The 230,686-nt window shown below is 40.2% G+C and carries 178 protein-coding genes and 2 tRNA genes (2 of these 180 cut by a window edge); 108 read left to right on the top strand and 72 right to left on the bottom strand.

From position 1 onward, the window contains the following. From B9A18_RS06015 to B9A18_RS06005, 3 genes are all read left to right on the top strand, one after another. Positions 1–1,299: the 3' portion of a S9 family peptidase gene (locus B9A18_RS06015; RefSeq protein WP_084288169.1), read on the top strand. 594 nt of this gene lie to the left of the window's left edge; 1,299 of the gene's 1,893 nt are visible here — the last part of the coding sequence; its start codon lies beyond the left edge, outside the window; its stop codon occupies positions 1,297–1,299. Positions 1,300–1,310: 11 nt separating this feature from the next. After that, positions 1,311–2,981 (top strand): sensor histidine kinase, encoded by a 1,671-nt coding sequence (locus B9A18_RS06010; RefSeq protein WP_084288167.1) that lies wholly within the window; start codon positions 1,311–1,313, stop codon positions 2,979–2,981. 76 nt (positions 2,982–3,057) lie between these two features. After that, the gene (locus tag B9A18_RS06005; RefSeq protein WP_084288164.1) at positions 3,058–3,747 is read left to right on the top strand and encodes a response regulator transcription factor; all 690 of its coding nucleotides are present in this window, start codon (positions 3,058–3,060) and stop codon (positions 3,745–3,747) included. A 71-nt stretch (positions 3,748–3,818) separates the two neighbouring features. Here B9A18_RS06005 and B9A18_RS06000 read toward each other — a convergent pair whose 3' ends face one another. From B9A18_RS06000 to B9A18_RS05980, 5 genes are all read right to left on the bottom strand, one after another. Next, positions 3,819–4,709, bottom strand: a complete 891-nt coding sequence (locus tag B9A18_RS06000) for a UbiA prenyltransferase family protein (protein ID WP_084288161.1) — start codon at positions 4,707–4,709, stop codon at positions 3,819–3,821. 20 nt (positions 4,710–4,729) lie between these two features. After that, on the bottom strand, positions 4,730–5,995 hold the full coding sequence (locus B9A18_RS05995; RefSeq protein WP_084288159.1) for a metallophosphoesterase: 1,266 nt from the start codon (positions 5,993–5,995) through the stop codon (positions 4,730–4,732). 37 nt (positions 5,996–6,032) lie between these two features. Continuing rightward, positions 6,033–7,511: a sigma 54-interacting transcriptional regulator gene (locus B9A18_RS05990; RefSeq protein WP_084288156.1), complete on the bottom strand. Its 1,479-nt coding sequence runs from the start codon at positions 7,509–7,511 to the stop codon at positions 6,033–6,035. Between the two features lie 39 nt (positions 7,512–7,550). Continuing rightward, on the bottom strand, positions 7,551–8,648 hold the full coding sequence (locus B9A18_RS05985; RefSeq protein WP_084288153.1) for a vWA domain-containing protein: 1,098 nt from the start codon (positions 8,646–8,648) through the stop codon (positions 7,551–7,553). Positions 8,649–8,729: 81 nt separating this feature from the next. Next, positions 8,730–9,611, bottom strand: coding sequence for a cupin-like domain-containing protein (locus B9A18_RS05980; RefSeq protein WP_084288150.1), 882 nt, complete (start codon positions 9,609–9,611; stop codon positions 8,730–8,732). Positions 9,612–9,842: 231 nt separating this feature from the next. On the opposite strand from B9A18_RS05980, the gene B9A18_RS05975 reads away from it, so the two are divergent. The 8 genes from B9A18_RS05975 (at position 9,843) to B9A18_RS05940 (ending at position 24,416) form a co-directional block, all read left to right on the top strand. Beyond that, positions 9,843–10,430, top strand: a complete 588-nt coding sequence (locus B9A18_RS05975) for an RNA polymerase sigma factor (protein ID WP_084288148.1) — start codon at positions 9,843–9,845, stop codon at positions 10,428–10,430. Between the two features lie 48 nt (positions 10,431–10,478). Further along, positions 10,479–11,642 (top strand): FecR family protein, encoded by a 1,164-nt coding sequence (locus tag B9A18_RS05970; protein ID WP_084288145.1) that lies wholly within the window; start codon positions 10,479–10,481, stop codon positions 11,640–11,642. A 469-nt stretch (positions 11,643–12,111) separates the two neighbouring features. Continuing rightward, positions 12,112–15,549: a SusC/RagA family TonB-linked outer membrane protein gene (locus tag B9A18_RS05965; protein WP_159452614.1), complete on the top strand. Its 3,438-nt coding sequence runs from the start codon at positions 12,112–12,114 to the stop codon at positions 15,547–15,549. A 92-nt stretch (positions 15,550–15,641) separates the two neighbouring features. Beyond that, positions 15,642–17,084 (top strand): RagB/SusD family nutrient uptake outer membrane protein, encoded by a 1,443-nt coding sequence (locus tag B9A18_RS05960; RefSeq protein WP_084288139.1) that lies wholly within the window; start codon positions 15,642–15,644, stop codon positions 17,082–17,084. Positions 17,085–17,104: 20 nt separating this feature from the next. Beyond that, positions 17,105–19,729 (top strand): alpha/beta hydrolase family protein, encoded by a 2,625-nt coding sequence (locus B9A18_RS05955; protein WP_084288137.1) that lies wholly within the window; start codon positions 17,105–17,107, stop codon positions 19,727–19,729. Between the two features lie 253 nt (positions 19,730–19,982). After that, positions 19,983–21,971 (top strand): DUF1800 domain-containing protein, encoded by a 1,989-nt coding sequence (locus B9A18_RS05950; RefSeq protein WP_084288135.1) that lies wholly within the window; start codon positions 19,983–19,985, stop codon positions 21,969–21,971. Positions 21,972–21,988: 17 nt separating this feature from the next. Continuing rightward, on the top strand, positions 21,989–23,254 hold the full coding sequence (locus B9A18_RS05945) for a DUF1501 domain-containing protein (protein ID WP_084288132.1): 1,266 nt from the start codon (positions 21,989–21,991) through the stop codon (positions 23,252–23,254). 40 nt (positions 23,255–23,294) lie between these two features. After that, a complete protein-coding gene (locus B9A18_RS05940) occupies positions 23,295–24,416 on the top strand; it encodes a formylglycine-generating enzyme family protein (RefSeq protein ID WP_235005245.1) in 1,122 nt (373 codons plus the stop codon). A 19-nt stretch (positions 24,417–24,435) separates the two neighbouring features. Here B9A18_RS05940 and B9A18_RS05935 read toward each other — a convergent pair whose 3' ends face one another. The 3 genes from B9A18_RS05935 to hemW form a co-directional block, all read right to left on the bottom strand. Beyond that, entirely contained in the window at positions 24,436–25,743 is a 1,308-nt protein-coding gene (locus tag B9A18_RS05935; RefSeq protein WP_084288130.1) for a DUF3472 domain-containing protein, read from the bottom strand. Positions 25,744–25,825: 82 nt separating this feature from the next. Next, positions 25,826–26,611, bottom strand: coding sequence for an SDR family oxidoreductase (locus B9A18_RS05930; RefSeq protein WP_084288129.1), 786 nt, complete (start codon positions 26,609–26,611; stop codon positions 25,826–25,828). Positions 26,612–26,635: 24 nt separating this feature from the next. Beyond that, positions 26,636–27,775 carry a radical SAM family heme chaperone HemW gene (hemW, locus tag B9A18_RS05925; RefSeq protein ID WP_084288126.1) on the bottom strand — a complete coding sequence of 380 codons (1,140 nt, stop codon included), beginning with the start codon at positions 27,773–27,775 and terminating at the stop codon, positions 26,636–26,638. A gap of 139 nt (positions 27,776–27,914) precedes the next feature. Here hemW and B9A18_RS05920 point away from each other — a divergent pair, with 139 nt between their 5' ends. From B9A18_RS05920 to B9A18_RS05875, 10 genes are all read left to right on the top strand, one after another. Next, the gene (locus B9A18_RS05920; RefSeq protein WP_084288123.1) at positions 27,915–28,484 is read left to right on the top strand and encodes an RNA polymerase sigma-70 factor; all 570 of its coding nucleotides are present in this window, start codon (positions 27,915–27,917) and stop codon (positions 28,482–28,484) included. Between the two features lie 80 nt (positions 28,485–28,564). After that, positions 28,565–29,743: a FecR family protein gene (locus B9A18_RS05915; RefSeq protein WP_084288120.1), complete on the top strand. Its 1,179-nt coding sequence runs from the start codon at positions 28,565–28,567 to the stop codon at positions 29,741–29,743. Between the two features lie 295 nt (positions 29,744–30,038). Continuing rightward, positions 30,039–33,314, top strand: coding sequence for a SusC/RagA family TonB-linked outer membrane protein (locus B9A18_RS05910; RefSeq protein ID WP_159452613.1), 3,276 nt, complete (start codon positions 30,039–30,041; stop codon positions 33,312–33,314). A gap of 7 nt (positions 33,315–33,321) precedes the next feature. After that, a complete protein-coding gene (locus B9A18_RS05905) occupies positions 33,322–34,728 on the top strand; it encodes a RagB/SusD family nutrient uptake outer membrane protein (protein ID WP_084288115.1) in 1,407 nt (468 codons plus the stop codon). 10 nt (positions 34,729–34,738) lie between these two features. After that, positions 34,739–35,515 (top strand): DUF4843 domain-containing protein, encoded by a 777-nt coding sequence (locus B9A18_RS05900; RefSeq protein WP_084288113.1) that lies wholly within the window; start codon positions 34,739–34,741, stop codon positions 35,513–35,515. Between the two features lie 28 nt (positions 35,516–35,543). Further along, complete coding sequence (locus B9A18_RS05895) at positions 35,544–37,085, top strand: PKD-like family lipoprotein (protein WP_084288111.1); 1,542 nt, start codon at positions 35,544–35,546, stop codon at positions 37,083–37,085. Between the two features lie 44 nt (positions 37,086–37,129). Next, complete coding sequence (locus tag B9A18_RS05890; protein ID WP_084288109.1) at positions 37,130–38,530, top strand: TlpA family protein disulfide reductase; 1,401 nt, start codon at positions 37,130–37,132, stop codon at positions 38,528–38,530. Between the two features lie 8 nt (positions 38,531–38,538). Then, complete coding sequence (locus B9A18_RS05885; protein ID WP_084288107.1) at positions 38,539–39,930, top strand: TlpA family protein disulfide reductase; 1,392 nt, start codon at positions 38,539–38,541, stop codon at positions 39,928–39,930. A 40-nt stretch (positions 39,931–39,970) separates the two neighbouring features. After that, complete coding sequence (locus B9A18_RS05880) at positions 39,971–41,362, top strand: TlpA family protein disulfide reductase (RefSeq protein WP_084288104.1); 1,392 nt, start codon at positions 39,971–39,973, stop codon at positions 41,360–41,362. Between the two features lie 55 nt (positions 41,363–41,417). Continuing rightward, positions 41,418–42,770: a TlpA family protein disulfide reductase gene (locus tag B9A18_RS05875; RefSeq protein ID WP_159452612.1), complete on the top strand. Its 1,353-nt coding sequence runs from the start codon at positions 41,418–41,420 to the stop codon at positions 42,768–42,770. A gap of 36 nt (positions 42,771–42,806) precedes the next feature. Here B9A18_RS05875 and B9A18_RS05870 read toward each other — a convergent pair whose 3' ends face one another. Continuing rightward, entirely contained in the window at positions 42,807–44,249 is a 1,443-nt protein-coding gene (locus tag B9A18_RS05870; RefSeq protein WP_084288098.1) for an amino acid permease, read from the bottom strand. An 88-nt stretch (positions 44,250–44,337) separates the two neighbouring features. Continuing rightward, positions 44,338–45,084 carry an AAA family ATPase gene (locus B9A18_RS05865; protein WP_084288096.1) on the bottom strand — a complete coding sequence of 249 codons (747 nt, stop codon included), beginning with the start codon at positions 45,082–45,084 and terminating at the stop codon, positions 44,338–44,340. A 174-nt stretch (positions 45,085–45,258) separates the two neighbouring features. Between B9A18_RS05865 and B9A18_RS05860 the strand changes: the two genes are divergently transcribed. From B9A18_RS05860 to B9A18_RS05770, 19 genes are all read left to right on the top strand, one after another. Next, positions 45,259–46,866 (top strand): tetratricopeptide repeat protein, encoded by a 1,608-nt coding sequence (locus B9A18_RS05860; protein ID WP_084288094.1) that lies wholly within the window; start codon positions 45,259–45,261, stop codon positions 46,864–46,866. Between the two features lie 176 nt (positions 46,867–47,042). Next, on the top strand, positions 47,043–50,150 hold the full coding sequence (locus B9A18_RS05855) for a SusC/RagA family TonB-linked outer membrane protein (protein ID WP_084288091.1): 3,108 nt from the start codon (positions 47,043–47,045) through the stop codon (positions 50,148–50,150). An 11-nt stretch (positions 50,151–50,161) separates the two neighbouring features. After that, entirely contained in the window at positions 50,162–51,676 is a 1,515-nt protein-coding gene (locus B9A18_RS05850) for a RagB/SusD family nutrient uptake outer membrane protein (protein ID WP_084288089.1), read from the top strand. A gap of 95 nt (positions 51,677–51,771) precedes the next feature. Continuing rightward, positions 51,772–54,867: a glycoside hydrolase family 2 TIM barrel-domain containing protein gene (locus tag B9A18_RS05845; protein WP_084288086.1), complete on the top strand. Its 3,096-nt coding sequence runs from the start codon at positions 51,772–51,774 to the stop codon at positions 54,865–54,867. 1 nt (position 54,868) lies between these two features. Then, positions 54,869–56,824, top strand: coding sequence for an MGH1-like glycoside hydrolase domain-containing protein (locus B9A18_RS05840; RefSeq protein ID WP_084288084.1), 1,956 nt, complete (start codon positions 54,869–54,871; stop codon positions 56,822–56,824). Then, the gene (locus B9A18_RS05835; RefSeq protein ID WP_084288082.1) at positions 56,821–59,127 is read left to right on the top strand and encodes an aminotransferase class III-fold pyridoxal phosphate-dependent enzyme; all 2,307 of its coding nucleotides are present in this window, start codon (positions 56,821–56,823) and stop codon (positions 59,125–59,127) included. The genes B9A18_RS05840 and B9A18_RS05835 overlap by 4 nt, the downstream gene beginning before the upstream one ends. Before the next feature lie 64 nt (positions 59,128–59,191). Further along, entirely contained in the window at positions 59,192–59,644 is a 453-nt protein-coding gene (locus B9A18_RS05830; protein WP_084288079.1) for a PA2169 family four-helix-bundle protein, read from the top strand. Positions 59,645–59,708: 64 nt separating this feature from the next. Continuing rightward, positions 59,709–60,281, top strand: a complete 573-nt coding sequence (locus tag B9A18_RS05825) for an RNA polymerase sigma factor (protein ID WP_084288076.1) — start codon at positions 59,709–59,711, stop codon at positions 60,279–60,281. Between the two features lie 92 nt (positions 60,282–60,373). Continuing rightward, positions 60,374–61,495, top strand: a complete 1,122-nt coding sequence (locus tag B9A18_RS05820; RefSeq protein WP_084288073.1) for a FecR family protein — start codon at positions 60,374–60,376, stop codon at positions 61,493–61,495. 162 nt (positions 61,496–61,657) lie between these two features. Further along, entirely contained in the window at positions 61,658–65,038 is a 3,381-nt protein-coding gene (locus B9A18_RS05815) for a SusC/RagA family TonB-linked outer membrane protein (RefSeq protein WP_084288070.1), read from the top strand. A gap of 98 nt (positions 65,039–65,136) precedes the next feature. Then, complete coding sequence (locus B9A18_RS05810; protein ID WP_084288067.1) at positions 65,137–66,591, top strand: RagB/SusD family nutrient uptake outer membrane protein; 1,455 nt, start codon at positions 65,137–65,139, stop codon at positions 66,589–66,591. Positions 66,592–66,605: 14 nt separating this feature from the next. Then, on the top strand, positions 66,606–67,373 hold the full coding sequence (locus B9A18_RS05805; RefSeq protein WP_084288065.1) for a DUF4843 domain-containing protein: 768 nt from the start codon (positions 66,606–66,608) through the stop codon (positions 67,371–67,373). A 12-nt stretch (positions 67,374–67,385) separates the two neighbouring features. Beyond that, positions 67,386–68,942: a PKD-like family lipoprotein gene (locus tag B9A18_RS05800; RefSeq protein WP_084288062.1), complete on the top strand. Its 1,557-nt coding sequence runs from the start codon at positions 67,386–67,388 to the stop codon at positions 68,940–68,942. Positions 68,943–68,976: 34 nt separating this feature from the next. Continuing rightward, positions 68,977–70,368, top strand: a complete 1,392-nt coding sequence (locus B9A18_RS05795; RefSeq protein WP_084288059.1) for a TlpA family protein disulfide reductase — start codon at positions 68,977–68,979, stop codon at positions 70,366–70,368. A gap of 47 nt (positions 70,369–70,415) precedes the next feature. After that, positions 70,416–71,576, top strand: a complete 1,161-nt coding sequence (locus B9A18_RS05790; RefSeq protein WP_084288056.1) for a TlpA family protein disulfide reductase — start codon at positions 70,416–70,418, stop codon at positions 71,574–71,576. 22 nt (positions 71,577–71,598) lie between these two features. After that, a complete protein-coding gene (locus B9A18_RS05785) occupies positions 71,599–72,525 on the top strand; it encodes a retropepsin-like aspartic protease (RefSeq protein ID WP_084288053.1) in 927 nt (308 codons plus the stop codon). Beyond that, the gene (locus B9A18_RS05780) at positions 72,512–73,654 is read left to right on the top strand and encodes a thioredoxin family protein (protein WP_084288051.1); all 1,143 of its coding nucleotides are present in this window, start codon (positions 72,512–72,514) and stop codon (positions 73,652–73,654) included. Before B9A18_RS05785 ends, B9A18_RS05780 begins: the two co-directional genes overlap by 14 nt. A 105-nt stretch (positions 73,655–73,759) precedes the next feature. Beyond that, positions 73,760–74,002, top strand: coding sequence for a helix-turn-helix domain-containing protein (locus B9A18_RS05775; RefSeq protein WP_084288048.1), 243 nt, complete (start codon positions 73,760–73,762; stop codon positions 74,000–74,002). 317 nt (positions 74,003–74,319) lie between these two features. Next, positions 74,320–75,441 carry a 6-bladed beta-propeller gene (locus B9A18_RS05770; protein WP_159452611.1) on the top strand — a complete coding sequence of 374 codons (1,122 nt, stop codon included), beginning with the start codon at positions 74,320–74,322 and terminating at the stop codon, positions 75,439–75,441. On the opposite strand, the gene B9A18_RS05765 is transcribed toward B9A18_RS05770, so the two are convergent. Then, entirely contained in the window at positions 75,438–75,740 is a 303-nt protein-coding gene (locus B9A18_RS05765) for a hypothetical protein (RefSeq protein ID WP_084288044.1), read from the bottom strand. The two genes, B9A18_RS05770 and B9A18_RS05765, sit on opposite strands and share 4 nt — an antisense overlap. Positions 75,741–75,747: 7 nt before the next feature. Next, complete coding sequence (locus tag B9A18_RS05760) at positions 75,748–76,467, bottom strand: pirin family protein (RefSeq protein WP_084288042.1); 720 nt, start codon at positions 76,465–76,467, stop codon at positions 75,748–75,750. A 198-nt stretch (positions 76,468–76,665) separates the two neighbouring features. Here B9A18_RS05760 and B9A18_RS05755 point away from each other — a divergent pair, with 198 nt between their 5' ends. Further along, positions 76,666–77,535 (top strand): ROK family protein, encoded by an 870-nt coding sequence (locus B9A18_RS05755; protein WP_084288040.1) that lies wholly within the window; start codon positions 76,666–76,668, stop codon positions 77,533–77,535. Positions 77,536–77,676: 141 nt separating this feature from the next. Beyond that, the gene (locus B9A18_RS05750; RefSeq protein ID WP_084288037.1) at positions 77,677–78,888 is read left to right on the top strand and encodes a purple acid phosphatase family protein; all 1,212 of its coding nucleotides are present in this window, start codon (positions 77,677–77,679) and stop codon (positions 78,886–78,888) included. Between the two features lie 97 nt (positions 78,889–78,985). Here B9A18_RS05750 and B9A18_RS05745 read toward each other — a convergent pair whose 3' ends face one another. Both B9A18_RS05745 and B9A18_RS05740 read right to left on the bottom strand, forming a co-directional pair. Then, positions 78,986–79,624, bottom strand: coding sequence for a DUF6266 family protein (locus B9A18_RS05745; protein ID WP_084288035.1), 639 nt, complete (start codon positions 79,622–79,624; stop codon positions 78,986–78,988). 1 nt (position 79,625) lies between these two features. Then, positions 79,626–80,297 carry a DUF6266 family protein gene (locus B9A18_RS05740; RefSeq protein ID WP_084288032.1) on the bottom strand — a complete coding sequence of 224 codons (672 nt, stop codon included), beginning with the start codon at positions 80,295–80,297 and terminating at the stop codon, positions 79,626–79,628. Positions 80,298–80,674: 377 nt separating this feature from the next. Here B9A18_RS05740 and B9A18_RS05735 point away from each other — a divergent pair, with 377 nt between their 5' ends. The 6 genes from B9A18_RS05735 (at position 80,675) to porN (ending at position 87,364) form a co-directional block, all read left to right on the top strand. Continuing rightward, positions 80,675–81,706 (top strand): DUF4271 domain-containing protein, encoded by a 1,032-nt coding sequence (locus B9A18_RS05735; protein ID WP_084288029.1) that lies wholly within the window; start codon positions 80,675–80,677, stop codon positions 81,704–81,706. Between the two features lie 19 nt (positions 81,707–81,725). After that, entirely contained in the window at positions 81,726–82,496 is a 771-nt protein-coding gene (locus B9A18_RS05730; protein ID WP_084288026.1) for a uroporphyrinogen-III synthase, read from the top strand. 168 nt (positions 82,497–82,664) lie between these two features. Further along, entirely contained in the window at positions 82,665–84,032 is a 1,368-nt protein-coding gene (porK, locus tag B9A18_RS05725; protein ID WP_084288765.1) for a T9SS ring complex lipoprotein PorK/GldK, read from the top strand. A 45-nt stretch (positions 84,033–84,077) separates the two neighbouring features. After that, positions 84,078–84,881, top strand: a complete 804-nt coding sequence (porL, locus tag B9A18_RS05720) for a type IX secretion system motor protein PorL/GldL (protein WP_084288023.1) — start codon at positions 84,078–84,080, stop codon at positions 84,879–84,881. A gap of 49 nt (positions 84,882–84,930) precedes the next feature. Further along, entirely contained in the window at positions 84,931–86,472 is a 1,542-nt protein-coding gene (gene porM / locus B9A18_RS05715) for a type IX secretion system motor protein PorM/GldM (protein WP_084288020.1), read from the top strand. Positions 86,473–86,476: 4 nt separating this feature from the next. Then, positions 86,477–87,364 carry a type IX secretion system ring subunit PorN/GldN gene (porN, locus tag B9A18_RS05710; protein WP_235005244.1) on the top strand — a complete coding sequence of 296 codons (888 nt, stop codon included), beginning with the start codon at positions 86,477–86,479 and terminating at the stop codon, positions 87,362–87,364. 63 nt (positions 87,365–87,427) lie between these two features. Here porN and uvrC read toward each other — a convergent pair whose 3' ends face one another. Genes uvrC through porW form a run of 3 tightly spaced genes read right to left on the bottom strand, consistent with a single transcriptional unit; the run spans position 87,428 to position 94,268 of the window. Continuing rightward, entirely contained in the window at positions 87,428–89,233 is a 1,806-nt protein-coding gene (gene uvrC / locus B9A18_RS05705) for an excinuclease ABC subunit UvrC (protein ID WP_084288016.1), read from the bottom strand. A 24-nt stretch (positions 89,234–89,257) separates the two neighbouring features. Next, a complete protein-coding gene (locus B9A18_RS05700; RefSeq protein WP_084288013.1) occupies positions 89,258–91,477 on the bottom strand; it encodes a transglycosylase domain-containing protein in 2,220 nt (739 codons plus the stop codon). Between the two features lies 1 nt (position 91,478). Then, on the bottom strand, positions 91,479–94,268 hold the full coding sequence (gene porW, locus B9A18_RS05695) for a type IX secretion system periplasmic lipoprotein PorW/SprE (RefSeq protein ID WP_084288010.1): 2,790 nt from the start codon (positions 94,266–94,268) through the stop codon (positions 91,479–91,481). Between the two features lie 101 nt (positions 94,269–94,369). Here porW and B9A18_RS05690 point away from each other — a divergent pair, with 101 nt between their 5' ends. From B9A18_RS05690 to atpG, 8 genes are all read left to right on the top strand, one after another. After that, complete coding sequence (locus B9A18_RS05690) at positions 94,370–94,594, top strand: AtpZ/AtpI family protein (RefSeq protein ID WP_317048218.1); 225 nt, start codon at positions 94,370–94,372, stop codon at positions 94,592–94,594. Positions 94,595–94,641: 47 nt separating this feature from the next. Next, complete coding sequence (locus B9A18_RS05685; RefSeq protein ID WP_235005242.1) at positions 94,642–95,028, top strand: hypothetical protein; 387 nt, start codon at positions 94,642–94,644, stop codon at positions 95,026–95,028. A 17-nt stretch (positions 95,029–95,045) separates the two neighbouring features. After that, on the top strand, positions 95,046–96,200 hold the full coding sequence (gene atpB, locus B9A18_RS05680; RefSeq protein ID WP_084288006.1) for a F0F1 ATP synthase subunit A: 1,155 nt from the start codon (positions 95,046–95,048) through the stop codon (positions 96,198–96,200). A 41-nt stretch (positions 96,201–96,241) separates the two neighbouring features. Further along, positions 96,242–96,451: an ATP synthase F0 subunit C gene (gene atpE, locus B9A18_RS05675; protein WP_062551197.1), complete on the top strand. Its 210-nt coding sequence runs from the start codon at positions 96,242–96,244 to the stop codon at positions 96,449–96,451. A gap of 77 nt (positions 96,452–96,528) precedes the next feature. Beyond that, positions 96,529–97,023: a F0F1 ATP synthase subunit B gene (locus tag B9A18_RS05670; protein WP_084288004.1), complete on the top strand. Its 495-nt coding sequence runs from the start codon at positions 96,529–96,531 to the stop codon at positions 97,021–97,023. Between the two features lie 34 nt (positions 97,024–97,057). Beyond that, entirely contained in the window at positions 97,058–97,606 is a 549-nt protein-coding gene (atpH, locus tag B9A18_RS05665; protein WP_084288001.1) for an ATP synthase F1 subunit delta, read from the top strand. A gap of 74 nt (positions 97,607–97,680) precedes the next feature. Further along, a complete protein-coding gene (gene atpA / locus B9A18_RS05660; RefSeq protein WP_084287998.1) occupies positions 97,681–99,255 on the top strand; it encodes a F0F1 ATP synthase subunit alpha in 1,575 nt (524 codons plus the stop codon). Positions 99,256–99,344: 89 nt separating this feature from the next. Continuing rightward, positions 99,345–100,229: an ATP synthase F1 subunit gamma gene (atpG, locus tag B9A18_RS05655; protein WP_084287995.1), complete on the top strand. Its 885-nt coding sequence runs from the start codon at positions 99,345–99,347 to the stop codon at positions 100,227–100,229. Between the two features lie 72 nt (positions 100,230–100,301). Here the strand turns inward: atpG and B9A18_RS05650 are convergent, their stop codons facing one another. After that, positions 100,302–101,939 carry a DUF4139 domain-containing protein gene (locus B9A18_RS05650; protein WP_084287992.1) on the bottom strand — a complete coding sequence of 546 codons (1,638 nt, stop codon included), beginning with the start codon at positions 101,937–101,939 and terminating at the stop codon, positions 100,302–100,304. Positions 101,940–102,058: 119 nt separating this feature from the next. Between B9A18_RS05650 and B9A18_RS05645 the strand changes: the two genes are divergently transcribed. Then, entirely contained in the window at positions 102,059–102,274 is a 216-nt protein-coding gene (locus tag B9A18_RS05645) for a hypothetical protein (RefSeq protein ID WP_084287989.1), read from the top strand. 143 nt (positions 102,275–102,417) lie between these two features. Continuing rightward, on the top strand, positions 102,418–103,281 hold the full coding sequence (locus B9A18_RS05640) for a DUF4349 domain-containing protein (RefSeq protein ID WP_084287986.1): 864 nt from the start codon (positions 102,418–102,420) through the stop codon (positions 103,279–103,281). A 73-nt stretch (positions 103,282–103,354) separates the two neighbouring features. Here B9A18_RS05640 and ruvC read toward each other — a convergent pair whose 3' ends face one another. Next, positions 103,355–103,918 carry a crossover junction endodeoxyribonuclease RuvC gene (ruvC, locus tag B9A18_RS05635; RefSeq protein ID WP_084287983.1) on the bottom strand — a complete coding sequence of 188 codons (564 nt, stop codon included), beginning with the start codon at positions 103,916–103,918 and terminating at the stop codon, positions 103,355–103,357. 43 nt (positions 103,919–103,961) lie between these two features. Here ruvC and B9A18_RS05630 point away from each other — a divergent pair, with 43 nt between their 5' ends. The 7 genes from B9A18_RS05630 to B9A18_RS05600 are packed head-to-tail and all read left to right on the top strand — an operon-like array spanning position 103,962 to position 110,900. Then, positions 103,962–104,939: a hypothetical protein gene (locus B9A18_RS05630; RefSeq protein WP_084288763.1), complete on the top strand. Its 978-nt coding sequence runs from the start codon at positions 103,962–103,964 to the stop codon at positions 104,937–104,939. Next, on the top strand, positions 104,917–106,053 hold the full coding sequence (locus B9A18_RS05625) for a glycosyltransferase family 2 protein (RefSeq protein ID WP_200816314.1): 1,137 nt from the start codon (positions 104,917–104,919) through the stop codon (positions 106,051–106,053). The genes B9A18_RS05630 and B9A18_RS05625 overlap by 23 nt, the downstream gene beginning before the upstream one ends. Then, positions 106,053–107,144 (top strand): ABC transporter permease, encoded by a 1,092-nt coding sequence (locus B9A18_RS05620; RefSeq protein WP_084287980.1) that lies wholly within the window; start codon positions 106,053–106,055, stop codon positions 107,142–107,144. The genes B9A18_RS05625 and B9A18_RS05620 overlap by 1 nt, the downstream gene beginning before the upstream one ends. A 27-nt stretch (positions 107,145–107,171) precedes the next feature. Continuing rightward, positions 107,172–107,783, top strand: coding sequence for a ribonuclease HII (locus tag B9A18_RS05615; protein ID WP_084287978.1), 612 nt, complete (start codon positions 107,172–107,174; stop codon positions 107,781–107,783). A gap of 19 nt (positions 107,784–107,802) precedes the next feature. Next, a complete protein-coding gene (locus B9A18_RS05610; RefSeq protein WP_084287975.1) occupies positions 107,803–109,005 on the top strand; it encodes a glycosyltransferase family 4 protein in 1,203 nt (400 codons plus the stop codon). Positions 109,006–109,046: 41 nt separating this feature from the next. Beyond that, positions 109,047–110,126, top strand: a complete 1,080-nt coding sequence (gene gcvT / locus B9A18_RS05605) for a glycine cleavage system aminomethyltransferase GcvT (protein WP_084287972.1) — start codon at positions 109,047–109,049, stop codon at positions 110,124–110,126. A gap of 42 nt (positions 110,127–110,168) precedes the next feature. Continuing rightward, on the top strand, positions 110,169–110,900 hold the full coding sequence (locus tag B9A18_RS05600) for a 2-phosphosulfolactate phosphatase (RefSeq protein ID WP_084287969.1): 732 nt from the start codon (positions 110,169–110,171) through the stop codon (positions 110,898–110,900). Here the strand turns inward: B9A18_RS05600 and gldB are convergent. After that, the gene (gene gldB, locus B9A18_RS05595; RefSeq protein ID WP_084288761.1) at positions 110,881–111,909 is read right to left on the bottom strand and encodes a gliding motility lipoprotein GldB; all 1,029 of its coding nucleotides are present in this window, start codon (positions 111,907–111,909) and stop codon (positions 110,881–110,883) included. The genes B9A18_RS05600 and gldB overlap by 20 nt on opposite strands. A gap of 59 nt (positions 111,910–111,968) precedes the next feature. Here gldB and B9A18_RS05590 point away from each other — a divergent pair, with 59 nt between their 5' ends. Continuing rightward, positions 111,969–112,631 carry a porin family protein gene (locus B9A18_RS05590; RefSeq protein WP_084287966.1) on the top strand — a complete coding sequence of 221 codons (663 nt, stop codon included), beginning with the start codon at positions 111,969–111,971 and terminating at the stop codon, positions 112,629–112,631. Between the two features lie 48 nt (positions 112,632–112,679). Further along, positions 112,680–114,320: an NAD+ synthase gene (locus B9A18_RS05585; RefSeq protein ID WP_084287963.1), complete on the top strand. Its 1,641-nt coding sequence runs from the start codon at positions 112,680–112,682 to the stop codon at positions 114,318–114,320. A gap of 29 nt (positions 114,321–114,349) precedes the next feature. Here B9A18_RS05585 and lnt read toward each other — a convergent pair whose 3' ends face one another. Genes lnt through rsmI form a run of 3 tightly spaced genes read right to left on the bottom strand, consistent with a single transcriptional unit; the run spans position 114,350 to position 117,385 of the window. After that, positions 114,350–115,975, bottom strand: coding sequence for an apolipoprotein N-acyltransferase (lnt, locus tag B9A18_RS05580; protein ID WP_084287960.1), 1,626 nt, complete (start codon positions 115,973–115,975; stop codon positions 114,350–114,352). 10 nt (positions 115,976–115,985) lie between these two features. Further along, the gene (locus B9A18_RS05575; protein WP_084287957.1) at positions 115,986–116,630 is read right to left on the bottom strand and encodes a PH domain-containing protein; all 645 of its coding nucleotides are present in this window, start codon (positions 116,628–116,630) and stop codon (positions 115,986–115,988) included. Positions 116,631–116,671: 41 nt separating this feature from the next. Beyond that, the gene (gene rsmI / locus B9A18_RS05570; protein WP_144009409.1) at positions 116,672–117,385 is read right to left on the bottom strand and encodes a 16S rRNA (cytidine(1402)-2'-O)-methyltransferase; all 714 of its coding nucleotides are present in this window, start codon (positions 117,383–117,385) and stop codon (positions 116,672–116,674) included. An 83-nt stretch (positions 117,386–117,468) separates the two neighbouring features. Between rsmI and serS the strand changes: the two genes are divergently transcribed. The 4 genes from serS (at position 117,469) to B9A18_RS05550 (ending at position 124,619) form a co-directional block, all read left to right on the top strand. Next, positions 117,469–118,740 carry a serine--tRNA ligase gene (gene serS, locus B9A18_RS05565; protein ID WP_084287951.1) on the top strand — a complete coding sequence of 424 codons (1,272 nt, stop codon included), beginning with the start codon at positions 117,469–117,471 and terminating at the stop codon, positions 118,738–118,740. A gap of 214 nt (positions 118,741–118,954) precedes the next feature. After that, entirely contained in the window at positions 118,955–120,304 is a 1,350-nt protein-coding gene (locus B9A18_RS05560) for a TolC family protein (protein WP_084287948.1), read from the top strand. Between the two features lie 4 nt (positions 120,305–120,308). Continuing rightward, positions 120,309–121,424 (top strand): efflux RND transporter periplasmic adaptor subunit, encoded by a 1,116-nt coding sequence (locus B9A18_RS05555; protein WP_084287945.1) that lies wholly within the window; start codon positions 120,309–120,311, stop codon positions 121,422–121,424. A 15-nt stretch (positions 121,425–121,439) separates the two neighbouring features. Continuing rightward, positions 121,440–124,619 (top strand): efflux RND transporter permease subunit, encoded by a 3,180-nt coding sequence (locus tag B9A18_RS05550; RefSeq protein WP_084287942.1) that lies wholly within the window; start codon positions 121,440–121,442, stop codon positions 124,617–124,619. A 107-nt stretch (positions 124,620–124,726) separates the two neighbouring features. Here B9A18_RS05550 and B9A18_RS05545 read toward each other — a convergent pair whose 3' ends face one another. The 5 genes from B9A18_RS05545 to ileS all read right to left on the bottom strand — a co-directional run bounded on the left by B9A18_RS05545 (position 124,727) and on the right by ileS (position 130,352). Then, the gene (locus B9A18_RS05545; protein ID WP_084287940.1) at positions 124,727–125,047 is read right to left on the bottom strand and encodes a hypothetical protein; all 321 of its coding nucleotides are present in this window, start codon (positions 125,045–125,047) and stop codon (positions 124,727–124,729) included. Positions 125,048–125,182: 135 nt separating this feature from the next. After that, a complete protein-coding gene (locus tag B9A18_RS05540) occupies positions 125,183–125,884 on the bottom strand; it encodes an SIMPL domain-containing protein (RefSeq protein WP_084287937.1) in 702 nt (233 codons plus the stop codon). Between the two features lie 83 nt (positions 125,885–125,967). Next, positions 125,968–126,570 carry a lipoprotein signal peptidase gene (locus tag B9A18_RS05535; protein WP_084287934.1) on the bottom strand — a complete coding sequence of 201 codons (603 nt, stop codon included), beginning with the start codon at positions 126,568–126,570 and terminating at the stop codon, positions 125,968–125,970. A gap of 1 nt (position 126,571) precedes the next feature. After that, complete coding sequence (locus tag B9A18_RS05530) at positions 126,572–126,952, bottom strand: TraR/DksA family transcriptional regulator (protein WP_084287931.1); 381 nt, start codon at positions 126,950–126,952, stop codon at positions 126,572–126,574. 7 nt (positions 126,953–126,959) lie between these two features. Further along, positions 126,960–130,352 (bottom strand): isoleucine--tRNA ligase, encoded by a 3,393-nt coding sequence (gene ileS / locus B9A18_RS05525; protein ID WP_084287929.1) that lies wholly within the window; start codon positions 130,350–130,352, stop codon positions 126,960–126,962. A gap of 279 nt (positions 130,353–130,631) precedes the next feature. On the opposite strand from ileS, the gene B9A18_RS05520 reads away from it, so the two are divergent. The 6 genes from B9A18_RS05520 (at position 130,632) to B9A18_RS05495 (ending at position 135,947) form a co-directional block, all read left to right on the top strand. After that, entirely contained in the window at positions 130,632–131,927 is a 1,296-nt protein-coding gene (locus B9A18_RS05520) for an OmpA family protein (RefSeq protein ID WP_159452610.1), read from the top strand. 102 nt (positions 131,928–132,029) lie between these two features. Next, the gene (gene pxpB, locus B9A18_RS05515; protein WP_084287927.1) at positions 132,030–132,737 is read left to right on the top strand and encodes a 5-oxoprolinase subunit PxpB; all 708 of its coding nucleotides are present in this window, start codon (positions 132,030–132,032) and stop codon (positions 132,735–132,737) included. After that, entirely contained in the window at positions 132,727–133,683 is a 957-nt protein-coding gene (locus B9A18_RS05510) for a 5-oxoprolinase subunit C family protein (protein ID WP_084288759.1), read from the top strand. Before pxpB ends, B9A18_RS05510 begins: the two co-directional genes overlap by 11 nt. Positions 133,684–133,688: 5 nt before the next feature. Then, a complete protein-coding gene (locus tag B9A18_RS05505; RefSeq protein ID WP_084287924.1) occupies positions 133,689–134,456 on the top strand; it encodes a LamB/YcsF family protein in 768 nt (255 codons plus the stop codon). 4 nt (positions 134,457–134,460) lie between these two features. After that, entirely contained in the window at positions 134,461–135,639 is a 1,179-nt protein-coding gene (locus B9A18_RS05500; protein ID WP_084287921.1) for an NRAMP family divalent metal transporter, read from the top strand. Between the two features lie 68 nt (positions 135,640–135,707). Next, complete coding sequence (locus tag B9A18_RS05495) at positions 135,708–135,947, top strand: isoleucyl-tRNA synthetase (protein ID WP_084287918.1); 240 nt, start codon at positions 135,708–135,710, stop codon at positions 135,945–135,947. Between the two features lie 4 nt (positions 135,948–135,951). Here B9A18_RS05495 and B9A18_RS05490 read toward each other — a convergent pair whose 3' ends face one another. From B9A18_RS05490 to B9A18_RS05455, 8 genes are all read right to left on the bottom strand, one after another. Further along, complete coding sequence (locus B9A18_RS05490) at positions 135,952–138,303, bottom strand: phosphocholine-specific phospholipase C (protein WP_084287915.1); 2,352 nt, start codon at positions 138,301–138,303, stop codon at positions 135,952–135,954. Between the two features lie 99 nt (positions 138,304–138,402). Further along, positions 138,403–139,755, bottom strand: coding sequence for an alkaline phosphatase family protein (locus tag B9A18_RS05485; protein ID WP_084287913.1), 1,353 nt, complete (start codon positions 139,753–139,755; stop codon positions 138,403–138,405). A 16-nt stretch (positions 139,756–139,771) separates the two neighbouring features. Then, a complete protein-coding gene (gene eboE / locus B9A18_RS05480; protein WP_084287911.1) occupies positions 139,772–140,977 on the bottom strand; it encodes a metabolite traffic protein EboE in 1,206 nt (401 codons plus the stop codon). Position 140,978: 1 nt separating this feature from the next. Beyond that, entirely contained in the window at positions 140,979–142,157 is a 1,179-nt protein-coding gene (locus B9A18_RS05475) for a 3-dehydroquinate synthase (protein ID WP_084287908.1), read from the bottom strand. A gap of 14 nt (positions 142,158–142,171) precedes the next feature. Continuing rightward, entirely contained in the window at positions 142,172–143,086 is a 915-nt protein-coding gene (gene eboC / locus B9A18_RS05470) for a UbiA-like protein EboC (protein ID WP_084287905.1), read from the bottom strand. A gap of 7 nt (positions 143,087–143,093) precedes the next feature. Next, positions 143,094–144,080, bottom strand: a complete 987-nt coding sequence (locus B9A18_RS05465; RefSeq protein WP_084287902.1) for a TatD family hydrolase — start codon at positions 144,078–144,080, stop codon at positions 143,094–143,096. Positions 144,081–144,091: 11 nt separating this feature from the next. Then, entirely contained in the window at positions 144,092–144,802 is a 711-nt protein-coding gene (locus tag B9A18_RS05460; protein WP_084287899.1) for an EboA domain-containing protein, read from the bottom strand. A 13-nt stretch (positions 144,803–144,815) separates the two neighbouring features. After that, positions 144,816–145,184 (bottom strand): transmembrane 220 family protein, encoded by a 369-nt coding sequence (locus B9A18_RS05455; RefSeq protein ID WP_084287897.1) that lies wholly within the window; start codon positions 145,182–145,184, stop codon positions 144,816–144,818. 118 nt (positions 145,185–145,302) lie between these two features. On the opposite strand from B9A18_RS05455, the gene B9A18_RS05450 reads away from it, so the two are divergent. After that, positions 145,303–148,686: a DEAD/DEAH box helicase gene (locus B9A18_RS05450; RefSeq protein ID WP_235005241.1), complete on the top strand. Its 3,384-nt coding sequence runs from the start codon at positions 145,303–145,305 to the stop codon at positions 148,684–148,686. Between the two features lie 133 nt (positions 148,687–148,819). Here the strand turns inward: B9A18_RS05450 and B9A18_RS05445 are convergent, their stop codons facing one another. The 8 genes from B9A18_RS05445 to B9A18_RS05410 form a co-directional block, all read right to left on the bottom strand. Next, positions 148,820–150,385 (bottom strand): calcineurin-like phosphoesterase C-terminal domain-containing protein, encoded by a 1,566-nt coding sequence (locus B9A18_RS05445; protein ID WP_084287892.1) that lies wholly within the window; start codon positions 150,383–150,385, stop codon positions 148,820–148,822. Positions 150,386–150,461: 76 nt separating this feature from the next. Next, a complete protein-coding gene (locus B9A18_RS05440) occupies positions 150,462–152,222 on the bottom strand; it encodes a hypothetical protein (RefSeq protein WP_084287889.1) in 1,761 nt (586 codons plus the stop codon). A gap of 5 nt (positions 152,223–152,227) precedes the next feature. Continuing rightward, positions 152,228–155,047 carry a M16 family metallopeptidase gene (locus B9A18_RS05435; protein ID WP_235005240.1) on the bottom strand — a complete coding sequence of 940 codons (2,820 nt, stop codon included), beginning with the start codon at positions 155,045–155,047 and terminating at the stop codon, positions 152,228–152,230. 8 nt (positions 155,048–155,055) lie between these two features. Continuing rightward, a complete protein-coding gene (locus B9A18_RS05430) occupies positions 155,056–155,523 on the bottom strand; it encodes a hypothetical protein (RefSeq protein WP_084287886.1) in 468 nt (155 codons plus the stop codon). 99 nt (positions 155,524–155,622) lie between these two features. Further along, positions 155,623–157,077, bottom strand: coding sequence for a RagB/SusD family nutrient uptake outer membrane protein (locus tag B9A18_RS05425; RefSeq protein ID WP_159452609.1), 1,455 nt, complete (start codon positions 157,075–157,077; stop codon positions 155,623–155,625). 14 nt (positions 157,078–157,091) lie between these two features. Further along, positions 157,092–160,298 (bottom strand): SusC/RagA family TonB-linked outer membrane protein, encoded by a 3,207-nt coding sequence (locus tag B9A18_RS05420; RefSeq protein ID WP_235005239.1) that lies wholly within the window; start codon positions 160,296–160,298, stop codon positions 157,092–157,094. 238 nt (positions 160,299–160,536) lie between these two features. Further along, positions 160,537–161,706, bottom strand: coding sequence for a FecR family protein (locus B9A18_RS05415; RefSeq protein WP_084287879.1), 1,170 nt, complete (start codon positions 161,704–161,706; stop codon positions 160,537–160,539). Between the two features lie 69 nt (positions 161,707–161,775). Continuing rightward, positions 161,776–162,324: an RNA polymerase sigma-70 factor gene (locus B9A18_RS05410; protein ID WP_159452608.1), complete on the bottom strand. Its 549-nt coding sequence runs from the start codon at positions 162,322–162,324 to the stop codon at positions 161,776–161,778. Positions 162,325–162,727: 403 nt separating this feature from the next. Between B9A18_RS05410 and B9A18_RS05405 the strand changes: the two genes are divergently transcribed. The 4 genes from B9A18_RS05405 to B9A18_RS05390 are packed head-to-tail and all read left to right on the top strand — an operon-like array spanning position 162,728 to position 169,277. Then, positions 162,728–165,853 carry a SusC/RagA family TonB-linked outer membrane protein gene (locus B9A18_RS05405; RefSeq protein ID WP_084287873.1) on the top strand — a complete coding sequence of 1,042 codons (3,126 nt, stop codon included), beginning with the start codon at positions 162,728–162,730 and terminating at the stop codon, positions 165,851–165,853. Positions 165,854–165,865: 12 nt separating this feature from the next. After that, positions 165,866–167,440: a RagB/SusD family nutrient uptake outer membrane protein gene (locus B9A18_RS05400; RefSeq protein ID WP_144009408.1), complete on the top strand. Its 1,575-nt coding sequence runs from the start codon at positions 165,866–165,868 to the stop codon at positions 167,438–167,440. A gap of 34 nt (positions 167,441–167,474) precedes the next feature. Beyond that, positions 167,475–168,182 carry a fasciclin domain-containing protein gene (locus B9A18_RS05395; RefSeq protein ID WP_159452607.1) on the top strand — a complete coding sequence of 236 codons (708 nt, stop codon included), beginning with the start codon at positions 167,475–167,477 and terminating at the stop codon, positions 168,180–168,182. A gap of 3 nt (positions 168,183–168,185) precedes the next feature. Continuing rightward, complete coding sequence (locus B9A18_RS05390) at positions 168,186–169,277, top strand: hypothetical protein (RefSeq protein WP_084287865.1); 1,092 nt, start codon at positions 168,186–168,188, stop codon at positions 169,275–169,277. 374 nt (positions 169,278–169,651) lie between these two features. Here the strand turns inward: B9A18_RS05390 and B9A18_RS05380 are convergent, their stop codons facing one another. The 4 genes from B9A18_RS05380 to B9A18_RS05365 form a co-directional block, all read right to left on the bottom strand. Continuing rightward, positions 169,652–170,017: a glycoside hydrolase family 88 protein gene (locus B9A18_RS05380; protein ID WP_159452606.1), complete on the bottom strand. Its 366-nt coding sequence runs from the start codon at positions 170,015–170,017 to the stop codon at positions 169,652–169,654. 63 nt (positions 170,018–170,080) lie between these two features. Then, positions 170,081–170,530, bottom strand: coding sequence for a c-type cytochrome (locus tag B9A18_RS05375; RefSeq protein WP_084288757.1), 450 nt, complete (start codon positions 170,528–170,530; stop codon positions 170,081–170,083). Positions 170,531–170,540: 10 nt separating this feature from the next. Then, the gene (locus B9A18_RS05370; protein ID WP_084287858.1) at positions 170,541–171,821 is read right to left on the bottom strand and encodes a PQQ-dependent sugar dehydrogenase; all 1,281 of its coding nucleotides are present in this window, start codon (positions 171,819–171,821) and stop codon (positions 170,541–170,543) included. A gap of 79 nt (positions 171,822–171,900) precedes the next feature. After that, on the bottom strand, positions 171,901–173,046 hold the full coding sequence (locus B9A18_RS05365; protein WP_084287855.1) for a glycoside hydrolase family 88/105 protein: 1,146 nt from the start codon (positions 173,044–173,046) through the stop codon (positions 171,901–171,903). Between the two features lie 269 nt (positions 173,047–173,315). Between B9A18_RS05365 and B9A18_RS05360 the strand changes: the two genes are divergently transcribed. From B9A18_RS05360 to B9A18_RS05350, 3 genes are all read left to right on the top strand, one after another. Further along, a complete protein-coding gene (locus tag B9A18_RS05360; protein ID WP_084287852.1) occupies positions 173,316–174,137 on the top strand; it encodes an ATP-binding protein in 822 nt (273 codons plus the stop codon). A gap of 105 nt (positions 174,138–174,242) precedes the next feature. Then, positions 174,243–176,777, top strand: a complete 2,535-nt coding sequence (locus B9A18_RS05355; protein WP_084287849.1) for a phosphocholine-specific phospholipase C — start codon at positions 174,243–174,245, stop codon at positions 176,775–176,777. Between the two features lie 59 nt (positions 176,778–176,836). Next, complete coding sequence (locus B9A18_RS05350) at positions 176,837–177,313, top strand: OsmC family protein (protein ID WP_084287847.1); 477 nt, start codon at positions 176,837–176,839, stop codon at positions 177,311–177,313. Between the two features lie 5 nt (positions 177,314–177,318). On the opposite strand, the gene B9A18_RS05345 is transcribed toward B9A18_RS05350, so the two are convergent. The 8 genes from B9A18_RS05345 to B9A18_RS05310 form a co-directional block, all read right to left on the bottom strand. Beyond that, positions 177,319–179,607 (bottom strand): alpha-L-rhamnosidase-related protein, encoded by a 2,289-nt coding sequence (locus tag B9A18_RS05345; protein WP_084288756.1) that lies wholly within the window; start codon positions 179,605–179,607, stop codon positions 177,319–177,321. A gap of 32 nt (positions 179,608–179,639) precedes the next feature. After that, a complete protein-coding gene (locus B9A18_RS05340; RefSeq protein ID WP_084287846.1) occupies positions 179,640–181,526 on the bottom strand; it encodes a glycoside hydrolase family 127 protein in 1,887 nt (628 codons plus the stop codon). A 22-nt stretch (positions 181,527–181,548) separates the two neighbouring features. Beyond that, positions 181,549–183,357, bottom strand: a complete 1,809-nt coding sequence (locus tag B9A18_RS05335; protein ID WP_084287843.1) for a hypothetical protein — start codon at positions 183,355–183,357, stop codon at positions 181,549–181,551. A 3-nt stretch (positions 183,358–183,360) separates the two neighbouring features. Further along, positions 183,361–184,953, bottom strand: a complete 1,593-nt coding sequence (locus tag B9A18_RS05330) for an FAD-dependent oxidoreductase (RefSeq protein ID WP_084287841.1) — start codon at positions 184,951–184,953, stop codon at positions 183,361–183,363. Between the two features lie 19 nt (positions 184,954–184,972). Further along, the gene (locus tag B9A18_RS05325) at positions 184,973–186,415 is read right to left on the bottom strand and encodes a RagB/SusD family nutrient uptake outer membrane protein (protein ID WP_084287839.1); all 1,443 of its coding nucleotides are present in this window, start codon (positions 186,413–186,415) and stop codon (positions 184,973–184,975) included. Positions 186,416–186,441: 26 nt separating this feature from the next. Continuing rightward, positions 186,442–189,960: a TonB-dependent receptor gene (locus tag B9A18_RS05320; RefSeq protein ID WP_084287837.1), complete on the bottom strand. Its 3,519-nt coding sequence runs from the start codon at positions 189,958–189,960 to the stop codon at positions 186,442–186,444. A gap of 117 nt (positions 189,961–190,077) precedes the next feature. After that, a complete protein-coding gene (locus B9A18_RS05315; protein WP_084287835.1) occupies positions 190,078–191,214 on the bottom strand; it encodes a FecR family protein in 1,137 nt (378 codons plus the stop codon). Positions 191,215–191,284: 70 nt separating this feature from the next. Then, entirely contained in the window at positions 191,285–191,857 is a 573-nt protein-coding gene (locus B9A18_RS05310; RefSeq protein ID WP_084287832.1) for an RNA polymerase sigma factor, read from the bottom strand. A gap of 184 nt (positions 191,858–192,041) precedes the next feature. On the opposite strand from B9A18_RS05310, the gene B9A18_RS05305 reads away from it, so the two are divergent. From B9A18_RS05305 to rlmF, 6 genes are all read left to right on the top strand, one after another. Continuing rightward, complete coding sequence (locus B9A18_RS05305; RefSeq protein WP_084287829.1) at positions 192,042–193,451, top strand: PQQ-dependent sugar dehydrogenase; 1,410 nt, start codon at positions 192,042–192,044, stop codon at positions 193,449–193,451. 57 nt (positions 193,452–193,508) lie between these two features. Next, positions 193,509–193,868: a diacylglycerol kinase family protein gene (locus tag B9A18_RS05300; RefSeq protein WP_084288755.1), complete on the top strand. Its 360-nt coding sequence runs from the start codon at positions 193,509–193,511 to the stop codon at positions 193,866–193,868. Continuing rightward, positions 193,858–194,583, top strand: a complete 726-nt coding sequence (gene recO / locus B9A18_RS05295) for a DNA repair protein RecO (protein ID WP_084287826.1) — start codon at positions 193,858–193,860, stop codon at positions 194,581–194,583. Before B9A18_RS05300 ends, recO begins: the two co-directional genes overlap by 11 nt. A 125-nt stretch (positions 194,584–194,708) precedes the next feature. Beyond that, a tRNA-Val gene (locus B9A18_RS05290) sits at positions 194,709–194,786 on the top strand. A 37-nt stretch (positions 194,787–194,823) separates the two neighbouring features. Further along, positions 194,824–194,898, top strand: a tRNA-Val gene (locus B9A18_RS05285). A 160-nt stretch (positions 194,899–195,058) separates the two neighbouring features. Further along, positions 195,059–196,009 carry a 23S rRNA (adenine(1618)-N(6))-methyltransferase RlmF gene (gene rlmF, locus B9A18_RS05280; protein WP_084287824.1) on the top strand — a complete coding sequence of 317 codons (951 nt, stop codon included), beginning with the start codon at positions 195,059–195,061 and terminating at the stop codon, positions 196,007–196,009. A 17-nt stretch (positions 196,010–196,026) separates the two neighbouring features. Here rlmF and B9A18_RS05275 read toward each other — a convergent pair whose 3' ends face one another. From B9A18_RS05275 to B9A18_RS05265, 3 genes are read right to left on the bottom strand one after another with little or no spacing between them, the layout of a single operon-like run. Next, positions 196,027–196,332, bottom strand: a complete 306-nt coding sequence (locus B9A18_RS05275) for a hypothetical protein (protein WP_084287821.1) — start codon at positions 196,330–196,332, stop codon at positions 196,027–196,029. 9 nt (positions 196,333–196,341) lie between these two features. Beyond that, the gene (locus tag B9A18_RS05270; RefSeq protein WP_235005238.1) at positions 196,342–197,625 is read right to left on the bottom strand and encodes a DUF2130 domain-containing protein; all 1,284 of its coding nucleotides are present in this window, start codon (positions 197,623–197,625) and stop codon (positions 196,342–196,344) included. 43 nt (positions 197,626–197,668) lie between these two features. Then, positions 197,669–198,331, bottom strand: a complete 663-nt coding sequence (locus B9A18_RS05265; RefSeq protein ID WP_084287818.1) for a metal-dependent transcriptional regulator — start codon at positions 198,329–198,331, stop codon at positions 197,669–197,671. Positions 198,332–198,432: 101 nt separating this feature from the next. Between B9A18_RS05265 and B9A18_RS05260 the strand changes: the two genes are divergently transcribed. Both B9A18_RS05260 and B9A18_RS05255 read left to right on the top strand, forming a co-directional pair. After that, positions 198,433–200,712 (top strand): TonB-dependent receptor, encoded by a 2,280-nt coding sequence (locus B9A18_RS05260; protein ID WP_084287815.1) that lies wholly within the window; start codon positions 198,433–198,435, stop codon positions 200,710–200,712. 36 nt (positions 200,713–200,748) lie between these two features. After that, positions 200,749–201,891, top strand: a complete 1,143-nt coding sequence (locus tag B9A18_RS05255) for a putative sensor domain DACNV-containing protein (protein WP_084287813.1) — start codon at positions 200,749–200,751, stop codon at positions 201,889–201,891. Positions 201,892–201,895: 4 nt separating this feature from the next. On the opposite strand, the gene B9A18_RS25300 is transcribed toward B9A18_RS05255, so the two are convergent. Continuing rightward, positions 201,896–202,054 carry a hypothetical protein gene (locus B9A18_RS25300; RefSeq protein WP_200816313.1) on the bottom strand — a complete coding sequence of 53 codons (159 nt, stop codon included), beginning with the start codon at positions 202,052–202,054 and terminating at the stop codon, positions 201,896–201,898. A gap of 204 nt (positions 202,055–202,258) precedes the next feature. Here B9A18_RS25300 and B9A18_RS05250 point away from each other — a divergent pair, with 204 nt between their 5' ends. Together B9A18_RS05250 and B9A18_RS05245 are read left to right on the top strand one after the other, a co-directional pair. Then, positions 202,259–202,627 carry a PadR family transcriptional regulator gene (locus B9A18_RS05250; RefSeq protein WP_084287810.1) on the top strand — a complete coding sequence of 123 codons (369 nt, stop codon included), beginning with the start codon at positions 202,259–202,261 and terminating at the stop codon, positions 202,625–202,627. After that, complete coding sequence (locus B9A18_RS05245; protein ID WP_084287807.1) at positions 202,624–204,162, top strand: PspC domain-containing protein; 1,539 nt, start codon at positions 202,624–202,626, stop codon at positions 204,160–204,162. Before B9A18_RS05250 ends, B9A18_RS05245 begins: the two co-directional genes overlap by 4 nt. Positions 204,163–204,213: 51 nt before the next feature. On the opposite strand, the gene B9A18_RS05240 is transcribed toward B9A18_RS05245, so the two are convergent. Beyond that, the gene (locus B9A18_RS05240) at positions 204,214–206,937 is read right to left on the bottom strand and encodes a hypothetical protein (RefSeq protein WP_084287805.1); all 2,724 of its coding nucleotides are present in this window, start codon (positions 206,935–206,937) and stop codon (positions 204,214–204,216) included. A gap of 153 nt (positions 206,938–207,090) precedes the next feature. After that, positions 207,091–207,723: an NAD(P)H-dependent oxidoreductase gene (locus tag B9A18_RS05235; RefSeq protein WP_084287802.1), complete on the bottom strand. Its 633-nt coding sequence runs from the start codon at positions 207,721–207,723 to the stop codon at positions 207,091–207,093. A gap of 263 nt (positions 207,724–207,986) precedes the next feature. Between B9A18_RS05235 and B9A18_RS05230 the strand changes: the two genes are divergently transcribed. Both B9A18_RS05230 and B9A18_RS05225 read left to right on the top strand, forming a co-directional pair. Beyond that, complete coding sequence (locus tag B9A18_RS05230; protein WP_084287799.1) at positions 207,987–209,192, top strand: OmpP1/FadL family transporter; 1,206 nt, start codon at positions 207,987–207,989, stop codon at positions 209,190–209,192. A gap of 95 nt (positions 209,193–209,287) precedes the next feature. Then, entirely contained in the window at positions 209,288–210,568 is a 1,281-nt protein-coding gene (locus tag B9A18_RS05225) for an SGNH/GDSL hydrolase family protein (RefSeq protein WP_084287796.1), read from the top strand. A gap of 71 nt (positions 210,569–210,639) precedes the next feature. On the opposite strand, the gene B9A18_RS05220 is transcribed toward B9A18_RS05225, so the two are convergent. The 3 genes from B9A18_RS05220 to msrA are packed head-to-tail and all read right to left on the bottom strand — an operon-like array spanning position 210,640 to position 212,019. After that, complete coding sequence (locus B9A18_RS05220) at positions 210,640–210,909, bottom strand: 4a-hydroxytetrahydrobiopterin dehydratase (protein ID WP_235005237.1); 270 nt, start codon at positions 210,907–210,909, stop codon at positions 210,640–210,642. A gap of 5 nt (positions 210,910–210,914) precedes the next feature. After that, positions 210,915–211,388, bottom strand: a complete 474-nt coding sequence (locus tag B9A18_RS05215) for a copper resistance protein NlpE (RefSeq protein WP_084287791.1) — start codon at positions 211,386–211,388, stop codon at positions 210,915–210,917. Between the two features lie 31 nt (positions 211,389–211,419). Further along, complete coding sequence (msrA, locus tag B9A18_RS05210) at positions 211,420–212,019, bottom strand: peptide-methionine (S)-S-oxide reductase MsrA (protein WP_084287788.1); 600 nt, start codon at positions 212,017–212,019, stop codon at positions 211,420–211,422. Between the two features lie 251 nt (positions 212,020–212,270). Here msrA and B9A18_RS05205 point away from each other — a divergent pair, with 251 nt between their 5' ends. Next, positions 212,271–213,233, top strand: a complete 963-nt coding sequence (locus B9A18_RS05205) for an isopenicillin N synthase family dioxygenase (RefSeq protein ID WP_084287786.1) — start codon at positions 212,271–212,273, stop codon at positions 213,231–213,233. Between the two features lie 148 nt (positions 213,234–213,381). Here B9A18_RS05205 and B9A18_RS05200 read toward each other — a convergent pair whose 3' ends face one another. Together B9A18_RS05200 and B9A18_RS05195 are read right to left on the bottom strand one after the other, a co-directional pair. After that, complete coding sequence (locus tag B9A18_RS05200) at positions 213,382–214,287, bottom strand: HEPN domain-containing protein (protein ID WP_084287783.1); 906 nt, start codon at positions 214,285–214,287, stop codon at positions 213,382–213,384. A gap of 36 nt (positions 214,288–214,323) precedes the next feature. After that, positions 214,324–215,466, bottom strand: coding sequence for a hypothetical protein (locus B9A18_RS05195; RefSeq protein WP_144009406.1), 1,143 nt, complete (start codon positions 215,464–215,466; stop codon positions 214,324–214,326). A 119-nt stretch (positions 215,467–215,585) separates the two neighbouring features. Between B9A18_RS05195 and B9A18_RS05190 the strand changes: the two genes are divergently transcribed. Next, positions 215,586–216,269, top strand: coding sequence for a S24 family peptidase (locus B9A18_RS05190; protein ID WP_235005236.1), 684 nt, complete (start codon positions 215,586–215,588; stop codon positions 216,267–216,269). A gap of 11 nt (positions 216,270–216,280) precedes the next feature. On the opposite strand, the gene B9A18_RS05185 is transcribed toward B9A18_RS05190, so the two are convergent. Then, the gene (locus B9A18_RS05185; protein WP_235005235.1) at positions 216,281–218,095 is read right to left on the bottom strand and encodes a serine hydrolase domain-containing protein; all 1,815 of its coding nucleotides are present in this window, start codon (positions 218,093–218,095) and stop codon (positions 216,281–216,283) included. Between the two features lie 138 nt (positions 218,096–218,233). On the opposite strand from B9A18_RS05185, the gene mutL reads away from it, so the two are divergent. The 7 genes from mutL (at position 218,234) to B9A18_RS05150 (ending at position 226,206) form a co-directional block, all read left to right on the top strand. Continuing rightward, on the top strand, positions 218,234–220,105 hold the full coding sequence (gene mutL, locus B9A18_RS05180; protein ID WP_084287771.1) for a DNA mismatch repair endonuclease MutL: 1,872 nt from the start codon (positions 218,234–218,236) through the stop codon (positions 220,103–220,105). 3 nt (positions 220,106–220,108) lie between these two features. Continuing rightward, on the top strand, positions 220,109–220,849 hold the full coding sequence (locus B9A18_RS05175; RefSeq protein ID WP_084287769.1) for a rhomboid family intramembrane serine protease: 741 nt from the start codon (positions 220,109–220,111) through the stop codon (positions 220,847–220,849). Continuing rightward, a complete protein-coding gene (locus tag B9A18_RS05170) occupies positions 220,842–221,705 on the top strand; it encodes a rhomboid family intramembrane serine protease (RefSeq protein ID WP_084287767.1) in 864 nt (287 codons plus the stop codon). The genes B9A18_RS05175 and B9A18_RS05170 overlap by 8 nt, the downstream gene beginning before the upstream one ends. Next, positions 221,705–222,817, top strand: coding sequence for an endonuclease/exonuclease/phosphatase family protein (locus B9A18_RS05165; protein ID WP_084287764.1), 1,113 nt, complete (start codon positions 221,705–221,707; stop codon positions 222,815–222,817). The genes B9A18_RS05170 and B9A18_RS05165 overlap by 1 nt, the downstream gene beginning before the upstream one ends. Before the next feature lie 18 nt (positions 222,818–222,835). Then, on the top strand, positions 222,836–224,296 hold the full coding sequence (gene cysS / locus B9A18_RS05160; RefSeq protein ID WP_084287761.1) for a cysteine--tRNA ligase: 1,461 nt from the start codon (positions 222,836–222,838) through the stop codon (positions 224,294–224,296). Positions 224,297–224,339: 43 nt separating this feature from the next. Then, complete coding sequence (locus tag B9A18_RS05155; protein ID WP_084287758.1) at positions 224,340–225,200, top strand: DUF4440 domain-containing protein; 861 nt, start codon at positions 224,340–224,342, stop codon at positions 225,198–225,200. 127 nt (positions 225,201–225,327) lie between these two features. Next, positions 225,328–226,206 (top strand): glycerophosphodiester phosphodiesterase family protein, encoded by an 879-nt coding sequence (locus B9A18_RS05150; RefSeq protein ID WP_084287755.1) that lies wholly within the window; start codon positions 225,328–225,330, stop codon positions 226,204–226,206. A 15-nt stretch (positions 226,207–226,221) separates the two neighbouring features. Here the strand turns inward: B9A18_RS05150 and B9A18_RS05145 are convergent, their stop codons facing one another. From B9A18_RS05145 to B9A18_RS05135, 3 genes are all read right to left on the bottom strand, one after another. Then, entirely contained in the window at positions 226,222–227,184 is a 963-nt protein-coding gene (locus B9A18_RS05145; protein WP_084287752.1) for an AAA family ATPase, read from the bottom strand. A 6-nt stretch (positions 227,185–227,190) separates the two neighbouring features. After that, positions 227,191–228,552: a peptidylprolyl isomerase gene (locus B9A18_RS05140; protein WP_084287749.1), complete on the bottom strand. Its 1,362-nt coding sequence runs from the start codon at positions 228,550–228,552 to the stop codon at positions 227,191–227,193. 66 nt (positions 228,553–228,618) lie between these two features. After that, positions 228,619–229,116, bottom strand: a complete 498-nt coding sequence (locus B9A18_RS05135; RefSeq protein ID WP_084287746.1) for a hypothetical protein — start codon at positions 229,114–229,116, stop codon at positions 228,619–228,621. A 111-nt stretch (positions 229,117–229,227) separates the two neighbouring features. Here B9A18_RS05135 and B9A18_RS05130 point away from each other — a divergent pair, with 111 nt between their 5' ends. Both B9A18_RS05130 and rdgB read left to right on the top strand, forming a co-directional pair. After that, positions 229,228–229,764, top strand: a complete 537-nt coding sequence (locus tag B9A18_RS05130) for a hypothetical protein (protein WP_084287744.1) — start codon at positions 229,228–229,230, stop codon at positions 229,762–229,764. A gap of 1 nt (position 229,765) precedes the next feature. Then, a complete protein-coding gene (gene rdgB, locus B9A18_RS05125) occupies positions 229,766–230,341 on the top strand; it encodes an RdgB/HAM1 family non-canonical purine NTP pyrophosphatase (RefSeq protein ID WP_084287742.1) in 576 nt (191 codons plus the stop codon). Here the strand turns inward: rdgB and B9A18_RS05120 are convergent. After that, positions 230,316–230,686, bottom strand: partial view of an OstA-like protein gene (locus B9A18_RS05120; protein ID WP_084287739.1) — the end only. 1,933 nt of this gene lie beyond the right edge of the window; the window shows 371 of its 2,304 coding nt (coding positions 1,934–2,304); its start codon lies off the right edge, out of view — the gene reads right to left on this strand; the stop codon is at positions 230,316–230,318. The two genes, rdgB and B9A18_RS05120, sit on opposite strands and share 26 nt — an antisense overlap.

Here is a 230,686-nt window from a genome sequence, read left to right as displayed (position 1 = left end):
AATTCAACTTTTCTTTACAGGGCAAGCGAGAGTCAGCCTTTTAAGCCGATGCTGACCAGCGATTTTAAGGACACCTTCAGACCAATTGCTTTTAGCCATAGCCAACCTAACATTATCTATGCTATTTCTAATATAAACCGTGATAAGGCGGCTCTTGTAGAGGTTGATTGCAATACAGGAAAAGAGTTAAAGAACCTTTTTTGTAATGATACTTTAAATATCACAGATGCACAGTATTCTACGAAAAAGCGTAAAATGTCTTTTGTTGTGTACGAAACCTGGAAAAAGGAAAAATACTTCCTGGATGATTCTGTAAAGCAGGTATATGAAGATCTGGATAAGTTACTGCCTAAAACTGAAACCAGAATCTTTGATATGGATGAGGCAGAGAACGTCTTTTTATTAAGAACATTTACCGACAAAAACCCGGGTTCTTATTATTTATATTTTGTAAACACGGGCAAGTTAAGAAAGCTGGGTGATTTTAATGCTTCGATTAAGGAAGATGAAATGAGTGAAATGAAACCAGTAAGTTACCACTCAAGGGATGGCTTATTGATTCATGGCTACCTGACACTTCCTCTTCATGAAAAGGCAGAAAATCTGCCTGTGGTCGTATTGCCGCATGATGGTCCGGTGAGTAGAACTTTGTGGGGTTATAATCCGGAAGTTCAGTTGCTGGCCAACAGGGGGTATGCAGTGTTCCAAATTAATTATCGGGGTTCATCGGGTTATGGGAAGAACTTTGTAGCGGCAGGCTTTAAGCAATGGGGAGATAAGATTCAGGATGATATTGATGATGGTGTAAAATGGTTGGTGAAGCGTAAAATAGCGGATCCAAAAAGAATTGGAATATATGGCATTGGTTTTGGTGGGTATATTGCGTTGAATGGTTTGTATTTAAGTCCGAGTACTTATGCCTGTGCGGTGTCTAACTCGGGAGTAATTAATCTGTTCACGTATTTAAAATCAATTCCTCCGTATCAAAAACCTAATTTGCAGATGTATTATGAACTTATAGGCAATCCGCTAACAGATATAGATAAACTGCGTAAAACATCACCTCTGTTCCAAACAGATAAAATTAATGCGCCTATACTGCTGGTTCAAAATAGTAAAGACCCTATTAACAACCAGGGAGAGGTGACGCAATTTGTAAAAAACCTTAAAAAACGGAATGTAAGTATTACTTACCTTGAAGATGATGGTGATATGTACGCAGGGAAAAACCAACCCCTTAGACATCAGTTCTATAAGACGCTTGATGAGTTTTTAGAATTTAACCTGAAAAGGAAGTAAATTCACAGCTTATGGCTTCAGAGAAAAAAGACGGTTACCGTAAGAATTTTTCGTTGATACTTACTTTCATCATTCTGATGTCGGTGCTGTTTCTGCTTTCTTTGGTATTGGCTTATAGATTTAGTACCAAGTATATAGAAAATGAATTTGTTTCGGAGAAAGTAAATGTACTGGAGCAGAGTATTCAGCCTTATAATGATTTCTTTCAAAAAAAGCTTCCTGAAGTCTCTTTCTATAATGGCTATCTGGATTCCGCCACTGCGGCTGCCTTTGTAGATACGGTTTTGCTCGAATATCCCTTTGTATCTAAAGTTGTTTTTTACGATTCTGAGGTGAGCAATACGCCGGTTAGCGATGGTTTAAATACGGGGAAGTTTTCTTTTGGCCCTAAAAACATTTATCAGTTTGGAAGTCTGGTGCCACTGGACTCGGTCAGACTTTTTTCAAGGGACAATACCAGTAGTTTTATTGTAGGGGATGATTTTAATACGCTGGCACTAAAGCTGGTGTCGTTTATTGAAAGTTTGGATACTACGCAAGTCCCTGGTCAGGATGCCTTGTTTAGCAATTTCAGTAATGTCCGTTCCAACAAAATCACTTACCTGAACATTCCAAGGTTCGAAGATTTAAAGGTTTATAAGGAGATGTTGCGTAAGCAATTGCAGCCCAATCCTGTTTATCAGCAGGATATGATGTCGTTCCAATTAGATCCGTATAAGATTAAGATCATCAATACACAGCCGCTGTTGTATCAGTACGTTAAGATCGCACCCCTTACTTATGATCCTTTGGATACTACTGCTGTGTATTTAAGTACTGAAATTAACCTGCCCGGACCATTTTCGGATTATAAGCTTTATTTTATTTCTTCGAAATCATTTATAGAGCGGGAGATATTCAGTTATTTCTTACCTATTGCATTGGCTATTCTCTTCTTTTATGGTATTCTGGTATTGGTTGCTGTATTAATTTACCGGAACCTGAATATTAACCAGAAGATGTTTAAGCTGCAGTATGATTTTGTAAATAACCTAACACATGAGTTCAAAACGCCCGTCAGTGTGATAAAAATCGCCGGTAATAATATAAAAAGTGCATCATCACTTACTGATAGGGAACTTAAATTGTATGGTAAAATATTGGATGAGGAGGCTGATAAGCTCAATGGGTTGATGAATAAATTGCTGGCCTTTACTCAGATAGAAAACAAAGCTATAGAGCTGAACAGGGATAAGATTCGCATAATTGATTTCCTGGAAAGTACAGTAGAGACGCACCGTTTGAAACATCCGGATTTTGATTTTACATACGAAGTAAGTGGGTTTACAACTTTCGTTACCGATCCGGTGTTGCTAGGTAGTTTGTTTGATAACCTTGCTGAAAATGCTTACAAATATTCGCCCCCTGAGCGCAAACAACTGCACATAACCGCAAAGCTTGCTAAGGGGAAAGTGGTGTTCAGATTTACCGATAAAGGGATTGGTATACCGGCATCAGAAATTAATAATATATTTAAGAAGTTTTTCAGGATACAGAACCAGTATAATCAAAATGGTAGCGTGGGTTTGGGATTGGCTTTTTGTAAGGAGCTGGTTAATTTTATGGATGGTGAGATTACAGTAAAGAGCAAGGTAAATAAAGGATCAGAATTTAAGATTGTATTGCCTTATAATGATTATTAAATAGTTAAATCGGTGTTGTCCTGAGTTTATTAAGGATGATGATATAAATTTTATATAAATAACTAATAGCGAAAATATGTCGAAGGGAGTTAAAATACTGATAGTTGAAGACGATGAGAACTTACGTTTTTTAGTAGTACATCGTTTAAAGGCTCAGGGATATGAGGTCTCTGAAGTTGGTGACGGAGAGGCCGCAGAGCGTATGATAATGGCCGATCAGCCAGATATTGTGTTGCTGGACTGGATGTTGCCAGGTAAACAAGGTGCTGAGGTATGTGCGGACGTGCGTAAACAGGGCTTTGATAACCTGATCATTATGATGACTGCCAAAGCTCAGGATGTAGATAAGATTGATGCCTATAATTTTGGTGTTTCGGATTACGTAACCAAGCCTTTTAATATGGATGTTTTGGTTGCGATGCTGGAGAGTAAGGTGAAATTTATTTTGCATAACGATCGTTCTGAAGTGCATCGCTTTGGTAATATGGAGCATCATCCCAATATTCATACTTTGTATAGGGATGATAAAAAAATCGAGTTGACGATTCTGGAGAACAGAATCCTGCTTTATTTCTTAAGAAACCCAAATAAGGTGATTAACAGAGATGAGTTGATGTTGGTCGTTTGGGGCTACAATTCGGATGTAAATACGCGTACGCTGGACATGCATATTGTTCGTTTGCGTAAAAAGATTGAGTTGAATCCTGATAGTCCTCAGTTGTTGCTAACTGTTAGGGGAGTAGGATACCGTTTTAATCCGGAATAAGGAATTTATCATCCTGAGTTTACGATGTATTCGCCATATGAGTTACGTCCTTCTGTAAGCTCAGGATGCTTTTAAATGAAAGTTGCAAGGCAGCTTGATAAAACCAGCACTATATATTGTAAAAGCATGGTGCCGTCTAAATAGAAGAAATAGTAATATTCATTCTTTTTTATGCTGGATTTAAAAATTAACCAGCCTGTAAGCACCAGGGTAAGGGTTAGGCCAACGATATCTGAAATCGGGGCATGTCCAAATAGTAATAGCAACACCAGGTAACCCGCCAGCAGGAATTGGCAAAAGATATAGGCTTTTTTCTCGCCCAACATAACCGGAATGGTTTTTAAAGCATATAATTTGTCTTGAAACAAATCTCTGATGTCAAAAGGAATGGTAATCGCGGCGATGAACAGGAAGCGCTTCGCAACCAGAAGTAAAGTATCTGCAGATGAGATGTTAATCTGGTAATTGTGTTCCAGTTCAACAACAGGAAGTAGTACGCAGCTTATGGACCATACCAGCGCTATTAAAAACAATTTGATTCCTGGAATATTCCTTAAACCTATCTTTTGATTGTTGAGAGTTAAAAAAGGGATATTATAACCCAAAGCAAGCACTGCCGTAAATATCATGAGTAGCTTGGCTTCAATACTAAGGTATAACAGACCTAAAGGAATCAGACAAAGCACTGAAATGAGTGTGATGGATATGATGAGCCTGTGATGAGAAAAGATCCACCTTACCCTTACAAATGAAGAGTTTTCGGGATTTTCAGGTTTAGACAGCAACATGCTGAAATTATAGATACCTATAGTCCCGAAAAATATAATGGCCAGAATATATTTATCCGGTTTTACATTTAATAAATGATAGGTCACCAAGCCCTGGGCTACTGCGCAAATGGCAATAAACAAATTGCTGAAAAGCAAAAAGTCGAGAATTGACAGGAGCACTTTTTTAATCATGTGCAGTATTTGGTTTGAAATTAGGCTCGTTTTAACTCAAATATCGTTATTTCTGGCAAGATTCCAACTCTTCCCGGATAGCCTAAAAAGCCATAGCCTACATTCACATAAAGTTGTTGATTTTGTGCCTGGTATAAACCTGCCCATTCTTTATAAATGTACTGAACGGGGCTCCATTGAAAATATTCGGTTCTTACGCCAAATTGCATCCCGTGGGTATGGCCACTAAACATGGCGTCAATCTGAGGGTATTTTTCAAGCACCTGTCCACGCCAGTGTGAAGGATCGTGCGAAAGGAGCAGTTTTACCGGCAAGTCGTCAGTGTTTTCAACTGCAAGGTCCATGCGGCCATATTTAGGGAAACGGCCCATTCCCCAGTTCTCGATACCCAGAACCCCAATCTCTTCTCCATCTACTTTTAAACGTCTGTTTTCGTTCATTAGCAAGTCCCAGCCCATTAGTTTGTGTGTTGTTATCACATCCTGCAGGTTTTTTGCTTTGGCAGCTGAGGGCGCTTTACCGAAGTAGTAATCGCCATAATCATGGTTCCCAAGTGTAGAGTACACCCCTAATGGAGCTTTTATTTTTGAGAAAATATCCTGGTAATCGCGCATTTCTGTGGCTCTGTCATTCACCAGATCACCAGTAAAGAAGACAAAGTCCGGCTTTTCTGCAAGCAACATTTCTACGCCACCGAGTACGGCTCTGGGGTTGTAAAAACTACCTGAGTGAACATCAGAGATCTGTGCCATTTTTATGCCGTCAAATGCCCTTGGTAAGTTTGGTAAAATGAGCGTACGACGTTTTATTCTGTAATCGTAGGCACCGGATACGATTCCCCAGCTCAATGAGGCAAGTGGAATGGCAGCGGTAATAATTCCAGCTTTTACAATAAAAGCAGAGCGGCTTATGGTCTCTTTGGCACTTTCGGCATCGGTTGTCTGTTGTACTGCTTTTTGTTTTCTCTTCTTCCTTATTTTGGTGAGTTTGATAAATGCCCTTCTCAGGTCATCAATCAATAGAAAGGGAAGCATCACTACCTTGCTACCAACTGTTAGAAAGAAGGCTACAAGGATAACAGCTCTCAATGTAAGATAAAGATTCAGGTATATACTCGCAAAGACACCTATCACTAAACCAAAGGTATAGGACCACCAAAGAATGCTGAACAACAATTTAGTGCGGGGCTGCCATTTTTTGAATACGGATAAAATAGCACGGTAGCAGTAGTAGTCGAATATTAAAAGGAAAACAGATAAAAAAATGATTAGGGATAATCGGCCCATAGTATGTATTTGTATTTTGAATTAAAATTGTTGTAGGTTAGTCTTCGTCTCTAAAGTCGATATTAAATAGGCTATCGAACATATCGGAGAAGCCAAATCCTCCATCCAGGTATTTTTTGTTAAGTTGTGAGTATTCGGCTAAACCATGCAGGGTTAATTCCATCAGCAAAAATGTTTGTCTTTCGAGTACTTTGGGATGCAGTAATTTAATCAAATCATATAAACCGTCAACTTTCAACAGTTCTTTTTGATATTGATCGGTATTTAGGTTGTCAGTTAAACTCAGTGTATTCCCTTCTGTAAACCACTCCGTAATTTTTGAATAGGGATTGGCTCCTTTACTTTTCTTTGCTTTTTCCGGATCAGGCATAAATATGGGGAATCGGCTTTTGATGGCTTTACCAATAAGTATGTTGGCCACTTTTGCAGGCCCTTCGATCTCACCTTCGTAAACCAGTTCGATCTTTCCGGTTATGGCCGGAATGATACCTGCGAGATCCGACAGTCGTACCACGGTTGTTTTTTCCTTTCTAATGAGCATTCGTCGCTCTGCTGCACTGATCAGGTTTTCGTATGCTGAAATGGTAAGCCTTGCAGATACACCCGATTTCTGATCAATTAATTCACTTTGGCGAGCTTCAAAAGCAACCTGTTCAATAAGGTCTGTGATGAGCCCGTCGGCATGGATGTTTTTACGTTGTTCAGGCGTGATTTTGGCTTCCTGGAGTGTAATTTTTCCCGCAATGTCTAAGGTCTTAGGGTAATGCGTAAGAATCTGGCTTTCAATACGGTCTTTTAAAGGGGTGACTATAGAGCCACGATTGGTATAATCCTCTGGATTTGCCGTAAATACAAATTGAATATCCAGTGGTAAGCGTAATTTGAATCCTCTGATTTGGATGTCTTTTTCCTGCAGCATATTAAACAAGGCGACTTGTATTCTGGCTTGCAGGTCGGGCAGCTCATTAATTACAAAGATACCGCGATGCGCTCTCGGGATCAATCCAAAATGGATTACCCGCTCATCATTATAGGTTAGTTTTAATGTAGCAGCCTTAATGGGGTCAACATCACCAATCAAATCGGCCACAGTCACGTCGGGTGTCGCTAATTTTTCGGTATAGCGATCCGAGCGATGCTGCCAGCTGATAGGGGTATTGTCACCATGGATCATAATTTCATGTTTGGCATACCATGAAATGGGATTTAATGGGTCATCAAAAATCTCACTGCCGGTTACATATGGGATAAATTCGTCTAACAAATTGACCATTAAGCGGGCAATTTTGGTTTTCGCTTGCCCCCTTAAACCCAACAACAATACGTTGTGCCGGGATAAAATGGCCGTATGCAACTCTGGGATTACGGAGTCATCGTACCCTAAAATACCTTCAAATTTGGCTGTTCTGTTTTTAAGCTGTGTGACCAGGTTTTTTCGGAGCTCATCTTTTACCGATATTGATTTATATCGTGCGGCTTTTAATTGACCAAGTGTTTTTATCTTATTGTGATCCATTTATGTCTTTTGTTTTAGGATTAAAGATTAAGGAGCTCCTTACCTTACGATCTTTCTTCTATTTTTTATGTAATCCTCAAATATGTATTCTCCTAATCCGCTTAGGGAGCTGTAAAAAGCTCTTCCCCCGTTTACCTGAGTAAATTCCCTCACAAATTGTTGTAAATATGGGTCTTTAGCAATCATAAAGGTAGTGATGGGTATCCGGAGTCTTTTACATTGCGCGGCCATGCTTAAAGTTTTGGTGATTACTTTTCGGTCTAAGCCCATGCTATTCTTATAATAGCCTCCGTTTTCTTTTAAACAGGTAGGTTTACCATCGGTGATCATGAAGATTTGCTTGTTATGCGTTTTACGTCTGCGTAAGAGGTTAACCGCGAGCTCCAGACCGGCATAGGTATTGGTGTGGTAGGGGCCAACCTGTAAATAAGGCAAATCTTTAACTGTAATTGGCCAGGCATCATTACCAAAAACAACAATGTCTAAAGTATCTTTAGGATAACGGGTATGAATGAGCTCGGCAAGGGCCATAGCTACTTTCTTAGCGGGGGTTATTCTGTCTTCGCCATACAAAATCATGGAATGGGATATGTCGATCATGAGTACCGTAGAGGTGAGGGTTTTATAATCCTTTTCTTCTACCTCCAGATCGCGTTCCGTTAGCGTAAAGTTTCCTATGCCATGATTGATCTGGGCATTGTGGATGGAGGCTGTCATGTCTATCTGATCAAGACTGTCGCCAAATGCATATTCCCTTCTGTCGGCGTTCTTTTCCTCGCCTATGCCTGAGGTATTGGCATTGTGGTTTCCTTTTCCAGCTTTTTTCAGTTTCCCGAAAATCTCCTCAAGGGCAGCCTTGCGAATAGTTTGTTCTGTTTTGGGTGTAATGCTGAAAGTACCTTTTGCCGTATCTTCTGTGATATAGCCTTTTTCTTTCAGGTCGTCGAGAAAATTACCCATACCATAGGCATCGGTGGTAATTTTGTACTGCTTGTCCAGTTCATTCATCCACACCAAGGCTTCACCCGCATCACCAGCTGTTATATTGAGCAGTTTGGTAAACAGGTCCAGTAATTCTTCAAACCCGCCCTTCGGGAAGGCATCAGACTTAAAATCAGAAAATTGGTACCCTCTCATATACTAAGTATAAACGACTTATCGAAGGTAAAAGTTTGTGGTATCAGTAATGTTATCCGGTTGTAAAAATACCTTTAAGTATTACTTAGGTTCGCCCTTCGCTAATGCACGCTCAGCTCTTTTGATGGCTACACGTTCTCTCCATTTTGCGTATGGTGCTTTGAAAGCCATTTTTAACATGCTGTCTACGCCACCTTTAACGGCGAGGTTAAAAACGCTTTGTGCTTTTCTGGATAGAGACGCATCCCATGCTCTAAGACTTAAAGAGAATGATCCATCCAGGTATTTCATCCAGTGCCACATACCTGTAGGCATAAATAAGGTATCACCATGCTCCAGAAATACTTCGTAACCTTCTACGCCTTTCAAGGCTGGGAATTTCTCGAAATCGGGGTTGGCAACATCATAGTCCTCTAAAGCATATGTTGCATTGGGGATGCAATACAAGCGCTTTTTCCACTTGTTGTCGAACAATATAATGTGCTTTCTGCCACCAAAATGCGTATGAAAAAGGTGAGGCAGGTCTATGTCGTAATGTAAAAAAGTAACCGAATTGGAGCCTCCAAAGAACATGGCAGGCATGCTTTCAATAAAGCCACCCATGAGGTCTTTAGGAATAACGATGTCATCAACCAGATTAGGCGCATGCTTAAACAGGTTGAAGAAAAAGATCCTGAGTTCGGTTGGTTTAGACTTGATGAGGTCCAGATAGTCGCCAAAGCGCATTTCCGCTACGGAAGCATTGATGGGTTTCGAAGGATCTGCCTTTGAGTTGTCCATAAGGCTCACGTTCACCTCTCCGGCTAATTGCTTTAAATAGTCGGTTGTCCACTTTTCACGTGCCGGCCAGGATTTAGTTAGCCCTTTAATGATTAAAGGACGGCGCGCATCCAGGTAGTTCTTCTTAAAATCAGCAGGGCTGATGCTCTCAACGGTATCTACCGGCCTTAAAATAAAGCTCATATGTTTAATAATAAGATGCTTGTGACCGGCTCAATGCCAATTACCGATCTTATTTAGAGCAAACTTAGAGATTTTTTTTTCATTGGAATATAATTTTGTTTTCAAACTTGTCATGTTTTTTATGCTGAATGTCTTCCGCACTTCTTTCGTAAACAGCTTTACTTGGTTACACAATGCCAATAATGTGAGTTAAAATTGATAAGATTGCAGAACAATTGATGTAATTTAAACATGATCATTTACAGTGCCCATACCGATCAAGATTTAATCACCTTGTTAAGGAGGGGAGATCATGATGCATTTACCGAAATTTATAAGCGGTATTGGTCTGTACTATATCTTCATGCGCGGCATATGCTTAGGCAGGAGGATCAGGCAAGGGATGTTGTTCAGGAAGTTTTTACAGCGATGTGGAACAAGCATGCACAATTTGAACTCACTATTAGTCTGAATGCCTATCTGTATAAAGCGGTTCGAAATACGATATTAAATATCATCCGCCATGGAAAGGTACAAGAAAATTACCTGGCAGATCTGGGGGATTTTATTGATCAGGAAAAAGTACAAACAGATGAGTTGGTTCGCTATAATGATTTAAAACGCTTAATCGAAAGGGAGATCTTAAATATGCCACCAAAAATGCGGGAGATATTTGAAATGAGCAGGAAGGAAGGACTTTCGCATGCGGAGATCGGGGAGCGCTTAGGTATTTCCGACTTAACCGTAAAAAAACAGGTTAGTAAGGCTGTAACTATGCTTAGGAAGAAATTTAAAATACCACTGGCTACATTGATTATTTTGTTGCGGATACTCCCATGAAGAAAGTTAGGTGTCTTACCACTATAAACATAAAGTTGGTGTTGTAATATGATGAATAAGGAAGGCGCAGAAGCACTTTTACAAAGATATTTAGAGGATCGTTGTGATGCTAAGGAAAGGGCTATCGTCGAGTCCTGGTATAATGCACGTGGGGAAAAGAATGCCGTGTTTAATTCTTCTGAGGACCTTGACCTTACTGAGGAGTTAATATGGAATGGAATTTCGAAACGCTCATCTATACCTAAAAAGAACCTGTTTACTTTTAATCGGATTGCAGTTGCGGCTTCTTTAATTTTAATGTTGGGCATCGCATTTTGGTTTTATAAATTTCAGCAGGGGCAAAATAATAAAGATTTTATTTTAAGTCAGATGCAGCGCAATGATATTGCTCCCGGTCGCAATAGGGCAACATTAACACTCGACGATGGAAAGGTAATCGACTTAAGTGATGCAAAAACAGGAGTTGTTATTGATGCAAATAAATTGAGTTATAATGATGGAACAGCTATTCTCAAAACATCAGCTGGACAGTCGCCGGAAGAAGTAGAATTACGTTGGATAACTGCAAATACGCCACGTGGCGGACAGTATCAATTTATATTGCCCGATGGTAGCAAGGTATGGCTTAATGCCGCAAGTAAGTTGAAGTTCCCTTCAACCTTTTCCGGGGCGGCTAATCGAAAAGTAGAATTGAGCGGGGAAGCCTATTTTGAAATCTCTAAAGATAAAAAGCATCCTTTTATCGTCATTTCCAGGGGGCAGGAAGTTGAAGTACTCGGTACTCATTTTAACATCAATGGTTATAATGATGAAGGGGGTACTAAAACTACAGTCCTTGAAGGATCTGTAAGGGTTACGCTCGTGGATAGCCGTAATGTTGGGAGATCAAATGTTACCTTAAAACTTAACCAACAGGCCGTGTTAACAGGCTATGAGCATTTAGCTGTTAAAGAGGTTGATGCGGCTGAGATAGCTTCCTGGAAAAACGGTAAGTTTATTTTCAACAGTGAAGCGTTAGGCAGTATCATGAAACAGGCAGAACGCTGGTACAACGTTGTGGCTGTATTTCAAGATGATATTAAAGATCTCAAGCTAACAGGCGCAATATCCAGATATGAAAACATCTCAGGTCTGCTTAAAACTTTAGAAGCCACAGGGGAAGTCAATTTTAAAATTGAAGGAAACCGGATTCTTATAAAAAAGGCGAAATAGTATAGGTTCCATTTGCTGCTATTCTGAAGCCCCAGGAGGTAAATCCATTATTTTTAATTTAGGTGTACTCCCTATAGGAAAGGTGCGTGTCCTATCAATATAACAATGAACTAAAACCAAACCAATTTACTATGACCAGAATTTTACGACAGCGAAATTAATTCTCAACAGGTGGCTTTTAATGAAGCCAGGCAATGGTTCGAAGCATTGCCCGGCAAGATTTGAGTTAACCTTTCCTAAGACCAGCTAAAGCAGGCCTTGGATCAAATAATTGTGGAACTATTGTATATCAACTCAAACCAAGTCAAACTTAGGTAATCTTGCTTAATAAAGCAATGTTAATGGTCATTCATCGACCTCCTAATGAAGGCTAAAAAAAACGATGAAAAGTATGAATTTGAATACTTTGATAACTTCAAGCTGCTTGTCAGAAGGAAGTAATCACACTAGAAAAAAAACACTACTGATTATGAAATTAATCATAATTATCATGACCTTTTTCCTTGCGCAGGCAAGCGCAGGTTCTTATGCCCAGAATATCAGTTTATCCAGGGCAAACGTTTCACTAAAGTCTGTTTTAAAAGAAATAAAGCTGCAAAGTGGATTTGATATTGTTTATGCGGACTATCTGCTGAAGAATAGCCATCCGGTTACCATTAAGTTAAATAATGCTAATTTAAAAACGGCCATTAGCGAAAGCTTAAAAGGACAGAAGTTAACCTATGAAATTCTTGAAAAAACGGTTGTCATAAGAAAGGAAGAGCCTTCCTTTCGTGACAGGATTAGTTCTCTCTTTACTGCTATTGATGTGCGTGGCCGCGTGGTGGATGAAAAGAATGAACCTCTTGTAGGCGCAGTTGTAAAAGTTAAGGGAACAAATACGGCTACTGCAACGAACAGTAAAGGTGATTTTGAATTCAAAGGGATTGATGAACAGGCAGTGCTTGTGGTTTCATTTATTGGCTATACATTAAAAGAAGTGCCTGCAAATCAGGTTTCTCCTTTAACAATTCGTTTAGAAGTAAACCAGAATGAACTCGAAGAGGTGTCGGTTATGGTCTCTACAGGTTATCAGCAAATACCAAAAGAACGTGCTACCGGATCTTATGGCGTTGTTACACAAAAAAATCTTGTAGGTAAACTCCAAACTAATATCATTGATCGGTTAGAGGGGCAGGTGGCCGGTTTAACCGCTTATAAGGGAGCAGTTCAAATAAGAGGGAAGTCGACGATCTCTGGAACAATTGCACCGCTTTATGTCGTAGATGGAGTACCTTATGAAGGTTCAATAGATGCGATAAATCCTTCCGATGTTGTGGGCGTAACTATACTGAAAGACGCTACTGCGGCCTCTATTTACGGAGCCCGATCTGCTAATGGTGTTATTGTAATCACGACAAAAATGGGGGTAGCAGGACCATTAAGAATTTCATATAATGGAAGTTTGAAATTGACACCTCTTCCTGATGCCAGTTATAATAACTTATTATCAAGTTCAGAATTTATCGATTTTCAGCAAACTCTTTTCAAATTGAGTGCCCCAGCACTGCAACCAGGAACTTATGTAAACGAGGTTCGTCAATTGTTTTATGATCGCGCTGCTAATAAAATAGATGAGGCTGAATTAAATAGACAATTGGATATTTATCGCAACAGAGATCGTAAAGACCAGCTTGTTGATGAATTATTGAGAAGAAGAGCAATCGATCAACAGCACAACTTATCATTATCCGGAGGTACAGCAAAACATCGTTACGCTTTGTCTGTAAACTATTTACAGGCGATGCCATACGAACAAGCTCAAACTAATGATCGGAAAGGTTATAATTTTAAAAACAGCTTTGATATTACGTCCTGGCTACGATTAGATGCCGGCATTTTAGGAAGTTTCACTGGAGAAGCGTATAACAATGGATTTTCAGGAATGAGTGTGTACACTGGTGCGGGAAAGGCATCTTATCTTTTGTTTAAGGATGAAAATGGCAATCCACTACCCTGGTATCAGGCAAAATCTCAAAGCGAGTTGAATAGATTAACCGGATTAGGATTGTTGGATGAGAGTTATTTTCCACTTCAGGAGTTGAATAATCAACGGTTTGAATCTAATGAGAAGTATCAGAATTTTAATGTTGGCGCTAACTTTAAATTGATTAAAGGATTAACATTAGATCTGAAGTATCAAAAAGAATTAAGAAATAATTTTCAAAAGCAATTCTATAGTAAGGATTCATGGTTTGTTAAAACGATGGTTAACAATGCGACTCAGATAAAAAGTGGCGTAATCACTCAAAATATTCCAACCGGAGGACAGATTAAGGAAATTCGTGGAGACGGAGACTCGCATACCTTGCGGGCTCAATTGAATTATAATAAAATAATTAATGATCAGCATGAGATAGTTGTAATTGCCGGTGCCGAGCAACGTAAGGTGAGATCCTCGTCCACGGCAACTTATAGAGTCGGTTATGATGACAATAGCCTTTCTTTTAAAGCAATAGATGAAAAGTCAATAGCTAATTTAACAGGTACACAAGCACTTTTTGGATCATTTAATTACAGTAATATGGGGGCAGGCTTTTTTTCTACTGAGAATCGTTATGTCTCTTTTTATGGTAATGCATCTTATACTTATAATCGTCGTTTTACAGCAAGCGCCAGTATCCGTATGGATCAATCCAATTTATTCGGAACAGACCCCAAATATCAGTATCGTCCATTATGGTCTGCAGGTGGATCTTATCTGATCTCAGAGCATGATTTAGATTGGTTGGATCGTTTGTCGCTACGCGCTACCTATGGTATAAATGGTAATATCGCTAAATTGAGTGGTCCATTTTTGACCGTAATTGAGAGTGGAATAAACGATTATATTAACGAACCTTCATCTCAAGTTAGATTTCCTCCTAACTCTGGCTTACGTTGGGAAAAAACAAGGGTAACTAATTTAGGTGTCGATTTTAATCTCTTCAAATCAGCACTAAGTGGAAGCATTGAGGTTTACAATAAAAGCACATCAGATTTGTTAAAATCGAAGATTTCGGATCCTACTTATGGCTGGACTGACCTGACAGTAAACTATGGGGATATGTATAATCGTGGTTTGGAGGTTTCTTTAAATTCACAAAATATTGTTAGACCTGACTTTAGCTGGAGAACATCGATGAATTTCTCTTACAATAAAAATAAGCTGACCAGAATAGAAAATACCAATGGTGCTGCAGTTTTTTATATTCAAGCGGATCAGATTCGTGAAGGAAAACCATTAAATAGTCTTTATAGCGTGCGTTGGGCAGGCCTTGACAATACAGGAGCGCCACAGGGTTACGATAGAAATGGAAATATTGTAAAGTCGTTTGCAAACCTTACGATGGAAGATTTGCAATATGCAGGAACAACAGTTCCGCCTTATGCAGCCTCTTTATCAAACAATTTTAAATATAAGAATTTTGATTTATCGTTTATGTTCCTCTATTATGGCGGACACGTGATGAGAAGTATGTTTGGTAATTATATTGTTGGGACCGGTATTTCCGCAAATGTCGACAGACTGACTGCGAATTTCTGGCAAAAGCCAGGGGATGAAAACGACGCATCTAAAGCTCCGGCTTTTAGACAAGGTGTAAATGCTAATTTAGGAAATCTATGGTCGGCCGCTGATAAGCATGTACAGAAAGGTGATTATATCAAACTTAGGGATATTTCAATTGGCTATGAACTGCCAACTAAAGCAGTCCATAAATACGGATTGGATAATGTGAGGATTTCTTGTCAGATCCAGAATGCCTGGAGATGGGCTGCAAATAATCAAGGACTTGATCCTGAGGTTTGGAATGGTTCTTCTTTAACACCATCCAGAGGCAATTTGCAACCTACTACTTACACCCTTGGATTATCTCTAAATTTTTAATCGCTGAAATCATGAAGCCATCATAAGCATACAAATATCAATGTATCTGCTTATGATAGCTTCATTACCATTGAAAACAAAATTATATTCAAATGAAAAATATAACAATAATTTTATCGGCTCTGTTGCTGTTTTTATTGCCTTCCTGCAAAAAATATCTTGACATCAAGCCAAAAGGTATTCTCATTCCGGAATTTTACGATGACTATGTTAAGTTGTTGAATCATAAAACGATGATGAGTGCCGATAACCCTTATGTAGTTTACATTACTGATGATATGCTGTTGGGCGATTTATCAGTTCCTTTCGGCCAGTTTCAACAGGGGAGCGAAGGCCAGAAGAATATGTATTCTTTTGCGCATGGTTCAATTTTTAGTGCGGGAACAGACGACCTTTTATGGCAAAATGCCTATAAAAGAATTTACACTTTTAATGTGGTCATCAATAATGTTCTTTCTTGTACCGATGGGAATCCAAAAGACAAGGAAGCCTTGGCTGCAGAAGCAAAAGTAGGTCGTGCTTTTGAATATTTGTTGCTGGTCAATACTTATGCAAAAGATTATGATGCTAATTCTGCTGCTAATGATTTAGGTGTCCCTTTAGTGTTATCCGAAGATATTAATAAGGATTATAAGCGTAATACAGTACGAGAAGTTTATGATCAGATTTTTAAGGATTTGAACGAAGCCTTGCCTCATCTGTCGGCCACTACTCCGCATCGCTTTAAGCCATCAAGGCAAGTCGGTAATGCATTTATGGCTAAGATGTATTTTTATATGAAGGATTATGAGAATGCCCGTATTTATGCAGAGAAAGCATTGCTGGATAATAGTCAGTTAACCAATATGAAGCTGTACAGCATTAATCCTGCGGCGAATGGGTTTGGGCGAATTTATGATGCTGCGACGGGTAAGTCCTATCCGGAAGCTAAGGACAATGTGGAGAGCATTTATGCAAGATATGGAGATAATCTGATTTCTCTTTCGCGGAATGTTTATGCCAGTGCAGATTTGTTGGCTACTTATAACCACGATTTGCCTCCTGGAGCAACAGATCAGCGTAGATTGTTGTTTTTTGCCGACAATACTTTTAAACTTAATGGTCAGCTAAATTTTCCGGGTAAAAGCATGTGGGTGCCGTATGTAATGTTTAATTCAGGATTTAATACTTCAGAGTTATTCTTGATTGCCGCAGAGGGATATGCGCGCAAAGGTGAGGCTCAAAAGGCCTTGGCTTTGGTAGATAAGTTGCGTTATAATCGTATTAATGGTAATAAAGATTTGCCATTGGTTGACGCTAAAATGGCGTTAAAGATTGTACTGGAGGAAAGACGTAGGGAGTTTGCGTTCTGTGGAAGCATGCGTTTGATCGATTTGAAACGATTGAACAGAGAGGCTGATTGGAAAAAGGATATTGTTCATTCGGCAGGTAGCGAGAGTTGGACCCTTCCCGCCAATGACCTACGGTACATTTTACCCTTACCTCCTAAAGTTCTTAGTCTTAACCCTTCCCTTCCTCAATACAACAGAGATTAGCCCATATTATCCATTGATTAATGACAAAAATAATTAAGTATTATAAGCTCGTATTTTTCTTTTTGCTGGTTGCAAATGATTTATCTGGGCAATCCAAAAAGGTGTTAGATCACACTACTTTTAACAGTTGGAAGTTTATCTCAGGGGATAAAATCTCCCCGAATGGTAAATGGTTTGGATATGAGATCAGGAATAAAGCCGCATATCAGGTATTATTATTAGGGAACAGAGAAAAGGTAGATACTATTCTTCATGGAGCCAATTTGCAATTCAGTTCGGATTCAAAATTTTGTACTTATACGGTGGGCGCGGAAGCGAAGAATAAGGTTTTTCGACTTCGTAATTTGGTAACAGGAGAATTGCTGGATTTTAAAGGGCAGCCAATCGTTAGCTTCATAAAATCATCTCCATGCTTGTTGCAGGTTATACGTAAAAGTAAAGTCGATTCTACGGTTAAGAAGAATACAATCTTGAACAGTTTAGTGCTTTACAATCCTACATCCAAAGATTCTGTGGTGTTTGAATCCGTTTTAAAACATAGGTATTCAGATGATCAGAATTACGTTTTGGTCTTGCAACAGGAAAAGAAGATTAGCAGGTTGTCGTTGTTTCACATCCCTTCTGGTCATAAAAAGGTGATCGTATCTGGAAATGTGAATTATACAATGGCTACATTTTCGAAAAATTCGGATCAATTGGCCTATATCTCTGAAGATATAAAGGCTAAGGATACGTTGTACAAGATTTATGTGGTGAAAACCAAAAGTGGACAACGGCTAGATTCAGTTACCAATAGCACGCGGGGCTTATCTTCAGGATATCGAATCTCAGCTAATGAACTCCTTAGTTTTTCTGCTAATGGGCAAAAAGTTTACTTTAAAAGTAGCGCGTATACAGTAGCTGATACCGTTAGGAAGAAGAAAGTTTTGCTTGATATCTGGAAATGGGATCAGTCAACAATTCCTCCTATGGATAAAAAAGGTACTGCCATAAAGAGTAGTAATTTTTATCAATATGTGATTGGAAATAAAAAGGTAGTTCAGTTAGGTGATTCAGAAATGCCTTATTTACAGTTCCCAGAAGGTGATAAGGAAGGCGTATCTATTGGCTTTAGTGATTTGAGATATCAAAATCTTGTGGGGATTGAAGCGAGTAGGCTATATGATGCCTATCTGGTTAATATGGAGACCGGTAAAAATAAAATGGTGCTGGAAAGGAAGTATTATATTCCAAAAATTTCCTTTGATAAACAGTACATCAGTTGGTACGAGCCAACGGATAGTTCATGGTACAGTATGAACACAAAAACATTGGAAAAAAGGAACCTTACCCGAAATATCAAAGATGTTTTTTATAATGATGAGCTGGATATGCCGATGCACTCTACTCATTATGGGGATGCTGGCTGGGACACGGAAACACATTGGTTTCTGGTACATAGTAAGTATGACTTGTGGAAAATTGATGCCTCAGGTAAAAATGTGCCGGTTTGCTTAACAAAGGGCACCGGTCGGAAACAAGGCATAGTTTTCAGATATATCAAACCCGAAAAAACGGAGCGATACATAGATTTGAAAGCCGTTCAATATTTTACAGCTTTTCAATCCAAAACTAAAAAGGATGGTTATTTTGTACTTAAGCCAAATGGCAGTTTTGATCAATTGGCGCTCTCAGATCATACTTATGGTGGATTAAACATCTCAGAAGATGGAACTGCTTGTCTCTGGAAAAAAGGAGATTTTACTGAATATCCTGAATTGTATTATTCTGATCAGAATTTTGCTAACATAAAAAAAATATCAATCACCAATCCTCAGCAAAAAGACTATAACTGGGGGACATCAGAATTGGTGGAATGGGAAAGCTTTAACAAAGATTCTTTACAAGGTATCTTGTGTAAGCCAGAGAATTTTGACCCTAGTAAAAAATATCCTATGATTGTTTATTTCTATGAGCAACGAAGTGATTTGTTACACCGCTATAATGCTCCAGATGCAATGAAATCGGTAGTAAACTGGTCTTATTTGGTGAGCAATGGTTATTTGGTTTTTATTCCGGATGTAGTTTTTAGAACAGCTGCACCTGGAGCAAGTTCATATGATGCAATTGTGAGTGGTGTTAATGCTTTAACAACACAATACGATTTTATTGACAAGGATCGGATAGGGATTAATGGCCATAGTTGGGGAGGTTATCAGGCTGCCTATCTGATCACGAAGACCAACATGTTTAAAGCGGCCATGGCTGGAGCAATTGTATCTAACATGACCAGTGCTTATGGTGGTATTCGCTGGGAAACTGGTCAAAGCAGGATGTTCCAATATGAACATACTCAGAGTCGTATGGGGACAACCTTGTGGAGCAATCCATTGGCTTATATCAGTAATTCGCCTTTATTTGGCCTTCCTAATGTTAAAACTCCTGTTTTGATGATGCATAATGACCAGGATGGTTCTGTGCCTTGGGAGCAAGGAATAGAGTTTTTTACAGGACTGCGCAGGTTAAATAAACCGGCATGGATGCTGAATTACAAAGGTGAAGGTCATCTACTCGAAAAGAAGGAAAATAAAGAGGATTTTACGAACAAAGTAATGGGCTTTTTCGATTATTATCTTAAAGATAAGCCTAAACCCGATTGGATGTAAGTTCAAAAATAAAACCCCTGGCAAATGAATTGCCAGGGGTTTTTTGATAAAAGATAGTTCTCTTTTACACAAACGTTTGCGCAGATGTTTCTTTGGGTGGTCAGTTTTCCGAAAAAACAAATGCTTCTTAAAAAAGTTATATTAAGTGAATGTATCTGCCTGGTATATAATTTGGTAGAATATATTTTTTACAACTGTTTTAATCCTTATCAGATTTCTATTGTCATAGGAATATAATTAATTCGATCATTGTATGAAAACACCTGCAAAAGTTATCTATTCCTTTGTGTTTGTCCTTTTGGTTACTGTATTGTGTTCGGCCTTTCAAAAGGAGAAACCGGCTGCAGTGAAGTTTTCCTTCCCCTATAAAAAGGCTGGGTTAGACGAGCGACAAGCTGCGGCACATCTTTTAAGCCGGTTTACTTATGGAGCAAAGCCAGAAGATATCGATGCGGTGGTTAAAATTGGATTGGAGAAATGGTTTGTGCAGCAATTGGATGGCAAGATCGAGGATGAAGCTTTAAACAAGTCCTTAAGCCAATACGACGATATCAATCTGAGCAATGCAGAAGTAGAGGATAAGTATCCTCGCCCAGGCCAAGCGCTACGTATGGCTGTTAAGGAAGGGGTAATCAATAAGGATTCAGTAAATAAGGGGGATGGGAAGGAGTACCGACAGCAGATCAAAGCTTTTATGGATTCAAAAGGCTATAAGCCTCAGCAGGAACTATTCCGCCAGTTTTTTAATCAAAAAATACTAAGAGCAACTTATACGAATAATCAGCTAAACGAATTGCTAACTGATTTCTGGTTCAACCACTTCAATGTCTCGCTGACAAAAAATCAAAGTGCCCCATTTACTCCTGCTTATGAAAGGGATGTGATCAGGCCTAATGTTACAGGTAAATTTCAAACCTTGTTGATGGCCACGGCAAAATCTCCGGCCATGCTAATGTACCTGGACAATTTTTCGAGCAGCGGACAGCCGGTCGCAAATAATGATGACATGCAGATGCAAATGGGAGAAAAGAAAACATTGAAGAAACGCCCAGGTTTCAGAGCAACAGCTATTGCAAATTCACCTGCACTTAAAAAACTGCAGGAGAAAAAGAAACAAGGTGGTTTGAACGAAAACTATGCTCGTGAGGTGATGGAACTGCATACTTTAGGGGTTGATGGTGGATATACTCAGAGTGATGTTACCCAGGCAGCGAGGGTGCTAACAGGTTGGACCATCGCTCCTATGGGTGAAAACGGTTATGGCTTTGCTGCTAAAAATCTGCTTGAAAAGACTGATAAAAACACGCTTGAGAAACGTGGTTTTGTACATGATGGCGACTTTCTGTTTATGCCAACAAGACATGATAATGGTGAAAGGATCGTATTGGGCAAACATTTTCCGGCAAACGGTGGGTATGAAGAAGGGGTGGAGCTTCTCACCATGTTAGCACATCACCCCTCAACTGCAAAGTTTATTTCGAAAAAGCTAGCGACAAGATTTGTGAATGACAATCCTGCGTCTTCATTGGTAGATAAAATGGCAAAAACATTTACTAAAACTGATGGTGACATTAAGCAGATGATGATTACTATGGCTACAGCGCCTGAGTTTTGGAGTAAGGAATCGTTAAGAGAGAAAACAAAATCTCCTTTTGAGTTGGCAATAAGTGCTGTAAGAAGTTTGAATGCCGAAATCACTCAGCCCTACCAATTGTACAACTGGATTAATAAAATGGGACAGAAGATGTACTATTACCAGGCACCTACAGGCTTTCCGGATAAAGGACAATACTGGATTAATACGGGATCTTTGTTAAACAGAATGAATTTTGGATTAGCGCTGGCTACCCAACGTATTCCGGGTATTAAGATCAATCTGGCATCTTTAAATAATAACCATGAACCTGAAAGCGCTGATGCTGCATTGCTGATTTATTGTAAGTTGATTATGCCCGAACGTGATGTACTGGAAACGGTTAAGCGGTTAAAACCAATGTTGAATGATCCGAATCTGGTTAGTAAGGTAGAAAGTGCTGCTGCCAAAACTGGGCCACCTCAAACCATGGATACCATGGAAAATGAGGAGATGGTGATGAAGACAAATAAAAAAGGTATTGAGAAACCTGTTAAAAAGAATTCCGGCAAAAATGCAACAGCGGTTACGCTGTCCGGAGGAAACAATACGATGCTTGCACAAGTGGTCGGTGTGATTATAGGCTCTCCTGAATTTCAACGTAAATAACCCCTAAAAATATAATCATGACTTCAAGAAGAGGATTTATAAAAGCTGGCGGACTGGCACTATTTGGAATTGGATTGGGTGGTATTCCTGGTTTTTTAGCAGAAGCTGTTGCCGGAACTAAAGCTCCGGGTTTGTTTAAAAGGAAAAAGATAATGGTTTGCATCTTTCAGCGTGGCGCAATGGATGGGCTGATGGCGGTAACTCCTTTTACTGATAAATACTTAAAAGCAGCCCGCCCAACGTTGTTTATGGATGCCGCCAAAGGAAGCAAAACTACACCGCTGATAGATCTGGATGGACGCTTTGGTTTACACCCCTCAATGGCAGCTTTCGAAAGCATGTTCAGGGAAAAAAGAATGGCCATTGTACATGGAATAGGCTCCCCAAATAATACCCGCTCACATTTTGATGCTCAGGATTACATGGAGTCGGGCACGCCATTCAGAAAAGGCACCGATAGTGGCTGGTTAAACCGCGCAGTAGGCTTACTGGGGCATGATGCTGCTACGCCTTTTCAGGGAGTGAGCTTAACTTCATCTTTGCCCAGATCATTTTATGGAGAGAACCCAGCTGTTGCCATTAGTAATCTGCAGGACTTTAATATACAATTAAGAGGTAATGTTAAGGGCGCAAACATGGCTGCAAAAAGCTTCGAAGACTTGTACGATACCACTTCTTCCGGCTTGTTAAAGGAAACAGGAAAGGAAAGTTTTGATGCCATGAAAATGCTTCAAAAAGTAGATACAAAGAATTATAAACCATCAAATAATGCCATATATCCTAATACAGCACTAGGCAATTCATTGAAACAGATTGCACAGTTAATTAAAATGGATGTGGGTATGGAAGTCGCCTTTGCCGAATCTGGAGGCTGGGATACGCACTTTAATCAGGGCGCAGACACAGGTATCTTTGCAAGGAATGTAAACGACCTGAGCAATAGTATCATGGCCTTTTGGGCTGATATGGGCACATATCAGGATGATGTAACCGTAATGACGATGACTGAATTCGGACGTACTGTTAAACAAAATGGTACAGGAGGAACAGATCACGGCAGGGCTTCATGTAATTTCATTCTGGGTAATAGTGTAAATGGCGGATTGGTACACGGTCTGGTTAACCCACTTGCTATTGAGAATCTTGAAGATGGAAGGGACCTCGCAGTAACTACCGATTTCAGAAGTGTATTTAGTGAAGTGGCAGACAAACACCTGAATATCAATAATGATAAGGTGTTGTTCCCGGATTGGGAAGGTAACAAAATTGGGGTGATGCGCTAAGCAGTTTTTATGCTATTTTTTTTATGATTAATTTAGCTAGGTGAAAATAGCCCTTTTATCCCTGTTCGGAGTGCTGACAATAGCCTCCTGTAATCAGAAAACTACTAAGAATGAAACTGCTGTATCAGTTGAGAAAACAGATCTTAGCTGCTGTGATGCGACCTTGCCTAAAAGGTTTGGCGCTATAAAGGGCATTGATTCATTGGGCGCAAATGATAAGCAAGGCAAGGCCTCGCATGAGGGGATGAAGTTTATTCCTACCGGAGATTTTGTAATGGGTGCTGCGGATAATGAAGGACGACCTGATGAATATCCGGCACATGAAGTTGCAGTAGACGGCTTTTGGATTGATGAATCGGAAGTAACTAATGCACAGTTTGCACGCTTTGTAAAAGCTACTGGCTATGTAACACTGGCCGAACGTAAACCGGACTGGGAGGAACTGAAAAAACAATTGCCTCCGGGTACACCTAAACCGGCTGATGAATTGCTGCAACCTGCTTCTTTAACCTTTAAAAAGCCCGCTCAGCGAGTAAATATTAACGATGTATCACAATGGTGGAGTTGGACAGAAGGTGCGAACTGGAAACATCCGCAAGGGCCAAAAAGCAATATTATCGGTAAAGACAATTATCCGGTTACACAGGTAGCCTGGGTAGATGCAGCTGCTTATGCTAAATGGGCAGGTAAACGTTTACCTACCGAAGCAGAGTGGGAATACGCGGCTCGTGGTGGTCTAAAAAGTAAAAAGTACCCATGGGGTGATGAAGATCTAATCAAGGGTAGGGTCAAAGCCAATACCTGGCAGGGAGAGTTCCCTTATAATGATTTAAAAACAGATGGGTATGCAAGTGTAGCACCCGTAAAGTCATTCGCGGCAAATGGATATGGCTTGTATGATATGGCTGGTAATGTATGGGAATGGACTGCCGATTGGTACACTACAGATTATTATAAGACGAATAAGGGTAAACAAAGCAACCCTAAAGGCCCTGCTGAAAGTTATGATCCTGAGGAGCCAACAATTCCTAAGAAGATCATCAGAGGAGGCTCATTCATGTGCCATTCTTCCTATTGCAAAGGCTATAGGGTAAGTTCTAAAATGAAATCTTCTGTAGATACAGGACTTGAAAATACGGGTTTCAGGTGTGTAGCCAATTAAGGCTACACACAGATTTAACTTATGGTAACTTGTTAAAATCGATTACCGGATGAGGTTTACCTGATGACTCACGGGTAAACTTTGTGTTTTTAGGCGTGAAATCATTAAAGAAACCACAGTTCTTTAGGAAAAATGCATTCTTTTCAGCGCCTCCGGCGTAATCTTTTCTATAATTGATACTAGCAGTTGCATCAACAGTAAAAGTAGCACCTGTTACTTCATGCCATTTTCCTGTATGGTCAATAGCCCACTGGTTTTGGTAATTGCCCTTGCGCGACTGATCGCCCATTGTTGGTGAGAAGTTTTCCAGGAAGGAATGTAAGCCTTTTAAGTACACTGCTGATTGAGGTCTTTCAAAGCTAGCTACCAATATCCAGTCACCTTTTGCTACATCTTTAAAGTAAGCCGTATATACTGTTGATTTCTTTACTGTGTTAGGTTGTGCGCGGATCAGGAAAGCATAAGTGTTGCCGGCAACCCATGGGAAGCGCATATAGCTTTGTCCGCCTGAACCTTCATTGCCAAATTCGCCTGTTTTAGTGATGTCCCCTTTTTTTAGCAAAACTACTTTCATACTGTCGGGGATCAGCTTAGGATCATCCGTTGTAAAAGGACTCCATATTGAAAAGAGTACTCTTCGTTCTGTGGCAGAGTTCACCTGCATACCGAAATAGCCACCACTAAATCCATTGGCCATATAATAGGTGCCTAGCTTGTCCTCACCAACGGGAACGGTTATTTCATTGTAAAACCATTCTACATTTTCTGCGGCTTTTGGAATTTCATATTTCAAATGTACAGATGGCCCTCTGTGGCCCCAATAGAAATAGTTTCCTTCATTGTTTTTAACATAGGCGGCACCCTTGTTCAGACTGCTTCCGCTAACAATGAGGTCAGAAATATTCGCAAAAACGCTTCCTGTTTTAGAAATGCCTTTAAGCTCTATTTTTACATAGCCGGGCTGTTTAATCTGAACGTTTCCTATTTTAATGATTTCGGATTGACTGTTACTGATCTCCTTAGTAAAGGTCTTGCCTGCTGCGGTTAAGCTGATTTTGCTATTGCCTTCAGGTACATTTAACTGGAGTGAAAGCTCCGCATCGCCAGGGGTTTCTGTACGAAAGTAAACGGTGATCGTTTCTGATTTTGAAGACCAGTTGCTCAATCCCTCCTTATTGATTTTTGCGGTTGCGTTTTTACTTAACCAACCATTTCCTCCAAGAGGTACAACAATGGTAGCAGGTTCAGCATTACCCGTTTTATTCGCAAAACAAAGGGTACAGAATATGAGCTGGAAGGCCAGAAGAATGAAGGTGGTTCTTTTCATGATGATTTAGACTGTCAAATTTTCATGAAAATAGGAAAAGAAGAGGAGATGAACTTGATGAAAATTCGGTCAAACGTTTGCATTAAGTAACCTTTGCGGTTCTTAAATACTTAGACAGACGTAAAGGGAAGAAACGTTTCAACCATATTGCCTTAACTTCCTTACCGCCAATATATACTTCCTCTTTATTTGCTTTGATGGCCTGTAAAATTTGTTTGGCACATTCATCCGCAGACATCCTATCGTCTGGGTCATGATCCATGATTCCATAAGCGCTTCCTTCTGCTGTTAGCGCATTTAGGGTCACATTGGTTTTAATAAAGCCAGGACAAACCAGAGTGATCTGGATGTTTTTATCATATACTTCCGAACGCAGCGAATCAAAATAGCCATGTAAGGCATGTTTTGAGGCTGCATATGAGGAGCGGAAACGTGTTCCGAATTTGCCAACCAGACTGCTAATGCAGACGATCTTTCCACCGCCTTGAGCAATCATATTTGGCAATACAGCTTTGCTCAGCACAACTGTGCCCCAGAAGTTAACATTCATCAGGCGCTGCTCTGTCTGTAATGTTGTCTCTAAAGCCAGACTACGCTGACTAATGCCACCACAATTGATCAGCATATCGATATGCCCATATATGCGGATGGCTTCTTCAGCCTTATCTGCCAATGAATCGGTTTTTTCAAGATCTAAGGAAAGAATATGAATGTTAACAGGGCTTTTGCAAGCACTTTTAACTCTGTAAAGCTCATCCCTGTTACGCGATGAGAGGATAAGTTTTGCACCGGCATTGTCACATGCATAGGCTAGTGCTTCACCAATACCAGACGATGCTCCGGTAATCCAAATAACCTTATTCTTCATGGGTAATATTTTATCAATGATTTGTTAAAGATGATCATCCTGGATCAAAAATAATTCAGAAGCGATGTAATCAGCAAATAATTTACCTTCCTGTGTCAGAATCAGGTGATTATCCTGCTGGATCAGCCAGCCTTTCTCTACAAATGGTTTTATTGCTTTTAGCGTATCAGCCTGAAACTGTTTACCAAAATCAGCTTTAATTTTATTCAAGTCTGTACCCCACATGGTACGCAGGGAGGTCATGATGTACTCGTTAAACCTGTCGTACTGGTCAAGCTCTTCAATGGTTTCAGCCAGTTCGCCTTTTTGCAAATGTTGTAGGTAAATTGCATTGTTGGCAATATTCAGATAGCGGGTATGACCATCAAAACCATGTGCCGAAGGGCCTATACCCAAATAGGGGATGCCACGCCAGTAATTGGTATTGTGGACCGCGTACTTCCCTGGCTGACTAAAATTGGAGATTTCATATTGTTCAAAGCCACCGGCCTTAAGCTTTTCTATCAGTGTGATGAATTGTGCTGCACTTTGCTCATCATTAACCGGTGGTTGCTGCCCCTTTTTAATGGCGCTGGCCAGAGCGGTTCTAGGTTCAACGGTTAATGAGTACGCAGAAATATGTGGTGTTTGAAATTCGATGGCTTTATTGATGTTACTTAACCACTTGTTGTCGGTTAGTAAGGGGTAGCCATAAATCAGATCAATGCTCAGGTTTTCGAAGCCGGCATCCTGACTGCGTTTTATGCAATCTTCAGCCTCATTTGCATTGTGGGCCCTGTTCATCCAGATCAGATCTTCCTCAAAAAAGGACTGTATACCTATGCTGAAGCGGTTTACAGGCAGTTGTCTGAGTTCTGCTATTTTCTTAGCGTTCAGGTCGTCGGGGTTGGCTTCTATAGTAATCTCCGCATCAGAGGAGATAGAGAAGTGCTGTGTAAGCGTGTTAAAGATCTTTTCAAAACTCTTTGATGGCAATACCGATGGTGTCCCTCCGCCAAAATAGATGCTGCCCACCTGGTCCGTTATCCGGTCTTTCTTCATGATGATTTCCGCACAAATGGCATCAGTCATTTCATCAACGTACTTTAACGAGGTGCTGAAGTGAAAATCGCAATAGGTGCAGGCTTTTTTACAGAAAGGGATATGGATGTAAATTCCGGACATCCGGCAAAGATAATGTATAAAAAATTGGCGAGCAGAAAGATTAGTGCGTATTTATCAAATTACGTCGCTGTTGGCTTAATTATTTATCATATTTGCCTTTAAGCTTTTAAAGACCAAATACAACAGAATTCAATTTTTGATGAAAGAATATCAGTTACTGAGCGAGTATGAATTGTTGAATGCCATTAAATTAAATGATTATTTAGCATTTGAAGAGTTATACAGAAGATATTTTGATGTATTGTATGGCTATGCGTATAATATATTACGAGATTTTGATATGGCTCAAGACATCATCCAGGATATTTTTACATGGTTTTGGGAGAATAGAGAAAAATGGGAATTGGTCTCCTGTAAAGGCTATCTGCTTACTGCAGTGAAGTTTAAAACAGCAAGCTATTTTAGAGCGGCAAAATTTCATCAGGATTTTTTTGATCGCATAAAAGAGGCACCACAGGTGGAACATGATGAGAGCCTTACGCTTGAAGTTAAGCAACTTCAGGAACTAATTGAGCACACCATAAAAGATCTGCCCGAACGTTGCAGATTGATTTTTCAAATGAGTCGATTCTCCTATCTAAGCAATAAAGAAATTGCCGCCCAATTGGATATCTCCGAAAAAACAGTTGAAGCACAAATTACCATTGCTTTAAAGAAGCTGCGTCTGAAATTGGAAAAGTACAATTATCTTATGTTTTTTATTTGCTGATAACCAGGCTGTTGTTTGGTTTTTAAAAATAAAATAAAAATCTTTTAGGGGATTGAGCCTTCTTATTCGCTTTACATTATATGCAGAAAGAATCTTTTATTCATATTGCCAAACGTGTTGCAGAAGGTAATGCAACAGAAGAGGAACTTTCTCAGTATCTCCATTATTTAGATTGGTACGCGGAGAACAATCCTGAGTGGGATCAGGTATCGCCTTCAGAAAAATCCATTATACAAGCAAATATCAGATTATCCCTTGCTCAAAAGCTGAGCCCACCAAAAACTATTAGTTTGTATAGAAAATACAGGTGGGTACTTTTAGCGGCGTCATTATTTTTAGGTGCTTTTTCTGTAATGTATACCTTAAAACAGTTTCAGCCGGTTAACAATGATGAAAAACAAAACATAGCCTCATCAAAGGCACCTCAAATTGTTGCAGGGCAAGAAAAAGCAACACTTACATTAGCCAATGGTAAGAAGATTCTTTTGGATAGCGTGGACGACGTAGAACAGTTGTCGGAAGCAGGAGTTGAAATTATTAAAGAAAGTGGAGGACAACTTACCTATAAGGTGATTCCTGGTCAAAATCAGGAGGCCGGTGTCAACACATTAAGTACCCAACGGGGCGAAACGTATTCCGTTGTCCTCCTGGATGGAACCAAAGTATGGTTAAATGCTTCTTCATCATTAACTTTTTCAACAGCACTTTATGCTAATGGAAAAAGAAAGGTAGACCTTGAGGGAGAAGCTTATTTTGAAGTTAAGGAGGATAAAAAACATCCATTTGTTGTGTTAAGTGATGGACAAGAAGTGACGGTTCTTGGAACTCATTTTAACATCAATGGGTACAAAGATGATGGAACAATTAAAACGACCTTGCTGGAAGGTAGTGTTCGGGTAACATCCCATTTAGATGGTTCCAGGTCAAAATCCTCAGAAGTTGTGATCAAGGTTGGTGAGCAGGCCGTTTTAAGCAAAAAAGGTATTAAAGTAATACAGAAAGAAGTTGATCAGGTTGTGGATTGGAAGAATGGAGATTTCATATTCCGAAGGGAAAGTCTGACAGAAGTCATGGCCCGGATTTCCCGTTGGTATAATGTTCAGGTTGTATTTGATCATAACCTAAATAAATCCATAACATTTAGTGGTCAAATGTCCAGATCCAGAGACTTGTCGGATATACTCAAAAACTTATCAGGCACAGGAGAAATAAAATTTGAGCTTGAAAATTCAACAATTAAAGTATTGAATGCCCTATAATAAAACCTAACCAAACTAAACCAAATGATGACCATGACAAAAAGAACCTAACCAGCTACTTAGAAGAAGACATGAATAATGCCAAGAGTATGCGAGCACTCCTGGCAAGTTTAATGATTCTTCGATTCACCCAATAAATTGGGAAAGTAAAATCAAATTTTTATGAACTACGCGAGCTGCCAGTCTACCGACTATGGATGTGGTATGCCCGTTATTAAACCAAAGCAAATGTATGAATTTTTACTTTAAAAGGCTCAGCAGGCTTCCGGCCGGTGTGTCTAAAATTTTACTGGCAATGAAATTTACAATTTTGTTATTAACAGTTGCAGTTCTGCAGGTTAACGCATCTAGCTACGGCCAAACCGTGACACTAAAGAAACGGAATGCTACATTGATAAGTATCTTTGAAGAGATTCGACAACAAACGGGGTATGATTTTATTTATATTGATCGTACTGTAGAAAAAGCGGGACTTATTGATTTAGATTTAAAGCAGGTTCCGTTGAAGGAAGCTTTAATCCAGGTTTTTTTTAACCAGCCATTTACTTTCCAGATCGACAAAAATGCAATCATTGTGAAATCCAGGCCTGAATTGGTCAGCCCTAACCAGCAACGTATTGTATCTGGTAAAGTGGTCGATGAAAAGGGGAGCCCCTTAGAAGGCGTTAACGTACAAGCAAAAATAAGCCGGACAAATTCAAGAACGGTTAAAAATGGTGCGTTTTCTATTCAAATCAAAGATGATAACGATCAGCTTACTTTTTCTTTCGTTGGGTATGATACCCAGACGATGAATGTGCCAGCCAAGGGAACAAACCTATTGAATATTGTGCTCAAAGCAAAAGTCGGTGATCTCGATAACATTGTCATCACCGGAATAGGTATCGAACGTAAAAAAGAGAGTTTTACCGGGGCGACCGCTAATTTTTCGGGTACTGAATTAAAGGTGATTGGTAATAACAATATCATTGCGAGTTTGAGGGCTTTAGATCCTTCATTTATGCAAATTGAAAATAATCAAGTGGGATCCAATCCTAATGCATTACCCAATATCGAGGTGCGCGGACAAACCAGTATTCCAGCATCGAATCTCCGTTCAGAATTTACTGCTGACCCTAATTTGCCATTATTTATTTTGGATGGTTTTGAAACGAATCTCAGGACAATTGTAGATCTGGATATGAATATTGTAGCCTCCGTTACTATTCTTAAAGATGCATCATCTACTGCGCTTTATGGTTCACGTGCATCTAATGGAGTTGTGGTTGTGGAAACGATTAAGCCAAAATCGGGTAAGGTTAAACTATCTTATTCAGGTGATTTTCGTGTTGAGACGCCAGACTTAAGAAGTTATAACATGATGAATGCAACGGAGAAATTGGAATTTGAGCGATTGTCTGGCAGGTATACGGCTACTAATGTCAGATCTCAGCTGGGATTAGATAGCTTATACAACAGCCGACTGGCTAATGTGGTTCGTGGCGTGAATACTTACTGGTTGGATAAACCTTTACAAACGGGTTTTTCAAACAGGCATTCGGTCAGTGTACGCGGAGGAGAAGGCACTATTCTTTTTGATTTAGGTGTAAATATCAAAAATACAAAAGGAACTATGATTGGCTCTGATAGAGATGATTGGGGAGGGAACCTGAATTTAAATTACCGAACCGGGAAAATCAATGTATCTAATCGAGCGTCATTCGTAGGGTCTAAGTCTAATGAAACACCATATGGGAGTTTTTCTACCTGGGTGAACATGAACCCCTATTATGAATATGCACCCGTTCACGAACGATTTATCGATTCCGTACAGCGGGCAGGTGCTTTTCCTTTAATTATGAATCCACTCTACAATGCGTCGATTGGAAGTTTTAACAGAGCGAACAACTTTACAATTAATAACAACCTGCAGATCATCTATGATGTGATGCCTTCACTTAGAATAACCGCCGGGGGGCAGGTTAGTAAGGGGAATCTTTTGGCTGATAACTTTGTATCTCCCCGGCATTCTCAATTTGTGGCTACCGAAGCTGCCAGGAAGGGAAGCTTAAACAGGCGCACTTCTTCCTCGTTTAGCTATACAGCTAATTTAATGGCTACATATGCCAAAGTTTTTGCCGAAAAACACACCATCAATATGAACTTTAGGACAGAGATCAGCGAGAATCAAAGTCGTGCCGAAGGATATAAGGTGGTTGGTTTCCAGCCTTCCAGTAATGGGAATCCAGCTTTCGCTTTCGGCTATGAAGAAAATTCAAAGCCTTCGGCTAGTACACAGATTGTACGTCGTAACTCGGTATTGGCCTCTGTTAATTATTCGTATTTACAAAAGTATAATGCGGATTTCAATTTCAATATGGATGGGTCTACCGTGTTTGGATCTAATAATTTATACTCTCCTTATTATTCCGGGGGGCTAAGTTGGAACGTTCACAGAGAAGCATTTATGAAGAAGCTGGAATGGATATCTATGTTGAGGTTACGTGCAAATATGGGGGTGACTGGCAACCAGAATTTCGGTAGTCTTAGTGAATCTATTTATAACTACCATCCGGATAACAATAGTTTCGGACAAGGAGTTTACTTAGGGTCTTTGGGCGCTCCGGATTTAGAATGGCAGCGTACGATACAAACGAGTGTCGGGATGGATCTTTCTACTTTTGGCAATAGGGGCTCATTGCAATTCAATGCATATCGTAAAAAGACGGAGAATTTAATTGTAGAGGCTTCATTTCCTTCGTCAACCGGTGTAGGGAGCTATCCGTTTAATGCTGGTGAGCTAAATGTAGAGGGCCTGGAGACTATGATCAACTACTCCCCTATATATAGGCCTAAGGATCAGGTTGTATTGACATTTGCTGTGATGGGAGCAGTGAGTAGGATGGTTTATAGCAATTTCAATAATAAATTGAAGAATCTAAACCAGAATTTACAGAATAGTAAATCATTGATCCGCTATAAGGATGGTTTTGGACCAAGAGATATCTGGGCTGTACCATCATTGGGAATTGATCCCGCTACAGGAAGAGAGCTTTTCTGGTCGAAAGAAGGGCAGCAGACATTTATTTATAATTCAGATGATATTATACGTATAGGTTCCGGGCAGCCCTTAGTTGAAGGTACCATGCGAGGTAGCTTTAATTATAAAGGATTTAATGCAAATGCTGTTTTACGTTATGTTTTACAAAAGGATCAAATGAATTACGCTTTATATACTAAAGTAGAAAACATTTCATCCTTAAATGTAGAATCGAATAAAGACCGGCGTGCACTTTATGACAGATGGCAGAACATCGGAGATGTAAGGCAATTTAAAGCCATCAGTGCGGTTATCAATTCCCCGATTTCTTCAAGATTTATTCAAACAGAAAATACTATCAGTTTAGAATCATTGAGTTTGGGCTATGAATTTAGCCGAAAAGCCTGGCTGGATAAGGCCAAAATGTCCAGTCTTAGAATTACAGCTTTTACAAATGATATTTTCTATTCTTCAACGGTTCGTCGGGAGCGTGGTATAGACTATCCTTATTCGCGCTCTGTGTCTATGAGTATTTCTGTCACTTTTAAATAAGATCAACATGAAAAAAAATATATTAATAATCTTAATGTTATTGGGACTTAGCTCTTGTCAGAAATGGCTGGACGTGAAACCTGAAGATAAATATATTGAAGAAGATGTCTTCAAGACTGAACAAGGCTTTGCAAATGCGTTAAATGGGATTTACCTCAAGCTAGGCTCGTCTGATATGTATGGGGGATCGCTGACCATGAAAACGACAGATCTTCTGGCTCAGTATTATGCGAATTCCGGAGAGTTAACGGTTTACAATTATGAGGACGAGGGAGTAAAGTCCATTGTGGATGGCATTTGGAAAGGTCTCTATGGAAATATAACGAACATCAATAAGTTCATAGAAAATATAGAGTTGAATTCAACTGTATTGGATGATCAGACCAGAGATGTTTATAAGGGCGAAGCTTATGCTTTACGTGCCTATCTGTATTTCGATCTTTTAAGGTACTTTGCTCCGGCACTAACAGTAAACCCAACTGCCGAGCACTTACCCTATTACCATAAAGCGGGGTATGATATATCTCCTTTTTATAGCTCTACTTATATTTTTGAGCGTATTGTGGAGGACCTGGATAAGGCCACCTTATTGCTTCAAAAGGATCCGGTAATTCAGATGCAGCAGGTAGATAAGCCAATGGGATTAATCCCGGATTCTAAATGGAAATCGAGGAATTTGAGAATGAATTTTTATGCGGTGAAAGGTTTGCAAGCACGTGCATGGCTTTGGAGTGGAAATAAGGAGAAAGCGCTTGCAGCTGCTCAACAAGTTATTAAGGAACAGTCTAAGTTCCCATGGATCACCGCCGCGCAAGTAACACTTGCCGATGCACCAAACAGAATTTTCTCGACGGAGAATTTATTTGAATTTGAAAACCCGAAGTTATATGATTTTTATAACAGTAATTTCAGTCCTGCAATCTTAGGCCCGGGATTACTAGCAGCAGGACCTAATCATGAATTCTTAAAATTAATTTTCGAGAACTGGGAAAATGATCTTCGCTATTCTCCATCCTGGTCAATAGAAGGAGGAAAAACATTCCCTGTTTTTATCAAATACAAAGATGTTGTTGAAAAAAAGGAAGCAAATTTTCGATATAAAGTGCCTGGCATACGGTTAAGTGAATTATATCTTATTGCTTCAGAATGCGAGCCAGATCCTAATAAGGCTTTAGGCTACCTGAATGAGCTTCGCCTGCACCGGAATTGTGCCGCTTTGACTTCTGTCGCAGTGCTCGACGAACAGATTTTAAAGGAGTATCGCAAAGAGTTTTATGGTGAAGGACAATTATGGTTTTATTATAAGCGTAAATCAGCCCCTCGTATTTTAAGTGCTGTGGGACTTAGTGAAACAGCAATCAATCTGGAAAGCTATACTTTTCCTGTACCATTATCAGAAACTGAACAACGATAAATATACGATCATGAATAAATTATTAATCATTGCTTTTATGCTCTTCTTTTGTGCTTGCAAAGAGGATCATCTGGATAGCTATTCGGGGAAAAACAGTATTTATTTTCCTAATTCTGAGCAAGAGAACAAGGCTTATTTTTCTTTTGGGTATCTATCTGCCTATATTCAGGACACCCTGATTAAAATTCCAATAATCGCTACTGGTGCCGCAGTTCAATTAGATAGACACTATGCTTTGGTCGTTGCGGATAGCAGCACAATGGTAAAGGGTAGAGATTATGAATTTCTCAATAAGGATTTTGTAATCAAAGCTAATAAACTAACGGATACAGTTAGGCTGTTGTTGCATCGCTCTGCTCCAATGCGCGAAAAGCAAATACAGCTCTCTATTTCTCTGGAAGCCAATGAAGCATTTTCTACACAGGTCAGTTATCAGCATATCGGCACTGGGCCATCTGCTTATAAACGCTATTTTACCACCTACGAACTGAATGTTGATGATATCTCAGGTGTACCCTGGTTTTGGGATAAAAACAAAAACCCGAAAGTATTTCCTTTCGTTAGTGGCTATTTAGGAACTTATTCCGCAAAGAAATTACAGTTTATGATAGGCCGATATGATTTAGATCCGGCACTCTTGACCAAAGATGGTTATATGCCTAGCTCACTGAGTGTAGTTGCCTGGGGGATGGGTATGCAGGCCTATCTGTATGAAATGGCGATCAAAGGCACGCCAATTCTGGATGAAAATGGACAGCCAATGAAAATGGGTGCAAATGTTCAATAAAAAATGGTCGTATTTATTTTAAGAGAATATGAAAAAAAACTTAGTACTAATGGTGATATGTGCGCTTTGCCTTATAGGTGGGAATGCATGTAGAAAAGACTTGGGTAATTATGAATATCGGGAATTAAAGACGATGGATATTCAAGGATTTGAACAAGTATATGAGGCGTTAAGCGGCCAACCCTTTCATGTGGATCCGAAGTTGGATTTTATGAAAGAGGGTGGTTTTAATGAAGATGATTTCAATTATGAATGGTTTTCTTTTGATGAAAATATGAAAATTGATGATGGGAATTTGAAGAAACAATTGGGTATGCAACGAATATTGGATCTTAATTTGCCCTTAACCCCATCAACCTATAGTTTATATTTCAGAGTTAAGGACAAAGTAACAGGGTATGTCAGAGAGTTTAAAACTAAACTCAATGTGCGCTCTGAAATTGCAGATGGCTGGATGATACTTAATGAAATACGTAATGAATCTAGATTAGATATGCTGGCTTATAATGCTAAAGATTCAAAATTTTTACAATACACAGATCTGTTATCTACAATGTCTACTATAAAATTAAAGGGTAAGCCAAGGATGGTTTATTTTGTGTACAACAGGGACGTGTTTAATTATCAGTTTACGAATAGGATATATGTAGGTACGGATCAGGAAACCTATAGCATCAACAATCAGCAACGTACCTGGAATAATTTCAGGAATCTAAAAGTAGAAGTTATGCGGCCTACCTCAGATGACTATCATGCAGAGGTTATACGTTCAATGGGGATGGGCGGATTCCCAATGACTTACTTATTAGATAGCGATGGTATACTTTCCATTGAAAACTCAACTCAGGGTTTTATGCATGGCATGACGTTAAACCGTTTCGTAGATGGAGGAAGAATTTCTATTTCACCTTATATAGCCGAAAAATATAGAACAATAACACCATACCTCTTGATGTTTGATACTGAAAAGCGTAGGTTTCTTGTTCATTCCGGAGGAAATAAGGGAGTGATTCAGCCGGTTTCGACAGACGTAAATGTTTTTGATCCTGCCGATTTAAAGAAAGATTTGCGTTATATGGGATTTGTAAATAGTGGCACTCCGCAGTTCTACGCAATTCTTAAAGAGCCTCAGCAAGACAACTTTTCTTTACTAAGATTTGTGTCGCCCAGCGATACAAAGCTCACACCTATTGCTTATGAAGCTATTCCTAATGCAATACATTTAAAGGATGCAGAGCAAATAACTTTTGATCCCAACTATGGATTCATTATGTATTCGATAGGCAGTAAAGTGTATCAGTATGACCCGTTTAATAAATTGGAGAAAATACTTTTGGACATGGGGAATCGAAAGATCTCGCTGATTAAATTTCAGAAGCTGCTTCAGGTGCAAAATCTCGCCCGATACATCGATTACAGTAAAAAGTTAATGATTTGTACCTATGATCCGGCGGCTCCGGATAATTCGGGAAAGATGGAATTGTACGAAATTTCTTTAACTGCTGCGCCTAAGCTTTTTCAACAATATGAGGGGTTCGGGAAGATTGTGGATGCGACCTACAGAGAATAATTAACCTAAGCAAATAAGAACTAACTATAAAAAATAAAAAGACAATGATAAAAACAGGAATCATAACATTGACCATGTTTTGCTCGATGGGACTGGCCGCATTGGCACAAAAACCAGTGGAGATAAAAGGAACCTTAAGTTCTCCGCTTAATAAACAAGTTAAACTTTATAGTGTTTTAGAGGGGACTTTGGAAGAAGTTACTGCAGTTAACGTTAAAGAAGATGGCGCCTTCCGTTTTATGTTCTATCCAGAATACGAGGGTTTTTATGTGCTGGGTACTGGCACAGCTATGGCACCAAGCCATAATAACACTTTCTATTTTAAAGGAGGAGACAATTTGGATTTAAGCCTGACTGATACCACCTATGTATTACAAGGGAAATTAAATTCAAAGGAAAATCAAATGATATCGAAATGGTTCGAGCATTCTTTTAAAGTGAAGCAAAAATCTGTAGAATGGGCGCGTCATTATACAGGTTCAACCTTTAAAGATTTCTTTCCTGATTTAGAAGCGTTAAGTAACAGTTCGAAAGAATTTATTGCTAAGCACAAGTCTGGCAATCCTAAGTTTGATCAGGTGTTTCCAATCCTTGTAAAATGGGATTTAGCAGCTTTTGGCATCGGTTATATATTTACCCCACGCAGGATACATCCTACACCTGAAGAGTACACACCAGCAATCAATTACATTAATGCCGGGAATTTTACAAAAAGTGCAAAAGAGACCTTCTTATATCCATTCGGATTAAGAACGCTTAAATCGTTAACACTTTTGGAAACAATGAAAAATAAAATTTCCATTTCTAAAAGTATTGTAGGATTGGAAACCAATTTGAAATTTGTACTTAGCGATACTTTAAAAGGGGATTTGGTATTGGATTATTTATCTCACCAAAAAGATCAGCGGAATTTTTCTGAAGCATTTAATAAGTATGGGAAACTTATAGTAACGCCAAGGCAAAAGAAGGTGTTGGCGCAATATGAGTCTAAGCTCAGTCCGTTTAAACCGGGAGATCAGGCTTTCGCATTCTCGTTTCCTGATGTCAATGATAAGCATGTAAGTGTGAATGATTTAAAGGGTAAGGTAGTCGTGATAGATGTTTGGGCAACCTGGTGTGGTCCTTGTAAACAGGAGATTCCTCACATTGAAAAGCTCGGAGAAGAATTTAAAGGTAAAGACATTGCATTTGTGAGTATATCAGTTGATCAGCTAAAGGATAAGGAGAAATGGTTACAGATGATCAAGGATGAGCACATGGGAGGGATACAGCTATTCGCTGGTAGTGGTAATGAATTTTCTAAACATTATGTAATTAATACCATTCCAAGATTTTTTGTATTTGATAAACATGGAAAATTAGTAACAGCGGATGCACCAAGGCCTTCGGATCCTAAATTGAAACTGATTCTTGAGGAAGAATTGAAAAAGGCTAATTCAAAATAATTTTTGGCATGATAACTAGAAGAATAGTATTGCTTGTACTACTAATGGCAAGCATAGGGAATAGCTATGCCCAGAATCCGGTGGAGATAAAGGGTAAATTAAGCTCCCCGAAAAGTAAGCAGATTACTTTATATAGCGTACTAGAGGGAACGCTTGAAGAAGTCACCAAGTTCAATGTAAAAGAGGATGGAGCATTTCGGTTTATGTTTTATCCGGAATACGAAGGCTTGTATGTATTGGGAACCGGAAATGCGACAGCCCCAAGTCAGAACAACACATTTTATTTTAAAGGAGGCGATAAGTTGAACTTAAACATGACTGATACAACTTATGTTTTGCAAGGCAAACTTAATTCGAAAGAAAACCTGGTGATGTCAAAGTGGTTTGAGCGATCCTTCAAGGTTAAACAGAAATCAGCGGAATGGTTGCGTCATTATTTAGGCTCTACTTTTGTAGATTTCTTTCCGGATTTAGAGGAGTTAAGTAAGGAGTCAAACGAATTTATTGCTAAGCACAAGTCTGGCAATCCTATTTTTGATAAAACATTCCCCATACTGGTTAAATGGGATTTGGCATCATTCGGACTTAGTTACGTGTTTACAGGACGTTCAGTTCACCCCAGACCAGATCAGTATCCAGCCGCGCTTAATTATGTTAGTCCAGCGAACTTTACGAAAAGTACTAAGGAGGCTTTTTTATATCCTTATGGCAGTCGAACAGTTAATTTATTAACCAATTTGGAAACGATGAAGAATAAGTCTTCGACAAACGCCAGCATACTAGATCGAAAATTAGCTTTTATTCTTTCCGATGGTTTAAAAGGAGACCTGGTATTGTCTCAATTATTTATGATAAAGGATCGTGGGAATTTTGATGAGCTGGTGAATAAATATGGTCAGTTTATCATCACCCCGAGACAGAAAAAAATATTGGCGAAATATGAAACTCAGCTTCGACCATTTAAACGTGGAGAACAGGCTTTTGATTTTTCATTTACTGATGTTGATGATAAGTTATGTAAGCTTAGTGACTTAAAAGGTAAGGTGGTTATCGTAGATGTTTGGGCTACCTGGTGCGGCCCATGTAAACAAGAGATTCCTCATCTTGAAAAACTGTCGGAGCATTTCAAAGGCAAGGATGTTGTTTTTGTCAGTATTTCAACGGATAAGCCAAACGATAAAACGAAATGGTCACAGATGATCAAGGATGAAAGTATGGGAGGAATACAGTTGTTTGCCGGGGGCAATGGCAATACATTTTCTAAGCATTACATGATCAATACAATTCCACGTTTTCTCGTGTTTGATAAAAATGGAAAACTGGTGTCTGCAGATGCGCCTAAGCCATCTGATCCTAAGCTAAAATTGATTCTTGAAGAGGAGTTGAATAGCGGTAGTTAAGTTTAACAGTAAGAAATAGAATTTTAGAAACAACATAATTATGATAACAAAGAAAGGTATTATAACCGCTATAGTGCTGGTTTTAATGGGGATGGTCGTATTCGCCGAAAAATCTGTAGAGATAAAGGGAACGGTAAGTTCAGAAAAAAAACAGGTTAAATTGTTTAGCGTCTTTAAGGGAGCCTTAAAAGAGGTTACTACATTTAATGTAAAAGATGATGGCTCGTTTAGGTTCGTATTTTACCCGGAATATGAAGGTTTTTATGTCTTGGGTTTAGGAAAACCTATGGCTCCACTTTACAATCATACCTTTTATTTTAAGGGCGGAGATCAATTGGACCTGAAATTGAAAGATAGCAGCTATGAATTACAGGGAACGCTCAACTCAAAGGAAAATCAGATCATGTCAAAATGGGCTGAGCAATGTCTAAAAGTAAGAGAAAAATCTCTGGAACGGACACAAGCTAATATGGAGTCTACATTTGTAGATTTTTTTCCAGATCTAGAAGCGTTAAGTGTGGGCTCAAAGGATTTTATCGTTAAGAACAAATCTGGCAACCCGGCGTTTGAAAAAGCTTTTCCCCTCTTAGTCAAATGGGATTTAGCAACGTATGGACTAAGATGTCTTTTTACGGGCCGTGTTGTGCATCCTTCACCAGAGCAATATAGCCCAGCTATAAATTATATCAATGCTGAAAATTTCACAAGAAATACTTATGAGCCATTTCTATATCCGTATGGTCGGGGAGCGCTTCAAATGATTCCGGTGCTGGAAAGCATGAAAAATAAAATTAGGATTTCCCAGAGTATAATTGGATTAGAAAACTCGATGAAGTTTATGCTCAACGATACCTTGAAAGGTGATCAATTGCTGGATTATTTATCCCACCAAAAGGATCGTAGCAATTTTACTGAGGCCGTAAATAAATTTGGACAGTATCTAATCACACAAACGCAGAAGGAAACATCGGCAAAATATGAAGCTAAACTCAATCCATTTACTCCGGGAGATAAAGCTTTTGATTTTTCATTTCCAGATGTAAATGATAAGGTCGTAAAATTGAGTGATTTAAAGGGAAAGGTTGTAGTGATAGATGTATGGGCTACCTGGTGTGGTCCATGTGTACAGGAAATCCCACATCTTGAAAAGTTAGCTGAGGAATTTAAAGCAAAAGACATTGCTTTTGTCAGTATTACTGTTGATCAGGAAAAGGACAAACCGAAATGGCTAAAAATGATCAAGGATGATCATATGACTGGAATACAATTGTTTGGTGGAGTTGGAAATGAATTCTCTAAGCATTATGCAATTAGAACCATTCCACGTTTCCTGGTATTTGATAAACAAGGGAAATTGGTGACAGGAGACGCTCCAAGGCCTTCAGATCGTAAATTAAAAATGATTATTGAAGAGGTGTTAAATAAAGGATAATTAATATAAAATTTTCAGTATGGTCTTAAGAGGAATAATATCGCTTGTCATATTTATGGCAAGCATAACCGATATTCATGCTCAATCTCCAGTAGAGATTAAGGGTGTTTTTAGTTCAGGTAAAGGAACACAGATTAAATTGTTTCAGACTGATGAGGGCACCACTTCAGAAGTTGCGCAGATAAAAGTGAAAGATGATGGAACATTCCGTTTTGCCTTCTTCCCGGAATATGAAGGCTTATATGCATTGGGGACAGGCTCTTCAGGTTTGCCTTCATCTGATATGATTTTTTATTTGAAAGGAGGGGATTGTTTAGAACTGGGTTTAATAGATAACGGTTACACCCTACAGGGAAGCATCAATTCAAAAGAAAACCAAATCCTTTCGAAATGGAATAAGGTTTCCTCAGAAGTCAGGCAACAATCTGGTGAAAAAAAGCAAGGATCAGCAGTCATTGATGCTAAAGCTTTTTTCCCTGCTGTTGAACGTTTAAACAATGCGTCCACAAAATTTGTAAAAGAAAACAAGTCAAATAATCGTCGTTTTGATCAATTTCTACCAAAGGTTGTCAGATGGGATATCGCTCGTTTTGTTGGAAACTATTTAAATAATTCACCCAAAGGAAATTTAAATCCAGCGCTCTATACTCCGAGTGTAAAAGCCTTGAAAGCTACAGACTATTCAAAATCAGCACAAGAAGTTTATAAGTTCCCTTTTGGTAATCAGACTATAAAGCTGTTGACCCAAATGGAGGTAATGAAAGCTGAGAAACAGATTCCTGAAGGAATCAATGGCCTTGAACAGCGCTTGCGATTTATTCAGAGTGATACCTTGAAAGGAGATGAGGTTTTAAGTTACTTAGCACTACAAAAAAGTTATAGACCTTTTACTGAAGCGACAAATAAATATGGTTCTTACTTTGTTACAGCTAAGCAAAAGCAGCTTTTTAATACCTATAAACTGCAGTTTGATGAATTTAAGCCTGGCGATCTTGGATTCCAGTTTTCCTATCCTGACAAAAATGATAAAGTTGTAAAATTAAACGATTTTAAAGGAAAGGTAGTTGTCATTGATGTTTGGGCTACCTGGTGTGGTCCATGCATTAAAGAAATTCCTTTTATGAAAAAACTGGAAGAGTCTTTAAAAGGTAAGGATGTTGCATTTATCGGTATGTCTACGGATGCTGAAAAGGACAAATCGAAGTGGCTTAAAATGATTGAAGAAGAGGGAATGAAGGGAGTTCAGTTATTAGCAGGACAAGGTAATGAGTTTTCTAAGTTTTATAAAATCGGTTCCATCCCAAGGTTTTTGGTTTTTGATAAGAAAGGAAATTTAGTAACCGCAAACGCACCAAGGCCTTCAAATCCAGATCTTAAATCGATCATAGAAGAAGAGTTGAAGTATTAATGTTGGTTGAAATGAATAAAAAACCGCTTCATAAGTTTATTGTGAAGCGGTTTTATTTTTTCTTTTATGAACCAACAGGTAACAAACATACAATAGCAAAATCCACCCTGGAATCAACTCAACCGATATTTTTAAACCGGTTACCCACATAATCACTAAAATACCTAAGAGAAAGATCAGGCATATATAGTTCGATATCGGATAGATAAAAGATGGAAACTTAGTTTTTATCTGATCTGCCTCTTTACTCCTTCTGAACTTCAAATGGGTAATGCTGATCATCAGCCAATTGATAATTAAAGAGGATACGACCAGCGACATCAAAATCTCTAACGCCTTCTCCGGCATCAGCTTGTTGATGATAATACATATCGCGGCAAACAAGCTTGATATTAAAATGGCATTTATAGGCACCGAATTTTTATTCAGCTTCGATAAAAAAGAAGGAGCATTTCCTTGTTCAGCCAAGCCAAATAACATCCTGCTGTTACTGTATACACAACTATTATAGACAGACAAAGCAGCCGTCAAAACAATGACATTAAGCGCATTGGCAATCACACTTGTGAAAAAGATAGTTTTGCCCATAAGGGTAAACTGAAAGCCTTTTAAACTTTCAAAAACCATCACAAAAGGACTACTATCAGTGGTAATGTTTTTCCATGGTGATAAGGAGAACAGGATCACAAGTGCACCTACATAAAAGATGAGAATCCGGTAAATCACCTGATTGGTAGCCTTTGGAATCGTTTTTTCGGGCTGCTCGGCCTCTGCCGCTGTTATCCCAATTAATTCCAGTCCACCAAATGAAAACATGATTAAGGCAATGGCGGCAAACAATCCCTGAAAGCCCCCTTTTCCATCTGCACTAAACAAGCCCTTCGCAAAAAAGCCACCATCATTCCATAGATTTTGAATGCTGGCCTGTTCGCCTCCGCTGCCACTAAAAAGCAAATAAATACCAAAAATGATCATGGCAATAATGGCCACGACCTTTATGATTGAAAACCAGAATTCCACCTCGCCATACACTTTAACAGAAGTAAGATTTAAGGCATTAATAACTATAAAGAAGAAAAGACTCGACGACCACAGCGGGATTTCTGGCCACCAGAAATGCACGTAAATGCCAATGGCAGTCAACTCCGACATGCTTACCAGGATATATAATACCCAATAGTTCCAGCCGGAAGCAAAACCGGCAAAAGATCCCCAGTACTTATTCGCAAAGTGACTAAAACTACCCGAAACAGGTTCTTCAACCACCATTTCGCCTAACTGACGCATAATAAAAAAGGCAATAATACCAGCCAGGGCATAGCCTAAAATTACAGAAGGACCAGCCAATACTGCTGCCGGACCAATGCCTAAAAATAATCCTGTTCCTATGGCTCCACCAAGAGCAATTAATTGAATGTGCCTGTTTTGTAAACCCCTTTTGAGTTTTTGATCTTCAGGCTTTTCGGTAGCTTGTTTCAATATTATGGTATTTATTCAATTACAATATGAGTATCACTCAGAATTTCAGCAAAAGTGTGAACTTATATTGAATATTTAAGCACATTTATTAATCATCTAATAAGATCGATGTCATTTGCTCGGGATTATCCAGAAAACCTTTATACAATTGATAAGTGTCGGTCTCTTTATATTTCACTTTATTTATTCCTTCCGGTGACATCTGATAAATAGTGGCGTCTGGATAGGCCAATATAATCGGGGAGTGAGTTGCGATAATGAATTGAGAACGTCTGTTAACTAACTTATCGATTTGTGCTAGCATTGCCATCTGTCGTGTGATGGATAATGCCGACTCCGGTTCATCTAAAATATAAAGACCAGAACCTCCAAAACGATTCATGAACAGCGCCCAGAATGACTCCCCATGTGATTGATGATGCAAAGACTTGCCTCCATAAGAATCGATGATGCGTTCTCCTCCTTCTGGGTCTGAATCCCGCTCGTCTATTTCAGATGCTAAATTGTAAAAGCTCTCACTTCTTAAAAAGAAGCCGTCTCGCATCTTGTGAACACCCTTAGAAATTTTCAGATAATCATGTAAGCTGGAGTGGGTAGACTGTGTATCAAAGTTGAAGTTTTTACTCCCGCCTTCTGCATTGAATCCTAAATTAACAGCTATCGCTTCCAATAAAGTCGATTTACCCATTCCGTTTTCGCCGATCAAATAGGTTACTTTTGGATGAAATGTTAATTTTTTAAAGTTCCGTATGGTTGGAATGTCAAAGGGGTAGTCTGCGGAGATTTCCTCCGGTAGATCTAATTGAACATCATTGATATATCCGTAAAAGTCCATGCTCCTTTAATAATTTACTGCAATTATAAGAGAAATAATTTGATCGGGGTATTTGTGAATTCCAGGATCAGCACCGAAAAAGGTGGCCAGGTAAAATTTAACCTTTTGGAAGAGTAGATCAATTTTGTATATATTGGAAATAGTTTTTTAGGGAAGCAAGAAAATTAACGATCAATGTCTAAAGTAAACTGTTTTGTAGCTGTATTATTCTTTTCTGCCATTTGTTTTAACAGTCGTGCCGTGGGATCTGATGCCTTGGTGCCCCAGGATTCTGTGAGAGAGCAAATTACAATGCTGAACAAAAAAGCCAAGCAGTTAAACAGGGATGCTACCAACCAGGCCATTGCTTATGCCTATAAAGCTTACCTTTTGGCCTACGAGAATAAGTTAAAGCTGGAACAAGCCGATGCACTGGTGATTCTTGCCGAAGGTTATTTATACAACGACATTTACGACCTGGCCCTCGAATATGGATTTAATGCCCTCGAAATTTATAAGGAAAATGGAAGCCCGGAACAAATTGGCGCTACTTATACATTGTTAGGCTGGACCTACTATGATGTGGAGAATGCAGAGCTTTCCCTTAAATATCATACGATGGCCTACAATCTGTACAAAAAGGCCGGGAACGAACAAAAAGCTGCAGTCTCTTTGAATGGAATCGGACTGATTTATCAATTGATGAATGAGTTTAACAAGGCCGCAGATTATTTTAACCAGGTGCTGGAACTGGCGAAAAAGTTTAATAACAAGACTTTAATCAGTGCAGCATATAATAATCTGGGCATCAGCAGCAACAACACCGGCGATTATAAGCAAGCCATTTTTTATTTTCAATTGGCCCTTCAATACTCCAGCGGACAGCTGCTTTCCCTTGCCGAAGTACATAACCAGATGGCCTTCTCGTTGGTGAAACTAGGAAATTATAAAGAAGCGCAGCAGATGCTGGATAAGGCACATGCTTACATTGAACAATCAACTTCGAACTCCAAAAAGGAAAACCTGCTGGATTATTATAAGATCTTTTCTCAGTTGTATCAGCTGACGGGAGATTATAAACATGCCTACGAGTATATTCAGAAATACAATACCATACGTGAGGAGTTTTTATCCAAAAACAAGGTAAATGCTATGTTAACCCTCACGATGAAAAGGGAAGCACAGGATAAAGAACGTCAAATTAAGGCCCTGAGTCTCGAAAAAAGCTTGAAGTCTTATCAGCGCAACACACTGGCCATCATTGTTGTGCTATTGGTGATTATCGGCTTCCTGCTTTACAATAAACTGCGGAGCAGACAGCGGAAAAATGCTGAGCTGGCTGAAGTAAAGCAACAATTGCTCAGCAATAAGCTGGAATTTAATAATGTAGAACTTAAGAATTACTCCATGTACATGTCTCATAGAAATGAAGTCATCGGTAATTTTATGGAAGAATTGACGGTTCTTGAAAAGAGTGGGGGCGATGATGTAATGCAGCGGCTCCATAAACTGGTTAACAAGTTTCGGTACGATGTAAACAGCGAAAAATATATTGAAGATTTTAACTTACAAATTGAAGCCAAATATCAGGACTTCTTTTACAATCTGCAACAAAAATTCCCTACGCTTACTCAAAATGAGCGGCGCTTATGTGCACAGATCAGACTCAATCTTTCTATTAAAGAAATAGCTTCCCTAAACAACATTTCCGTTAAGTCAGTAGAGATGGCAAGATACCGGCTGAGGAAACATTTTGGACTGTCGACCAACGACAGCCTGAATGATTTTCTGAAATCTTTCTAGATTTATTAAAACCGCCTTTTTGGCCGTTTCAGACGGTTTGTAGAGGTCGTGTAGTGGTGAATTGTGTTTGATGTAGGGGTAGTGAAAATCGTTTTTTAAGCGGGTTAATATTTAGGTTTGAGTAACCAATCAACCGGATCAAATTCCGGGATTAGATCACCTATAAACCAAATATTATGATTAAAAATTTACGATGGCCAATTCATTTTCTTTTTGGACTACTCCTGTTGTTCGTTACAGCTGAAAGTTTTGCTCAAAACAACCTTGTAAAAGGACAGGTGCTAAATGAGATTGACCAGCCGGTAGCCGGTATCAGTATTAAAATAAAAGGAACAACTTCAGGAACAGTTTCAGATGCCACAGGGCATTTCGCCATTCGGGCTTCAGCCAACGATATACTTGTCTTTTCTGCAGTAAGTTTTATTACACAGGAAGTGACTGTTGTCTCAGGTAGAGACATCACCGTTAAATTGCTGGGAGACATGACGGGATTGAATGAGGTGGTGGTGATCGGGTATGGTACGCAAAAAAGAAGTAATCTAACCAGTGCTGTAAGTTCTGTAAGCGGGGATAAGTTGGGTAAAGTTGCCGCCAATAACCCTGTAAATGCTTTGCAGGGAAGAGTTGCCGGATTATCTGTTAGTAGCCCGGGTGGTAATCCAGGTCAATCTTCTGATGTACGCTTAAGGGGTATCGGTACATTTGGTATGCACCAGCCGCTCTACATCATTGATGGTGTTCCCGGTGACCCATATTACTTAAGCAGCAATGATGTGGCTTCAGTAGAGGTATTAAAAGATGGAGCTGCAGCTTCTATTTATGGATCAAACAGTGCAAACGGTGTAATTCTGATTACCACTAAAAAAGGTAAAAAAGGAGCGCCGGTAATTGATTTCTCAGGTTTTTACAGCACAGTTACGCCAACCGAAAAATACAAATTTCTGGATGCCAACGGCTATAAACAAGGACACAATCAAATGTATACGAATGCAGGTGTATTGCCTGCCGACTTCCCTGTCTATCTAACAAAAAACACGGGTGTAAATACTGATTGGCAGGACCTGATCAACAGAAGAGGTATTTCGCAAAATTATAACGTAGGATTGAGTGGCGGAGGTGATTACCTGACTTATGCATTAAGTGGCGATTTAACGGATGATAAGGGAACATTTATTGGTTCTAAATTCAATAAGAAATCAATAAAATCAAGAAACGATTTCACAAAGGGAATACTTACTGTAAGCAGCAATATTGTGTATACCGAAACGATTGCTGAGAACGCTAAGTTCGATGTAAAGGATAGCTATTTCCAGTCGCCATTACTTCCTGTTTTCGATAGCAATGAGAAATACGGATACGCCTTAACCGTAGATGGCTTGCCTAAATTCCAAAATCCTATCGGTATTGATCATTTTCTGGATGCCAATTCAAAAACAAGATATCTTGCCGGAAGTGTAAAATTCAACCTTAAACTGTATAAAGGATTGAGCTATACCTCCAATTTGAGTTACATCAATGCTCAAACAGATGATTACGAGCACAGCCCTTCTTTCCGGGCAAATGCCAACGATCCTGCGGTGTCTTTTCCTAGGGTATTTAACCGTACTGCAAATTACAAAGAACGCCTGATGGAGCATTTGTTGAATTACGATCTGGATATTGATAAACACAGTTTCAAGCTGGTAGCCGGTTATACCGCACAGGAAAAAACAAACAAATTTTTAAGTGCAACAGTTGATGGAAAGACGATTGTCAGGACAGTTGTAAATGGTGTTATAGTTGAAAAAGAAGTACCTGCTGGGTTCAGTAATCCTGATTTTAATACCATTACCGCAGGTTTAGGCGGAACATTTACTGCGGAGGGATCAAACAATAAATACGTGCGTTTATCAACTCTGGCCCGCTTAAATTATGCTTATGATAACAAATACCTTTTACAGGTTTCGGTTCGTCGTGACGGCTCTTCTGTATTTGGTGAAGACAGACGTTATGGTGTTTTTCCTTCTGTATCTGCGGGGTGGAACATCAATAAAGAAGCTTTTCTGCAGGGCGTAAGCTGGTTGAGTAATTTAAAACTAAGAGCCAGTTACGGAGAATTGGGTAATGAAGGTGCATTAGGATATTACGATCATCAGGCCTTGATGACCACAGTTAACAACTGGTCGGGAGGTTATGTACAAGGTTCAGGTTCTACACCATGGCCAGGATCAGCAAGTTATACGCTGTTAAATCGTGATTTGCAATGGGAAACCCTTAAGTCGAAAAACTTTGGTTTGGATTTCGGATTGTTCAATAGTTCACTAACAGGTTCAATAAACTATTACAACAACACTACTGATGGTTTATTGATTACCAAGGAAGTTCCGCCTTCAGCAGGTTTGCTGAATCCTATTCTGAACGTTGGAAAGATTGCTAATAAAGGACTTGAACTGGAAACAAATTACCAGGTTACTAAAAACGACTGGCGTTTTGATTTGGGTGGTACTTTTAGTTTATTAAAAAATAAAGTGATCAGTCTTGCCAACCCGGATCAGGTATTGTACGGTACAGGATTAAGATTTGGAACAGATCATTTCCCCACACAAACTACCGTAGGTAAGGAGATTGGCGCCTTTTATTTATATGAAGCTAATGGACTGTTTCAGTCTGATGCAGAAGCGGCAAACTATAAAAATGCTACCGGAGATCCCTTACAGCCAGATGCTATGGCCGGAGATGTTCGCTTTAGGGATACCAATAATGATGGAACTATAAACGAGAAAGACAAAACTTATCAGGGATCTGGTTTTGCTAAATATGAGTACGGTTTGAATATTGGCATAGCCTTTAAAAACTTCGACTTGTCGCTTTTCTGGCAAGGTGTAGGTGGTAACAAGATTTACAATGGAAATCGTTTCGAGCTGGAAGGTATGGATGCAGGAAGGAACTTCTTAGCCACTACTTTATCAGCCTGGACGCCACAAAACACCAATACAGATATGCCGCGGGCGGTACTTGGCGATCCTAACATAAATACCAGAGAGTCGACAAGATTTCTTGAAAATGGGGCTTATTTAAGGTTAAAGCTGGTTCAACTCGGCTATACCTTGCCAAATGATGTATTAAAGAAAATGAAGTTTTCGAGATTGAGGATTTACCTCAGCGGTCAGAATCTGGTAACCTTTACCAAATACACAGGGTTAGATCCGGAAGTTGGAAACTTTAACGCGTTGGATACCGGAGTTGACCGCATGTTGTATCCGCAAAACAAGAGATTGCTGGCAGGTGTTCAATTGACTTTTTAAACTGATAAAAGATGAAAGTAAATAAACTATATATAGGATTGTGTATCGCGTTGCTGGCAGCATCGGGATGTAAGAAAAGTGAGCTGGACCAACAGGTTCCTGATCAGCTAACAGTAGATAATTTCTGGACCAATAAAGACAGGGCATTATCAGGTCTGGCTGCTGCATATTCTCAGCTGGAAGGCTTTGTAGGTTGGGATAATTATGTTGAAGCCCGTTCTGTTCGTGAGTTTTACAGAGAAGATTATGTGGTTCCCGGAGCTGATGCTTTTAACTACCCATGGTGGACAGAGCATTATAATTTTAATTTTACCTCAGGGAATTATGCCATCGATCTGCTTTGGAGAGAGAATTACAAAGGCATTAACTTTTCCAATCAGGTCATTGAAAATGTAGGCAAAATGAACAGCGCAGCTATTGATGACGCCAGTAAAAGGCAAGTGTTGGCAGAAGCTAAATTTTTGAGGGCCTATTATCACTTTAAACTATTGAATAATTTCAGTCAGGTTATTATCAGAGATAAAATGCCTACTTCTGAGGCTGATTTAGCTAAAGGCTTCTCCTCCCGTACTGAGGTTTATGAGTTTATTTTGAAAGACCTCAAAGAGGCTGAACCTGATCTTCCGCTACGTTCGGATAGACCGGATGCTGAGCTGGGTAGGGTAACAAAAGGCGCTGCGGATGCCTACCTGGGTAAAGTATACCTTTATCGTGCCGGAGATGAGAAGGCCAATGCCGTTGCTTATTATGCAGAAGCAAAAACCTGGCTGGAACGCGTGATCGTTTCAAAACAGTACAAACTTGATCCGAATTTCGGCGATATGTTCAACGGAGTTACAAAAAACAGTATAGAATCGGTATTTGAACTGCAACAGTCGGCCGATCCAACCGCCGTTTATCGTTCCTATCTGAGCGACTGGGTTGCTGCATCAGAACTTGGTGGATACGGTGAGATTTATGGAACACCGCGTTTGTTGAATGAAATGCTGAAAGAAGGAAAGATTGCCAATGGTAATTATGATGCAAGAGTATATCCAAGTATTTTCTTCAATGATCCTTATTTTAATAATGCAGGTAGTCCACAAGTATACGGCAGTACCTACGATGCTACTTTTGGCGCCGGTAAACAAACCATTGCTTTCAGAAAATGGACTCCAGCAAATCAGGACCGTTTAGGAAGATCTAATGCCATTAACTTCCCGCTCATGCGTTATGCTGATGTATTGCTGATGTATGCTGAGGTACTAAATGAGCAAGGCAATCCGGATGCGATAAAATCTGTGAATGAGGTAAGGAAAAGAGCCAACCTTCCTGATGCGGCAACTGGAAATAAGCAAGCCGTGTTTAACATCATTATGCATGAACGCGTAATGGAGTTTACGCTTGAGGGTAGCCGTTTCTATGACCTCAGACGCTGGGGCTTGTTAGACCAGAATATGCAGGCAGCAGGAAGAAGATTTACTTCCGATAAAGCTTTCTACCCAACGCCGCTAAAAGAAGTAAGCAACAACCCACAGGCTCATTAATCTCAGGCCGTATTAATTGAATTTGTTACCCGCAGGGGGTATTTCGAAAGGACTAACATGCTTTCGGGCCACCCCCTGCATTTTAAAATCTGCCGATGAATCCCTATAAAACTTTCCAATTCCTGCTTTATTGTTTCCTTATCGTCCCCCAATTGTTGCTGGCACAGCAAAATGACTGGGAAAATCCAGCGAAACCTTCTTTTAATACTTACCCCGCACATGCCCATTTTATTCCGGGAGAAGCATCAAGACTTTCACTGGATGGAATGTGGCGGTTTAAGCTGGTAGAAAACCCCTCATTGAGGTCGCTCGATTTTTTCAAACGTCCGGAGCAGACTAAAAACTGGGCACAGATAAAAGTGCCTGCAAATTGGCAGACTCAAGGCTTTGATAAGTATATCTTTACTGATGTAGAGTATCCTATCCCTCCAAATCCGCCCTTTGTTCCTAACGATTACAATCCTGTCGGTTCCTATCAACGGGAATTTACAATAGACCCATCCTGGACAGGGAAACAGATATTTATCCATCTCGGAGCAGTCAACTCGTTTTTCTATTTATGGATCAACGGACAGTATATCGGATTTAGCAAGGACAGCAAAACACCTACTGAGTTTGACCTAACTAAGGCCCTGAAAACTGGTAAAAACACCGTTTCCTTACAGGTGTTTCGCTTTAGCGATGCTACCTATCTGGAAGGACAAGACATGTGGAAGCTGAGTGGCATTGAAAGAAGTGTGTACCTGATCGCCAGACCTGCATTTCACCTGTTTGATTTTAAAGTAACAAGCACATTGGATGCGCAATATAGAGATGGCTTGTTGGCACTGAATGCTGTATTCAGTAAAATTCCTGATCAAAAAGAACAAGGGGAGCTGAAAGTGGAACTTTTAGATGCTGCAGGTAAACTCGTTTACCAGTCAGAACAGCCTATTAAGGCAGGTAAAACGTTTAGTTTTCAAACAAAAATCCCCAATATAAAGCCATGGAATGCAGAACATCCTAATCTTTATCAGCTGAAGATCACACATCTCAATCAGAAAGGACTGAAGGTAGAAAGCATCGTTCACCCTATTGGGTTCAGAACAGTGGAAATTAAAAATGGTTTGTTCCTTGTCAATGGTGTGCCCATTAAAATTAAAGGTGTCAACCGACATGAGTTCCATAAAATTACCGGTAAAGTCGTTACTGAAGCAGATATGATTCTCGACATCCGCAGGATGAAAGAAATGAATGTAAATGCAGTCCGTACCAGTCATTATCCCAATGCCGAGCGCTGGTATTCGCTATGCGATAAGTACGGATTGTATGTGGTGGATGAAGCAAATATAGAATGTGATGGAATGAGTTTCACACCACAGGAAACATTGTCGAACCAGCCCTTATGGAAAAGTGCCTATCTGGATAGGGTACAACGGATGTGGGAGCGGGATAAAAACTACACCTGCATTGTGACCTGGTCGATTGGAAATGAAAGTGGCTTTGGCGAGAACCTAATGGATTGTTACAGCTGGTTAAAAGCAGCCGATGCGACCCGGCCGGTTCAGTACGAAGCGGCCAAGGATGAGCGCTACTCAGATATTTATTGTCCCATGTATAAATCCATTACTGTCATGGAAAACTATGTAAAAACATCGCGCAACCGACCTTTAATTCAGTGCGAATATGCACATATGATGGGCAACAGCGGTGGTAACCTGAAAGATGATTGGGATCTGATCTACAAATATTCCCAGCTACAGGGTGGTTTTATCTGGGATTTCTCCGATCAGACATTTGAGTTGAAGGATAAAAGAGGGAACAAAATATGGGGCTTTGGTCGAGATATGGGAACTGTAGGCCTAACCAGTGATACGAGTTTCTGTGCGGATGGCTTGTTATCTGCAGACCGTACCTTTCATCCCCAGGCCTACGAATTGCAAAAGGTTTACCAGAATGTAGGTTTCGAAGCCAAAGATCTGGGTCAGTATAGTTTTACCATTTCAAACAGGTTTGATTTTACTGATCTGGCCAATTATAAACTTAGCTGGATCATTAAGGGGAACGGAAAAGTTGTAGCCCAGGGTGATGTTGAGGAATTATCTCTTTTACCAGGGGAAGCGAAAGATGTCCGGTTAAATGTACCCTCTTTTATAGCTAAGCCAGGTGTGGTGTATTTTATCAATCTCGAATTCCAGAGTCGTAAAGCCGCAGAATTGCTGCCTGCAGGATATGTAATCGCCAGAGAACAGTTCAAATTACCGATAAAGGTAGATGTAGAAAAGGCCATGAGGAAGGAACTTCCTTTAGCACTGAAAACCGGGAATGGTAAACTTCAGTTTTCCGGGAAAGGGTTTGCTGTTGGCTTTAACCAAAAAACAGGATTGCTGGAAAGTTATCAGGTTGCGGGCAAGGAACTGATCCAAAAAGCACTGGAGCCTCATTTCTGGCGTTCCGCAACAGATAATGATATCGGTAACAGCCTGCAGATTAGAAGTAAGGTTTGGCAGAATGCCTTTAAAACCGCAGAACTTAAAGCATTAGAATACAATAAGACCTCTTCTTCAGATTACAAGGTAGAAACCTCTTATTTTTTGTCTGCAGTAGATGCAACCTGTAATGTTATTTACTTGATTAAGGGCGATGGCGATGTAGTGGTCGACTATCATTTGAAAACCGGAGAAGGGAAACATCCGGAACCACAACGTATTGGTATGCGGCTGATCTTAAATCCAAATTACGATCAGGTAAGCTGGTTGGGAAGAGGACCATTTGATAACTATGTAGACCGCAGTTATGCTGCTGATATTGACCTGTACAAGATGAAAGCAAATGCGCTGTTTTACCCTTATCCCCGGGCTCAGGAAAGCGGCTATCGTACGGATGTGAGCTGGGCTGCATTACAGAATCCTACAGGAGCAGGTTTAATGGCTATCGGTAAATCACCATTAAGTATAGGTGTGCTGCATTTTGACATGAAAAACCTGGACTTTGATAAGGATGCCAAACAGAATGTGCATGGTGGTTCAATGGTTGACGAAGGCCTGGTTTGGTGGAATATCGACCATCAGCAGATGGGCGTTGGTGGCGACAATAGCTGGGGTGCACAAACACACCCGCAATACCGTCTCCCTTACAAAGATTATAACTACTCGTTTACACTGCGACCGGTATTTAGTAAAGAGATTTTAACAGAAAGAGCAAAGGATTAGGATGAGGTATTATTTAGTAGGGTTACTCAGTTTGATGCTGGGTACAGCTTTCGGACAAAGTTCAGGAAGGCAATTCGAGGATGTTTTAAAATTGGGATATCATGTCGATAGTTCATTAATTATTGAAACCAATGTATTTTCGGATATGGGGGCATGGCATGCCTATACACTACCGCGGGATGCTGCGGATTATGGAACTTTTATCGGCCCGATGGTGATGGACATGAGCGGAAGCTGGCTGGCTAACGCTATGGCTAAACTCACCATAACTGAATCCGGGAAATTGGTTGATTTGAGCAAAGCCAGGGCCGAAATTCATTATTACCCTGGATTGTTAGAACAGCAATTGTGGGTTGATGGGTTAAAGATCCATTTGCAGCTGATCTTTGTTTCCAACCGCGAAGCGATGATCAGTACGCGGATTAGCAACCCTTCTTCAGTTAAAAAGAAATTGCAACTTAGCTGGTCAGGAGAGGTATTATTAAAGGAAGCCAGCATGAAGCAGCAAGGAAATGGTATTGCTGTTGATTTTAACGAAGATCATCGGTTTCAGGTAGTTTTTCCTAAAAGTGACCAGCTAGTCTTTGAACTGAGGAACAAAGCGTATAAAGCAAAGCAAGCAGAATTTACGTTGCTGCCGGGAAAAAGTTATTCAATAAGCCATACGGAACGGTATGATCTGGAAGCTCCTAAAATAGCCCAAAGCAACGACGATTTCAACATCCTGTTAAAAGCCAACAGACTGCGCTGGGACAATTACCTAAACCGCTATTTTAAAGCACCTGGTGCGGTATTAAAAGACTCCATCCAAAAAAGAATCGCTGTAAAGTCTATTGTAACACTAATGACCAACTGGAGAAGTAAGGCAAAGGATTTACTGCACGATGGGGTTTTTCCGTCATTGAATTACCAGGGTTTTTATGGTTTCTGGAGTTGGGACAGCTGGAAGCAAGCGGTAGGAATAAGTTATTTCAATCCTCAATTGGCCAAAAATAATATACTTTCCATGTTCGATTATCAGGATGAATATGGAATGGTAGCAGATTGCGTTTACGCCGATAAGCGAGAAAACAACTGGCGCGATACCAAACCTCCACTTGCAGCCTGGGGCGTTTGGAAAGTCTATCAGCAATCACCAGACAAGGATTTTCTCAAGGGGATTTATCCTAAACTGGTCAAGTACCACAATTGGTGGTATAAAAACCGGGACCATAATAAAAATGGCTTATGTGAATATGGTGCAACTGATGGAACCAGGATTGCTGCGGCATGGGAGAGTGGTATGGACAATGCCGTACGTTTTGATCAGGCGGTTCTGTTTAAAAATAATGACAAGGCCTGGTCGCTAAATCATGAATCTGTAGATCTGAATGCTTATCTGTATGCTGAAAAGGAGTATCTGGCTAAAATTGCAGCTATTTTGGGCTTAAAGCAGGAAGCCATAGCTTGGCGGAAACAGCTCGCACCATTGAAAAAACAAATAGAGGCTACTTTTTATGATGCTGCAAGATCCTATTATTACGATAGGTTAATGGATGGAGTGTGGATCCAGGCCGAAGGTCCTGAAGGCTGGATTCCATTGTGGGCAGGTCTATCCAGTCCAAACCAGGCCGGATTGCTGTTGCAAATGATGGAAAAGAAAAGTAAGTTTAACACGCTGGTACCCTTGCCTACACTTGCGGCCGATCATCCTAAGTTTGATCCGACCAAAGGCTATTGGAGAGGACCAGTATGGCTGGATCAGGTCTATTTTGGATTAAATGGGCTGCAGCAATACGGATACCATAAAGAAGCACGTTACTTTTTAGATCAGCTGTTGAAAAATGCAGAAGGATTATCCCAGCAGGGACCAATCCACGAAAACTACCATCCACTTAGTGGAAAAGGTTTAAATGCCATGAACTTCAGCTGGTCGGCCGCCCACTTATTAATGATGTTAAAAGAAAACAGGATATGATAATTTCCGAACAATATTTAAAAGAATTACTACATAAACATTACGAAATAGCAATCTCCTCTATTGAGAAGATCCACGGCTATGAAGATCAGAATTTCCTGCTAAAGGATATAGAAGGAAAAAAACTAGTCGTTAAGGTGGCTGCGGATCTGATGGATCCGTACTTTTTAGAAGCCCAGCTTAAGGCTATGGCACATCTAAGGAAAAAAGACAACGACATCAAAATACAACATGTGCTTGCCAATTTAGATGGGGGTGCCTATACCGTATTTTATATCGATGGAAAGGCTTTATACCTAAGGGTATTGTCGTACCTGGAAGGAACTTTTATGGGCGACATCAAGGATTGCCCGCTTTCGGTAGTGGAGAGTTTGGGTACTAACCTGGCCAATATGGATCTCCAACTCAAAGACTTTACTCATCCTGCTGCCTACCGCTTTGCGGAATGGGATCTGGCACAGGTGCTAAATTGTCGCGATCATTTATTCCACATCAAGGATCATGAGAAAAGAACCATGGCAGATTATTTTCTGTTACAGTATGAAATGGAAGTCCTGCCTTTGCAGCATAAGCTGAGAAAAGCCGTGATCCATAACGATGCTAATGATTACAATGTCCTGGTAAAAGATGGACAGGTGAGTGGGGTTATTGACTTTGGCGACATGGTAGAAAGTCAGCTGATCAATAACGTAGCTGTTGCCTGTACATATGTGATGTTTAAAAGGGAGGACCCGCTGACTGCAGCTTTGGCTTTATTGAAGCGTTACCATGAGGTATATCCTTTAAGAGAAACAGAGCTTTCGGTATTGTATTTCCTGATCGCTGCGCGTCTTTGTATGAGCGTTACCACTTCAGCGATGCAGAGAAGCAAGAGCGACAATGCTCATCATTTTATATCAGAAACTGATGCCTGGACACTAATGTATCAGTGGATACAAATCAATCCGTTGCATGCGCAAAATCAGTTTAACCTCAGCTGTGGTTTTCCAACGGTATTGGGACAAGAGGAGCAGGATCAGGAGTTAAAAAGGGAAAGAAAGGAAGTGGTAGGTGCCAATCTGAGTATCAGTTATCAAAAGAATTTAAAAATCAACAGAGGGGCCCTGCAATATCTTTATGATGATAAAGGAGATACTTATATCGATTGTGTAAACAACGTAAGTCATGTTGGTCATTGTCACCCTGTAGTGGTTAAAGCCATGCAGAAACAATTGGCTAAGCTCAATACCAATACCCGTTATTTGCACGATAGTCTGGTGGAGTATGCTAAGTTGATTACTTCAACATTGCCTCCAAAATTAAAGGTTTGCTATTTCTGCAATTCCGGAAGCGAAGCAAATGATCTGGCCATCCGTATCAGCAGGCATTTTACCAAACAAAAAGATGTCATTGTATTGGATCATGCTTATCATGGTACTTCTACAGTGGCCATGGAATTGAGTCCGTATAAATTTGATGGTCGTGGTGGAGCCGGACAGAAGCCTTATATCCACAAGGGCTTGAACCCTGATCTTTACCGTGGTACTTATCGTTATGGGGATGAACAGGCTGGAGAAAAATATGCAAAAGATATCGCTGATATCATTAAGCACTTATCTGATAACGGAACCGGCGTTGCCGCCTTTATCTGTGAAACTTTACTTGGTGTAGGCGGACAAATCCCATTGCCTGATGGTTATTTAAAAGCCGTGTATAAGCATGTCAGGGCTGCGGGAGGTCTGTGTATTGCCGATGAAGTGCAAGTTGGTTTCGGAAGGGTAGGTGAGCACTTCTGGGGTTTTGAACTGCAGGATGTAGAGCCTGATATTGTAGTGCTTGGAAAACCAATTGGTAATGGTCATCCACTTGCTGCGGTAGTGCTTACTGAAGAAGTCGCTGCAGCCTTTAACAATGGGATGGAGTATTTTAATACTTATGGCGGTAACCCGGTATCTATGGAAACAGGTATTGCCGTAATGAATGTAATCCGTGATGAGGAATTGCAGCAAAGAGCATTGGAAACTGGCGACTTCCTTATCGAAGGGCTTAAAAAGTTAATGGAAAAGCATGCCATCATCGGTGATGTAAGAGGTAAAGGCTTATTTGTCGGAGCTGAATTGGTACGCGATCGTAAAACCCTGGAACCGGCTGTGCCCGAAATTGATCAGATTGTAGAACAAATGAAGGACCGCGGCTTTTTGATCAGTACGGACGGACCGCTGCACAATGTTTTAAAAATCAAGCCTCCAATGTTGTTTAATATTGAGAATGCGGAGTCTTTTTTATGTAATCTGGACGAGGTTCTCGCGGGATCTGGAAGCTGATTTAGACCAATATCCAAAACTATTTTGTAAGTGTTTGGTTTATAATGAACAACGGTTATAAATTATGGAAACGAAAACTGAACTCATAAGCGATCTGAAAAGATTGATAAACATTTTAAATGATGGTAAGGAAGGTTACGGTGTTGCAGGTGAAGCTACAGCTAACAGCGACCTCAAAGCAGTGTTTTTAAAATATTCAGTTCAGCGTGCGGGATTTGCCCAGGAACTTAGCGATCATATCGCTGAACATGGCGGTGAATTGGATAATGCCGAGGAAAGTGGCTCCGGACCACTGTCTGCCTGGCTTGATGTTAAACAGGCTATAAGTGGAAAAGAAGATACTGCTATTCTCGCTGCAATTGAAACGGCTGAGCAAAAGGCGATTGAAAGTTACGATCGCGTGATAAAGAATATTGAGATTCATAAGGATCATATCGTGATGCTGCAAAGACAAAGAACAGGTATTCAGGATGCGCTCAGGAAAGTTGAAGTCTATCACCAGCGATTATTGAAATAGATTTTAATTAATAAATTCCTATTATTGCACTGGGAATGTGTGCGTTTCGATCTCCCGGGGGCAAATGCAAGAAGTAGATTTAAAAAATATTTCAGATCAGGAATTAACAAATCTCCTCAAAGAGGGGGATGCCAGCGCTTATACGGTAATTTACAACCGCTATTTTGATGAATTGTACATTCATGCGTATAATCGTTTACGCGATAAAGAGGAAGCGCAGGATGTAATTCACGAACTTTTTGCAGGACTGTGGAGCAAAAGAAGCAGTTTAATGGTTAGGACAAGTCTGGCAGCTTACTTGTATACTTCGGTGAGGAACAGAATTATGGATGTGATCGCTCACCAGCAGGTAGAAAACAAATACGTCAGTTCTTTACAGCATTTCATTGAAACCGGTTATTGCATTACAGATCATCAGGTTAGGGAACGGCAGCTTGCCTCTTTGATAGAAAAGGGTATTTCTGAGCTCCCACCAAAAATGCGCGAGGTATTTGAACTAAGCCGTAAGCATGTCATGAGTCATAAAGAAATTGCTGAACAACTCAATATATCTGAACAAACCGTTAGAAAGCAAGTCAATAATGCCTTGAAGATTCTACGTTCAAAGCTCGGAATGACCCTTTTCTTGAGCATATAAAGTTTATTTTAAATTTTTATTAATTCTTTCTACCCCATACCTACCCGGCTTGCCGTCTATAGTTTAAAGGGAGTACTTCTCTTTAAGTATCAATGGAAAACAAAGAAGCAAAGGAATTATTAATAAAATATAAAGTTGGCATTTGCACCGATGAGGAGCTTGCCATGCTGGAAAGCTGGTATCTTAATTTTGAAGATGAAGCAACCAATCTGATTTCGGAAGATGTAATAGAAGCAAAAGCTAAAGTATGGGTGGGGTTACCGGTTCATACCCGTATTGGCAAAGCGGTCAGATTGTGGCGGAGAATTGCTGTAGCCGCATCGGTTGTCGTTTGTATGACCGTAAGTCTGGTTTATTACCAAAGTACCAAAGATCAAGCTGTAAATGATCTTCCAAGCTTAGCTACAATTGTTCCGGGGGGTAACAAAGCGGTGCTTACCTTGGCTGATGGTTCAAAGATCGATTTAAATAATGTTTCTAAAGGAACATTGGCCAATCAGTCAGGTATAACAATTACAAAAGCGGCAGATGGACAATTGGTTTATACGGTTGTTGAAAGTAAGGGGAAGGAGCACGCACAATTTAATACTATTGAAACCCCTCGTGGAGGATATTATCAGATCAGTCTACCCGATGGTACTAAAGTCTGGCTTAATGCTTCATCATCCCTAACCTACCCTACATCTTTTGTTGCAGGAGAAAGAAAGGTAAATCTTAAGGGAGAGGCTTACTTTGAAGTAGCACATGATAAAGAAGCTCCTTTTAAGGTAGCATCAAATAATCAGGTCATAACCGTTCTGGGAACCCACTTTAATGTGAGTGCGTATACAGATGAGAACCGTACGGTAACCACATTGCTTCAGGGGAAGGTCAAGGTTCAACTTAATGATATGGATGCTTATGCGGAGTTGAATCCTGGTGAACAAAGTATATTGGTAAACCGTACTTTTAAAGTTGGGAAAGTTGAAAATGATGACGCTATTGCCTGGAAAAACAATGTTTTTGTATTTGACAATGAAGAGTTGGGGAGTATCATGCGCAAGATTTCAAGATGGTATGATGTAGATGTAGTTTGTCCACCGGAAATGGAAAAAATGCCGTTTGCGGGTACTGTATCAAGAAATAAAAATATCGAACAAGCACTCAGGATTATGGAATTAACAGGAACTGTTCACTTTAAGGTTGAAGGAAGGAGGATTACTGTGATGCCATAAACTTCTACTTTATCTCGTGCAGTAAATCCGGACCAAAAAATCCAGGAGCGGTTGCAACGCCCCTGAATTTAATTATACTCTTAGAGAGTAATTGTTCGGGACAGGCTGCTAAATAAATCGACTTTATCAACATTGGACCCTAAACCCAAACAAAACAAATGTATGAATTTTTACATGACATTTAAACGCGGGGGATTATCCCGTATTTATGCCAATATCTTTCTGAAAGTGAAACTTACGATTATTATACTCACCACTGTAATATTGCAAGTTAGCGCCTCAAGTTATGCCCAGATCACACTTCGTGAAAAGGAAGCTCCTTTGGAGAAAGTTATTCAAAAGATTAGAAAACAGATTGGCTATGATATTTTCTATAATGCGGGAATGCTTAAAAAGGCAAGACCTGTTACCTTATCCGTAAGTAATGCATCAGTACAGGAAGTCCTGGACCTGTGTTTTAAGGGACAGCCGCTTACTTACCGGATTGAACAGAAAACCATAATTGTACAAAGTGCTCAGGAGAGTGTTTTCGTGACATCAGCTATTATAATTAAAGGGACTGTGTTAGACGAAAGTGGGAAACCGATCCCAGGAGCATCCATTAGAGTGAAGCAAACCGATTCAAGAGCTTTGTCTAGAGCTATAACAACTAATTCCGAAGGTCAGTTTAGTATTGACGTTAGTTCGGGAAGCGATATTTTAGTCGTTTCTTTTGTTGGTTATAAGACTCAGGAGATCAGGTTGAAGCCCAACCAGGGACCGCTGAAAATCAGATTGGAGCTAGCTGAAAATAACATGGAAACCGTAGTGATCAACACTGGTATGTTTAAAAAGACGGATAAGAGTTTTACAGGAGCTTCTACTACCGTAACGGCTAAAGAACTGGCCGAATTCGGTAACAGAAACCTGATTACTTCGTTAAGAAATATTGATCCTGCTTTTAACATTATTGAAAGTAATTCTTTTGGATCAAATCCAAATCGCATGCCTGAGATTCAGATTCGTGGAAACTCCAGTATTCCAAATGTTGGCGATATAACTGACCAGGCAAGAGCTCAATTAAATACGCCTTTAATTATCATGGATGGCTTTACATCTTCGCTTCAACGTCTTTACGATATGAACGAAAATGAAGTAGAATCAATGACTATCCTCAAAGATGCAGCAGCGACCGCAATCTATGGTTCGAGGGGATCTAATGGTGTTATTGTTATCGTTACCAAATCGCCAAGAGAGGGAAAGTTACGCTTAACTTATCGTTCTGACGTCAATATTGAGGCACCTGATTTGAGTGGCTATAGCTTACTCAATGCCCGTGATAAACTGGATCTGGAGTTAAAGGCAGGCTATTATAATAGTGCACGTGCCGAAACTGATCTACCTTTAAAAAGATATTATAGCTACCTGCTTAACGAAGTAAATAGCGGAGTAGAAACCGATTGGATGGCTTTACCACTGCGGAATGGAATTGGACAACGCCATAACCTTCGTATTGAAGGTGGAGATCGGGCTTTCAGGTATTCAGCTTCAGCGCAGGTAAACAATATTCAGGGTGTAATGAAGGGTTCATCCCGTAATACGCTTAATGGTACCATCACATTGGCCTATACTTATAAAAATATAAGATTCAGAAACAACTTGCAAGTTCAGCAGGGAAAATCAAATGAATCACCATATGGCATATTTAGCGACTACAGTAAGATGAATCCCTACTGGAGGCCATATGATGAAAAAGGTAAGGTCATTAAATTATTGGGTAATCCCGGAAATTTAGATTATAGCGGATATTGGAATCCACTTCCAACAAATCCATTATACAATGCTTCTTTAAACGTATTTGATAAATCCTCAACCTCTACCATTATCAATAATGCTTCGGTTGAATGGAGCATACTGGAGGAACTCGTGTTAAGAGGACAATTGGGAATTACAAAAACAAATAGGCAAACGGATGTATTCAGGCCTGCTGATCATACTGCATTTGCAAATTACAGTGTGGATGACTTTTTTAGAAAAGGTGATTACAACTACGGCATCTCAAACATCTTTGGGTATGATGCGGCATTGAACCTGCAATATTCCAAAACTTTTGCCGGTGATCACGTACTGAGTGGTGGTTTGAACTTAAACGTAACTGAAGATGAAAACTCTACTTATGGCTTTAAAGCCGAAGGTTTTCCGAATGAGAAATTTGATTTTATATCCATGTCGCTGCAATACGCAAAAGATGGTAAACCAACAGGATCGGAAGGTTTAACCCGTGCTATTGGTGCAACAGCGAGTGCCAACTACATTTATGCAAATCGTTACTTTATTGATGCTTCGTTCCGTACAGACGGATCTTCGCAATTTGGAGTAAATAAAAGGTTTGCGCCATTTTGGTCAACAGGTATTGGATGGAACTTACACAGTGAAAAATTCCTTTTAAACAGCAAAATTGTCAATCGTTTAAAGTTACGGGCATCTGCCGGAACGACCGGTGCAAGAAACTTTGATCCTTACCAGGCGATGTCAACCTACCGTTATTATACAGATCAACGTTATTTTAACTGGATGGGTGCACAATTGCTAGGTCTGGGTAATGATGACCTGCAATGGCAACAGACCTTAAAGTACAATGTGGGTATGGATGCTGAGTTTTTAAATTCTCGCTTAAAGCTTACTGCTGATTATTATATCGAAACTACAAACGACCTGGTTTCTTCTATTAACCTGCCGGCTTCAAATGGCTTTAGCAGTTACGTTGAAAATATCGGCCGGATGAGAAATAAAGGTTATGAATTGAAAGGTACGGCCTTTTTATTGTCTAATCGCCGCGGTTTTACCTGGACGGTTTCTGCTGCATTATTACATAATAAAAATAAAGTTCTGGAAACGTCCAAAGCCCTTAAAGATGCTCAAAGTACGACAATCAATAGTAAAACAGATCCTGGTACGCTTTATATAGAAGGCTATTCAAGTAATGATATCTGGGTTGTTCCATCTATAGGTATAGATCCAAGTACAGGTAAGGAATTGTATTTGGGCGCTGATGGTCAGCCTACTTATGTATGGGATGCTAAAGATATCCGTGCAGTAGGTTCCAGGGATCCAAAAATCTTTGGAAACTTTAGTACGATGGTGCGTTATAAAGGGTTTTCTGTAAATGCGGCATTCCGTTATACCGCAGGCGGACAGCAATATAACACTACACTGGTTAATAAAGTGGAGTCGGGAAACTACAAGTATAATGTAGATTCAAGAGTATATGACAGCAGATGGCAACAACCTGGCGATATCGCTGCGTTTAAAGGATTGTTGATTACCACCCCAACTTATAAGACCTCAAGGTTTGTTCAGGATGAAAATACGCTGATTTGTTCGAATGTTAATTTCCAGTATGAAATAAGATCGGCAAACTTCCTGAAAAGGCTGAAGCTTGAAGCACTGAACTTTAAAGCAGATATGGCAGAACCGATGTATCTGTCTAGTATCAGGCGTGAAAGAGGTACCGATTATCCCTTCTCCAGACAATTCTCTTTTAGTATTAATGCAACCTTCTAAATATATAGAAATGAAACCATCATGAGTTTACAATCACAAAACACAATGAATAGAAACTCATGATAACTTCATGACCTTTAAAAATAAATTATATACTGATGAAAAAATTGAGTTTTATTATACTGGCTTTGCTTAGTGTGCTGTCGATCATTTCATGCAAGAAATTTTTAACAGTTACACCTAAAACAGAAATGCCAAAGGACTTGCTGCTCAGTTCAGAGAGTGGGTTTAAAGATGCCCTTACCGGGGTTTATATTCAAATGAGAGAAGGATCGGCCTACGGTGGTAATATGACACAGACTTCTATTGAATCATTAATCAGTAGCTGGGACGTGACTACAGGTACGGTTGAACAAAAATTAGGTCTTTTCAATTTTACAGATTCCGATGTCGATGCTACTTTTGGGGCAATCTATGCTCAAGAGTATAAGATTATTGCTAGCGTAAATGCCATTTTGGAACAAATTGACGCCAAAAAAGACCTTTTTGCCAAACCAGAAATGTATCAGACGATTAAGTCAGAATGTCTTGCCATTCGTGCTTACTGCCATATGGATGTGTTACGTCTTTTCGGACCTGTCCCATCTGCTCCCGGAAATGGAAATATGCTTCCTTACGTAACCACCTTATCTACTTCACCAAATCCCAGGATCCCTTTCAATGAGTTTCAAACCGCATTGTTTAAAGATCTGGAAGAGGCAGAAGCCTTGGTGAAAGATATTGATCCCATTACAAAATACAGCCTTTCACAACTCAGAAATCCGGGTACTCAGTCTGGCTTTAATCCTGAAGATACCTATCTGGCATTTCGTTATTTAAGAATGAACTATTATGCGATTAAAGCGTTACAAGCCAGGGCTTACCTGTGGTTTAATATTAAACACAAAGCCTTTGAATGCGCAAAACTTGTTATTGACGCTAAAAATGTTGACGGTACAACTAAATTCCGTTTAGGATCTTCAGCTGATTTCTCTGTTAAAGATTTTGTGCTGACCAATGAACATATGTTTGGTTTGTATGATTTTGAGATGTTCAATAAATACACATCAAGATACAGTAGCGGGACTTTAAAAAAGGGAACTGCGGCAACCACGATCAATACCCAGTTGTATGGCAATACCGGTACAGATATTCGCGAAACTGGCCTTTGGGAATTGGGTACATTAGCCAATGGATCTAAAATCTATATCATCAAAAAATATCAGGCAATTGATAGCAAGTTAACTACCATAACCACAGATTTTAAGCAAATTCCAATGCTCCGTCTTAGTGAAATGTACCTGATTGCTGCCGAATCTGCTCCATTTAATGCAGGATTGGCTTACTTCAGCCTTTTCAGAGAATCCAGGAATATCAAACAACTGGCAATCCCGGCAAATGAAATCGCACTTCAGGCCGAAATAATTAAAGAGTACAGAAAAGAATTTTATGCTGAGGGGCAAAGCTTCTTTGCGTATAAGCGCTTAAACGTTCAGAAACCAGTTTTCCTTTTTGCACCATCTGCAGCTATTATAAATTACTTGCTTCCTTTACCAGCAAGAGAACGTAATTAACCTGATCTATAGAAATGAATATTTTTAAATATATAATGATTGCTGTAGTAATGATTACTATGGCCTCATGTAAAAAAGACCAGTACTACTTGTACAATGACATTGCCCGTATTCAGTTTGGTCCGGATATAAAATTGATTTACAATGCGAATTCTGCCCTGGCAGATACTTTAAAGCCATTCACCTTTTATTATGATGCTCCGGAAGTAACTCAGGATACAGTTTTCTTTGATATCTACGCGATTGGTGGGGTTTCAAAAACAGACAGACCATTTACGCTGGAACAAGAACAGTTACCCAATGCAAACAATGCCGTCCCTGGAAAACATTATATAGCTTTCAGCGATCCGAAGGTTTCTAAGCTTTATGTGATCAAAGCAGGAACTGTGCATACCAAGGTTCCGGTAATTGTATTACGCGATCCCAGCCTGAAAACAACAACCCCGGTTTTGAAACTGAATGTTGTAGCTGACGCTAGTTTTCAACTGGGTGAAAGAAAAACGCTGTGGCGTAAGATTGAGATAACCGATCGTTTAAGCAGGCCTGCCGCGTGGACCGACTCCTTTTCCACCTATTACTATGGTGCCTACAGCACAGTAAAACATGCTTTTATGATTAGTGTAACCGGTCAAAAATGGGATCAGGTTTTCATGAGCCAATTGGCGATAGATTTACAGGATTATTATCTTTCTGTAGTCAAAACCGCACTGATTAATTATAACAACGCTCACCCTGGTGATTCGCTTAAAGACGAAAAAGGGCAATTGGTTATTTTTCCTTAAAACCTACAGAAAATGAAACATATACATATATCACTGTTCCTGGGGCTCGTTGTATTATTTGCCTCATGCAAAAAAGATAAAAGTAATTACGATTATAAACCAAATGAACAGATTACGGTAACGGGAATTGAAACAGTTTACAATGTGGTGTCTGAAAAAGATAAATTGGTGATTACACCTACGATAACATCAAATGACACCGATGCGGAGTTTGATTACATGTGGGGCATCTATGAAACCAATGTACAGGGATACGCGCCGGTTCTGGATACAATAGCAAAAACAAAGGACCTGAACTACTTCATCAAACAGCCCGCTAAAGCATGGGTATTGGTGTACCGGGTAACCAATAAAAAAACCAAATACGCTAAATACACCAATGTTACCATTAATGTGGGGACGGAATTCACCCGTGGTTGGTATGTACTTAAAGATGATGGAACCAAATCGGATCTTGATTTATTTCTTTCATCAAGTGCCACGGCGCTTACGGAGGTCAAAGAAAATGTTTACAGTCTGATAAATGGTGTTAAACTGAATGGAAAGGCCAGAATGATCAATTTGTTCAGTAGCTATAAATCGGATGTAACTGGTATTATCGCGAATACAAAGGCATTATTTATGGTTAGCGATAAAGATGTATCTGCGGTCAATGTCAATACCATGAAGCAAATCAAGAATATGAATACTTTATTTTTTGAGAGGCCATCGACAATTGCGCCCAATTCTGCTTTTTGTGCCTCTTCTGCTTATTACCTGATCAATGCCGGACAAGTGTATAGTATCGGAACAAATACACAGAATACGGGTGTATTTGGAGGAAGAAAATTGAAAGATGCTTTGAATTCGCCTTACTATATTTCGGATTATTATTATACCGCTACTTACGGGGATCCTTGTCTTTTTGACGATCTGAATAGCACGTTTGTGACCTTGGCGAATGGCTCTGGTACAACATTAACAAATATGACGGATGTAGCAGGTACTGCCATGCCGGCAGTAAATAACAATAAAAAAGCTTTATTTATGGGATTCAAGTCTGCGACTTATATTCCTGCTCCGGTATATGCTTATACCACAATTGGATTTGGGATTTTCCAGGATAAAACCAATTCTGCACTTAAAATTTTAACGCAGATGGATCTGGATAAGCTAAAACTGAAACTTACAAATGATACCCTTAAAACATCGGATAAAATATACAATGCAACCATGCATACTTTATTAGATGCAGACGAAAATATGATCTATTTCGTATTAAACAATCAGATCTGGTCCAGAAACTTAAGTAATAAATTTGAGCAGCTGCAATACAGTCCCCCTGCAGGCGAAGTGGTCAGTTTCATCCGCCATAAAAAATATGCAGTAGTTGCTGATGCAGCTTTCAACTATAATTATGTGATGGTAGGTACGCAGTCTGGTGCCGATTATAAAGTCCGCATGTTTACCAAGTCTTCGGGAAGTCTTAGCGCCACACCAGCACTTACTTTGACCGGAAAAGGAACGGTTCGTGATGTAATGTATATGTCGCCATCAGTTTCAGAATACAGTTATAGCAATACCTATTAATATTTGAAATAACCACAAATAAATATAAACTAACATGATTAAAAAACTATTTACTACTGCCATGATACTTAGTCTGGGCAGCAGCACTTTATTTGCACAGCTTCCTGTAGAGGTAACGGGAATTGTTAAAAAGAAGCGGGTGACTCCGGTAAAATTATTTAAAGTAGTAGAAGGTAAAGCGGTAGAGATTGCCAATACTACACCGGATGAAAAGGGAGGTAAGTTTGGCTTCTTGTTTTATCCCGAATATGAGGGCTTATATGTTATTGGTACAGGAAACCCTATGAGTCCGAATGACAATTATAAATTCTATTTTAAAAGGGGTGATAAACTGTCTGTATCTATTTTGGATTCTAGTTATGTGCTCAATGGAAAACTGAACTCGAAAGAAAATGTGGTAATGACCCAATGGCATGATTTTGTAAATCCCCTGGAACAGAAGGCGATTAACTTCATGAAGGTGAACAGTACTTTCGTTGATTTCTTTCCGCAATTGGAAGAGATTTCGGCTAAGACCAAAGGTTTTCTGGCAGGAAAAACTACCGGGAATGCGAGGTTTGATAAAAATATGCCACAATACATGAGCTGGGATATGGCAGGTTATGCCAGTAACTTTCTGAATACGCCACGGTCTGCACATCCTTCGGTTGAAGAATACAGTTCTTTTTATGCCACGCTTAAGGCGCAGGATTTCGCAAAAAACACAGCAGGAGTATACAGTCAGCCTTGGGGAAGTCGTACATTAAGCGGTGTAATCAGCGTAAACAGAAGGCAACAGAATATCAAATTTACCGGGGGGCTTGATGACCTGAATAATGACCTGAATTATTTGCCAAATGATACTTTAAAAGGTGACGTTGTGCTTGATGTAGCAGCCAGGTACAAAAATTTTGAAGATTATAAGACCTTGATGAATACTCATGGCAAATACGTAATCACTGCAAGTCAGAAAAAACGCAACATAGATATTGCAAGTCCGCTGGCGTTGTTAAAAGCCGGCGACGATGCTATGGCTTTTTCTTATCCAGATAAAGAAGGTAAAGCTGTAACTATGGCTAGTTTGAAAGGAAAAGTAGTATTAGTTGATGTTTGGGCAACCTGGTGTGGACCCTGCAAAGCAGAAATCCCGCATTTGAAAAAATTGGAAGAAGAGATGAAAGGGACAGATGTAGAGATCATCAGTCTTTCAACGGATGATCCTAAAGACAAAGCGAAATGGCTTAAGATGATTAAAGACGAAAACCTGGGTGGCACCCAGCTATTTGCAGGTGGACCGGGAAATGATTTCTCGAAATATTATAAAGTAAATACAATCCCACGTTTCCTGGTATTTGATAAAGCCGGAAAAATTGTAAGTGTTGATTCACCAAGGCCGTCAAATCCTGAACTTAAAAAATTGCTCGAAAAAACACTGTCGGCAAAATAAAAAATGAGGCCGGCTTGTCCGGCCTTTTCTAATTTAAAACCAAATGTATGATGAAAACCCTGGTATCTATACTCGGTCTTTTGTTCTTTGCTTCGGTAGCTGTAGCGCAGGCGGACAGCATTACCATCAGTGGAACTTTAAGAGGTTTGAACAACAATAAATTGAGCATTTCCTGGACAGGAAATGACACTAAAAATGGGTATGTAAGTGTACAGGGGAAAGGCGATTATTTTTCCGCTCGTGTTCCTTCACAGCGCATGCCTGCTGTTGCAAGATTGTCCATTTCCTGGCCGAAGGAAGATATCCGAAGTAGCCAGATGCCGGTACCTCCATTTAATTTTTTCCTATTGGATAAAAACATCACATTGAAAGGCGATGCAACTGCACTATGGGAAATTAAGCTCGAAGGCGATTTACAAAATGAACTTTACAATGGCCTGTTGCAGAAAGCTGCAGCTACTACGGGCAGATACAGAGCGTTGATGGACCAATTGTCTGACCAGACGGTGAAACGTTTACCTGCTGATTCGGTTAAGTTACATCAGGGCATTATGAACGCTTACCGTGAAAATACAAAAATGGAAAAGGCTTTTGTTGCTGCCAACCCTGATGCATTTGCATCTGTATTCCTGCTTTCACGTATGGCAAACAGCTATGGCGCAGATGAATATATTGCTGCCTGGGAGACGCTGAAACCAACTTACAAGGATACACCTACCGGACTTGCCGTAGGCAAGATTGTTGAAAAGCTGAGCGTAACAAAATCCGGGACACCGGTTTTTACTTTTGAGCGTGTCAATAAGGAGGGCAATAAAATCAGTACTGAGACTTTAAAGGGTCGTACATATATCATCGATTTCTGGGGCAGTTGGTGCGGTCCTTGTAGGGCGAGCCATCCGCACCTTAAAGAATTGTACAAAAAATATAAGTCAAAGGGGTTTGAGATTGTGGCCATTGCCCAGGAGCGTGGTAAAACCCTGGAAGAATCCAGAAGCAGCTGGTCAAGGGCCATTCAGGAAGATGGAATTAATTGGATACATATCCTGAATCAGGACGGAATTGAAAAACAGAACATTGTAAAAACCTTTAATGTTAATGCCTTCCCAACAAAAATTCTGGTAGGGGCGGATGGCAGGATCATCACCCGTACAACGAGTGGTGCCTCTGACGCTATTGACAAGGCCCTCGAGAAAATCTATGGATTTTAAGCAGATATAAAGCAATCAAATAATGAAATTTAAACATAACTATAAGTTTTCTGTTACACTGCTGGTTTTGATGCAGCTGAGTGCATTTGTATTAAAGGCTAAGGAGGTTGCGCGTATTCCTTTTGAAAGCCGTAACGGTACTATTATCCTTACCGTAAAACTCAACGATTTTCAGCGCCCTTTAAAACTGTTGTTTGATACGGGAGCTGATGGCATGGCGGTAGGTCAGGGACTTGCCGATTCCATAGGCTTAAAAGTAACGCGGACACAAAAGGCATCCGTAGTGGGTGGTTCCGTTGACATAACTGTATCCAGTGGTAACACGGTTCATATGGGGGATTTCGACTTCAAAAACCAGAGCATCGCCATATTTAAAGAGATGCATAAGGAAGGTACAGATGGCATCATTGGTAACACACTGGCCCGACATTACATTGTGAAAGTGGATTACGACCGTAAAGAATTACTTTTGTACAATTTTGGTGAATTTGAAGAAAAAGGAGGGACAGCCATTCCTTTCAGCATCCTTTCTGGTTTATTCATCATTCCAGGTACATTGAGCATTACGGCCGACAAGCCCCATACAGGCAATTTTGTGTTTGATACAGGAGCAGCCTATAACCTGATTTGTTTCCGCCCTTTTGTAAAACAGCACAAACTGCTGGTTAGTGGCTTTAAGGCCGATAGCCATGGCAGTACCTTAAGTATGGGGATGAACACACCAACCTTTGCCGGTAAGGCATCTGCATTTTCCTTTTCAACTGTAAAACCTATTAAAAATATGTCGGTAACCCTGATGGCCGGGGGTGGACAAAGCGAAAGCTGGAATCCGGGATTTGATGGATCTATAGGAGTAGGCCTCATTAGCAGATATAACTTCACCATCAATATGCAAAAGAAAGAAATCTATATTATTCCTAACCAAAACTACAATCATGAAAGTATTTAAACTATTGTTCAGCCTTGCGCTGATGATATTAGTAGGTACCGCTGGTGCACAAGAAAATCAGTTTACCACGGTTACCGACTGGAAAGGCTTGCTAGCTCAGGCTAAGAAAGAAAACAAAATGGTGTTTGTCGATGCTTACTTTGTGGGGTGTCATCCCTGCAAACAAATGGACGATGAGGTTTTCCCATTGCCTGCGGTGATGAAGCAAATGAAAGACAATTTTATAAACGTAAAGATTGATTTCTTTAAGGAAGATATTGGCAAACAATTACAAGTTAAATACATGATAACAGGCTTTCCGAGTTTCTTACTGTTAAACAATGATGGACAGCTGGTTGCAAAATTCTCAGGCTATAAGGAGGCTGATGAGTTTCAGGGCCTGTTGAATGATGCCCTTGCAAAATCTAAAAATGGATTTGCCTTAAAAGGTTTTAGCCCGGCGCTGGATGTTAATCATGCAGATTTTTATAAGGCGATGTTTACAGAACGTAAATCCGTTGATTCAGAAAAATTGATTGCCTATTTGAAAGGAAAGGATTTGTTGGCAGAAGTTAATGCTGTTCCTTTCCTGATGAGCCGAAGCCTGGACCCTGAGCTTTCTGATCAGCTGCTTAAAAATTATAGTCAACTTGAAGCTTTGTACGGAAAGGATCTTGTGTACGCCCGTCGCAATGAAATTATGGCGACCAGAATCAAGAACCTTATTCCTAAACGAAACGATTTGAAGTTTGAAATTTTCCTTGACGAGGTGAAGCCTCTATTCTCAGAAACTGACTGGCCATATGCTCGACTGGATATGGCTGAAGCTTATTACTACAGGCAATTGAAAGACCGCAAGGCCTTTTTTAAATATGCGGTGAATCACTATAATGACGATGACAATAAAATCCGTTATATGGCCATGTATCTGTATTCTCCTGATGTTGATGAAGAAGAAAAAATCTTGTTTGCTGACTGGATGATAAAAGTAGTTTCAGAAAATTCTACTTATGGAGTTTTGGGCACTGCAGCTAATATGATGAAACAGCAGAATGATCCTGAAAAGGCGAAGCTATATGCGAGCTGGGGAATAAAAAAGGCAAAGCTCCTTAATAAGCCAACCAAACATTTTGAAAATATATTGAATTAATGCTTTCTGAACTTACACCGAGTTGGAGTAGGTGAATTTAATACGAAACTCAAATTAGACTCTTATGAGGCGTTCAAGTGGAGCGCCTCATTTTAAAAAACTACAATGAATAAGAAATTAACGCAAAGCTCAGTTGCTCTAGGCGATTATATAAGGGTAATACGTCTGGAGAAAGGATATTCTCAATCTCAGATGGCCAATATCCTGGAAATTTCTCAAAACGCCTATTGTCTTTTGGAGAATGGGCAGACAAAGTTTCACTTAGATAGGATCATTCAAATCTCCACTGTATTTGAACTCAGTCCCCAGGAATTTCTGGATGGTTATTTTAATGAAAGTAATAGATAATGTCTATTGGAACAGCCTCTCCTTTTTTTTATCATTGGTTACCCTAGTGTTTAGCCGCTCTTGTATGAAAAAACTACTTAATTATATAACCTGCTTTATATTTCTCAATTGCGTGAGCCTTTTCTCTTATGCCCAAAAAAACGATGGGATCCAGGCCGGAAATTTATGGTTAAATAAAATGTAGAATTTAGAGACTGTAGCATTACATTACAGTCTTTAAGTTTTTAACCTGTAATTTCGGAATGCTTAATCTTTAAGAAAAGTAAAATTAAATGGTAAATTATACTGTCAAAATATACCTAAACCTACTTCTAATAGTGGTTTTAACTTCTTGCACAAATCAAAATAAGAAGCCACAAGAAAGTTTCTCTGTTAATATTGTCAAGGATGGTGTAATTTCCATATCGGATGTATTAAAATCGGACAAAATTCCAAATGATATCCTATATGATTTGAAGTATGTAGAATTAAAAGGGTACAAAAAGAAGGAAAATCCAATTAGCTCAAGAACTGTCAAAATAGTTGGGGACCGAATATATATATTCGATGATATTGTAAGTGAGCTTTATTGCTTTGATTTTCAGGGGGCAATGGATTATTATATTGACTTTAATAAATTCAAGACAAAAAAAGATGAGAAGATTAAGGCAACGAGCTTTTTTATAAAAAACGGTAAAGTAAATATTGTTGATTCAGAGAAAAGATTGCTTTTGACTTTTAATAAAACCGATTTAATTGATTCCAAAGAATTTTCATTCTGGGCAACGGAAGTCGAAGCCGTTGACATCAATAGTTTGATCATTTTTCAGGGGTATGTTAACAATATGTTTGGTTCCCCTTATTATTTTATAAAGACGGATAGCAATTTTACAGTCAAAAATAAATATTTTGCAGTGCCGGATACCGAGCTTAAGGCGAGCTTAAAAATAGGGACTACACAAAACCACATTTTTAAGACCGATAAAGATATAAATATGCTTCTCGACCAGGAGAATTCTATTTATAAATATCCAGATTTTGTTGCTCCTGCTTACAAGATAGATTTTGTGAATTACAACATAAACCTTCTTAGTGCGACAAGTTTAGACTTACCATCTCCGAGTATGTATGATTACGCCAGAGTAAAAACATTCTGGGAAAGCAATAGCAATGTTATTGTTTCTTATTCTTTGAGAAAAGAGCTTGGATATATTATTCATAACAAAACAAATAATAAGGCCTTTAATAGTTATCTTATTAAAAGCTTGAATGACATGTTGTTATTTGGAGTGCTTGGCGTTCATAACAATTCCTTTTTTACTTTAATAGAAAATGATCAGATCACCGAGGTATTAAAGCTAAAGAAAGAAGGCCGTGGGTTTCTGAAGGAATATCTGGATAATAGAGAGCCAGCGAGTTCAAATCCAGTATTTGTGTTTTTCAGATTGAGAGACTTTTAAGAACCCATCGCCGCCATAATTTCGCTATAAAGTAAACCGCTGCCGCCTCCGTAATGCTGTATAATTTTAAGGGCTGGCCTGACGCGTATCAGGTCGGCCCTTAATTTTTTCTCTGCTGCAGCAGAGATCCCGTTACCCAACAACACCAGGTTTATAGGCGTATCCTTAACCATTACCAGTGCTTCTTCGTCCAGACAGGTTGTAATTCCTTCCCACTCCTCCCTTGCATTTAAAAGGCGGTTCATGGTATCAGTAATCTCCTGGTTACGACCGATGTATAAAATGATTAGTTTTTTCATAGCGGATTTATAGTTCCATCGGTACATCCATTAACAGTACTTCTGTATCTGGCGTATTGAACTTTAAGCTAATTTTATCCGTATCCCATACACCCAATCCATCACGGGTACTCAGTTCATGCCCATCAATGGTTACACTGCCTTTGATAACGAAAGCATACACGCCGTTTCCTTGTTTTTTGATCTGGTAGTCCGTTTCAAAATTCTCATCAAAAGTGCCTAAAGAGAACCAGGCATTCTGATGTATCCAGACTCCCGCATCATCCGGCTCGGGAGATAAAATCTGCTGGAAGTTATTGTGCCTTTTGGCAATGTCCAGCGTAATCTGTCCATAACGGGGAGTCACATTTTTTTTGTTGGGGAACAGCCAGATCTGGAGCAGTTTTACTACCTGATCAGCGTTGGCGTTAAACTCACTATGTTGTACGCCTGTGCCTGCACTCATCACCTGTATATCTCCGTGTTGTATGACAGAGGAGGTTCCTAAACTGTCTTTATGTGCCAGTGCGCCTTCCAGAGGGATGGTAATGATTTCCATATTGTCATGCGGATGTGTGCCAAATCCCATTCCCCCGTCAATACTGTCATCATTTAAAACCCGCAATACACCAAAGTGCATTCTTTCCGGATCGTGATAATTTGCAAAACTAAATGTATGATGAGCATTCAGCCAGCCATGATTGGCGTGTCCTCTGGTGTTCCCTTTATGTAAAACAAACTGTGCCATAAATTTCCTTTCTTATTTTGTGATACAAATATAGATACGACTGGTTTGCCCGGCATTGATGTAAGGTAAGAAAGATGATTGCCAGATGCCATTTTTTGCCTGCAGGTAAACTTCTCTGTTTTTATTCAATTAATCTGATATTTTTGAAGAATGAAACCATCCCTCATGATAGCTTCATAATCATAAACACCAAATTAAATGAATAGCAAGTACGTACTAGGAGCTGATATAGGCGGTTCCCATATAACAGCCGCAATCTTGAACATGGAAGATCGTTCTTTTCTCGAAGCGTCATTCTCCAGAAAAAAGGTGGATCCAAATGGAACCAGCGAGGAGATCATAAATACCTGGTGTGAAGCGATTAATGAAGCACACGAAAAAGTTGGCTTAAAACCAGGCAAAATTGGTATAGCTATGCCGGGCCCCTTCGATTATGAAAAAGGTATTTCCTACATCACCGGTACCACTAAATATGAGGCTTTGTACAAGCTCAATGCTAAAGAACTATTGGCAAAAGCCCTCGGAATAGAGAGCGACGATATCCTGATGAAAAACGATGCAGCTTGTTTTTTGGCCGGCGAAGCCTTTATTGGTGCGGCAAAGGGATATGATAGAGTAATCGGCGTTACATTAGGTACGGGTTTAGGTTCATCTGTATTCGAAAATGGAGATGCTTATGATGCAGACTTTTGGTGCATTCCTTTTTTAGATAGCATTGCCGAGGAATATATCTCTACCAGGTGGTTTTTGAAACGTTATCATGAATTGACAGGGCTAAATATTTTAAATGTAAAAGAGTTGACAGAGCTGTATACAGCATCTCCTATTGTCCAGCAAATATTTGATGAGTTTGCGGGTAACCTGGCCAACTTCCTGCATTACTTTCTACAAAAAGTTAATGCTGAAGCCATTATTATAGGAGGTAATATCGCAAAAGCTGAGGATAAATTTTTACCTGCTTTGACAGATAAATTGAAAACGATGGGACATAACCTGCCCATCCATATTTCCTTATTAAATGAAAATGCGGCTATTGCAGGAGCTGCAAGTTGCTGGCAAAAACGTTAGCCATGATAGCCAGACTATCGTGGTTAATTTTACACGATAGAGATTGGCTTAGAAATACGGAGAATTTAAAAAAGGTCATTATATTGGTCGCATCCAAAATAGGATGGCGATAAACAAGCTGAGTTTATAAAACTAGATTAAATGAAAGAAAATTTATTAAAGGAAAATCGAAGAGCCTTTCTAAAAGGAGGATTTGCCCTTGGCGGACTGGCTTTACTAAATCCTGAAAAGGCACTCTCCAGCTCATTAAACATCCAGGATGATGGATTCAAGATAAGTACCGGACCGTACTTGCAGACTAATTTTGGAAACAGCATGTCTGTGCTATGGATCACCAGTAAAAATAGTTCCAGCTGGGTTGAGTATGGAGAAGCACCGGATAAACTCGATCAAAAGGCCTATGGTAAGAGCGAACTGGGTTTAAAACCTGCGGAGCGATTGAATTGCATAAAACTGGAAAACTTAAAACCTGCGACTACCTACTATTATAAAATAGTTTCTAAGGAAATCAAAGATTTTCAGCCCTATAAACTTACGTATGGGGAAACAATTTCGGGTTCAACAGAAAGTTTCTTAAATCCTGACCTTGCAAAAGATGAAGTTTCTTTTGTCATGTTGAATGATATCCATGATCGGCCAAAATCTATTGCCCATCTTTTAAATCTGGATAAAGGCAGTAAAAGTGATTTCATTTTTTTTAATGGTGATATTTTTGATTATCAGACTGATGAACAGCAGATTGTAGAGCATATGCTACAGCCTTGTGTGGATTATTTTGCTAAAAACACGCCATTTCTGTATGTACGTGGCAACCATGAGACCAGAGGTAAATTTGCACGGGAATTTCCTGCTTATTTTGATCATGTAGGTCATGCCGCATTCAGCCTTGGGCCGGTCCGTTTTGTAATTCTTGACTCAGGAGAAGATAAGGACGATACTCACCCGGTATATGCTGGTATCGTCGATTTTGATAAATACCGTGAGGAGCAGGCAAAATGGCTTGAAAATGAAATTAAGCGTAAGGAATTTAGAAATGCAGCTTTCCGTGTCGTATTGATGCATATTCCACCACGCTATTCAGGCGATGGGCATGGAGCTATACATTGCACCGACCTGTTTGAACCTATCATGAACCGCGGGAAAGTTGACCTGGTGTTAAGTGGACATACACATCAATATAAAGTGCATGAGCCGGCCAAAAATTTAAACAATTATGCTATTGTAATAGGAGGAGGCCCAAAGGAGGGAACCAGGACCTTAACAAAGATAAAAGCAACCGGCAAACAACTTCAGGTAAGTATGTTAGATGATTCGGGGAAAGAAGTAGGTACTTATGTAGTGTCAAAAAAATAAAACCCAGATTAATTGCAAAAACTCGTGCTGGTAAAGGGCTGAATATTGTCACTGCAGAAAATACTGTTTTCAATATTCAGCCCTTGTCTTTTAAATATTATTTACAGATTAATTCACCAATGTAGGTGCTATTCCCCTGTAATTTCCCATCTTTCGACGCAAAGTTCATATAGCAATGAACGGTATCGCCCGCAAAGCTTGACGGTAAGTCAAACAGATATCCCTGTGCATATCGATCGGTTATCAGAGCTCTCTTATAGGCCCGGTTTTTTGCCGGATTGTATATCAGAAATGTAGCGAGATCAGTATACTGACAATAAGTAGATTGTCGCTGCGGCAGCCAGTTAAATTCTATTTGTGCAGGTAAAGCCAGCACAGCCGGACTTTCCGGTGCCAGAATGTAACCCCTGCTATATACCAGTTCCGGATAATTCAGCGTAAGTTCTGTACCATCAGTTAGAAAAGCATGGTTATAGTTGTAAGCACTGGCCACATTTACCGGGTCTTTTCCTTTAGCGTACTGTTTAAAACCGATTTTTATCAACTCATCAATATGGCTCAAAAAACCGCTGAGCAGACCAAGTTTTGCCTGAGCATCCAATTGGCTCGTGGTTGGAGCTTTATTGCTTTTACGGTAGCCTCCGGTAACAATATTCATTCCCTTATGCATGCGGGTGATTAACGCACCTGTTTTATTGCGAACGGGACCATGGATCCCTGATTTTAAGATCCCCATATTAAGTAGTTAATAATAAACGTTCTGTTGCATCTGGTTTATTAAAACTACCTGTATATACACTATCAGATACCTGCTTCCGGTCAGCAGCAATAAAGGATAAATAGGTTTCCATGTATTTTCCCTGCAAACTGGGAGGAAGTTCCAATACTGCATTTCCTTTGATCCTGTCATTACCAAATACTACATATTCTGTCCGGTCCAGGTCAGGGAAATAGGCTATCAACATGGCCTGCTCAGTCGCTTCTGCCCAAGCCATTTTTGGATCAGTCTGCCAGGTAAACTGTAGTCCCATAGGAAATTGTGTTACTCCCCATTTTTCTGCAGGCTTTAAAAGGCCTTTGCTCAACATGACTTGCGAATAATTAATCTTTACATCCGGATAATTACCTTCAAAGATTCGGTTTTTATTGTTTTTTGCAGCCTGATTATAGGCATTGTCGTCCATTAAATCGGCTTCAACACTAAAACTGGTTTCAATGAAACCCTTTATTGCGCATAGAAACTTACTGCATAGTTTGGTAACCATTCTGTTTCTTAACTGCAAATCTGTAGGTGGTTTTGTATTGATCCCGATTTCTCGTGATACATTTTTGCTTTTCAGCATGTAATAGACAGTATTGCCTATTCTTCCCGTAAATGGGCCGTGTGGTCCATTGTTTATAATTCCCATAGCGTTAATATTTGGTTAGATAAATTGCCCCATTCGGGAGGGCTTGAAACAAATATAATAGACAAGTGCCTGAAATGCAATAGATAGAGTGTGTAATAATTACGTGATAATTAGCGGTAAAGTAGCAGTAAAGTAAGGGGTTGCTTTACCCTTGGGTTACCCTTCCTTTACCCTTGCCTTACCCTTGGTTTACCCCTAGGGTAAAGCAACCCTAACGCAAAGGTAAGGGAAGGGTAAGGCAACCGGCAACTTATCCGCTACTTTCCCCCAACTTATTGGCGTGTTATTGCAAAGGCTGATACCGGCGTCTTATGAGTAGGAGCAGGCTGAAGGTAAAAGCCTGCTAGAATACAAGAAAATAATCTAAATTTGCGACGATGAATTGGAGTCGCATTTTTTTAATAACCTGTTTATTTTTTGCAATAAGCTTTTTCAAGGCCAATGCCCAGGTGCTAGCTCCTTTGCCTGCGAAACCTGTAATAGATACAGCATTGGCGGCTAAAAAGAACTATACACGCAGATTTGTAAAAGATTCGGCTTATTATGCCCGACAAAAAATTGTAACCGAGTATTATGCACGGCAGAAATTTGTAACGGATTCTATTATTTCCCACACTTGGATACTGCCTGATTCATTGGTGGATAAAAACATCATCATAGATAGTATTTTAAAAGCGCAGGTATACGGACGTTCCGGTTTGTATACCCGCTATAAAGATTATAAAACCTCCGAAAAATTTAGTCAGTACCGTTTGGGGACGCCGGTACCTAAGGGAAATCTATGGGTACTGGGGGTAATCGCTTTGTTAATGGTATTGTTCGCTTCATTAAATATCTCCTTCTCAAAACAGCTGCAAACCATTGTCCAGTCCTTTTTTAGCAACCGGATATTAAACAATCTGAATAGAGAGGACAACCTTTTTACATCCTGGCCCTTTTTACTCCTGTTCATCCAGTTCGGCTTTACCATAGGGATGTTCTTTTACCTGGTTACACAATATTATCACATGTCGTTTTCCGATACAGGATTTCGGTTTTATCTGAGCATTTCTATTTTAATTGTGGTGCTTTATGTGTTAAAAATAGTTTTATTGCGCGTGCTTGGTTATCTTTTCGATATCCAGAAAGCCGTGAATGAATACGTGTCGATATTATATTTAAGCTATTTTAATATCGCCCTAATGTTCATCCCTTTGGTGATCGCTTTTGCCCTATCTCCTTTAAAATATGGGCCTTACTATATTGCGATTTCCTTCATTCTGTTAACGATTGTCTTTGTATTTCAATTTATTAGAGCAGGAGTTAATATTTTATCTCATTATCGGTTTTCAAAAGTCTATTTGTTTTTGTACTTTTGTGCCCTCGAAATCTGCCCTATATTAATATTAATCAAGGCGATAGGATTGTAAAAAACGCTAACTAAGTATAATGCAAGAAAAGACAGAAGATAGGCTACGTAAGGTTAAAAGTATATTGGTGACCTTGCCAAAGCCGGAAACAGAAAAGTCTCCTTATTTTGATTTGGCGAAAAAGTATAACCTGAAAATTGATTTTAGATCATTTATTCATGTTGAAGGTGTACCAGCCAGGGATTTTAGAAAGGATAAAATTGCTTTAGGTGATTTTACCTCAGTTGTTTTTACAAGTAGAAATGCAGTAGATCATTTTTTCAGAATTTGTGAAGAAATGAGATACGATGTGCCTGCCGATTTGAAGTACTTCTGTATTTCAGAATCAACAGCTTTGTATTTGCAAAAATATATTCAGTACAGAAAAAGAAAAATCTTCTTTGGAAAACAAACAGCAGCTGATTTGGCCGAAGTGTTAAAGAAACACGCTAATGAAAAGTTTCTTTATCCTTGTTCGGATGTCGCTACCGAGGATACCATGAATTTCCTGCAAAAAAACGGATACGATTTTACACCGGCAGTTTTATTTAGAACTGTAGTGTCTGATCTTTCTGACCTTGCTGAAGTGTTCTATGACATCATTGCCTTCTTCAGCCCTTCAAGTATTCAATCACTCTTCACCAACTTCCCTGACTTTAAGCAGAATAATACGCGTATTGCCGCTTTCGGTGTAAATACACATAAAGCTGTTACTGATGCAGGACTGATTGTAGATATCGCAGCCCCTTCCCCAGAGGCACCATCTATGATTATGGCACTTGAGAATTATATAAAGAAATCAAATAAGTAAGCCCTTTGGGTTTACTTATTGTTCATTAAGTTTCTCGTTGGTTATATTTTTGCCCAATTGGGGCATAAAATCCACTTCTTTTTTACAATTGGTCACATTTTTATGACCTAATAATTGTTTATGTCAATCATTATTGATAAAATTGTTATAAAATTGCTTAGCGCTATTATGAGAAACTTATACTTCGTTGCTTTTATTATAATCACTGTATTATTTTCTAGTTGTGGAAAAGGAGGACAGGGAGAATTAGTAGGAGTTTATAATAGAAAATTCAGAAACAATAAAATTCCTTTGGGCATGGTATACATACCACCGGGAAGGACTTTAATTGGAATGTCTGATGAAGATATCAACAACTCGCAAAGCTCTCCTAGTAGGATGACTTCCTTTAGTGCATTTTTTATGGATCAGACTGAGATCACAAACGCTGAATACAGACAGTTTGTGGCTTGGGTTAGAGATTCAGTTGCTGTAACTTCTTTAGGCCCGACAGTTGCTCCGGCTTTCTTTAAAGCTGCACCGAAAGGCGCAGATGGAGCTGGTGCTTTAGGTGCAAACAGAGATATCGACTGGAAAAAGGTTGGTAGCGGATCTTTACTCTGGAGTAAAAAGAACGGCGGTATGGGCAGCAAGCTAACCGATATGTATTATAGCGGTGCAGATGCTTTACCGGGCAAAAATGAAATTGACATCAGAAAGCTTAAATATGCTTACAGTTATTTAAGCTCTGATCTTGCTGTTGAAGGCAGAAAAGACCCATCAAAGAGAAGACAGGATTTTATCATCACTTATACCGATAATCCAGATCCTTCAAATCCAAATCATCACCCTTCAGTTCCTGTTTATCCGGATACACTTGTTTGGAAAGTAGATTATTCTTATTCTCAGAATGATCCAATGGTGAAAACCTATTTTAACCACCCTTCTTACGATGAGTATCCAGTGGTTGGTGTGACCTGGGAACAAGCCAGTGCTTTCTGCGTTTGGCGTACCCGTTTCTATGAGTCTGTTGCCTCAGCCAGAAAATTGCCGGCAAACTCCAGACCAGAATATCAGTTGCCAAGTGATGCACAGTTCGAATATGCAGCAAGAGGTGGTAATGTAAAAACCAAATATCCATGGGGTGGTCCTTATGTGCGTAACACAAAAGGATGTATGCAAGCCAACTTTAAAGTAGGCCGCGGAAATTACTCTGATGATGGTGGTCTTTACACCGTAAATGCAAGATCTTACTTCCCTAACGATTATGGCTTGTACAATATGGCAGGCAACGTTGCGGAATGGACAATAACAGCTTATAACCAATCAGCTGCGCCAATGCTATTGGATTTTAACCCTAACTTTACTTATGTGGCTAAAACAGGCGACAGCAAGTATATGAAACGTAAAGTAGTAAGGGGTGGATCATGGAAGGATATAGGCTTCTTCCTTCAAAACTCCGTTGGTACTTATGAGTATCAAGATCAAGCCAGGTCATACATCGGTTTCAGATGCGTTTCCGCATACCCTGGTACCGATATTACATACCGCAATTAAAAACAAAAAATAATCTAATCCCTTAAAATCTTTATTAACAAAACAATGGCTGCAAAAAAGAAATTCGATTGGTTACACGTTGCAATATCCTGGGGTGCCAGTATTGTAATCTTGGGCGCGTTATTTAAAATTCTACATATTGGAGGAGCGTTAGGTAACTATGCGATCGGTATCGGTCTGGGTGTAGAAGCCTTTTTATTCTTTTTAACTGGTTTCAGACAACCTGAAACTGAGTTGCCATGGGAAAAAGTATATCCTGAGTTAGCAGCTGATTATAATGGCGAGAAACGTGCTACTCCGGTTGCTCAGGTTGCTGTTGTAGGTTCATCTTCAACTGCTGCCTTAGATAACATGATTAATGCTAAAATCGGTCCTGAATTGATCGAAAGCCTGGGTAATGGCTTACGTACCTTCGGTGATAAAGTTGCGGCGATCTCAAATGTTGCTGATACATCAGCCGCTACAACTGAATTTACAAGCAAAATTAAAACGGCTTCTGCCAGTTTTGATTCATTAAACGGTGCTTTCCAGAAAGCTACTACGCAATTGGTAGAAATAGGCGAAAGTAATGTTGCTGCTACAGCTTACCATGATCAGGTGAATGCATTGGCTAAAAACTTATCTGCACTAAACGCAGTTTACGAATTGGAATTGCAGGATTCTAGCGCACATCTTAAATCAATGAACAAATTCTATCAGAACTTGTCATTAACAATGGGCAACTTCAACGAGTCGATGGAAGATTCGAAACAGTTTAAAGATGAAGTTGGTAAACTGGCGAAAAACTTATCTTCACTAAATGCGATTTATGGCAATATGCTATCTGCTATGAATCAGCCGCGTGTATAATTAGTAATCAATTAGTTATTATTTAACCAAACAGACCTAATTATATAAAATGGCCGGAGGAAAAGAAACAACGAGGCAGAAGATGATCAATATCATGTATTTGGTATTGTTAGCTATGCTCGCTTTAAACGTATCAGATACTATACTTAATGCTTTTAAAAATATAAACGATAGTTTGGTCTCTTCTAAAACCAATGTAGGTACCAGCATTGACCAATTGTTTTCATCGTTTGAAAATACAAAGTTAAAAGAAGAACCAGCAAGAGCACAACCTATCTGGGATAAAGCCAATAAGGCTAAAGCTTATGCAGATGATTTGAACAATTATGTGCAGCAATTAAAAGATAAATTTCTTGCTGCCGGTGAGGGTATCAATGAAGAAACCGGTGACATCAAATTGAGGGAGAACATGGATATCGCTCAAGGTATCATGGTTAACCAAAAAGAAGGCTTTAAGCTAAAAGCTAAAATTAATGAAACCCGTGAGCAGCTGATTGCTTTGCTCGATGAAAAGGATCGCGCTGGCGTAACCTTTTCTTTGGAAGCAAAGGATGCAGTAAAGCGTGTAAACGGAAAGAAAGAATGGGTAGACATCAATTTCGGTGAGGGAACTCCACTGACTGCGGCGAATACCATCTTAAGTAAAATTCAGTCTGATGTTAAGAATGCAGAAGCTGAAATCGTGAAAAAATTATTTGGAAACATGGATAAGGCTTTGGTTAACCTGGATCAGTTTAATGCTGTTGCAGTTGCACCAAGTTCTTACGTAATTCAAGGACAACCTTATGTTGCTGAAGTATTCTTAACGGCTAGTGATTCAAAATCTAACCCTGCTATCTCTGTAAACGGGAGCAATCTTTCTGTTAAAGATGGTAAAGGTACTTATACTGGTAGCACCGGTGGTGTTGGTGTTTTCAAATGGAAAGGCGTGATCCGTGTGAAACAAACAGACGGTACCGTTAAACAATATACAACTCCTGAGCAATCTTATCAGGTAGCTAAGCCTTCGGCGACAGTTTCTCCGGATAAAATGAATGTAATCTACGCAGGTATTCCGAATCCATTCTCTGTTTCGGCAGCAGGATTCCCATTGGAAAGTGTTAATGCAAACATCTCTGGTGGATCAATCAAGAAGGTTGGAAGCGGACAATACTCAGTTAGTGTTGGTGGCGACCAGGTTGGTAAGACACTAAGCATTAATGTTTCTGCAAGTAATGGTGGAAAAACATTGAACCTTGGAGCTCAACAATTCAGGGTTAAAGCATTGCCTACTCCAAGGGCTTATATTAAAGGTAAATCTGGTGGTAACGTTCCTTTGGAATGGATGGAAGGCGCTGGCGCCATCGATACACAACTGGAAGATTTTGTCTTTGATGTTAAGTTCAGGGTAGTTAGGTTCTCTGCAACTTTTATCAACCCCCGTTCTGACGCTGTTACTGTTACAAACAATGGCGGTGGCTTCAGCGGACAGGTAAAAGGTGCATTAAACTCCCTTAAACCAGGAGCTACGATCATCTTCAAAGACATTGTTTGTGAAGGACCTGATGGTAGACAAAAGGTTTTAGATGGAATAACATTTGTAGCTAAGTAGCAATATGATGAAGAACGTATTAGGTATTATCGCATTTCTGTTGTTAGGTGTTGGTGCTTTTGCACAACAAACAACCACTTCAACTGCTGTTGGACCTGTTAAAAAGAACGTAAAGATAAAGACGCCACCAAAGGACGGCTTCTCAGTGAGAGTGGATGTTGACAGCAATGTAATGGTTCCCTTTGCTGATGTAAGGGAAGAGGATGTGTATTATGCAAAACGCGTCTGGCGCGAAATCGATTTGCGCGATACGATTAACTCTGTATTGAAAGCTGAAAGTGCCAAGCTGATTGATATTTTACTGCAAGCAGTTTCGAATGAAGAGCTTACGGTTTATTCTCCAAAGGACACTACTGCGGGGAAATTGCTGGAAGACAATGATTCGTTCAGAATTGCTTTAACCGCTCAGGAAGCTTTGCAAAGTGCAAGAGGCGTAACTGAAGGTGTAGCAGATTCGGCAACAGGTAAAATCGCTGAACCTAAGTTACGACGTTTGAGATCTGATGAGTTTTTGAAATACAGAATTAAAGAAGATTGGATCCTTGACGTAAAACGTTCTATTTTCGAACCAAGAATCGTAGGTCTTGCACCTATGAAAATGGTTGAAGGCAACTGGCAACCGGTATTCTGGATCTATTACAACGATGCAAGAGAACTGTTAAGCAAGCAAAGAATGGTAAACCCAATGAATGATGCTTCACAGCTTACATTTGATGATTTCTTTGTAAGACGTCTGTTCTCAAGCTATGTGGTTAAAGAAACCAATCCGGCAAATAAAAATATCATAGATATTCTGGGTCAGACTGATCCTAAGGATACCCGCAAATTGCACGAGTCTGAAAGGATTAAAAAATCTATTTCTGATTACGAGCAGAGTTTATGGGAGTATTAGTTTTAGAACTAAAGATCAAAGCATAAAGAAAAGCCCTGGTGTGTTACACATCAGGGCTTTTCTTTATGCTTTGCTTTTATTAAAGTAATCTATTAACGCTTTCATCTGTGCTTTATTCAGTACTTTCTGCAATTCGGTCTCTTCTGCTTCTTTAATCTTTTTTACGGATTTGAAATGTTGTAGTAATTTATCGGCAGTGGTTTTACCAATGCCAGGAATTTGTTCCAGTTCTGTCTTAAGTGTACCCTGATCTCTCTTCTTTCTGTGAAAGGTAATACCGAAACGGTGGGCCTCATCACGCAATTGCTGAATCACTTTTAAGGTCTCAGATTTCTTATCGAGGTAAAGGGGATAGGGATCTCCCGGAAAGAACAACTCTTCCAAACGTTTGGCAATTCCAATCACGGTTACGCGTTTCTCTATACCCAGCTTTTTTAAGCTGGTCATAGCAGAGGAAAGCTGACCTTTACCGCCATCAATGATGATTAGTTGAGGCAAAGTATCCTCTTCTTCTAACATGCGCTTATATCGCCTGTAAACAGCTTCTTCCATCGTAGCAAAATCGTTGGGTCCTTCAACAGTTTTTACGTTAAAATGCCTGTAGTCTTTTTTGGATGGTTTGGCATCTTTAAAAACCACGATTGCCGAAACCGGATAAGCGCCCTGGAAGTTGGAGTTATCAAAGCATTCGATGTGCTTAGGTAATTTTGTTAGGCTAAGGTCCTTTTGCATTTGCGCCAGGATCCTGTCTGTGCGCAGATCAGGGTTTAGCTTTTCATATTGGTTGAGTTTCTCTTTCTTGAAGTAGATTACATTCTTCTGTGAAAGCTCCAGCAGGTTTTTCTTCTCGCCCAGCTTTGGAACCGTAAACTTAAGGTTCGAATCTAAAAGGCTGATTTCAAAGGGAACAATGATTTCTTTTGAAGTACTGTTAAACCGAGTGCGGAATTCCGTAATGGCGATGGTAAGTAACTCTTCATCAGTCTCGTCCAGTCGCTTTTTGATTTCAATGGTTTGTGTCTGGATGATGCTGCCATTCATTACCTTCAGGTAATTGACAAAGGCATAGCGCTCATCTGAAGCGATACTCACCACATCTATGTTGGTAATGGCACTGCTCACTACAGTCGATTTGCTTTGGTACTTTTCAAGTACAAGCAGCTTGCGCTGGTATTGGTGAGCAAGTTCGAAGTTCAGATCAGCAGAAGCGTTTTTAATCACGTGCTTTACGTCTTTGATAACATTGCCAATTTTCCCGCTCAGGATTTCCTTGATCTCTTCAATGTTTGAGTCGTAATCCGTTATGGTTTGGTAAGCCTGACAAGGCCCTTTACAGTTACCAATCTGGTATTCAAGGCAAACCTTGAACTTCCCATCTTCAATGTTTTTAGGGCTCAGGGGAAGGTTACAGGTGCGCAGAGGATAGGTCTCCTTAATCAGATCCAGGATGGTGTGCATCATGCCAACAGAGGCATACGGACCAAAATAGGTGGAACCATCCTTCACCATTTTCCTTGTCCAGTATAAACGCGGAAAGGGCTCTTTTTTGATGATGATCCATGGATAGGTCTTGTCATCCTTGAGCATGATGTTATACCTGGGCTGATGCTTTTTAATCAGGCTGTTTTCCAACAGCCAGGCATCGATTTCGGTATCAACGATGGTAAATGTTATTTTACGGATTTTAGAAACCAGTACCTTGGTTTTCCCGTTCATCTGGTTGTCCTTATTAAAATAAGAACTAACCCGGTTTCTTAAATTTTTGGCTTTGCCGATATAAATAAGCACTCCTTCTGCGTCCCAATACTGGTAAATACCAGGTTTATGCGGAATATCAGTCAGGGCCTTTTTATAATCGAAAGCACTCATGTAATGGGGGATAAAATGTGCTTATTAAAAACCTAGTTTCTCGTCTAATTCAGTCTTCTGCTCCTGCTGTTGATATTGCTCACAGTCGAAAGTTATAGAAACACCATTTTTAGGAGGAGTAAAGTCGGCCTGTGAAATTTTCAGCTTTGGATTGGCATAAACGCGTTTCATGAAGCCTGCAAAGATAGGCAGTGCAGTGGTTGCACCATCACCTCCTGCAGTGCTGGTGAAATGGAAAGCACGGTCTTCGCAGCCTGTCCATACGCCGGCAACCAATTGCGGACTAATACCCATAAACCAACCATCTGAGTTGTTTTGTGTAGTACCTGTTTTACCACCAATCGCGCCTTTAACGCCATACTTTCCGGCTAAACGCCATCCTGTACCATTGGTAACCACACCGCGAAGCATGCGGGTCATGACATAAGCCACTTCCTCATTCATTGCCGGTTTTGGAATTGCTCTTTCACTGTATAGTACTACTCCGTTTCTGTCTTCAACCCTTACAATGTAAGTAGGTTTAGTCCACACACCTTTGTTAGCAAAAACACTGTAAGCACCTACCATATCATAAACAGAGGCATCAAATGAGCCTAGTGCGATGGAAGGGTAAGCAGGTACATCAGATGTTATACCCATTTTTTTAGCCAACGTAGCAACTGCTGTTGGGCCTACTTGTTTCATTAAATAGGCAGCAACATAGTTTTGTGAAAGTGCCAGTGCTTTTTGCAGGGTTAAATAACCCGGTACGGTACCTGAAGATCTTGGCGTCCATGCTGGACTACCAGGTATTTCAATGGTTACAGGTTCATTTAATACGCTATAGCAAGGAGAATATCCGTTTTCAATAGCTACCGCATAGGTGAACGGTTTGGCTGTAGAACCTACCTGTCTGGTACCCATTTTTACCTGATCGTATTTAAAATGCTCGTAGTTGATACCACCAACCCATGCTTTAACAAAGCCGGTTTGTGGATCCATCGCCATCATGGCATTTCTAAGCAACATTTTATAGTATTTTACAGAGTCAATTGGTTTCATCAGTGTATCGATGTTACCACGCCAGGTAAAGATACTCAGTCTGGTAGGCGTATTGAAGTCTTTTTTGATCTCTTCTTCAGATTTACCTTCTGCCTGAAGGGCTTTATAGCGGTCTGATCTTTTAACACCTTGTTCGATTTGCATTTCCTTGCCTTTAAAAGGATTTCTACCTTTCCAGCTTTTGTCAAATGAAACCTGCAGTACTTTCATGTATTCTCTCTGTGCTTCTTCAGCATAGATCTGCATGTCGTAGTTAAGGGTTGTATAGATTTTCAGCCCGTCTCTGTCGAGGTCGTACGGAACGCCATTGTTTAGGATCGAACGCTCCTGGAAGATTCTTTTGATATCGCTTTTTAATACCGCTCTGAAATATGGTGCGATACCATCATTTACTGTAGCTGCACTGAACTTAAGTCCAAGTGGTTTTTCTTTTTCCTTATCCAGCTCCTGCTGACTAAGCAAATCCGCCTTTACCATCAAGCCCATAATGGTGTTCCTACGTGCCAGTGCACGTTCAGGATTACGGGTAGGAGAATAACGGCTGATGCCTTTCAGAATACCAATTAGGGTAGCAGATTGAGCAACAGTTAGTTTATCAGGGGTAGTATTGAAGTAAACTCTTGCTGCTGATTTGATCCCGTAAGCCTGGTTTCCAAAATCAACGGTGTTGAGGTACATGACCAGAATTTCTTCTTTGGTATAATTACGCTCTAATTTTACAGCAATAACCCATTCCTGGAATTTTTGCAGCAAGCGCTTGGCAAAGTTTTTTTGTCGGCCTTCTTCGGAGAAAAGGTTCAGCGCCAGTTGTTGCGTAATGGTACTACCACCTTGCTTCTTTCCTACAATGGCATATAAAAAGATGGTAAAGGTACGCTTGAAATCGATACCTGAATGTTCCTTGAAACGTACGTCTTCGGTGGCAATCAGGGCGTTGATCACATTAGGGGAGATCTCCTGGTAGCTGATGTTTGAACGGTTTTGTACAAAGTAAGTTCCTAGTACTTTACCATCGTCCGACAGGATTTCAGATGCCTGATTGCTTTTAGGGTGTTCTATATCTCTGAAAGACGGAAGGGTGCCAAATACGCCAAATCCTATAGCTACAATGAAGAGTGCAAATACTACGATCCCGCCAGCTAATAGCTTCCATATCCTAAAATTGTACTTTCTTATATCTTCTTTCGAAAGTTGTTTACTCATTTTAATAGTTGTTTTTATAAAACTCCAGGTATTTGTTTATCAAATCTTTACTGGTCAATTTATCAAAGTTTTCTTTACTGATGATGAAGCCGGTATAAAGGTTAGCCGGGACTTTCATAATCTGTTTCAATTGTGGCGTAATGCCTTCTGCGTAAGTTTTCGCGTCGTCAAAATTACTAAAGTTCCCTACATATATCAGCTGATCATTGTCAAATTCTTTCAGTTGGTGTTTCAGATTTGCTCCTGAATAATTTCCTCTGTTGAATTGTCCGATGCCAAAACGCGACGAACTCAGTGTTAAAGCAGCATCTGCCACATTAACCACATAATAATAAGTTGTAGAAGTTGCCGTGCTGAAAATGCTTTCAACTTTAGCCGGCTTGGCTGACGGTTTCTCGGCATTAACAGCTGCCGGAGGAACTACCTCTGCCTGCTGAACTCCTTTTTCTGCTTCCTTAATCGGCTCTACCTGTTTGGTAATTTGTTCTGCCTGTTTAACCGGTATATCGGTAGCAGGTGTACTTGCCTGACGGGTATTGAAAGGCGAGTCGGCCGGATCAAAATCAGGGAGCGCAATTTTTCTGTTCTGGAACTCTGCCAGATGCGCGTTAATATAAACGAGGTGTTCTTTTACCAAGGGAGTGATCAGCTTGTCTTCAGGGTAAGCAACAACGATGGTGTTGAATTCCGTTATTAGCGCGCTTAAATCAGCGGTTCTTCCTGTCGAAATCGCTTTTAAGTAGGCGTATTGTGCCGACAAATAGTTTTCCTGATTTGCTTTTTGCGATTCGCTAACCTGTGTGATTACACCTGTAAAGTCTTTCTTTTGGTATTGATCAAAGATGTCGTTGTATTGCTTGTTGATGGCCGTTTCCAATTCCGTTTGTTTTAAAGAGAAGGAAGGATCAAGAATGATTTTTGCGTATACCGTGTTTGGATATTCTTTTAAAACCTTGTTTTTGTAAGTGTTTGCGCTGGCCTGATCTTTATTTTTAGCAATCAGGAATAAGCTGTAATAGGTTGCTGCTAACTGGTTGTTGGCCGGGAAGCGGTTTAGAAGAATCTGATATATTTCTTCAGCCTCTTCAGGATCGTTAAGCTCCTGAAGGTAGAAGCTGGCTATTTCGTAATAGGCATCAATGATTTTTTGATTGGATCTGGCCAGTAATTCCGGATTTGTTGGTAAGGAACCGGCATAGGCTTTTACGGCAGCATCTTTATCGGTAGCCGCAGCTGTGTTTTGGTTTAGATGCGTTGTATCCCCATTATTGATCACATTGGCTATTTCCTGAGTGGTAGCTTGTGCAGATGAGCGGATACTTTGGCGCCAGTTGTTTTCAAGCTTTCTGTTTCCCCATTTTTTCTTGAACTCGGAGTAACCGGTACTAATGGCTGCAGCATTACTGAAATAAAATGTTTTTGAAACCTGTGCTTTGTTATTACCTGATTCATAAAATACAGGTGGAACAGGGGGTGCTTGTCCCTGGCCTGGTGCTAATGATTTTTCAACTGGGTTCAATAAGGCTTGAATTTTGGCCAGTCGTTCCTGTTCAGGTAACCGGGCAATGGCTTGTAGGGTATCCTCTTTTGAAATAATCTGATAACGCTGGGTCAGGTATTCGAGGTTTTGGTTCTTTTTAAGAATAACTTCGTAACCCGGATAGGTTTTCGGTAATGTATTTACCGCACTATCATAATATAGCTTGGCCACGAGGTAATCGTGTAGCTGTTTAAAGTTCAGATCAGCTATTTTTAAATAGGACAGTCCTTTTTGATATGGGTTCTTGGTGCTTTTCTGAATAGATAAGCGGTAATATTTTTGCGCTTTATCAAAATCGCCGTCAGCAGAGAGGCTTTCTGCAATCTGATAATATACCTGATCGTTGTAATCGGTGTTTTTATCGTCTTTTAACAAGGCCAGCAGTTCATCCTGCTTGTTGACTTTTTTGCCGCTAAGCAATGCGTTTAGTTTGATGCGGTTAAGGTTGGCATTGAAATACATCTCGAACGGTGCATTGCTTTTCTCCACTTTCCTGTAACTCAATAAAGCCTCTTTATAGTTTTTCTGCTGTTCTGAAAGCTGGGCCAGGATGTATGTCCACCTTGTTTTATGTTGACCGTTATTACTGGTCTTGATGGCCTGCTTTAAATAATCAATGGCCTCCGCATATTTATGCTGGTAAATAGACATCTGGGCCAGAGTAGCCAGAGGCTCCGAGGTATTCTTTTTAAGCCCCGCAATGTTATACGCTAATGTATCTAATACCAGTTTTGCTTCAGTTAGCCTTTTTACCTGCATTAGACTCCGTGCTTTCCAGTTTAAAGCTTCGATATAGCTTTTGGTGATTTTCGCGTAGTTTTTTGTGGTATAATCGAAATATTCGGTGGCATTAAAATAGTTTCCTTTAAAAAACTGGGCTTTTCCGAGTAGGATATAGGCGTCATCCAGGTAATTGCTGTAGTTTTTCTCAAGAATAATAACCTGAGCTTTTTTGATTACCTCGTCTATTGACTTAGATCCTGCACCATCCTGTGCTATAAAATTATCGTCGACTGCCGGGCCCAGATAGACTGGCAGGATCTGATCATAATTTTCTACATAGCTTTCTGCTAGTTCCTGCTGGTGTGTATTGAGGATTACATTTGAATTGTAGATATAATTGTAGCGGGCAGTTAAATTCTGCATGCTACGCGTGGTTGCGTTATCTTTTTGTGAACCGCAGGCGTATATTATGCAAACGCATAAACTAAATAGTATTATCTTTAAATTGCGAACAGCGTAATTTTTCAATGATAGGATGATTTAATGCTTATAAACAATAATATATGTACAAAAGTATTTTATTCAGCATTAACTTCTTAACAAAACCTATTTTATTTATATAAGCGTTTATGATGACAGACCCAAATGAGAAGAAAAAAGACTTCAGTAATTTCGCTAAATACTCGTCGATTGGTTTCCAGATGCTGGCTACTATTGGGGTATTTGCTTTTGCAGGTTATAAAATTGATGAATATAGAAATAGCAAGACGCCTATTTTTACGGCCATATTGAGCTTGTTTGGGGTTATTTTGTCTTTGTACCAGGTTGTAAAACAACTAAATAAAAAGGAATGATTACTTAAAGCGGTGCTAAATATATACTTTTGTGAAAAATTACTGATTTGAGTTTAGCGAGATTTACATTTTCTTATTTATTGTTTACGGCGGTACTTGGTGTCGTCGCATATTTATTACCTGCTATGTTTCCCGGTGTAACTGTTCTGGCTGGCAAGTTCTGGGTGGTATTTGGCTTTTTGGCCGGTATTACATTTATCGCTTATGTAGTGGCTGATTTGGGCATGAAACGCAATCCTGAGGTGGGCGTAATGGCCATTATGGGGTCTATTGCACTGAAGATGATCTTCTCCATGGCTTTTGTGCTGATTTACAGCATAAACACCAAAGAAAAGGGGATGGTTTTCGTGCTGAATTTTTTTTCTTTATATTTATTGTTCAGCTTCTTTGAAATATACTCTTTGTTACGTAACTTGCGCCACCAAAATAAATAGTAAAAATCTGCGACTAAATGGATTGTAGCCACGTTTTTGAATTTAAAGTTAATAGGTTAATTGTTGTTTTTACGCTTTTTTTAGCGTTTTTTTCTGCTACACCGGCGGCTTTTGCCCAGGTTGACAGTTTACAGACAACAGAAAGTACTCACGCCGAGACTAAGGCTGAGAAGAAGTTTGATATCGGTAAATTTGCATTGCATCACATTGCCGATTCTCATAGCTGGCATGTTATCGGACATACGTATATCGATCTTCCGATAATTTTGTATACCAAAGCTGGTATTGTAAGTTTCAGCTCTGCTGATTTCACTACAGTGGAAGAAGGTAAAGTTGTTCGCGATGACGAAGCTAAGGTCGTAGTAGAGCGTAATGGACAACGCTTTGTGAAAATGCATGAGAAAATTTATTACGCATCTGATGTTGCTAATGATCATGGTCAGTTTGTGACTTTAGATGAAAAGCATCATGCAACAAATGCACGTCCACTGGATCTGTCGATCACTAAGAACGTTTGTACGTTGTTTATCTCTATCATCATTTTATTAGTTGTGTTCCTTAGCGTGGCTAAAGGATATAGAACAAATAAAGGTAAGTCTCCAAAAGGAATTCAGTCCTGGATGGAGCCGATCATCTTGTTTGTACGTGATGACATCGCTATTCCGAACTTAGGACATAAATACGAACGCTTTATGCCGTATTTGTTAACCGTGTTTTTCTTTATCTGGTTTAACAACATGTTGGGTTTAGTCCCATTCTTGCCAGGTGGTGCCAATTTAACTGGTAACATCGCAGTAACAATGATTCTTGCATTGGCTACGTTTTGCCTGACGGTATTTAACGGTAATAAATATTACTGGAAGCACATCTTTATGCCTGATGTACCATGGTGGATGTATATCGTTATGGTTCCGGTAGAGTTGTTCGGTATCTTTACCAAGCCTATTGCCTTAATGATTCGTTTGTTTGCTAACATTACTGCAGGACACATTTTGGTGTTGTCGTTAATCTGCCTTGTGTTTGTATTTAACAGCTTATATATTGCTCCGGTTTCTATTGCTTTTGCGGTATTCATTGGCGCTATCGAACTACTGGTTGCATTTATCCAGGCGTTTATATTTACCATCTTGTCGGCCCTGTTTATCGGAATGGCAATTGAAGAACACCATTAATAAGAATTATTTTTTAACAACAATTAATATATAAAATCATGATTACAGGAAGTATTGCTGCAATTGGTGCAGGATTAGCTGCGATTGGCGCTGGTCTAGGTATCGGACGCATTGGTGGTTCAGCTATGGACGGTATTGCTCGTCAACCAGAAGCTGCCTCAAAAATCCAAACTGCAATGTTAATCGCTGCTGCCTTCGTTGAAGCTGTTGCGCTTTTCGCAGTGGTTGTTGCCCTAATGGGTAATGGCTAGAAATTAAACGGTACCAGATAGCGATATCTGGTACCATTTATTGTTAAAAAAGAACAAAATATTTTATACATATACAGATGGAATTATTATTACCTGAATTCGGCCTAGTTATCTTTCAATCCATTGCCTTCTTATTGCTAATGTTTTTATTGGCAAAATTTGCCTGGAAACCTATTTTAGGAGCAATTAAAGAGCGTGAGCAATCAATTGATGAGGCTTTAAACAAAGCTGAATTAGCAAAACAAGAAATGGCACGTTTAACTGCTCAGAACGAAGACTTGATGAAAGAGGCCCGTGCAGAACGTGATTTGTTATTGAAAGAAGCTAAAACATTAAAGGATAACATTGTTAATGAGGCAAAAACTCAGGCGCATACTGAAGGTGCTAAATTAATTGAGAAAGCTAAGATTGAGATTGAAAACCAAAAGAAAGCAGCTTTAGCTGAATTGAAAAATCAGGTTTCGACTTTATCACTTGAGATCGCTGAGCGTATATTGCGTGACCAGCTTCAAGATAAAACTAAACAAGAGGATTTAGTGGCTAACCTTTTAAAAGACGTTGAATTAAACTAGTTTATAGTTTAATTAACAAGATATAACGGAAATAATGTCAGAAAATAAAGCAGCATCGAGATACGCCAAATCATTAATTGATCTTTCCAATGAGCGCAATGCTTTGGAGGAAATCAAGAATGACATGGTGCTTTTAGCGCAGGTAGTTGATGAAAACCCTGAACTGGAAGCGATCCTTAAGAACCCCATTGTTCCTTTGACTAAAAAGGCAGGAATTCTGGATAATTTATTTGTGGGTAGGGTGAATGAGGTTACCAGCGCGTTTTTTAAGTTGGTGGTAAACAAAGGCCGTTCTGCAATTCTATTTGATACCGCAAAAGCTTTTATTGCTCAGTACAATGCTATTAAAGGTATTGTAACTGCTAATGTAACTTCAGCTACTGAACTTACTGCTGAAAGCCGCGCTGAGATCGAAGCAATAGTGAAAAAAGAAATTGGTGCCAATCAGGTTGTACTTAATGAGAAAGTTAATGCAGACTTAATTGGTGGTTTTGTTTTAAAGGTTGGCGACAAGCAGTTTGATGCAAGTATTGGCAGCGCTTTAAATAAACTTAAAAAAGAACTTGCTCTGGGTATAGTTTAAGCGAGCGCTTGAATGCACAGGAGTGAAATAACAGATAACAAATACTGAATTTACAAAAGAAATAATATAAAATTATGGTAGAGGTAAGACCAGACGAAGTATCGGCAATTATCAGGCAGCAATTGGCGGGCTTCAAATCAGAAGCAGAACTTGAAGAAGTTGGTACCGTATTGCAAGTGGGCGATGGTATTGCCCGTGTTTATGGTTTAACTAAAGTTCAATCGGGCGAGTTAGTTGAATTTGAAACAGGCTTGCAAGGAATTGTTTTAAACCTTGAAGAAGATAACGTTGGTGTGGTTCTATTGGGCCCATCTGACAAAATCAAAGAAGGTGATACAATTAAACGTACTAAGAAAATCGCCTCTATCAAAGTTGGTGAAGGTATGTTGGGCCGTGTAGTAAACACTATGGGTGAGCCTATCGACGGTAAAGGACCAATCATTGGTGAGACTTATGAGATGCCAATCGAGCGTAAAGCTCCTGGTGTTATCTATCGTCAGCCAGTTACTGAGCCATTACAAACTGGTATCAAAGCGATTGACGGTATGATTCCAATCGGCCGTGGTCAGCGTGAGTTGGTTATCGGTGATCGTCAGATTGGTAAAACTGCGGTTTGTATCGATACCATCATCAACCAAAAAGAATTTTACGAAGCAGGTAACCCTGTTTACTGTATATATGTAGCTTGTGGTCAGAAAGCAAGTACAGTAGCTAACATCGTTCGTACTTTAGAGGAAAACGGTGCAATGCCTTATACTGTAGTTGTTGCAGCTTCTGCAGCTGAGCCAGCTCCATTACAATTTTACGCGCCATTCTCTGGTGCTGCTATCGGTGAGTTCTTCCGTGATACTGGAAGACCAGCATTGATCGTTTATGATGATTTGTCTAAACAAGCAGTAGCTTACCGTGAGGTGTCTCTATTATTACGTCGTCCACCGGGTCGTGAGGCTTATCCAGGTGACGTGTTTTATCTACACAGTCGTTTGTTAGAGCGTGCTGCTAAGATCAACTCAAATGATGAGATTGCACAAGCAATGAATGACCTTCCTGAGTCATTAAAAGGTATCGTTAAAGGTGGTGGTTCATTAACTGCACTTCCGATTATCGAAACTCAGGCTGGTGACGTTTCTGCTTATATCCCTACTAACGTAATTTCAATTACTGACGGACAGATCTTCTTAGAATCTAACTTGTTTAACGCGGGTATTCGTCCGGCTATTAACGTAGGTATCTCGGTATCACGTGTAGGTGGTAATGCTCAGATCAAGTCGATGAAGAAAGTTGCCGGTACCTTGAAATTAGATCAGGCTCAATACCGCGAGTTAGAGGCTTTCTCTAAATTCGGTTCTGACCTTGATGCTGCTACTAAATCAGTATTGGATAAAGGTGCACGTAACGTAGAGATCCTTAAGCAAGGTCAGTTCTCACCTGTGACTGTTGAGAAACAAGTTGCGATCATCTACATCGGTACTAAAAACTTAATGCGTTCAGTTCCTGTAAATAAAGTAAGGGAATTTGAAGCTGAATATTTACAGCAGTTGGAATTGCGTCATCCTGAGACTTTAAAAGCTTTAAAAGCTGGTAAATTTGATGATTCAATTACAAGTGTATTGGAAACTGTTGCAAAAGAGCTTTCAAGTAAATACTAATAAGATGCAAGTGTTGGTATCAGCTAAGAAAATCTTGTCTGATACCAAATACTTACTACCAGATACCAAGATAATACATTGACAAAAAAATGGCTAATTTAAAAGAAGTAAGAATTCGTATAGCATCAGTGCAATCTACACAGCAGATCACCAAGGCCATGAAAATGGTTTCGGCTGCTAAATTGAAGCGTGCTACCAATGCTATTATACAATTACGTCCCTATGCTACTAAGCTGAAAGAGATCCTTGGAAACCTTTCAGGCAGCTTAGAAGGTTCATCGTCACCTTTTACACAAGAGCGTGAGCCTAATAAGGTTTTAATTGTAGTAGTTTCTTCTAACCGTGGTTTAGCTGGTGCGTTCAACATGAACGTAATTAAGGCTACCAACAACTTAATTGCCGAGAAGTACAGCGAACAGTACAAAAGAGGTAATGTAAGTATTGTTGCCATAGGTAAGAAGTCTCAGGATTTTTATGAGAAACGCAATTACAATGTTATTGGCAATAATAACGAGATCTATTCAGCACTTACTTTTGAAAATGTAACCAAAATTACTGATGCCATTATGGCCGGTTTTGCTAAAGGTGATTTTGATAAAGTGGAGTTGGTATACAACAGGTTTAAAAATGCTGCTGTTCAAATTTTAACGACTGAGCAGTTGTTGCCTTTACCTAAATCTGAAGAAGATACTACAGCGGTAACAGCTTCAAATATCGATTATATTCTTGAGCCTTCTCAAAATGAGATCGTTGAACAGTTGATCCCGAAATCAATCAAAATTCAGTTGTTCAAAGCTGTATTAGATTCGCATGCTTCTGAACACGGAGCACGTATGACTTCAATGGATAAAGCAACTGAGAATGCTGGTGATTTGTTGAAAGCTTTAAAGCTTTCTTACAACCAGGCACGTCAGGCTGCGATTACTACAGAGCTTACAGAGATTGTAAGTGGTGCTGCAGCATTGAACGGTTAAAAAGAATAAATAAAACATATAGAGAGCCCTTATCAATTTTGATAAGGGCTTTTTTTATTAGCGTATCCCGTCCTAAAATAGGTTGAGGATGTTTTTATCCTTGGGATATTTTACCGAATAGCTGATCCGGATCGTTTCGGTAGCTCCCGGTTTCAGGTTCAGTTTCCAGGTCAATACACCTGTTTCCTTGTTTACTGTGGCGCCACCAGCATTTAAAAGCTCTATTTCCATATCTTTATCCGTCGATACCGGATATTGGTCTTTAAGCATTAAATCGACTGCTTCTTTCTTTCCGTTACGCAGGCGGATTTCGTAAGTGAAGGTTTGCTTTTTGCTGTTTCCGATAAATTTGGTGCCCGTTTGCTCGGCTACTTTTTCCCTTTTAATCGTGATTTTTTTATCTCTCCCCATGCTTAGGTTCAAAGTATCTGTGGTTGCATTGGGGTTGATAAAGGATTTGCCCACATAACTGTTCTCAAAGATGATATTCGCTTCGCCGGGTAAGAGGTTCAGTTTGTCGTAATTCGTGATCTCCGCCATTAGGAATGCGTCACCGTCAACTTTAGGAACACTATAGTATTTGAAATTGGCAGGCTGACTGAATTCTTTCAGTGTAACGCTATGTGGTTTGCTGTTGGAAGCGATATCGTAAGGGATCTCAATGTCAAAGGATGCATTTAACATGTTTTCATTCTGTGTCATGGCTATTCCTCCAGCCTGACCCTGAAGCGCACTGCCGAGGACGACAACCTCTGATAATTTTGCCTCAGCTTTCATCGGTGCTGGCGCGCCCATCGATTGAATTCGGTTTTGATAGACCTGCTTCTTATTGAGGTAAGCATATTGAGGATCTCCAAATTGCAGGAACCAGGCAGACAGTAAAGGTGCTGTTCCATTTTGAGATGGGTTTCCTGTAGAAAGGCTGAGCTTCACTTTCTTCCAGTCGAGCCCGGTAGATTGGGTCACATTGGCTTTATAAACAATTTTCAACGGGGATGAAGTGTTTTCAGCACGTAAGTCGTAAAAAGCAATCCAGGCCGCATTTGGACTCAGGTAACTGACGTTAAAATCTGCTGTACCGGCTGCTGTAGCCATCACCTGTAATATAATCTGACCGGTAGTGCCGGTTTTATCATGACTCAATTCCTGTAATTGCTGTTGCATTCTGGCAATTCTTTTTTGCTGAACTTCCTCAGCCTCTTTCAAGCTGTAAATGTTGTTCCTTAATTCCAGTTGCTTGCTTTTATAATAATCGGCGACTTTCATCAGCTCCGCAACATTTACCCCGGTATTCACACCGCCAATGGCCTGATTTTTATCCAGCAATACAAGTAGGTTCTCTTCTACCACCCGCTTGTTTTGTACCTTATTCAATTCTCGCTTTACGATTTGTAAGCTGTCCTCTACCTTGATATAAGCCGGACTTTTGTTCTCGTTTTTTAAGAAATCCCTGGAAAAACTGGTGGATAAAATGGTTACATTCGATGGAACACCTACTTGAATGCTGCTTTCATCAATGGCGTTGGCCATATTGTTCAGGATGATTTCGCTCGTGCCTACAGGAAGGCTGACCTTTACTTTGTGGTTGAGCTCTGCCCCAAAACTGTAAACTGTAACGGATTCCAGCTGGCTGTTAAAAGAGCGGGGAGATTGGGCATAGCTATAGACAATGCTGAACGTTGTTAAGAGTATTAAATAGATTGTTTTCATTTGATGATGTTTTTTATTAGGATGCAGTAACTAAAGATAATCCATAAGTTGAGATAAGGTAAAATTTATACTGTTTTTTAGGTAATTAATATTATTTTTGTGCCATAAATAGAAATAGCATGGAACAGACACCAAAACACAATACAGAAAGCATGAAAAGAGCTAACGAGCTATCAATTTATAAATTGATGGTAGTAGGAATCCTAATTACTATGTTAGGTGTTTACCTTCGTTTTGCTGGTGATTCAATGACACTTTCAGTTGTTTCATGGGCTATCTTATTCTTAGGATCAATTATCGCTTGTAAAGGTGTATTTAAAATATTAGCTGCTTAATTTTAGTAGCTATCAATTATATAGTCCCCATTGGTTAAAGCCGATGGGGATTTTTTTTTGTAATATTTCTGTTATCGAAAATATTAGAAGGTTACTTATTCTCATCTCTGGTATTAATAGTAAAACTTACAACCTTTAATACTATGAAAAAATATTTAATCTATTGTGTATTCACAATAGCGGCTTTCGGCTGCAACAAAGGCGAGCATACAGGGTCTTCAGCAGAGCTTCTCGAAAAAATTGAAAATGGAGATACCATAATGGAATCCAAGATCATCAAGACGGCAGATATGAAGTTTAGGGTTAAGGACGTTCAAAGTACCAAAGAAAAAATTTCAGTCCTATTAAAAGCAGAAGGGGGCGCCATAGGGGAAGTTTCTATCAATAGCAATATCCAGAACACAGAAAAGGTTAAGTATAGTACAGATTCGCTGCTTGAACTTACAGCTTATCGCACAGAAGGGGTGATTGTAGCCCGAGTTCCTTCGGAAAGGTTGGACGATTTTACAAATCAGGTAGCAAGAATGGCCGTTTTTGTAGACCAGCAATCGCTGAAGTTCGATGATCAGAGCCTGAGTTACCTTACCAGCGAATTAAAGAGTATCAACAGGGCCGAAGCCGTAGCTTTAATAGAAAAGAAAGCCGGTAAAAAGAAGGAAGTCATAGCTTCGAAGGATGTGAGTAAAAGCCTGGCGCTGAAAGATGAATATGTAGATCAGAAAATGAAAAATATGTCCATAGACAGCAGGGTTCAATATAGCGACGTTACACTGAACTTCTATCAGGACCATACCGTAAAACAAATTGTAGTTGGAAATGATAACCTTTCTGATTACCGCCCGCCCTTTTTTCAACGTGTAGTTATCAATCTGCAGAGTGGCTGGTTTATCTTTAAAGAATTTATCTTATTCCTTTTAAACATCTGGTCGATACTTTTACTGATCGCAGTTGGGTATTTCGCTTTCCGGTATTATAGGAAACAGAGAAAGGCTCAGTTGAGCTCCTAGGAATGATGATCGGTTTACGTTGATGCTTTTAACAAAGAGTTTTGGCGTAAACCGATTTATAGAATTCCAGATTTTATTTAACTCGTTTTTTGTTATCAGTAACAAAGGATTCCCAACCAGAGTAGGTTTTCCCTTTACCACCAGTTGATATTTTCTGAAAGGAATGGCATACGGCCACTGCAAGTCCATCCGTAGCATCTAAAAATTCCGGTGTTTCCTTAAAATTCAATAACCTTTGCAGCATAGCGGCAACCTGCTCTTTTCCGGCGCTTCCATTGCCTGTGATGGATTGTTTGATCTTTCTTGGTGCATATTCATTGATGGGAATATTTCGCGACAGCGCGGCCGCCATTGCAATCCCCTGAGCACGGCCAAGTTTTAGCATCACCTGTATATTTTTTCCATAAAATGGCGCTTCAAGCGCTACTGTATCCGGTTTATATTCGTCGAGTAGATGTATAGTCTTTTCGAATATGCGTTGTAGCTTTAAAAAATGATCGTCCAGATGGTCCATGCGGACAACCCCCATGGTGATCAATTCAATTTTACTTCCTTTCTCCAGTATAACCCCGTACCCCATAATGGCGGTACCCGGATCTATACCCATAATCACCCTTTCCTTTTTTTCAGCCAACATAGAACAATATTAAGCATATTTGCAGAGAGTAAAAGTAAAAAAGTTGACATCCAATTATAAAAAGGTACTATCATATATTCTTAAAACCGCAATTGTAGTCGTTGCATTTTGGTTTGTATACAGGAAACTATCTTCCAATGAGAATTTAACTGTATTTAAGCAGCTTTTGGAAAAGGTTCCTCAGCAGCAGATTATTCTGGTAATGGGTACGGTTTGTTTGCTGATGCTGCTCAACTGGGGACTTGAAGCGTTGAAGTGGAAAAGATTAATTGCCCGGGTGGAGCGGATTAGTTTGTGGAGAGCCATTGAATCTGTTTTTTGTGGTTTAACCTGGGCTGTATTTACGCCTAACCGTATTGGTGAATACGGAGGAAGGGTGTTTTTCCTGTCGCCCAAGCGCAGGATCATTGGCGTAGTAGCCATGGCTGTCGGGAATATTGGTCAGATGGTACTCACCAATGTTTTTGGCGCCATAGCAGTAAGTATATTTATTTATCGCTTCGTGCCTATGGATTACCGCGTCCTTTACGCATTGTTTGCTTTGTCGGCCATGTTCTGCGTCTTCTTTATTATCTTTTACTTTAATATCCGCTGGCTTAACGGCATTTTGCTTTCCATGCGCTTTACCCGTAAGTACAAGAAATTCTACAGCATTTTGGCCCGGTACAGCAAAAAGGAGCTTTTAAATATCCTGCTGTTTTGTCTGGGTCGCTATGTGGTGTTCAGCTCACAGTATTTTATCCTCTTCTTTTGGTTGATCCCTGAGATTCATTACCTGGATATTTTAATGATGGTGAGTATATTGTTCTTTGTGCAGTCGACCTTGCCTTCTCTCGATCTTTTTGATATTGGGGTAAGGAGCGTTACTGCCTCTTATTTTTTTAGTTTTGTAACCAGCCATGATGTAGCCGTTATAGCATGTACAGCAAGTATTTGGCTCATAAATATTATAATTCCTGCTATATTAGGCTCTTATTTTGTGTTTAAACTTAATTTTTTTGGAAGTACTCAGCGTAATTAGTTATACCTCATCTTTTTTAACGGTATTGTATGTAGTGGTTGTGATTGGCTTTATCAGGGGCTGGCATAAACTGGTGTTTTTTAAACCGAAGGATGCGGTGTTAACGACTAAAGTCTCTATCCTGGTTGCCGCACGTAATGAGGCAGAAAATATCTCCAAAACCATAGAAGACCTGCTGGCTCAGCATTACGACAAGCAGTTAACGGAAATCATCTTTATCGACGACCACTCTACTGATCAGACTGCAGAAATTATCGGCTCCTATTCATCAAGAGGGGTAAAGCTGATTAAGTTGAATGAGGATCGGGCACTCAATTCATATAAAAAAAAGGCGATACAAACCGCAATCGCCGGGGCTGGTGGATCTTTGATTATTACTACTGATGCTGATTGCCGGATGGGGCCCAACTGGCTTAAAACCATTGTCAGCTTTTACGAAGAGAAAAAATATAAGATGATTTCTTCTCCGGTTAGTTATTTTGAGGAGAAGAGTTTTTTTGAGCGGGCACAAACCCTTGAGTTTTTATATTTAATAGGCCTTGGCGCTTCAACGATAGGTAATAAAAAGCCTTCTACCTGTAATGGTGCTAACCTGGCTTACGAGCGCGACGCATTTTATGAGGTTGACGGTTTTAAAGGGATTGACGACCTGGCTTCTGGTGATGACGAACTGCTGTTGCATAAAATGGCAGCACGATATGAAGGAAATATCGGTTTTTTGAAGAACGAAGATGCGGTGGTTTATACCCATCCTAAAGCGACTTTAAAGGAATTCATTCAGCAAAGGAAACGCTGGGCTTCTAAAAGTACCAGGTATAAGAATAAATCGATCATTGTATTGGGCGTATGCGTCTGGTTGTTTAACCTGAGTATCCTGGTCAATGTTGGTCTGGGTTTATTTATCGGGTTTTATTTTAAGTTGGCCCTGGTTCAGTTACTGGCTAAAATGATTGTTGAATTTGCCTTTTTGTACGATGTAACTTCATTTGCCAGGAGAAAGAATCTGCTGGTGATGTTGCCGGTTTTAAATGTGATGCATATCTTGTATATCGTATACATTGGTATCGCTGGGAATAGTGGGAAGTATAACTGGAAAGACAGAATGGTAAAATAATGGAGCAACACGACAGTCCTTCAGGCAAGATTTGGAAGCGTTTTAAGAAAAATAAAATGGCTTTCGGGGGACTGCTGTTCATTTTGCTAATGAGTATCATGGGGATTCTGGGTTATTTGATTACGCCCGATAAAACCCCTTATGCCAATACCATGCACCTGCAACTGAGCAATAAGAAACCGGGCAGAACTTTCGATTTTTTAATCATCAGCAAGAAGGATAATATTAAAAAGGTAAATTTCCTGGAGCGCATGCTTTTCGGTCAGGAATCTGATTTTAAAAGTATTCCTATTACTTCATATCGTACGGAGGGAAATAAGGTTTATGTAAGGGAATACATTGGTGATGATGAACAGGCTGAAGAGTCGGTATACCCCTTCATATCGTCTGATCAGCAGTATCGACAAACCTTTTGGTTGGGGACTGATACTTACGGTCGTGATTTATTGAGCCGGTTGATTATAGGAATCCGCGTATCGTTATCGGTAGGCCTCATGGCTGTGCTGATCTCTTTATTTATCGGCGTTTGTCTGGGTGCTCTTGCCGGTTATTTTGGTGGGAAAACCGATGCGGCCATCAGCTGGTTCATGAATGTGATCTGGTCATTACCTTCGTTATTATTGGTTATTGCTATTTCTTTTGCCCTCGGTAAGGGCTTCTGGCAGATATTTATTGCAGTGGGCTTGTCTACCTGGGTTGATGTGGCGCGTTTGGTTCGCGGGCAGGTTATGGCCCTAAAGGAAGTTGAATTTGTGGAGGCTTCAAAGGCACTGGGGTTTTCTACTTCAAGAACGATCATCAAACACATTCTGCCCAATATCGCCGGACCAATATTGGTTGTGGCATCGGCAAATTTCGCTTCTGCCATTTTGCTCGAAACCGGATTGAGCTTTTTAGGTTTTGGGGCACAGCCGCCCATGCCGAGCTGGGGCAGCATGATTAAGGAACATTATGGGTACATCATCATGGATGCCGCTTATTTGGCGCTTTTCCCGGGCCTGGCCATCATGCTGACCGTATACGCATTTAATTTGCTGGCTATTGGCTTGCGTGATGCTTTTGATGTTAAGTCACAGAATATATCTGTGTAGCTTTCTAATTTATTAACTTTGTAAAATATGTTATTGAACTGTTATCAGCAAGAATTATTAGAAGCCGGATGTGATGAAGCGGGTAGAGGTTGTTTAGCGGGACCGGTATTTGCCGCTGCCGTAATTTTACCGCCTGATTTTGTTGCCGGCATACTCACCGACTCGAAGCAATTGAACCATCAGCAACGAAATGAGCTGAGGGTAATCATAGAGAAGGAGGCCATTGCATGGGCGGTTGCTGAGGTTGATAACATCGAAATTGATAAAATTAATATCCTTAATGCTTCTTTTTTAGCCATGCACCGGGCGATAGAAAAGCTACATGTTAAACCTCAGTACCTGAGTATTGATGGTAACCGTTTTAAAAAGTATGCGGATATTCCGCATGCCTGTATTGTTAAGGGGGACGGTAAATATTTAAATATCGCTGCCGCTTCCATATTGGCCAAGACACACAGGGATGAATTTATGGCGCGGATATCGGGGGAATATCCTCTTTATCAGTGGCAACAGAATAAGGGCTATCCAACAGTCGTTCACCGGACAGCGGCAATTGAGCATGGTTTATCGCCATATCACCGTAAAACTTTCAATATAAGTGATCCACAACTTAATCTATTTTCCGAAATCGAAGGATAATTAGTATTTTCACGTAATTGTGAAAACACTGATCCTGACAAACAGAGTTCCGTTTCCACCCAATAGTGGGTATCCGATAGTGGTTTACAATACTATCAAAGGCCTGCTAAAGCTTGGGGTAGATATTACTTTGTTCAGTATCAATCCGAGAAAGTACAGTGTTGATGTAGATGATATTTATGATTCTGTTTTTGACAGTATAAAATTTCATTCCTTCAACCTCGATACTGACGTAAACGTATGGGGTGCACTGCTCAATGTTTTTTCCAATCAATCGTATAATGTTTCCAGGTACTTTGATGAGGATGCAGGACGTTTGCTCGAGGATATTTTAAAAGAAACGGAGTTCGACATCATACAGTTCGAAGGGCTTTTTGTTGTGCCTTATCTGGATATTGTGAAGGCCAATAGTAATGCGAAAGTGATTTACCGGGCACACAATATTGAGTATGATGTATGGGAGCGTTTAGCCTTGCGTGAGCGTTTTACTCCAAGAAGAACATATCTGGAGTTTTTAGCACGGCGTTTAAAGCATTATGAGACGGAACAGATCAACCGTTTTGATCAGGTGTTTGCCATCAGTGAACCCGATCGGCAAAGCATTCTAAGGTTAGGTTGCGAGACGGCTATGGAGGTTTTCCCTGTAGCACTCGATTTCGAAAAATACATTACGGATCCGGCCAAGACCAGTTTCCCTACGCTGTTTCACCTTGGTGCCATGGACTGGCTGCCGAATAAAGAAGGGCTGGAGTGGTTCCTGGATGAAATATGGCCGGATATTGAAAAATTAAATAGTGAGCTTCGCTTTTACATTGCCGGAAAGAATATGCCGCGTGAGTTTTTTGAATACGATTCAGAAAATGTAGTGGTTGAAGGCGAGGTGTTTGATGCAGTGGAGTTTATAAATTCTAAATCTATCATGATAGTTCCATTGTTATCAGGCAGTGGGATGCGGGTTAAGATTATCGAAGGGATGGCCATGAGCAAGTGCATTATTGCGACCAGCATGGCTGCCGAAGGTATCAAATGCCAGCATGGTAAAGATATATTGATTGCGAATACTGCTGATGAATTTTACAGGTCAATTCTGCAATGCATCACTAACCCCAAAAAGTGGCTCGAAATAGGCCGGAACGCCCGGAAAACAGTAGAAAGAGACCACGATATCAATGTTATTTCAGAAAGAATGTTGAAAGTCTATCAAAAATTAATTAGTGCCTAAATTTATATACCTTTGCCACGTTTTATAGAATATTAAACCGTATGAAGAATACCGCACTAACCGATAAACACATTTCATTGGGCGCCAAAATGGTTCCTTTCGCTGGATACAACATGCCCGTACAATACGAAGGCATAAACGCAGAACACGCTACAGTAAGAACAAGCGTGGGCGTTTTTGATGTTAGCCACATGGGTGAGTTCATCATAAAAGGTGAAAATGCTTTGGATTTAATCCAACGTGTAACCAGCAACGACGCATCAAAATTATATGATGGTAAAATTCAGTACTCCTGTCTGCCAAATGAAGATGGTGGTATTGTGGATGATTTATTGGTTTACCGCATTGATGAGTTAACTTATATGTTGGTAGTTAATGCCTCGAACATAGAGAAAGACTGGAACTGGATCCAGAAATACAATACCAAAGGTGTAGAAATGCACAATATATCTGACAAAACTTCTTTGTTAGCCATTCAAGGTCCTAAAGCAGCAGAAGCATTACAGAGCTTAACTGAGGTTGATCTGGCTTCGATGGAATATTACAATTTCGTAAAAGGTACATTTGCAGATATTGAGAATGTAGTAATCTCTGCAACAGGATATACAGGTGCTGGTGGTTTTGAAATTTATTTCGACAATGAGCATGCTGATGTAATCTGGGATGCTATTTTTGAAGCAGGTAAACCTTTCAATATTAAGCCAATTGGTTTAGGTGCAAGAGATACCTTACGTTTGGAAATGGGTTTCTGTTTATATGGAAATGACATTGATGATACGACTTCTCCTATAGCAGCAGGATTAGGCTGGATTACTAAATTCTCTAAAGTGTTTACCAATTCTGAGGCCTTATTAGCGGAAAAAGAAGCTGGTGTACCACGCAAGCTGATCGGATTTGAAATGATCGACAGAGGTATCCCTCGTCATGATTATGAAATCGTAGATGCTGAAGGAAATGTGATTGGTAAAGTTACTTCTGGTACGCAATCTCCATCATTGCAAAAAGCAATTGGTATGGGATATATTGATAAAGCTTTGGCCAAAGAAGGAACTGAAATCTTCATCAATATCCGTAACAATAAAATCAGGGCTAAAGTAGTTAAGTTCCCTTTTTATAAATAATAGTATTCATAAACCCTCCTCTAAATTACCAATCGACTACCAATGCAAAATAAAAAAAGCATAGAAGTTTGTTTAACGCCCGCATTATTAAATCTGTACGACACTAAAGAAAGTGTTGTAGTTGTTATTGACATATTAAGGGCAACATCGTCTATGGTGTATGGCATTGATAATGGTGCAAATGCGATTATTCCTGTTTCCCAGGTAGAAGATTGTTTGAACTATGCAGATAAAGGGTTTTTGCTTGCAGCAGAGCGAAATGGAGAAGTTGTTGAAGGCTATGACTTTGGCAACTCTCCATTTTCCTATAGCAGGGAGAAGGTAAAAGGAAGGACAATCGTATTAACGACGACAAACGGAACCAAGGCGCTGCACATGGCTAACGCTCAGGCTGCTCAGGTAGTTATCGGTTCATTTCTGAATTTAAAGGCACTTTGTAACTGGCTTAGGATGCAGAAACGTGATGTTTTGTTGCTTTGTGCCGGATGGAAAGATAAATTCAATCTGGAAGATACCCTGTTTGCCGGTGCGGTTGTAAACGAACTCCGCAAAGATTTTACGCATTTTTGTGATTCATGCGTTGCTGCCGAAGATATCTATTTACTGGCTAAAGACGATCTGAGAAGTTACCTGCATAAATCTTCACATAGCCATCGTTTGGCCGAACTGAACATCGAAGAAGATGTAAAGTTCTGTCTGCAGCTGGATATTTGTGAGGCGATACCTGTGCTGGTAGGAGAGGAATTGGTTCCGCTTACTTTGGTTTGTACTTAGAAGCCTGTAGTATTTTTTGAGCATCCTTTTCAGCCATTAGCTGTTGTAAAGTGATGTTCTTATTTTCCTGCATATATTTTTTCACGATTTGCCAACCTGTCCATACACCTAATTTTGGTGCGGATTCATTTCTTTCTCCCAATCCGGGTGTAAATGGACCTTCACTTAATAGCACCTGTATTTTCTGATAGTCTGTTTCGAATAAGAGATTACTTTGTAAGTAGTAAGCCCAGATGTCTCCTTCAAATGCTTTACACCAGTCGAGCTGTTTTGTGGTATAGCCAATTTTAACAGAGTCGGGCACTTCATCGGCCAAAACCTGGTCCATAAAATATAGTATTTTTCCATTGTGTATCATTTTTGCCAGTAGCGTTCTGTCTTCATCACGCTCTGCAAAAAGCTCTTCCCGGGCATAAGTTTCGGTAACCCTTGGAACGATGTATTGTGGCGTAAAGCGTCGCGACAAATAAAGCGGAACGCTTTCAACAATTGCCCGGTAAAATTGGCTGTTTTTCCCTAAAAACATGTCTAAACCTATGCCCATATACTGATCGCCAATAGGCGTTTGTACGGAAAATCCCGACATAAAAGCAATAAACTGAGGAACCCTGGCATTAGGGTAATAATGTTTAATGTATTTAAAAGTTTGTGTGAGGTCTGTCTCCACAGGTGTGAGGTTAGGAAAAACACTGTCCACCTCTTTGTTTAGGTCGTAGAAGGCCTTGTCTTTAAATAAGGTAGCTAATATTTCTTCATTGCTGTAACTATAGTTGCCCACCATACGATGTACATAATCGTCGTAAAATGCACCGTATTTTTTTTGAAGCAGAACATCCGTTTGTTTAAGGTCTTTGGATTTGCTGTTATACAGCTCCTGGTCAAAACGTTCAATTTTTACGTCTAGTTTTATGTTGCTTACATCAGGTTTGGTCCCTTGCTTGCAGGAAAGAAAAGTTAATATAAACAGAAAAAATAGATAGCTTTGGCTGAATTTTACGTTATAGTTCATTAGAAACAAAGATATAGATATAATGAAACCATAAGGTTCATTAAAAACAAATTTATCCAATGAAAAAAACTTTTATAAGCTTTCTGTTATTCTTTTTAACTGCGAATCTCTTCGCTCAGATGCCCGCAATTCCCGATTATACTTTTAGGTTAGGTCTGACTGCACACCCTACTATTGGCTGGGTAAAACCGAAAGTTGGTAAAAGCAATGGCGTTTCACTCGGATTTTCTTACGGATTACTGGGGGACTTCAATTTTGCTGAAAACTATAGTTTCGCCACAGGGCTTACCATCACTACCATAAACGGAAGAAGTACAGAGGCTTTTACAGAAAATGGGGCAGGCGCTGTACCAGTACAAGGGACTAATCAGTATAAGTACAAACTTCAATATCTTGAAATTCCAGTGACTGTTAAACTTAAAACAACTAAAATTGGTGATGTACGCTGGTATGGACAGTTTGGTCTTTCTAACGACTTCAAGTTGGGAGATAAACTGGACACCAAGTCGAGCGGCCGCCCTGATATCATAGATGCAGATGCCGGAGTTACATTTTACAGAGCAGGTTTAATATTAGGAGCGGGTGGTGAGTTTGACATTGCAGGGAATACCAGCATTTTTGGTGGTTTAACCTATAACAATGGCTTTACAGATATTACGAAGAATAATAATTCTAATGTACGTAATCATTATCTTGGCATTAATTTCGGCGTTTTCTTTTAAAGTTTAAGCCGCGATTTAATTATAAACCCACATACATATATTTATCCAATGAACATCGCATTAGCACAGCTCAACTATCATATTGGCAATTTCGAACACAACACGAATAAAATCATCGAGCACATTGAACTGGCCAAAGCCAAAGGTGCAGATCTGGTTGTATTTGCTGAACTTGCGATATGTGGGTATCCGCCACGCGATTTTCTGGAGTTTGAGGAGTTCATTGACCTTTGCGAAAAGGCGGCTCAGCAAATTGCAACGCATTGTAAAGACATTGCCTGTATTGTTGGTTTGCCTGTTAAAAATGAAGTGCTTGCCGGTAAAGATTTATACAATGCTGCTTATTTTATAGCGGATGGGCAGGTGAAAAATGTAATTAAGAAGGCCCTGTTGCCTAATTATGATGTGTTTGATGAATACCGTTATTTTGAGCCTGCCAGGGAATTTGCCTGCGTAGATTTCAAAGGTGTTAAAATTGCCGTTACCATCTGTGAAGATCTGTGGAACATCAACAATAATCCACTGTATATATCTTCACCAATGGATGAGTTGGCCAAAGAACAGCCTGAATTGATGATTAATATTGCTGCATCGCCATTCTCTTACCTGCACGATGATGAACGCGTTTCAGTGCTTTCTAATAATGCGAAACAATACAATTTACCCTTATTATATGTGAACCAGGTCGGTGCACAAACCGAGATTGTTTTTGATGGTGGCTCGCTGGCATTTGATGCTAAAGGAAACCTGATCGACGAAATGCCGTATTTTAAAGAAGACTTGCGCATTTACGAATTTGAAGACAATAGTATTAAAGGTTATGCACCTATTCAACATCAGACGGTTCCGGATGTAGAGCAGATTTACGAAGCACTGGTATTGGGTATTAAAGATTATTTTACCAAATCCGGATTCAGTAAAGCGGTATTGGGCCTTTCAGGAGGGATTGATTCGGCCATTGTGTGTGCACTTGCTTGCCGCGCTTTAGGTGCTGAAAATGTGATGGCCGTTTTGATGCCTTCTAAGTATTCTTCAGATCACTCGATACAAGACGCCCTGGATCTGGTTAACAACATGGGTTGTAAACATGAGATTATTCCTATAAAGGAGGCTGCTGATGCATTCGATAGCATGATGGCACCTGCTTTTAAAGATTTACCATTTAACCTTACCGAAGAAAATATACAGGCCCGCTGTCGTGGAATTATCGTGATGGCGATGTCTAATAAATTCGGATATATTTTATTAAATACTTCTAATAAAAGCGAGTGTGCGGTAGGTTATGGCACCTTGTATGGTGATATGTGTGGGGCTATAGGTGTAATTGGAGATGTTTATAAAAATCAGGTTTACCAGTTAGCTCATTATATCAATAAGGATGGTATAGTGATTCCTGAAAACTCTATTGTTAAACCGCCTTCTGCCGAGTTGAGACCCGGACAGAAGGATTCTGATTCATTGCCTGATTATGATATCCTTGATAGCATATTATACCAGTATATCGAATTAAAACAAAGCTCATCGGCCATTATTGCACAAGGCTTTGATGAGGCTCTGGTTAGACGGATCATTAAACTGGTAAACAATGCCGAGTTTAAGCGTTACCAAACCCCTCCAATCTTACGCGTATCGCCTAAGGCTTTTGGTATGGGGCGTAGAATGCCGATAGTTGGTAAGTATCTTTCTTAAAAAAAAATCTTGAGCGCTTTTAAACGCTCTTAAGCGCTCTTTTTAATCCATTTCCTGTAAGGGATAATTAAAGCGAGCAGGAAGGCTGTTATGCATAAAAACTTAGCGATGATGTCGCCTGTTTTAACATAGGTTGTCAGCTCATCGTTTAAGTTGATGTCGGCTTTTAATGCAGTTCTGGTCCACCAGTCCGCTTGTTTGATCACATCTCCCTTTTGGTTGATGAAACAGGAGATTCCTGTATTCGCCGAACGTACTACATAACGACGAGTTTCAATCGCCCGTAATTTGGCGTATAACAAGTGTTGGTCTTTGCCTGAGGTGTTGCCCCACCAGCCGTCATTGGTGATCACAGCGATGAACTGAGCCCCATTTTTAACTGATCTTGCAATCCATTCACCCCATATAGATTCATAGCAAATTACCGGAGCTACTCCTGTACCGCTATAAGCAAAAAATACGCCCGGTTCTTTTTGCCATCCGTAACCACCTACTGTACCGCCGAAACCTTCAAAGACAGGTCCTAATACTGATAATGCTGCCGGGAATGGCATCTTTTCTACACCGGGTACCAGTTTTGATTTATGGTAAAATTGTACGTTGGCTGAGTTCTCTATCTGTACTGCAGCATTGAAAACATCAACATAAGTGCTGTTGTCATACTTCCTTGCGGATAAAGTTTGTTTGTCCTGATAGAATTTTACGCTTTCCAGGCCGGTAACTAATGTTCCGTTTTTATATTTTTCAAGGAATTCCTGAGCCGTTATAAAATCAGCATTGCTACGTATGCGGTCTTCATCTACGCCGGTAGGGATAGCTGTTTCAGGCCAGATGAAATACTCGGTATTGGGCTGAGCTACGGAATCCGAAAGTCGGATAAGGGTTTGCATTTGCTCGGCAGAAGATAGACCGCCGAATTTTTTATAAGGGTCGATATTAGGTTGTACAGTGACCACATTTATGGGCAGTACTTTTTCCTTATACTGGTTGTATTTTGTTAACGATATGGCAATGGGTAGTATAATAAACAAGCTCCAGATTAATGCAGGTCTGATTTTGGCATAACCTATTGAGCCTGATTTAAAGCTTTTATAGGCTTCGAAAGCTAAAATATTACTGAGCAATATCCATACAGAACCACCATAAACACCGGTATATTCATACCATTGTGCCAACTGGTGCATGCCTGATAAACCATTCCCTAAAGTCATCCATGGAAAAGCCAGATCCCAGGTCTGGTGCAGGTATTCCATGGCTACATAGAAGGAAATTAAGCCTGCATAAGCAACCTTCTTAGTGGTTACCCTTTGTAAACGGTAATATAGCCAGAAAGCAAAAGTCATGAGTAAAGCCCCGAGGCCAAAAGGAATCAAGGATACAAATGCTGCTACAACAGGATTGTTTACCGCACTGATGGCATTATAAACCCAGTAAATTGATGCGGTGTTCCAGACCAGAAAGGTAAGTCCGGCAGTCAGGAAGACCTTTTTTCCGATTTTTACTGCACTTTTATCTGCCGTAAGTTTGTCTAACGCAATGAGTAAAGGAACTAAACCAACTAATAATAAGGGCGTGGTATAAGGGATTGGTGGCCAGGCCAGCCACATTAAAAATGCGCTGAGCAAGGCCAGTGGGGCAGTCTGCTTAAAATTCATTAATTGTTGCTTATAAGCTGTCTAAAATATCGGCTTTTTTTGCTTCGTATTCTTCCTGGGTAATCAAATGTTTGTCGTACAGGCTTTTTAGCTTTCTCAGTTTCAAAGTTGTTTCATCTTCAACTTCCTCAACAGCTGCAGGTGTAACCACGGGAGGGGTAAATAAAGCAACAGGTTCTTCTACTGGTTCGGGTGCTACTGCATTAACCGTAACAGGTGAAGTTGTAGAGCGTCTTTCTTCTAAGTCTGTTTGTCGTTGTTGCTCCTTAAAGCTCTCCAATTGCTCATAAGCTGCCTGATATAATTTACGCGCCTGTACTTTAGGGATGTATTCGGTGATGATGTTTTCGCCATGTAGGGGTACGCAGATGAACTTCGAGCCAAATATTTCTTCTTTAAAGGAAACCTCTTTAATGCTTTTCCAGGAGATGTCCTTGAAATTCATGGTGATGCCAAAGTTACCCGGCTCACAATAAAAAATACGCTTGTTACTTACAGCGATGCAATCAGGAAGCAAGTTTACAGCGGGCTTTTTCTGTACTGCCATATAAATTAGCTCCTCATTGGTGCTCAGCATGTCGTTCAGTTTACCCAATACTTTTTCAACAGCTTTCGGGTCCTGTTCGTCACTTAAAAATCTATCAATTAATATCATTGTATTTCTTTTTATATTGAAGTATCAAAAATTGAACCTAATTAATCCTTATCGGCTTTATACTTCTCCTTTTTCTTTACCTCTTCGCGACCGGCAACACAAATTACGAACTCTCCTTTTAATATATTGTTTTCAAAATGTGATTTAATTTCGGCTAGTGTACCTCTTACGGTCTCTTCGTACATTTTGGTCAGCTCGCGGCTAACCGAAGCCTGACGGTCTTCGCCCATATACTGCGCGAATTCCTCCAATGTTTTCAGTAAGCGATGGGGACTTTCATAAAATATCATGGTACGCTCTTCATCGGCTAGTTTCTTAAAACGCGTTTGTCGGCCTTTTTTTACTGGTAAAAAGCCTTCAAAAACAAAAGCATCAGATGGCAGTCCGGAGTTAACCAGGGCAGGTACAAATGCAGTAGCTCCAGGTAAACATTCCACTTGCAGGTCGTTTTTTAGCGTCTCTCTTACGAGGAAGAAACCCGGGTCAGATATCGCAGGAGTGCCGGCGTCAGAGATCAGCGCAACATTTTTTCCTTCTTTTAAGAAGCGTATAATTTCGGTCGTTGCCTGATGTTCGTTATGCTGATGGTGGGAGTAGGCCTTTTTATCTATTCCAAAATGTTTTAATAAAGGAGCGCTGGTTCGGGTATCCTCAGCGAGGATCACATCCGCTTCTTTTAAAATCCGTATAGCCCTAAAGGTCATATCCTCCAGATTACCAATCGGTGTAGGAACAAGAAAAAGTTTACCTTCCATATTATTGAGTTCAGATTTGCTTAACCCCATTCTCCATAGCAAAATGTGCGTTAAGTTCTTATCTTTGTTTAAAAAAATAAATAATGTTGCAAGTTAACTATATCCGTGAAAATAGAGAGAAAGTTTTAGAAGGCTTAGGCCGGAGAAACTTTAAGCAACCAGAATTGGTTGATGAAATTATTAAGACTGACGAAGAAAGAAGACAATTACAAACTTCGTTAGATAATCTCTCCGCTATTGCAAATTCGAGCGCAAAACAGATTGGTGAGTTGATGCGTAACGGAAAAAAGGATGAAGCTGATGCGTTAAAAGCAGAGACAACAAACAATAAGGAAAAGATTAAAGGTTTATCTGATGATTTGGCCGCTGCTGAAGCTGCTTTACATAGCCTGATTGTGCAATTACCTAACCTGCCACATCATTTGGTGAAAGCGGGTAGTACTGCAGAAGAAAACGAGATTGTGTATACGCATGGTGAACCAGCGGTAATGACAGCGGCTGCTTTACCGCACTGGGAGTTGACTTCAAAATATGATATCATTGACTTTGAACTGGGTACAAAAATTACCGGTGCAGGGTTTCCTGTTTACAAAGGTAAAGGCGCGCGTTTGCAGCGCGCATTGATCAACTTTTTTTTAGATCATTCAACAGATGCCGGTTATCGTGAGATGCAGGTGCCACACCTGGTAAACGAAGCTTCGGGCTTTGGAACAGGACAGTTGCCTGATAAAGAAGGACAAATGTATCATGCTGGGGTGGATAACTTATATCTTATTCCTACTGCAGAAGTTCCGGTTACGAATCTTTATAGAGACGTGATTTTAAAGGAAGAAGAAATGCCGGTTAAAAATACAGCATATACGCCATGTTTCCGTCGCGAGGCAGGTTCTTATGGAGCGCATGTTCGTGGATTAAACAGGTTACATCAATTTGATAAGGTAGAGATTGTTCAGGTCGTTCATCCGGATCAGTCTTACCAGGTGCTTGAAGATATGAGCGCTTACGTACAAAGCCTGTTGCAAAAGCTTGGCTTACATTACAGGGTCCTTCGTTTATGCGCAGGTGATATGGGCTTTACAGCTGCTATGACTTACGATATGGAAGTTTGGAGTGCAGCACAGCAACGTTGGTTAGAAGTATCTTCCGTATCAAACTTTGAAACTTATCAAAGTAACAGGTTGAAACTGAGATTTAAAGGTGCAACGGGTAAAACACAATTGGCACATACTTTAAATGGAAGTGCTTTAGCATTGCCACGTATCGTAGCTGCAATTTTAGAAAACAATCAAACTGATAAAGGAATTAAGATTCCAGAAGCATTGGTAAAATATACAGGCTTCGAATATATAGATTAAGGTCTGCTATTTTAGAAGCCCTTAATTGTAAGCGGCCATTATACTAATATGTTTTAGTATAATGGCCGCTTTTTTTTTAGGCCATCGCCTTAGTGTGTATCCTTTTCTTTGCCCGTATTATAGCTGCTGTTCAGAATTTTAGAACTTTTTTGCGGCTGATTTGTAGTTAATTTATTTGAGCTAGCTGAGCAGATTTATAATTCATCTTTATTATATGAGACTACATCTATCATTTTTAATGTTTCTCTTAAGCTTACCAGTTGTATTGTGCTCATTGGCATTTGGGCAAACAGGAGATCAGAATAAAGTGCTCACTAATGCCTCTCTTCAGGAGGTTATAAATTATGCCTTAGTTAATAAACCCGGGGTTAAGCAGGCCTTAATTGATGAAGAAATAGGCGAAAGGGATATTAAATCTGCGCTGTCGGGCTGGCTTCCACAAATTAAGGGTAGTGCAGCTTATAATTATAATCTGAAACAACAGCAAAGTACCTTAACGATTGGTGACGAAACTTCCTTATTGATACTTGGTACTAAACACACTTCCAACTTTTCTTTGCAGGCCGATCAGAAGTTTTTAGATGCCGGTTTGATCCAGGCTTCTAAAGCTGCTAAATTTTATAGGTTGCAATATAAAGAGAGCACCGAAAATGCAAGGATCAATACGGTTGTTGAGGTAAGCAAGGCTTATTTTGATATTCTGACGAGCAGAGAGCAGTTAAATATCATTAATGAAACGATTGTCCGACTGGAAAAGCAATTTAAAGATGCCCGTGCTCAATATGATGTTGGACTGGTTGATAAAACGGATTATCAAAGGGCGCAAATTAGTTTAAGCAATTCCAAAGCAGACAGAAAAAGAGCAGAGGAGTTGTTGAAATATAAATACGCGTACCTTAAACAAACGATAGGGTATAGCAGCGATAAAGATTTTAGTCTCAATTTTGAGGCGATGCGCATGGAAAATGAGGTGCTGCTGGATACCAATCAGGCTCGTAATTACGAGAATAGGGTTGAATATCGCTTGCTACAAACGCAAAAGCAATTGCAGCATTTGAATACGACTTATAATAAATGGACCTTTTTGCCCTCTATATCCGGTTTTATAAACTATAACTGGAACTATCAAAACAACACTTTCAGCAATTTGTACGATAGAAACTTTCCGAGCTCTCTGTTTGGACTAACGTTGGATATACCCATCTTTCAGGGGACGAAAAGAATACAGGAAGTGAGAAAGTCTGAATTGCAGGAAAGAAGAATAGATCTGGATTTGTTGAATACCAAAAATCAGATCAATACTCAGTACGAGCAGGCAATAGCGACTTATAAAGCTAACCTTAACGATTGGAAGACAACCCTTGCCAATGTGGAACTTTCCAAACAGGTTTACAATGTTATTAAGCAACAGTATGACGAGGGGATTAAGACTTACCTTGATCTGATGACCGCGGAAACGGACCTGCGCACTACGCAACTCAATTACTTAAATTCATTGTATAGTCTGCTTTCTTCAAAACTAGATGTACAGCAAGCATTAGGAACAATTATCGTAAATCAATAAGCAAATGAATACGGTTAATCACATAAAATTAGGCATTGTAATACTGGGGTCCATTTCTTTAGCATCATGTGGTGGTGATCATAAAACTGCGCAGCAGCAGGCAGGTCCGCCTCCTCCAACTCCGGTAACGGCTTACACGGTTGCTGCCGAACCTGTAACAACGGTGGATACCTATCCCGGGGTTGTTGTAGCTTTAAATGAGGTTGAACTTCGTGCGCAGGTTGGTGGATACATTACGGCAATATATATTAAGGACGGTCAGAAGGTAAGTAAAGGGCAAAAGCTTTACGAAATTGACCGGACTAAGTATCTGGCGGCTTATAATTCGGCAAGAGCAAATGTACAAATGGCTCAGGCCAATCGTGATAAAAGTAAAAAGGATGCGGATCGGTATACAAGGCTTGCTGCTCAGGAAGCAATTGCGAAGCAACGGGTTGATTATGCCCTTACAGATCTGGCCAATGCTGAATCGCAGGTAACTGCTGCGAAGGCTAACCTTTCTGCTGCACAAAATGATCTGCAACGGTCGGTGATTGTATCTCCACTGAGTGGTACAATTGGCATATCACAGGTAAAGCAGGGCGCGTTGGTTGCTGCAGGTACCACGCTTTTGAATACGGTGTCGACCAACAATCCAATTGGTGTAGATATCGCGGTAAATCAGCGTGAAATCCCCCGCTTCATCAGTATGAAAAATAATCCGGCAGCGATAAAGGATTCTCTGCTTAGTGTGCAATTGCAGGATAAGAGTATTTATAAGCGTCAGGGAATGATTTTAACTATTGATCGGGCAGTTGACCCATCTACAGGAACGATCAAGGTCAGGATTAGTTATCCTAATGAAATGGATAAGCTGATTGCCGGGATGACGGTAAATCTTCTGGTTTTGAATAAATCGACTGAAAATCAATTGGTTATTCCTTATAAAGCTGTAGCTGAGCAACTGGGCTCATTTTATGTGTATGTGGTGGGCGACAGTAGTAAGGCTGAACAGCGGATTATAAAACTGGGTAAGCAATTTGGCAGCAATGTGGTGGTGGGCGAAGGACTAAAGGCGGGAGAGGTGATTGTTGCGGATGGTGCCCAGAATGTACGTCCGGGGGCAGTTGTAAAGTTTTAAAAGAATTTCAAGCTTATGATCTCAGAAGTATTTATCAGACGCCCGGTCACGGCCATAGTTATATCTATACTAATTGTTGTTATTGGCGTTATTGTCATTACAACTTTACCGATCAGTCAGTATCCAACGATTGCCCCGCCAACGGTTACGGTTTCGGGTAATTATACTGGTGCTGATGCGCAAACGGTAGAACAAACGGTAACCACACCGATAGAGAGTCAGATTAACGGTACACCCGGAATGAAGTATTTATCATCCAACAGCACTTCGGATGGCCGGTCGTCCATTACCGTTACTTTTGATGTGGGGACCAATATTGATGTTGCGGCTTTAGATGTGCAGAACAGAGTAGGGATTGCTGAGCCTTCTTTGCCTGAAGCGGTTACCCGATTAGGTGTAACTACCAAGAAAGCGAACAGTGATATTTTGATGGTTATAGGCTTGTATTCGCCCAATGGGACTTATGATCAAAAATTTATTGCCAATTACGTTAATCTTTATGTAAAAGATGCCATTCTCAGGGTTAAGGGAGTAGGTGATGTACAAGCTTTTGGGCAGCCTTTTAGTATGCGGGTATGGTTGGATGCCAACAAGCTAGCCGCATTAGGCCTTACTCCGGCCGATGTATCTGTGGCTATTCAGGAACAAAATACCAGGATCCCGGGTGGTAGCGTAGGTGGGCCGCCACAACATAATTATCAGACATTTGAATTCTCTGTTCTTCTTGATGGCGACCTGAATACCATAGACCAGTTTAAAAATATAGTGGTTAAGACCGGTAAAGACGGCTCCGCAGTTTATCTTAAAGATATTGCAAGGGTAGAATTAGGCTCATTTAGTTATGCTATAACCTCAAAAGTCAATGGCAAAGTGGCCTCTTTAATGGCCGTTTATCAAAGTCCGGGGGGAAATGCCGTGCAAACTGCTGACGGAATTGACAAGGTCATGCAGCAATTGAAAAAATCCTTTCCTAAAGATCTTGACTACAAAGTTCCATATGAGACGGTTACTGTGGTAAAGGTTTCTATTGCCGGGGTAGTGGATACACTGATTGAAGCACTGGTTTTAGTTACATTGGTGGTTTTTTTCTTCCTTCAAAGCTGGAGAGCCACCCTTATTCCTGTTTTGGCTATCCCCGTATCGGTCATTGGTACGTTTATCTTTTTTACTTTCTTTGGTTTCTCTATTAATGTGTTAACCATGTTTGGTTTTGTGCTGGCTATAGGTATTGTGGTGGATGATGCCATTGTAGTGGTGGAGGCTGTGCAGCATTATATGGATCATGATGGTTTGTCGGCACCTGATGCTACACGGAGAGCGATGAAAGATATTACTGCGCCTGTAATTGCTATTGCATTGATCCTGGCTGCAGTATTTATTCCAGTAGGTTTTATTCCGGGTATGGTAGGGCAGTTGTATCAGCAATTTGCCATCACTATTGCTGTTTCCGTATTGATTTCGGCATTTATTGCCCTCTCCCTTACACCTGCGCTTTGTTCCATCCTGTTAAAACCGATGAACCTGAACAAGGACTCTAAGGGGCTGAATAAGTTCTTCTTTAAGTTTAACCGATGGTTTGCCAAAGTTACACACAGTTATTCGATGGGTGTGAAAAAAGCTTTGAAAGCTGCCCCTTTAGTTATGGTTATCCTGATCTGTATTTATTTGGGTACAGGAGGTTTATTCATGAAAAAACCTACAGGTTTCATCCCTAATGAGGATGCGGGGATCTTTTTAATTGGTGCATCCTTACCGGAAGGTGCATCAGCCACACGTACAGATGCCTTTATCAAGCGGATTACAGACAGTATCCGGACAAAATATCCGGAGGTAGATAACATCACTTCGCTTGGTGGGATCAATATCCTGAATAGCTCATTTAAATCCAATGCAGGTACTTTCTTTGTTCAGCTTAAGAACTGGAAAGAGCGGAAAAAAGATGTAAACACGATTATGGCGGGAGTATCTAAATCTTTTGTTGGTGATAAGGATGGGAGTGTTTTGGTGGTAGCTCCACCGCCTATACCCGGGTTGGGGATTAGCGGTGGTTTTACGTTGCAGGTGCAGGAGAAACAAACCGGAGACATTAAGGAGTTCGAGGCTAACGTAGGTAAATTCCTGGCAGCGGTTAATCAACGTCCTGAAATTGGGATAGCTTACACCTTGTTTAATACAAGAACACCAAACTATAAGGTTAATGTGGATCGGGAGCAGGCAAAAAAGATGGGCGTTTCTATTGGAGCCATTTATCGAACCATCTCCGCTTATCTGGGTAGTAGTTACATCAATGACTTTACAAAGTATGGGCGGAATTTCCGGGTGGTTAGCCAGGCCGATACCAACTATCGAGCAAAGATTGAAAACCTCAGCACGCTCTATGTAACAAATGTTGCGGGTGTTTCTGTCCCTTTAAGTTCTATGGTATCTTATAGCGTGATAGAAAACCCATCTATCATTAGCCATTACAATCTTTTCCGCTCCATAGAAGTAGGAGGGGCTGCTAAACAGGGACGAAGTTCGGGGGATGCGCTTATTGCGTTACAGGAAGTTGCGGCAGAAACGCTGCCTGCTAATTATGGTTACGACTTTTCCGGATTAAGTTTGCAGGAAACGGAGGCAGGAAACAGTACAACCATGATTTTTACGCTGGTTATTGTCTTTGTATTTCTGTTGCTTGCTGCTTTGTATGAGAGTTGGTCTGTTCCTTTCTCTATTTTACTTGCTGTACCGCTTGGGCTATTTGGCGCAATTCTGGCGCTCACCTTTCTGCCTAAACTGGATAATAATATATATGCTCAGGTGGGTTTAATTACTTTGATCGGGCTGTCGGCAAAGAATGCAATTCTGATTGTCGAATTTGCCAAGGAAAGGGTGGATTGGGGAATGGAGCTTATTGCGGCTACGATAGAAGCTGTAAGGCTAAGGCTGAGGCCAATTATTATGACCTCACTGGCTTTTATATTGGGGGTTATTCCTTTGATTTTGTCTTCCGGTGCAGGTGCTGTTTCGCGTCAGACCATTGGCTGGACAGTGGCAGCAGGAATGTTGTCGGCAACTTTGCTCGCTATATTTATCGTTCCGGTACTATTTGTACTGATTACCAGGATTGCATATGGTAAAAAGAAACTGGCCGAACTGGAAGCTACATATAAACCGGAAGATCATAAAGATACCTTGCATGCGGATGAGGATTAGCCGGTCTCTTAACAAAAAGAGCTTCCTTTAGGGGAAGCTCTTTTTGTTGCTAACAGGTAGATGTTAGGGTCTTGATACTGTACGGTATTATATAGGTTTTAATACTGTTATATAATAAGGATCAGTAATAAAATGATGATAATAATTGCACCAACGGACAGGTAAACTCCACCGCCTATTGCACGAGCTTCTTGTTTTAATTCTTTAAGTTCCTTACGAAGGGCTTTTTTCTCTACTCTGGATAAATCTGATTTATCCATGCTTTTAATCTCTTCAACGCGGTTTTGGATCCTTGCAAGCTGGGCTTTTTGCTCGGCAGTCATTTCTGTCTTAGCTTTATTGCTTTTGCCTGTTTCAGCGGCAGAAACCGTACTAGCACTAGTGGCCAGTGTAAAGATTAAGATTACCGTGTAAACTAATTTTTTCATATGTTTCTGATTTAGTTGTTAATTGCCCATAGGGCTTGTCAAATAGTAAATAACAAAAAACCTACCAAAGTTAATTGATAGGTTTTTTTTATTGTATTTTATGAAAACTGTATACAGTATCGGTCAGAATTGAGATTATCTGATCTCAAATACTACATTCATTACGTAATTTAATTTTATCTTTTTAAAATCAATCTCTGCTGCAGGTGCCGCGTCGCTGGCTTCTGCTTTCATCATCATCACATTTGAACGGTACATTGGTTGAGGGAAAGCTTCATTGTTAATCTCCTGGATATCCAATGCGCTACCTAATTTATCACCAATGGCTTCTACCAGGTAAGTGGCTTTAGCTTTAGCAGCTTGCATCGCTTTAATTTTAAGCTCTTTTTTTAAGCTTTCAATTTTCGAATAGTCGTAACTGTCGATATTGGTATAAGCAATACCTTTTGCATCTACCTCATCAATTATGGCATTCCATTTATTTAAATCGGTTACTTTTAAGCGATATTGTTTGCTGGCCAGGTAATCCGGATTTTTCTTTTTCTGGGCAATTGCAGTATAGCTGGATAAATTAGTGATTGATAAATTTTCCTTTGCAATTCCTGCATTTTGAACTGCTTTAAACAGTTCGTTTTCTAAGGTAGTGATTTCTACTTTTTTCTTGCTGTTGCCATCTTTCAGGTATTCTTTTAAAGAGATGCTGATGTAAATGATATCAGGCATAACTTCAGCTTCTGCAGATCCGCTAACATTGATCTTCTTACGTAAATCTACTTGTTGGGCCATAGCGCTTAGACTAAAAAGGGCAACGATGGCAAGGCTTAATAACTTCTTCATAAATGTGATTCTTTATTTGTGTATTTGATATATAGATGAAATTTTTTATCGATTCCATAATTATATTTCAAATATCTTACCAGTTAGTCCTCAGCCATCTCATTATTAGGACTAATCTCTTCAAGCACATCTTCTTTAAAGTAAGATTTCTGGAAGACTAGGATTAGCACTACACCAACAGATATTGCAGCATCGGCGATATTAAACACCGGTCTGAAGAAGATAAAATCTTCACCACCCCATATCGGTACCCAGGTAGGGAAAACGCCTTGAAGAATCGGGAAATAGAACATGTCTACTACACGACCGTGGAACAAGGTTTCATATCCGTATATTTCACCATAGAAGACCGAGTCGATGATGTTTCCCAATGCGCCTGAAAAGATCAGGGCAACGTTCAATATCAATCCTCTGTGGTATTTTCTTTGGATCAGGTAATGTAAGCCATAGCCAATACCGGCAACAGCTACGATTCTGAATAAAGATAAAGCCAGTTTACCAAATTCGCCACCGAACTCTAAACCGAAGGCCATTCCATTATTTTCAGTAAAATGGATGATGAACCAGTTGCCAATGATCTTGAACTCCTGACCAAGGTACATATTGGTTTTTACCCAGGTTTTTAAAAGCTGATCAGCAACTAAAACAAAGAAGATAACTAATAAAGGTTTAGTATAGCCTTTCATTTTACGACTGCTTCAGTTTAGCTTCCATACTTAAAGTAGCGTGAGGGACTGCGCGTAAACGTTCCTTCTGGATTAATTTGCCGGTTTCCCTGCAAATGCCGTAAGTTTTATTTTCAATACGTACCAATGCCGCTTCTAAATTCTCGATGAATTTTTTCTGACGAGCCGCCAGTTGATTCAGCTGTTCTTTCTCTAATGTTGCCGAACCATCTTCCAATGTTTTATAGGTTCCAGAAGTATCCTCCGTTCCGTTAGAATTAGGGCTGCTCAATGAGTTGGTCAGGTCAAGGAATTCCTGCCTAGCCATTCTTAGTTTCTCTAGGATTAATTCTTTAAATTCCTGTAATTCAGTGTCAGAATACCTTGTTTTCTCTTTTTCCATAATAAAATTATTGTTGTGCAATCAAAATTTGTAGCTCAGTTTCGTCTATTACTATTTTGGTTCCGTTATTTAAAGTTTCCGTTAAGTTAATATTATCCGCTAGAATTTCCGAGCAAATGTATGTTTTATTTTGTGCTACTGCGTCGGCAATCAGGTTATGGTTTTGTAAAGTGACCGTAATCCTGTCTGTTACCTCGTAGTTCATTTCTTTCCTTAAGTTTTGGATTCTGTTGATCAGTTCACGCGATAAACCTTCTTGTTTAAGCGCTTCTGTAATCGAAACATCCAATGCTACTGTTAAACTTCCCATATTGGTAACCTGCCATCCCGGAATATCTTCCGCAATGATTTCCACATCGCTCAGCTCAATCACATAATCCGTGCCGCTAACTGCAAATTTGCCGGTATTTTCAAAATTTGCCAGTTCATCCTGGTTCATATTGTTTACTACTTCAGCAACCATTTTCATGTCTTTGCCAACTTTAGGACCCAATGTTTTGAAATTCGGTTTAATCTTTTTCTTGATAAAGCCCGCTGTATCAGTGATGTATTCGATCGTCTTAACATTGGTTTCTGACAAGATCAGTTCTTTTACCAGTTCTACTCTTTCTGCAAACTTGTTGTCGAGTACCGGGATCAGAATTTTTGCTAAAGGCTGACGAACATTGATACCTGTTTTCTTGCGTAAGGATAAAACCATTGATGAGATGTCCTGTGCAAGGTGCATTCTCTCGTTCAGCTCAGTATCTATTAAGGTTGTGTCTGCCTCAGCCCATGAGGTAAGGTGTATAGATTCAAAAGTGTTCAGTTTATCGTCAGCCGTTAAGTTGCGGAACAACCAATCTGAGAAGAAAGGTGCTACCGGCGACATCATCTGCGCTACACTCATTAAACAGGTGTACAAAGTTTCGTAAGCAGCTTTTTTATCTGCTGTCATTTCACCTTTCCAGAAGCGGCGGCGCGACAAGCGGATATACCAGTTACTTAAATGCTCATCAACGAATGCCTGGATAGCTCTTGTAGCTTTAGTCGGTTCATACGTATTGTAGCTTTCATCAACCTCTGCGATTAGTGTTTGCAATAAGGACAGGATCCAGCGATCCAGTTCACTGCGACTTTCTACAGGGGTCATTTCCTCTTTATTGATCTGGAACTTATCAATGTTCGCATATAGCGCGAAGAAAGCGTAGGTATTGTAAAGTGTGCCAAAAAACTTACGGCGGATCTCTGCAATACCTTCAATATCAAACTTCAGGTTATCCCATGGGTTTGCATTCGATATCATGTACCAGCGTGTTGCATCCGGTCCGTATTCTCCCAGTGTTTTAAATGGATCAGCAGCATTGCCTAAACGTTTAGACATCTTTTGTCCGTTTTTATCCAGCACCAAACCATTTGAAACTACGTTCTTGTAAGCTATCTTATCAAAAACAAGGGTACTTATAGCGTGTAGGGTATAGAACCATCCACGGGTCTGGTCAACGCCTTCAGCAATAAAGTCTGCAGGGAAATCCTTATGCTCGTCAACTCTGTCTTTGTTTTCAAAAGGATAATGCAATTGCGCATATGGCATTGCGCCTGAATCAAACCACACGTCAATCAGGTCACTTTCGCGAACCATTGGTTTGCCTGATGGAGAAACTAACGTGATTCCATCTACAACGTTTTTATGCAGATCAATCAGGTCGTAATTTTCTTCCGACATGTTCCCAATTTCAAATCCTTTAAATGGATTTTCTTTCTGGAAGCCGGCTTCAATTGATTTTTCGATGGCCTGGTATAGTTCTTCAACAGAACCAATAATCATTTCTTCTTTTTTATCCTCGGTTCTCCAGATTGGCAATGGAATTCCCCAATATCTTGAACGGGAAAGGTTCCAGTCGTTGGCATTTTTCAGCCAGTTTCCGAAGCGGCCTTCACCTGTAGATTTTGGTTTCCAGTTGATGGTCTCGTTCAGATCAAACATACGGTCTTTTACATCCGTAACTTTAATGAACCAGGAATCCAGTGGATAGTATAAAAGCGGCTCATCAGTTCTCCAGCTGTGTGGGTAACTGTGAACATATTTCTCTACTTTGAAAGCTTTATTTTCTTCTTTTAAGCGGATAGCAATTTCAACGTCAACAGATTTCTCAGGAACTTCGTCCTCATTGTAATATTCGTTTTTCACATATTTTCCGGCTAAGTCGCCCATATGTGAAGTGAATTTACCTTGTAAATCTACCAAAGGTACGGCTATTCCGTTTTCATCCAGCACCAACATTGGAGGAACTTCTGGACTTGCTTCTTTTGCAACTCTGGCATCATCAGCACCAAAAGTTGGGGCCGTGTGCACGATACCTGTACCATCTTCTGTGGTCACAAAGTCTCCGGAGATCACTCTGAAAGCATTTTCAGGATTTTGGTAAGGAAGGGTATAGGCTAAAAGTTGTTCGTATTTAATACCAACAAGGTCTGTGCCTTTGCATGCTGTTAACAGCTGATAAGGGATTTTCTTGTCACCGGCGGCGAAGTTTTCAAAATCCTCGGCATCAGTGCTTTCAAAATATCCTTTATTGAATTGTTTTCCAACCAGATTTTTCGCTAAAATCACGTTTACTGGAAGGAAAGTATATTGGTTAAAAGTTTTTACTAAAACATAGTCGATTTTCGGACCAACAGTTAATGCGGTGTTCGAAGGTAAGGTCCATGGTGTAGTGGTCCATGCCATCAGGTGTATGTCGCCAAACCCCTGTAAAAATGCAGGCAATGTTTCCGGCAGTGCTTTAAACTGGGCAACAATTGTGGTGTCGGTAACATCGCGGTAAGCACCTGGTTGGTTTACCTCGTGCGAACTTAATCCTGTACCCGCTTTTGGAGAATAAGGTTGTATGGTATAGCCTTTGTAAAGGAGGCCTTTATCATAAATTTGCTTCAACAACCACCAAACCGACTCCATGTATTTTGGTTTGTAGGTTACATATGGATCTTCCATATCAACCCAATAGCCCATTTTCTCGGTCAGGTCATTCCATACATCAGTATAACGCATTACCGTTCTTTTGCAGGCTTCGTTGTATTCTTCAATGGAGATGGTTTTGCCAATATCCTCTTTGGTGATACCCAGTTCTTTCTCAGTTCCAAGTTCTACCGGCAAGCCATGCGTATCCCAGCCGGCTTTACGCTTTACCTGATAACCTTTAAGGGTTTTGTATCTGCAAAAAATATCTTTAATAGCCCTTGCCATTACGTGGTGAATACCAGGCATTCCGTTTGCCGAAGGCGGGCCTTCATAAAAAGTAAAAGGGTTCGATTCAGGACGGCTTGAAATGCTCTTTTCAAAGATGTTCTCTTCCTTCCAAAAATCAAGTATCTCTTCCCCTATTTTAGCTAGTTCTAGTTGTTTAAATTCCCTATACATCAATCAAGTATCTCCAAAAATTAAGGATGCAAAGTTAAGGTTTTAGAATGAAACATTGAAGTGTTTTTGAATGCCTGATGGTATAAGTTTAATTAAGTGGGTTTTTTCTTGCAAACCTTTTGCATATGAGATTGTTATAGCCCTATTATATATGCGCTGAACCACTAAGTTATTAGCGTTTTGCGTGTCTTACAGCTTGTGCTGTTTTTGTACCAGAAAGAGGTTGAAGGTGTGGGTGAATAGCATTTGCTTAGAATTTCTAAACCTAAAACTATAGATATGAATTTAATTGAAATGATAAAGAATGGGATAGGCAGTGATGTCGTTTCATCTTTAAGTCAGAAAGCAGGCGTAAGTGAAGATCAGGTAAATAGCGGTATTTCTGCCGGTATTCCAGCTGTTTTAGCAGGCATTTTAAAAAATGGAGTTGGTGGAAATACAGGCTTTCTAGGTAAAATATTATCCGGTGTTACCAATACCGGTGCTGATGGCAGGCCTGAAGATATTTTAAATAGTGATCAGGACACTTTATTAGAAAAGGGTAAATCGCTTTTGGGAGGTTTGTTTGGTAATGACGCAGACGCTGTAACTGGTGCTGTAGCCTCCTCAAGTGGTCTAAGTACAGTTAAAGCCTCGGGCTTGCTGGCAATGATTGTTCCCTTAATTACCGGATATATTTCAAAATTAATGAGCAGTAAAGGATGGAGCGTTTCTGATTTATTGGGCAAGATTTTTGAAAATAAGTCGGAAATTACCGCTGCCTTACCACAAGGGTTAAACGATTCTTTAGGGCTGGCTAACATGAAGATGCCAAACTTGAGTATGCCAAAGGTTGACATTCCTAAAGCCCCTCATGTAAATTACGAGGTTCCTCAGTCATCCGGTGGCGGCTTCCTTAAATGGCTGATCCCGATATTGATTATAGGCATAGGAATCTGGTGGCTTGCGGGCAAAGGATGTAATAGCCCGAAGGTGAATAGTTCCATGGATTCTTTGTCTGCCAATGTTGATTCTGTAGGTAGCGATGCTGCGGACGCCATGAAAACCGGAATGGAAGCTGCAGGGGCCGCTGTGGCAGGTACACTTAACGAAGCCGGAGATTTTGTGCGTGACTTAGGTGCTATGATTAGTAAAAAGCTACCTGATGGTACGGAAATAAAAATCGCAGAAAACTCTGTGGAGAACAGGTTGATCGCGTTTATTGAAGATACAAGCAAACCGGTTGATAAAACTACCTGGTTTACTTTCGATAGGTTATACTTTGAAACCGGAAAGAGCACGCTAAAAGCGGAATCGCATGAGCAGCTTCAAAATATTGCAGCCATTTTAAAGGCTTATCCTGCTGTGCATTTAAAAATGGGCGGTTATACCGATAATACCGGTGATGCTGCTTTGAATTTGAAAATATCCAATGATAGAGCAAATACGGCTATGAACGAGCTGGTGAAACTGGGGGTAGATGCTAAACGCTTAACGGCTGAAGGTTATGGTCAGGAGCATCCTATTGCAACTAATGATACTCCGGAAGGAAGGGCGCAAAACAGACGCATTGATATTCGGGTAACAGAAAAATAGCTTATAATCTTATTAAAAAAGGGCTGTATCATTAATCATGGTGCGGTCTTTTTTGTGTATACTTATTGTATATCTTTACAAGGTGCCAAACGAAATAATCGAATGAAAGCTGTCGAAACCATTCAGTATTATCCTCTGGGAGATAGTGCCATTGTGATACAATTGGGTAATGAAATTTCTGAAAGTATTCAACACCACATCTCATCCATATGTAGCTTTCTGGAAGATTATTCTTTTGAAGGGTTTATTGAATATGTGCCTGCATTTACAACGGTAACTATATTTTATGATGCCCTGATTACTGATTATGAAACTGCACAATCCCTGTTGCAGGATATGCTGCTGGAAATTATGGAGGGGATTGAAGAAAAGGATGCTCCAGTAGTAGAAATCCCCGTTTTATACGGTGGTACACAGGGGCCGGATCTGTCCGATGTAGCTACTCATGCAGGGATTTCCGAAACTGAAGTGATTGCTTTACATACTGCAGGCGAATACCTGGTATATATGATTGGTTTTGCGCCCGGCTTCCCTTATCTGGGTGGGATGAATGAAAAAATTGCTACCCCAAGAAAGGAAACGCCACGAAGCAAAATTGCTGCGGGTTCTGTCGGTATTGCAGGTGCGCAAACCGGAGTTTATCCGATTGAGACACCTGGGGGATGGCAGATTATTGGACAAACTCCTTTAAAACTGTTTGATGTAGAACGACAACCTCCTGCCTTGTTAAAGGCCGGAGATAAACTGCGTTTTGTAGCCATAAATGAAGCTGAATTTAACAAAATTAAAGGGCAGGCAAATGGGGATTAAGGTCGTAAAAGGAGGACTGCTAACAACAGTACAGGATTTAGGCAGAAAAGGGTACCGCAAGGATGGTATAATTGTGAGCGGTGCAATGGATACCCTGGCACTTGAAATTGGCAATTTATTGCTAGGAAACCATGCTGCTGAAGCCGGTCTGGAATGTACATTGCTTGGCCCCAATTTGCTTTTTGAGACAGATCAGCTGGTGGCTATTACCGGTGGTAACCTAAGCCCAATGGTGGATGGTAAGCCAGTAAAAATGTGGCGCCCGGTTTTTATACCTAAAGGCGCTATGCTGTGTTTTGGATCGGCAATAACGGGCTGCCGCAGCTATCTTACTGTATTTGGCGGCTTTGATTTGCCCATGGTATTGGGAAGCTATTCCACTTATCTGAAGGCTGGTTTTGGCGGCTACGAGGGGCGAATGCTAAAAAAAGATGATGAATTGCCCTTCAAAAATATATATAAACCTAACGGGGCTGTCTTTAACTGGTCGGCAGGCCAGCAGCTATACCCTGAGTTTAGTGATAATGAAATCCGCGTGATGAAGGGGCCGGAATATGAATTGTTTACCGGGCAAAGTATAGCCGGTTTATTTACTGATAATTATCTGATCACTAAAGAGGCCGACCGTATGGGCTATAGACTGGAGGGGCCGGCTTTACTGTTGCCTGAACCTAAGGAAATGCTTTCTTCGGCAGTTACCTTTGGAACCATACAGGTTACATCTAATGGTGCAGCCATTTTGCTAATGGCAGATCATCAAACTACGGGAGGCTATCCGCGGGTATTACAGGTTATTACGGCCGACCTGACCAAGCTTGCGCAAATGAAAAGCGGACAACAAATTCGCTTTAAATTAGTTACTTTAGCGGAAGCCCGCCAGGCGCTGCTCCATCGAGAAATGCAGCTTAAACAATTAAAACAAACAATAACACTAAAACATATATAAAGCTTATGGATAGCGGCTGGTATACAGTAGATCTAAACTGTGATATGGGTGAAAGCTATGGTGCCTACCAGATTGGCAACGATGAGGCTATTTTTCCTTATATCACATCTGCAAATATTGCTTGTGGCTTTCATGCAGGTGATCCTGCTGTAATGAAAAAGACGGTAAGATTGGCTTTAAAACACAATGTAGCAATAGGTGCGCACCCGGGCTTGCCGGATTTGCAAGGTTTTGGCCGAAGGGAAATGTCCATTATTGCCGAAGAAGCTTACGATATGGTGATGTATCAGATAGGTGCCCTGAATGGATTTGTTCAATCAGAAGGCGGGATACTACACCATGTAAAACCCCATGGGGCCCTTTATAATATGGCCGCGACCCATAAAAACCTGGCAGAAGCAATTGCAGAAGCTGTTTATAAAGTAAATCCACAACTGGTTTTGTACGGACTATCGGGCAGTGAGCTGATCCTGGCAGGTCGTAACATTGGCTTGCAGGTGGCCAATGAAGTATTTGCTGATAGAACTTATCAGGATAATGGCACCTTAACCTCCAGGAGAGCTGCCAATGCATTGATTACCGATGAAGATATGGCAGTAGCACAATCGTTACGTATGGTAAAAGAAGGGATTGTAACTGCGGTAAGTGGTACGGATGTCGCCATACAAGCCAACACCATATGCCTGCATGGCGATGGAGTTCATGCGGCTAGCTTTGCTGCAAAAATTCACAACCTGTTTAAAGAGAAAAATATAAACCTGCAAGCACCATAGCTGTATGAATGGAAAAATAAACTGGAGTGTTTTAACAGGCGCGGCCTTTTTAATGGCTACATCGGCCATTGGGCCGGGTTTTTTAACACAAACGACTGTATTTACCCAAACGCTGGGGGCCAGCTTTGGTTTCGTGATTCTTACTTCTATACTGATTGATATAGGTGTACAGCTGAATATCTGGAGGGTTATTGCTGTTTCGGAAAAGCGTGCTCAGGATATCGCAAACTTATTGCTACCGGGTTTGGGCAGCTTTATTTCCCTGCTTATTGTTTTCGGTGGATTAGCCTTCAATATTGGGAATGTTGCCGGGGCAGGTTTGGGCCTAAATGCGCTGTTTGGCATTCCTGTTATTACCGGTGCTTTGATATCTGCGGCAATAGCTATTGCTATTTTTATGATTAAAGAAGCGGGGAAAGCGATGGACAGGTTTGCACAGGTGATGGGTTTTATCATGATCATTGTAATCATCTATATCGCCATCACTACTAATCCACCTGTTGCTGAGGCGGCACTACGAACCATTCTTCCCGCAAAAATTGATCTCATGACCATCATTACGCTGGTGGGTGGTACCGTTGGCGGATACATTACTTTTTCCGGTGGACACCGTTTGCTTGATGCAGGCATAAAAGGCAAAAGGGTTTTGCCGTTGGTAACCACCAGTGCGGTGATGGGTGTTTCTGTCGCTTCATTGGTGCGGATATTTCTATTTTTAGCATCGCTGGGCGTAATCAGCAAAGGTTTGGTTATTGATCAGGGGAATCCTACGGGATCGATATTTCAATTGGCAGCAGGCAACCTCGGCTACAGGTTGTTTGGACTGGTGATGTTCTCGGCAGCCATCACTTCAGTCATTGGTTCAGCTTATACTTCGGTTTCGTTTATAAAATCATTTAGTCCGGCAATCGCTAAAAATGAAAACAGGGTCATCATTATTTTTATTATGGTCTCTACCCTCATTTTTGCATTTGTAGGTAAGCCTGTTAGCTTGTTGATTATGGCAGGCGTAGTAAATGGCTTTATTCTGCCGGTTACCCTGGCAACAATTTTATTTGCTTCCTATAAAACCAGAATTGTTGGCGATTACAAACATCCGATTTGGTTAACCATATTTGGTGTGCTGATCGTATTCATTATGACCTATATGAGCATAAATGTAATGATGGGGTATTTCTTGTAAAACACTTGTTTACATATTGTTGGTTTGATTTTTGTTCATTATCTATGAGTTAACTTAATCCTCGTATTATGATAAAAGTTCTAAGACTTCAAAAAGCTGTATACATCATCATTTTAGGCATTATAGGATTAATAGCCTTTAAAATTATGGAGGCTAACAAAATAGAATCGGCTATATATGTATTAAAACTTTCCGGTGTTCTATTTTTAGTCGGTTCAGTATGGTTCTTGTACCCCATCTTTTTTGCTAAAAAAGTAAATGAAGTAGAGGTTCAATTAGATCCTGATAAACACGAAGATTCAGTTTAATCTGCTACAACTGACCAGCCATTAAAGGATCTGTTAGTGAATCTTCTCCGGTTTCAACATGACCTGCATATTGCCTGCTGTAGTTAGACATACCTGCAACTTTTACAGTAAAATCATACCAGAAGGAACTCTCTTTCAAATCGATTAAAACCTTAGTTTTTTGCTTTGCAGACAAGGATATGTTTTTTTTGCTGATGCTTTTATAAGCGTTGTCAGTAATTTCCAGTTCTATCGCTTTTGCGCCGATGTTTTCTAGCAATAGCTCAATGTTACCGGTTGGTTTTTTGCTGAAAAATCCGCCGATTTGATATAGACAACTGATGTTCAATAAAGGGTCGTTCTTGCTCCCTTTAAAGCGACGGAAAAATCCATTGGGACCGCTAACATTCAGGTCGTACAGCTCTTCACTGAAATGATCCAGCTGTATGGTATCAGTTAATTTATCGCCTGCTGCCAGTGCGTAATTCCAGGTTTTTCCGGCTTTCCCCTTATAGATATTTGAAGTATACACTAAAAAAGGAGCTCCTACAGGTAGGGTCTTTTGTCCGAAATTTCCTTTCCCTGTTTCGAAATGTAATTCAATATGTTTTTTACCGGTATCTAGTCTGCATTCAGAGAACAATTGGTACGGTAATGCACAGGCCGGTTTGGTTCCTTTCTCCTGCTGTGGCATATACGTCAGGTTTTCTATTTCCTGTTTCGTTAGTGGATCCGGTTTAAGCTGTGCAGGTTTATTCTTAGCATTATTAATGCTGATCAGGACCTCTTCTTTTTTCAACAATGGAGGGACTGCTGTTGGCGCAGCTGAGGCCGGGCGGAAAGCTGAGGTTAAATCTCCGCATATTGCCCGACGCCAATCACTGATGTTATTGCTTTTTATTGTTTTGCCCGTCTTTTCACTTAAAAACTGCTCTAAAAACATCAGACATGAGGTATGGTCAAATACCTGAGAATTTACATAGCCACCTTTGCTCCATGGTGAGGCAATGAGCATTGGAACCCTATATCCCAAACCAATCGGACTGTCTTTTTTTAATTCATAGTCAACGGCTACATCTATTTTGGCAGAAACCTTTCCCGTGTCGGCATAATTTGGTTTAGGCGGTACATATGGAGGAATATGATCGAAGTAACCATCATTCTCATCATAGGTAAGAATGAAAATGGTCTTTTTCCAGATCTCAGGATTTTTGGTTAGGATGTCTATAGCTTCAGACACATACCAGGTGCCATACAAAGGGGAACTGGTATGATCGGAGAACTTTTCTGGGGCAACCAACCAGGATACTGTAGGTAGTTTACCATTATCTACATCCGACCTGAACTGATAAAACAGATCATCTTTAGGTATGTTCATGGTTTGGGCCTGTCCTTTATCGTCAGTAAATGAAAAGGGTGTAAGCTCAAGGTAGTTATTTGGTGAGCTGATGTTGGTCGCAAAGGCCTTATCAATCAGGTTTTTCTCTTTCGAAGATAGCTTGTCGTATTTGGCCCTGACTTGTTCCGCACTTAGGGGAGGTTTCACCGTGTGATCACCATTTTTTCTGAAATAGGTGGAAAGTTTAACGTTATAGCGTTTTACGTATTCAAGGGCATTGTCGCCGTAGTTACCCAGCCAGTCATCTACGCCTTCGCCTTTCAGATTGGAAGTCCACAACTCATTCTGGTATATTTTCCAGCTGATGTTATGGTCTTCTAAAATTTCAGGAAAGGTATGCCAGTCTACATAAACATTATCGCGCGACTCGGCCTGGCTATTGTTTACGGCTGCAACAGATTTTCCGTTTTGCTCGGGTCTGATGGTTCCCGACCAAAAGAACAGGCGATTTGGCGTGGTTCCGGTTAAGGAAGAGCAGAAATGATGGTCGCAAATGGTAAAGGCATCAGCCATGGCGTAATAAAATGGAACGTCAGTACGGTCGTAATAACCTAATGACATCAGACTTTTTACTGGTACCCATTTATCATAACTGCCGCGGTTACGTGCTGCCAGCTGATCGTTCCAGGAGTGCGGGAGGCCCCCTTGCCAGGTAATCTTCGTTTTATTAATGTCTACATGAAAAGGAGCGTAAGTATTGCCCTTTTCATCCTTTTGAAGCCATACCTTATCCTTATCGGGCAAAGTAAAAGCTCTGGGGTCATTAAACCCGCGTACACCTTTAAGCTTACCAAACATATGATCAAAAGAACGGTTTTCCTGCATTAAAAACACAATGTGCTCTGCGTCCTGAAATGTGCTTCCGGGGGCGGCACTAATGGCCATTGCCTTTTGGATAGACATTGGAATTACATTAGGCAGGCCTGCTGCCCCAGATAATATTGCTGCTTTTTTTAGAAAGTTCCTTCTTGAGTTCATTTGGTTTTATTTGGTGTTAGCAAAACCAAACTTAGCAATATTCTTTATATTATAAAATGTAGTTTTTATTATCAAAATATGATGTTTCTTGTCCGGATATTAAGCGTTTAAAGCTTTCCAGATCACATCATAAACTTCTGTTGCAGTCACATTTTCTGAGTTTAATGTGGGGTCAGTAATTAAAACAGGATGGAATTCAACAGGTGTATTGATGCTGCCATGCGAACCTTTGATCAGCGTTGCATCCAAAGGAATCACGTCCATAATGTACCTGAAGCCTGCTTTTTTTCTCAGTAATTTATAGGCTGCCCTGGGTTTTGAGGACATGAACATTTCAACAGGATCATAACCTGGTTTTTTATGGATATCTACACACCTTGCATAGTCTGGTGCCTTTGCATCATCGAGCCAGAAGTAATAGGTAAACCAGCTTTCAGGTTCGGCAACCAATACGAAATCCCCAGCGCGCTCATGGTCCATGCCATGTGCTTTTTTCCCTTCGGCATCTAGTACTAAAGCAATGCCTGGGGTATTTTTAAGGATTTTTTTTACTTGTTCTGTTACAGATGGATCATTGATGTATACATGGGCAATCTGATGATCGGCAACAACAAATGCTTTTGACGCGCCGGCATCCAATAATTCCAAACCACGTTCAATTCGAATTTGCAGCAGTCCGTTTTCTCTGAAAGCACGGTTTAAATGAACAGGCTTATTTACTGGAGTTATGCCATATTCGGAAAGTATTATGATGTTGGCATTTTTGCTTTCGTAATAGCTGATTAAGTCCTTTAATACGGCATCTATTTCATTTAACTCCTTACTGATGTGGTTGAAATTGTGACCAAACTTTTGCAGGCAATAGTCGAGGTGAGGTAGGTAGACTAAGGTTAAAGTTGGGTTCTGCATCTCGTCGGTCAGCATGGTCGCGTCGGCAATCCATCTCGAGGATTTGATGTTTGCCCCAGGACCCCAGAATTGGAACAAGGGGAATTGACCTAACTTGTCCTGTAATATGTCGCGCAACTCTGCCGGCTCTGAATAGCAGTCGGGCATTTTTCTGCCATCCGCAAGGTAGTTCGGTCGTGGTGTTACCGAATAGTCTGCATTGGAATACATATTGTACCACCAGAACATATTTGAGCAGGTAAATTCGGGGTTTTCTTTTTTGGCCCTATCCCAGATCTTTTCTGCCTGCACCAGCTTATTTGATTGCTTCCAGAACTTTATCTCTGCATCTGTTGCATCGTACCAGCCATTGCCAACAATGCCGTGATCGGTAGGTAGTTTCCCTGTTAAATAAGTAGACTGCACTGCTGTAGTAACCGCCGGTAACATGGGCGTTATGGTATTTAGTTTCTTGCTTTTTATGTACTGATCTAAAAAAGGGGTGTGCTTCCCAATCAGGTTTGAGGATAATCCCACAACATCAATTACTACAGTTTTCTTCATCTTAAAAGGCTTGTATCTATGTTAGTGTATCAATTACCCAGCTTAATTCATTGCTGATGGATTGGGCAATTGGTAATTTTAATTGTTCAGGTAAAACCTCCCAGGTATAAGTTTCTACTTCAAGGTGGTTGGTAAAGGGCTTGTTCTTTTGTAGTTCAAGCAGGGTAGTGATGTCGTCCTGGGTCGATTGCAGTAAACCGATTTCTTTAACGGAAATAGGAACATGGAAATGTGAACGCCATTGTATAGCCTCGTTTTCAGTATCTTCAAGCGCTTGGGGCAGGTCGGGATAACGAGTCAATGAACCATTTTCTTTTAGCGCTACCACCTGATGTAAGTAGGTGGGTTCATTAAATGCGGCGAAGCTGTTTTTTATAGCAGATTGCTCTGCTGCGTTTCCTCTTAGATCTGCTTTTAGTGCTGCGCTGATCTGGATCTTACCAACCTGAATGCCTTTCTGTTCCAGTTCGGTCAATACGGCTACATGATCTTCATAGCCGATGGCGAAGTGGCAAACATCGTAACAAAGGCAAACATGTTTTTTTAACAGCAGTTCAGCGTCCTCAGGAGAAAGTTTAAACTCTGTAGCGATTAGGGGAGTACCTAAGGTCAGCAGGTATTTTTCATACCAGTCGATAAACTCCCGTCCTGTTTCCAGTATCCCATCCGGTTCAGGTTCTATATCAAGGTGCAGCAGCTGTCCGCTTTCCTGAGAGATAGTAATCAAGTCCCTTACTACAGCAAGGATGTTTAGTGTAGCTGTTTTTTTTGCTGCCTCAAGGTCTATTTCACCTTTAAACCAATGTCTGTAACTAAGCGGTGAGGTAGAAATACCTCCGTCCATACCTTCCGGCAATAATGATTTCAGGATATGGAACAGTCTTATGGTATAAGCTTTGCGCTCAAACGTAGTCCAGTCTGGCGCATGTACATTTTCCTTAACAATGGCATGATGGAAATCCCCGTAAGGAAAGCCGTTCATGGTAAAAACATAAGCGTCATTTTCCTTTAGCCACTGTTTGAATTCCATTAAGGTTTCCTCGTTCTGCAATTCCAGACTGGCTTCATTTGAGAGTCTTAATCCCAAACCCAATGGTTGTGCAGGCGCAATAGTTTGCTTGATAACCGGAAAATGCTGTTTTAACGCATTGAAATCTTCAGTCCAGTTTTTGCCCGCATGGATATTTGTGCAATAGGTTAAATGTCCCGTGTTTATTCTCATGTTAGTTTTTGCTTGCGTTTAGGGCCATGCCGTGTGTCACGAAATCGACTATGTAGTTGCTTGCTTTAATCAATAGCTGATGATCCATTTCGTGGACTTCTTTTCCGGCTCCAAGGTCTGTCAACAGCGTAATTGTTAACTTACCACCAAGGTGTTCCTGAAATTCTGTTAATCCTTTTAAGATTGGTGATTGCTCATCATGAATCTGGATAATGGAATCTGTGATGTTGAATGAAAGTTGTAGCAGTACGTTCAGGATGCGCTGCAATTTATCTTCTGTTAATAAGCCGGCAAAAAAGGAATAAGTACTATCGAGGGCAATGCCCATTGCTACGGCCTCGCCATGTAACACACTGAAATTGCTCAGTTGCTCTTGTTTATGGGCACTCCAGTGGCCAAAATCCAAAGGCCTTGCGGATCCACTTTCAAAAGGATCTGCGCCGGAAATATGGTCTAAATGCAGTTTTGCGCAATGTTTAATCAGGTAGGCCATACTTTCTGCTTCTCTATTGGAAAGTGCTTCAGCATGCTCTTCAATCCAGTTAAAGAACTCAGGATCTTTGATCAGGGCAACCTTTATGGCTTCAGAGATTCCCGAACGGTAATCTCTGTCGCTTAAGGTTTGTAAAAACTGTTCATCGTTAAACACTGCGGTTGGAGGTGCAAAAGTGCCGAGGAAGTTTTTCTTGCCTTTATAATTGATGCCATTTTTAACGCCAATACCCGAATCGTTTTGTGAAAGTACGGTAGTGGGGATGCGGATGTGTTTGATACCCCGGTGGGAAACCGCTGCGGCATAACCTACTAAATCAAGCACTGCCCCGCCGCCAATGGCCGCGATATAGGAATGTCTGTCGATGCCGCACACATCCACTGCATTAACAATTTGATCAAATAACGCAGTGTTATTTTTGGAGGCTTCGCCACCTGGAATGATCATGAAATCCTGGATCAGTTTTACTTCCTGATGCTGATCAAAATAAGCCTTGATGTCATTAATCAGATTTGGATGCGCGAGCGCTACTCCTTCATCAATAACGAAATATATTTTTTGCCCTCCCGTTGCTGCTCTTTCTTTAAAGAATGCGGATAGGGTGGTGTTTTTTTTCTTAAAAAGAGAATCAGTAAAGTAAATTTTATAGTCAAATTTTACACTGAAAGACTGTTCTAAATAACTCATATGTTAAAGGGTGACTAAGTAACGGCAAAGGCTTTGCCTAAGAGTACTGATATGGGTAATAAAATGACAATGAAAATGGCAACGTTCAATGCTCCAAAGGCAGCTGCCCAGGCCGCATTCATTAAAATTAAGGCAATAACCCCAGCTTTTACAGCTTTGCCAATGTGTTTGCTCATTGGAGCCTGGATGGCGATTAACAAGGGAGTAAAGATCATCAGGGTAAAGGGCACTATAAAAATAAGTGAAGGTAGCAGGTTGCTTCTCGTTTGGGCCACTACTAAAATTGCAGCAATAACAACGACATACATTATTGCAGCATAATAAAGCGTTTTTTTATGGCCTCCATGTACTTCCCCTCTGCTGATCATGGTGATCGCTGCGATATAAATGATGGGAACAATGGCTAAAAACCACCAATGTTGTATTTCTGAAGGTATAATGCTGATACCCAGTAACAAATTTAAACCACGGCACAGTCCCATGTTTAATGGTCCGAAAATAGCATTGTGCTTCAGGAATCTGTTATAAATCAGACAGCAAACCATGATGGCCACAGCCAGGTATTGAGAATTTGCGTTGTAAAGTCCTGCACTAAAAATACCGATAAAGAAAAATATGCCGCCAAAGATTGTTGCGGCTTTTTTAGATACCAATCCGCTTGGAATTGGGCGTTCCGGACGTTCAATCTTGTCCAGTTCTGCATCAAAAACATCATTTAAAATAATCCCGCCACTGTAAAGGCCAATGGTTGATATACATAAGAGAATTACAGGGAGTAAAGAAATCTGCAAGCCAGTGTTTAAGCCTGTGTTTTCGGATGCTACCTGGAAAAAATAACCTGCAATGGCCATACCGGCCAGTACATCGGCGACAGCTGTAACCACATTGGCCGGGCGCATAAGCCTCAGGTAACCTAATAGTTTGTTCATGATATGTTTAGGAGATGATGATTGAATTTTTGTCTATTCTTGGTTGTTGGCCACCACGTAAAATGGAATTGCTGGCAAACTTCTGGCTTTGATCAATATTTTTAACGGCAGTAAAGTCATTCTCATCAATCTGTCCACTTTGCGCGAAGGCGGTAATGGCGTTGCGATAAGTAACCAATTCAATATCTGCTAAACTGATGCCCGATCTTTTCATTAAAGCCGCAGTTTTAGGAATGGCTAAAGGATCGCTGATACCCCAGTCGGCCGCAGAGTTGATCATGATTCTTTCCGAACCATATTGTTTAACCACTTCTACCATGCGCTCATTGCCCATTTTTGTAAAGGGGTAAATGGTAAATGCTGCCCAGAAGCCTCTGTCGAGCACCTCTTTTACTGTTTCCTCGTTGTTATGATCCACGATAACCATATGCGGAGCTAAGCCTTGCTCAATAGCAATATCCATGCTCCTTTGTGTACCTTTTTTCTTATCGCGGTGTGGCGTGTGAATCTGTACCGGTAGTCCGGCTTCCAGCCCCAGGTTCAATTGTAAGCGGTAATATTTTTCTTCTGCTGCGGTCTGGTCGTCAAAGCCAATTTCGCCAATACCCACTACACCTTCTTTAAAAATAAACTGCGGTAAAATCTCCATCACTTGCTCGGCCAGCTTTTCGTTGTTCGCTTCGCGGGAGTTTAAACCGATGGTGCAATAGTGTTTAATACCGAATTGCGAAGATCTGAATCTTTCCCAGCCAATGAGGCTACTGTAATAATCCGTAAAGCTGTCTACACCTGTACGTGGTTGTCCGAGCCAAAAGGCCGGTTCTATCAGCGCTACAATACCTGCATCAGCCATGGCCTGGTAGTCGTCCGTAGTGCGGGATGTCATATGTATATGCGGATCAAAAAACTTCATTCCGCTTATATCGTTCAGATCAAGGGTAGTTTGTATCTTTTCTCCCTTATTTCTTTCCTCGAAATTCTCATTACAGCACATAGTTCATTGTTTTATTTTGTGGTTTCAGTTTGTTGTGTCAATTGATAAATCTCCGGCGCTACCGTTCTGTGTGCAGCGAGTCGCTCCTGTATATAATCCTGTAACGTTTCAGTAAGTGCAGCATTGGCCCTTTCATAGAGTCCGTAGATTTTATTCACTTCCTTTTCTGTGAAAAAAGCTTTTAGCACCAGTTGGTTCCATGAAGGTTCAGAGAGGAATTTTGCAGGATAAGGGTTATCGTACATAATGGCTTCCAATACCGTTCCGATATTACTTCTTATACCTTCTTCGCACCTTGAAATCCATTCTTCAGGATAAAAATAAAGCGGAAGGGCCGAGTATAAGGCAATTTGCTCATTCATTTCTGCTGCGGCAAATAATCCGTTAATTTTTTTAATATAGGTTTCTTTGTTGTCTGGGGGCAGTTGCATTAAAAGCCATACCCTTGATAGCTTGTCAGTGGTCCAGTCGTGGATCACGAAACCGGGTAACAGGTCATTAATCTGCTGCACTTCCTCATCAAGGACGTTTATGCTTTTTTTTGAGGCAATGCGTGGAAGATGAGCAAAGCACAGCTGTAGTTGAACTGATTTATCTTCGGCAACAATCAGCGTGATTTTATGCTGGATCCATTCTATTGCTGCTGTGTTGAGGTTCTTTTTAAGAATGTTCCAAAGCAGTTGGTTAAGTTTTTTTAAGTCCTGAATATCTATTAAAGGCATGATGATCTCCTGGTTAACAAGCTAAGAAATAGTTTATGGCCAACGCTCCGCTAATGATCAGCAGGCCGAAAAACTCTCTGGTTTTTTCTATATAAGGTTTTGTAGCCTGCATGCTTTCAACAAGACTCGGGGTTTTATACTGAACGATCCAGTCGCGCACCCCATCTTTAGCAAAAAACAAAAACGTAGCATAAACCAGGTAGAAAGATATGGCTACCAGGTATACTGTAGGGTAAAAAAGTTTAAATATGGCAAATCCACAACAAATGGATGCAATCATATAAATGGGCACCCAAAGCCAGGAATCGCCGTCATTTAGGTTTACATATGCGAATAAAATAAAGGCAATGCAAAAAATGGAATTTAAAATACTGAGGAGCATAGTAATGAAGTTTATATTTGTGTGTGTGTTTGTTAAATACAAATAAACAGATTATTAAACCGATTTAAAAAGATCGCGACGTATTTTAGAATTTTATTGATTATATTAAAAATTGCAGGTGGAGAACGAAATCAATGTCCCGACACATGATTACACTATAGAGAACTTTAACATTTCGGCATTATCCATATCAGATATACTTAAACATAATAAGATTGGTACGGATACCGGGGCTAAGGGTTTTTATGATCTTTCGCCTGCAGAAATTGCGGTAAACTTTGCTGTTTTTGCGGAGACGACTGTTTCTATGGACAGTAGGGTGGTAACGGTTACCCAAACTACCGATCGCGTAATGTTGTCATGTACCTGCTCCACGGCTATTAAAGGATTATGTGAATACCAGGCCAAGGTGCTGTATAACATCATGAACAGGCAGCCGCTTCGTTTGTTTTTCGATGCACCCTTGCGCCTGAAAAAGCTGAAGGAGTTTGCAGTGGATTATGGGTTAGAAAATGAGGGTCGACTGGATGATCATTTTCAAATGGATTATGTGAAAGGAAACCTGGAGATCAGCCCGAAGGTAAAAGCACTGTTCCCGATTAATAAAAAAACGAAGCTCGAACTTGGTGAGGCCTTATTGCCAGCGAAAGACGGGCTTATACCTGTATCAGCTGGCTTAATCAAAAAGGACGCTAAAACGATAGTCGTGTTTAGTCAGCATCGTTTTTACAGTCATTTAACCATTTTTTTATATGAGGGTTTGCCGGGGAAGGATGGTAAGATTAAGAATCCATTAAAAATTGTAGACCCCTCGGATTTGATTTGGGTAGCTGAAAATGGCAGCGAGCTGAAATTCCTGAACGGTATACTGAAATTCCAGAATAATTATAATGCAGAGGCTTCTGAATCTGATCTGGAAGCGTTAAAGGCGCTGGCAAGAAATCCACTAGGTTTGGATGTATATATGCACGATAGCAAGGTGTCGGCCAATATATCTGCCAGTTCAATAACGCCTATAAAACTAAAGATACTAGGTATAGATCTGATCTTGTCAGTTAATGAAAAGGGTGATTTTTACGAGGTCTCCGGGAGATTGATGTTGGAAGATCAATCGCTGGTTATCGAGGACCTGATAATTAGGCATCGCTATTTTATCCAGATAGATCGGAACCTTTACCTGATTGATAACCCTGATTTTTTAAGGGTAATTGATTTCTTTAAGAAGAATTATGGTAAGATGATGATCCATAAGACAAAGTTTGATGAGTTTTATGAAAGCATCCTTTCCAAACTGGAAGAAAAGGTTAAAATCAATTATTCGTATTTAAAGCCTGCAACGAAAACGCAGATTGAAGAAAAGGGCTATGATCTGGAGAATGAGTTGATCATTTATTTATCCGAGTCGGAAGATTTTGTGCTCATCACCCCTGTAATGCGCTACAGCAACACCGAAATCCCTGTGCTATCCAGAAAGCAGATCATTGGGAAGGATAAATACGGCAATTCGTTTAAACTGCGCAGAGATGATGAGGAAGAATTACAGTTCATCGCTAATATTACCAAGCAACATCCTTTTTTTGAAGAGCAGATGGATGGGGATATGAAGATGGATTGCTTTTATATGCACCGTAAGCATTTTCTGGATATAGGATGGTTTTTAGATGCCTTTGAAGCCTGGCGCAGTAAAGGGATTACTATTATGGGCTTCAATAAACTGAACAATAATAACCTGAGTCAGTATAAGGCTGATATTTCTATTAAGGTGATCAGTGGTATAGACTGGTTTGAAACGGTTGCAAAAGTTGAGTACAATGGTGAGGCTATCTCTTTAAAACATTTGCATAAGTCGATAAGGAATAAGAGCAAGTTTATAAAGCTTGATGATGGGACGATGGGGATTTTACCGGACGAGTGGGTAGAGAAATTTACCAGTTATTTTAGTGCCGGAGAAGTGGTTGAGGATAGCATCCATACCCATAAGATCAATTACAATATGATTGCCGAGCTGTATGAAGAACAGCTTTTTGATGAATCGGTAAAAGACCAGCTGGCCATATATCGGGGTAAGTTATCCGGACCGGAAGGGATTACACCGGTAAAAATACCCGACACTTTAAATGCCGAATTGCGGGGTTATCAGCAGGATGGGGTGAATTGGCTTAACTTTCTGGATGATTTTAATTTTGGCGCTTGTCTGGCTGATGATATGGGATTGGGAAAAACCATACAGATCATTGCCTTTATACTTAGCCAAAGGGAGAAATCGGCCCATAATACCAATCTGATTGTTGTTCCTGCCTCGCTGATTTTTAACTGGCAGGCGGAGGTGGCCAAATTTGCTCCTTCTATAAAAATTCGTACCATTTATGGTGCCGACCGGGTGAAAGACATCCACGAATTTGATCAGTACGAGATTATTCTTACTTCTTATGGAACCTTATTGGCTGATATCCGCTTTTTAAAAGTCTATCGGTTTAACTATGTATTTTTAGATGAGTCGCAAACCATTAAAAACCCGGATTCGCAGCGGTATAAGTCTGTAAGGTTGCTGCAATCACGGAATAAAGTAGTTATAACAGGTACACCGATAGAGAACAATACTTTTGATTTATATGGACAACTGTCATTTGCCTGCCCTGGCTTATTGGGCACCAAGCAGCAGTTTAAAGAATTGTACTCTGTGCCTATTGATCAGTTTAAAGAAAGTAAGCGTGCGAAGGAATTGCAGCAAAGGATTAGTCCTTTTATTCTGCGCAGAACCAAAGAGCAGGTAGCCAAAGAGCTTCCTGATAAAACTGAAATGGTGATCTATTGTGAGATGGGTACTGAACAGCGGGAGGTTTACGAAGCTGCGGTGCAGGATATTAAAGATTATATAGAGGGTGTTGCTGAAGATGAGTTGCAAAAAAGCAGCATGCATATTTTACAGGGTATTACCCGACTGCGACAAATCTGTAATTCTGCAGCATTGTTAAAGGACGATAAGTTTTATGGCAATGCATCTTCTAAGATGGAGACCTTGCTGGAGCAGATAGAAAGTAAATCACCAAATCATAAGATCCTTGTTTTCTCGCAGTTTGTGGGGATGCTTGATCTGATCAGGAAGGAGTTACATGAAAGGGGAATAGCTCATGAGTACCTGACGGGACAAACACGAAACAGGGCTGGAGCAGTAGCATCCTTTCAGGATAACCCCGAAGTACGCGTATTCCTGATCAGCTTAAAGGCTGGTGGGGTTGGGCTGAACTTAACCCGTGCCGATTACGTTTATATTGTTGATCCGTGGTGGAATCCTGCGGTGGAAAATCAAGCCATCGATCGTACCTACCGCATTGGGCAGGAAAAAAATGTGGTGGCAGTAAGGTTAATTTGTCCGGATACAATTGAAGACAAGATCATGAAACTACAAAACACGAAGCGGGATTTGGTAGATGATCTGATCAAAACGGAAACTTCCATTTATAAGAGCCTTTCTAAAAAAGATTTGCTGGGTTTGTTTTAAGGTGCTAAGCTGTTGAGCTATCGTATGAAATCTGAGAAGTAACGGATGTAATAATGACCAAAATCCAAGATTTGTATAAATAAAAAAAGCTGCACGTAAATATTACTTGCAGCTCTTCTTTAAATTCTGGTAATTATTCTTCAATCACATAGCTGCTTTTTTGTGTAAACGTGCGGTTAAACATATCCGTTGTTTTTACTTCAATTGTGTGCTCTCCAATGGGTAGTTTGGTAGATATAGGGCCTTTCCAGAGGTGTGTGCTTTTTGCCGGGTTTGATGGACGGCGGGCTTTTTTTGTTTTATCCGCTATGGTTTTCCATGTTGCTACTTCGGCAACATAAAAGGGATCAAATTCCATGCTTTGTACCAGGTTTTTCCACTCGCTGTCATTTATCCGATATTGTACTTTGTCATTTTTTGTACCTGTGTAAAAATTCACATAGACATAGGCTAGCGTATCACTATTCTTTTTTAGTTTTTCGGGTGCGGTAATTCTCATTTGCTCTGCAGCATCTTTACCTGCAACTTTATAATCGATTACATATTGATTCCCCTTAAAATGAATAAACCCATAGCCTTTAGGTGTTCCATCTCGCATAGTAGAAACGGGTGTCCCGTTTTTGTCGCTAAGGCCGGAGTAAAAATCGCCCGAAGCGGTTCCGATATTAAAATGATGGTGTGGTTTATCCTGCAACCATTCTGTACCTTTCATATAGAAATCCTGACGCTGCATATGGGTATGGGCAGAAATGGAAAGTGTATTTGGAAAATCTTTAATGGCATTGAATAGTCTTTTTCTGGTGGCTGAACTGAAGAGGAATTCAGGCTCACTCATGGGAATATGCATGGTCATTACAATCAGGTAGTCCTTAGGAACATATTTCAGGTCATTCTCTACAAAATTTAGCTGGTCGTCTCTTAAACCTCCGTAATAGCCATGTCCATCACGCGGGTCAGGATATAGTACATCATCCAACACAATGAAATGTACTTTTCCATAATTGAAAGCATAGGTAGTGGGGCCAAAATGGGCCTCAAAAGATTCATCAGATAAAGAATCAGTAGGAGCATCCGCATTAAGATCGTGATTGCCCATCATGTTGTACCATGGGATCCCTACACGTTTTACTGCGGTAGTATAAGCAGGGAACAGATCAAGTTTATCGCCTACTTCATCGCCCATGCTGATACCAACCGATACATCTTTAATACCTTCTACTTCTGTAATTACATCGCGTACAAAGTAATCTACCTGCTCCTGGTTATATACCTGCGGGTCGCCAAAGATCAATGCGGTATAGTTGTCCTTTTCTGTTGATGGCTTTAAGGCAAAATCGATTGATTTAGGTAGAGGGCCTGTAGGTGATATTCCTTTGTATTTTAATATTGGTGAGCCTTGTGGCTTATGGATGTAATAATATTGCGGTAGGTTATCTGCGTTTAATGGCACTTTGTAGCCACTTGGTTTAATCACACTGATGATGTTGTCGTTGCCAACCGGAAGCTGGTAAAAACCTTTGTTGTCACTAAGGACAACTTGCTGTCCATTAGTTACGGAGACATTAGCGATGCCTTTTTCTGTTTTATCTCTTTTGCCATTTCCGTTTGCATCGGCAAATACGTAACCGGAGGCGGTGGTTTGGGCGTGTATGTATGTAGAAGCCATTAAAGTAATGGCCAGTAAACCTGGTTTTTTCATTTGATGTGTTTTTTATGAAAAAACCCACCATAAATCATTAGTTCATGATGGGTTTTATTGTTTTTAACAGCTATTTTTATTTTGCGTATTTGTAAACTGCTGTTCTGCTGTTACTTGTAATGCTTGCTACAATGTAAACTGTGCCATCCAAAGCTATTTGCATATCAAATTCATTTACTTTTTCTTTGATCACTCTTCTTTCAGAATTCCAGTTATTTGTGGAAGAATTGAAAGTTTTTACTATAACAGAAGAAGAAGTTGCGTAGGCAAAATAGAGTGTGCCGTCCGAATCTGTGGCAATTGCAAACTTATCTTTTTCACTTCCCACGGGTGCAGGAGCACCTAGTTCCTGCCATGCAGAAATAGATTTGTTAAACTTCATTACATGAACTAATCTTCCTGATGATGGTGCTACTCCATAAGCCAGATAAGCCTGGCCAGTTTTATCGACTGCGACACTTACCATTTGGAAACCGACCATAAGGTCAGGTGCAGTGAATGAAGTCGGACCTACCGCGGACCAGACATTATTGTTGTTCACATACAATGATGGCTTATTGGTTCCGGTACTTCTATCCATTAAACCTATGTAAATCTTGTTGTCCAGGCCTCTAATGATCTGGTTGTAGAATATGGGAATTCCTCCCGGAGGTGTAATGTTGCTCCATGTTGAGTTGACGTAATTCATCGTATATAAACCCCTTGCCGGAACACCCGATTGATCGGTGCCATTTTTTGCCATTGATATAATAGGAGTGTCATTGGCGGTCATTGCCAGAGATAGGTAATCCACTTTTATTGGGGTAAACCGACTTGATCCAACAACTGTCCAGCTTGCACCATTATATTTTAATACCGTTGCTTTCTGCTCATTATTCATGTAATCCTTATAGGCTACAAAGGGTGTTCCTTCCTGGTCAAAAGCAATTCCAGGAACATCTGCTCTAAATTCAGAGATACCAGTTGAGGGGCCGATGTTCTTCCAGTCCGTGCCGTTGTAACCCATCACTGCCACCTTTTTCTTATCGTTTATTATGGCAATTCCGTCTTCATCTTTACCAATACGCTGATAAATGAAATAAGGATAGTTGTTAATTGGATTGATGGCCATCTTGATGCCAAAGGCTGTAGGGACAGTTAAATTGTCGCCTATTAGTACCCATTGACGACCGATAAATGAGATGCTAACTGTAAAGTCAAACGGGGCCGCTAAGCTTGCTTCAGTGAGTGTATAGAGTACCGGATCGGTAAAGTTATTGGCTGTTTTCCTATTTTCCTGTGTTACCGATCCTACCTTTAAAACCACACCAGCCGTAGTTTCAAACCGGGCAATGAGTGTATTTATATTTACAGTTTCAGGAACGGGTATGTTGATGTTTAGTCCTTTAATAATTCCATCGTAATCTGCCAATAGCCCCGGGTTATCTTCCGCATAAAATCCAAAGGATTTTATGGCTATTTTCTTTTCAATGCGAACTGAATAATTTCTTCTGCTTTTGTCTTCTGCTTTTACATTGTAGGATACCGGGTTAGTAAAGTCTTTTTCAGTAATACCTGATTCCTGCACTTCAGTGCCAACCTGTACAATTGTACGCGGGTTATCTATGGTAAAGCTGGCTTTCAGGTTCGTAACGTCAACTTCTGTTGGCAACTGCACTACAATCTCGTCGCCGGTGATTACACCAGGATATTCTTGATCTGGTTTATTTGCTTCTTTAACAACGAACTTAAAAGATTCAAATCCTTTGCCATACATTACCTGATCTTTTTTACAACCTGCACTTATGGTAACTACAATAAGTAGGAGTAGGAAGGTGATATTTTTAATAGTCTTCATAACAATTAGTTTAGTGTCTTAAAATTTTCTGGCAAGAGTACAGCTTTAATACCAGGGGTATCTATCAGATACTTTTTGGCGTATTCAGCAACCATGGCCGGAGTGATTTTATTGATCATGTTTTCGAAATCATTGAAATAGCTGTAGTCCTTAAAACCAAAGTAAAACTGGTTTCTTAGCGCCGAGCTCCAGAACAGGTTTTTATCTGCCTGCTTTTTGTACCCGTCAATTTGCTGTAGCTTGATATTGGTCAGATCGCTACTGAAATAAGTAGGGTCATCAGCTACCTTTTTAATTTCAATCTGCGCCTGTTTGATCAGGAATTCCGCAGATTCAGGTGCACAGCTGAAGGATATTCTTGCACGGATTAAAGGAGCAGGGATATTGGTTGATGAAACAGATACACCCACACCATATACGCCTGAATTTTCCTCGCGCAGGTTTAAGCGCAGCTTTACCTTCAATACCTCCTGTAGTAGTGTTTGCACCAGGATTCCCGGATAATCATAGGTCACCTTATTGCTCTGGTGAAAAAGATTTACTGTGCTTTTTGGTGCAGCGCCGGCATATACCAGGATGTCTTTTGCTGCATGGCCGGCTACAGGGCCATTATATTCAAACCGTTTGCTGTAATCGCCGGCAGGCAAGCCGCCAATATATTGTTCTATCAAAGGTTTAATGCTGTCTGGATTAAAGCCGCCGACAATTACAAACTGGAAGTCTTTTGCGGAGCCAAAACGGCTTTTAAAAACAGGAATAACGTCTTTTAACTGCGCTTCCTGGTTTAGTCGCTCTGCCGATACTTCAGACGCATAATCCTCATCGCCTTTTAACAGTTCGCCAATGGCTTTGTTGTAATCGTAATTTGGAGACAGCTTATTGTTTTCCAGTTTCTCTATTGTCTGACGTTTGACCTGCTCAAATGTAACAGGATCTGCATTTGGATACATCCATTTCAGGTACATTAACTGGAACATAGTTTTGGCATCTTTCCAATCTGCGCTGGTTACCACCCCTTCTCTTGTACTTGAAAGCACAAGCGTTGCTGATGCTGAATTTCCGGTAAGGAATTGCGTAAGGGCGCGGCGACTAAATGGTCCGGCACCACTTAAACCAGTTACAGGTTTTACAAACTGTGCCGTTGTATACTGTGCGGAATCAAGAGCATAAATGCCACCTTTCCTAAAGCCCGATAAAGAAATGTAATTCTTACGTTCAGCAGTAGGTTTCAGGTAAACAATGGTACCATTAGCCAAAGTCCATTTGGTAACGCCAATGGCCGAAATCATTTCTTCTTTAATCACTTTACCAGCTATTGGTTCCTGTGCCAATAACTTAGTCGGCATGGTAATCTGATCTGTCCAGGGATCAACTTGCGCTGAGGCAGCTTTGGCAAACATGGCCTTTAAAGCAGACTGGCTAGGTAAATTGACCTTATCCTTTTCAGGAGCAGTAAGCAGGATCACTGTATTGCCGGGTTTGTTTACCGACCTTAATAAATTCAATAAAGTAAGTGAATCAATCTGTGTGGCATATTTTAAAGCAAGTCTGTTGCGGTCTGCTTTTGCCAGCATGGTACTGCCATTGTAAAACACATCATGAATCTCGTTCATATAGGTTTCGCCAGCAGTTTTATCTTCTGCAGCTACCGAGCGTTTAATTGCAGCAATGTATTCATCTCTATATTTTTTTAACTCATCGTTGGTAAAGCCATAGCGGAAAATCCGCTGTGTTTCTGTTAAATATTGGGCAATCCCTTCCTTAACCTTGTCGTGGTATAAAGAAGCTCCACCTGAAACGATTCCATTTTTTAACACAATATTGCTGACAGAGAAACTACCTTCTTTGAAGTCGTTCTGTAATTGCGATATTCTGCTAAAACGGCTTTTAGCTAGTGCGTTAAAGAACGTTCTGGCCAGCTGCTCTTTGTAATCCTGCTCGGTTTTAATACCGCTGAATGATTTGATCTTGTTGAAAACGCTCAGCTCAATAGCATTGGCCTCTTTGTCTGTAAGGATCGAAAATAAAGTATCCCTGTGTTGAGGTAGTTCATAATAAAGTCTTGGTGCTTTACTTTTAGCCTTATACTGGTTAAACTCGTTTTTGATATAAGACTCAACTTTTTTAGGATCAATATCTGTTACAATGGCAATGGACATTAGATCCGGACGGTACCATTTCTCATAAAAATCAACAATGGTTTGGCGCTTAAAGTTTTTCAGGATATGGACTTTACCGATAGGCAAGCGCTCTGCATATCTCGATTTATTAAATAGTACTGGCAAGTACTGCTCTCTTAAGCGGTTTGCTGCACCTTGCTTACTGCGCCATTCTTCAATTACCACACCGCGTTCCTTATCTATTTCATGACTATCGAAAGTTACTCCAAATGCCCAGTCGGCCATAATGTCGATAGACTTCTCCAGATTTTTCTCATCCTTGGTATTGATACTGATCTTATAAACCGTTTCATCAAAACTGGTGTGTGCATTCAGGTCGGCACCGAACTTTACACCTTTGGATTCCAGGAATTCAATCACATCATTTTTTGAATAATGTTTAGTTCCATTAAAAGCCATGTGTTCAATAAAGTGGGCCAAACCCAACTGATTAGGTTCTTCCTGTAAAGAGCCCGCATTTAAAAACAGCCTTAGTACCGAGTTGCCTGGCGTTTTATTGTTTTTATAAATGTAATAGGTAAAGCCATTTTTTAGCTTGCCTGTTACCAGGTTAGGGTCTTGGCGTAATTGCTGGGCATAAGTGCTAGAACTTAAAAGTCCCAGTCCGGCCAGCAATAACGCCATTAAATTCATCTTCTTCCTCATCCTTGCCCTTATTTCTTGGTGATTACCAGTTGTTTTTGAAGCTTATCCGGTCCAGGAAGACCCATTGTAAAGTTTTTACTATTACTAATCAAACGGATGGTAATGGTATTGTCCTTTGTTGGATCAAGTACAGACTCTTTCCATGCAATTCTAATTGGTCTTTCAAAAATTCCCTGTGGAAAATTAAGGCTTGTTCCGGTTGTAAGTAATTTAAAGTCACGGTCATCTTGTAAGCCGTCACCAATTTTAACTTCATACTGTACATCGATAGGCTCAAACTGTAGTTGTGCGCTTAGATAAACCTTATAGTCAACAGTATCCTTACGGTTAGCCAATACTTCAACCTCCGCTTTATTGTCAATCATGATGTGAAAGAAAGGGTTGTCATAGGCCGTAGTCTCTTTTTTACAGGACGATATAATCAGGATGGCTGGAAGAACGGTTATTGTCAAGAGATATGTTATTTTGTGTCTCATTTTTATCAGTATTTATTGTTTTTAAAGCTTATGAAGCTATCATGAGCATACTCTTGCTGTTTGTTAGCAGTATCCTCATGGTGTTTCATAAATCAATAATTAATTAAAACCAGGGTTTTGAATCATACCCTTGTTGGCCTCTACTTCTTTGGTTGGAATTGGCAAAACAAATTTGTCATTGGGGTAAGTAAGGCCGCATATATTGGAATTACAATCGCCACCTCTAAGGAGGTTTTCCTTACGCCTTATGGTATCAAAAAAACGATGGTTTTCAAAACAAAGCTCACGATTTCTCTCGTCTGCAATTTGCTTGTATAGGTCGCTACTTGAAGTATAAGTAATGGTAATAGTTCTGCCTGGATGTGCTCTATTAGAAATAATGCTCAGATCTTCTGCTGCTTCTGTATATCGCTGCAAATTCCATTTTGCCTCGGCACGATTTAAGTAAACTTCTGATAAACGGATAATTTGTATGAGCGGAGGGGGTACTGTAGTTACGGTACCATTGCCATACTTAGTTGTTAAAGATTTTCCAGCGTTTAATCCTGAAGCAGGTACCGTAAACATTTGAGCTGACCTGATGTCATCACTGTCATATAGCGATTTCACTTTTGCTGAAGCACTATATTGAGCTCCGGCAGCATCAGAAAATACAACGTAAACAGAGGTTGAAGAATTGTTGTGCCTAACATTAGTCAGTTGAAAAATATTTTCAATTTTAGGATTGGCGTTAGCCGACTGAGTAGTTAAAAACATCGATTTGTAATTGTTGGCGTTTGCAAGCTGGTAACCATTGTCGGCAATTACCTGATTTGCCGTTGCAATACATTGTGCCCAGTCGCCTTTGTACAAATAGACTCTTGAAAGCAAAGCCAATGCAGCATGGTAGCTAATCGCCGCCTGAGTAGTATGGTTAACATTTTGTTGTAGTAAAGGCAAAGCATTATTCAGGTCCAGAATAATTTGATCATAGGTTTCTTTCATTGTTTTCCTGGAAATCTGTTGACCCGGACTTGGCGTTTTTAGCAATACCGGAATACCTAAATGCGAGGCGTCGGAAGTATAATTATAAGGTTGGGCATAAACCCTGCTTAAGTCGAAATGGCATAACGCCCGCATCGCCAATGCTTGTCCGTTGATAGAATCGAGCGTTTTTACTTGATTAGGGAACTTTGTTTTTAGTGTTGGGACGGCCTCCAGTAGATTGTTTACGTTGTTTAAGGTTTCGTAAATGTTTAGCCAAATGTGTCCAACTGCCAGCTCATCATCACTTACGGTGCTTTGAAAATTAAACTGTGGCAGCATTACTGAGGCGCTGGTTCTGCTAATCAAGTTATCGGAAGTGACGTCGGCATACATGCCAAATTCATTACTGTAATAATTTAATAAAGAATAGTAGCAGCCGTTGATGGCCAGTTTAGCGCCATCAACAGTTTCGAACAAGGTATTTTTTCCTGTTTGGCCAATGGGTTCTTTTTCAAGGAATTTTTTGCAGGAAATCAATGTGCTGCACACTATGGCTACAAAGACGATGGTATAGCTGAATTTTTTCATCTCAATTTTTAACATTATAAACTAACATTTAAACCAAATGAAAGAACAAGTGGTTGTGGATATGGATTGAATGAGTTTTTGTAATCGTTACGGTCTGATGCACTCTTGTAGGGTGTCCAGAAACCAACATTATCTGCCTGTAGGTAAACACTGGCATTGGAGAGGTGGATCCGTTTGATGAACTGCTCGGGCAGGCTATAATTTACGCTGACGTTTTGTAAACGCAGACTGGTTTTTTTATGTAAAAAACGGGTAGAGTTACGGCCATTATTGGCATTTTCGCCCAATACGGTTTTGGGAATGTTACTTAAATCTCCCGGCTCTCTCCAACGATCCAGCAGGTTGGTCGACTGGTTGTCAGCCGCAAGATTACGCCCGTCAGATTCCGCGTCCCTTTGCAGGTTGCTGAAGGCATAACCTCCAACATTGTAAATCAACTGAGCAGAGAGACTGAAAGATTTATATTGAAAGTTATTAATCATTCCTCCAAAAAAATCGGGTGTTGATGTGCCTACTGTAACTCTATTGGTTAGATCAAAGGATCTGGTGATATTGCCTCGAGTGTCATACCAAAGTGGGGCACCATCACGTGGGTCTACACCTGCCCAGCGTACCAAATAAAAGGTCTTTGAATCTTTTCCTACTTCCCTGATGGTTTTGTCCAGTACCTTGGTATTGTTGTTATATAATTTAAGGATTTTGTTCCTGTTGCGGGAAATGTTGAATGTTGTTGACCATGCAAAGTTTTTATGCTCAATGTTTTTGCTTGTTAAGTTCATTTCTATACCCTTATTCCTTACCGAAGCCACATTTTGCAGAATATAAGTGAAGCCTGTTGTCCTGGTCACATCAACCTGGTCCAGCATTCCTTTTGTGGTATTTTGATAAACCTCGACCTCCATGGAGATTTTATTAAAGAAACCTAAACTGATTCCCCCATTCACTAAATAGGTGGTCTCCCAAGATAATGCAGGATTTTCTCCGGTAACCATAATCGCACCTTGTCCATCGTTATAAGTATAGCTATCGGTAAAACGATAGATTCCTTTAGCTTTGTAAGCGCCAATTCTCGAGTTTCCGTTTGTACCATAGCTTAACTTAAGTTTAGCAAAATTGATCTGTTTTATCTTCCAGAATTCCTCATTACTGAGGGTCCACGCAGCCCCAACAGAATTGAATGTTGCCCATTTTACATCTGTACCAAAATCGGAATTGCCATCACGACGGAAACTGCCCAATAAACTATATTTATTAGATAGGGTGTAACGGAATTGGCCATAATAGGATAAACCTGTTTTCTCATCTCCAGAAATGGTGGAAACAATTTTTTTACCGTAGTTTGGATCCCTTATGTTATCATCATCAAAACCCGATCCAGTTAATGCACTTGATTCTCTGTCATCACTTTTTGCCTCAGCACCAAGTAAAGCAGAAAACTCATGTTGCTTAATGGTTTTATTGAAGTTAAGGCGGTGCTGGCTATTCCAGTTAAAGCTTCTGCTTTTCCCAAATAATGCCTCACCTGTACCCCGGTCGCTGAAAGCATACATAGAGCTATACATATATTCTTTTATACCATTGTAGTTGATGCCATTCGTGGTCGTATAAGTAAGCTCCGGTAAGAGCTTTATCGTACCACCTATGCTTCCATCAATAACATTTGTTTTCTGAGAATTGTCATTGTAAATAGCATCAGTCAGCTTATTGTAATAGGCCATAACATAAGAACCGTCGGGGTTATAAGGACTGTCTACCGGTCTGTTGTTATAATAAGTATCACCCGGATTAAACATGTTATTGATGTTATGTGAAGCCCCTACTCTTAAAAACAAGTCAATTGATTTATTGACCTTTTGATCTATATTTATCCTGCTGGAAAGCCTTTGCGTACGATTTTTCATCATAATGGGCTCATTATTATAATAAGCGCCAGAAACATAATACCTGGTGTTTTTGTAGCCTCCAGAAAAAGAAAGATCATGTTGCATCGTTATTCCATTGCGAAAGTATACATCGTACCAGTCTGTGCTTGTCGGGCCCAAAAGCTGGTCTAGATCTTTAGTTTGGTCTAAAGCGGGATTGTTTCTGTAAGATTCTTTATACAATTCCCTGTATTCATTACCATCCAGGACATGAAAGCGGTTGTTGTTGAGTAGGTTAATACCTGTCCTAAGACTGTAGTTCAAGGTTCTTTTGCCAGCTATTCCCCGTTTAGTTGTAATCAATATTACCCCATTTGACCCGTCTGCCCCGTAAATAGATGTAGCAGTCGCATCCTTTAGCACTACAACAGATTCGATATCATTTGGATTTAAATAGGTTAAAGGACTGATACTTGTATTTACCCCGGGAATCAAATTGTTCTCACTACCCGTATTTAAGGGGATTCCATCCAATACCCATAGTGGTTCGGTTGAGGCACCAAAAGAGGCCTCTCCTCTGATTGTGGTTTGGTATCTGGTTCTGTTGCTGCTCGTATTGTCTGCCCCATCTTGAACCCCGAACTGCAGGCCCGGAACAAGACCTTCCAGTAACTTGTCTATTCTATCCAATGGTTTACGTGCGAGCTCTTTGCTGGTTACCTGAAATGCGCTTCCAATCTGATTTTCTTTTTTTTCTGATGTACCATATGCGGTAACAATCACCTCATTCAATTCGCCGGCAGCCTCAACCATAACCGCATCAATTGTTTTATTTCCATTGATGGCTATCTCTTTAGTTCCATAACCAATCATAGAGAATACCAGTGTGCCATTGGCTGGCGCCTGGATAGCATAAGTTCCATCGCTACTACTTGCCACTGCTTTCTTGGTGCCTTTTACGGTGATTACCACGCCTGGAAGTGTTGAGTCAGACTGTCCAGGACCTTCTTTTGATCTTATAGTTCCTTTAACTATGATATCTTCAAGCGTAGTCGGATTACTGGTATTCGCTTCAGAAATGATCACAGTCTGATCAATGATTTTATAAGCAAGCGCTTTTCCGGAAGTCATTTGCTTTAAAGCATCTTTCAGATCTGCGTTTTTAAGTTCCAGACTAACGGTTCCTGATTTTTTCAGGACAGCAGCATCATAAAGGAAAAAGAAGCCTGTCTGCTTTTTAATATCTAAGCATACACTTTCTATTCCTGCATTACGCACCGATAGGTTTACTTTTTGGGCATAACCTGAAGCTTGTACAGCCAGGCAGCCCATTATTAACAAGGAAATAGTTAACCTCATAACTAATAGTAGTTTTCTATTAAATGACCTGTATTTTCCCGCACACTTGCCGAGAAGGATTTGTTTCATATTTTTGTACGTGTTGGTTTTGAAAAAATTGATTGAATTCGATAACGATCAAATGAATACAGCCACACAATTTGTCCGGGAACATTGCAGTGTTCCCGGATTTTTTATGTCTGTGTTTAAATTTCTGGGGTTAGTAAAGGTTTATTTCATGTGGTTTAGGTTTTAGTTTTTATTTATTAAAGTCTACGGTTACAGTTCTGCCTTCCAGACTAAATTTTGTTCCACTTACAGCGTTCAACATTTCCAGCGCCTGGTTTAAAGTGGCTTGTCGGCGAATATTTCCGCTATATCTTTTGGTGTCAGGATTTCCCTTGTAAATAATTTCAACATCGTACCATCTGAACAGTTGGTTCATGATGTCGGTCATCAGATCTTCTTTAAAATAAAATGCACCTTCTTTCCAGGCTATTGATTTGTAGGTGTCGGTCTTATGGATGTTTACAGCACCATTGTTTACCACAGCTTCTTCGCCTGGTTTTAACAGTTGTGGTTTGCCACCTTCAGTTACTTTTACTGAACCCTCAATCAGAGTAGTTTTACTTTTGCCACTAAAAGTGCTGATGTTAAAATGTGTACCCAATACCTCTACCTCAGTTTTATTAAACGCAACTTTAAAGGGCATATCCTTGTTGTGTGCAACTTCAAAGTAAGCCTCGCCGGTAAGTTCTACCCTGCGCTCGCTTTTATTGAAGCTGGTAGGAAAGCGTAGTGAGGATACGGCATTTAACCACACTTTAGTGCCATCAGGAAGAATCATTTTGTATTCACCAGCCCTGGGGGTTTTTAGCAGGTTATAGCCTTTTCGGTTATTTCTATTTTCTTCGGGATTGAAAGCCAGTACTCCTTTTTTTGCCCACATAGTTGGTTTGCCATTTTTACCGACTAAAGATAGATTGGCATCACTCAGGTCGATAACTGACCCATCGGCCAACTGAAGCACAGCCTTTTTACTTCCCGGCATAATGTCGTGAACCGCTGCAGTTTCATTATTCCCTGATTTGATTTTTGCATTAAAGGTATAAACTCCAAAGCCTACACTGACAATCAGTATTGCTGCGGCACTATACCGTAGTATTTTACTCCATGCTAATGTTTTTGTCGGCTTAACAGCAATTTGTTTCGAAACATCTGCCCAGCCTTGATTAATATCTACCGCGCTCAAATAATTAATTTCCTTTTGTACATGTGTAGTGTTGCGGAATGATTCCACAAGTGCAGTGTTTTCAGGCGAAGCGTTGAGCCATTGTTGAAACTCTTTCTCCTCCTGAACAGATAGTTCTTTTTTCAGGAACTTAATGATGAGTTCTGACGTGCGTTTAAAATTGTTTTGCGTTTCCATAGATATCTATAAGAAACCTGAAAAACAAAAAGGGGTGAAAGAAACCTGAATTATTTTTAAATAATTTGATTATTTTAGAAGGAAGAGTGAAATAATAGCAAAGAAATCGGGATTTAAACGCGTTTTTAGTAACTGTAGCCCCCTTTTTTTCTGCGTTTTAACCGTGTTTATGCTGATGCCGAGCTCAGCAGCAATTTGAGGGTTTTTTAACCCCTCCAGATAACCCATGCGGAAGATTTTCTGGCAATTGTCAGGCAAAGTAGTGATCACCTTGTGCAGTTCTGTCATCACTTCCGATCGGATCATTGAATTTAGAGCGATCGCATCTTCGGAAGGATCTGCTTCCTGATCATTTAAAAAACCATGTTCCAGTTTTTGTCTTCGTAATTTATTCAGACAGGCATTTCTTACTGATGTATATAAAAATGCAGTGCTGGATGCTGTGTTATAATCCGTCCACTCGTCCATGTTCCAGTAGGTAACAAAAACCTCCTGTACAATGTCTTTTGCCACATCGCCATCCTTTAAATATTGAATTGCGAAATGACACAATTTTGCATAATTGTCTCTGAACAATTCTTCGAATGAATAGGCAATATGTTGTGTTTGTTCCGACAATTCAATTGATGATGAATGAATTGGCTAAAGTAGGGTTTATGGGGCAGCATTACAAGGTTAAAAAATAACTGAAAGAAGAAGTTGGAAGATTATTGAGTCTTTTCTGATTGCATTTTGGCATGCCAAAATGAGACACAAGTAGGCTAATTTGATTAAGCAATCTTCATCTAATTTTTCTTCAATTGCATTAACCAAAATTTTATTTATTAAACTAACCAGCCAAGTATGACAAATCTAAGTTTAATTCCCCACTAGACGCATTTTTACAGGTGCACTCATTTTAGAAAAATTGTTGATGTGTAACAATTATAATGAGCAAGTATAATTTATAAGAATTGTACGACGAGGAGCTTTCTCCCGAATTTTATTTTAAATAGACACAGCTTTATTTTAAAGAATAAATATGAAAAAAACTATACTAAAAATAGTAATGAGCATGTTTGCGCTTCTGTTTACAACAGCTTCGCTATATGCTCAGACGATCAAGGTTTCAGGGACTGTGACCGATGATAAGGGCGAGGGGATTCCTGGAGTAAGTGTACAGTTAAAGGGTACAAAGACTGCATCGCAAACAGGAAGCGATGGTAAGTACTCGATTACTGTACCAAATGCAGAATCCGTATTGGTATTTAGCTATATCGGTTTTAATAAGAAAGAAGAAGTTGTTGGTTCCAGGCGTTCAATTAGCCCAAAACTGATACCTTCTTTATCTGATCTGGACGAAGTAGTTGTAGTGGGGTATGGAACCCAGGCGAAAAAAGATGTAACTGGGGCGATCAGCACGATCAGCGCAAAGGCAATTGATGAAAAGCAACCAATTTCGATCTTTGATGCCATCCAGGGTGCAGCGCCGGGAGTAAGGGTAATGACCGGCTCGGGTGCTCCTGGTGATGAAAGTGATATCACCATACGCGGAATGTCGACCCTTTCTGATGAGGGAGTTAAGCCGCTTTATGTGGTGGACGGGGTACCAATGAAAAATATCTCTTCGATTAATCCAAAAGATGTATTGTCTATAGACATCCTTAAAGATGCTGCGTCCGCAGCTATTTATGGTTCGCGTTCTGCTAACGGTGTTATTATCATCACAACAAAACAAGGGCAAGATGGCAAACCAATCATCAATGTTGATTATTTGAGAAGTTACAGTAACATCTCCAGAAGAATACCGCAATCTAACCGTTTACAGCGCCAGATGTTTGATCAACGCTCTAAGATTAGTCTTGATCCGCATCCGGATGATTCTACAGCATACAATAAAAATGCAGATAATGATTATCAGGACTTGATTACTCAAACAGGTATTCGCAATCAGGTGAGTCTTTCTATGAGTGGAGGTACACCTAAGTTAAATTATTATAACAGTTTACAGTATCTGGATGAGCAGGGTGTTATCCTTGCGAGTTTTAATAAACGTGCTACCATGCGTACCAATATAAAGTACGCTCCGTCTGACAAGATTAAACTTACTTCTCAATTGACTTTTAGTTATCAGAATAGAAATAACATCAACGAAGGTAAAGTAATACAGCAGGCACTACAAAGGGGACCACAACAAACCTTGTTTTTGCCTAATGGTGATTATATTTACGATAGTGGTGGGCGTAAAAACCCGATCGCTGAAGCCTATTTGCGTGAGAATTTAACAACGGCTTATAAGGGCGTTCTTTTCCAGGGATTTGACTTTGCGATCACTAAGGCATTAAATTTTCATGCTGATGCATCAGCAGATATTCAACTTTCAAGAAATACAACGTTTAATTCTAAGTTGCTTGAAAACACGGCTATCAGTACCGGTAGCGATGAAACTAAGATTCCGATCAGAACTCAGGGTAATGCCTTGTTTAATTATAAGAAAACCTTTAGCAAGGATCATAATGTAAACGCCCTTGTGGGTATGAACTTCGAAAGAAATAACCAGGATGAGATAAATATTGCAGGTAAGCGTTTTGTAAGTGAAAATGTACACACATTAAACGCGGCTGGTGAACTTACTTTAAGTGATATCTATACCAGAGGATCGGGATCAGCTTTGCTGAGCTTCTTTGGAAGGGTTGGTTATGACTATAAAGGCCGGTACTTGTTGAATGCTTCATTGAGAAGAGATGGTTCATCTGTATTTGGAGAGGAGAATCAATGGGGTTATTTCCCAGCTGTCTCGGCAGGCTGGAGGTTCAGCGACGAAAGTTTCATGAAATGGTCTAAAGGCGTTTTAACCGATGCCAAAGCCAGAGCAAGTTGGGGTATCACAGGTAACCAGGAGATTGGTGATTTTGATGCTGTCCAGCAATTTGTTTTTGGAACTTATTACTACAATGGCGTAAGTGGTGTGCGAACCAATACCAAATTAGGTAATAACAGCTTGAAATGGGAAGAAACTACGCAAACAAACTTTGGTTTGGACTTGACATTTTTAAGTGGTAAAGTGAGTTTTGTGGGAGATTATTATATCAAGAAAACTACGGATTTGTTGTATGAAGCTCCTCTGGCTTTGGAGGTTGGTTTCCCCGGTAAGGCAAGGATCAACGCAGGTTCTTTGCAGAATAAGGGTGTCGAGTTGATGGTTTCAGGATATCCTATTCAAACAAGAAATTTTACCTGGCAAACTTCTGTCAACTGGTCGATGGTAAGGAATAAAATCCTGAGCTTACCGGGTGGTGATTATGTAGATGATAACTGGTTGGTTGGAGAAGGTAAAGAGGCTGGTAACTTTTTTGGCTACGAGTACCTTGGTATTTATTCGTATGATGAATCTAATGCTTACACGGATGATTTCAAAACCAGGCTGATTCCTCAGTTTCAGAGAGATGCTCAAGGTAATGTAATCATATCTAAGACAATGCAGCCAACCTTGTTGGGCTATACTTACCCTGATGGAACTCCATATGTAGGAACTCCAAAACAATTGACAACCAATGGTACGATTTCAAAAGCCGGTGATGTAATCTGGTCGAACAAACCTGATGCAAACGGTAATTTGAATAGCAACATTGGGGTTGAAGATAAAATTGTAACCGGATATGGGCAACCAAGATGGAGCCTGGGCTGGAGCAACAATTTCACTTATAAAAACTTCTCTTTATCAGTTTCGTTATATGGAAACTTTGGTAACAGTATTTACAACGATAACAGAAGAAATACAGCATCTTTCTCTAATAGTAATACAACACCGGAGCCCTATTTTATCCTGAATATGCATAAATATCCAGGACAGATTACGGATTCTTATAACGGCGGTGATAAAACTGCGGATAACATCAGAAGAACTAATAACTACTATTTGGAAGATGGATCATTTATCAGGTTACAGAGTGCAAGGTTAGGCTATCAGATTCCATCAAAAATGGCTAAGAGAATGTACATGCAAAACCTAAACCTATATGTTTATGGAACTAACTTGTTAACGTGGACAAACTATAAAGGTTTTGATCCGGAAGTAAAACAAAATAGCGTGCTTAAGCCAGGACTTGATAATGGACAGTACCCGCGTAGAAGAGAATTTGGTGTGGGCCTTGGTATAACATTTTAATTGAAAGAGATCATGAAAAGAATAAGATTTACAATAATACTGCTTGGGGGCTTATTAGTTATGCTTACCAACACCAGGTGTAAAAAGTTTTTGCAGGTTGATCCGGTTTCGACTATTACGCCTGATAGTTTCTGGAAGGATAAATCGGATGCAGATGCCTGGATGGCGGGTATATATAATTCTATGCAGACTACCTTAAATACCAACTGGTTTGACTGGGGTGAAGTTCGTTCGGACAATATCAAAGGCGCCGGTACAGGGACATCACAGACAAAGTTTTTAAACAATTCACTATCAGCAGGTGATACTGATATAGGTGGAGCAACCAGTTGGTCGAACCTTTATACTACAGTCTCTTTGTGTAATTATGGGATAAAATACTATCCTCAAATGATCAGTCAGGATGTAGGTGGTGGAAGTGCCGTTTATACTGATTATTTAGGTCAGTGCTATGGATTAAGGGCATTAATGTATTTTTATGGACTTAGGGTTTGGGGAAGGATGCCTCTTTTAACGGAGCCTCTTGAAACTTATGGCCAGCCAACACAGTTCCCTAGATCGCCGATTGCTGATATTAAGAAGAGAATTCTTGACGATATTAATCTTGCCTTGAAAAACATTGGCAGCGTTAAGACAAATAAGTATAATATGCAAAAAGCAGCAGTTTATGCATTGCAAACTGATGTTTACATGTGGTTTCAACAGTATGATGAAGCACTGGTTGCTTCTCAGAGTTGTATTACCGAAAGTGGTTGTACCTGGGTAACGAATGCCCAAAGCTGGAAAAATATGTTTACAGATCCTGCTACATCAACTGAAACAATCTTTAACCTTTATTGGGACAATTTAGAGCGTGGTGGTGGTGTTGGTGTTTGTTCGAGATTTGCTTCAGGTTCGAATACCAACAATTACATGATGACGCCTAAAATATTCCAGGAGCTTCGTGAGCGGACTAATCCTGCTGACCCAACTAAACCAGCGGACGGTCGTTATTACACCAGTTTTGACTCGGTTTCTTTTAAAACGGTAAGTGACTATACTTCTTCAGTAGGTGGTTTTGGAAAGTTCACTATTTTTAATCCAAGTGCGAAAAGGAGCGATAATCAATTGGGCGGACAGTTTGAATATGTTGCCAATGGTGATTGTTCTGTGAAAATTCCTATTTATCGTTTCGCAGATATTATGTTGTTAAGGGCTGAGGCGCTTGCGCATAAATCAAGACATCAAGAGGCGCTGGACATTGTAAATACTGTGCGGTCGAGGGTGGGTTATACGGTTAAGGCATTACTTACCGATTATACCGGAGATCTGACAACAGGTATCGAAAGAACGATCCTTACAGAGCGACAGTATGAATTACTGGGTGAAGGGAAAAGATGGTTCGACTTATGCCGAATCGGAACCATATACGATTATACGAATGGTTATCAATACCTGACCAGTATTATGAATCCAATATTAGGAGGACGAAATGCTGCTAAGTATGAAGGAGTAAATGCAGGAAGGATTCTTTTTCCGATTAACTCTGCAGCATTTAATGCTAACCCTAAATTGTTGGGCGATCAAAATGCTCCATATGATGAATAAGATTAACAGTTTGGTACAACTAGAAAATATTAATATGAAAACTATTAAAAAATTGATCGCGCCTGCAATTCTTATATCGTGTATGGCATTTGCTGCCTGCGAAAAGTTGCCGCTGCAGAAAAACGAGAAGTATGAGCCGTCACATTACGATAGTAACGTACATATGAGTGTAGTCGATTTCATGAATTCCAGACCGGATATGTTTTCGGGGATGATAGATGCGATTGAATATGTAGATAAGGACCCAAATTATAAGGATGTAAAGCAACTCTATACCCAAAGTGGAAATACGTATTTGCTGCTCCATAACAATGCGACCACAAATATTGAGGATGCAAATAGCTACTTTTCTTTGAATAAGTTCTTAGATAAGGATCCAACAAGTCCGACCTATAATCAAACTGTTAAAGGATCAGCATGGAGTCAGTATCCGGTTGACAGGATAGCAAATATGCTTAGATATCATGTATTAAAGGGAGCTCAGGATTTTGATGCGATAGGTAAAGGAGGAAACAAATGGGTTGATACCTATGCTTTAAGTTCTACCAATGATTCAGCAAAAGTATACATGATGATGGAACCAACTCGCGATGGAGGATTGTTTATCAATAATTATTTGAATCCAGTAATTGCCAAGCTGAAACCGCGTACACCGGATTTGCATGCTACAAATGGAGTGATTCACGTAATGACGAGATTTATTACTCAGCCAAAAAGATCAGATATCATTAATACTAAATAGACTATGAAAAAGTTATATCATACAGGCATATTCATGATACTTTGCATCGTTGCAGTATCGTGCAAGAAAGAAGAAAAGGTTGAAATTGTAACTTTAAGTAAGGCCGGTGAGGAGTTTTATTTTGGTGAAAAAGTAAAAGTATGGGCCGGAACTCAAGGAGGTAACAATACTACGGTATCTTATAAGTGGACTGCTACAGGAGGAACCTTTGATGGCTGGCGTACACAAAATTTATTCGAGAATTTGTGGATAGCTCCTGTTAAAGCTGGGGAGTATACCGTGACAGCAAAGGCAGATTTGGATGGGAAGACGAGTGAGCGCTCAACAACCATGAGAGTAACCAAATATTTTTTCGATGAGTTTCAAAGCAGGTTCACCTTTGATGGGAATGGCTGGAGTACGTCTGATGTAGTTGATGCGCCAGTTAAGGTTATTAACGCAGATCCATTGAAGAGTACAATTGAAATTACTGCCAATACAGTTAATAAAACTGCAATTATAAAAAGGGATCTGAATCTTGCAGAATTAAAAATACCATTCTCATTGAGTACAAGGTTAGGGTGGAAAAGTTTCTTTCGCGCGGATCAGCCAATTATCGTTTCGATCTTTTTTCAACAGCCCAGGACTCATACGGACTATCCTTTCATGAGAGAGATCAGATGGGAATACTGGCCAACTGTAGATCCTGCAACTAAAGATAATTTTCAGCTCCGTTACGAAACATTTACGCCTTCATCAGGAATATCGAAATTTAGTGTAGCTGGTGCGGTACTGCCGGCTCCTCAAACACTAATCAATCCAATAAAGGGTAGAAATCCGATCTTTAGATCCGGCGATGGTGTGGAAAAAACGCTTGCTTTTGCAATTGATGCCAATAATATCTTTACCGCTTATGTTGATGGAAATCTGTGGGTGACAAGTGATGGTATCAAAAAATGGTTAGATTACTGCAAAGCTAATTATCCTGGTTTTGAAGATCCTGTGGGTTTACGCTTCCAAATAGCTTATCCTGGAAAAGCAAATACCACTGAAAAAGGAACCCTGGGTGTAATTAATAGTTTGTATATCAATAACGACGGTACTATAGTTAAATAATTGTCTGGTTTATGTTTATTAGCCGGGAAGTTAATGCTTTCCGGCTTTTTTTATGCGATAAGTTTCGCTATCAATATGATACACCATCTTATTTACGGCCTTTTGGCGGTAATATAGGTTGCACGGGTTTGAAAAAGAGGGGTGTTGGTGGTTGGGGAGTTTGGGGGACAATATATCACCCGGGAGTTTTGTATTGCGAAATGGGGCGACAGATTGGGTTATTGTGGTTAATGATGTGGCTAGTGCAAAGCAGGGAAACGTACGCTTAATGCTCAATAGCTTAAGCTTTGGATCAAATAAAAAGCTCAGTACAAAAAGTTTTGCCATTGGCGCTTTTTTGTACTGAGCTTAAAAAAATGTTTTTATAGAATTAATTAAGGTTTATTGTTCTTTTCTGCCTTTATCATTTCAGTTCCAGCTAGCAAGAAGGCACCTAAGCCGTGTGTATCATTTAATTCGGTAGGGCGGGTGTAATAAAATTTAAGTGCTTCATCCATGTTTGTTCCTATACAAACGTCCTGCATCTGACCATCTGGTGTAATTTTAGTTGCCAAACCTTTCCATCCCTCATTTGCGATTGTAATGTATTTTGGACTGATCCACCCTTCATTTACTGCATGTGCTACAGTGTAAATGTACATAGCGGTCACGGACGTTTCCAGGTATGAATCCGGTTTATCCAGCAATTGGTGCCATAAGCCAGTTGGATCCCACTTTTCGGGTAATGGTTTCGGTATCACTTTCCTGTGAAAAGACAAGTTTTGATCCCATTAAAGCGACCATTAGGAATGAATATTTCATATTTACTTTTTTATGTTTTTAGCGCGTATAGCCTTAACCTCTCCTACAGAAATTCCTCCTGCCTTATTTCCAAAGCTATTTCTAACGTAGGATAGTACATCCGCAATCTCCTGGTCTTTCAGAAAATTATGTGGCGGCATAATGTTGGTATATGTTTCTCCGTCTATTTCTTCACCAGTGGCAAGTCCGTTAAGAATTACTTTTATGAGTCTTTCTTTGTCGCCCAATACATGAGAAGTTTTACTAAGTGGTGGATTCATGTTTGGTACACCACCACCGTCAGCCATATGGCAGGCTAAGCAATACTGACCATATATTTTCTTCCCGTTGGCCATTACCGCTCCTGTAACTACCTGCGATTTTGCTGCAGGTGCGTTTTTGCCTTTTGTTTGAGCCGATAATTTTATACCACCTGTTGTTAAGATCAATAAGATCATTAAAACTCTATTCATTATATTTCTTTTATTTTTTACTGTAAACAATGCGATAAATGGTTCCCTTAGAGTCGTCTGTAACATATAGTGAGCCATCAGCACCTTGTGCAAGTCCACATGGACGGTGATCAGCTTTATTCATAGCGGCCTTTTCAGGGGTGCCGGCAAAGTTATCAGCAAAGATCTCCCATTCGCCTGAAGGCTTACCATCTTTAAATGGCTGGAATGCAACAAAGAATCCTTTTTGAGGTTCAGGTGCACGGTTCCATGAACCATGGAACGCAATAAAGGCACCGTTTCTATATTTTTCAGGGAACATCTTTCCGGTATAGAACAATAAACCGTTAGGTGCCATATGGGCAGGGAATGCGACTACAGGATCCAGATATTTAGGATCAGCTTCTTTTTTCTTGTTGCCACCATATTCCGGAGCTACGATCTTTTTACCTTGAATACCATCATAATACATAAATGGCCAACCTGCATTGTCGCCTTTCTTTAAAGCATACAAACATTCAGCGGGTAATTCTGCTGATTCTTTTGTGTTGTAAAGTTCCGGCCATGCGCTGTTCAGGTTGTCTCTGCCATGCTGCATTACATAAAGCTGATTGTTCTGTTGGTTCCAGTCTAAGCCTACTACATTTCTTAACCCTGTAGCATAACGTACTCCTTCACTATAACTTTGGTTCAGCTTATCTTTTTTAAATTGCCAGATCCCTGCTGCGGAGTCTAATAAAGGACATCCCGGGATGCCAGGTGATCTTAAGCCGCGATCTTGTTCCTGACAAGAGTTGGAAGGTACTCCGATATTTACATATATGTTTCCATCATTATCCATTACCAAAGACTTGGTTTCGTGCTGACGGCCCATTTTTAGCCCTTTAACTATTGTTTCTGGGTTGTTTGGATCGATTACTTCATTTTTTTCATTTAGTTTATACCTGAATACTTCTTTGTTTGATGAAGCGTAGAGATAGCCATCTTTCATGTAAATACCTGTACCACCGTAATTGCCAAAGCCGCCGGTAACCTGAGCTTTACCTTCACTATTCTCTTTTAGTACGATGATCCCTTTTTCTTCTTTTACCCTTGCTAGTTTTACATAGATTATGCCTTGAGGAGTAACAACAAGGTGCCTGGCTTTGGCACCAATATCGGCTACCTTTAAAGCACCAAATCCTTCCGGAAGTTTTAAGCCTACATTGTCGGCATCCGGTTTAGGTCCGCCCAACGAGGAGTCCCTAAAAGCGAATAAGGTAAAAAACGCCAATGCGCTTAGTAAAATGGGTATTAATAATATCTTTTTCATTGTTGTTTTTATTTGAGGATTTGGAATTTTTAGGATTGTCTATTTAACAATGTTAATTCCATTCTGGTTTTCTCTCCTTTTAACGCAATAAAGCAGTTGCGCACCACAAGATTGGAGCCTGGCCGTGTAAATCACCAATATTTCTTTTGCGGTCTAAATAATATTGCAGACTGTCTTTCTTATTTGTGCCTTCGCAAACTTCGGTAATGTCATTGTTTTCGTTGATATAGGTAATGACTTTAAGCCAGGCTTTCCGAGCAGATTTCCCATATACTTCTTTATCTAGCCATCCATTTTTCACGCCTGTAATCATGGCAAAGGTAAACATCCCTGTACATGAGGTTTCCGCCCATGATTCCGGATGATCTATCAGCTGACGCCACATGCCGTCTTCGGCCTGATATTTTAACAGAGAGGCCATCATGACTTTATAGCCTTTCATGATCCGATCGTAATTAGGATTGGATTTTGGTACTGATCTTAATAATTCGGCCATACCTACGGCCATCCATCCATCGCCACGTCCCCAGTAATAAGGAACATCAGGGGCATGATAAAACAATCCGTTAGGTCTTTGTAATTTATCAAGATAAAATACCATCTCTTTGGCTGCACGGTCTATGTATTTTTGATCGCCAGTGGCTCTGTAAGCCTGTGCTTGCAGTGCTGTGATCATAAACATATCATCGATCCATAGGCGGGTTTGCCAGGTATAGCCTTGATTGTAGAATTCATGTGATTCAGGTTTAACCCTTGGGCCTTCTGGCGGGCCCCATTGCTTATCGGCAATAGCGATCCCCATATCTAAATACCTTTTGTCTTTAGTTTGCATATATAGTTCCAATGGAACTGATCCAAATACACTATAATCTACGTGGTCAGGCACAGGAATCATTTTTGCCTCTTCGCCAAACAAGGGCTCAAATCGTTTTTGTAGTTTCTCAGCGAGCTGTTTGTTTTTGCTCTCTTTTGCAAAAGTTAATGCACCGTACCAGGTACAGGTTTCGGGGTAGGTTATTACCTTGGGAGGCGTTGTTCTGTTAAAGTTGGTATGGGGAGTAACATTAAAATGCTCGGCTACTTTTGTTCCAATCTCCCTTGGGGAGGTGCCTTTTGGCCAATTTTTTAAATCAGCATCTTTAGATTGTGCATAAAGACTGCCATTTTCTATCAATGTCATGGAAGATGCCAGGCAGACGATGCCTAAAATAGTGTTTTTATTCATAATTGTTGCTTTGTGGTCGGCGTTTGCTCGCTTGTTTGTTGATTATGTAATTAAAGTTAGCTTTTATTTAAAGCTTTGAAAATGGGCTAATTCCGGTCTTTTGCCATATGGCCGTGTTTTGAGCCATAATCTGCTGTTAATGGTAATATCGTTTAGAACTTGGCTAAATAGGGACAGTGTTTTTTAGCTGATTATTGTTCAATTGCAGATATGTATTCAACATTTAGAATTAAAAACGTTAAATTGTTTAACCATAAAACCAACATCATATGAAGAAGTATCTCGGTTTAGCTTTTATTGTCGCTTTATCTGTAAGCGCAAAGGCGCAACATCGTTTGGAAAAGCTTTGGGAAACAGATAGTGTGATTAACCTGCCCGAATCAGTATTGCCTGATATTAAAAATAAAGTATTGTACACGTCGGTAATGGGTAATAATCCCAATGATAAGGATGGTATAGGTGGGATAGCTAAGATTGGTGCCGATGGGAAAGTGATCGATTTGAATTGGATTACCGGATTGAATGCGCCAAAGGGACTGGCTCGCTTTGGAAATGTGATGTATGCTGCTGATTTAAGCGATGTGGTGGTGATTGATGTGGCAAAGGGTAAGGTGATGTTGAAGATACCTATTGACAGCGCAAAATTCCTGAATGACATTGCGGTGAGTGATAAGGGGATTGTATACGTGTCTGATTCGAGAACAAAACGTATCCATAAGATTGAGAAGAATAAGGCTGCTGTATATATGGAAAATATAAATGGCGTAAATGGTCTAAAGGTTATTGGTGACGATTTGTTTATTGCAGGGGGCAAGACGGTATGGAAGGCTGATGCGCAAAGGAAACTAACCAAATTTGCTGAACTGCCTAATGGTGGTGATGGATTGGAGCCAATTGGTAAAGGCGATTTTTTGTTTACCAGCTGGGGAGGTTATGTGTATTATATTTATGCGGATGGTAAATACGACTTACTGCTGGATACGCATTTAGAGAAAAAGAATACGGCTGATTTAGGTTACGATCCGGTGAAAAGGATTTTATATATCCCTACTTTTTACAAAAAGTCAGTTATGGCCTATCAGCTGAAATAATTCTTAACAAAGAATTTATATTAAGTGTTCAGATTCGTAATTTAAAACCTTGAAATTAGGAGCCTGATTTATTCAAATCAGCTAACACACATACAGGTTATAATTATGGAATCCAGAAGAGCGTTTATTAAAAAATCTTTGTTATTATCCGGCGCGGCGGGGCTAACTACTGTGCTGCCCGCATCTATACAGCGGGCGCTGGCCATCGACCCCAAATTAGGCAGTAGTTTTCTTGATGCCGAGCATATTGTAATCCTGATGCAGGAAAACAGGTCGTTTGACCATTGTTTTGGATCTTTACAGGGTGTAAGGGGATTTAACGACCCAAGAGCGGTAACGTTACCTGATCAAAAACCGGTATGGATGCAAACGAATGCCCTTGGCGAAACTTATGCTCCATTCCGCTTAAATATTAAAGATTCTAAAATTACCTGGACCGGCGATTTGCCCCACTCGAGGGCTAGCCAGGTTGATGCTTATCATAAAGGAAAATACGATCAATGGCTGACAGCCAAAAAATCAGGTAATAAAAAGTATAGTGATATACCTTTAACCTTAGGGCACTATACCCGTGAAGATCTGCCGTTTAATTATGCTATGGCTGATGCTTTTACTGTATGCGATCAGAACTTTTGTTCTGCGATGACCAGCACTACGCCAAACAGGTCTTTTTTCTGGACCGGGAAAATTGGTTATGAGTTGGATGGTTTGCAGAAGATGAACATTAGAAATGACGATTTTAGTTATGGCAAGTTGCCATGGCGGGCCTTCCCTGAATTGCTGGAAGAAAATCACGTAGCCTGGAAGTTTTATCAGAATGATTTGAGTTGTGGAGGTGGGTATAAGGGGGAGGAACGTGCCTGGTTAGGTAACTTTGGCTGTAACTTACTGGAGTTTTTTGCGGCTTACAATGTGAAATTCTCTTCACGGTACGTGAGAAATCTGCAAAAATTAATTGAAACTCTCCCTGGTGAAATTAATAAACTGCAGGAAGCGAGCCCTACGAGCGATGCTGCAGCTAAAAAGATAAACGCGGATCTGACAAAAAAACTTGAGGCGCTGGATAATGCGACTTCAGAATTAAAGAAATGGAGTCAGGAGGAATATGCTAAGCTAACTGATCGTCAAAAAACCTTGTTTAGAAGTGCCTTTGTGATCAATTCTGGTGATCCGGATTATAGAAATATCACTACATTAAATTATAATGATGGTCATACTAAACGGGAGGTTACCGTTCCTAAGGGCGATATCTTGTATCAATTCAGGAAGGATGTAAATACCGGTAAATTACCAGCTGTCTCCTGGTTGGCAGGGCCTCAGAACTTTTCTGATCATCCGAGTGCACCATGGTATGGAGCATGGTATGTTTCGGAAGTGCTCGATATCCTGACCAAGAATCCGGAGGTTTGGAAGAAGACCATTTTTATCACCACCTATGATGAGAATGATGGTTATTTTGACCACGTTCCACCATTCTCTATTCCAGATGCTAAAGTTCCGGGAACAGGTTTGGTTTCTAAAGGAATAGATACAGAAGTAGAGTATGTAAGGCTGTCCAATGAGTTGAAACAAGGGATTCCGGAAAAGGCGGCCAGAGAAGCGCCTATTGGTTTAGGCTTCAGGGTGCCGATGTTGATCGCTTCGCCATGGAGTAGAGGCGGAAGGGTTTGTTCGGAGGTTTTTGATCATACTTCAACTTTGCAGTTTCTGGAAGTGTTTTTTAGTAAAAAACTGAACAAAAATATTCGGATAGAAAACATTAGCGACTGGCGTAGGACGATTTGTGGCGATCTGACTTCGGTGTTTACCCCTTTTAATGGTGAAAAAGTGGATAAGATTAATTTCCTTGACCGTAATACTACGGTTGAAACGATCTATAATGCCAAGTTTAAAGAGGATCCATCTGGATTTAAAAAGATAACTGATGCTGATGTCGCTGCATTTGCTGCGAATCCACGGGGTAGCGGCTTAATGTCTGTGCAGGAGAAAGGTATCCGTCCATCTTGTGCCTTGCCATACGAATTGTATGTTGATGGTAAACTTAATGCGGATAAAAAGAATTTCGAAATAAAATTAAAAGCAGGTAATGCTGTTTTTGGCAAAAGTGCTGCGGGAGCCCCTTTTACAGTTTATGCTCCTGTGAAATTTAATGATGTCGCAGGTGCTGAGGTTTGCAGGAATTGGTCTTTTGCTGTTGTTGCAGGTGATACATTGACCTATCAATGGCCGCTTGACAGTTTTGAAGGTAGCAAGTATCACTTGCGGGTAAATGGACCGAATGGCTATTTCAGGGAGTTTATCGGAATTGATAATAACCCGGATCTTAGGGTGCTTTGTGTGTATGAAGCTGTTTCAAATGGAAAACTGACCGGGAATGTACTATTGAAATTAATTAATACCAATGCCGCTAAGGCTTATGAGGTGTTGGTTAAAGACAATGGGTACGGCAAAAAAGAAATTAAAAAGAAAGTTGCCGCCGGTAGTGCACAAGAATTGGTGCTCGATTTAGAGGGTAGTCATGGATGGTACGATTTTAGTGTTTTAGTTGCCGGTGCAGATCGTTTTGAACAAAGGTATGCAGGAAGGGTAGAAACAGGAGTAGCAAGCTTTAGTGATCCTGTTATGGCGGGAATTGTATAGATTATTTGCGAGATAGATAAGAATGTTTAAATTGGTAGAAACTATTAAAGAGATCAGTTATGGCTAAAGAACATCAATATCAAGCGACACTTACTTGGGCGGGCAATAAAGGCTCTGGAACAATGGATTATAGGTCTTACGACAGGAGTTACATTATTTCTATCGAGAATAAGCCGGATATATATGGATCTTCTGACTCTGCATTTCTTGGTGATAAAACGAAGCATAATCCCGAAGATCTTTTATTGGCTGCCCTATCATCGTGCCATATGTTGTGGTACCTCCATCTTTGCTCGCAAAATGAAATTATTGTAATGGATTACAAAGACCAGCCGGTAGGAACAATGCTTGAAAACGCTGATGGGAGCGGACATTTTTCTGAGGTGGTATTGAACCCTGTTGTGGTGATTACAGATGAAGCGCAGATTGAACAGGCTAATGCCTTACATGAGCAGGCTAATAAAATGTGCTTTATAGCAAACTCCTGCAATTTTCCGATTAAGCATAATCCTAAGTGTATTGTAGAACGCAACTAAGCGTTCTACATATATTTTACTTCCCAGGTATACGTACCTGACTTAACATCAGTAATCACCCAGAAATTCCCATCGGGTTTTGCTGTTATACTTTTTCCATCCTTAAAGATTTGATCGCTTGCTGCCTGTTTGGGTAAATAGACAACTCCATTAGTATTGACTGGAAGCGTAGCACTTAAGCGGAACAATACAGGTGTTTTGTTAAAAGCCACGCGTATCTTTCCCCGTAAGGTCGATAGTTGTAGTTCGGCACTGCTTAGTGTGCCTGGTTGTGGCTTTATTTGCACGATGCCGAATGCATGAGATAATGGTTCTACGCCCATCAATTTCCTGACAATGATGTTGGAAGGAGCAGCGCCCCAGGCATGATTCCAGTCCTGATTGCCTTTGTAATCCGTATCCCAGGCTTCTGTAGTCATTGTTGAACCTACACGAAGCATGTTGTACCAGCTGCGTTTGTCTTTCGACGTTAAAAGCTGCAATCCATAATCTGCTTCGTTCGCGTCATATAGCGCATCCAGTAAAAACTGTGCCCCATATACACTACAGGCCATTCCTCTTGTACGCATATGAGCAAGCACGGTCGCTTTGTTTTCTTGCGGTACGAGGTCAAAAGCAAGGGCTAGCATGTTGGCATGTAATGAGCTGTGTTGGGTATCTTCCCCATCTTTTATTGTTCCTGTATTTGGGTCAAGGAAGCTACGTTGAAATGATTGTTTTACTTTTGCTGCCTGTAGGGTATAAAAGCCGGCATCTTCCTTTTCATCTAATGCCAACGCAAGATTCTTCATGCAGATTAGCGCCTGATAATGAAAGGCATTTACAACCGAATTGTAATCGGTAAATACAAAGCCATCGACTTCTCCCGGGGCCGATGGAGGTAATCCAATCCCTCCCTTTTGGGGCCAGTCTACAATATCATTAAGTACAGAATCGGAATTAAATTTGGCCATGTTAATGGACCTGGTAAAGGTTTTGTCTTGTTTGCCGGTCCTGGTACTGATCAGTCCATCTGGCCGGGCCAGGGCCAGCAGTGTTTTCGGTTTCAACTTCGGATAGAGCGCTTTTACCGTTCTGATGTCTCCAGAATATAAATAATCATTCCAGGCAACCAGCAGATTTTGTAATGACCATTCTGTAGGCCAGGTAGCATTATGAATAAGGTATTCTAAAGACCTTTTGGCCATGTTAAATTCAACATCCGCGGCATAATGAGACAGCTGGTTGATTAGTGCATCTGCTTCGTAGGGAATACGTTCCCGATCGCCATCCACGTATAGTCCTGTAAAGGTAGTTGCTTTGATGGTGTATTTGGAGAGGTCCCAAATCTGGTTTAAAAGGGTGTCTGAACTTTTAAATACTGTGGCATCATCGTCAAAGGCATAATTTACAACGTATCGCTGCAGTCCAGTTACTTTTAATGTCTTGGCTGCTTTCTCCAATTCAACATAGCGAAAAGGTAATACTTCACCTATGTAATCTGGCATGTGTATGGCCCTGGGACCCGTGTTCTGTTTATTGGGCGAAAATTTAAGGTCGTAAATGTGTTCTCCTTTTTTTAGTGGTAAGGTTAACAAACGATAGCGGATAGCTCCTCTCGGTTTTCTTTCCACACGCCCCTCCGTATCTATAGCTTCCCCAATGTGGATCCTTAAGGTGTCATTTCCCTTTGCTGATCTGGCGCTTAGCGTTAACTGTCCGAAAGCATCTTTTCCAAAATCATAAAATGTGTTGCCATTGTTAAATTGTCTGTTGACAAGGGGTTTTTGTAATGATTTGGTAAGTGGTAGGTAAACCGTTTGGTAGGGTTTTAAGTGGCCATCGGTTAGGAAAGCACTGGGTTTTGAAAAGTGACTTGCGACCTTGTTATTGTTCCATACTCTGACCTTCCAATAATAGACCGTATTTGAACTAAGGCTGTTTCCATTATATAAGATGCCTGTTTGTTGTTCTGTATCTACCTTGTCCGAGTCCCATAAATCTCCGATATTGGATTTAAGCTTCTGGAGAGAAGAGGCAATTAGTATTTGATAGGCAGTTTGGTAACTCCCCATTTTATTGCTATTTATAATCCATGAAAAATGAGGCTGTGCATTTCCCATGCGTGCCGTTTGGTAGGACGCGCCAGCCTCTTTTGCCTGTTGAAGTGTGAATTTAGTCAGTAAGCCATTTTTCCATACCTTATCTGTATGCAAAAGTAGATCTACACGCAGCTCAGAGGGCCGTTTAAGGCCTTGAGCGTTTGCATATATGGACGAAATAAACAGCGTAATTGTAAGCAGAAAGTAGGTCATCCGGTTTAGATATGAGTTGTTTAAGTGCATCTTTATTTTCTTGGATCAATTGATTGTGGCAGCCATACCCGGAATCGTGAGGCTTCACTGTTGGTATTACCTGCCGAAGCATAATCGCACAGCAATACAGATATAGGGTCATTTGGGCCTTCTTTGTGGGACTCAATTTTAAAATCTGCATTGAAATTCATCCAGAAATTGTTGGTTTTTATTCCAGCTGGTTGCAGGTCTATAAATCCTTCTTTGTTGAGGATAGGGGTTAGGGCGTCGTCTACATTTGGTCCGCCAAGGCGCATATCTCTCGCCAATACTATAGGGCCGCGTAAAATGGCAAAATTTTCTGAGTGTGCACCTGTATAAACCATCCGTCCGCGCATGTCGAGATCAAGACTGATTACATCTCCGTTTGTCCAGATTCGGGTAATTTCGGCGTATTGGCCCGGAGTAACTGAAGGTACAGGTTTACCGTTTACCTTTAAGTTGGTTTGTGCGCTCCAGGCAGGAATGCGGATGGAAATGGAAAATGGCTCTGTCTTTTTCATATTAATTTTAAATGTCACCTGACCAGATGTAGGATAACTGGTCTCTTGTATGATGGCCACAGATTGTCCTTTAGGTGTTGACAGCTGGTAGGTTCCGGGAACAAAAAAGTTGACTTGGAATCCTTTTGTATTGCCCATTACCGCTGTAAGAGGTAAGGTAAATAGTCCCCTAGGGCCGCTTGCGACACAGCAATTTAGTCCCATGCCACATTGTTCACCGCCTTCAAGTCTGTGTCCCGAAAGGGCACTGTATTTAGCCCAATCACTTCCATCTGGTTTCATAGCACCTAACAAGGCATTGTAAAAGGTCTGCTCAATTGCATCTGCATATTTGGCTGCAGCCGTTAATCTTAGGAGCTGTTGGTTCAGTTTGATCCAGGTGGCGGTTACACAAGTTTCCTGGTAATGATTTACAGGCAGTGCCTGCAAATCATTACCTCCAAACCAGGATTCTACGCTGGATCCCGAACCCACAATGTTAATCTCGGTCTCTTTGATGCTGCTCCAGGTATTTTCAACCGCTGTTTTGTATTCGGGTTTACCTGTTAAACGATAGAGTTCAAGTAAACCTTCATAGCAAGACATCATTTCATAAGCTTTTTGGCCTTGTTCCCAACCAAACCAGTTTTTAGGCTTTGGGAAGCGCCTGGCTACATCGATTCCAGATTTTTTAATCAGCTGTGGCCCATTTTCAGACTCCCATTGGCTTACAATTTCTTCCGCAAATTCCAGGTAACGTGGATCTTTGGTTCGACTGTACAAAAGACAAAGGGGCTCAAGCACGGATGATGCAGCCATACCGCGGTGGTTGCCTTTTTTTACGATCAAAACATGACGATCTTTTAATTCTTGCATCAGGTTGTCGGCTAGTTTTTTCGCGGCCTGAAGGCTCTTTGCATCTTTAGTCAGGTCGTAGTAAGCAATGAGACCAAGCATACAGTATTTTCTGCCCCATATGTCCCATTGGTCCAGCCTGCTGGCCTGAGTGTAATTGCCGATATAGCCATCAGGTGTTTGAGTAGCCATTAACCTCGCTACGGAATGATCAAGAACTGCCTTTAGTTTGGGGTCAGGGCGGTAGTGGTAGGCCAGAACAGCCGAGGTAAACCATTTCCCCCAAAACTCTGATTGCCAGTAACGGGTTTCAGTGCGGTTGTTAAATGGCTCAATCAAACGATCGGCATCCTGTGCAAGGATGCGGTTCAGGTATGCATTTTCTAGCTTCTGATCTATAAAGCCCTGAAGTTTGGCCGATACTGCGGGTTTAAGCTGATCATGAACTGCTTGTTTTTGGCCTAAGCAGATCATTGAAAAGGTCATCAGCAATGCTAATGTATAGATACGCTGTAAATGATGTGTATGAGCGAAATATGCCATGTGATTTAATGTTTAGTTTATTTTAGCTTCTTGAAATTTCCTGCCAGTAAGTGCCCATCCAGATTAACTTTATGGTTGAACGCGAAGTAGTAGGGAAGTCCGCGTTATCAGAAAGCTTAATATTTACATTGTTAGCGATGGTAGTTAGTGAGTTACTAAACGTAAGAAGTAACTCTCGGAAAAGTTGTCCGCCTGTAATATTGGTTACAACTGTATTGGCTGTATTGTTAAAATTTAAAATCTGTGCGGCTTGTAAAGTCCCGGCGCCCATGCCACAGGAAACGATAGCAGCATTATTTCCTACAGATACACGGCCTCCAGCTGCTGTTGTAAGAAAAGCGCTGAGTGCTGCTTCCGAGACATAGGTTGCAGGTGCCTGGTTAAATAAGGGGTCTTCCAGGGTAAGCCTGTTGCTCGCAACATTATTCCCGTAAGCATTAATAAAGGTGCCATTTGTTGTTCCGTAGGTTCTAACCGTTCTTACTACCGGCCTTCGGATAACAAGACCTTGTGTTGCCGCTTTGTTAAAAACGATACCGTTTCCAAGATTATTAAATAGAGGGCTGTCAAATTCAACACCTACACCATCTTTTATGTGCACGGCATAGCTGTCGTTACTACCATCTTCAATTCTTCCGCCACCTGTGAAGTAGGTATTGGTGAATTTGATGTTTCTCGGCAGGTCATTCGCTCCATCAGAATCTATTAAAATGGCATTTAATCTTGATCCTTCGAACTGCTGTCCGGTAGATACAAGATTGTAAACTCCGCCATCAAGCCACATATTGTGTTGATCGGAAAGGCTGACCTGTCCGCCTATAAAATTTAAGGGGCCAATCGTTCCTGCACTTGCGGTTCTCCTGCCGATCCTGATACCATATCCACATTTGTATACATTTACATTGCTGTAGATCTTCATGTTGATCTGGCCTTGAGACTCGTTTGATTTAATGTTTAATCCTATACCTGTCCAATTTCCATTGCCGGATGCCTGTCCGCGGATCAAGCCATTATGGTGTTCTGTTTCCCAGGTGGTTACCTCAGTTATGCCATTGCCGGTTGGATTGTTAATCTGTACAGTATAATTGCTGAATAAAATCTGGCCCTGGCTCGACTCGAGGTAAATGACATTTGTGGTTTTGCTGCCACCCATGAAATTGACATTTTGGAAATCAATCTGTCCACCCATGGTTGCCGGACTGGCAATGGAGAAAAATCCAATACATTCAATCAGATTGGCTGTTTCGTTGTTTACGTGTACAAATCCGGCGCCCTGAGGTTCCAGATCGCCGGTTGCAATGCCACCTGCCTGTCCTGTTATTTTTACCCTTCCTGGTCTTGATGCGTATCCCGGATTTTTTAAGCTGTCCTTGTACAGGTAAAGGGTATGGGTAAGGTATTTTTTTCCGGCGAGTAGCTTGATTTCGGTTCCCTGTTTAGAACAGTAGTTGAGGGCGTTTTGTATGGCTTCAGTATCATCAGACCCAGCTTTAGTCATATAATTATAATCGCCTTTGGCACCAAACATTTCAAGTGTGACAAATGTCGATTCACGCTTATACCTTCTTGAACCGCTAATTATGGTCATAGAGCCATCATCTGGGCTGCTACTGTCGTTTGCATCATATTGAAAAGTTCCAGATCGGAACCCGTCATTGATATAAACGATATCGTGGTTATCGGCGGCGCCACTTCTCAGTTGAGCAATAGTAAGATATGGGACATGATTAAGGCTGTCTGTTAACGATTCAGGTTGTAGATCGGCTATTTTTTGGCATGAGCTTAGCCCGGCCATCAGTATGATAGCTGCTATTAATATGCTATGTTTCATGAGTTAGTTCGTTAAAAGTGTCAATACCTGGCGTTTGGCTTTCAAACGTTCAGTAAGCTTAGCTAAGTTTATATTTTGCACATTTACCTTTTCTTCGACAGCTACTGCCGCAGCAATTCCTGCACTTTCCCCCATTACCATCCAGGCAGGTTCTACCCTTAAGGAAGAAAAGGCTACATGTGATGAAGAGGCACAAACGGGTACCAGAAGGTTTGTACATTCAGTTGCTTTAGGTGTAATGCTCCTGTAAGGAATCTGGTAGGCAATACCTCTTCCTTCTATTCTGGTTTTAGCCGGGAAGATGGTTCCTTCATTGATGAAACCTCCATCAGGCATTGCAATTCGCTGGCAGTCGTGCGAGTCGATAGGGAAGGAGCCGATCCCAATTGGATCTGGCTTTTCTTTGGTTTCCAGGATATCCTTTTGTGTTAAAAAATATGCACCAACCATCCGTCTGGCTTCTCTCACATAAAGTACCGGCGGGAAGTGATTGTACTGTGCAAATTCATTTTTGGCGTAGCCTAGCATTTCCATGCGTTTTCTTACGGCTTCTGGAACCGCAGGGTCGGTCATCAGGAAGTATAACAGACCTTCGGTATAATTGCGGTGCTTGTCCCATATTTCTTGTCTGCGTTTTGGACTTGCATCAGGGTAGTCCCAGTTCTCGCCCACCAGGCCTGTAGACAGCTGTCCGCCTATGCCATTGTTGCCATCTAACTTATTGCCGGGAATGGGATAAAGATCGAAGGGGATCCCGGTTTTGGGTGAAATTTTATAGAAGCGTCTGAACAACTCGTACTTATCGGCATTGTAGTCTTTGGGCTTTTTAAAAGCAATCCTGTTTGTTGGATCTTCAGAGAGGCATAAGCGAAAGCTGTAAGTCATGATCCTGTGATCGCCTTGTCCATCAGGAGTAAGGGCTGTTCCGCTAATCAATGGCAAAGGTTTTTTATGTGCATCCAATGGTGATAGCCCTACCGCCTTTTTTTGATAGACCGCACCGGCAAATGATTCTCCAAATTCATCTCGTCCTTCGCGTCCTACACGATAACTCACTCCTGCTGCTGCCATGAGATCACCCTCATAACTGGCATCGATAAAGACCTTGCCTGAAAATGCTTTTCCAGACCTCATTTTAAGTGTTTGGATCGTAGCGCCCTTTAGTTTTGCGGATTTTAAGGTTTCATTTAGCACGACCTTAACTCCGGCTTCTTTTAACATGGTATTAAAAACGAGCTCTGCAACATGTGGCTCGTAGGTCCAGTATTTAGTGTCTTTTTCATCCACACGGTAGTTTAGTTGTATGTTGCGGTCTGCATATACCTTTTCTACGCGTTTGTGAAATTCTTCAAAAAGACCGCCGAGCGTTTCTCTGAACATCTGGTTGGAGTCGCTAAAGCCCAGACCTCCACTCATCATTCCTCCGGCAATGCGTAGTGGTTCGATCATCACAACAGATTTCCCTTCGCGGGAAGCTGCAACTGCAGCGGTAATTCCGGCAGGGGTAGCACCGTAAACTACTACATCATAGTCTTTTTCCGATTTCCAGGAACTGAAAAGGAAAAGTAATAAAATAGCTATATATGTATTTTTCATTTGGTTTGCTTTAAAAGGATTAATATCCTGGGTTTTGGGGTTGTAAAAGCGGATTAAGATTGATTTCACGATAAGGGACAGGGAACAGTTTCCTATCGGCTGTGATGCTCATATTGGAAAGTCTCGGATCGATGGAGAGGTATTTGGTTTTGTAGGCTTGCATGGTTGCAACCTCTTTCCCCCAGCGGATCAGATCGTGCCAGCGATGACCTTCAAAGCAAAGCTCAAGCCTGCGTTCTTTTTCAATCGCCAATTGTGTATCTGCTTTTGATAAACCGGAAAGCGCAGGTAAATTGGCCCTTACACGTGTTTTACTGATGTATGTTAAGGCATCATTTGTTTTGTCGTTCTGATTAAGTGCTTCAGCATATAACAATAAAACATCCGAATAGCGCAAAACCGGCCAGTCGTTATCACCATCGTTCAAAATAGGTGCATTATATACAAATTTCCGGGCCCAGTAATAGATCTTTGGGTTAGCTCCGTCTTTAAATACACCCAGGTAGGCGGTTTTACGTAAATCGGCAGTTTCAAAAGCATCGTATAAATCCTGTGTGCCGGTATTGAAGCTACTGGCTCCCTGGCTTACTATTGAAGATCCGGATTTTGAAGGGGCAAATGCAAGGGCAAAAGAATTGCCAAGGCCTAATCCGCCAGACATGTATTGAGCAGAAAAGATTACTTCTGAGTTATTGTCGTTTCCAGGGCCAAAGAGTTTGGATAAATTAGGTTCGAAAATATAGGCGGGTATTACTTCTTCCAGGATATCTTCTGCATCAATCCATTTCTTTTGCTGTACATAAACTTTTCCAAGCAGGGATTTCACAGCCCCACTTGTGGCACGGCCTATATTTACTCCGGTAAATTTAGGGGGTAATAAATTCTGCGCCTCTTTAAGGTCTTTTTCTATTTGTAGATAGACATCGGCCGAGGAGCTGCGTTTGTAGGTATAAGCTTCTTCTTCCGTTTTTAGTTCTTTTAATACCAAAGGTACATCACCATAGAATTTTACCAGATTGAAATACATTAGGGCACGAAGAAACTTAGCTTCACCGATGTATTGCTTTTTTAGGGCATCGGCTATAGTAATGGTCTCTATACGCTCAAGAATGATATTTGAAGCCGCGATGGTACGATAAGACTGGTTCCATGGACCTGAAACACCTCCAGTAGAACGGTAGGTCAGCCAGTCAAATTCTCCCTGCCCGCCTTCATTTTCAGAAAATACCTGTGTGTTATCAGACGGTAGCTCTGTATAAAGCCAGTAAGCACCGTAAATCTCGCGCAGATTACCGTAAGCACCTGTAAGGACGGCGCGGATGTCGGATTCTGTTTTGTAATAACGTCCAATATCAATAACATGATCAGGAATAAGGTCAACGAATCCTTTTCCACAGCCCCCTGTTATGATGATCATCCCTGCAATAAGGGTTTTATATATTTTAGAAAGATAACGATCCATAATTTTAATTTTTAAGCGATTTGTAATTAAAAACCAACATTGATCCCAAAAATAAATACCCGATTGGCGGGATAGGTCCCCTGATCTACTCCTGGCCGATCTGCTGAGTCACCGGTAACACTTGTTTCCGGGTTGTACCAGTTGTACTTTGTGAAGGTGAATAGATTCTGTCCGGTGGCGTAAAAGCGAACAGTCTGCATCTTAATGGTTTTTAATAAGCCTGCCGGTAAGGTATAGCCAAGAGTCAGATTACGGATACGTAAAAAGGAGGCGTCAGATACGGCTTTATTGGTCAGGTTATTCAATGGGGTTACGCCCGAGGCAAGAGGAGCAGGATATTCTACATCTCTGTCTGGATTTTGACTGTCGAACATATTGTTGTAATAAGTCGGACTGGTATTGACATTGTGTACCCCAAACTGATGACGGATATTTCCGTTGATTAAATTTACACCTTGAACTCCCTGTACAATGAGCGATAGGTCAAAGTTTTTATATTGGAAACTACTGGATAATCCGTAAATAAAATCTGGAAATCCATTTCCAATTACAGCCATGTCTTCCTCATTAATTTTGCCATCATTATTCTGGTCTTTAATGATCCAGTCGCCTACCTTATTTCCGGTAACCCATTGTGGGTATTTACTCAGATCTTGTGTGTTTTTAAAGATACCCTCGACCTGGTATCCATGCATCAGGCCAAGCGGATCACCGACTTTTACCTGGAATACATTGTCCCATCCAAAAATAGCTGCCTTTGCAGGTAGAGAGCTAGGACCTCCCAGGTCGGCAACCATTGTACGGTTAGCCGAAATATTGGCATCTACTGTCCATTTTACATCCCCTAAACGGAAATTAGCTTTTCCGCTAAGTTCGAAGCCGTGATTATTTAACCTGCCCAAATTGGTACGGTAGGAGGTGGCATAGCCGATGATGCTTGGCAGGTCCTTTTGGAATAGCATACCTTCTGTATGGCGGGTATAATAATCAAAGGAGATGCTATACTTATCATCCAGAAATCCGGCTTCCAATCCAAAATCAGTTTGGCGATTTTTTTCCCAGGTGAGGTTGTGATTGGCAAAGCCTGATTGCGCAGCGCCAAAGGCCTTTTGTGATCCAAAAACGTAGTCACGATCGATGATGTTATTCGACCAGGTAAAATCGCCGATATTGGCATTGCCTGTTTCTCCGTAACTCGCCCGTAGCTTTAACTCATTTAATACATTCTTTAAAGGCTTCATAAAGCTTTCCTCCGTAATCCGCCATGCGCCAGATACGGAAGGGAATAAAGCGAAACGGTTATTAGGACCAAATCGTGAAGAACCATCTTGTCTCAGAGCGGCAGATAAAATGTACTTGCCCTTGTAGTCATAATTGATCCTTCCACCAAGGGATAGGAATGCGTTTTGACTGTACGCAAGAGAACCAAGGATCTCTGAAGATGCGAGTGGGTTTTCTAGTAGTGTTGTGGTATAAGTACCGGGTCTTCCGTTTACTTTTGTTGATTTTGCCTGGAATTTTTGTAGAGAGTATAACAGGAGAGCGTTAAAATTATGATTACTCCCAAAAGTTTTGTTGTAAGATACTGTGTTCTCCCATAGCCAGTCTAAAATGGTAGACTGGGCTTCAGCAGCGTAAATTTGATTGATTATTGGATTTGACAAACTCGCTGCGGGTGCACTTCCATTAGCCAGAGTTGCAGGAATGTAAGCGTACTGATCATTGAGGTTGAATGTTGCACCAATAGACGTTTTAAATTTCAGATCTTTAATGGGCTGGTACTCCAGGAAATTGTTTCCAAGGAGGCGGTACTCGCGCAGTCGGTTTTTGTACAGTTCCAAAACACCTAATGGATTATAAAGTCCTGCCTGAAAAAATACACCATTTGCAGAGTTTTTTAATCCCCGGTAACCTTGCGCATAATCTCCATCTTCAGCATATACAGGAACAACAGGTGGCATTAATACAGCCGAATGGATGGGGCTTGGCAAAGCTCTTGCGCCAGTTGTCTCGCTGGCAGAAGCCTCACTGAACTGACCTCCCGCTGGCTGTCGGAACTGTTGCGAAAAAGATGGAGCCATTGATATGCCCAGTTTCAATTTCGGACTTAAGTTAGCATCCATGTTAAAACGGAGGTTGTAACGATCATAGGTAGTTCCAAGCATTGTTCCATCTTGCTTAAAATAGCCTCCTGAAACTGAGAATTGTACTTTTTCGGAGCCGCCCCTGGCAGATAGCTGAAAATCGGAGATCGGCGCCTGTCTAAATATTACATCCTGCCAGTCTACGTCTGGTAAGCTTTGTGGGTTGGTGTTAAAAATTGTGGGATAGGTGATGCCTCGCATCCGGGCAGCATATTTTGAGTATTCTATGAACTGGTCGCGGCTCAGTAAGTCTACTTTTTTGGCTACATTTTGTACACCTGTATACGCAGATACGGTAAAGCTGGTTTTGCCTGCCTTTCCGCGTTTTGTAGTTACAATAACAACGCCATTTGCGGCTCTGGAACCATATATTGCCGCAGAAGCTGCATCTTTCAAAAGATCTATAGATTCAATATCTGCAGGATTGATCAAATTGAACTGGGTAGATTCCTGTAAAGGATAGCCATCTACCACAAAAAGCGGATCGCTATCTGTTCCAAGCGAGCCTATACCCCTGATTCTGATGGTAGGAGCTTCACCCGGATATCCACCCCTGCCGGATTGCACCTGTACACCCGATGCCAGGCCTGCAAGCGCCTCTCCTGGTGTTGAAACGGGTTGAACGCCAATGAATTTTCCATCGACCCTGGAGATGGCTGTAGATACTTTCTTTTTTGACTGTTCTCCATATCCAATAACAAGTACTTCTTCCAGCGCATTTTTTTGCTCTTTCAATGTCACGTCTATGTTTCTGGTGTCTTTTACCTGAATTTCGAAAGTCGTATATCCTACGTAAGAGAATATCAATATGTCGTTCTGATCAGCGGCCAGAATTTTATAGCTTCCGTTTGAATCGGTTACAACTGTATTGCTTGTGCCTTTGGTTCTAACGCTTACGCCAGGTATTGGCAGACCTTTTTCATCCGTAACTTTCCCTATTATGGGAATTGGGGCTGCAAAATGAATTTCTGTAACCGGAATAGGTTTCTCTCTGATTACAATAGTCTGGTCGCCGTTAAAAAGAACCTCCACAGCTTTTTCTGAAAAACATTTGTTTAATGCCTCTTTTAATGAGACCTGGCGTAGGTTTACTGTGACGGGTCTTAAGGATTTAATCAGGCTTGCATCACATATGAAATTGTATCCTGTTTGCTTAGTAAGGAGTGAGAATACTTCTTTTATGGGCGTGTTTTTAACATTTATAGTGACTTTTTGAGCATAGCTCGCCGCATTGACCTGTAAAAACGTAAGGAACAAAAAAGCGATAATAAGTCTCATTCGTAGTGCCCATTTAGTTATGTCTGTTTTAGAGATCCTGTTTGCAGGATTCAGCATAGACAGTGATCTTAACGCACAGGAAGCAGTGTTCCTGAACGTAAGTTCAGTAAAATTTTCATACATTTGGTTAGGATTATTATTTGGTTGTCGTTCAATTGATTAATTCTCCTTTTTAGCTTATTGCTAAATGAAAGCCGGGAGTGGTCTAAACACTTCCGGTTTCCTGGAAATTATAGGTATTTATTTAGTTATAACTTCAATCCTCCTTCCTTCGATCTTAAAAGTGACTTTTCCGGTTAATTCTATGTTTTTTAACAGGTTCTCCAGGTTTTTACTGCGTGAATAGTTCCCTATAAAGGATACATTATCCATATTTCCTTTAAAACTAACATCAATATTATACCATCTTGAAATCTTTTTCATGATGCTTTTAATGTCTTCATCGTTAAAAATAAACAGTCCATTTTTCCAGGCAATGGCTTCTTCGATATCTGTTTCATACACATTGGTCTTGTCTGCGCTCAATACAGATTCCTGCCCCGGTTTCAGAATAATATGTGTTGCTTTTTTTAGGTTTACAATTTTAACAGAACCTTCAAGCAAGGTTGTGGTAGTTGCCTGTTCGTTTGCATACGCATTGATGTTGAAATGCGTACCTAGCACCTTTACTTCCTGTTTCGCGGATTTGACAATAAATGGGACCGTTTTGTTTTGAGCGATTTCAAAATAAGCTTCTCCCATAAGCTCTACTTTACGTTCTTTAACGCCAGCGAAACTTGTCGGAAAGGTAAGTGAAGATGCCGCATTGAGCCATACTTTAGAGCCGTCAGGTAAAATTAACTGGTATTCGCCGCCTTTAGGTGTTTCTATAGTGTTGTAGTTTGGTTTGCTGCCCGACTTACCAGGTTTATCCGTTACCTGATAAACCAATATTCCTGCCGCTGTTTTTGTAATCTCTATGCCCGATTGTTCGGCAAGCTTACCGTCGGTTGCATCGGTAAGAGAGATTTTTTTACCATTGGAAAGTGTTAGAAAAGCCTTATTGCCTCCAGGTGTTATAAGTATATCTGCTTTCGCATTTTGAGATATGGAAGGCTGTTGAACTTTAGGGTAAAAATAAAAAGCAAGGCCAACGCATAGTAGGATTGATGCCGCCACAGCAAGTCTTTGCCATATGGGCCGCGATTGCCCAATATTTGCATGTTGTTTAACTGCAGACCAGTTTTGCTGGTGGAAAAGCAGTAATTGTTCATCGGAAAGCTCATGCATGATTTCAGCATTAAAATCATGCAGCCAGTTTTCAAGGAATGCTTTTTCCTCTGCTGTAGCCTCACCACGGTGGTATTTCAATAACAGTTCTCTCGCGTCTTTATGCATGGTTTTATTCTGGTAATTATAGCAAAGACAGATAAGTAAGACCGAGTGGGTACTGTAAAAGGAAAAATATTTACAAGATGTAGTAAAGGTAGACGAGCAGGCCCAGCCTGGTACGTAAAATTTTTAATGCTCTTTTTATATGTGTTTCTACTGTTTGCTCTGATATGCCCAGCTGTCCGGCAATTTCCTTATTACTCAGGTACTGATTTTTTCTTAGCTCAAATACTTCACGCATTTTTGGAGGCAGGGCTGCTATTTCGCGTTCAATTAATTCGGCAATATTTTTTTCGCGAATTAGGAAATCTGCAGACGAAGCATCTGTATCTATAGCCTGCTGGAGGGAGGATATATATCGTGTTTCGCTTTGTTTACGGGCAATACTATTCAATATTTTATTCAGAACTGATTTGTATAGGTAGCCTGGGAGCGTTGTTTTAAGTACAAAATCTTTTCTGTTGTTCCACAGCTGTACGAAAACTTCCTGCACAATGTCTTGTGCTTCTTCTGTGTTTTGCAGTTTTTTGTAGGCATAAATAAAAAGTAAACTGTCAAAGCGCTTGAAGACCTCCCCAAATGCCAGTTCATTATCTGCTTTGAGTAAAGTCATCAGTTCAAAATCATCCAGAGTGCTTAGTGCGTGCATATTTGCGGTTTGGCTGGTTTAATTTAAAATGAGTGCAGAAAATTTTGAACTTCACAATAACTATAAAATACCCAAAGCAATATTAAATAATTATTTCGAATCTATCTGTTCTTCTATAAAACTTATGTTGCAGAGCCCGTTTTGATTTGAAAAATTGTATTTTCATTTAATTATTCATTTCATTATGCTTAGAGATATTAGTGCGTTCGTTCTTCCGGGAATCATGATCGCAATTGGCTTCAGTTTTTCAAATGTAGAACAGGAACGAAAAAAGATTGATCCGGAAACCAACTACCGGAATTATTGTGCCGGCTGTCACGGTGAAAAGATGGATATGTTTGTTGACCGTAACTGGAAATTTGGCAATAAAAAGGAGGATCTTTTTAAATCAGTAAAGTACGGCCGGGAGAATGAAGGTATGCCTGCTTTTGGTGAAAGCCTGACAGATAAGGAAATAAATGCACTTGCGGATTATATACTGGATGGGATTAAAAATGTAGATAAATATACGTCTAACAATAAGCCTGTTTCTGATGTGTTTAAAACAGAGGAAATCGACATTAAGCTGGAACTGGTGGCTGAGGGTATGGATATCCCATGGGGCATGGCTTTTTTACCTCGTAATGAAATGTTGGTGACGGATAGAAATGGTAAATTTTACAAGGTGAAAAGCGATAAGTCGTTACAGCCGATTACCGGTGTTCCTGAGGTTTTGTCGAAAGGACAGGGGGGATTGATGGATGTTGTGCTTGATCCTGATTTTGCTAAGAATAAACTGATATACCTTTCTTATTCGAAATTTAAAAATGAAGGTGGTAGCATTTTAGCTACAACGGCAATCATGCGGGCTAAGCTGGATGGAGATAAGTTAAATGACCAAAAAGATATTTTTGTTGCAGCACCTTACTCCAGAACACAGCATCACTATGGCTCGAGAATGCAGTTTGGAAAAGACGGTTATCTGTATTTTTCAGTCGGCGAACGTGGCAATGAAAAAGTTAATCCACAAGAAATTAAGGGAAATGACCTGGGTAAGGTTCACCGTATTAAAAGTGATGGTAGTATTCCTGCTGACAATCCTTTTGTGAAAACAACGGGAGCAGAAGCTTCAATTTATGCTTACGGGCATAGGAATCCTCAGGGAATGACCATTCATCCCGAAACGGGTAAAATATGGACAAATGAACATGGTCCACGCGGTGGAGATGAGATCAATATTGAGGAGGCAGGTAAAAACTATGGCTGGCCGGTAATTACTTATGGTATTAACTATAATGGCAAGCCGATCAGCAATCTTACCTCCAAGACGGGAATGGTACAGCCGATACATTACTGGATCCCTTCTATCGGACCAAGCGGCCTGGCTTTCGTAAAGGGCAATAAATATAAAAACTGGGAGGGAAACCTGCTATCGGGATCATTAAGGTTTAAATTTCTGCAGCGCTCTATTCTAAAAGGAACTAAAGTAGTGAAGGAAGAGATCCTGTTTAAAAACATTGGCAGGGTAAGGGATGTAAAGATGGCACCCGATGGGTTTATCTACATCGCTGTTGAATCGCCTGGCAGAATCTATAAACTGGTACCGCTTAACTAAGAAATTGTCTGTTACACAACTTACTTTGTATATTTGCCCTGTGATCAAATGGTTAATATGGGCAAGTTTATAAAAAGTTTTGGTTATGCATTTTCAGGACTTGTTTATGCTTTTAAAAGCCAATTCAATTTCAAAGTTCACATTCTAGCCCTGTTTGTTACGGGGCTGGCAGGTTGGTGGTATAGCTTGTCGCCGGCCGAGTGGCTATGGATTATCGTTGTTTCAGGTATAGTTTTGATTACGGAGTTGTTAAATACGGCTATAGAAGTGCTGGTCGATCTTGTTTCTCCGGACATTCACCCTAAAGCCAAAATCATTAAAGATGCTGCTGCTGCTGCGGTGCTGGTTGCAGCGCTTACAGCTGTTGTTATAGGTCTGGTTATCTTTATCCCAAAAATGTTTAATTATGCTGCATAAAACGAGGGGCATTGTTTTAAAAACGACCTTGTATAGTGAAAGTAGTGTTGTGGCACAGATCTTTACGGAGAAGTTCGGTATTCAGTCATATATGATCAACGGGGTGAAGAAGCCAAAGGCAAAAATAAGGATGAACATGTTGCAGCCTTTACATCTGGTGGATATGGTCGTTTATCACAAAACCAACACAAGCATTCAGCGTGTTTCGGAACTAAGACCTTCTCCCATTTTTAGGAGTATCCCTTATGACATTATTAAAAGCACTATGGTTCTTTTTTTAAATGAGGTTTTGTACAAAAGCATCAGACAGCAAACCACAGATGAGCAGTTGTTCGACTTCATATTTAGTGCTGTATGCTGGTTTGATGAAACGGAAGAATTGAATGTGAATTTCCACCTTGCCTTTTTGCTTAAGCTTTCCCGTTTTTTAGGTTTCGCGCCAAGTACGCAAACTAAAAGTGACCAAAGTTATTTCGATTTGCAGGAAGGAGAGTTCAGGTCTACCATTCCTGTGCACCCATATTTTCTCGATAAACAGGACGCATCACTGTTCATTTCTCTGTTTTCTTTCCCTTTTGAAAAAATAAATGAAATAAATATTGAAAATAGTACTCGTCGAACGATACTGGATAAAATACTGGTTTTCTATACTTTACATACCGCTTCTTTCGGGGATATTCGGTCTCATCAAATACTGGAAGAAGTTCTTTCATAAAAAATCTACATCTTTTTTTGCAAAAATGATTTAAGGGTGTATATTTGCAATCCCAAATCGAAGGGATCTTCGCAAGGTTTTACAGTTGACTCGACTGGTTTATTTAAACAAAAGAGTAAGAATAAGGGAAATTAGCTCAGCTGGTTCAGAGCACCTCGTTTACACCGAGGGGGTCGGGGGTTCGAACCCCTCATTTCCCACCATAAAAACGCCCGTCAGGCGCTAAATGACACGACCAAAGGGAAATTAGCTCAGCTGGTTCAGAGCACCTCGTTTACACCGAGGGGGTCGGGGGTTCGAACCCCTCATTTCCCACACTAAGAAAGCCTTTCAGTTAACACTGAGAGGCTTTTTTCATTGAAATATAATTTTGTTTTAATGGTAATGAAGCTTGCAAAGCTTATTCACTGGTTTTTTGTAATCGGTAAGCTTATGCAGGTTTCATTTTGCCTAATTTTGGGAAATTTTTAAACCTATGTCTGCAGAAAAAAACATCCTCCATCCCCGAAATAAACATCGCTCCAGGTATGATTTTCCTGAATTGATTAAAAGTTTGCCGGCTTTAGAGGCGTTTGTTTTCATAAATCCTTATGGTGATCAATCAATAGACTTTTCGGATCCTGCAGCAGTAAAAATGCTAAATAAGGCTTTGTTAAAGCATTTCTATAGCGTCGACAATTGGGACATCCCGGCTAATTACTTATGTCCACCTATACCAGGCAGGGCTGATTACATTCATTACCTTGCTGATTTGCTAGGGCAGGAAAATGGGGGTGTCATCCCTATGGGGAAATTTGTAAAGGGATTGGATATTGGTGTGGGGGCCAATTGCATTTACCCGATTATCGGGCATCAGGAATATGAATGGAGTTTTGTGGGCTCTGACATAGATCGTGGTGCAATTAGAGCAGCTACAGCGATTGTATCCGCTAATGCATCCTTGGCCAATGTCATTAGTTGCAGACAACAAAGTAATAAACATCAGATTTTTAAAGGGGTTGTTAAGCCTGGTGAATTATTTGATTTTACGATGTGTAATCCTCCTTTTCATGCCTCTGCAGCTGAAGCGCAAATGGGTACTAAAAGGAAATTGCAAAATCTGGGTAAACAAAAGGGGAGGGAAACGGTGCTTAATTTTGGCGGACAAAGCGCTGAATTGTGGTACGAGGGTGGAGAGGTCGCTTTTATCAGGAATATGGTTGTGGAGAGTGCAGCTATTGCCGATCAGTGTTTGTGGTTTACCAGTCTGGTTTCGAAAAGTAGTAACCTGCCTTTTATTTATAAAGCATTACAGACTGCAGGTGTAGAGGAGGTGAGAACTGTTGAAATGGCCCAGGGACAAAAGGTGAGTCGCTTTGTGGCCTGGACCTATATGGATACAGCTGAAAAAGCAGAATGGTGTAAAAAGAGATGGACCATCAAGTAGTTTAGCCGAATGGCGTTTTAAAAGGCCAGTACGCTGGCTTTTTTGTTCTTAAAAGAACCTACAACGTCTCCACTGACATAATGTTTAAAATAAAGTGTGTCGCTTTCTTTAAAGCGCTTTTTTACCATACAGTATAAATGCAGGCATTTGATCCAGTTTAATGCCGTTACTTTATCTTTCCAGATCTCAGGGTAGACATATATCTCATTTCCTTCAATCCTTATCAGGTTCTTTTGTTCCAGTTCATTTACATTGGCAATGATCTTGGCCGTTTGTGCAGCAAGGTTGGCATTGTTCTGTACTTTCTTCTTAGCGTAGATCATAATAACTGTTTAATCCAGTAGTAAAGGATCATCATCATCTGTAAGACTCAGTTGTATGCTATCTGTACCTGCAATACCTTCAATTGAACCACGAATGTGTGCTGCATTAAGCAAAACTTTTTCGAGCTGCTTTTCTCTGGCTTTCCATAATTTCTCCATGGCGTCGCGCTCCCTTTGTATAGAGAGTTTCATGCTCATAAATCCTTCTCTTATAGCTTTCCATTGCTCGGAAAATTCATTGCCGGTTAGGTAGTCGTAAAGCATGTGCATTTTATCACCACGATTTTCCTGTGATTTAGTAGCGCTGAAAAGTCTTACGATGCCATCTCTCAGTATATAAGAAACAGCTTTTACTTCATCAAACGAACAAATCCAGACACCGTCTTTTTCACCAAAGCAATCCATGCCTTTAGGGTAGGCCTGGGTTACGATTACAGCTACATCAACACCCATGCTCCGCATATCCTTTTTCAATTTCTCAATCCATTCCATTGAAAAATCTTTGGTTCGCTTACTTTCGTAGATGATTTTACCGCAGTCCTGACCAAACTGGTTGCGGATATGGTGCACGCAATCGGCTCCACGTACTCCTTTTCCAACTTCAGTAACCAGATCAAAAGGGAAAGCATTTCGCAGCAGTTCCTCCAGGATCAGCTCCTGTGCTTCACCCTGTAGCTGCATTGAGCCCTGCTCAGCCTTGCGTTTCATTTCTTCGGCCAGTTTCTTTTGGTCGTCCAGTTGTTTTTCCAACTCTTTAACCCTTAACTGATGCTCTGTATCTTTTAAGCTGTTTTTTTCTGTTTCTTGCTTGCGTATCTGCTCTACCATTTCTGCACGCTGTTCCTGCAGTTTCCGCTGAATTTGAAGTTCGAATTCAGCTTCTTTTTCCTTCATCGCCTGCTCCTTTTTCAAAAAGTCTAATTCCTTTGAACGGGAAAGTTTTAGCTTTTCTTCATTCTCTTTATTAGCAAGGTCGAGCATTTGTAGCTTGTTCTCAAAATCAGAAGCAATGCTTTTCCTTAAATTCTCTTCTAATGAGGTTTGTAACTGCTTTTTTTCTGCATCCAATTTTTGTTCAAAAAGCATGGCCTGCTGTTTCTTTTGCAGTTCAAAATCATGTTCCTGCTGTTTTTGCTGTTGCGTAAACTCGTTCAGTTTTTTATTATATTCCTCATCCTTTTGCTTGGTAAAAGAAACCATCTTTTCGCGAAGATCTTTCTTATACTCCTCTGCCATTACTTCTTCAATTGGAAAAGTATGGGCGCAGTTAGGACATTTTATTTCTGTGGACATATCAGGTGTTGTTCGAATTTAATGGATGGATGCAAATCTACTACTATCTCTTTACAAATAAACTCTCTGCAAATTTCATGGATACACTTCTTGGTTCTTCTTTCTCAATCTGAATGCTGAGTGAACCGTCAAAGTCTATCACCTCAAGCACTTTAAATTTAGTGCCTATCGTGATGTTTAGTTTTTCCAGATATTGAAGGAACACTGCTGAGGTGTCTTTTACGGCAACAACTTTACATACTTCGCCGGCCGTTACTTCAGATAACAAAACCTTATCAATTGCCGGTATGTCGCCGTTTGCTTTGGGAATTGGGTCTCCATGTGGGTCAAATTCCGGGAAGTCAAGAAATTCTTCCAGTTTGTTTACCAGTTTTTCTGATTGGATATGCTCCAGTTGTTCGGCAACTTCATGTACTTCATCCCAGCTAAAGTCGAGTTTTTCATATAAAAAGGTTTCCCATAGTCTGTGCTTTCTTAATATAGCGGTTGCTTTTTCTCTGCCCAGTTCTGTTAACAGGATTTTACCATATTTCTGGTAGGTAACCAACTCTTTCTCTTTCAGTTTTTTAAGCATGTCGGTAGCAGTAGCTGGTTTTACCCCCAGATAAGCTGCCATTTCGTTTGTGCCTGCTTCCGGCCTTTCTTCGTTCTGGAAGCTAAGCATCAATAGTGCTTTTAAATAATTCTCTTCAGTATAAGATAGCATGTACAAATATAGAATAAATATAAAACAATATTTATCGAATAATATTTGTTAGACTTGTCTAACTTGTGTATTTTTGTAAAATAATATTTAATTTTAGATAAATGAGAATCCATATTAAGGTCCTTACCTTTTTCATCGTTTTGTGCGCTTTTACTGCTTCAGCCCAAACGGGTATCATTAACGGTACTGTTGTTTCGCGGAATATGCCGCTTCCTGATGTTAGTGTTAGTCTGCAAGGTACTTCCCTTGTTGTAAAAACGGATAGCGCAGGGAATTACGCTTTTGACAAAGTCTCTGCGGGGGTTTATAAGGTTCAGGCTGCGGCTGTTGGGTATAGAAAAATGCTTAAGCCTATATTGTTGAAGAGTGATTCGGTAAAATTGAATTTCGACCTGAGTAATTTAGAAAATGACTTGAATGAGGTAGTGGTAACGGGCACTTTGAAAGAAGTAAAGAGATTGGAAAGCCCGGTTCCGGTTGAAGTTTATACCCAGGCTTATTTTAGGAAAAACCCAACGCCAAGTATTTTCGAGGCCTTGCAGAATGTGAATGGGGTGAGACCGCAATTGAACTGCAATATCTGTAATACAGGGGATATCCACATCAACGGATTGGAAGGGCCATATACAATGATATTGATTGATGGTATGCCAATTGTGAGTAGCTTGTCAAGTGTTTACGGTCTTTCAGGTATACCAAATTCATTAGTTGAGCAAATTGAAATTGTAAAGGGCCCTGCTTCTTCATTATATGGTAGTGAAGCTGTTGGCGGATTAATTAATATCATTACTAAAAAGCCGCAAAATGCACCGTTGTTTTCTGCGGATGTTTTTTCGACTAGTTATGGGGAGTTGAATACCGACCTTGGCTTTAAGTTTAAAGCAGGTAAGGGGGCGGATGTGTTAACTGGTATTAATTATTTTAAATATGGGAATCCTGTAGATCATAACCACGATAATTTTACTGATGTTACTTTGCAGGACCGTATATCTATATTTCAAAAATGGAATTTAAAAAGAAAGAACAACCGGATTTTTACATTGGGCGGAAGATATGTTTATGAGGACCGTTGGGGTGGTGAGATGCAATGGAATAAATCGTACAGGGGAGGAAATGAGGTGTACGGGGAGAGCATTTATACCAGTCGCTGGGAGGTGATCGGTAACTACCAGCTGCCAGTGAATGAAAAGGTATTTCTCGCTTTTTCTTACAATGAGCATGATCAGGATAGCAGGTATGGTGTTACTTCTTATATTGCTAAACAGAAAATTGGTTTTGGCCAGCTTACCTGGGATAAACAAGTCGGTAATCATGATTTGTTATTTGGTGCCGCACTTCGTTATACGTACTATGATGACAACACACCGGCGACTACGGGCTTAAATCAGGACTTAAAAAGTAATACCTGGTTGCCTGGCGTTTTTGTTCAGGATGAAATTACGCTCGCGCCAAAACATAAGTTTCTTGCAGGTTTCAGGTACGATTATAACTCTGTTCATGGAAATATATTTACACCACGTGTTGCATACAAGTGGAGCATCAACGATAATAATATCTTAAGATTAAATGCTGGAACGGGCTTTAGGGTAGTTAATATTTTTACTGAAGATCATGCAGCTTTGACCGGGGCTAGAGAGGTAAAAGTTGTAGGGGAGTTAAAACCTGAGCGGACCTATAATGTAAATCTGAATTTTCTGAAGAAGATGTATTTCGATAATGGAACTTTCTTTGGCGTAGAAGCATCAGCTTTTTATACCCATTTCAACAATAGAATTATAGGTAACTTCGATATCAATCCCAATGAGATCATATACGATAACCTGGATGGTTATGCGGTAAGTAAAGGTTTTAGTGCCAATATGGACCTTACCTTAAATAATGGATTGAAGTTCATATTTGGTGGTACTTATCAGGATGTAGCTACTTATGAGCAGGGCGTAAAAAAACAACAGATTCTTACCGAGAAGTTTTCCGGCAATTGGGCGGTGTCCTACAAAATTAACCCGCTTAATTTAACGGTCGATTATACCGGGAATGTTTATAGTCCAATGCGTTTGCCTCTTTTAAGTGATACTGATCCACGTATGGAATATTCGAAGACATGGAGCATACAAAATATCCAGTTAACGTTTGCCGGATTTAAAAACATTGAAGTTTATGGAGGGGTTAAAAATCTATTGAACTGGACACCTAACAAAGGGAATCCATTTATCATTGCAGGAGCAAATGATCCTTTCGATAACAATGTGGAGTACAATGCAAACGGGACTGTTAAGGCAACAGAGGGGAATCCGGATGCACTGACTTTTGATCCGACTTATGTTTATGGTCCGAATCAAAATATCAGAGGCTTTTTAGGTGTGAGATTGACAATTAAATGATGTTGTTCTTTGCTGTAAATCAATTAACTTTATGGCATGACTTACCGTATAACGTATCAGGCTGCAAAGATTATTGCCCCAAAAGTGGAGGGTATTTTTGCGCAGCATCTTGCTAGTGCCATTGAAAGCGGTGAGGAGGATCTTGCTCCATTGCCTACCGCTGATGTAGTTGAGGCAATTCTTGATGCGACTTTCTGGGCCAGTTTACGTAAGGAAGAGGGACATTCCCCAAAAATATCATTGGCTTTTTTGCCGCCCGAACAGGCTGGTAATCCGCTACTTTTTAAGCAGCGTTTGCCTTTAACTCCAGGTATTTTAACGAAAATTGCACCAGGTGTAGAGCGTGCAGGTATTCATCTTGGGATATGGAGGGAGGAAGGTGAATTGTACGTGTGGGGTACTACAGTTAGTATTCCTAATTTTTGCTTTGTTGTAGATGTTTCTGAGCCGGCATTGTTGGTTATTAAGCATCGCCGGATTTATGGTTTCGGGAAATTTACCAATATAGCGGTACTTAAGGGAGATCAGGTGAAAATGGTGGATGGTGATAATACCAATTTACCTGATTGTCCACCAATGCTCTTGTCGCTGCTCGATCTTACGGCACCATCTTATTGGAATGATTCAGTTAACGTATTGATTCAGCTGGCTGTTTCTATGCGGGCACATGGCCGGGGTGGAACATTGCTGGTTGTGCCCGATGAAACGCGAAATTGGCTTCAATCGATTATAAAACCTATTCAGTATGGTATACAGCCATCCTTTACCGGGCTTTCCAAATTACTACAACAGGATAGAAAAGAAGCCAGCCAGATTTTTTGGCAAACTGCTTTGAAGCGTGAGGTTGAGCATCTTGCCGGTTTAACGGCTGTGGATGGAGCAACCATCATCAGTAGTGCATACGAATTGTTAGCATTCGGAGCCAAAATAGGACGGGCCAAAGGCAAAGAGAATATTGACGAATTGTCGTTTTCAGAGCCTATCATTGGTGGTTCTGCTGTTGTTATGCATCCGGCCAAAGTAGGTGGAACCAGGCACTTGTCGGCCGCCCAGTTTGTACACGACCAAAGAGATGCTACAGCACTTGTGGCTTCGCAAGATGGACATTTCACCATTTATACCTGGTCGCCACAGCAAAGCCGTGTTCAGGCCCACCGCATTGATACTTTACTCCTGTAAATTATTAAGAAAAAATAATCGCGCCTATAATTACACCTAAGATCAGCATGATCATCACAATGCGATCTACATTAATCCAATCTTTTCTGGTTAGTGGCTTTTCTGCTTTGTCTTCCTTTTGCCTGGCAAAAATCTGAAGAATTGGATTCAATTTAAACAACATAGGTGGAGGTATTGGATAGATACATTTATTGTTTAACAAACTGTGAGCCACAATGGATAAAGGACAAATAATTGTTCAATTTTATCTTTTAAGGAGAAATCTGAAATAATTATTGTATTGATAGTCAGACTTGTAATAGGTTATTTGTTCTTTTTATAGTACTATGTATTGCATATTACTGTATAAAACATATAACTTTGTATTATGATAGCAGAAAATACGCAAACACAAATGCGGAAGGGCATACTCGAATACTGTGTGCTGCTTATAATATCGAGAGGAGAGATTTACGCTTCCGATATTATCGCTGAATTGAAACAGGCAAAACTTCTTGTCGTTGAGGGAACGCTCTATCCCTTGCTTACCCGTTTAAAGAACAATGGCTTATTAAGCTACAATTGGGTCGAATCGACTTCCGGGCCACCACGTAAGTACTATACCCTTACTGAAACCGGGAGAGCTATTTTAAAACAGCTGGATGGTACCTGGGAAGAATTGGCTTATGCCATCGATACTTCCAGAAAAGTAACAGACCAGCAATCAAAGGAACCAACTAATCAAACTGAATCATGAAGAAGACACATAACATCAATATAGGTAACTCGATCATTCATATTGAGGAAGATGCTTATGAAATGCTCACCGTTTATTTGAATGAGGTGAAACAGCATTTTTCAAAAAATGCAGATGATTTTGAAATTGTAACAGATATTGAGAACAGGATTGCGGAAATGTTTACCGAAAAACTGGCGGAGCAACAAAAACAGGCTATTGGTATTGAAGATGTTGAATTGGTAATCCAACAAATGGGTTCGGTGAAAGACTTTGAGACGTCTGAGGAGGCTGCAGGAGGAGAGTTGCCCGGTCCGGAGTATGATCCCATAAAGAAACTATACAGGGACACGGATCAGGCTATGATCGCGGGTGTTTGTGCTGGTTTGGCACATTATCTTGATGTAAATGTTAAATGGGTTAGGCTATTTACATTTATTACCATCCTGCTATTCGGTTCAGGAATATTAGCCTATATTATTTTCTGGTTTATGGTTCCTAAAGCGAAAACCAGAGCCGAAAAAATGGAAATGCGTGGGGAGGAAACGAACCTTAAAGGTTTTGCAAATAGTTACTTGCAGCCATTTGCGGTACAATCCAGGGGTTTTGTTGCAGAGTTTTTGCAAGTAGTTGGAGGATTTTTGCAAGGTTCGGGAAGGGTAATATTTAAGATTATAGCCGGTACAATAGTCTTTTTTGGGTCAATCTTCCTTTTAGCTTTGGTTGTTGTTCTCGCAGCTTTTCTAGGTTTTTGGAATTCAGATGTGTACAGCTATTTTCCAATAAACATCGTTAATGAGGAGTATCTGGTTACATTAACGCTTGCGGTATTTGTCATTTTGGCTATTCCACTATTGGCGCTTATCTTATTCTCGGTACGTGTTGCGTTTAATGGAAGGTCTTCTAATAGAGTGCTTTCTTATGGATTGCTGGTGATTTGGCTTGCGGGCGTTGTGACTGGGATATTTTATGTAGCAAAAATTTCAAGCGAGTTTAAAGAAGGTGCTGAATTTGCGAAGGTAACTCCTTTGAAGTCTTATCCCGTATATGCTTTAAATATAGACAGAGCAAGAATTTTTACCCAGGAAGATAGTTTAAATTACCGCATAGATGCAAACGGCTATAAGGACAAGAAGATATTGAATGACCTTGATGATGATTTTAATATGCCGGAGAGCATCAGCTTTAGAATGGAAAAAAGTATGGATGGGAAGGTTTCGATGAATACGAATTACAAATCGAGAGGTAAAACCTTTGAAATAGCACTAAAGAATGCTCAAAATATCCACTATGATTTTTTACAGGCAGATTCATCTTTGAATTTTAGTCCTACGGTGCATATTCCAAAAAAGGCCAATTGGAGGGGACAGCAGATTGAGTTGGTTTTGAATATTCCTGTTGGAACGGAGGTTAAGATTAGTAACAAATTCGCCGAATTCTTGGGCGGTTACAACTATTGGGATTGTAAGCAGGAAGATGATGATGAATATACCATCTGGGTGATGACAGATTCAGGCGTAAAGTGCAAGTACGAACGTTTGAAAAAAGAAAATTAAATACCAAAGGGGCCTGTAAGCCCCTTTGGTATTTTTAACAGTCTTGCTGTTTTATTTAACGGTGTAGCGGTAAATGAAGCGGCCAACGTTTCCGTTTTTATCTACCCCTTCAATAACAGCTTTATAAGTTCCCTTACCATCTGCATTATAATATTCTAAAGATAATCCTCCGGTCGCCGTTGTAATTACTTTAGGGTTCCAGTAAATCGTACTTCGTAAGTCGTTAAAATTATAAGTCGCAGCCGCATTTACGTATTTAGGAGCGTAGAATTCGCGTTGTTTGCTGTAGCCCTTAGGTGTAATTTTAAGCACACTTGGATCAGGAATTAGCTTTTTAAGCTCCTCGATACTCATTTTGGTACCCTTAGGAATTTTCTTGGTATTGATAACCAGTACACCATTGGTATTATACATTCTGTTTACTGTACCTAACTCATCTTTTGTAAATACTTCCACGTTTTCTACCTCAGAAGATTGTACACTGGAAAGCCCAAAATAATCTATTGGCATACCATTCAGGAAAATTTGTACGGGAACTCTGCTACCCTGCTGGTAATCTCTGCTTACGTAAAAGTTGTTTTCGTAAAAGGTTAGTCCGGTTGCCATAGTTTGCAGACAAAGTGCCAGCATGTTACAGCCTTTAAAACGATCTCCTTCTATTACTGTGCCCGAAATAGAACTTAACCCTGAGAGGGCAGGATGATCGGAGTGGCTAGGTCTTTTTGCTTTAGCGCCCTCGATTTTTACTTCCTTAAGGGTCCGCAGGTAACTATACTGTCTTTTACTGTTGTTCAGATAAGAGGATAAGGTGCTATCGATATTATTTACCTCTTGCGCCGGGTAAGGGTTTTTGGCCATTTGCGGTGCCGGTTGCCCATCCATGATGATCATCAGGTTATTACCATTTGGATTGTACTTCGCATTGATAACGACTTCAGATGAATCAGGGAAATTGAGGTTTTGAAAAGCAAAAAGGCCCGACGGACTGGTTATTGTTTCTACACCAATTCTTGTGCCTGGTACGGTTAAACGTAAATTGCCTTTTCTTACCGGCATACCTGTGCGATCCCTTAAGGTACCAGTAAGTGCCATGCTTTGTTCGGGTGCCATGGTAACCGGTGGAAATTTACCCGCAAGAATGTCTTTATAAGCATAACGACGGAAGCCTTGTGTAAGCATCAATACATCCAGGTCGGCCAGTTTTTTAGCATTGGTTTTATTGAAATAATAATTAGGCTTTTCTACATATCCTTTTAAGTCGGAGGTTAATAACAATGAACTTAAAATGGTGGTTTCCGAGTTTTCATCAACAGGTACTTTTTGTTCATCTGTTACAGCTATAGAGAAATTTCCTTCTGCAAATTGAGCTGCGTTTTTGGCTGTAACGGCCAGCTTAACTTTTTGGCGAGGTTTATAAGTTGGTAGGTCTGTTTTTAGGGCCAGTTTTAGCAAGTTTGGCTGATAGTTAAAGGCCAGTCTTTCACTTATAGGTTCGCCAGTTTCAGAGAATAAGGTAATCTGTACAATCCCTGCCGGAAATTTTTCCTTAGGGATCTTTGCTGATGTTACCTGCGAGTTTAGCTTCGTTTTGGCGGCATAATAGATTACGGCACCATTGGTGGCTACGATAAAGAGGTTTTTGTTTTTGTTCGCTTCAAAATAAACATCGTTGGCAATGATTTTTAAATTAAATATCAGCGAATCTGTGTTGCTTACTTGTGCAACTATTCCGGATGGAATTGCTTTGGGTAGCTCGAAGCTTTTCGTTGTACCATCATTAAAAGTAATGTTGGTTTTATAACTTTTTCCTGGTTCGGCATTTAAATAAAAAGAGCCCATGCCGAGATGAGAGGAGCTAAAATCACTTAGTTTAGTACCTTCATTGTCTACAATCGATCCTTTTAAATCAATTCCTGCACCATTGCCATTTATCGCTTTAAACCCTATTCTGGAAGCTATTCCTGTAATGATGTCACCACCTTCAGGAAAAAACTGGACGTCATTAGCTGCAGAAGTGTTGGGCTTAAGTTTAAAAGAAGAAGTAAGGATGTCTTTATCTGTGATGCTGATATCAGCAATCAGCTCTCCATTTTTGATTTTCTCTTTTTTGGGGTCTATTTTTAGCCTTAAAAAACCATTCTGATCAGTGGTCCCTTTGCCTTTAGTAAGGATGTCATAATTTGATAAAACCCGCCAGTTGACTATTTTATTGGTCTGAACTACATTGTCTGCATTTTTAAACTGAATCACAGCATCTATAACCTGACTTTTATCAGTTTCTGTCGTTTTATAACTAAAGTGAGTGTTCAGTTGCTTGTCGATCGCTTCACCAATAGGGATGGTTTTACTGAAGAAATAGTCATCGCTAAAGTTCAACATCCATAAGGTATATGCTCTGATGTAGTAATTGCCTTGTTGATAATTACCCGGGCTAAGCGGTATATTTCCTGCGGCAACTCCAGCAACCACAGGTAGTTTTATAGTTTGAACCAAAGAATCTTTGCTATTGATGACATCAACGTAAACGATTTTACTCAAAAGCGAAGGCAGATTTTGTTCCATGGTTAAGTAGGCCTTAAACCACATGGTATCTGCAACACTGTAATAGGGTTTGTCGAAATGCAGGTATACCTTTTCAACCGGACGTTCGTCAGTTACCTTTTTAGTTTTATTGATAATGTTATCCAGAACGACACTATCCTGCTGTGCAAAGACTGAAAGCTGCACTGTGGTTGAAAGTAAAATTAGGGCAATGGCAAATTTTATGAATCTCATCAAAATGTTTGTCTACGATTAATATTGCTAATATATTCATTTATGATTGAATAGCTTAACATGCTCGAATCTTTAACATTTTTTGACAGTTAAGGGGATAAAAAAAGAAGGCAAAAAAAATGCGGGATGTTATTCCCGCATTTAAAAAGTATTTTATTTGATTTCGATGACAAAATCTGCTAAGGGTGTACGTACCTTTTTCAGGTTTGCCAACCAATCTCCGGCTTCATCTCTGTAGCCAAGCGGCAATATGGTTGTACTGCGCAAGCCTTTTTGTTTTAAGCCAAGTAATTCATCTAGTTTTTCCGGCTCGAATCCTTCCATTGGGGTAGCGTCAACTTTTAAAAGCGCCGCTTCAGCTAAGGCCACACCAAAGCCAATATAAGCTTGTTTAGCTGCATGGTGGAAATTTTCTTCTGCCGTTTTGTTGGTGTAAATACCAATTAGTCTGGAAACATAATCTTCAGTTGCCGAATCTGGTACACCACGCTCATTGTTCGTGTAACTAAATACTGATCTGATACGTTCTTCTGTATAATTGTCCCAGGCTGCAAAGATCAATACATGCGATGCATCAGTAATTTGCTCTTGACCGTAGGCTACGGCTTTAATTTTTTCTTTTAATTCCGGATTGGTAACAACAATGATTTTAAATGGCTGTAAGCCAGACGAGGTTGGCGCAAGACGTGCTGCCGCAAGAATCTGGTCAACTTTGTCCTGAGATACTTTCTCACCATTCATTTTTTTTGTGGCATAACGCCAGTTAAGTGCTTCAATTAAGCTCATATTCTTATAATTTATTCAATTTATTAACTCGTTTTACTGTTGTTTTTAGTCGCAAAAATAACAGTGTTAGCAAATGTACGCATGTTATTATTTCGCTGTATTAAATTCTTAAGCTTTTGACTTTTAAATGAAAATTTATTTTTTTATTATGCATGCATAGTTATATATTAGCTAGGCTTATCCTATTTAACGAATACAGATGCTATAATATACTAAGCACATAATTAGAAAGTAACCAAATCATCACCTTTAAAAACGAATCAATGAGAAAGATTTTATTAAGTTTTTTACTAGCCGTTCCTGTACTGGGATTTTCACAGTCGTTCCAGGTTAACCTCCAGGGACACAAGCAGACCGCAATGGGGGGAGCCGGTGCAGGCTTGGCGCTCGACGAGGCTGCTGTGTTTTTCAATCCTGGAGCAGTTTCATTTCTTAAAAAGAATGGGGTACAGGCGGGCGTGAATGGAATCTGGCTTAAAACTGCATTCAATGAAACCGGTTCCTCAATTACAGAATACAATAAAACCAAAGTGCCTACGCCTGCTGCAGCCTATGCTGTTTTGGGATCTCCTGAAAACCGATTGAGATTTGGAATTGGCGTTTATACTCCGTTTGGGGGAGCAATGCACTGGAAGGAAGACTGGACAGGGAAATTTACCGTAACATCGCTTGATTTGCATGCCATTTATATCCAGCCCACTTTGAGCTTAAAGATTACGGATGAAATTGGTATCGGTGGTGGTTTGGTGTATGCTTTAGGTAAGGTAGATCTTAAAAGGGCTGTTCCTTATACCAGTAATGGCGTGCAGACTACTGCGCAGCTTAAAGGAGATTCAAAAGATTTTGGCTGGAATGCCGGCATCTTTATTAAAACGATTTCTGGAGTGTCGGTCGGTGTTACTCACCGTTCTCAGGTAACAGCAAAAGTTGAGAACGGAGATGCGATCTTCTCTAATGCTCCTTCATCAGTACAGCCATTGTTACCAACTACATTTAATGCAACCTTGCCATTGCCTGCTACCAGTACCCTTGGTTTTGGTTTTTATCCTTCAGAAAAGACTACCATTGCGCTTGATGTAAACTGGGTATGGTGGCATGCTTATAAAGACCTTACTTTTTATTATAACAATGGCACTTCTACGCCGTCAGCACGTAATTATCATGACGCGGCAACTTTTAGGGTGGGTATTCAGAATGAGACCACGTCGTTCTTAACACTTAGGGCAGGTGCAGCTTATGCTTTATCTCCTGTTGGTAAAGGCTATGTTACTCCTGAAGTTCCTGACGCTAACCGTATTCTACTGAGTGCAGGTATTGGTTTAAAACCTTCAGAACGTTTGGGTGTTGATTTCTCTTTCTTATATGAGAATCTGAAATCCAGAACCGAAACCAATATTGAATCAGGCCTTAGCGGCACATTTAAAACTGTGGCTTACATTCCTGGTGTGGCTTTATCTTATAAATTCTAATCATCAAAGGCTCCATCTGGCAATTAAAATCGCCGCAGGCAGCTTGAAGAAAATTAAACACATATAATATACCTGAAAAAACAAAAAATAAACAGATGAAATCAATATACTTTTATAAAAGTGCGCTGGCACTAGCCGTTCTTGGATTGGCTTCCTGCAAACCCAGTATTGATACGATTACCCCGAGTAAAGGAACTGCAGATTTTACCCGTTATATTGCTTTAGGGAATTCACTTACTGCAGGTTTTTCGGATGGTGGTTTATATCTGGAAGGACAGCAGAATTCTTTTCCGGAGATGATCGCTGCACAGATGAAAGCTGTTGGAGGTGGTAGTTTTGCCACACCTTTCTTTCCTGCTGATAAAGCAAATGGAACCGGCTATCTTAAGTTAACGGCGCTAACCAATGGAGTGCCTACAATTGGGAAGGAAACAATGAATTTGGCTATTCGTGGACAAGTGGGGGCTGTAACCCTGTATACTAAATATACAGGCGAGATGAACAACTATGGCGTTCCGGGTATTAAGCTAATACATGCCAGATTCCCAAAATATGCTGATTTTAATGGGCTTTATGAGCGCTTGCTGCCAGGAGAGTATGGAACTAATCCAACAACTTATCTGGATTTTGCAACGGCTAAACCATGGACGTTTTTTAGCAATTGGTTGGGTAATAATGATATTTTAGGATATGCAGCTGCTGGTGCAACCGGTGAGGCTCCAACCGATAAGGCTTTGTTCACAAATGAGTACAATGCCGTGATCAATAAGCTTACTTCAACAGGAGCTAAAGGTGTTGTAGGAACTATTCCTAATGTAACTGTAACAGCTTATTTCAGAACTGTTACTTTAAAAACTTTATTAGCTGCTGTCAATGCGACACCTGCAGGCGCTTCTGTTAAGGATATTTATATTCAACCGGGTATAGGGCCAGCAAGACCGGCAACAGCGGATGACTTGTTCACTTTACCATTAAGTTCCGATGGTGTGATAGGTAAGGGGCAGATTCCTTATGGTTTACATCCTTTAAACCCTGTAGAAAGTAAATACGTACTTGATAAAGCGGAAGTTGTTGTCGTGAACGATTATATCAATACCTATAACAATACAATCAAGAGTGTAGCTAATGCAAAAGGATTGGCTGTAATGGACGCATACACTGTGTTAAATGAGTATGGTGCGGGAAAGCATGTGAATGGGATTCCGGTTAGCGGCGCATTTATTCAGGGAAACCTTTTCTCATTGGATGGGATACACTTAACACCACTGGGTTATGCCATAACTGCCAATGCCTTTATTGCCGCAATTAATGCTAAATACGGCTCAAGTATTCCTATTGTGGATGTGACAAAATACAGAGGGGTGAAATTTCCATAGTCTCCTTTTTTAAATATTAAAGCCCCTAAGCGATAAACTTAGGGGCTTTTTTGTTGGTTACAGCTGTAAAATTATTCAGGAATGCCCAATAACTTGTCAATTTCTTTAGCTAGTTTCAAGTCTTTCTCTGTAACGATATCGCCCGCATCATGGGTAGAAAGCCATATTTCTACCTTATTCCATTCATTGGTCCATTTAGGATGGTGATTGTTTTTCTCAGCGACAAAAGCTACGCGCACCATAAAGGTGAAAGCCTCCTGGAAATCTTTGAAAATGATGGCTTTATAGAGCTTTTTATTGCATTCCTCCCATTGTTTTTGCAAAACCTTTTCCATAGTCATTAAAATTATTTTTTCAGTACATAATGATCGGCCAGATTACCGGTAATTTTATGTCCATCCATATCCAGTTGGGTCAATGTATTTTCACCAACAAAAAACTGATTAGACCGGTCTTTTAATCCATCAAGGATAATGTTCGAACCTCTTTCGTCCCATTTAAAGCTTCCGGTTTCTTCAAAAACCTTGTCGCTTTTGCCTTTGTATTTTGTTTTAATCACAAAGGTCATGCCTTTATTTAATGTTACTTCAGTTTCAATACCTTCGCAATCCGCACAAGGGGTAAGCCCTTTATAGGTGCCCTCCCAATCGAGCGAGTTTTTGGCATTATGCGTGTCAGTATCCGGCACTTTACTTACTGCTGAGGTGTCAATGCCATCAGCTACAGCATTGCTATCCGCTGCTAACTTTTGTTTAGTTTCTGAATTGCAACCCCAAACCAGAATGGAGGCAAATGCAAGTGTTAAAATTTGTTTCTTCATAAGGGATGTACCTGCGATATTAAACAAATTGTTAATGCTTTAGTTTGGCCTTAAACACTTTTTCCAGTTTTTCCATCTTTGGTAAAATAACCATGCGACAATAAGGCTGGTTCCCGTTTTTGTTAAAATAGTCTTGATGGTAATTTTCTGCTACATAAAATGTTGCTGCTTTGTTTATTGCGGTAACTACGGGTTTGCTAAACGCTTTGGTGTCGTTTAGTTCTTTTTTATAGCGTTCCGCAATTTGTTTCTGTTCGTCGTTATGATAAAAAATTACTGAGCGATATTGAGTACCGATGTCGGCGCCTTGCCTGTTTAATGTGGTAGGGTCGTGACTTTTCCAGAATACTTCAAGTAATTCATCATATTTGATTTTGAGCGGATCGTAAGTAACTTCAATTACCTCCGCATGACCAGTAGTTCCGCTGCAAACATCTTCGTATGAAGGATTGGCGACATCACCGCCTTCATACCCTGACCGCACACTTGTTACTCCATTGAGTCTTTGAAATAAAGCTTCTGAACACCAAAAACAGCCCATTCCAAAAGTTGCTTTTTGTAATTTTTTAGGCTGGGCATTTGCGCTTCCGGCCGACAAGAGAACTATAATCATAATGGCTAAATACTTCATGGTAGTAGGTGGGTAATTAAGAATTTACCCTATATGTAAAGTTACGTAACGATTGAGGTTTTAGTTTTTCTTCATCAGTTGATATGGAACTAAATTACAATCAACTGATAATTTTGTCTCAGCAGTGGTCGGGCTGTTGATAACTTAGTGTATTTATTTGTAGTTGCTTAACCGACGTTAAGCTTTGCATTTAATGTTTATTAACAATTGTTTCTTAAATTAGATTGTTGTTACCTATAAAATAAACGATTATGTCAACACCCTATATTCCCTGCCTAGATCTGGGCTCATACATTGACGGAAATGAAGCTCAGCGTAAAAAGTTCTCTGATGAATTGGGCAGAGCATTTAATGATTCTGGCTTTGTGACCATCACCAACCATGGCGTAAGTCAGGAGTTGATCAATAAATTATACGAAAATATACAAGCCGTATTTGGTCTTTCTGCAGAACAGAAGAAAAAGTACGAAAAGGTTGAACTTGCGGGACAACGCGGATATACTAGTCCGGGTAAAGAAACGGCTAAGGGAGCAAAAACCGCTGATCTTAAGGAATTTTGGCAAATTGGTCAGGAGGTAACTGATGGTGATCCGATAAAGGCACAGTATCCGGATAATGAGTTTCTGGAAGAGATTCCTGGATTTAATGAAGTAACCCGCGAGATCTATCAACGATTGGAAGCCAATGGCAAGCAGTTATTGCGTGCAATAGCTACTTATTTGAATTTGCCTATTGATTATTTCGATAAGCATGTGCATAACGGAAATTCTATATTAAGAGGGATTCACTATTTTCCTATTGAAAATCCTGAAGCTTTGCCTGATGATGCTGTTCGTGCAGGTGCTCATGAAGATATTAACTTAATCACTTTGCTGATAGGTGCCAGTGCTGATGGTCTGGAAGTGTTAACAAGAAGCAATGAATGGTTACCAATTAAAGCCCATCATACTGATATTGTTGTGAATGTCGGTGATATGTTACAGCGTTTAACTAATAATAAGCTACGGTCTACTACGCATAGAGTGGTAAATCCACCACGCGAACTGATGAAAACTTCAAGGTTTTCTGTTCCTTTCTTTTTACATCCGAGAAGCGATATGGATTTAACAAGTTTGGAATCGTGTATTGATGCAGAACATCCAAAAGTATATTCAGATATGACTGCTGGAGAGTACCTGGATGAGCGTTTGAGAGAGATTGGGTTGAAAAAATAAAGGGAAAAATCAGGCATTCTCTTCGAAGAAGGAATTATTTGCCCTGAAGAAGGGCAAATCTTCCTATGTCTTCTCTGAGAAGCCAAATTTTTCTTTCAGCAGGGTGGCCTTTCAATAGGTTTAATAGGCGAAGGCGTTTCAATATGCCCTAAGCTGTATAGGGTGCGCTGCCTTGTTTGATGAGTTCGATTTTATTGAGGCAGGTTGTGTTGGCATCTTGCAATATCTGCTCGATACGACTGATTAATGTCGCGACCTCCTCCTGTGAAGCTTCAAACTTATCGTTATACCTGGCATCCCCAAAACCTTTTAGAAGTAGTTTGGTTAATCGTGTGTTTTCTGGTGTGTCGTAAGCGGAAGAAAACTTCGATTCTGGTAAAACATTTTCAATAAGTTTCAGCAAACGACTAAGGCTGTTGCTATTGGTTCGGTATCCGATTAAAACTCTTAACATTCCTGAATAGCAATGTTGTAAAGTTTGGTGAAGCATAAAAATAGCGAGACTGTTTTTATGCTTTTTGGCATAAAAGCGTGCGCCGGATAGAAAGTTCTCTGAAAGTTCAAACCATTTGTACCAAGAGCTCTCCCTGTTAGTGATACGCTTACTGATCTCTGCACCTTCTTTTGGTGCAACAAAGGGCTCATTTTCACTATCGTGTAATAGGGTTCCTTTTTTATAAATAGTGGTAAAGAAGGAATCCCCATTTTGCAGCGCTAGATTTATTTCCAACATCCTGTGAACAATAATGGTTACTTCAGCGCGGTGTTTAAGTTCCTGCTCCATTCTTTGTTGTATAACTATATCGGCTTGTTTTTCTTCTATGGATGGGATAAGTAAAATGTAGTACTTGTTTAGCTTCTGTGCTGCAGTTTCACCTTCTTTATGTTCGAAGCAGATGATGTTTTTTGCGCTTTTAATCGTGCTGCCAAAGCAAATGATCTTTTCCGTCTGTATTTGCCTTGTAATAAAATTTGTGAGGCCTTTTAGTTCTGAAGTTATTGTGTTTGGTTCATTGTTTTGGGCATTTATTCTTGGCCTTTTTTTCTTTTTCATAGTGTTTAGGTTTTAGAAGGTGGATGATGTATTGCTTTAGTTTGTTAATAGGTGCGTAGCTTCTATGAATTTTAAAAGCTGCTGGAGACTAGTTGATGTTTTAGCGATATCTTCGGTTTTAACGGTCTCAGTGTAACTTAGGCTAATGTTGGTCCATTCGTCTAGTTGGTGTTTCCATTCGTGCAGTTTTTTATGTTCAAAAAAGCTTTTTATAACTAAAAGTGGTGAATTAAGTTCCTCTTCACTTAAGCTGGGATACAACTTTTTTTTGCTATTGGTTAGTTTTTTATTAGCCCTGATAATGTCAATTTGCATCAACAACCATATACTGTCTATCAATCTTTTTAAACATGCAACGAGGTAAAGAATATTGCCAGGACTGTCGGCCTTGAGCCAAAAGTTTTTTTCGTAAAAACTTTTTTCCCATATTTTTATGCTATCTGCTATTTGTTCAAAGATGAGATCGTATTGGTATAAATCCGTAATGTAAGTTAAAGGGTCGATAATCGACTCACTGTTTAACATGCTGGGGTAGTCAACGTCGGAAGCAAACCTGAGATGTTTTCTTTTGTATCCCGGTTTTTTTGCCTGGGTTTTGCTTTTATTCAGGATGTTTTGACCTTCCTTTATTAACTTTTCAAGATCTAAAAAGATATTGATGACATTACTTTCACGTAATCCTAAATATTCATATTTATCAGTACGCATATAGGACGCATTTAATCCTACTTGCAGACAGTTGTAAATGTCAATTTTAGTGATAGCTATACAGTTTGAGTTATAAAATTTATCAAGATTGGTCTCTTGATTGTTTTTTTCTATCTTTTGATTGTGTTTTCGTCTTCCATCAAATACCTGATTAAAGATGTTCATCAGTTTTGAGGTAGACTGATGATTATCGCGCCTGGAGGAGAGTTCAGGCTGATAGGTATTAATCAGCCAAAGGGCATCTGTGAGCCTGATCAGATCCATGTATATGCTGTAAAAATACGCTGCACCTTTTTTTTTCCATAATTGATCTCTATAAATGATCCAGAAAAATTCCCAAAGATCTTTCTTAAAGGATTCCAGACTTCTTCTTTGATAAATGTCTTCAAGAACGTTTAGCGGTTTTTTAATCTCCTGTTTTGCAAGGGAGGTCGTATGATGCCGGTAACAACAAAATATACTGTAATTCATAATCTGGTTGTATTTGGGGTTCCTTACTGTAAGTTTCGTATCTTGCAGCAACTAATGAAACAAATGTACAGTCTTTTGACTGTGTTTAACAGTCAAAAGACATTAATTGTAAACTTATTTTGAAAGAGCTTGATTTACAGTCGAATAAATTTGGAGAGCGCTTGCGGAAAGTGCGTGAAGCTAAGGGGATGAGAGTTGTAGACTTTTATACACCGATTACACGGCATGTCAGTAATTGTTCTGCAATTGAGCATTTTAAGCGGCCGGTTGGCAAGAGATTATTGGATGATGTGATTAGTCATTATCATGTTAATCCTGCATGGATGTATGATGGAGAGGGCGAAATGTTTGATGAAACGAATGTTGATGAGTCCGTACCTGCTCCTTATGAACGGGGCGTTCCATTTTTCAATGTAAACATGTCTGAAATTGCTTTCGGAGAGTATGGTTTGTTTAATGATGCTCCCGAGTATTACGTTAATTACAGGCCTTTTAATGATTGTGATGCTTATTTGCCTATTTATGGTGATAGCATGTATCCAAGATATGCTAGCGGTGAAATTATCGCAGTCAGAGAAATTCAGAATTTCAATGTCATCCAATGGGGAGAAGCGTACCTGGTTATTGCAGATGATCTTGCAAATAATATGACCACAGTAAAATTGCTTTTCGAGCATCCTGACGAAAAGAAAATTGTACTGCGGTCTTCAAATCCTAACTTTAAAGGAGATACTGTTGTCGATCGGAGCTGTATTAAAAGAATGTTTCTGGTAAAAGGTAAGGTTACCCGAAATCAATTGTAGCCCGTAAACGCTTATTTTGTCAGCACTTCTCTCATCTGGTTGTCTATAGCTTTGTTGATCACATCCTGTATTCTTCCTCTGACTTTCAACGTACTGAGTTTATCCGATACAGAGGGGTAAACACGGTTGGAAAGGAATACGTATACCAATCCTCTTGATGGGTCAACCCAAACGCAGGTGCCGGTATAGCCGGTATGACCGTAGGTTTGTGGTGAAGCTGTCTCTGACGGATATTTTTTGCTTTGATCCGGATCCCATCTGTCAAAACCTAAGCCCCTTCTGCTGATGTTTGATTGTTTAGCTGTAAACATATCTACAGTTTGAGGCTTAAAATATTGTTTACCACCGTAGCTTCCTTTGTTGAGTAGCATTTGGTAAATGATGGCTACGTCATTAGCACTTGCAAATAAACCGGCATGTCCTGATACCCCTCCGGCCAAAGCAGCACCTTGATCATGTACATATCCCTGGAGTAATGTTTTTCTGAAATAAGTATCTTTCTCGGTGGGTACAATCTGATCCTTTGAGAATCTGTCTCTTGGCAGAAATCCGGCTGTTTGCATGCCGAGCGGCTTATAGAAGTTCTCTTGTACATATTTATCAAGTGGAATTCCGCTAACGCGTTCTGCAATTTCCTTCATTACATACATGCTGATGTCGCTATATACATAAGTTCCCCTCGTTTTTATTGGTGAGTTTAGCATTTTTGGCCACATCACATCTTCGAAGTAGTTTTTTTTGACGTAGTAGTGATCAGCGACCTTTGTGGGGTATGCGGGAATAGAATCGATACTATAATCGCCTTTTTGAACATTGTTATGAAAAGGGATATAGGGAATAAAGCCAGCCTGATGAAGCATTGCTTCACGTACTTGGATGTTATTTGCAGGACTGGTTCTTGCTTTTGGGATATAAGTACCAATACTCGTATCGAGATTTAGTTTTTGTTCCTCAACCAGGCGCATAATGGTAGGTGTGGTTGCGGTAGTTTTGGTTAAAGAAGCCAGGTCAAAAATATCGGTTACTCTTTCCGGATTTTCAGTACTGTAAGTATGGTCTCCATAGGCTTTGTTGAATATGACTTTACCATCTTTTGCAACCAGAACCACCATGCCCGGCGCGGCGCGTTCCCGAATGGCTTCATTGGCGATATTGTCGATCTCCTTCAGGTTGTTGAAATTTATGCCAACGTCTTCTGGTACTGTGTATTTTAAGCGTGTACAGTTGGTCGCAAACCCCGATCCTTCAGTATATTTTGGAGATACATTACCTGTAAGTGTTTTATGTAGGCCGATACCCCCAAATATTGCCTGAGGAATAACCGTCGCAGAAATTGGTGTGTTTTGCTCTGTCCAGATAATTGGACTGCTTAGGCTGTCCAGTATAGGCAGTGCACTAATATCGCCAAAAAGAGCCACAATAACCTGCTTGCTTTTTGATAGGCTTAAAATCAAATCAAGATTCCTTGGGTTTCGTACTTCTGTTGAAGGAATGCTGATAATTACCGTATTGAAAAACTTAAGGCCATCTTCCAGATTGCTTAAAGTAGTGTCATTTTTATAGGTGTCTGATGAAAAACTGGTTGTTCTTGTGTACTTGTTTAGCAGACTATCGAATATCGTATGGTAAGTAAAGTTTAATGAAACACTGGCGATGGTTCTTTCCTCCAGGTTCAATAAAGGAACAATAGTTTTCTGATTATTTAGCAGTATGGTATTGTTGATGATGTTGTTTGATACTGCAAGCAATTGCTCGTTTTTGTTATGTTCTTGTGAGCATGCGTTTAATGAACACAAGGTAAGCAGGCTGATGATCAATTTATTCATAAGCATAAAGATAACAAAAGGATAGAGTCAAAATTAGTGTATTTGATTTTTTGACTTCTCATCGATAAAATTTTCTGGAATGGAACAAAGGATGAGGCTTATTTTGCCTAAATTAGCGACTTTACCGAAGATACATACATGTCAGATATTATACAGCTTTTACCCGATAGTGTAGCCAATCAAATTGCCGCAGGCGAGGTGGTTCAGCGACCAGCATCGGCCGTAAAGGAGCTACTGGAGAACGCGATAGATGCGGGGGCGAATAAAATACAGTTGATCGTTAAGGATGCTGGAAAGGGATTGATACAAGTGATAGATAATGGTTCTGGCATGAGCGTTACTGATGCCAGGATGTGTTTTGAACGTCACGCTACTTCTAAAGTGCGTAAGGCTGAAGATTTGTTTGCTATCCGGACCATGGGTTTCAGGGGAGAAGCAATGGCTTCTATTGCGGCTATCGCTCAGGTTGAGATGAAAACCCGTAAGCATGATGAAGAATTAGGCACCGTTATTGAAATAGAGGGCTCTGTGTTTTTAAAGCAAGAGCCTGTTGCCACTTCAGCAGGTACCAGCATCAGCATTAAAAACCTTTTTTACAATACCCCGGCAAGGCGTAATTTTTTGAAGAGTAATCCTGCCGAGATGCGTCATATCATTGATGAGTTTCAGCGTGTATCGCTTGCGCATCCTGCAATTGCTTTTACACTTCATCATGATGGGGTAGAGATTTATCACCTCCCATCATCGGTATTAAAGCAACGTATTGTTCACTTATTTGGAAACAATTATAACCAACGACTGATTCCTGTGGAAGAGGAAACCAGTATCATCAACTTAAAGGGGTATATTGGTAAACCTGAGTTCGCAAAAAAGACCAGGGGTGAGCAGTTTTTCTTTGTAAATAATCGTTTTATTAAGGATCCTTACCTGAATCATGCCGTTAGTAAAGCCTATGAGGACTTGCTGGCAGATGATCATTTTCCGCTATATGTGTTGTTCATAGATATCGATCCGGCAAATATTGATGTCAATGTCCATCCAACAAAAACGGAAATTAAATATTTAGATGAAAAGTCTATTTATGCCATATTACATTCTGCAGTAAAAAGATCATTAGGTAGGTTTAACATTAGCCCGACTATAGATTTTGACCAGGAAACCGGTTTTAGTGGAATGATCACGCACAAGTCCCCTGAGGAAATTGTGCCGCCAAGTATCAGCTTTAATCCTGATTTTAATCCTTTTGCCGGCGATAAACCAGCTACTACCAGGGAGTCTGCCTATGCAAGTTTCCCAAAAAGTTATGGGGGAGGAGCAGGAAGCATGTCGCCAAGTACTAAAAACTGGGGCTCGCTATATGAGATTGCCAACCATACTCCGGCAGAGCAATCTACGCTTGATTTACCTGCCCATGAGAGCGAACATCAGTTTAGTCCGGTGCAAAAGCAGCTAATGCAATTGCATAATCGTTATATCATTTCGCAAATTAAATCAGGTCTGATGCTAATTGATCAGCAGGCAGCGCACGAAAGGATATTATATGAACGTTTCACTGTACACCTGGAGGATAGAAAAGGGGCCTCACAACAGAGTTTATTTCCACAAACAGTCACTTTAAGCCCGAATGATTATGAGCTTGCAAAGAGTTTACTGGAAGATATAAAGAGTTTAGGCTTCGAGGTTAGAGAATTCGGTAAAAATACACTGGTAATAGAAGGAATTCCTGTTGATCTGGGCGGAGGTAACATTAACGAAACACAGTTGTTTGAGCATTTGATAGAGGGTTTTAAAAACTCTCAACAGGAATTGAAACTGGATAAAAGAGATGCTTTGGCCAGAAGTATGGCTAGGAATAGTGCCATAAAAAATGGCACTGTTTTGGGACAGGAAGAAATGAACACATTGATTGAGCAACTTTTTGCCTGTAAAACACCTAACTTTAGTATTAGCGGAAAACCGGTTATCCAAACGATTGGTTTGGCTGAATTAGATAAGAAATTTGATAAATAGATAATGAATAATATCCATATACCTCCTGTAGTAAAAAACCTGCTAATCATTAATGTGCTGTTTTTTGTTGCAAAATACGTGCTTGCAAACGCTAACATAGATTTAGGTTTCTTGTTGGGGGCTTTTTATTTTGATTCTCAGTTTTTTAGAATCTGGCAACTCATCACCTATATGTTTATGCATGGAGATTTGATGCATATTTTCTTTAACATGTTCGCCTTGTTCATGTTTGGAGGGGTATTAGAAACCAGATGGGGGGCAAAAAGATTTATTAATTTTTACCTGATTACAGGTCTCGGTGCTGTTGCCTTGCAAATGGGTGTACAGGCTTATGAAGTATATGCCATCACCGGTTCAGCCTTTAATAACCCTATTCTGATTGATCTGAACACTAATATGGCGCGGATTGGTGTTCCCGGACTTTCAGAGTCTTCTATAAATGCCCTGATTAATATCTATCGCATTCCTATGGTAGGTGCTTCTGGGGCAATCTTCGGCTTGCTGGTGGCTTTTGGTATGTTGTACCCTAATACAGAAATGTACGTCATGTTTATTCCTGTTCCAATCAAAGCAAAATTCCTGATTCCGGTGTATATGCTTATGGAACTTTCTTTGGGAGTGGCACAAATGCCGGGCGACTCCATTGCGCATTATGCACACCTTGGTGGTGGACTGGTTGGATTTATATTAGTGAAGCTTTGGGGAGATAGAAACAACGATAGATTTTATACGTATTATGAATAACAACGTTTTAAAAGATTTAAAGTATAAAGTATTTCAATCGGGCAATCCTGTATTCTTTTATGTAGGAGTCAATGTCCTTATTTATGTTGTTATAACCCTCCTCAATGTTCCTTTCTTTTTGTCTGGAAAGGGGGGAATTGCATTTGATAGCCTGATCAGGGAATATGCGGGTTTCCCCGCCTCTGTTGAAAAACTGCCGTTCAGGTTTTATACCATCATTACGTATCAGTTTTTCCATGGCGGACTCATGCATGTTTTATTCAATATGCTGTGGTTGTTCTGGGTGGGTAATATTTTCCTTGATTTTTTAAAACCTCGTCAGTTTCACTTTTTATACCTTTCCGGTGGCATTGCTGGTGCTTTGGTTTTCTTGCTGGCCTATAATATTTTTCCGGTGTTTCAAGCTGCTTTACCAGGGGCAACAGTTATAGGTGCTTCAGCATCAGTGATGGCAATCATTGTTGGTACCGCTACCTTAGTACCTGATTATAGCATGAGATTGCTGTTTTTTGGCGATGTGAAACTGAAGTATCTTGCTATCGCTTATGTCGTTTTAGATTTGATTGGAATTGGTTCTGCCGATGCAGGTGCAAGCTTTGCCCATTTAGGTGGCGCTGTATTGGGCTTTGCCTATATCAAGGTGTTAAAAAGCGGGATAGATTGGAGCAATCTGTTTAAGCGTAAGCCTAAATTAAGGGTCGTTAAAAATGAATCGGCTAAACAGGCTGCTAAAAAAGAAACAGATGCAGTTAATCAAGAGGAGATCGATAGAATATTAGATAAAATCTCTAAAACGGGATACGATAAACTTAGTAAACAAGAAAAGGAGACCTTGTTTAAGGCCAGTAAAAATTAATGAAAAAAGCTAAGCCTACATTTATAGATAAACTAGTTCGCCTTGTTGCTATTGCTTTGGCTATTGGTTTGGTGTTGGGCTTTTTGGCGGGGAAGTTTGATCCGAGAGGTTTTCAACTCATCGCTTTTTTTGGCCTGGCATACCCATTTATTCTGTTGCTAAACATATTCATGATTATTTGGTGGTGCATTCGTAAAAGATGGTTGTTTGCGCTGGCTACTTCGTTTCTTATTTTGTTTGGCTGGAATGCGTTAACTGCAACCTTTGGGCTTACAGGAACGTCAGGAAAGGGGCCTAAGGTCGGAAAGGATTTAATCCGCATGATGACTTATAACGTGCATAGTTTTAAGCCTTACGGACAGGATAATATCCCCGCGGTGAAAGAACAAATGCTCAGCCTGATTGCTTCTGAAAACCCCGATATTATTTGTTTTCAGGAATACTTTACGCGCCGTAAAGGGGCCTTTGATATAACCGACAGTCTGAAAAAAATCTTGAACAGGCCTTATTATTATTTCGTGCCATCTTCAGAGAATAGTTACGAAGCTACAGGCCTGGCCATTTTCTCCAAGTATCCTATAAAAGGTAAAGGAACAATTGTTTTTGGAGAGAACTATGGCGGGAATGCGAGTATATACATTGATGTGATGATTAAAGGTCAGAAGCTTAGGGTGTATAATGTCCATTTACAATCTATATCTTTTGATAAGCAGGATTACAGTTACATTGATCACGTTAAGCAAAAGATGGATCCTGCACTCTATCCATCAAAACGGATACTCGTACTGCTAAGAAATGCTTTTTTGAAGCGTAGTGAGCAGGTGGATATCATGAAAGCACATATGAAAACTTGTGAAACCCCTTTTCTGATAGCGGGAGATTTTAACGATACCCCGGCATCATACGCCGTAACGCAATTAACAAAATCACTTAAGAATACATTTAAAGAACAAGGAAAGGGCTTTGGGAAGACTTATAACGGTAAGTTCCCCAATTTCCAGATCGACTATATCGCTACCACTAAAGATATAGAGGTGATGAATTATCACATCGTCGAAGCTGAATTGTCAGATCACTTTCCTGTTCGTACTGATTTGAGATTAAATCCCTAAAATATTTACATTTGCATAATGGAAAATGCCATACATCTATACAATACACTAGCAAGAAGAAAGGAACTTTTTGAACCAATAAATGCGCCGCATGTAGGTATGTACGTTTGCGGTCCTACCGTATACAGTGATGTTCACTTGGGTAATTGCCGTACTTTTATTTCATTCGATTTAATATTCAGGTATTTAAAATATAGCGGGTATAAGGTGCGTTACGTCCGTAATATTACCGATGCCGGACACCTGGAAGGAGATCGCGATGAAGGGGATGATAAATTTGCAAAGAGGGCGAAGCTGGAGCAATTGGAACCTATGGAGATTGTACAGAAGTACACACTGGGCTTCCATGATGTATTGAGAATGTTCAACACATTGCCACCTAGCATAGAGCCTACCGCTACCGGACATATTACTGAGCAGATCGAAATGATTAAAGAGATCATGGCTAATGGATATGCTTATGAGGCGAATGGAACCGTATATTTTGATGTTGAAAAATATAGCAGCCATTATAATTATACCATATTAACCAATAGAAATCTGGAAGATATGCTGGCCAATACCCGTGAATTGGGTGGCCAGGATGAAAAGCGTGGCAGACTTGATTTTGCGCTTTGGATCAAAGCCAAACCTGAAACGATTATGCGCTGGCCTTCTCCATGGGGAGTAGGTTTCCCGGGCTGGCATATTGAATGTTCGGCGATGAGTGCTAAATATCTTGGAGATGAATTTGATATTCATGGTGGTGGAATGGACCTTGCCGCTACACATCATACCAATGAGATTGCGCAATCTGAAGCCTGCAACCATAAACAACCTGCAAAATATTGGATGCATACCAATATGCTTACAGTAAATGGTACGCGTATGTCTAAATCAGCAGGTAATGGATTCCTGCCAGGAGAGCTTTTTACAGGGAATCACCCTTTGCTCGACCGTGGATATAGTCCGATGACGGTTAAGTTCTTTATGCTTCAGGCACATTACCGCAGTACGCTTGATTTTTCTAACGAAGCATTAGATGCTTCTGAAAAAGGTTTCAAACGGTTAATGAATGCCATTAATCTGCTAGGGAAGTTAGTCCCATCAGCAGAGAGTGATTTCGAAATTGAGCCTTTGATTAGCAACTGTGTTAAAGCAATGAATGATGATTTCAATAGCCCTGTGGTAATTGCGGAATTGTTTGAAGCTACACGCATCATTAACACTATCCACGATGGAAAAGGTAAAATATCTGCTCCGGAATTAGAAAAAATGAAAAAACTGATAGATGATTTCGTCTTCAATATTTTCGGATTAATGGATGAGGACGCTTCAAATACAGAACTTCATTCGGTGATGGATATGGTTATTGATATCCGTAAAGCGGCCAAAGAGAATAAGGATTATGCTACTTCTGATAAAATACGTATAGGCCTGCAAAGCATGGGCATACAGTTAAAGGATAGTAAAGACGGTACTACCTGGATTAAAGCATAACATTGTTTAATTTCCTATATTGCGTTACGCAAACTATTTAAATATGATGAAGAATAAGTTTCTATATACAATTATTGCCGCTTCAATGACATTTGGCGCTTATGCACAAAAATCAGATGGAAGCACTAAATCATTAGTGAAAGCAGAAAGTGAATTTGCAGAACGTTTTGCAAAAAGTGGTTCAAAAGCAGCCTATGCTAGTTTTGCAGCCGCAGATGGCCTGGTGTTCAGGCCAAATCCGGTAAATGCAAGGACTTTCTACGCTGGACAACCGGATAGTAAAGAGGTGAGCTGGACTCCCGTTTATGCAAAGGTTTCAAGAAGTGGAGATTGGGGTTTTACTACTGGCCCATATAGTGTAAAAGGAGATCAACCTTCTTATGGACAATTTTTATCGATATGGAAAGTAGTTGATGGTAAATGGCAGTTGGCCATGGATCTGGGTACGACAACCAATAAGCCATTAAATCAAGTAACTCCTGAATTTATTGAGCCTAAGGACAGTTACAAGCCTAAATTTTTAAATGATAAAGTAAGAGCTGCAGGCGCTGATATCGTGGCAACTACCGAAAAAACGCTAAATACAACATTAAAATCTTATGGTACAGCAGCATTTTCAGGCTTCTTGAACCCGGATGCAAGACTTTTATTCCCAGGATATGAGCCGATTATTGGTAAGGATAAAATAGTACCTTTCTTTCATGGCATGATTAGTAAAATCTCATTGAAGACAACTAAGGTAAATAAAGCAGATGGTGGCGACTTAGCTTATTCTTATGGAATTGCTACAATTGACTATAAGGCAGATCTGAGAGAAAGCTTTAATTACATCTTTATTTATGAGCGTCAGCCAGATCATAACTGGAACATCATTGTTCAGGCTTTTACACCTGCAGACCGCTAATAAATCGTCAAATAATACGGTTATTAACCCGTAATCATTAATAAAAAGGAGCCTGATCATTCATCATGATCAGGCTCCTTTTTTCTTTCCGGTCAATAATCCTTATTTTAAGCCGTTATTTAAATAAATGAAGAAAATACTAATAATTACTTTTCTGGCATTCGCCTTTCAGGCACATGCACAGAAGTTTATGCTGATAGGGCATCAAGGTGCCAGGGGCATTATGCCCGAAAATACCATTCCAGGAATGATCAAGGCTTTGGAGTTGGGTGTTAATGTGCTGAATATGGGTGTTGTCATCTCTGGCGACGGCGAAGTTGTGCTTTCGCATGAACCTTACTTTAATAATGAGATCAGCACTGGCCCGGATGGTAAACCCATCACTTTTAAAGATGAGAAGAAGTACAATATGTTCGAAATGAACTATGAGGAAATCAGGAAGTTTGATGTCGGCATGAAGGTGCACAGCCGTTTTCCTGGTCAGATGAAGATGGAGGCCCACAAGCCCCTGTTGGCTGAGACGATAGATGCTGTGGAAGCCTATGTAAAGGAAAATAAACTTGAAAGGCCGGTTTATAACATTGAGACCTCGCTGATCAGAAAGGGCGATGGCGTATTTCAACCGGATGCAACGGTGTTCATTGAAAAGATCATGGAAATCGTAAAGGAAAAGAAGTTGAATAAAAGGGTCATTATACAGTCCCTGGACATGCGTCCATTGCAGTATCTGCACGAATACTTCCCAGCTATTAAAACATCGTTAATGATAGATGAGAAGCAGGACTTTGAAGAGAGTATTCAGGCATTAGGCTTTACGCCAACTTATTATAGTCCTTATTATGTATTGGTGGGAAAAGGGCTGGTAGACAAGTGCCATGCTGCAGGAGTTAAAATTACCCCCTGGACGGTAAATACCGCTAAAGACATGAAGTATTTGATTAATCTGGGGGTTGATGGTCTGATCACAGATTACCCGAATCAGTATACCAAGGTGATGCAGGAATAATAAATTTCGTAACCTTTAATAAAGGTTACGAATGATGCTTTCTATAGATAGCCCTTCTGCTTCTGCGCGGTAATTACGCACAATCCTATGGCGTAGAATAGCTTCTGCTACCGCCTGGACATCTTCAATATCAGGTGCATATTTTCCGGTGATAGCTGCATGACATTTAGCGCCTATGATCAGGAATTGTGATGCCCTTGGCCCTGCACCCCAGTTGATGTATTTGTTTACCTCTTCAGTTGACAATGCCGTATGTGGGCGCGTTTTACTAACTAGTTTTACTGCATATTCAACTACATTATCCGTTACAGGGATATTTCTTACCAATTTTTGGAAATATTGAATCTGACTGGCATTGATAATTTTGTTCAGGGTAACCTCATTATTGCTTGTGGTGTTCTTTACAATAGTCAACTCCTCCTCAAACGAAGGGTAACCTAAATGTACATTGAACATAAACCTGTCAAGCTGAGCTTCCGGCAGGGGGTAAGTACCTTCCTGTTCAATCGGGTTTTGAGTAGCCAGTACAAAGAAAGGATTGGGCAGTACATGCCTTAATCCTGCCGCTGTAACAGCTTTCTCCTGCATAGCCTCCAATAGAGCCGCCTGTGTTTTTGGTGGCGTTCTGTTGATCTCATCAGCAAGAATGATGTTAGAAAATATAGGCCCCTGAATGAATTTGAAGTTCCGGTCTTCACCCAGAATTTCAGCTCCAATGATGTCACTCGGCATCAAATCAGGAGTAAACTGGATCCTGTTGAAATTCAGATCCAGTACACTCGCTACAGTTTGAACCAGTAATGTTTTGGCCAAACCAGGTACACCTACCAATAAACAATGTCCATTACTAAAAATAGATATCAAAACCGACTTGATAATCTCGTCCTGCCCGATAACAACCTTTCCTATTTCGGCTTTGATGCTTTTATAGGATTGATGCAAAGCATCTACGGCTTTAATGTCATTGTCAAACTGCATAAGCGCTTATTTTTTTGCGGATCTAGCCGACCAGATTTTCAATTCATCACAATCGTTGTAATCTTCATCAATACGGATGTAAGTGTTTTCTCTTCTTTTTTCAAACCACTCACTTAGGATCTTGTCGGTTTTCTCTTGCTGCGCTTTTTCCTTAAACTTCGCATAATCCTGCTCCAGATTTCCTTTGTGTGGTGGAATTTTAGATTTTAAATAAAGAATCTTGTATCCATCTTTACCACTTTGATCCGTGAAAGCTGCAGGTGTAGAAATTTCTCCAACTTTCATCGTATCCACAATCATGAATACTTTAGGATCCAGTTTATCCGCAGGAATAAAGGTTGTTCTGGCAGTAACATTATCTGCATAAAGCAACATACCACCATTATATTGTGATTCTTTATTGTCTGAATATTGAGAAGCTGCGAAAGAGAAAGGAATTTTCTTGCTTACCAGGTTTTTGTAAATGGTATCGGCCTTAAGTTTAACACGATCCATGCTCGCAGTTGTATTTTGAGGACGAACCAGGATATGACGCGCCTGAACCTGCTCTCCACGACGCTCTATTACTTGTAAAATATGGAAACCATGTTCTGTTTCGAAAACAGGAGATATTTCGCCAGCTTTTAACTTAAATGCTTGTGCAGTAAATTCTTTTACCATTCTGGTTCTGTCAAAAAAGCCTAAGTCACCACCGTCAGGTGCTGAACCTGGGTCCTCAGAATAGGATTTAGCAAGGAAAGCAAAGTCTTCGCCACTCTTTACCCTTAAACGTAAAGCGTCAATTTTATCATGATACTTTTGTTTCTCTGCTTTAGTAAGCTTAGGGTACATTACAATTTCACCAATCTCAAACTCAGTAGGGATATCAGGTAAACTGTCTTTTTGATAAGCATCAAAATACTTTTTAACCTCTAAAGGAGTGATGCTCACATCCTGAGTGATTTTTTGCTGCATTTTATTTGAAATCAACTGCTCTTTGATATCCGGTCTGATCTCATCCTTATATTGCAATACAGAACGGTTTAAGAATTGCTCCAAACGTTCCTGGCCACCGGCTTTTTGAATCTGATAGCGCATACGCTTTTCAACTTCTTCATCAATCTGTGATTCTTCAACAACTACAGAGTCAATTTCCGCTTGTTGCTTTAACAGCTTTTGAGCAAGCATCTGTTGTAGGATGTAACATTTTACTTTAGGGTCATCAGTATTTCCTGAGTTAAGAAACTGCGCATATTGCTGGTTCAAATCAGATAACAGAATAATATTGCTTCCCAACACCGCTACCACTTTATCAATATTCTTTTTCTGTGCCTGAGTATTTAAAAACAAACAGATTAATCCGCTTGTGATCACTAAAAATTTCTTCATTATATGTTTGTTCAATTGTATTCCTTTTGCAAATTTAATATTCTCAACAGCTATTGGCTAGTTTACTTACAACTTTGCCAGCTTCTTTAATTCATTTTGGTTAATCTTTATCGGATACTTCTTTCTCAATACCTCAATCCATTCCGATTCAATCTTATCCTGGTCGTCCTTCGACTTATTCCATATTTTTATTTCTGATACATTAAACATTAAAGCTGCCTCTTTGTATTCATTCATAATCATTTGATAGGCAGCGCTGGACTTGGCTATCCTTTTTTGAGCCGCTAACGACGTCTCGTAATTTTTTACCTCGGATAGATAAGCTGTGTCTGCATCTAAACCCATTTCTTTTGCATCCAGAACTTTAAGCTTAAAGTTGATGTACTGATTCAGATAAGTCTCCAAATCTTTGTAAGAAACATTTGCATTACCCCCATGGTTTTTTTTGTAAAACCACATGAATTCCTTATTCGATATAGGCTTTCCATTAATGATGGCTACATTTTGTGCAAACGTAACTGCAACAAAAAGACATAAAATAATAATGCAGTAAGCTTTTCTCACAAAAGTTGTATGGTATATAATTTTAAGGCATAAAAGTAATAAATAAAGGCACTATAATAAGATATTTAACTAATTTTAACAGAAAAAAGATTCCCAGTAAAATTATCATTAATGGACAGCCAATTAACCACCGACGGAGCAGCCCTGCGTTTATTTTTTACCGATGATGTTTATTTAGTTAATGAGCCTGGTGTTCAGCACGATGGATTCGGTCCGACTGTGGATGTTGAGTTTGAGGCTTTGCCTGTTCAAACGCCTGTAGCCGACTTTAAGTTCTTAGGTAATAACAAACGCAATATACTTATTCTTGTTAACGATGAGCAAAATGAAGTAAGTGATGAAGCGGGACGTGAGCTGTTGCGTAAAATCGTAAAGTCTGTAAACCTTACAGCCAATGATTTTGCCTTGTTAAACTATGCTAAGTACAAAGGCACCGGATTTAAACAATTGCAGGATTATTTTTCTTGTACTTTGGTTTTTGCTTTTGGTGTTACACCTGCAGCCCTTTCGCTGTCTGGCTATCCCGAAAATTCAATCGTTCAGGAAGGGGCAGTAAGAATGATCTTTTCAGCAGAGCTAAAAGCGTTGGATCAGCATCCTGGAGGGAAAAAAGCATTATGGGGAAGTCTTCAAAACCTTGGGTTATAACATGAGAGAATTAGTATTCGCGACCAATAATCAATACAAAACGCAGGAAGTACGTAACCTGCTGTCAAATAAATATAAAGTACTAAACCTGAGTGATATTGGTTGCACAACTGATATCCCCGAAACGGGGAGTACATTTGCAGAAAATGCAACCTTAAAAAGTAAATACGTTGTTGACCATTACCATATCGATTGCTTTGCGGATGACAGCGGTTTGGAAATTGAAGCGCTAAATCAGGAACCCGGTATTTTTTCTGCCAGGTATTCGGGCGTTAAAGATGATCAGACAAATTTAAAGCTGGTACTTCAAAAGATGGAAGGGCAGACAAATAGAAAAGCACGTTTCAGAACTGTTATTTCTTTGATGCGCGGAGCGGAGAACTTCCTTTTTGAGGGAATCATCAATGGCCAGATCAATGAAACGCCAACAGGAGACCAAGGCTTTGGATATGATCCCATTTTTGTCCCTGATGGCTATGAGCAGACTTTTGCCGAAATGAGCATGGAACAGAAAAATCTGATCAGTCACCGGGCACTGGCCATGAATAAGCTTATTGCTTTTTTAAAGGAGCAGTAGTTTTAGCCGTATCAGGTTTTACTTCTTTAACAGGCGCAGCCTTAGGGGCAAGCTCTGTTTTAGGGAGTACAGGCTTAACTAGTGTACTGTCTTTTTGAGTGCTGTCTTTTTGAATTGTCGTGGGCGTCTTGATTACCGTTGGGACTTTAGTTGTTCCTTTCGGAACTGCACCGTTAGCCGGTGCCGCCGGTTTCCCATTAGTTTTTTGTCCATTCGCCGGTACAGCTTTTTTAGCAGGAACTTTTGCTTTAGCCTTTCCGTTAATCACCTCCTTTTTAGAGAGCGGTCTTATTTCAGGTTTCCAGGTGAAACCGGTTAGGAAAACATCTTCTTTTAATTCAGGGA

This window comes from Pedobacter nyackensis, from assembly GCF_900176505.1.
Classification (GTDB): domain Bacteria; phylum Bacteroidota; class Bacteroidia; order Sphingobacteriales; family Sphingobacteriaceae; genus Pedobacter; species Pedobacter nyackensis.
This window is presented reverse-complemented; position numbering and strand designations above follow the sequence as displayed.

Bases quoted from the DNA above. Each gene is read 5' to 3' on its own strand.
- B9A18_RS05930 (WP_084288129.1), bottom strand. From the start codon at position 26,611: ATGAAGAATAAGGTTATTTGGATTACCGGAGCATCGTCTGGTATTGGT.
- B9A18_RS05270 (WP_235005238.1), bottom strand. From the start codon at position 197,625: ATGTCCACAGAAATAAAATGTCCTAACTGCGCCCATACTTTTCCAATT.
- hemW (WP_084288126.1), bottom strand. From the start codon at position 27,775: ATGTCCGGAATTTACATCCATATCCCTTTCTGTAAAAAAGCCTGCACC.
- B9A18_RS05540 (WP_084287937.1), bottom strand. From the start codon at position 125,884: ATGAAGAAGTTATTAAGCCTTGCCATCGTTGCCCTTTTTAGTCTAAGC.
- B9A18_RS05445 (WP_084287892.1), bottom strand. From the start codon at position 150,385: ATGAAAAAACCAGGTTTACTGGCCATTACTTTAATGGCTTCTACATAC.
- B9A18_RS05395 (WP_159452607.1), top strand. From the start codon at position 167,475: ATGAAAACTATTAAAAAATTGATCGCGCCTGCAATTCTTATATCGTGT.
- B9A18_RS05915 (WP_084288120.1), top strand. From the start codon at position 28,565: ATGCAGAAAGAATCTTTTATTCATATTGCCAAACGTGTTGCAGAAGGT.
- B9A18_RS05795 (WP_084288059.1), top strand. From the start codon at position 68,977: ATGATTAAAAAACTATTTACTACTGCCATGATACTTAGTCTGGGCAGC.
- B9A18_RS05600 (WP_084287969.1), top strand. From the start codon at position 110,169: ATGCAAAATAAAAAAAGCATAGAAGTTTGTTTAACGCCCGCATTATTA.
- B9A18_RS05250 (WP_084287810.1), top strand. From the start codon at position 202,259: ATGATAGCAGAAAATACGCAAACACAAATGCGGAAGGGCATACTCGAA.
- B9A18_RS05880 (WP_084288104.1), top strand. From the start codon at position 39,971: ATGATAACAAAGAAAGGTATTATAACCGCTATAGTGCTGGTTTTAATG.
- B9A18_RS05740 (WP_084288032.1), bottom strand. From the start codon at position 80,297: ATGGGAATTATAAACAATGGACCACACGGCCCATTTACGGGAAGAATA.
- B9A18_RS05315 (WP_084287835.1), bottom strand. From the start codon at position 191,214: ATGCATAAAGACGCGAGAGAACTGTTATTGAAATACCACCGTGGTGAG.
- B9A18_RS05920 (WP_084288123.1), top strand. From the start codon at position 27,915: ATGAAAGAATATCAGTTACTGAGCGAGTATGAATTGTTGAATGCCATT.
- B9A18_RS06000 (WP_084288161.1), bottom strand. From the start codon at position 4,709: ATGATTAAAAAAGTGCTCCTGTCAATTCTCGACTTTTTGCTTTTCAGC.
- B9A18_RS05375 (WP_084288757.1), bottom strand. From the start codon at position 170,530: ATGAATAGAGTTTTAATGATCTTATTGATCTTAACAACAGGTGGTATA.
- recO (WP_084287826.1), top strand. From the start codon at position 193,858: ATGCTGCATAAAACGAGGGGCATTGTTTTAAAAACGACCTTGTATAGT.
- B9A18_RS05145 (WP_084287752.1), bottom strand. From the start codon at position 227,184: ATGCAGTTTGACAATGACATTAAAGCCGTAGATGCTTTGCATCAATCC.
- atpB (WP_084288006.1), top strand. From the start codon at position 95,046: ATGGATTGTAGCCACGTTTTTGAATTTAAAGTTAATAGGTTAATTGTT.
- B9A18_RS05355 (WP_084287849.1), top strand. From the start codon at position 174,243: ATGGAATCCAGAAGAGCGTTTATTAAAAAATCTTTGTTATTATCCGGC.
- ileS (WP_084287929.1), bottom strand. From the start codon at position 130,352: ATGTATAGGGAATTTAAACAACTAGAACTAGCTAAAATAGGGGAAGAG.
- B9A18_RS05840 (WP_084288084.1), top strand. From the start codon at position 54,869: ATGAGGTATTATTTAGTAGGGTTACTCAGTTTGATGCTGGGTACAGCT.
- rlmF (WP_084287824.1), top strand. From the start codon at position 195,059: ATGTCTGCAGAAAAAAACATCCTCCATCCCCGAAATAAACATCGCTCC.
- B9A18_RS05950 (WP_084288135.1), top strand. From the start codon at position 19,983: ATGAAAACACCTGCAAAAGTTATCTATTCCTTTGTGTTTGTCCTTTTG.
- B9A18_RS05215 (WP_084287791.1), bottom strand. From the start codon at position 211,388: ATGAAGAAACAAATTTTAACACTTGCATTTGCCTCCATTCTGGTTTGG.
- B9A18_RS05995 (WP_084288159.1), bottom strand. From the start codon at position 5,995: ATGGGCCGATTATCCCTAATCATTTTTTTATCTGTTTTCCTTTTAATA.
- B9A18_RS05235 (WP_084287802.1), bottom strand. From the start codon at position 207,723: ATGAGCTTAATTGAAGCACTTAACTGGCGTTATGCCACAAAAAAAATG.
- B9A18_RS05575 (WP_084287957.1), bottom strand. From the start codon at position 116,630: ATGATATTAATTGATAGATTTTTAAGTGACGAACAGGACCCGAAAGCT.
- B9A18_RS05905 (WP_084288115.1), top strand. From the start codon at position 33,322: ATGAAAAAAAATATATTAATAATCTTAATGTTATTGGGACTTAGCTCT.
- B9A18_RS05475 (WP_084287908.1), bottom strand. From the start codon at position 142,157: ATGAGTTATTTAGAACAGTCTTTCAGTGTAAAATTTGACTATAAAATT.
- B9A18_RS06005 (WP_084288164.1), top strand. From the start codon at position 3,058: ATGTCGAAGGGAGTTAAAATACTGATAGTTGAAGACGATGAGAACTTA.
- B9A18_RS05430 (WP_084287886.1), bottom strand. From the start codon at position 155,523: ATGAGACACAAAATAACATATCTCTTGACAATAACCGTTCTTCCAGCC.
- rsmI (WP_144009409.1), bottom strand. From the start codon at position 117,385: ATGGAAGGTAAACTTTTTCTTGTTCCTACACCGATTGGTAATCTGGAG.
- B9A18_RS05990 (WP_084288156.1), bottom strand. From the start codon at position 7,511: ATGGATCACAATAAGATAAAAACACTTGGTCAATTAAAAGCCGCACGA.
- B9A18_RS05550 (WP_084287942.1), top strand. From the start codon at position 121,440: ATGATCTCAGAAGTATTTATCAGACGCCCGGTCACGGCCATAGTTATA.
- B9A18_RS05640 (WP_084287986.1), top strand. From the start codon at position 102,418: ATGAAAAAATATTTAATCTATTGTGTATTCACAATAGCGGCTTTCGGC.
- B9A18_RS05910 (WP_159452613.1), top strand. From the start codon at position 30,039: ATGAAATTTACAATTTTGTTATTAACAGTTGCAGTTCTGCAGGTTAAC.
- B9A18_RS05140 (WP_084287749.1), bottom strand. From the start codon at position 228,552: ATGAAGAAATTTTTAGTGATCACAAGCGGATTAATCTGTTTGTTTTTA.
- atpG (WP_084287995.1), top strand. From the start codon at position 99,345: ATGGCTAATTTAAAAGAAGTAAGAATTCGTATAGCATCAGTGCAATCT.
- B9A18_RS05700 (WP_084288013.1), bottom strand. From the start codon at position 91,477: ATGAGTAAACAACTTTCGAAAGAAGATATAAGAAAGTACAATTTTAGG.
- B9A18_RS05195 (WP_144009406.1), bottom strand. From the start codon at position 215,466: ATGAATTACAGTATATTTTGTTGTTACCGGCATCATACGACCTCCCTT.
- B9A18_RS05895 (WP_084288111.1), top strand. From the start codon at position 35,544: ATGAAAAAAAACTTAGTACTAATGGTGATATGTGCGCTTTGCCTTATA.
- B9A18_RS05970 (WP_084288145.1), top strand. From the start codon at position 10,479: ATGATGAATAAGGAAGGCGCAGAAGCACTTTTACAAAGATATTTAGAG.
- B9A18_RS05465 (WP_084287902.1), bottom strand. From the start codon at position 144,080: ATGTGCTGTAATGAGAATTTCGAGGAAAGAAATAAGGGAGAAAAGATA.
- porL (WP_084288023.1), top strand. From the start codon at position 84,078: ATGGCTGCAAAAAAGAAATTCGATTGGTTACACGTTGCAATATCCTGG.
- B9A18_RS05850 (WP_084288089.1), top strand. From the start codon at position 50,162: ATGAAAGTAAATAAACTATATATAGGATTGTGTATCGCGTTGCTGGCA.
- B9A18_RS05555 (WP_084287945.1), top strand. From the start codon at position 120,309: ATGAATACGGTTAATCACATAAAATTAGGCATTGTAATACTGGGGTCC.
- B9A18_RS05425 (WP_159452609.1), bottom strand. From the start codon at position 157,077: ATGAAAAAATTCAGCTATACCATCGTCTTTGTAGCCATAGTGTGCAGC.
- B9A18_RS05165 (WP_084287764.1), top strand. From the start codon at position 221,705: ATGAAAAAAGCTAAGCCTACATTTATAGATAAACTAGTTCGCCTTGTT.
- B9A18_RS05690 (WP_317048218.1), top strand. From the start codon at position 94,370: ATGATGACAGACCCAAATGAGAAGAAAAAAGACTTCAGTAATTTCGCT.
- B9A18_RS05765 (WP_084288044.1), bottom strand. From the start codon at position 75,740: ATGAAAAAACTAATCATTTTATACATCGGTCGTAACCAGGAGATTACT.
- B9A18_RS05130 (WP_084287744.1), top strand. From the start codon at position 229,228: ATGGACAGCCAATTAACCACCGACGGAGCAGCCCTGCGTTTATTTTTT.
- B9A18_RS05535 (WP_084287934.1), bottom strand. From the start codon at position 126,570: ATGAAAGGCTATACTAAACCTTTATTAGTTATCTTCTTTGTTTTAGTT.
- B9A18_RS05460 (WP_084287899.1), bottom strand. From the start codon at position 144,802: ATGCCTTTAATAGATATTCAGGACTTAAAAAAACTTAACCAACTGCTT.
- B9A18_RS05790 (WP_084288056.1), top strand. From the start codon at position 70,416: ATGATGAAAACCCTGGTATCTATACTCGGTCTTTTGTTCTTTGCTTCG.
- rdgB (WP_084287742.1), top strand. From the start codon at position 229,766: ATGAGAGAATTAGTATTCGCGACCAATAATCAATACAAAACGCAGGAA.
- B9A18_RS05155 (WP_084287758.1), top strand. From the start codon at position 224,340: ATGATGAAGAATAAGTTTCTATATACAATTATTGCCGCTTCAATGACA.
- B9A18_RS05500 (WP_084287921.1), top strand. From the start codon at position 134,461: ATGAATGGAAAAATAAACTGGAGTGTTTTAACAGGCGCGGCCTTTTTA.
- atpA (WP_084287998.1), top strand. From the start codon at position 97,681: ATGGTAGAGGTAAGACCAGACGAAGTATCGGCAATTATCAGGCAGCAA.
- B9A18_RS05645 (WP_084287989.1), top strand. From the start codon at position 102,059: ATGGAACAGACACCAAAACACAATACAGAAAGCATGAAAAGAGCTAAC.
- B9A18_RS05245 (WP_084287807.1), top strand. From the start codon at position 202,624: ATGAAGAAGACACATAACATCAATATAGGTAACTCGATCATTCATATT.
- B9A18_RS05390 (WP_084287865.1), top strand. From the start codon at position 168,186: ATGAAAAAGTTATATCATACAGGCATATTCATGATACTTTGCATCGTT.
- B9A18_RS05220 (WP_235005237.1), bottom strand. From the start codon at position 210,909: ATGACTATGGAAAAGGTTTTGCAAAAACAATGGGAGGAATGCAATAAA.
- B9A18_RS05240 (WP_084287805.1), bottom strand. From the start codon at position 206,937: ATGAGATTCATAAAATTTGCCATTGCCCTAATTTTACTTTCAACCACA.
- B9A18_RS05860 (WP_084288094.1), top strand. From the start codon at position 45,259: ATGTCTAAAGTAAACTGTTTTGTAGCTGTATTATTCTTTTCTGCCATT.
- B9A18_RS05785 (WP_084288053.1), top strand. From the start codon at position 71,599: ATGAAATTTAAACATAACTATAAGTTTTCTGTTACACTGCTGGTTTTG.
- B9A18_RS05735 (WP_084288029.1), top strand. From the start codon at position 80,675: ATGAATTGGAGTCGCATTTTTTTAATAACCTGTTTATTTTTTGCAATA.
- B9A18_RS05620 (WP_084287980.1), top strand. From the start codon at position 106,053: ATGGAGCAACACGACAGTCCTTCAGGCAAGATTTGGAAGCGTTTTAAG.
- B9A18_RS05530 (WP_084287931.1), bottom strand. From the start codon at position 126,952: ATGGAAAAAGAGAAAACAAGGTATTCTGACACTGAATTACAGGAATTT.
- B9A18_RS05255 (WP_084287813.1), top strand. From the start codon at position 200,749: ATGACTTACCGTATAACGTATCAGGCTGCAAAGATTATTGCCCCAAAA.
- B9A18_RS05310 (WP_084287832.1), bottom strand. From the start codon at position 191,857: ATGCACGCACTAAGCACTCTGGATGATTTTGAACTGATGACTTTACTC.
- B9A18_RS05935 (WP_084288130.1), bottom strand. From the start codon at position 25,743: ATGAAAAGAACCACCTTCATTCTTCTGGCCTTCCAGCTCATATTCTGT.
- B9A18_RS05985 (WP_084288153.1), bottom strand. From the start codon at position 8,648: ATGAGAGGGTACCAATTTTCTGATTTTAAGTCTGATGCCTTCCCGAAG.
- B9A18_RS05265 (WP_084287818.1), bottom strand. From the start codon at position 198,331: ATGCTATCTTATACTGAAGAGAATTATTTAAAAGCACTATTGATGCTT.
- B9A18_RS05275 (WP_084287821.1), bottom strand. From the start codon at position 196,332: ATGATCTACGCTAAGAAGAAAGTACAGAACAATGCCAACCTTGCTGCA.
- B9A18_RS05865 (WP_084288096.1), bottom strand. From the start codon at position 45,084: ATGGACTTTTACGGATATATCAATGATGTTCAATTAGATCTACCGGAG.
- gldB (WP_084288761.1), bottom strand. From the start codon at position 111,909: ATGAACTATAACGTAAAATTCAGCCAAAGCTATCTATTTTTTCTGTTT.
- B9A18_RS05185 (WP_235005235.1), bottom strand. From the start codon at position 218,095: ATGAATAAATTGATCATCAGCCTGCTTACCTTGTGTTCATTAAACGCA.
- B9A18_RS05845 (WP_084288086.1), top strand. From the start codon at position 51,772: ATGAATCCCTATAAAACTTTCCAATTCCTGCTTTATTGTTTCCTTATC.
- B9A18_RS05900 (WP_084288113.1), top strand. From the start codon at position 34,739: ATGAATAAATTATTAATCATTGCTTTTATGCTCTTCTTTTGTGCTTGC.
- B9A18_RS05435 (WP_235005240.1), bottom strand. From the start codon at position 155,047: ATGAGGAAGAAGATGAATTTAATGGCGTTATTGCTGGCCGGACTGGGA.
- porK (WP_084288765.1), top strand. From the start codon at position 82,665: ATGAGAAACTTATACTTCGTTGCTTTTATTATAATCACTGTATTATTT.
- B9A18_RS05205 (WP_084287786.1), top strand. From the start codon at position 212,271: ATGTCAACACCCTATATTCCCTGCCTAGATCTGGGCTCATACATTGAC.
- cysS (WP_084287761.1), top strand. From the start codon at position 222,836: ATGGAAAATGCCATACATCTATACAATACACTAGCAAGAAGAAAGGAA.
- B9A18_RS05455 (WP_084287897.1), bottom strand. From the start codon at position 145,184: ATGCTCCTCAGTATTTTAAATTCCATTTTTTGCATTGCCTTTATTTTA.
- B9A18_RS05490 (WP_084287915.1), bottom strand. From the start codon at position 138,303: ATGAACTCAAGAAGGAACTTTCTAAAAAAAGCAGCAATATTATCTGGG.
- B9A18_RS05335 (WP_084287843.1), bottom strand. From the start codon at position 183,357: ATGAAACATAGCATATTAATAGCAGCTATCATACTGATGGCCGGGCTA.
- B9A18_RS05325 (WP_084287839.1), bottom strand. From the start codon at position 186,415: ATGGATCGTTATCTTTCTAAAATATATAAAACCCTTATTGCAGGGATG.
- B9A18_RS05945 (WP_084288132.1), top strand. From the start codon at position 21,989: ATGACTTCAAGAAGAGGATTTATAAAAGCTGGCGGACTGGCACTATTT.
- B9A18_RS05875 (WP_159452612.1), top strand. From the start codon at position 41,418: ATGGCAAGCATAACCGATATTCATGCTCAATCTCCAGTAGAGATTAAG.
- B9A18_RS05495 (WP_084287918.1), top strand. From the start codon at position 135,708: ATGATAAAAGTTCTAAGACTTCAAAAAGCTGTATACATCATCATTTTA.
- B9A18_RS05485 (WP_084287913.1), bottom strand. From the start codon at position 139,755: ATGAAGAAAACTGTAGTAATTGATGTTGTGGGATTATCCTCAAACCTG.
- B9A18_RS05965 (WP_159452614.1), top strand. From the start codon at position 12,112: ATGAAATTAATCATAATTATCATGACCTTTTTCCTTGCGCAGGCAAGC.
- B9A18_RS05960 (WP_084288139.1), top strand. From the start codon at position 15,642: ATGAAAAATATAACAATAATTTTATCGGCTCTGTTGCTGTTTTTATTG.
- eboE (WP_084287911.1), bottom strand. From the start codon at position 140,977: ATGAGAATAAACACGGGACATTTAACCTATTGCACAAATATCCATGCG.
- B9A18_RS05815 (WP_084288070.1), top strand. From the start codon at position 61,658: ATGAATTTTTACATGACATTTAAACGCGGGGGATTATCCCGTATTTAT.
- B9A18_RS05225 (WP_084287796.1), top strand. From the start codon at position 209,288: ATGAAATCAATATACTTTTATAAAAGTGCGCTGGCACTAGCCGTTCTT.
- B9A18_RS05260 (WP_084287815.1), top strand. From the start codon at position 198,433: ATGAGAATCCATATTAAGGTCCTTACCTTTTTCATCGTTTTGTGCGCT.
- B9A18_RS05955 (WP_084288137.1), top strand. From the start codon at position 17,105: ATGACAAAAATAATTAAGTATTATAAGCTCGTATTTTTCTTTTTGCTG.
- B9A18_RS25300 (WP_200816313.1), bottom strand. From the start codon at position 202,054: ATGTTGTTTAAATTGAATCCAATTCTTCAGATTTTTGCCAGGCAAAAG.
- B9A18_RS05750 (WP_084288037.1), top strand. From the start codon at position 77,677: ATGAAAGAAAATTTATTAAAGGAAAATCGAAGAGCCTTTCTAAAAGGA.
- B9A18_RS05200 (WP_084287783.1), bottom strand. From the start codon at position 214,287: ATGAAAAAGAAAAAAAGGCCAAGAATAAATGCCCAAAACAATGAACCA.
- B9A18_RS05585 (WP_084287963.1), top strand. From the start codon at position 112,680: ATGAACATCGCATTAGCACAGCTCAACTATCATATTGGCAATTTCGAA.
- B9A18_RS05520 (WP_159452610.1), top strand. From the start codon at position 130,632: ATGAATTTAATTGAAATGATAAAGAATGGGATAGGCAGTGATGTCGTT.
- B9A18_RS05670 (WP_084288004.1), top strand. From the start codon at position 96,529: ATGGAATTATTATTACCTGAATTCGGCCTAGTTATCTTTCAATCCATT.
- B9A18_RS05560 (WP_084287948.1), top strand. From the start codon at position 118,955: ATGAGACTACATCTATCATTTTTAATGTTTCTCTTAAGCTTACCAGTT.
- B9A18_RS05330 (WP_084287841.1), bottom strand. From the start codon at position 184,953: ATGAAAAATACATATATAGCTATTTTATTACTTTTCCTTTTCAGTTCC.
- lnt (WP_084287960.1), bottom strand. From the start codon at position 115,975: ATGAATTTTAAGCAGACTGCCCCACTGGCCTTGCTCAGCGCATTTTTA.
- B9A18_RS05440 (WP_084287889.1), bottom strand. From the start codon at position 152,222: ATGAAGACTATTAAAAATATCACCTTCCTACTCCTACTTATTGTAGTT.
- B9A18_RS05820 (WP_084288073.1), top strand. From the start codon at position 60,374: ATGGAAAACAAAGAAGCAAAGGAATTATTAATAAAATATAAAGTTGGC.
- B9A18_RS05855 (WP_084288091.1), top strand. From the start codon at position 47,043: ATGATTAAAAATTTACGATGGCCAATTCATTTTCTTTTTGGACTACTC.
- gcvT (WP_084287972.1), top strand. From the start codon at position 109,047: ATGAAGAATACCGCACTAACCGATAAACACATTTCATTGGGCGCCAAA.
- B9A18_RS05405 (WP_084287873.1), top strand. From the start codon at position 162,728: ATGAAAAAAACTATACTAAAAATAGTAATGAGCATGTTTGCGCTTCTG.
- B9A18_RS05360 (WP_084287852.1), top strand. From the start codon at position 173,316: ATGAAGAAGTATCTCGGTTTAGCTTTTATTGTCGCTTTATCTGTAAGC.
- B9A18_RS05825 (WP_084288076.1), top strand. From the start codon at position 59,709: ATGCAAGAAGTAGATTTAAAAAATATTTCAGATCAGGAATTAACAAAT.
- B9A18_RS05305 (WP_084287829.1), top strand. From the start codon at position 192,042: ATGCTTAGAGATATTAGTGCGTTCGTTCTTCCGGGAATCATGATCGCA.
- serS (WP_084287951.1), top strand. From the start codon at position 117,469: ATGTTGCAAGTTAACTATATCCGTGAAAATAGAGAGAAAGTTTTAGAA.
- B9A18_RS05300 (WP_084288755.1), top strand. From the start codon at position 193,509: ATGGGCAAGTTTATAAAAAGTTTTGGTTATGCATTTTCAGGACTTGTT.
- B9A18_RS05545 (WP_084287940.1), bottom strand. From the start codon at position 125,047: ATGAAAAAATTAGTTTACACGGTAATCTTAATCTTTACACTGGCCACT.
- B9A18_RS05980 (WP_084288150.1), bottom strand. From the start codon at position 9,611: ATGAGCTTTATTTTAAGGCCGGTAGATACCGTTGAGAGCATCAGCCCT.
- B9A18_RS05320 (WP_084287837.1), bottom strand. From the start codon at position 189,960: ATGTATGAAAATTTTACTGAACTTACGTTCAGGAACACTGCTTCCTGT.
- B9A18_RS05890 (WP_084288109.1), top strand. From the start codon at position 37,130: ATGATAAAAACAGGAATCATAACATTGACCATGTTTTGCTCGATGGGA.
- B9A18_RS05400 (WP_144009408.1), top strand. From the start codon at position 165,866: ATGAAAAGAATAAGATTTACAATAATACTGCTTGGGGGCTTATTAGTT.
- B9A18_RS05150 (WP_084287755.1), top strand. From the start codon at position 225,328: ATGAAGAAAATACTAATAATTACTTTTCTGGCATTCGCCTTTCAGGCA.
- B9A18_RS05370 (WP_084287858.1), bottom strand. From the start codon at position 171,821: ATGAAAAAGATATTATTAATACCCATTTTACTAAGCGCATTGGCGTTT.
- B9A18_RS05510 (WP_084288759.1), top strand. From the start codon at position 132,727: ATGGGGATTAAGGTCGTAAAAGGAGGACTGCTAACAACAGTACAGGAT.
- B9A18_RS05810 (WP_084288067.1), top strand. From the start codon at position 65,137: ATGAAAAAATTGAGTTTTATTATACTGGCTTTGCTTAGTGTGCTGTCG.
- B9A18_RS05885 (WP_084288107.1), top strand. From the start codon at position 38,539: ATGATAACTAGAAGAATAGTATTGCTTGTACTACTAATGGCAAGCATA.
- pxpB (WP_084287927.1), top strand. From the start codon at position 132,030: ATGAAAGCTGTCGAAACCATTCAGTATTATCCTCTGGGAGATAGTGCC.
- B9A18_RS05345 (WP_084288756.1), bottom strand. From the start codon at position 179,607: ATGACCTACTTTCTGCTTACAATTACGCTGTTTATTTCGTCCATATAT.
- B9A18_RS05420 (WP_235005239.1), bottom strand. From the start codon at position 160,298: ATGAGGTTAACTATTTCCTTGTTAATAATGGGCTGCCTGGCTGTACAA.
- B9A18_RS05590 (WP_084287966.1), top strand. From the start codon at position 111,969: ATGAAAAAAACTTTTATAAGCTTTCTGTTATTCTTTTTAACTGCGAAT.
- B9A18_RS05730 (WP_084288026.1), top strand. From the start codon at position 81,726: ATGCAAGAAAAGACAGAAGATAGGCTACGTAAGGTTAAAAGTATATTG.
- uvrC (WP_084288016.1), bottom strand. From the start codon at position 89,233: ATGAGTGCTTTCGATTATAAAAAGGCCCTGACTGATATTCCGCATAAA.
- B9A18_RS05170 (WP_084287767.1), top strand. From the start codon at position 220,842: ATGAATAACAACGTTTTAAAAGATTTAAAGTATAAAGTATTTCAATCG.
- B9A18_RS05805 (WP_084288065.1), top strand. From the start codon at position 66,606: ATGAATATTTTTAAATATATAATGATTGCTGTAGTAATGATTACTATG.
- B9A18_RS05505 (WP_084287924.1), top strand. From the start codon at position 133,689: ATGGATAGCGGCTGGTATACAGTAGATCTAAACTGTGATATGGGTGAA.
- atpH (WP_084288001.1), top strand. From the start codon at position 97,058: ATGTCAGAAAATAAAGCAGCATCGAGATACGCCAAATCATTAATTGAT.
- B9A18_RS05615 (WP_084287978.1), top strand. From the start codon at position 107,172: ATGTTATTGAACTGTTATCAGCAAGAATTATTAGAAGCCGGATGTGAT.
- B9A18_RS05745 (WP_084288035.1), bottom strand. From the start codon at position 79,624: ATGGGGATCTTAAAATCAGGGATCCATGGTCCCGTTCGCAATAAAACA.
- B9A18_RS05760 (WP_084288042.1), bottom strand. From the start codon at position 76,467: ATGGCACAGTTTGTTTTACATAAAGGGAACACCAGAGGACACGCCAAT.
- B9A18_RS05350 (WP_084287847.1), top strand. From the start codon at position 176,837: ATGGCTAAAGAACATCAATATCAAGCGACACTTACTTGGGCGGGCAAT.
- eboC (WP_084287905.1), bottom strand. From the start codon at position 143,086: ATGAACAAACTATTAGGTTACCTGAGGCTTATGCGCCCGGCCAATGTG.
- B9A18_RS05415 (WP_084287879.1), bottom strand. From the start codon at position 161,706: ATGGAAACGCAAAACAATTTTAAACGCACGTCAGAACTCATCATTAAG.
- porM (WP_084288020.1), top strand. From the start codon at position 84,931: ATGGCCGGAGGAAAAGAAACAACGAGGCAGAAGATGATCAATATCATG.
- B9A18_RS05835 (WP_084288082.1), top strand. From the start codon at position 56,821: ATGATAATTTCCGAACAATATTTAAAAGAATTACTACATAAACATTAC.
- msrA (WP_084287788.1), bottom strand. From the start codon at position 212,019: ATGAAGTATTTAGCCATTATGATTATAGTTCTCTTGTCGGCCGGAAGC.
- B9A18_RS05650 (WP_084287992.1), bottom strand. From the start codon at position 101,939: ATGAAAACAATCTATTTAATACTCTTAACAACGTTCAGCATTGTCTAT.
- B9A18_RS05340 (WP_084287846.1), bottom strand. From the start codon at position 181,526: ATGGCATATTTCGCTCATACACATCATTTACAGCGTATCTATACATTA.
- B9A18_RS06010 (WP_084288167.1), top strand. From the start codon at position 1,311: ATGGCTTCAGAGAAAAAAGACGGTTACCGTAAGAATTTTTCGTTGATA.
- B9A18_RS05780 (WP_084288051.1), top strand. From the start codon at position 72,512: ATGAAAGTATTTAAACTATTGTTCAGCCTTGCGCTGATGATATTAGTA.
- B9A18_RS05175 (WP_084287769.1), top strand. From the start codon at position 220,109: ATGAATAATATCCATATACCTCCTGTAGTAAAAAACCTGCTAATCATT.
- B9A18_RS05975 (WP_084288148.1), top strand. From the start codon at position 9,843: ATGATCATTTACAGTGCCCATACCGATCAAGATTTAATCACCTTGTTA.
- B9A18_RS05365 (WP_084287855.1), bottom strand. From the start codon at position 173,046: ATGAATAAAAACACTATTTTAGGCATCGTCTGCCTGGCATCTTCCATG.
- B9A18_RS05830 (WP_084288079.1), top strand. From the start codon at position 59,192: ATGGAAACGAAAACTGAACTCATAAGCGATCTGAAAAGATTGATAAAC.
- B9A18_RS05230 (WP_084287799.1), top strand. From the start codon at position 207,987: ATGAGAAAGATTTTATTAAGTTTTTTACTAGCCGTTCCTGTACTGGGA.
- B9A18_RS05755 (WP_084288040.1), top strand. From the start codon at position 76,666: ATGAATAGCAAGTACGTACTAGGAGCTGATATAGGCGGTTCCCATATA.
- porN (WP_235005244.1), top strand. From the start codon at position 86,477: ATGATGAAGAACGTATTAGGTATTATCGCATTTCTGTTGTTAGGTGTT.
- ruvC (WP_084287983.1), bottom strand. From the start codon at position 103,918: ATGTTGGCTGAAAAAAAGGAAAGGGTGATTATGGGTATAGATCCGGGT.
- B9A18_RS05800 (WP_084288062.1), top strand. From the start codon at position 67,386: ATGAAACATATACATATATCACTGTTCCTGGGGCTCGTTGTATTATTT.
- B9A18_RS05775 (WP_084288048.1), top strand. From the start codon at position 73,760: ATGAATAAGAAATTAACGCAAAGCTCAGTTGCTCTAGGCGATTATATA.
- mutL (WP_084287771.1), top strand. From the start codon at position 218,234: ATGTCAGATATTATACAGCTTTTACCCGATAGTGTAGCCAATCAAATT.